Source organism: Acinetobacter sp. Ac_3412, from assembly GCF_013072675.1.
GTDB lineage: Bacteria > Pseudomonadota > Gammaproteobacteria > Pseudomonadales > Moraxellaceae > Acinetobacter > Acinetobacter higginsii.
On the sequence record NZ_LXUJ01000011.1, the window covers coordinates 346,029 to 540,390 of the forward strand.

A 194,362-nucleotide genomic window follows, 5' to 3' on the forward strand; every position below is an offset into this window, starting at 1 on the left:
CAAAATCGTCAGATGTCTAAACAGGTCCGTGAATTATTGCGTGAGCAATGGTCATGAAACTTGAGCTGGAAGCCCATGATTTACTGTGGGGCATGACAGTCAGTTGTTTGGCTGATGATGCTCCGCTTTGGGTGAAAGAGGTTTTGCTACGAGGCGATCCTGTTGTCGTTCGACGGGCAATTACTTCTGTAGATCAGGTCGCGGTGGGTGTAAGAGGGCAATTTCGTCATCAACGATATGCAACGCAAATGCGACGATCTGCCATTATTAGACAGCTTAAACCCGAAGCACTGACCCAAGTAAATACCAGTCACTTTAAACACTTGGCAGAACGTTTACAGAGCATTTCCAACATCATGAAAAGTTTTTCAGGGTATTGGGGATATACAGGAAGTTTTGGTTTTGAACTGGCAACAGGCATTGAAACCGTCACCAAGCAAAGCGACATAGATTTGTTGATTCGAGCCGAACAGCCTTTTGCCAAAAAGCAGGCGATTGAGCTACTCGAAGATTTTCAGCAAGCAGGGCTGAATGTAGATATACAGCTTCAACTACCAAAAGGTGGTCTGGCGTTAAAAGAGTGGGCTGGGAATTGTGGAAAAGTTTTATTAAAGCGTCCTGATGGTGCTGTTTTAGTAGAAAACCCATGGAATTAGGGAGTAGATATCATGGCTTCGATTTGGGTGTATCCAGGACAGGGAGTGCAAAGAAGCAATATGCTGCACGACCTGCCACAAACGGCTCTGGTTAAAGAATACCTTGAGCGTGCATCGGATGCACTTAAAGAAGATGTCTTGTTGTTGGACAGCTCGGCTGCATTGCAATCGACACGTTCAGTACAGCTATGTTTACTGATTTCAGGTGTGGTGAGTTCAGCCCTATTAACTGCTGAAAACCTAAAGCCTGATTATGTCGCGGGTCTATCGATTGGTGCTTGGTCGGCAGCAGTTGCAGCAGGCGTTTTAGCCTATGAAGATGCTGTTCGTTTGGTTGCCTATCGCGGTGAACTTATGCAAAACGCTTATCCAACAGGATATGGCATGACCGCATTAATAGGTACAGATCGCACATCTGTTGAGAAGTGGGTGAAACAAGTTTATGAAATAACGCCACAGGTTTTTGTCGCCAATATTAATGCACATAACCAGATCGTTATTTCAGGTCACTTTGAAGCCATGAACCAAGTTGCAGTTTTGGCGAAGCAACAAGGCGTAGTGGCAAAAAAATTAGATGTATCGGTGCCATCGCACTGTGAATTATTAAGTCAGCAAGCTGAGCAGCTTGCAGCGTCTATGGAGGGAGTGACTTTAAAGCAGCCTAAAATACGTTATTTAAGTGGTACAACGGCGCGTACGCTTGGCAGGCCAGAACAGATTGGTGATGACTTGGCTTTTAATATGAGTCGCATTGTAGATTGGGAAAGCACTATTCAGGTGGCATGGGAAAGAGGTGTTAGATTACAGATTGAAGCTTTACCTGGCACAGTACTCACGACGCTTGCACGTCGTACCTTTAAAGAAGGAACCGTATTGTCATTGCAAGGAACGCGCATCGATAGCATTCAAATGGCAATGCAAAAACAACAGGGAAATCAGATTTCTATGGGAATATGATTTAAAAAACGTAAGTAATCCAAGGATACGAGGGATTTACAATGATTATATATGGAACAGCAATTTTAGCGATTTGTCATTTACTCGGTGATTATCTTGGCAATACCTTAGGTGTCCTTATTGGGGTAAAAGCCAATGTGGGTGGTGTGGCGATCTCGATGATTCTTTTGATTCTCGCTAAAGAATTATTAGCAAAAAAAGGTTATTTACCACAGGTGACACAGTTTGGAATCTTATATTGGTCTGGTATGTATATTCCAATTGTGGTGGCGATGTCAGCAGGACAAAATGTGGTTGCCGCGTTATCTGGCGGCATGTTGGGGCTGATCGTTTCTATTACTTCGTTGATTGGGACGGTACTGGTTATTCGCCATTTAAATCGATTAAGTGGTGATTATGAAACCTATGAATGGACAATAGAAGGCACTGAAAAGGCAGCATAAATAATCCTCACGATAATGAATAACAAAAGGACTTAAATAATGGACGAGTTAATTACGGTATTTACAAAAAATGCTTTGGTGACTGCACTTGCGGTCACAGGTTTGATGATGTTTGTATCGCATCTGCTGTCAAAATATTTAACCAAGGGAAAACTGCAAAGCTCGGCAATTGCAATTACTTTAGGGCTTGTGGTGGCGTATTTTGCAGGCGTCTATACACAAGGCACAAAAGGGATTTCTGATATTGCTATTTTCTCTGGCTTTGCGCTATTGGGTGGTGCAATGATCCGTGATCTGGCAATTGCATCTACTGCATTTGAAGTGGATGTCAAAGAAGTCAAAAAAGCAGGAAAAATTGGCCTGATTGCACTCACTCTTGGCTGTATTGTTCCTTTTGTCATTGGTGCAATGGTTGCATGGGTTATGGGATATCGAGATCCGATTTCCATGACCACGATTGGAGCGGGTGCTATGACTTATATTGTGGGCCCAATTACAGGAACAGCCATTGGTGCAAGTTCCGATGTGATCGCGCTTTCGATTGCAATTGGACTGATCAAATCGGTATTCTTTATGGTCGGCACACCACTGCTTGCAAAATTCATGTATCTAAAAAGTCCACGTTCAGCCATGGTCTTTGGTGGGTTGGCTGGTACAACCAGTGGCACAGCCGCAGGATTGGCAGGTACAGATGTCCGATTAGTTCCTTATGGTGCATTGGTGGCAACCTTTTATACAGGTCTAGGCTGTTTACTTGGCCCGTCTGTCTTTTTTCTCACGGTAAATGCAATTTTCGGATAACTAATCAAGCATGAATATTTGCAACTTATTCATTTGTTATAAGTTGCTTATCATTCATTTCTGCACATGAGAAGCAAACATACGGCACTCTGCAATTAATGCCAGTAAATTGGGGTCACGTTCCTTACTTTTTAGAAATACCAACCCAATGTCCTGTTGCAGATGGTATTGCTGTTTTAAAGGAATGAGCTTAACTGAGCTTTCATATACCGCAGAAATACGACCGGGCAAAAGTGCAAAACCAACACCTGAGCTAACCATACTGATTAAAGTAAAAATATCATTGAGCTGTAAGGCGACTTTAGGTGAAAAACCAGCTTTTTTAAAAATGAAATCACTGTCATTATGGGTGGCAAAGCCCTGAGTTAAAGTCAAAAAGGTCTCTTCTTTGAGTAGACTAAGATCAATCTCCTCAAAATTAACATATTTAGAGTCTTTATTTACCGCTAAAAAAATATCATCACAGAACATGGGCAAAATTTCAAAGTCATCATCTTGTGTTGTTTCATTAAGTGCCACAATAATTGCATCAAGTTCCGTCGTTTTAAGCTTTTTAACCAGATCCTGATTGGAGCTAAGAAGTAATTGAATATCGAGTTCACTACGTCTTAATTTGAGTCCGCTAATCACATTGGGAATCGTTTTTACAGTTAAAGAGTAAAGAGAGCCTAAATGTAGAACTTTTGCTGCAAAGCCCGCAGCTTCTCTGGTTTTATTCACCGTAATAAAAATGTCCTGTACGATTTTTTGCGCACGTTCTTCGAATACATAAGCGCTTTTTAACGGAATTAAATTACGACCTTCATTCTTAAAAAGAGGGCAACGTAAGGCACTTTCCAAGGAGTGTAAGGCTTTATGAACACTGACATTGCTGAGCTGCATTTCAGTTGCTGTTTTGGAAAGATTTCCACAGCGCATAAAAGCCAGAAAGATTTGTATTTTCTTAAGGGTGAGTTCTTCATCAATTTCCATATCAATCTCCCATTACTAACGACTTTCCTTAAAAAATTATGCTTTCCCTCCACGTAAGGTAACACCAATCGAAGCCACCATAATACAGGCCAAAGCCACCCACTGAATTAAGCTAATTCGCTCATGTAGCAGTACCAGACCTGCTAAGGCTGCTAATGCAGGCGCAAGGCTGGAAAGCGTCCCATAACTGAGCTTGGTTAGGCGTTTGAGCGCCATTAAATCCAAAGCATAAGGAATCGCAGTTGCGAGTAGGGCAATGACCAGTGCTTTACCCCAATATTGAGTATCTAGTAGCACCGGTGCGTTATTCCAAAGACCGAAAGGTAGCATGGCGAGTGCAGATAGGCCAATGGCAATGGTCAAGGCATGCATACCGATATTCTGCTGCACCACGCGATGCCCATAATAAATATACAAGGCCCAAAAGAATCCTGCACCCAACGCACAGGCTGCACCGATATAGGAAAAATGCTGCGCATTGGCACTATGCCAAGGCACCATTAAGGCAATGCCTAAAATCGCAAATGCCACCCAAATATAATCACTACGCTGTTTAATCGAGAGTAACGCCAAACCCAAAGGGCCAATAAACTCTAAGCCCACAGCAATCCCTTGAGGTAACTTACCCAAAGAGGTATAGAACAGAATATTCATACAACCCAAGGCTGCGCTATAACAGAGTAAATCTCGCCATTTTAGCTCCTTCAATTTGGAAATGATTTTCCATGAACGGAACATGATCGCGACTAGAATGGTCGCAAAGCACAGTCTTAAAATTGTTACTGTCAGTGGATCAAGCGTAGCGATTAATTGCTTGGCAAAGGATGCGCTGATTTGGTAGGACAGCATGGACAAAACCATGTACAGCACGGCAACTAATTGGAGATTTTTCATTTAAGATCTCCAAGATAAGCGAGAGTGTTTTTCTGATGTTGAGGCAAGATCATTTATTTGGCCTCTTTCTGCTGCCGAGCTTGTTGCGTGGTAAAGGTACAGCCAATCGAGGCAATAATAATGGTACCCAACGCTAGCCATTGATTCCAAAGCAACATTTCACCAAGGAAAATAAAGCCTGAAAGGGCAGCCACTGCGGGTTCCAAGCTCATCAAGGTACCAAAGCTGAGCGGGGTTAAACTACGCAACGCAATCATTTCTAGGGTAAAGGGCAAGGCACTGGCTAAGATCGCAAGACCAATAAAATAGTATAAGTTTGGCAGTTCAAATACCCGATCGATGGCGCCTGAAAAGAGTGCAAAGGGCAATAAGCAGAGCATACCAATCGACATGCCTAAACAGACGGTGTGATTACCCGAGATGCCTGACGGTTTTTGTCCTGCAATAATATACAGCGCCCAACACGCACCCGCACTGACAGCAAAGAATACGCCAAGCATGTCGAGACCTTGTTGTGCCTGTTGCAAAGGAAAGAGCAACATTAAACCTAGAATGGCACAGCCAACCCAGATGAAGTCATATTTCTGCCGAGCATGATACAGCGCGACACTTAAAGGCCCAATAAATTCAAAGGCAACGGCAAGACCTAGCGGTAAGCGTTCTAGTGATAAATAGAACAGCGCATTCATGCCTGCAAGTGCCACTCCATAAGTGAGAATGGCTTTCCAGCGCACTACTTTAAAATTGATGGTCCAGATTTTAAAAATCACCGCCAATATGATCGCACCAAAAAATAGGCGCATAGCGGAAACGGTTAATACAGGAAAGCTTTGAAATAGAATTTTGGCCAAGGAACCACTGCCTTGCACACACAACATGGCAATCATCAACAGCAATAAAGCATGTAGTGGTGTTTTCAGCATTGGGGTCGACATTTTATTATTTAACAGTTGGTATAATATTCACATAATAAGTCAAACGCCCATAAAAAAGCCACAGCATCAACTGTGGCTTTTTTGACATTATTCTAAATATTGCTTAGAACAATACGCGAACGCGGATGGTGCCTTCAACGTGGTTCAATGTGTCCAGTGCTTCTTGAGATGCAGATGCGTCAACATCCATCACCAAATAACCGATATCACCTTTCGTCATTAACGACTGACCAGAGATGTTGATGCCTTGTTCAGCAAACAATGTGTTGATCTTCGATAACACACCCGGAACGTTTTTGTGGATGTGAAGCAAACGGTGCTGACCATCAGAAAGTGGTAATGCGATTTCTGGGAAGTTCACCGCAGAAAGCGTCATACCTTTGTCTGAATAAGCAACGAATTTTTCAGCCACTTCTAAACCGATGTTTGCTTGCGCTTCCATGGTCGAACCACCCACGTGCGGGGTTAAGATCACGTTGTCTAAACCGCGAAGTGGAGAGAGGAACTCTTCACCATTGGCTTTTGGTTCTTTCGGGAATACGTCAACAGCTGCACCCGCGATGTGACCTGATTTAATTGCATCTGCTAAATCTTCGATCACCACACATGTACCACGTGCTGCGTTCAAGAAGATTGAGCCTTTTTTCATTTTCGCGAATTGTTCTTTCTTGAAGAAGTTACGTGTAGACGGAACATCTGGAACGTGTAGCGTTACCACATCCGCAGTTTCCAAAAGTTCATCTAAAGAGCCAACTTGACGTGCATTACCTAATGGTAATTTAGTCACAGCATCAAAATAGATCACTTTCATACCTAAGCTTTCTGCCAAAACAGAAAGTTGTGAACCGATCGAGCCGTAACCGACAATACCTAGAGTCTTACCACGAGTTTCAAATGAACCCACCGCAGCTTTATTCCAACCGCCCGCATGTGTATCTTTCGATTTTTCAGGTACACGACGAAGCAACAGAATTGTTTCAGCAAGAACTAATTCTGCAACCGAACGTGTATTTGAATACGGTGCGTTGAATACAGGGATACCACGAGACATCGCCGCTTTTAAATCGACTTGGTTGGTACCAATACAGAAGCAACCGACTGCGATCAGTTTGTTCGCAGCTTCAAAGATTTCTTCAGTTAATTGCGTACGGGAACGAATACCAATGAAGTGAGCATCTTTAACGGCTTCTTTTAAAGCATCGCCTTCAAGCGCAGTTTTGTGATAATCGATGTTGGTATAACCCGCTGCATTTAAAGTATCGATGGCATTTTGATGCACACCTTCTAACAGAAGGAAACGGATTTTGTCTTTAGGTAGTGATAGATGTTGGCTCATTACGGCTCCGCTACAAAGGCCAAAATTTAGTTGCAGTACTATAGCATAGAGCTTTGAGATATAAATATTTGGTTTAAAATTAGCGCAGCAGAATTATTGATAATTTTTCAGTTGAAGCTGAATTTTATTGGTTATACACATTTTGTTATTACAGTATCTTTATCCTAAGCTTTATCCCATGCCTGCTTCTATGTAAAATGCAAGATCTGATAGTCAAATCTGAAAACATCAGGTTTGCGCTGTTCTGCCGAGTTTCTATATGTTGAATACAGCATTTTAAGATATTGAAAAATATTGTGTTGTTATTCAAATGCTCTATCTTTACTTCTTGCTAGGCCTGTAAACGATGAATGCTTCAGTCGCTTTAACACCTGAGTTATTGACCCAATTAACGGTAATTGTGGGTGAAAACCGAATTAAAACCGATGCCGACAGTTTGGAAAATTGGGGACGAGATCATACCAAACATTTTGATCCGAACCCATCAGTCATCGTTTTCCCTTCAAGCACTGAACAAGTTCAGGCCATTGTTAAACTTGCCAATCAATTTAATGTCGCGATTACACCATCGGGTGGTCGTACTGGCCTTTCTGCGGGTGCGGTGGCAACCAATGGCGAGATCGTAATTAGCTTTGACAAGATGAACCAGATTCTTGAGTTCTTCCCAGCAGATCGTATGGTCCGTGTGCAAGCAGGCGTGGTGACTGAGCAATTACAGAATTATGCCGAAGAACAAGGTATGTATTATCCAGTCGATTTTGCTTCAGCAGGTTCAAGTCAGATTGGCGGTAACATCGGCACCAATGCGGGCGGTATTAAAGTCATCAAGTACGGCATGACTCGTAACTGGGTACTCGGTTTAACCGTGGTGACAGGTAAAGGTGATGTGCTGCGTTTAAACAAAGGCATGATTAAGAATGCGACAGGTTATTCGCTGCAACACTTGTTTATTGGCGGTGAAGGTACGCTTGGTTTAGTGACAGAAGCTGAAATCAAGCTTGAGCGTCAGCCACAAAACTTACAAGTGATGATATTGGGTGCGCCTGACTTTGAAGCAGTGATGCCTGTATTACATGCCTTCCAAAACGCAATTGACCTGACTGCTTTTGAATTCTTTGGTGAATTGGCAATGCAGAAAGTGTTGGATCGCGGTCATGTACAGCGTCCATTTGAAACGCAATGTCCGTTCTATGTGTTATTGGAATTTGAAGCACCATATGAACCAATCATGGACAAGGCAATGCAGATTTTTGAGCATTGTATGGAACAAGGCTGGGTAATTGATGGCGTGATGAGCCAAAGTCTAGAACAAGCTCAAAGCTTATGGCGTTTGCGTGAAGATATCTCAGAGTCGATTGCGCCGTTTATTCCATACAAAAACGACATCTCTGTATTAATTACACATGTACCTGCATTTATTGCGGAAATTGATGCGATTGTTGCAGATAATTATCCTGACTTTGAAATCTGTTGGTTTGGTCATATTGGGGACGGTAACTTGCACCTCAATATTTTAAAACCTGAAAACCTGACCAAAGATGAATTCTTTGCCAAGTGTCAGGTGGTGAATAAATACGTGTTTGATACCGTGAAAAAATATGATGGTTCGATCTCTGCCGAGCATGGTGTCGGTATGACTAAGAAGCCATATTTAGAGTATTCACGTTCGCCTGAAGAAATTGAATATATGAAAGCATTGAAGTTGGCGTTTGACCCGAATGGGATTATGAACCCAGGCAAATTATTTGATCTTTAATGCTTGATTAGATAAAAGAAGTTTTGCTAAAAGCGTATCGAAAGATGCGCTTTTTTATTTTCTGTAAATCAAAAGTTAATGCTGTACTTTTTCTTATAATACAAAATGTAAATATATAAACTTAATTATCATTATTTGTTGACATTACATGCCAATTATAAGTGTTGTATATGGTTTTTATTGAATAAATAAAGAAAAATAATGTATTTAATATTAATTGTTCAATTAAATAAGAATGAGGATATATAAGTGAATCCTAAAAAACATTTATCTCAAGATGAAGTATCCAATTTATCTATAGAGGAAATTCATGAACGTATTGCTGCTGAACAAGAGTTTATGAATAAACAGAAGCATAAAAAGTTCTTTGCAGCGACACATGGTTCTAAAACAAAAAATGGTGGATTAATCAGAGCGATGATTAATCAAAAAATTAAAGTACAAGGTCATCTTATTGCTGTTGTTGGTGATGAAGCTATTTATGAGGATGGAACAACTTCTAAAATTATTTCGGGTGCTGGCGAGGCAGGGTCAATTGAAGGATATGACATTGCACTTGTTGGTAGCCGTTTAGAAAATGGTGATGAAATCATCGAAAGCCTACAATCTGTATTTGAGTATCGTTTGTATGCTGATCAAGAAATTCCTCAAGGTTTTCTCAGTCATGACTAAATTTCTTAGGAGACAATCATGGCTGTAGGCTTTGCAATTCATAACTCGATGACAAATCATGGTGGTATCATTCCTGCAACCCAAATGAGAACCTCTCAAATGGGTAACTTATTTTTGGTAGCAGGTGATGGCCATTTTTGCCCTAAATGTAAATGTTGGTCAAAGATTATTAAAAGTCATGATCATATTATTCTTGATGGCAAAGCTGTTGCTTATGTCGGTGATCAGCTTACTTGTGGTGCTAAAATTTTACCGAAACAATCTCATGTTGTGGGAGAAAGTGGCAGTTCTAGTTTAGGTTCAGCTTCCCCTCTTTTTCAACCTACTAGCTCTCAACAAAGTTTCAATAACAATTTAACTGATAGCAAAAATGAGCTTTTGAATGGTTATTACTACAATATAAATACTGGGTTATATGAAGGAAAAATTTCCAATGGAAAAGGTAATCTTGAAAATGTATATGCCTGTAATGGAAAGAAATCAGATAGCGATTTTATCTCCCCTCAATATGCAAATATTACTCATAAAAAATTCCAAGAATGCTCAAGGGTTGTTTCACATGAATCTGGAACAGCGACCTTAGAATGTATATTTATTGCTTTCACTGCTAACAATTACGCAAAACAAGTAAAAAAGGATTTACATTCATTATTAATGTCAGGTTATTCTACGATGCCGGCTGGAACAAAGACCCCTTTACCAGATAAACCCAACAATGGGAAAGTAGAAGATCCCAAGTATGGACTTGCTCGTAAGGGGGTTTTAAAAGTTTGTCTAGGAGAGGAAGATCCTACAGATGGTGCAACACATTGGGATGGAACAGATTTCTTAGCATGGGGGTTAGAAAGTCCGTATAAATATAAAGATAATACAAATAAGCCACATGCTAAGTTTAGAGAATATAAGAAAATCACAATCTCTAAAGCGATATATGATGAATTCCTAGTCGGCTCATTGAAGGAATATCCTAAAGGACGAGTTAAATATAGTGGTATTTTCTATGAAATTCCTGCAAAAGTTTTTAAAGATAATACAAACTGGACGACTGGTAATTTTGAATACAACACGGGTAGCAACGTTAGCAAATCACTAACTGCCAAAGTAACAGCAGGCCATACTATTTTTTGGAAAGCAGCATGAAGTTTAAAGTATTCAGTTTAATATTTATGTTTTTTTCATGCATAACTATAGGGTATACAAAAACAAATAATGAGTTAATTAGCAACCATATTATGCCAAACCATAATCTTCAATTAAGTGGTTCATATCCATCAATAAAAGGAAAACAATTTAAAGAGATTAATAATTCTATTTCTAAATTTATTGCAATTAATTTTGATAGAGAAGATGAGCAGTACCCTACAGAAATTAGTTTTGAAAAACTATTTCAGAATGAGGATATATTAAGTTTTTCAATTGATTATAACATCAGCAACTCAACAGAAAGATACTTTAATAAATATTACACACTGAGTCTCTCCAATAAAAAGGAGCTAAGTCTTTCAGAATATCTTAAAGATAAAAAAATTTCTAAGTATGATGTATTGAATAGTATAAATAGTTTTATTTCACCTTGCCTTTCCGTAAAAAAAGCTCTACCTGATTACTGTGCTGATATGACACTACAAAGCCTAATTGAGAATAAAAAAAGGGTTGCTTATTCAGATATATCTAGTTTTTTTATTAAAGATAATAGCGATATAGGAATAGGTATAGACTCCAATAAATTTACCACTACTTTTATCTATAATATAAAAAGTAAGAGAGTTGTTTTAAATTAGCCATTTATATCCCCTAGCTCATAACCCACCTATGTTTAGGTTGGGAGTGATCTATTTCCTTTTTCATTCCTTTATTTGGACGATCTTCGCTTTTTTTTATTTCTTATACGCTTTCCAACCCGTCAAAATATGATAAATCAACGGTAAAAGGCAGAGTGCAAAGAAGCCACAAATTGCAACTGCCCAGACCGGTATATTCTGTGGATTGCCTAAAAAGAAATAAGCAAAAACTGAATAAGACAGCATCCCAAACATCGCCATAGTGCCGAGTGGAAGGCTAACTCTAAAAATTAAGACATTAGCAAATGCTTTGTAAGGTGCCATATTCTGATTCAAAGCATAAGCAATAATCATGACCAAGATATAGCCCATAATAAACAGCATAAATAGGGTAGCGGCAAACAGTAAACCCGTGCGCCAGCTCTTTTCTTGTGCGGAATGATCACCTGCCTCATAAACGACTTGAATATGATCTCCGACTACAGGCACATCACCTGAACGGACTGAATTATCCAAGACCAATGTTCTGTTTTGAGCATCTTTGAATTGAACTTGAGCCGTATGCATTAAAGTTTTGGTTTTGTATTTACGCCCGTTGGAATCTGTACGTTCGGTATCGACCCATTCAGAGCTATAGCTCACGATGGTTGCATCATAGCTCGGTTTGGTTGCTAAGCCATATACAGCTTGCGACACCCAATAAGTAAAAGGGAAAAATAGGGAGCTGATGCTAAACACCACCACAAATAAATAAGCAAATTCAAACTTACTGCTGTCACGATTCTTAGCTAAACGTTTTAGCCAAAACTTTGTCAGCACAAAAGACCAGACACACAAGATCGCAACCACCACCAAGAAAACCTGTCCCGCATAAGTCAGTTGCATGCATGATCCTATTTGTTATATTGAATAGAGATTGATTTTATCAAACGATAATTTTTTTAAAATCAAATTAATGAGTACGGTAAAAAATAGTATTGTCTCTCACAAGTATAAATTTTTAAATAATGAAGTCATCGCAATGAATATCCATCATGAAATCGAAAAACTATTTCAACAACGCCAAGATATCCCATTATTTTATATTGAAAGTGGCAGCCGTTTATGGGGCATGGCCAGTCCTGACAGTGACTATGATGTACGCGGTTTTCATCTACCGAGTAAAGACCAATATTTTGATTATAAAAAGCATCGTGACTTGATCGAGATCATGGATGGGGACTTTGACTTTGTCTCTTATGACCTCGATAAAATGTTTGGGTTATTGGCAAAAAGTAATCCCACTGTTTTAGAGTGGGTCAGAGCACATATTGTGTATTTTAATGCCTTTCCAGAATGGCAGATCTTCCGTGATGGATTGCTGGAGCGAATCGACTATAGCGCGCTGTATCACCACTATTTATCATTGGCAAAAGGTGGCATGAAAGTGATGCAAACCGCAGATAACTTTACTTATAAAAAAGTGTTTTATTCGATTCGCGGATTGATGTCAGCAGAGCTAGCAACCCAGGAGCAGATGCCTGAATTACTGATTACCGATCTGTTTGCTCAAGTGGATGCAAATGACCCATTACGGCATTGGGCGGAAGATTATCTGGAGATTAAAAAGCAGCAGCAAGAAAAAGCACAGCTACCCCAAGCGGAACAAGCTGCGATTCTTCAACTGTTGCAAAGCAAGATTGAGCAACTGGCAGCAAAGTCGATGCCGAAGGCGGATCGTCGTGCCAGTTTGGAAGCCTATTTAACAGATTATAGCCGTCATTTAAAACAGCATTATTATCAGTAAAACCATGCATTTACTCATCAACTGAGTTCGACTTAAATATTCAATGATTTCATATTTTGTCGGACTCAGATTTAGGGTGTTATCTGTTAAATCCCACTGTTTAGAATACGGATTTTTACATCAGCAACATGGTCTTTGGTCGCTTCAAAATGTTGCTGCATATGGGCAGTTTGCATATGGGCTGCTAAATGAGCAGTACTCTGCCATTTCTCTAACATGACAATCGTATTCTCATCAGTGGCCTGCATCTCAATTGCAGGAAGATGATCAATCAATGGCTCATAGCCATGACAGCCGTCTTCTGCAAGAACGGTTGGAATAATTTTTTCAAAGGCATCTAAAACGGCTTGGCGATGTTCAGCACCTACATGCGTATAAATTTCAGCAATAATGGTTAGCATCTTATTTTCTCACTTAATGGCTTGCTGCAAAAAGCTGGTCTAAATGCGCTTTATACGCTTCGATATAACTTGGCACATTTGGTGCCTTGATCACATCATTCACGATAAATGTTGGTAGTGAGTCCATACCCAAGAATTGATTGGCTTTATGGAAAGGCAGGTAAACGCCATCCACACCAACACCGTGGAAGAACTGATCTGGATCAGTAAAGGCTTCCATCGGTGCATTCCATGTCAAAGACAACATATATTTTTTACCTTGGATTAAACCACCTGAACCATATTTTTTAGAAGCGTCTGAACGACTACGGCCATCACTGGCATAAAGTGAACCATGTCCGATGGTGAAGATATCATCGATGTATTTTTTCATAGTCCACGGTGCACCCATCCACCAACCTGGCATTTGGTAAATCACCACATCTGCCCATAGGTATTTGGCAATTTCGGCTTGAATGTCATAGTCACTGTCGGTACGGGTAACTTGTACCTGATGACCTAAGGTGCTTAGATGTGCTTGAGAAAACTCGGTCAGGGTATCGTTCAACTCACCATTCGAATGCTCAAATTGTTTGGCGCCATTAATAATTAAAATATTGCTCATGCGATTACTCAAAAATAAATCTCTAAAAACTGGAAAGTATTTTAGAAAATCTATTCATGAGTAAAAATGCATAAATGAGCAAAATACTATTGATTAAAAATCAATAATTGAACTATTCAGCTTTGGATTTTTTCGCTTTATACCAACGACGGATGCCCCATAAAATCGCAATCGCTACATATAACGGCCACAGCATCACCAGCCAAATGATGGTTTCTCTAAAGCCGTACAAGCCCACTTTAATCGCTTCCCAAATCCGACTGAATAACGGATCACTGTCTAAGGTGGCAATACGATTGATATTGAGATCATGCGTTTTACGCACTTGTGATTGTTGGAAGAATTCTAGTCGAATGGTGCTATAAGCCAAGCGGTCTTTGACTTCTAAATTGGTCAGTTGCTGCAGCTGATTGTTAACGGCATTTGATCCACTGTTACTTTGATTGGCGGTATTCAGTTTTTCTTCGAGCAATTTTAATTCATAACGCTTGGCTTCATAACTCTGGGTATTAAAGTTCAGCATGAGTGGCAATAAATTATTTAAGAAGCTGGTCACCTGCGCATTGGGAATACGTACTGTGAGCTGGGCGGTGGGGGTGATCTTTTCATAAATATCGACACTGCCATCAATACGATCACGCTCAGATCGGTCACTGACTTGATAATTAATCTGTTTTTCTTCGATATAACCATTGTATTGCAATAACTGCTGTTCTAGTGCTGATGTGGTTTTTAACACGTCTTTTACTTCAAATTGCAATTGTGCGCTTTTGACCAATTGACGGTTTTGTTCCAAAGCACTTTGTTGATTGCTAACCAGTTGTTCTGGATTTTGAACGGCATTTTCTTGAACAGCAGTGCTGTCCATTGCAGCACTTTCAGTTGCAACTGCAGCATCGCTTGCTGCACCTTCTGGGTGTTTGGAACAGGCAGCCAAAGTGCTACCCAAGATTAAAATAATCGTTAATTTCTTTGCTAAATCTGACATATCGGCATGTCCAAAGTATGGTGATTTTGATGTTATAAACTGTGTTTTTTTAATCATTTGTTATGATCATCATCTTGAATGATGACAACAAATTTAATGCACGCCACATACATTTTGTTGCGTGGTAATTTAGTTTTGCATAGTAGCATAAATGAGCTAAATGGATTGGATGGGTACAAAATGCATAAAATTGCACTGATGTTAGGTTCTGCTTTATTCCTCACGGCGTGTAATCAACCAACAGCACCATCGCAGCAACAAGCAGCCGTGCAAAAGAGTACGGTGATGCATGCAATCTTATCGGATCAGCCCGATCTATTTCATGCAGACAGCAATTTAAAAATAGATCAGCAATTCAATAGTGCCGAGAATCCAACCGATGCACAAGTCACAATTGAACAAGCTCAATTAGATGATTCGGTGATTGCGGTGCGGACAGAATATCAATTAAAACGGAATCAAGATGTTTGGAAAGTCGTGAATAAAAAGCAAAGCTACCAATGTGCCCGAGGAGAGAATACCGAAACTTTCCAATTCGAGTTATGCCCATAATTCGATGCACCATCAAACAGTGAATAAAATATCGGCAAAGATGTGGATAACTTTTTGGTTATGCACATCTCAATATGAGCGTTATCGGCTGTTTAAATTGCGGTCATTTTGAAAAAGTGCTACAGTTGCGCGTGGCAATTTGGCCAAACGGTAAAACATTTACCAATCTCACGTAAATAAATTGTTTTTCTTATATACACCTAGTGAATACGGTGTTTTCACATTTATCACATGCTTTCTCACAGCATGAAATCAAAATTTAATTTAAATCTAAGCCATAAAATCTTGTGGTGATGATCCCTTTTTCGTTTTGAAAAATGGGACGAACACGAGTTGGTTATTTTTGTGAATAAAACATGATGACGAATAATCAGAACATGACGTTAAACCGTATAACGCTCATGTTTCCTTTAGCTTTAGTGCTATTCGAATTTTCAGTTTATATCGGTAATGACTTGATTCAACCTGCGATGTTGTCGATTACAGAACAATTTGCAGTCAGTGCAACGTGGGCACCGTCGTCAATGTCATTTTATTTGTTGGGTGGTGCCAGTGTCGCATGGCTGTTGGGACCGCTTTCGGATCGTCTCGGGCGTAAAAAAGTGCTCTTGGCCGGTGTGGCATTTTTTACGCTGTGTTGTTTGCTGATTTTATTGACGCACAATATTGAACAATTCCTAACGCTACGTTTCTTGCAGGGAATGGGGCTGAGCGTCATTTCTGCGGTCGGTTATGCAGCCATTCAAGAAACTTTTGAAGAGCGTGATGCGATCAAAGTTATGGCACTAATGGCGAATATTTCCCTATTGGCACCTTTACTTGGCCCTGTATTGGGTGCATTCCTGATTGATTATGTGTCATGGCATTGGGGTTTCGTTGCCATTGCTGCGGTGTCCTTTATCAGTTGGTTTGGCTTAAAAAAATTTATGCCAGCTACACAGGAAAGCCGTAAACAGCCGAAGCAGCCTTTTAGCTATATCTTTGATGACTTTAAAAAGGTATTGAGTAACCGTCGTTTCTTGGGTCTAAGCATTGCCTTACCGATGGTGGGGATGCCGTTGATGTTATGGATTGCTTTATCGCCAATCATTTTGGTGGATGAGCTGAAATTAAGCAGTGTGCAATATGGCTTGGCACAGTTTCCTGTATTCTTTGGCTTAATTGCAGGCAATATCATTCTGATCAAGATTATTGATCGTTTCCCGCTAGGTAAAACCATTCTATTTGGTTTGCCGATCATGTTATTGGGTACTGCATTCTTGCTGCTCGGTGTCATTTGGCAAAGCTATTTGGTGCCTTGTTTATTGATTGGTATGACCTTAATCAGTTTGGGTGAGGGGATTAGCTTCTCGGTGATGTACCGTTTTGCACTGATGTCTTCGGAAGTCTCAAAAGGAACAGTCGCAGCGGTAGTCTCGATGTTGATGATGATCAGTTATTTTGTCGTGATTGAATTGGTTCGTGTGCTGTATACGCATTTCCATATTTGGGCCTTTGCTTTAGCAAGTCTGGTCTTGATTTTATTCTGGTTTAGTTCACCACGCCATGCCTTGAAACAACATATGCGGGCACGTCAGCAAGAAGGGTTGAATTAATTTTGCTTCCATCGACTGCTCACTTAATTTCTAAGGCGAGCAGTTTATTTTTTAATAGGACTAACTCAGGTAAGGTCTCGAGTAACAGACTCATTTGTTTTAACAGCAACGGGTGCTTTGCAGAGACCTGATGCTGTTGATTGAGGATCTCAATCTCTTCGAGCAAGCGCTCTACTTGCTGTTGCGGAATAGCGGCTTGTTCGATCAGACTTTGCTTGAGCACATTCTCAATTTTATCTAATAGTTCTAACAACGCCTGATCTTCAATTTTCTCCCGTTGATGTCCCAAGGCTGAGACATAACTGAGTTGGCTATGGCTATAGACCAAATAGCGAAATGCATGCTGAATGAGTTCTTGGTTAGGCTGAGGTTCGGTACTCAGACTTGAGATCATATTCGACAGCTCGATCTGGGCATTGTGTGCGGCACGTCGAGTGGTTCGGTATTCCAGATCGAGTTCACGTCCTTGATGATACTGCTGTACCACCACATGAAAATAATCGAAGGTGGTTTGATTATTTTTCTTAATGTTGCTGGAGATATTGCGAAAATTCCAATCAGGCCAAATAAAATTGACTGCAAGCCATGCAATCGCACAGCCAATAAAAGTGTCAATAATGCGTGGCAGGATAATACTAAAACCTGCACCTTTTAAATTAAAAATCAATAACACCATCAAGGTCGCCATGACCGTGGCAAGTGCATATTTCTTTTGTCTTAAATAGAAAAATGAGACTCCACAGATGACGGTTAATACCAATTGGCCTTCAATACTGGGCACAAAATAAAGAATGGGGATACCTAGTAACACCCCGAGTAAAGTACCGATGGTTCTGAGCTTGAGACGGCTTTTGGTGGCAAAGTAGGTGATCTGGCAAACAAATAAACTGGTGAGTAAAATCCAGTAGCCATTTTGGGCAAAAGGCAATAAGGAAATGGCATAACCCACTGCAAAGATCACAGCCAAACGCACCGCATGACGGAACAGCGCTGATTGTGGACTAAGTTGTTGTTTGATTTTTAAAATAAGATCCTGTACACCCTGAATATCATCATCGAGTAAGTTCAAATGATCTTGATGTTGCTGCGGTGAAAGCTGTTCAATATTTTGATTGAGTTGCAGTTGAGTAAATTGCTCATGCACACTTTTTAAATTATTTAAGATCAGTTCTAGATTTTTAACTTCAAGATTATTGGGGTGTTGTTGCACCCAATCTCGCATCGACGATTCTAGATTTTCTAGTGCTTTACTGGCTGATTCACGGGGCTGATAGCTTTGATGATCTAAGATCGCTCGGCTTAAATCATGACATGCCATGGCTTGTAGCTGCATATTTTTTTGAATACGGAAAATTAAATCACTACGGCTAAAATTCTGATGAATTTTTTCATAATGCAGATAGCTAGAGGTGACCTGTTCATGCATGTCTTGGGCAAAATAATATAAGTTCAGCCAATAAATACTGGTGTTGTTAACGCGAGATGCTTTTAAGCGCGTCAGTAAGGAGTTCTTGGCTTGATTCAGGCTACTGACCACTTGGCTATTTTTATGAGAAAGTTCGAATAGCAGTGTTTCAACATTATCAATATTATCTGGGTCGAATAAACGTGATTTGGCTTGAAGCAATTCAGCAAGATCCTGAAAAATAGTTGAGACCTTTTCTTGTAAAGGCAAGGTTGGGCGAATAACAAAAAATAAAATCGAGGTCAGTCCGTACCACAAAGCACCCAATACAAAATAACTCGGTTGCTGATACCAATCTGAATATTCTCCTAAACCAAACATGGTATAGATCGAAAGTAAAATCGTACCGAAGGAAATGGTGGCATAGCGTTGCCCAAGCGCACCCATCATGACCAGTGCTGCACTCGAGAGGCTGAGATAGACAATGAACCAAAATTTATAGGGGGCGAGAAATTCTAAAATGGTACTGACCGTAAAGAACAGCACGCAGACATAGATCAGATTACGTAAACGGATACTGAGACGATCATCAAAGTCGGTCAGTGCGGTCGCAATTGCGCCTAAGGTGACAGGAACAATCAGTTGCCCAAGACCAAGTTGATGTAAACCTAAAGTGGTCCCGCACAGTACGATCAGGATTTGTAGGCAATAAAGCAGAATCGAGTTGGAACGAAAGCGATTGAACAGGAGGGATAAATTTTTCACGATTCTTATTCTTTAATATGTTCTGGATTCATCATACAAATAAATTTCCCAAAGGAAAGCATTGTCAGCCAACAAGCGGCACTATTTTTTAGCATAAATATTTGCTTGATCTTTCAAATAATAGATAAGATGCAAAATTCATGCTCAGTTGTATTTTTTATGATGAAATTAAAGAATACATAAAAATGGCTAAAAGCAGAGCAATTGTGGATAACTCGAAAGATACCCACAGTATTTAGATTACTTAATCACACCACAGGCAATACGGTCACCACCACCGCCTAATGGCTTAGGTGTATCCGAATAATTGTCTCCACCGACATGGATCATGATCGCACGATTTTGAATATCAGCCAGTTTTAAACGTGGTGCAATCACAGGAGTAGTTGCAAAACCTTTGTCATTCACCACCAATACCGGTAAATCACCTAAGTGGCCCGTTTCAGGCGTACCATGATGCGCGACCTTTTCAGGGTTTAAGTGACTGCCTGCTGCCAAGGCTGCGCCCATTTTCCCATCTTTTAATGCCGCTTCACATGATGGGTTCTCATGGATGTGGAAACCATGTTCGCCAGGAGAAAGTTTCCAAAGCGCAGGGGTGATTAATAAACCTTTAGGCGTTTGTTGAAAAGCAACCGTTCCGATTGAAGCACCCACACCATTGGCATCGACTTGATAGACTTGGATCAACTGCTTTTGATCCGTTGCGCTGGTCTTGGTCTGGATTTTAGATGCATTGTTATCGAGAGAAACCGAAGAGCAGGCTGCGAGACTGAAACTCAGACAGCCGAGCAGAGAAATTTTGTGAAGCATTGAAGTCATTGCGAAGATATCCTTATAAATTATCTTTATTTGACGATTCAAACAAAGTAAGCGATATCTCGCAAGCAACATTAATCAATTCATGACAAAAAATTAAACAAAACAAACCTACTTAGTTTCGGGAGGAGCCTCCAAAGCGGCAACAGGCTCATCGACATTTTCATGCAACCATTCACGCCAAATCGCTAACAGGATGGCTAAAATCACTGGGCCAATGAATAGGCCGACCAGACCAAAGCTGGCAATACCGCCTAATACCCCAAACATGATCAAGATAAATGGAATCTGGGTTGCGCCTGAAATTACCAATGGGCGAATCACATTGTCTGAGCTACTCACAATCACCACACCCCAAACCACAACCCCTATGGCTTCCATGGTTTGCCCTTGAGCAAATAACCACAGGCCTACCCCAAGATATGAAACAGGTGTTCCAAAAGGAATTAGCGCCAAGATAAAGGTGACCATGGTCAACAGCATTGGATTTGGAACGCCTGCAACAAAATAGCTGAGGCCAGCTAATAGGGCTTGTGCAACTGCAGTTAAACCAACGCCGTATACGACAGCACGCGTTGTTTCCGAAATGGTATCTAAATAATGATGCACACGTGGGCCAATCACCATTTCCAAGGCACGACTCACTTGTGCCAGAATCATTTGCCCATCACGGTAGAAGAAGAACAAGGTCATCAGTGCAAAGGTGAGTTTGACTAAGTTACGGCTAATCTCACTGAGTACAAAACGGCCATAACTCAGATGGCTTTGAATCCATTCAGCAATATTCTTGGTAATACTGTTTGGATCACTACTCAGTTCATTGACAGTACGACTGATGTCTTTGCCAATAATCGGTAGATTTTTGATAAATTCAGGAACTTGAACATGACCTGAAAACAGTTGTCGCTGTAAATTAAAATATAAATTACGACCTTCAAGTTGCAGCATAAAGATCGCACAAATAAATGGCACACCAATCACAATAATGACCAAGCTAATCATCAGGGTAGCATTCAGCGTAGGTCGGTTTTCACCAAAGAAACGACGCTGTACCCATAGATATAAGGGCCAAGTCATATAGGCAATAATTGCGGCCCAAAGGACAGGGACAATAAAGTATTTGAGAATACTGAATCCCAAAAAGAGCAGGACAAAGAACAGTCCAAACAGCAAAACGCGTTGTAATATGGGAGCGTATTGTTGCACGATAGTATTTCTCAAGTGCTATAAATTGAATAAAACCATCTTAACTGAAAATGTAAGCGAGGGAAATTTTCATTTCCCTGTTTTAAGATTTGATATCAAAAGATTACGTTTCTTTGCAAAGCCTTAGAACCACTCGCTTGGATCATCGACCAACTGGTTTAAAACAGGCTGCCATTGGCTTTGGATACTGACAAAATTTTTCTGGGTTTTATCAAACACACTCAGCCCTTGCATTGCCAATGTACCGTAGGCACTACGCTCAGAAATCCATGCCACAGGATCTTGCTCAATCTTGCTAAAGAAGTCCTGAATATCTTTGGAACTGGCACTGTTCGGTTTGACGCGATTGGCAATCAACAGGATTTGCACTTTACCTTTACGAATACGTTTAATGTCTTGTAAATGTTTTAAGAAGCGACGAGTACTGTCAATATCAAAGAACGATGGCTGTAATGGCGTTACAATCGCATGCGCTTCGCTGACCAATTGCTCTGCATGTTCACCTGAAAGTGCACCAGGTGCATCAATAATTAAATAATCTAAATTCTTTGGCGCTTCACCAATGGATTTTTCATGTCGCCAATCCAGACTCTGAATGCCTGTGACCGTTTCAGGCCGTTGCTTGAGCCATTGCAAAGACGATTTTTGGTTGTCAGCGTCAGCCAGCGCAACCTTATATCCTTTTTGAGATAGTGCTGCAGCCAATGTAATAGCTGTCATAGTCTTGCCACAGCCACCTTTTTGATTTGCGATTAATATGGTTTTCATGAAATTAGATTTATTAACTAGGCTCTCGTATTCGTTTATACCTTAGCATCTTTTTCGGTCAAGTGTGTTACACATGACAAAAGTTTAATGTTGCAGTTAAATAGCTGCATTCAAGAGAAGGAAAGTTGCTATGTCGGTTTGGTTGGCGATGCTGATTGGTGGTTGTATTGGTGTCGTGATCACCACGATTATTTTATCCAGCACCCGTAATGGTCGGATTCAGGCTGAGTATGAAAAATATATCGCCGAACTAGAGTTAGAACATAAGCAGGCTTTGCTTGATGCGCAGAAGCGCAGTGTCAATACCAGCCGTGCGGTATTGAAAGGCAAAATGGCGGAGCAGTTTGCACCGATCTTACCAGAGTTTCGTTATTTACCCAGTGATGCCAAGTTTTTAGGTGATCCTGTCGATTATGTGGTTTTTGATGGTTATACCGACTTTCGCGATGGCGATGGTACAGCCGACGATATTGAGGTGATTCTATTGGATATTAAAAGTGGTGGTGCACGCTTGAGCAAAGGACAGCAGGCGATTGCTCAGGCGGTCACAGAAGGTCGCATTCGTTTTGAAACCTTGCGAATTGATTTCGAAGATCAATGAGGCGTTTCTAATTTTTGTACACGCGCCAACAGCATTGTTTGTGCCACAGCAGGAATACCTTCTGCATCAAAATATTGTTTTTCGATCAATTTAAATTTGGCTTGTAAGAGCTGGCGTTCAATGTCTCGATTAAGATGACAACCATCGGCAATACGTTTTTGAATTGGAGTCAGCAGCGTTTGCAAAGATTGGATTTTTGTCGAGTTTGGATGTTTGACATGCTCAACCAGATGAAAGGTTCCTGTTGGTTTGAGTACCCGATGTATTTCGGCTAAGGCCTGTTCAAGATCAGCAATGCTACACAGTGTCCATGTCGACACAATATGATCTAAAGATGCATCAGCGAAAGGCAATTTCTCTGCACTGGATTGCACATGCTTAATAAAGAAAGGTGCATGCTGTACCCGTTCAACGGCCAATTGATAAATATCAGGATTGGGCTCTAAGGCATAGAGTGAATCGACATTGCCATAAAAGGGAATATTCAGCCCTGTACCAAAACCAATTTCGAGTACTTCACCTTCGAGTGGAAGCAATAATTCACGACGTCGGTCCATCAAGCTGGCGGTTTGCATGACCTGATTCAGTAAATGAGGAAAGATATGACGTTGGTAAAATTGGTAAATCATAGAGATCCATTCGTCGGTTTTAATAAAGAGGATAGTTTACTAACAGCACAAAAATATGACTAAAGTGAGTTTGACTGTTACCAAAAAAAGCACTTTTTTTCACCATCTCAGCATACTATCAAGAGAAAGGCTTTTCTAATATTTTCGAGGATAATCGAGCCATGAAAAAACGTCTATGGATGAGTTTATGCATGGTGGCTGCAATTGGGCAAACACATGCATCAACCGGTCAGGCAGAATATAACATTGCCAATGGCTTAGCACCTGTTGTGGAATATCAATCGATTTCGGTATTAAAACCTTTTGATGGTAATTTCCGTATTCTCGGTTCAAAAGTCTATCATGACGATGAGCAAGCCAAATTCTCTCCGATCGACTATGCGGTGAGTTTGGGAGCATTTACTGATCCTGCAATCGCCCGAACGATTGATGTGCGTCAATATGATCGTTATTTGAATTGGAAAATGAATACACTGCCTGTGCCACCCGATCAAGCGATCAAACTGGTGTCCAATATGCATATTATTCCTGCCAATCCTGAGATTGCCAAACAAATCAAGCAAGTGAAACGTGGTGACTTGGTTCAACTCAAAGGTGAGTTGGTCGAGATCCGAGATAAGGACTTGGTGTGGAAATCGTCTTTAACTCCAGGTGGAGTGGGTGATGGTGCCTGTGAGTTATTTCGTGTGAGTTCCATTCACTGGATTGAGAAACAGAATATTTAACAATAAATTTGCAATGAAAAAGGGGCATCAGCCCCTTTTTATTTATTTCCGCTACTCAGCTTGCATTTTGCTTTCCGCTGTTTGCGCATTTCTCCAATGATGCAACTGGCTTTGTGCATGTAGATATTCATTCAGCTGATTGACTTGCTGATTTGCATCTGTAGTTTGAGCAGTATTGGCGTGTTCCAAGACTTGGGCTTGATGTTCCCAATAATCATAAAGCAAGCCTTGAATATAGCGACCCTGCTCAGTTTTGAGTTCCAGTTCTTTGAGCATCTTCAAGGCTGAGTTCACATTATCTTTTTGACGTTGCTGCTCGAATTCAGGGGTGAGGCTATTGGCTTCTTTCATCTTGGCCAATTCCATTTCCATGCTATCGCTCATGTCGGTAAAGCGATGATCATAGTCATCTAATACCGCAATATCATGTCCATCATCTGCTGTGGCAGGAAATTGTTTGATCGGGGTTTGATTCAGTTGACCAATCGCATCATTGCTTGCGCTGCTTTGCTGTTGTTGCTTTGCAGTTGGCTCCTTGTCCTTATTACAAGCACTGAGCATCAGTGCTGAACTGAGTACACAGGTGATGGCAAATGTGGTTTTTAGGTTAGGCATAGCAGAGCTCGTTCAAGAATTAGTTGGATATTTTCTGAAAATGGTAGGCAAAAGTGGTATAGGGGAAACTAATCTGATCTTGCGCAGTTAAGCCCGTAAAATCAAATACAATTTGTTCAAACTTTGCTTTTAACTGTTGTTGCTCTGTGGAGGGCATCGCGGCGATAAAACTGGTAGACAGCAAGCGTTTACTCACCACTTGTTCGACAGTGCCCTGATGCGCCTGTTGAAAGGTGGTTAATCCATCCAGTTTAAATAAGGATTGTTCTTCGAAGACCTGTTTCCATAATTCACTATGATAACGCGGGGTATCACCTTCTAAAGGGGCAATTTCATCAGCCAAGGCTTTGACCCAATCGACAGCAGTATCGCGTTGATTCCAGATCAGTCCTAGATGGCCTGATGGGCTGAGTACACGATGCATTTCTGTTAAGGTTTCAATATTGGCAAACCAATGGAACGATTGCGCACAGAGAATGGCATCAATTGACGCATCGGCGAATGGTAGTTCGCTACTGAATGCTTGCTGGCAATCGACTGTCGGATAGGCTTGCTGAAGCTGCTGTAACATTTCAGTGACAGGCTCGACTGCGATCACTTTTGCCTGGGTCTGAATCAAGTAGGGTAAGAATTTGCCAGTCCCAGCACCGAGGTCAACAACAGTGGAACTTTCACCTATTTGGAGCCGATCTTGCAGCCAAACCGCTATTTCTTGCGGGTAACTGGGGCGAACCTGTTGGTACAGTTCAGCCCCTAAACTAAAGCCTTTTTGAGCAGCAGGATGTAAGGATTGTGTCATTTTTTGCGCTTTTTAATCTGTCTTATCTCTATAAAATAAGATACTCCGCAATTATGGTTTGGCAAAGCCATCATTTGGTGACTTTTTGCTACAGACCTAGGATCAACTTTTCAGTGTGAGCATGGATAAGCAAATAATATTTGAAGATGAGCATATTCGCGTTATTTTTTTAAAAGGTTCAAGTGACACTTTAGTGATTTCGTTTGGCGATTTGATTAGTCGCGCTAAAGGCATGTCAATTAATGCTGAAAAATCCTTAATAAAATATCAATACAATGTGATCGGCATTATGCCGAAGCAGAAATCATGGTTTCCGAAAAGTAGCATGCTTCAGATGCAGCAGCAGATTCAACCGATTTTGCAGCAATTTAAAGGCATTGTCGGCTATGGCGGCTCAATGGGTGGCTATGCTGCAATCAAGTATTCAAATTTATTGAATATGCAAAAGATTGTGGCTTTTGTGCCACAGTATTCCATTGACCCTGATGTGGTACAGGATCGCCGTTATGCTGAGTTTTTTGATGCGTCTATCCATCAAGACATGCAAATTCAGGCAGATGAAGTCGATTCATCGCGTGAGTACATCATTGTCTACGATCCATACTATGCAGAAGATAAAGAGCATTTCTTAAAGATCCAACCTTTATTACCTAAAATGCATGTGATTCATTTGCCATTTACAGGCCATGAAGCACTTTCTGTTTTAGCAAGTTCCCAGTTGCTGAATGATTTTGTGGTTAAACCATTTGAGATCACTTATTTCTATCAGCGGGTTCGAGAAGTTAAGAAGCAAAGCAAATTCTATTATCGTCATGTGTTGGATGCTTTGTTGCCGCACCATCATCAAGCTTTATTAAAAATACTGCAACAGAACGACATTGCCTTAGATGAGCGTTATTTTGATGCGGTACTTAAACAAAAACTGGTACAGCAGCTGTTTAAGCTAAAACAAGGCACTGAACAGAATTTACATAAGCTGGGCGTACATCTACATTTTGCACAACATGCAGAGACAGAATCTGGCAATGTGGTCAATGTACAGAATCAGTTTTTGGTCTTTAATTTGGCAAGCTTGAAATTAGAGTGCTATAGCGCTGAGATTATTGCAGCCAATCCAGCTTATCTATTGCCATTAAATTTGACTGCCAATAGCTTGGTGAAGCTCAGATTGAATGATGAATATTATTTATTGAGTATGAATGATCGTGGGATTCATAAATTGGTCAAAGAGGGTGAACCCTTTGCACTGGATCAATCGCCGTTGGTGTTTAAACACTATGCAGATTTTTATAGTTTGAGCTATAAACAACTGACTTTAAGTTGTGATGCATCTGGCTTTACTCAATTCGTTGAGAATAATGCGGACGAGCAAACCAAGCTACAACTTTGCTGAACATTGCGATGACAATAAAAAAGCCCTTTGAATGTTCAAAGGGCTTTTTTTATATCTTACTGACTATTAATTCGCACCAATTTTTGCATTGGTATTGACGTTGGCATTTACGCCTAACACTTTAACACCCACATTTGCACCTGTTTGCAGGTTCTTTTTATCAGCATTCAAACCTGTTTGAGCATTTACACCAGCTGTTTTGCCATTCAATTGTGCTTTGGCATTGGTTTGTGCTTCCAAATTCAATGATTTAGATTTTGAAGTTGCCTGTTTATCCGCAATACGCTGTTTTACATTTGCTGTGGTATCTGCAGCGAATTCTTTACCATCAACTGCCTTGTCTACAGCATAGTCTTTGGTATTTTTTACGACTTCGCCTGTTTTATTCGCGACTTTAGAGCCAACATTTGTTGCCGCATTAACTGTTTGATGCGTAGCTGCAACACCTGTATTTACAGCAGCATGACCGACATTATGTGCAGTATGACCAACACCTTGAGCCACTTGACCCACACCTTGTGCTGTGCCTTTCACTGCACCCGTTACGCCTTTAATCAGGCCGCTCGGTTGTACATTGACTTGAGCTGAGCCGCTGGCATTCGCCCCAACGTTCTGTGCAAAAACTGAAGCAGAAGCGAGGATACTTGTTGTCACGATAGCTGTTTTGATCATTTTTTTCATTGCAATTTCCTTAAGCGATGTACCGTATTGGGGTACTTCATTAACGCAACTGCATCATAGCGAGCAAAAAAACAGAAATGTGTGATTTTCATCAAACGTTACAACCAGATTACAGCTTAAAAACAATCTGGAGAGAAATTGTGGAGATTATTTATACTGATAAGCACGTGAAAAGTATAGTTTTTTAATTAATATAAATTATTGTAGTAAATCAATTTTGAGAAAAGTAATGGTAATAATATAGCTACTCTTCTAGTTATGTTTTAACAAAATGAATATGAAAATTATGAATAAATAAATAGCTTTAAACAGGTTTAAAAAAGATCAAAAAAATGGCATTTTTATTGCTTGGTATAACTATGTGAAATAATGATTGCACTTTTTTGGGTGATTTCATTTTCTCACAAGATGCTTCTTTGTTGCATTCACTGCATTTGTTGCAGTACACGATTAAGCGATAGCGTCATTTTGTTTTTAGATAAATTTACGATTCGAATCGTATTTTAATTAAAGATATAGATGAAATTTAAAGTGAATCTTAAATTGTATTCGCATTATTTATAGAAAAAGAATTGAAAACCAAGTAATGGCCAGTAAATAAAGCGCTGGAGAAGATCAATGAAACAGATTGCAGCATTTTTAATTGTATTGATTGCACTGGGTGTGGTGGTTTTCTACTTTGAACCTGCCGAACCGACCAGTTCAACGGATGATACCGCAATTTATCAGATCAGCCCTGATCATTCAGGGAATATTTCAACCGTTTCAAGTAAACAGGAGGTGAACACAACCGAACATACCACATCACATATGTTGAAAAAATTGGAGACAACCCAAAAAGATACCCAATTTTACGATACGAAAAGCGATCCTTCGATACAACCGATTGATCCTGACACTGATCCAGCCAATGAAATTAAAAAACTTTAAATCGTCTGGGCTTCTTTTATCCAAGAAAAACAGATATTAAGAACCGTTCTTTATCCAAGAACGATGGAGATCAATAGTGAACAATAAAACCTTACTACTTTTAAGCTTGTGTGCTTTTTATACCACTACAGCCTCTGCCGCAGCACTCGATGCTGTCCAACTCAAACAACGACTCAGCACCGCAGCATTAAATAAAGTGTCGAATGGCAAAATTAATATTGATGCCTTAGTCGACAATGACTCAAATGATCTACTGATTGAATACGATAGCAGTGCAACGAGCACTACTTTAGGGCGAGAAAAACGTAGCCTGATCGCGGATGGTAAAAGTCAGTTTAAAAATAAATTTAGCAACGCAGCAGGTTTTCAGACCTTGCGTGAGTTTAATGGTTTGCCTTTGGGCTTATATCGTATTCAAAATCGTGAAACCTTAGCGCAGGTGTTAAATGATCCGACGGTAAAGGGTGTTTATCCAAACCGTAAAAATGTCCCGACCACAATGGAAAGTCTACCTTTAATTAACCAACCTCAAGCGGTCACAAATGGCTTTACAGGGGAGGGTTCGAGTGTGGTGGTGATTGATACTGGGGTGAATTATAAACATGCTGACTTTGGCTGTACCGCAGTCAATACCCCAGCTTCAACATGTCGTGTGGTCTATGCCTTTGATAGCGCACCTGATGACAATAGCTTGGATGATGATGGACATGGCAGTAACGTTTCTGGGATTGTTGCCAAAGTTGCATCTAAAACCAAAATTATTGGGATTGATGTGTTTAGAAAAGTTCGATCACAAGGGCAATGGGCAAGTACCGCTTATGACAGTGATATTCTGGCAGGCATTAACTGGGCGGTAAATAATGCACAAACCTATAACATTAAAGCGATTAATTTAAGCTTGGGTGTACCTGGGGTCAAATATACCTCTGAATGTAGCAATAGCAGCTATAGTACGGCTTTTGCCAATGCGCGTGCAGCAGGTGTTGTACCTGTAGTCGCTTCGGGTAATGATGCCTTCGCTGATGGGATTTCTTCGCCTGCCTGTGTGAAAGGTGCAGTACGCGTAGGCGCGGTGTATGACAGTAATATTGGTGGTGTGTCTTGGGGCAATCCTTTGAAATGCTCTGATCCAACCACAGCAGCAGATAAAATCACATGCTTTAGTAATGGTGGCTCATTGGTGACTTTATTGGCACCAGGCGCAATGATTACTGCGGGTGGGGAAACTCAAGGTGGAACTTCACAGGCAGCGCCTCATGTTGCAGGGGCAATCGCATTATTACGTGCTAATGGCGTGACACCATCAGAGACTATCGATCAAACCGTAAATCGTTTGAAAGTAACAGGTAAGCCAATTACAGATACGCGAACTGGTTTGGTGTTCCCACGTATTGATTTACTGTCTGCAACCAGCGGACTCAGTTCAAATTAAGATGATTTTATAGTTTAAAGATCGATCCAAAAATAGTTTAAAAAGCCATGACTCGTTGCAGCTAGAGATAGATGCAACGAGTCTTTTTATGTGCTTAATGACATTGTGCTAGCTTATCTGCACTAAAGTTACTTTGTAGTTTTTGAAAATTGGCTTGAACAGTGGCATCTTGCACATCAAAGGCGGTCGCGGTTGTTGGTTGAGCAAGCGTTTTATCTTTATAGTGTTGAGTGGTAGAGCTTGCTGAAATTAAACCATTTTGGTTAAAGCTCCAATGCTCAACCGCCTGACCACCATCAAAATATCCCGTGAATTCGATGTTGCAGTGTTGGTCTTGTTTGATCAATTTTGCAATATTACCTTCAGTGGATGGTGTGGCACCAATATTCTTCACTTGCTGTAATGTTTGTACGCCATTGTTCTGTGTCGAAAGTGCTGAGCAAGCAGTAAAACTGATTGCACTGATGCAGGAAAGAAGAATTATTTTGAAAGTGCGTTGCGTCATGTGCAAAATTCCAGTCCGATGAATTTATGCGGTTTAGTGTGTCGGCAAAACCCGTGAAGTTCAATGAATGTTTTGAGCGTACACTGTAAATTTAAAGCCTATTTTTCAAATCACTATAACAGCGCAGTCTTTAGAAAATGATATTTCAGATGATCAGGCTAGATGTATTTGAAGAAATAAAAAACCTCTACGGTGTAGAGGTTTTTGGGTTTAATTTTTTGAAGACTGACTCAGTTCAGCACGCTCGATCGGGACATTGCCTTCATTGGTGCCCACCACCGCATCTTTGGTGTCTTGCCATTTCTTGGCTGTGTATTGTTTGGCTTTTTCAGTTTGTGCTTGAACAACTTCAGATTGTTCTTCCGTATATTTCTTGGTGTCTTGCCATCTTTCACTGATCTTTTGTGAGGTGTTATCAGATGCGCCTTGGATTGAGTCGCCCAAATTCTGCATGCCTTTACCTGTTTTATATAACAAGATACGACCTAGGCTTGGATTGTCACCATAGGGCATGGCTTTTTCAGGCACAGCATTAGAAGCATTGCTTGTGGTGCTAGTTGTGTCCGCTGCCCAGAGCGAAGACGATGCAATCAGTGCAGTCGTAACACATAATAGTTGTACTTTATTCATCATCTTGTCTGTCCTTTCCACGATAGTGTCGCAATCGAGATTTTATATCTTATCGTTGGATTGAAGAAAAGAGTGGGGATGAGATGAAATTGATACAGTTATGTATAAAGGATGAATTTCTAGTGAGAAAGAATAAAGGGATCTATAAAAGATCCCTTTATTGAAGATGAGCTGAGAGCTTAACCCTGCAATACACTTACATCTGCAATTGCCGTGAACAAATCACGCAACTGAGCGAGTAAACGTAAACGGTTGGCTTTTAATTCTGCATCATCTGCCATGACCATTACACCTTCAAAGAAGGCATCGATTGGTGCACGAAGCGCAGCAAGCTTAGACAATGCTTCGGTATAATTACGCGCAGCAAGTAAAGGCTGAACTACTGGAGAGAGGGCAGACAATTCTGCATAAAGCGCTTTTTCAGCAGCTTCAACCAGATTGGCTTCAACCACAGCACCTTCAGGTGTCGCTTCTTTAGCAAGAATATTGGCAACACGTTTATTTGCCGCAGCCAATGCAGCCGCTTCTGGCAATGTACGGAAATGATTGACCGCAGTCACACGCTTGTCAAAATCAAGAGGAGATTTTGGTGCAAGTGCTTGAACCGCTTGAATCACATCAACGGCAACGCCTTGGTCTTCATATTTGGCACGGTAACGACCTTCAAGGAATGCAACTGCATCCGTACGGGTTTTATCGTGATCTTTAATGATGTCGCCATAGCCTTGCAATGCAAAGTTAACCAATTCTTCAATGGTCACATCAAGTTCATTTTCGATGATTAAACGTAAGATACCGATTGCAGAACGACGTAATGCAAATGGATCTTTAGAACCTGTTGGTGCTTGACCAATACCGAAAATACCGACCAATGTGTCTAAACGATCCGCAAGGGCAATGGTTGTACCTGTCTTGGTTTGCGGTAATACATCACCAGCAAATTTAGGTAAATACTGCTCACCTAAAGCTTCGGCAACTTCATTATTTTCACCTTCAAGGCGCGCATAATAAGTGCCTGCAATCCCTTGAAGTTCTGGGAATTCACCCACAAGTTCAGAGGTTAAGTCACATTTCGCAAGTAACGCAGCTTTCTCAGCATCAGCCACATTTGCACCCGTAATTGGAGACAATGCCACCGCTAATTTAGCAATACGTTCTGATTTATCCCAAAGTGTGCCCAATTGTGCTTGGAATACCATATTGGCTAATTTTTCTTTACGCGACGCAAGCGGTTGCTTTTGGTCTTGTAAGAAGAAGAATTCAGCATCAGACAAACGAGGACGTACAACTTTCTCATTCCCTTCAATAATTTGAATCGGATCTTTCGACTCAATATTTGAAATAGTAATGAAGTAAGGCTGTAATTTACCTTCGGCATTGATTAAGCAGAAATACTTCTGGTTATCCTGCATGGTGGTAATCAAAGCTTCTTGAGGAACAGCCAAATAACGCTCTTCAAAAGTTGCACGTAAAGCAACAGGCCATTCAACCAGACTTGTTACTTCATCAAGCAAGTCTGCTGGCACAATTGCAGTCGCATTGACTTCATCTGCCAACGTTTTGACTTGTGCTTGAATGGTCGCTTGACGCTTTTCGAAATTCGCAACCACATAGGCTTGTTCTAAAGTCGCCAAGTAGTCATTTGCATGCGCCAAAGTCACGGCTTCAGGTGCATGGAAACGATGGCCATAAGTCACATTACCTGCTTTATGATCTTGAATGGTTGCTTCAACCACTTGATCATCTTTCAGCAATACCACCCATTTTACTGGGCGTACGAATTCAGTACGGCTTGCCGCTGAACGCATACGTTTTGCGATTGGCAAGTTATCCAATGCGGTCTGTAAAATTTGTGGAAGCAAAGCATCAAGACTTTGACCTTTGACATCTTTCAAGAAGCAAACTTTTTCAACTTTACCTGCTTGGAAAGTTGAAAGTTGGTCAACCGTGATACCTTGACCGCGCATAAAGCCTTCAAGTGCTTTGGTCGGTTTGCCTTCAGCATCATAAGCCGCTTGTACAGCAGGGCCATCAAAACGTTTTTGCGTGTCTGCTTGAGCCGCATCGATATCAACAATTTTCAAGGCTAAACGACGTGGTGCAGCATATGCTTCGATCGCAGCGAAGTTTAAACCTGCATCTTTTAGGCCTTTTTCCGTTTCTGCTTTAAGTGCATCACGCAAAGTTTTTAAGCTTTTTGGTGGAAGTTCTTCACAGCCAAGTTCGAATAAAACTGTATGCTTAGTCATTATTTATTCTCCTTCGCTTTTTCAGCTTGGGCTGCTTCTGCTTCAACTTGTGCTTTAAGTTGAGCCAATACTTCATCACGCAAATGTGGTTCTGCCATTGGGAAACCAAGTTTCGCGCGGGCAGCCACGTAACTTTGTGCAATTGAACGCGCCAAAGTACGAACACGTAAAATATAACGTTGACGTTCAGTTACCGAAATCGCACCACGCGCATCCAGCAAGTTAAAGCAATGCGATGCTTTGATCACTTGCTCGTAAGCAGGAAGTGGCAATTCAGCTTCGATTAAACGAGAGGCTTCTGCTTCATAGAAGTCAAACAATTCAAACATCTTGTCGACTGGTGCGTATTCGAAGTTATAGGTTGATTGCTCAACTTCGTTTTGATGGAATACATCACCATAAGTTACGGTACCGAATTGGCCTTTGGTCCAAACCAGATCGTAAACTGAGTCTACCCCTTGAAGGTACATGGCCAGACGTTCTAAGCCATAAGTGATTTCACCTGTCACTGGGTAACATTCAATACCACCGACTTGCTGGAAGTAAGTGAACTGAGTCACTTCCATACCATTTAACCAAACTTCCCAACCTAAGCCCCATGCACCAAGCGTTGGAGATTCCCAGTTGTCTTCTACGAAACGAATGTCGTGAGTGAGGGTATCAATGCCAATTGCTTTTAATGAATCAAGATAAAGCTGTTGGATATTGTCTGGGTTTGGTTTAAGTACCACTTGGAACTGATAGTAGTGTTGTAAACGGTTAGGGTTCTCGCCATAACGACCGTCTTTCGGACGACGTGATGGTTGAACATAAGCCGCGTTCCAAGTTTCTGGCCCCAATGCACGTAAGAAGGTCGCAGTGTGGAAAGTACCTGCACCCATTTCCATATCATATGGTTGTAATACGACGCAGCCTTGCTCCGCCCAATAGTTTTGTAGGGCAAGAATTAAGCCCTGAAATGTATCAATATGCGATATAGCACGACTCATGGTGCATCCACTGGAATCAAACAAAAATTGTGGTTAAGTATAAGGATTTTGGTGGTGAGTGGCAAAGGCTAGTTGGGGAATTTCAGCTTTGAACAGCTTTTAGATTTATTTGCTGTTCTGACTAATAGAATCCAATTCGTCACGGCAAATGTAAGAGAGAAAAAACAGAGAAGAACAAAGAATCTGAATGGGACAATATTGATTTGAGCGGTATTGAAAATGATGATTAGGCTAGGGACAATAACAGTAAATAAAAGGGCATAAGCCATAATGGAAAAGAAATGCAGCACTTGGTATTTTCGTAGCAACAGCTGCACAAAATAGGTTGGAAGAAAAACAAGAACGAAATAGATCAATGCAATGTACAGGACAGCCAAGAGCATCTCATAGAATACTTTGAATATTTCTATGGAAAAGTAATGATCAGGTGCAAAAAAAGCGACCAATATAAAATAGATGGGAATACCTGCATAGAAGGGTGTTTGGATCAAACAGCGCCAAATTTGTGCTTTGCTGACAATAAGTTTTTGAATGAATGGTTGCGCAAGTTTTTGAAGTATGGGGTTCATGCTGTTTTAAATCTTTATTTATTTCAATTGTTTATATTTTGGTGTGGAGTTAATCAAGCTATTACATTGAATTATCTGAATTTTGATCATCACAAATCCTCGATCCATAACTATACGTCACCTCATGACGTATTGCATCTCATATGCTCTTAATTTCACAACTTTGAAATGCTAATTTTTAAACGATATCTTTTGTTCTCCTCAGGCCGTTTGAAATGTCTGATCGCATTCGTGAAAAGCTGCAAATTTTAGCGGACGCTGCCAAATATGATGTGTCCTGTTCCTCCAGTGGTAGTGACCGTAAAAATAAAGACAAAGGTCTAGGCGACGCGAGTCGGGCAGGGATTTGCCATAGCTATACCGAAGATGGACGCTGTGTTTCTCTGCTGAAAATCCTGTTCAGTAATGTCTGTATTTTTGATTGCGCCTATTGTGTGTCACGCCGTTCCAATGATGTGAAAAGAGCTGCATTTACGGTACAGGAAGTGGTTGACCTGACCATTAATTTCTATCGACGTAATTATATTGAAGGGCTGTTTCTCAGCTCAGGTATTTTCAAGTCAGCCGACCACACCATGGAGCGCATGCTGCAGGTGGTGAAGAAACTACGCTTAGAAGAAAATTTTAATGGTTATATTCATCTTAAAACCATTCCGGGAGCTTCACCTGAATTGATTCATGAAGCGGGTCTGTATGCCGACCGAATGAGCATCAATCTGGAAATGCCAACCGAGGTCGGTTTAAAAGCCTTTGCGCCTGAAAAGTCGCATCAAGAAGTACAAAAAGATTTGGGGCTGGTTCGAGATCGCTTGATTCAGCTTAAAGATGAACGTCAGATTATCAAGCATGTGCCGAAATATGTCCCCGCAGGGCAGACTACGCAGATGGTGGTGGGAGCGCATCAGGAAACGGATCAAGATGTGCTGTTTATGGCAGATCGACATTACAAAGAATTTAAATTAAAACGGGTCTATTTCTCAGGCTATATTCCGATTAATACCGAGAATAATTATTTGCCTGCGGTTGGCTCTGCACCACCGTTGCTACGAGAAAATCGGCTTTATCAAAGTGATTGGTTGATGCGTTTTTATGGTTTTCAGGTCAATGAAATTGTGAATGAGCGATTCCCACATTTGGATTTGGATGTCGACCCGAAACTCAGTTGGGCATTGCGGCATCCAGAGCATTTTCCTGTGGATTTAAATCGTGCTGATTACGCCATGATTTTGCGTGTGCCGGGTATCGGGGTGAAATCAGCCAAGAAAATTGTACAGGCGCGTCGTTTTGGCAAAATCCACATCGACCTGTTAAAACAGTTAGGTGTCGCTTATTCTCGTGCACAATATTTTATTCGTTGTGAAGACAGTCCTCGCTTTCAGAAAGAACTTTCAGCTGGCTTTATTCGTCAGCAGATTTTGACCCAAGGCTCATCTAAATATATCAAGCCGCTTTCACCTCAGTTGAGTTTAGGGTTTTAACAATGTTGAATAAGCAACTGAGCTATTATTTTGATGGTTCAATGGCAGGCTTGCTGAGCTGCGTATTTCGTGCCTTTCAGTTTAAAGAGTTTCAGGTGCAGCTCAGTTTATTGGATGGCGCACAACATGGCTTGTTTTCTGAAGTCATTGAGGTTCCGAGTCATGAGCAATATGCACAACGGGTTTGGTCTGCTTTACAACGAAAACTGTCTAAAGCTGCATTAAAGCAGATTTATTTTGCTTTTCTATCTGAGTCACTTGATGCCTACCAGCATGTATTTAATTACTGTATTTATGTCTTTCAACAGCAGCATTCTATAGAAAAAGACTATTTACATCCGAGTGTGTTGGCCATTTCTCAATGGACCAAAAAAGTAGGACGTGAAAAGCATCGGATGGAGGCTTTTGTACGGTTTAAGAAAACCACAGATGGGATATTTTTAAGTTTAGTTCGTCCCGATTTTAATGTATTGCCTTTGATTCAGCCGCATTTTAGGCGTCGTTATCAGGATCAACGTTGGCTGATTTATGATGAGCAACGTAAATATGGACTCTATTATGATCTGCTCGATGTCCATGAAGTCTATATGGATGCAAATGAGATCGATCGCAATATTCAAAATGGCGGTAGCCAAAACTTCCAGTTGCAGCTTGATGAGCAGGAAGTTTTATACGATCAGCTTTGGAAAGATTATTTTAATAGTATCAATATTAAAGCACGCCAAAATATCAAATTACATGTGCAATATTTGCCGAAACGTTATTGGCGTTATCTGAATGAAAAATTCATTTGAGGGGATGTCTGTTGTTTGAAAAATGGATGTCATGGTGACCAATATTCGTAGAAGATAGGAGAATAAAAAATCAGTATGGGCGTGATTTTTTGATTATGATAAAAAATATGAGAACAACAAAAGAGCAGATCCATGACTAAATTAATGTTCACCGTTGTAGTGTTTGCAATGACGTGTTTGAGCGCTCATGCTTTTGCCAAAGTACAGGATAAAACCACTGATCCCTATAGCCAATGTGTTGACGAAACCATTCAAGAATTAAAGTTGGGTAACATCAATAATGCAGTGGTGGAAATCTGTAGTACAAGGGCTAAAACACTCTATACCAAACAGATCGTACAATTGCTGGATCAAATTAAAATTCAGAGCATGCAATATAAGCAGCCTGAACGATATAACGACATTATGAAATCGCAGCAACTCTGGAAAAATTTTGTGGATCAAGAGTGCCGTAATGCAGGTGCTTATATCGGCTCACCGATGTATGAGTTCTGCCCGATGCAAAAATATGCAGAGCGATTGGAGCAGCTAAAAGAATATTTAAATTGAGCTTGAGCAGCTTTTATCATGATTTAAAACTGTAATTTAAATACACCTTAAGCCTGAGTAGGCGTATACTGCTGCATCGAGTAGAACCACGCAAATCCAGCAAGGTGCATTGTGAGCTTGACCCAATCAGACTGGCTAAATTTTCTAAAACCGAATTATAAAGTCCTGCCTTTAAAAGAGAGGATGCTCTCTGGTCTCGGGGCTTTATGTGGTTTGGCGATTTCCTCCTTGATTAGCTGGTATGTCCTAGGTGGCATGAATGCGTGGTATATCGCCCCGATGGGTGCATCTTCTGTGCTGCTATTTGCAGTCCCCAACAGTCCGTTGGCGCAGCCTTGGAATGTTATTGTGGGGAATACACTGGCAGGATTCATTGGTGTTGCCTGTACGCAATATCTGCCTGATCTGACCAGTGCTTTTAGTGTTGCTGTTGGATTGGCAATTTTTGTGATGATGACCACAGACTCCTTGCATCCACCAAGTGGCGCAGTTGCGATTACTGCTGTCTTAGGAGGCGAAGCTGTACACCGCTTAGGTTTTCATTTTATCTTGTATCCAGTTCTGCTTAATTCGATTTTATTGCTTGTGTTTGCAGTGTTTTTTAATCGTTTGATTGGCCGCCATTATCCAATCACAGCACATGTAAATGAGCGATCTAAAGACCCGACACCCACCCAGAAAGTCTCAATTCAACCAAAAGATATTGAATATGCGCTTGAGCATCACACTGAGCTATTGGATATTAGTCAGTACGATTTAGAAAAAATCATTTTAGAAGCACAATCGCATGCCAACGAGCGCTTGATTAACTCATTCGTTTGCCAAGATATTATGAGCCGAGATGTGATTAAACTGCATGAGCATGATGATATTCATCAGGCCTTAGATAAGTTTAAAGCCGTGAATTTAATGAGTTTACCAGTCGTCAATGCCGATGAGCATTTGGTCGGGACTTTGGCCTTATATGAAGTGGTGGAGTGGTTTAAAGGTGCAACAGATCCACGAAACTCTTGGCAGCACTATGTCAGACAGATTATGAGCCATAAAGTTGTGACAGTAAGTCCGTTACAACCGATTCAGGATTTGGTGCCGTATTTTGTCGAGAAATCATTTAACTATATTCCTGTAGTTGAGGAACATCGTTTAATCGGGATTATCAGTCGTGCCGATATGATTGCGGCCTTGCAACAGCAGTTGAATCGACAGGTCTGAATTTAGATAAAAAAAAGCTACGGTTGGATTAGGGGTAATTTCAACCGTAGCGACCAAAAAGGTAACCGAAAATTAACGTTTTATGCCTTGGTCTTCATACACTGTTTTTACAGGTTGTGAATAGCCTTGTACGTGATCAATACGCGCTTGCTGCTGTTTCGGAATGACCAGCCATAAAATCAGATACACCAAAATACCCGGGAAGGCTGCACTCATGAGTGAGATCACAACAAAGATCAGACGTAATAAATTTGCGTTCCAACCAAATCGTTCCGCAATACCGCCCATTACACCAGCGATCATGCTTTGTTGGTTTGAGCGATATAAACCAGAGTTGGCCATCGAGTTTTTCTCCTTAAATTAATGAAACAACAGTGAAAATAATAAATAGTGTTAGTTTGAGCTGCTGTTAATTAAGAAATAGGGGCGAACTGCTCTTTTTAAAGTTTAAACAGATGGGAGATTAGTTAAGTTGTGTAAATCATTGATGGAAAAACCGACAGCATCGCCTAAAATGCACCGAATTAAAGCATCCTGCTTTGTCAATTTACTATTTCAGTCCTATCGCATTGGCTATTACCCTTTTGGGGAATAGACGAACATTTAAATGATCCCTATATTTTCCGAAGTTTAGGACGAGTTCATGAAAAGCACGCGATAATGATGTTGATGTTAGAGATTTAGGATATGCAGTTCAGGTTATTCTTACAGCATGTTAGTGTAGGACTTCTATTGATTTTGGGTTTGAGTGCTTGTGATAGCCATCATCCAGAACCAGTAAAGCAACAACCCCAGACGCAACCGAGTGGTGAAACGAGTGAAGTGCTTGCAGATGAACAAGAAGAACAGCTTGCATCTGACGCGCAAGGGCTATCGCTGACCCAAGTGGCAGGCCAAGCAACATTGCCGTATTCTGCGGATCGTAAAAATAATTTGAGTAAACCTTCAGAAGCCGATTTGGTGTATGCGGGTCGTTATCATGCACGTATCCCTTGTAGTGATGCCTTTGCAGGCTGTGTCAATAATGAGAAAGAAGCAGAATATATCCTGAATTTAATGGATGACGGTTCTGTGTTCTGGACCAATACCAGTTTTAGCCGCCTTGGCTCAGATCCGTCACGTAATATTGCCAAGATTGAGCAGACCTGTAAGCAAGTACAGTGGCATGTGCATAAAGAACTAAATGAAATTATGATTCGCTGTGATGCTGCGGATGTTAACTTGTATTATCAAGTGAGTCCGAATCAAGACTTGGTGATGGATCTGGATAAGATCTGGAATGGCGATAATGGGCGGAATCGTAAGTTCTTTAAAGAGTATCCATTCCCAGAACAAGCCTATGTATTTAAGAAAGTTGATTAAATAATCTGTATTCAAAATAAAAAAAGAGCGCATTTAGCGCTCTTTTTTATTGCAGTTCCGATTAGTAGTCGAAGCTGAAGTGTTCAGGTGCAAGTGAAGTCAAAGTGCGAGAGGTTGATACCATAGATTCTGCATGGCCTTGTGCACGTGGCAATAGACGGTCGAAGTAGAAATCTGCAACTTTGATTTTTGCTTTATAGAATTCAGGTGTTTCGATTCCGTCACCCGCTTCTAATTTCTCAGAAGCAACCACTGCTTGTTGCGCCCAGAAATAAGCCATCATCACATAGCCAGAGAACATCAAGAAATCAACCGACGCTGAAGAAACGATGTCACGGTCTTTACGTGCAGCAAGCATGATACGGACAGTTAGGGTATTCCATTGTGCGCAAAGCTTAGTTAAGTCCCAAGCAAAACGACGAAGGTACTTGTTACGTGCATGTGCAGCACAGAACTTCAAGATTTCAGCAGTATAGTCACGAACGACTTTACCTTTTGAGCTTAAAAGTACTTTACGGCCAATCAAGTCAAGTGCTTGAATACCTGTGGTACCTTCGTACAAGGTTGAGATACGCGCATCACGTGCGATTTGTTCCATACCCCATTCACGGATATAGCCATGACCGCCGTATACTTGCATACCGTGGTTTGCAGCTTCTAAGCCAAGTTCAGTTAAGAAGCCTTTAAGAATCGGTGTATAGAAACCAAGTTTGTCATCATAAGCTTCATACGCTGCTTGATCGCCACTTACCAATGCATCTGTCATTTTGTCTGCAAGTTTTGCAGCATGATAGATCATTGAACGACCGCCTTCAGCAATTGCTTTTTGCGTTAACAACATACGACGAACGTCAGCGTGGTGAATAATCGCATCACCTACACGCTCAGGTTCTTTTTTACCAGAAAGGGCACGCATAGACATACGATCTTTCGCATAAGGTAAAGCACCTTGGAAAGAAAGTTCAGCATGTGCAATACCTTGAACTGCTGTACCGATACGCGCAGTGTTCATAAAGGTAAACATTGCATGTAAACCCTTGTTGATTTCACCGATCAGATAACCTGTTGCATTGTCAAAGTTAAGCACTGCAGTTGCAGAAGCTTTGATCCCCATCTTGTGTTCGATTGAACCACAAGAAACAGTATTACGTTCACCTACACCACCATCCGCAGTTGGAATGAATTTAGGTACGATGAATAAAGAGATACCACGAGTACCTGCTGGTGCATCTGGAAGACGCGCAAGTACGATGTGAATAATGTTATCTGTTAAATCGTGCTCACCTGCAGAGATGAAGATTTTAGTACCAGAAATTTTGTATGTACCATCAGCAGCAGGTTCTGCTTTAGTTTTAACTTGACCTAAGTCTGTACCACATTGCGGTTCAGTTAAGCACATCGTGCCTGACCAAGTCCCTTCAACCAATTTAGGCATATAGGTATTTTTTTGCTCATCTGTACCAAACTGCATGATCGTGTTCATACAGCCAGTACTTAAACCTGGATACATGGTGAATGACCAGTTCGCCGTTCCCATCATTTCAGATTTGATCAGGTTTAAAGACATTGGTAAGCCTTGACCACCAAACTCTTCTGGATAAGAAAGACCTTGCCAACCACCCATGACGAATTGGTCATAAGCTTCTTTAAAACCTTTTGGTGTTGTCACTTCGCCGTTGTTAAAGGTACAACCTTCTTCATCACCTGATTGATTGAGCGGAGAAAGTACGTTTTCGCAATAATCTGCTGCACCTTCAAGAATCATATCAACCGTTTCAGCATCCGCATTTTGACCACTTGTCAAAGTTTGGTAATGTGCTGGATAATCTAACATTTCGTTCATTAAGAAACGAATGTCACGGAGCGGGGCTTTATAAGCTGGCATAATCTTAATCCTGTATTTGAATCATTTTGGATTATCTGTTTCGATACTTTGATTATTCACAATGGTGATAAAAATACATTGATAACCACTAGGGAAAAGAATGTCAGAAAAGCGAATTTCCTAAAAGGGAGATTTGTAAAAAAATCACTTTTCTATTGGTCTCAAAACTGATTTTAAACGTGAAAAGTACTCAATTTTATACTTGAAAATATAATGATATAAAGGTGTTTGGTAAAGCTATGCGTATAAAATATTTAACTTTATGCTTAATGGGTCTAAGTCTTTCTGCATGTTCACAACATGTCATTAAAACCAATACAGCTTCGACCAATCTGGAACAGAAGGCAATCAATAGTATTAATGCGATGTATGAATATCCAAGCTATGATTACCGTGGCAAATTTAATATTCATGTTGAACCACAGCAAAATAATACAAATACCAAAGCAGACAATGCATCTTTAGATGCAGCGCTCAAGCAAAAGGTTGATCAATATTTACGAGATCAAAAGGTCAATTTAAACAGTAAACAGAAACAGGCGCTGTATGTTGCGCTTGCACAAGAACAAAAAATCTATGGCCAATCTAAAGTCGATAAGTTCACCCAAATCGTGGCCAATGTTCTGAATGACATGCAGTTTGAATATGATGGTTCAGTGCATTATCGTCAGAAAATGGGTTCGTTTAATTTAACCGCCCGTTATGAAAAACCAACTTTATTGGTTCAAGCTAAAGTGCCGATGGTATTAGATTTAAATAACTATAAGTTTTATATCAATTACTTTGCTTTGATGCCGTATTTGGTCAATAAAGATAGTCAAAATAATCTGGCGTATTTAGATTTTTCCAAGTATCAGGACATGTTCAAGCAAGTCGATTACAAGAAATTTGCTGAATATGTGAAAGCTTCTGGCGCCGTCTATTATCGTCTTGCAGATCAAAATAACATTCAAGCCTTACCGGTTTCTTCTGCTGATCAAGCAGCCGGTGTGGTCGAGAAGATTCGTTTAAAAAGCTCGATTGAAGAGCTGATTTTACAAGCCAATTTGTATAGCAAAGTCAATGAAAAATACTTCATGCAAAGTGTTCTCAATATTAAAGAAGAGAATCTTGAGAAACTGATTGCCAATGAAGTTGATGCTGCAAGTTCATCTAAATCAGGAAAAACCGCTTCATTGTTGGATAAAAAAGATTCGGCTGATGATGCCAGTGTGGTTAGCCAAGAACTGTATCGGTTGGTGAATAAACATTTTGGTGTGGAGGATGCCGAAGAAGATTATGCCGATGAGAGCGCAGATGCGGCGGAAGATGTAACACAAGCAGCGCAGAAGGCCTATGCCGAGGCTGCTGCGGATAGTACGGTCGAGGCCACAGTCGCTGAAGACGAGCAGGCAGGTTTAACCGAGGAGCAATGTACAGCCCTGCAAAATACGCCAAAAACCACATATGGCGATGCACAGTATTGCCAAAGTATGTATGACATTGATGTCTTTGGTGAGCAGAAAGCAGAATCTGGTTTCTTGAGTTATATCACTAAATTACAAGCGGTCGAAAAACAGTTTGCTACATATGATCAAAATCAATTTATTGATGATCAGGCATTTAAGGCACTTTGGATCAAGCACCAAGCGGATATTGCAAAAGCTTTACCACCAGTTGAAAAACGAAATCCATTTGTTATGGATGTCGGCTTGGATGCCCAAGGTCGTGCGGTTAAACTCGATTATGATTTGAACTATGGCTTATCTGAATTGAAGTCACGTTTTAGTGTCAAAGCCGATATGTTGATTTCAAATTATGGTAAAGCCACCCCAATTGATCAGGCACAATTGAAACGTGCGAAGAGTTGGTCAGAAGCAAGCAAAGGCTCGATGTTGGAACAAGCAGTGAATAGCTTCTCTGAGAAATTAGGTCAAGCAGGGGTTCAAGAACGTTCAGCAGAACCATATACCATGACTTTGGAAGATCAACTCAAAGTCATTGCGGAACAACGCTATGATGCTACGCATGCCTACGATCAAACCTATAAAGCAGTATTCATTGCGAAATTGACCGAAAGCACACCACAGGTTGTACAGCGTTCTTCAAGCCAGGAGCTGCAAGAAATTGCCACTGTATATGCATACTGGTATGCCAATGAAGAGGTTTATAATCCACAAGGGAAAGCCCTGCAAAGCATTGAAGCTTTACAGAAGAAACATCATCTTGAAAATGAAGATCAGTTTGATGACAAATTGGGGCAAGCAGTGAATCGTATTGTATTGGATGCTATGCGTGGCGATACAGATCGCCAAGCGTGGAAAAAGCTACAAGCGCAGTATAAGCAGCCACAGCAGTTATTTGCCAAACAATATCAAATCCAGTTCGAACAAGAGAATGGCGCTTCAAGTGAGGAAAAAGTTTTACTTGGACAAACCGCAAATATCTTAGGGCAAGTGTATATGGATGCCCGTAAGAATAAATTGTCTGAAAAATCGATTCAGTCTTTAAAAATCGAGCATAACGAATTTATTGATTATGAAATTTTCAAAGAGGTGTATCAGAAGATGCTGACAGTTAAATAATTTCTTTATCCCAATAAAAAACCTGCAAAGTGCAGGTTTTTTATTTTGTGCTTTGGCGATTATAAAAAGTCTTTTAGTTCTGGTTTTACCCCATTCCAGATCGAGAATGCTTCAATCGCTTGACCGACCAGCATACCGAAACCATCAGTAGATGGAATTTGGCGTTGTTTGGCCTGATCTAGAAAGCTAGATGGTTTGCCATAAGCCATTTCATAAGCGTGATGGAACACTAAACTTTCAGGCAGTTGTAGGACATCACCTGTTAAGCTCGCAGATGTCGCATTAATCACAACATCAAACTCACCTACGAGTTGATCTAAGCCTGTTACTTTAAGTTCTGCGTGCGGCACAGCATCTTTTAAATCGTCAACGAGTTGCTCAGCTCGGGTAAGGGTACGATTAGCGATCACAATCTGTTTTGCGCCTGCCTGTACCAAAGGGTAGATGACACCGCGGGTTGCACCGCCAGCCCCTAAAATTAAAATACGACTCTCTTTTAGTTCCCAACCCAATGCCTGAATTGCTGCAACTAAGCCCTGACCATCGGTATTATCGCCATACAGTTTGCCGTCCTGCATCCACAACGTATTGACAGCTTTGGCGATCTTGGCGCGTTCAGTCAATTGGTCGCAAAGGGCAAAGGCTTGTTCTTTAAATGGTACAGTCACATTCATACCAATACCATTCTGAGCAAAAAAAGCTTTTGCAGTGCTTTCAAAGCCATCTAAGGGTGCAAGGATTTTTTTATAGTGTAGATCGACCCCAGTTTTTGCTGCAAACGCATGGTGAAGCTCAGGTGAGCGGGATTGTTCAATCGGATTTCCAATTACAGCAAATTGTTTGGTCATTGTACGACGATCAACTGAAGAAAATAGCTGAAGTGTATAAAGTTATTGATCTAATCGCAATCAGATCATGGATGCTTTGATGGCTTCAGCCAGCTTTTGGATATTGCGCCAAATTTCATCAGGTTGATGTGCGGCATAACCAAATAAGACTGCACTTTGGGAAGCGTCGGTTTGGCAATATCGAGAAAGGGGTTGAACCGCCAAATCAACCTTTAAGCAGTAAGCAATAAACTCTTGTTCCGTCCAATCTGGATTTAACCAACAGAGTAAATGTATTCCTGAGTCAGTTATTTGAATTGTTAAAATATCTGCGAGATAGGTTTGGATCGCGCGAATCAAGACCTGTTGGCGCTCAAAACAGGTTTTACGAACTTTTCTGACATGCCTCGCATAGTGACCCTCTTGGATAAAGAGGCTTAAAGCAACTTGTTCTAAATAGGAACATTGGCTGTCGATCTGTTTTTTAGCAAGACAAAAAAGATCCATCAATGAATCAGGAATGACCATAAACCCTAAACGAAACTCAGGAAACATCATTTTGGAAAAGGTTCCCGAGTAAATCACACGTTGTTGCTGATCTAACCCTTGTAAGGCTTGAATAGCACGAGAGCCGTAACGAAACTCACTATTATAGTCATCTTCAAAAATCCACTTTTGCTGTTGCGCAGCCCACTCCAACAGCATTAAACGGCGCTTTAAACTTAATGTACCGCCTAATGGAAAATGGTGTGAGGGTGTTGTATAAATCAATTTACTTTGTGCATGATTTTGAATGATGTCTGGAATATTCATCCCTTCATCATCACTTAAAATAGGTTGTGTTTTTGCCCCAAAACTCTGAAAAACTGCTAAAGCTGCATCATAACCAGGTTCATCCATGCAGACCTGATCCTGCTTCTGCAATAAGGCGAAAGCGGTTAAATGGATGGCTTGTTGGGTGCCGTTCACAATCAAAATTTGTTGTGTTGTGCAATTCAAGCCGCGTGTTGAACGAACATAGTTGCAAATTGCTTGTCGTAGAGCCAGGTAACCACGAGGGTCATGCGCTTGCCCCAGTCGGTGGTATGACTGCCGCCAAGCTTGACCAAGCAATTTCCCCCAAAGTGGGTGTGGGAAAAGATCAACACATCCGACTCCTACATGAAACACTCTTTTCTCTTGTGATGCTTGTTGTAATTGCCAAGTTTTAAGATGTTGGGCCAGATTTTGATTAATATCTAAGTTTTGAGCTGTTATTGAAGAATGAATGGTGGGTTGAGCTTGTACTTGAATGAATTGGTCAGGGATAACCGCGCTGACGTAGGTTCCAGAACTTGGTTTAGTGATGAGATAACCTTCATCCAATAAGCGCTCTAATGCTGCTAAAACCGAGTTACGAGAGATAGACATCATTTCTGCTAAAGCACGACTTGAAGGAAGCTTTGCTCCAGCATGGAGCCTGCCATCTAGAATGGCCGTATGTAAGGCCGTATATAAGGCGTCTTTAATGTTGCCTTGTGCTAAGACGAGATGGGGAAAATGAGCAACAGATGAACTTTTCATTTCGAGTAAACTGGTACTGTCAAATAGATCAAAACTGTATCTTATAAACCATCCACAATCAAAACTACACTACGAACTCTCATTTCCAAGACTATAAAATTTGAGGAAAACTTCATGCATCATCAAGACATCCAAGTGATTCCTGTGCAACAAGATGACTATCAACAGTGGATACCCTTTTGGCTGGCCTATCAGAATTTTTACAAGGTGGAACTGTCTAGCACTATCACACAAACCACATGGCAACGTTTTTTTGACCAAACTGAGCCTGTCTATTGTGCAGTTGCAAAACAAGGAGATCAGCTTTTAGGTTTTGTACATTACGTTATTCATCGTTCAACTTGGGCGAAAAATAACTATTGTTATTTAGAAGATTTATTTGTTTCACCAGCACAAAGGGGGCAGTTGATCGGAAAGCAATTAATCGAATATGTGCAGCAACAAGCGAGGGAACATCAGTGTGATCGCTTATACTGGCATACACAGGAAACGAATCATACGGCACAGAAACTCTATGACTGGATTGCAGAAAGGCCAGGGATTATTGAGTATCGGATGCATTTAGATTAAGAAAAAAGCCAAAGCAGATGGTTGCTTTGGCTTTTAGATAGTTAGGCATTCAAACCTAACCAATCTCTAGGTTTTAGATAATAATCAGTGAGACGTTTCTCTGCTGAGTCCTCATCCCACTCAGGGCGATACGACCAACCTGCAAGATTTGGCAAACTCACCAAGATTGATTCGATACGACCACCAGTTTGTAAGCCAAACAAGGTACCGCGGTCATAAACCAAGTTATATTCGACATAACGACCACGACGATACAGTTGGAATTCACGCTGAGCTTCGGTATATGGCTGCTCACGGTGCTTTTCAAAAATCGGCAAGATCGCGGCTAAATAGCCATTACCCACGGCTTGGATATATTTAAAGCAGGTTTCAAAATCCCATTGATTTAAGTCATCAAAGAACAAACCACCGACACCACGCTGTTCATCACGATGCTTTAGATAGAAATAATCATCACACCATTGTTTGTGCTCGGCGTAAACCGTGTCGCCAAAAGGCTGACACAGGTCATACGCGGTTTGATGCCAGTTTTGAACATCTTGCTCATCTGGATAAAATGGGGTTAGGTCAAAGCCACCACCAAACCACCACACAGGATCTTGGCCTTCAGGCTCCGCCACAAATAGGCGAACATTGGCATGAGAGGTTGGAATATTGGGGTTTTTCGGGTGAATCACCAGTGATACACCCAAGGCTTGCGCTTTCGCCCCAGCAATTTGTGGATGCCGTTCAGTAGCAGATGCAGGAAGCTTACTAATATTGATGTGGGAGAACATGACCCCACCTTTTTCAATCACTTCACCATTTTGCAAAACACGAGAGCGACCACCGCCACCTTCGGTTCGTTGCCAATCATCAATGATAAATTCCGCGGTACCACCGCCTGCACGTTCCTGTTGCTCTAGTCCTGCACAAATCCGTGCCTGTAGATCGAGTAAAAACTCACGAACACGTTGAATATCAACTGAAGTTGGATGTTGCATGATGATCCTCTGAAAGTGATCTAGGGATTGCTTATATCAAAACATAAAACCCATAAAAAAAGTAAGGGTTTTTTATTTTTTACAATAAAAACCCTTTAACTGATTTATTTTTAAACGTTTTGGAAAATGAATTAAAAGTCATCTTTTTTATACAGATGATCCATACGTTCACGTTTGGTTTTTAAATATTGTTCATTGAAAGGATTGCGACCTACCGTTAATGGAACACGCTCAACCACATTGATGCCGAGATCAGTCAAGGCTTTTAGTTTAAGTGGATTATTGGTCAGTAGTTTCACTTCTTTAATCTGAAGGTGATCCAACATAATGCTGCACATATCATAACGACGCGCATCAGCAGGCAAGTTCAATAACAGGTTCGCATCAACCGTATCATGACCTTGATCTTGCAAGGCATAAGCACGAATCTTATTGGTTAAACCGATACCACGGCCTTCTTGACGAAGATAAAGAATCACGCCTTGACCAGCTTCATTAATCAAGCTTTGTGTGGCTTGTAGTTGCGGTCCACAATCACATTTGAGCGAAGCGAAAGCATCGCCTGTTAAGCATTCTGAATGGATGCGCACGAGTACAGGCTGATCTGGAGCCGTTTCTAAACCTTTAGATAGCGCCACATGTTCTTCGCCAGTTGCAGGGTCTTGAAACACGGAAATATTGAAGTCACCAAAAGCGGTGGGAAGCTTTGATGTTGCAATAAATTCAATCGGCACAGAGAGCTCACTATGATAATAAAAACAGTTCGAGTATAGCCTAATGTTTGAAGATTGCGTGAACTGGAATTTCTGATTTTTCACATAACTTTTTCTTTTTCATACAAAGCACACAATAATGGTTGATAAACAGTGACATAATTCAGGATAATCTAAGGGTCATTCTTTAAAATTTGCATGAGAATGTTCAGCACTACATCATTCGCACGTGTGGCTGATTGAAGGTAGATCGTATTTAATTGTATGATTGCCCCCATTTAAAACCCAGCTTCGGACTTGCCAGGCTTAAAAAGGCTTTGCCACATTATGTTGTATACCGAAATTCCAACTCAACGCCCTGTTACGCCATTGTTAGATGGAATTGATCATCCGCAACAATTACGTCAGCTCGAGCAAAGCCAACTTGTACAAGTTGCAGATGAGTTACGTCAATATATTTTGTATGCAGCAGGGCAAAGTGGCGGTCACTTTGGTGCAAATTTAGGTGTAGTCGAACTGACTGTTGCGCTGCATTATTGTTTTAACACACCTGATGACCGTTTAGTGTGGGATGTGGGCCATCAAGCTTATCCTCATAAAGTGCTGACAGGTCGTCGTGATCGAATTACCACGATTCGTAGTAAAGATGGTTTAGCTGCATTTCCAGCGCGTGATGAATCTGAGTTCGATACCTTTGGTGTTGGACATTCATCTACTGCAATTTCGGCAGGTCTGGGTATGGCCTTGGCGCGTCGTTATCAGAACGATCCGTGCGATGTTGTGGCAATCGTCGGTGATGGTGCAATGACAGCGGGCATGGCTTTTGAAGCCATGAATGATGCGGTTGCGCATGATGCAGACTTGATCGTCGTCTTAAATGACAATGATATGTCGATCTCTTGCAGTACCGGTGGTTTTGCGAAACACTTGGCTGCGATTTGGGAAACAGGTCAACTGGTCAATGTAAATGAACAAGGCGAAGCCTATGTTCAACCGCACCCGAAGTGGACATATAACTCTCGTTTACACCAATCTGCGACAGATGCCGCGGATAACTTATTTAAAGCGATTGGTTTTGATTATTTTGGGCCATTTGATGGTCATGATGTGGATCAGTTGGCGCAAGTTTTCCATGCGCTTAAAAAGCGTAAAGGTCCACGTCTGGTTCATATTTATACGAAAAAAGGGAAAGGTTTCGCACCAGCGGAAGCAGATCCGATTACCTATCATGCGATTACCAAAATTGCACCAGCAGCAACTACACCTGCAAAAAAATCACCTCCAAAATATTCAGATGTATTTGGGCAATGGTTATGTGATGAAGCAGCGCAAGATGAACGCTTACTCGCGATTACCCCAGCGATGTGTGAAGGCTCTGGCATGGTGCAATTTGCGCAGCAATATCCTGAGCGTTTCTTTGATGTTGCTATTGCAGAGCAGCACGCAGTGACTTTGGCTGCAGGTATGGCATGTGAAGGGCTTAAACCCGTTGTTGCGATTTATTCAACCTTCTTACAACGTGGTTATGATCAATTGATTCATGATGTTGCCTTGCAAAATCTGGATGTCACCTTTGGTATTGATCGAGCTGGTTTAGTGGGTGAAGATGGCCCAACCCATGCTGGTGCTTATGATTACGCCTATATGCGTACCGTACCTAACATGGTGATCATGGCACCGAAAGACGAAAACGAATGCCGCCAAATGCTGCATACCGCTTATCTCTACAACGGGCCAACGGCAGTGCGCTATCCACGTGGGGTGGGTACAGGCGTTGAGATTCAACAGCAAATGACAGCGATGGAAATTGGTAAAGCTGAAATCGTTGCTGAATTTAATATGGATGCTGAACAGCAGATCAGTGTCCTTGCTTTTGGTAGTCGTGTTGCAGCATCGGTAGAAGCCGCTCAGCAATTTGCGAACAAACACTCGATGGGTGTGCGTGTGGTGAATATGCGCTTTGTGAAGCCTTTAGATGAGCAAATGCTTCGTGATTTGGCTCCAAAGACCCAGCTCTTTGTAACGGTAGAAGAACATGCCGTGATGGCTGGTGCGGGGAGTGCTGTGAATGAGTTCTTAGCACGTGCGAAGATTCTTAAGCCGATTTTGAATATTGGTTTGCCAGATAGCTTCTTACATCAGGCAACACATCAGCAAATGTTGCAAGATTGTGGTTTAGACAGTCAGGGAATTTTAACTTCAATTGAGCAGGCTTGGTTTTAATCTATAAGCTCATGTAAAAGCGAAAATAATTTTTCGCAACATTTTTCCCCTAAAAGCGCTTATATTTGCTAGAATATACGCGCTTTTATGCATTATTCTTTGTCAAAATCTTCAAATTTGTAGTGGGTGTTCAATGGAACCTATGGTGGTTATGGCTGCGCGTGCGGCTCAAACAGTTGGTCAAGAGCTTTTAAAGGCACATCAAAATCGTCATAAACTCGATTTGCAAGTTGAAGAAAAAGGCATCGATGGTCCAGTAACGCGCGTCGATCGTTACTTGGAACAACTTACAATTGATACCCTCCGTAAAAGTTATAAAAACCACAGCTTCCTTGGCGAAGAGTTTGGTATGCAAGAAGGTAAAGGTCACGATGCAGATTGGTGCTGGGTGATTGATCCTTTAGATGGCACACAAAACTTTATTAATGGTTTCCCGCATTTTTGTATTTCTATTGCTGTACAGCACAAAGGTGTTACTCAACACGGTGTGATCTATGATCCTGTGCGTGATGAATTATTCTCTGCAAGCCGCGGTCGTGGTGCAGTGATGAACCAACGCCGTATCCGTGTCAATGTAAAAGAAAGCTTAGAAAACACTTTCCTTGCGGTTGGTCATCCATACCGTGCAAAACGTAATGGCGAAATTGTTTCTTATGCAGAACAGCATTTTGCTTCATTATTGGCAGTGACTAAATCTGGTGCGCAAATCCGTCGTGGTGGTTCAGCTGCACTTGATTTGGCTTATGTTGCTGCAGGCCGTTTTGATGGTTTCTTTGAACTTGGTTTAAAACCATGGGATATCGCTGCAGGTGAGTTGATTGTGAAAGAAGCGGGCGGCGTTATTGTTGATGCTCGTGGTGGCAATGATTCATTGGATAATGGTCAAGTGATTGCTTGTTCACTCAAGATGTTAAAACCATTGATGCAAACCGTAGTTCCTGCTTGGGGCGATGCTGCAAAATAATTTGCCGAATTCTAAAAAAGCCCTCAATGTTTGAGGGCTTTTTATTTTCAGCTTAGTGGGGCAGTTATGAAGATTATTTATGAGGACGAGCGATTTTATATAGAGACACATCATGAAATACAGATAGATAATATTGAAGAGCAAAATATTGATTTTTGGTTATTAACTGTTAATGGTAAGACATTTTCTGGAAGTGCTTTTACGCTAGCAAATATTCAATATTTAATGATTAAAGATAATAGAGCTGGTGAGTCTGCTTTCGGTCCCTATTTTTGGAGTGCTGATATGCTGGTTCTTAAAGAAATGACTATAGAGTGTTTAGTAAGCACGATTGAAAATATATTAAATGATGAATCTTTAGATATAGGAAGAATTTTTACTCAAGTACCTAATTATTCTTAATCTTTTGTTTTTACTATGGCTTGGATACAAATATAAAGTGTGATGAAATTGAAAAAACCTATTAAAAAGGGTGACTTTTAAAATTATTCTGCTATAATCCGCCCACGCACTTAAATTCCAGTTCATTACCTGAACATTCAGTTCTATTCATTATTAGCGCACGCTGTCCGTAGAGAGGACCACATCTTGCGCCCAAATCGCTTAGCGATTCTTCAGGTTGAAGCAGTAATCAAGCGTGCGTTAAGTCCACATCGTCGTTATTCGGATCGCCGCTGAACTTCATCTATTTTTCAGCTTGAGTCGCTTTGCCGCTTGTTGCCGATGTCTATTTTTTAGCATTTATTAAAATGGAGCACCCATTAGGGTGAAACTCTCTATGAGCAAAACTTTTGCCGAATTTTCTTTACACGAAACCTTACAACAAGCGCTTGAAGGTTTAGGTTTTACTACACCAACTCCTGTGCAAGAACAAGCGATTCCCGCTGCATTAGAAGGGAAAGATTTATTAGTTTCGAGCCAAACTGGTTCAGGTAAAACTGCCGCATTTTTATTACCTACGTTAAATGCGTTAGCGGGCGAAGAAGCATTTGTTTCTTTTAAAGACCGTATGAAAGCAGTCACTCAGCCTACAATTTTAGTTATTTCTCCTACACGTGAATTGGCTCAACAAGTGAGCCAAGACGCAATTGCATTTGTACGTCACATGAAAGGTGTTCGTATTGCTGCAATCATGGGTGGTATGCCTTTTGGTAAGCAAATTCAACAGCTTAAAGGTGCACAAGTTGTTGTTGCGACTCCAGGTCGTTTACTTGATCTTGTAAACCGTCGTCAAATTAAACTTGATAAAGTTGAATCATTAATTGTTGATGAAGCTGACCGTATGCTTGATCTAGGTTTCTCTGAAGATCTAGAGGCAATTGGTGAATTAGCAGCAAACCGTAAACAAACATTAATGTTCTCTGCAACATTTGCGGATCGTATTATCCGTCTTGCTGAACGCATGATGAATGATCCACAACGTATTGCAATTGAAACTGGTCACAGTACCAATACTGATGTAACGCAAACATTGCATTGGACTGATGGTTTCGAACACAAGAAAAAATTACTTACGCATTGGTTATCTGACGAATCAGTAGATCAAGCTGTTGTATTCGCAAGCACGCAAGAAGATACAGATATGCTTGCTGAAGAATTAGCTGAAGCTGGTCACTCAGTTGTTGCGTTGCACGGTGCAATGCCACAAACCGTTCGTAACCGTCGTTTACGTAGCATTCGTGAAGGTCGTGCAAAAATCTTAGTTGCGACTGATGTTGCAGCGCGTGGTTTAGACGTACCAACAATTTCACACGTAATTAACTTCGGTTTACCGATGAAAAACGAAGACTATGTGCACCGTATCGGTCGTACAGGTCGTGCTGGTCGTACAGGTCAAGCCGTTACTTTAGCGACTTACCGCGAGCGTGGTAAAATCCGTGCGTTAGAAGATTACTTAGATGCACGTTTAAATGTATCTGAAATTGAAGGTCTTGAGCCATCTCCACCTCCTGCGCGTTCAGGTCGTGATGGTGGTGGTCGTGGCCGTGATGGCAGTGGTCGTGGTCGTGGCGGCCGTGATGGCGGTCGTGGCGGTTTCGGCGGTGGTCGTCGTTTTGAAGGCGAAAGCAATTTCAAACGCCGTGAAGGTGGTGATGACCGTCCACGTCGTAGCTTCGATGACAAGCCTCGTGGCGAACGTCCATCATTTGGTGGTGAAGATCGTCCACGTCGCGAATTCAATTCAGATCGTCCACGCCGTGAAGGTGGTTTTGAAGACCGTCCACGTCGTGAATTCAATTCAGATCGTCCACGCCGTGAAGGTGGTTTTGAAGACCGTCCACGTCGCGAGTTCAACTCTGATCGTCCACGTCGTGAAGGTGGTTTCGAAGACCGTCCAAAGCGTAGTTTTGGTGGTGAAGATCGTCCACGTCGCGAGTTCAACTCTGATCGCCCACGTCGTGAAGGTGGTTTCAATGATAAACCGCGTTTTGATTCGAATGATGACAACCGTGGCAACCGTGTAGATTACAAACCACGTCGTGAAGGTAGCTTCGGCGACCGTCCAAAACGTGATTTTGGTGATCGTCCTGCTCAACGTGAAGGTGGTTTTGGCGACCGTAAGCGTAGCTTCGGTGGTGATGACCGTCCAAAGCGTAGCTTCGGTGGTGAAGATCGTCCAAAACGCAGCTTCGGCGGTGAAGATCGTCCAAAACGTAAGTTTGGTGAAGATAGCCCAGCACGCGGTACACGTGAAGAAACTTTCGGTGGTGACCGTCGTCGCAAAAACGATTTTTAATCGTTTAAAACCGATGAAAACAAGAAGCCAGTTGAAAAACTGGCTTTTTTATTTTGTGTTAGTCATGTAAAATCTTAAAAATGTGTACTAATTCAAATTTTATATAAGAAATGAATAGGGTTAAGCAAAATAAAAGTCTTTTGAGTCAAATGTGGTCTTTCATGTGTAGTGAAGGACTGCCGTGTCTATTTGTCATTCTGATGCTTTGTAATGGCTTGTTCTTTGCCTATGCACTTTTTGATACCAGTCACTCTGATGCTTTTAATGTCAATTCTCAACATACCACCAGCCAAACTGATTCGAAGAATAACTACATAAATTAAATAATCTTCGTACCATCGGTTATCAAAATAAAAACAAGCGTTTAATGTTTCAGTGTATAGTATGCGTGCATAAAAAGTGCAGGAATGAATGCCATTATGAATAACAAATCTCCTCTCGATACCGAAGCCTTAATTGAAGTTAAAAACTTGAGCTTTAATCGAGGAGAACGCGTCATTTATGACGATATCAGTCTTAAAATTCGACGTGGTCAAATTACTGCAATTATGGGACCGTCTGGTACGGGTAAGACGACTTTATTACGTTTGATTGGTGGCCAATTGCTTCCTGATCATGGTGAAGTGCTGCTCGACGGTAAAGATATTGCGACAATGTCGCGTCAAGAATTATTCGCTGCACGTGCACGTATGGGAATGCTATTCCAGAGTGGTGCATTATTTACCGATATGTCGACCTATGAAAATGTCGCTTTTCCCATCCGCGCACATACCAAATTACCCGAACATATTATTGCAGAGTTAGTTGCGTTAAAACTTGAATCAGTGGGCTTGCGTGGAGCTGAGCAGTTGATGCCATCAGAGCTTTCCGGCGGGATGAACCGTCGTGTTGCTTTGGCACGTGCGATTGCGTTAGACCCTGAATTGATTATGTACGATGAGCCATTTGCAGGCCAAGATCCGATCGTGATGGGTGTTTTAACCCGCTTAATCCGTTCTTTGCGTGATGCTTTAGATTTAACCACGATTATCGTCTCGCATGATGTTGCAGAGACCTTATCGATTGCTGATTATATTTATGTGGTTGCTGAAGGCAAAATTCAGGGTGAAGGTTCACCTGAACAATTAAAAAATCATGCATCGCCATTTGTACGCCAGTTTTTAACAGGTTCGATTGAGGGACCTGTCGAATATCAATTTACTCACCAAGCATATTTAGATAACGAGGTTCGTCCATGAATGCGATTGCCTGGTTAGGTAGACTCGTTATTGAGCGGATAAAGGGGATTGGTGCTGCGGCACTGATGCTTTTGCAAGTTTTATTTTCCATGCCATCGAAAGGTGGGTTTCAGCGCTTTATTTACCAAATGTATCGTGTCGGGGTGATGTCCCTGCTGATTATCGCTGTGTCGGGTTTGTTTATTGGTGCTGTTCTTGGTTTACAGATGTATAGCATTCTGGTCACCTTTGGTAGTGAGGCAATGCTAGGTACTGCGATTTCATTGACACTATTGCGTGAATTGGCTTCCGTGGTTGCTGCATTGCTCTTCGCAGGTCGTGCCGGTTCTGCATTAACTGCTGAAATTGGTTCCATGAAACAAAGTGAACAACTTGCCAGCATGGAAATGATCGGAGTTGATCCGCTCAGACAAATCGTGTCGCCACGTTTATGGGCCGGAATTGTCAGTCTTCCGATGCTGACCGTAATCTTTGCAACCATTGGTATTATTGGTGGCAAGATGGTGGGTGTTGATTTCTTGGGTGCGGATGAAGGCTCATTCTGGGGCGGTATGCAAAGTAGCGTACAATTCTGGCATGACGTTTTTAACGGCACTATCATCAAAAGCATTGTATTTGCTTTAATTTGTACATGGGTAGCGGTATATCAAGGTTATGCTTGTGATCCGACGCCAGAAGGTATCGCGACTGCAATGACCAGAACGGTCGTATATTCTTCACTTTGTGTATTAGGTTTTGATTTCGTGTTGACTGCGGTCATGTTCGGAGGGATTTAATGAAATCACGTACTAGTGAGCTGGCCGTAGGTATTTTTGTCATTATCTTCGGTATCGCTCTATTTTTTCTTGCGATGAAAGTCAGTGGTTTAGTCGGTACTAATTTACGTGATAGCTACAGCATGACAGCGCAGTTTGATAACGTAAACGGTTTAAAAGCACGTGCGAAAGTCACCATGAGTGGTGTGACGATTGGCCGTGTTGAATCGATTACACTTGATCCAGTGACACGTTTGGCAACTGTAAAATTTGATCTAGACGGTAAGTTGACCAGCTTTAGCCCAGAGCAACTGAAAGAAGTGCAAAAGAATGCACTTGAAGAATTGCACTATAGCGCTGATTATCAACAAGCTGATGCTGCGAAACAAAAAGAAATGGAACAGCAACTTATTGCTAACATGACCTCCATCACCAGCCTTGATGAAGATGCTTATATTATGGTTGCAACCAATGGTCTATTGGGTGAGAAATATTTGAAAGTTGTCCCAGGTGGTGGTGTGAACTACTTAAAACGTGGTGATGTAGTTTCAAATACTCAAGGTACAATGGATTTAGAAGATTTAATCAGTAAGTTTATTACTGGTGGTGCTGGTAAAGCCACATCGAGCTCAACAGCGACAGAAAGTCCAGCTTCAAAGCCAGCGGCGACTGAAGCAGAACCCTCTTTTGTTGAGTAATTCAGGTTAGGAGATTGAAGTGAACACATTATTGAAACAAACTCTAACAGCAAGCGTATTATCAACAATGCTTGCAAGTGCAGCATTTGCGGCACCAACAGAGACCCCACCTGATTTTGTTAAGCGCGTAGCTGATGGCTTGATTACTCGTTTAAAAGCAGATAATGCAAAATTACAGAATAATCCAGCTCTGGTCAGAACGATTATTCGTCAGAATCTTGACCCGTATGTGGACTCACAAGCATTTACCCGTATTGTGTTAGGGACGTATGCGAATAACCAATACACCAATGCTGCTCAACGTGCTCAGTTTGAACAAAACTTCCGTGCGGTCATTATTGAGAACTATGGTGGTGCTTTCGCTAAATATACCAACGAAAGCTACACGATGCGTCCGTTTAAATCGACCAACAGTAAAAACCCTGTGGTTACTTTAGACTTCTTGCACAATGGTGAAAAAATTCCAGTATCGTTCCAGTTAACCGACAAAGGTGATCAATGGAAGGTACGTAATATCAATGTGTCTGGTATTGACCTTGGTTTGCAATTCCGTAATCAGTTTGCGGCAACGGTTCAACGTAATGGTGGTGACATCAATAAAGCGATTGCAACATTTAAACCAGATGCAGATGCTGCTGTTAGCAAAAAATAAGTAGGTGACGGGTGATTCAATATATTGATCAGCAATTAATTGTGTCGAAGACAATTAATTTTGAAAATGCAGAACAGATCTATCAGGCTGGTTTAAAGCATATTCAGCAACATCAGAATTTTCCTTTGGTTGTTGATTTGGCCCAGCTTGAACAAGGCAATACTTTATCTTTGGCAGTGTTGGTGCAATGGTTGCGCCAAACACCTGAAAATAAAGGTCTGCACTTTAAAAATGTGTCTGAGAAGATGTTGAAAATCATCCAAGCTTGCCATTTGCAAGACGATTTGAAATTGATTTGATTGATCTGGCAAAGTGGAAAAAGAGAGCTATTTTTAGCTCTCTTTTTTATGCTTCGCTTTTGGGGAAACCAGAAAATAGCGCCTCACAGCTTGGATATTTTTGATGTAACTTTTCTAAATAATAACTTTGATCATATTCTAAAAAACCATCCAATAATTTGATGCTGGATGGGGTTTTATTGCAGCTTTTAACTTGTCTATCCCAGGCCGTAAAGGGCGCAATTGGCTGATTGATCGATATGATATTTTTCTCACAACCTAATAATGCCATAGTGCTGATCCGATAATGATTGGGAGCAGCAGAATCTGCGGGATAGGCAAGACCAATCACTAAATCATTTGTTTTTATCGTTTTGGCTGGAAAATCACTGTGCCATCGGGTGGGTTTGGGTGTAAATAAGCTAGTGAGAAAATGCTGGAATACAAAGCGAACATGCTGAAATTTAAATTGATTTTGGGTGTGAGAAGACTGCTTTTGTATAGATTGAACACGTGCAATAAACACATCTTTGGGGGAGTGTGGTGCACATGCAAAAGCTGTTGAGATTGAAAGGATTATACTCAAAAATAGAAATAATCCTTTCCTGTTTAGATCCATTTCTTCCAACGGAAGTAAAACATTGGCAAGACGAGGAAGGCCATCAGAATACCAATCACAATCCAAAAACTGAGGCTGCCATGAGCAAAAGGTAGCACATCGGTGTTCATCCCATAAATACTCGCGATCAGCATTGGGGGCGCAAGCATACTGGGTAAAATCGAGAATCGACGAATCGTGTCGTTCTGCTCAGTATTAATGAATCCAGAAGTGGTATCCAGTAAGAATCGCACTTTTTGGAATAAGAAGGCATCATGTTCGACTAGAGAGCGAACATCTTCACTTAACTCGCGAATGTCAGCATCATAAATGTGACTGCCTAATGCACGCGGGCGTGCTAAAAAGGTCAATACACGGCGTAAATCAATTAAACACAGCTGTGCCTTTCCCAGCATATCTTCTTGTTGGGCTAAGCGGGTAATCATGTCATCTAAGTCGAGTATTTTCTCGCGATGATGGTTATTCAGGACTTCTGTGGAATATCGTTCCAAGTCCTTGTGGATATCTTCCAAGATATCCGCAAGTTCATCCAGTTTCGCTTCAAGTAGGCCGAGCAAGATCCATGTGGGATCTTTATAATCCATATCATAGTCATTACGACGTGCGCGGGCACGAAAGGCACGGAAGGCAACCAACTTTTCACCACGCATGGTAAATAGGCGATCTTTATGCAAAATAAATGCAACCGTTTGTACCATTGCTAACATGGGTAAGGAGTCGTCTGTATCACCATCGACTTGAAAGTTTTTATTCTTTGTTAAAAAATAGGTACTGATATGCAAAATTCCATCATCATCACGGTAAAATCGTGCAGATGAGGAAATATCTTCAAGCGATTTTAAGGTCGGTAAGTTTCGGTCATACGCATCCAGAACCCATTGTTGTTCTTCTTGGGAAGGGGCGATGAGATCAATCCAGACCAGTTCGGGGTGGAGATCGAAACCTCCGTTGATGGTTGCATCTTCTAGACTACCGCGCTCTGTGGCATAAAAGGCTTCAAGCATGTCTTTTTTCCTCGCGCAGTCGGTGTAATGTTTTCGGTCGTTTACCGAAAGCAGGGTGTATTTTAGACAAGGATGAAACGAAAAACACTTGCCTAAACGTTATTTTCTCAAAAATCTTGTTACATAGCCTACTTTATCAGCATGACAGTTATATAAAACGGTTTTAATTGTATGAATTCTATATGTGTTTTCTGTGGTTCTTCTCTCGGTAATGATCCCATTTATCAGCAAATGGCGCAGGCAACGGGTCAGGCAATTGCGGCACAAGGTCAAACCTTGGTTTACGGTGGTGGCCGTTCTGGTCTAATGGGAGTGGTCGCCAATAGTGCATTACAGGCAGGTGGGCGAGTTATCGGGGTGATTCCTGATGCTTTGGTCGATCGAGAACTAGCACATACGGGCTTAACTGAATTGCATATCGTTAAAAATATGCATGAGCGTAAAACTAAAATGGCTGAGCTATCCGATGCCTTTGTGGCTTTACCGGGTGGTGCTGGAACACTGGAAGAAATCTTTGAACAATGGACATGGAGCCAATTGGGGATTCATCAGAAACCATGCGCATTTTTAAATGTGGATGGCTTCTATGATGGCTTGATCCAGATGATTCAGGGCTCTGTTGAGCGCGGCTTTAGTCAGGAACGTTTTGTCGATAAGTTGATTGTGGCGGAACAAATTGAGGATATTCTTACGGCATTTTCAAATTATCAGCCAGCGACACCGAAATGGATGTCGACTGCTGAAATTCAGGCTTGAGGATCAATGAGTGAAAATTATCACCGTCGCGGCTGCCGTGATTTTGAATGAACAAAATCAATTGTTATTAGTACGCAAGCAAAACACACATGCATTTATGCAAGTGGGCGGCAAATTGGAAATGGATGAAGTACCTGAAATCACGATGCAACGTGAGATTTTGGAGGAAATTGGTTGTGAATGTGAGCTGAAACAATTCATTGGTCGTTTCGAAACAGCTGCAGCCAATGAACCCGATCATGTTTTGGTAAGTTATGTGTATGCCGTTGAATTAAAGCAGCCACCGCAAATTGCAGCCGAAATCGCAGAAATGAAATGGATTGATTTAGATGATCAATTTACTTTACTTGCGCCCTTAACGAAAGAAATTGTGATTCCGTGGTGTCAGCAAAATCAAGTGAATTAGTTTGTTGTACTTGTGCGGCTGCTATGCAGGCACTATAGATTTGTTGGCAGCCGAGTTGGGTCAGTACCTTAGATAAAGCACGAATCGAACTGCCTGTGGTCAGGACATCATCGAGAATAAGGACTTTGCGATAACGAATTGAGTTAGGCGGTGCTGCCACAAATTGTTGCTCAATATCTTCCATACGTTCTAAGCGTGATAAGCCTTTTTGTGAGTGTTGAGCCAAGCGTTGTACTGGCTGCCACACAGGAACATTCAGGTGAGCGCTTAGTGTTTTGGCCAATAGCAGGGCCTGATTAAAACCACGTTCTGTTAGGCGATCAATCGAAATAGGCATTGGTACAATCGCATGTACTTTAGGAAGTCTGAGTTGTAATAGCAGGCCATCTAATATTCTTTGATGATGCAGTTTCTGCTCGTATTTAAACTGTTGAATGATCCGATCAATCGGATAGTGATAATGGCAAGCAACCAAGATCTGTTGCTGATTACGCTCGATATTTTGCTTTAACCAAGGCAGTTGTTGCCAGCAACTTTGACATACACCAAATTGGCGTTTCATGCCGATGTCGCAGAGACTGCACGGTGTAAAATAATCAAAAACCTGCTGTGCTGATATGCCAAGTTGTTTAAACATAGGCATATCTTGGAGCCTCAGGCAGCCAGCGCTTGAGTAGTCCTTCCGCATGTTGTGGGTAGTCCTTTAGAATTTGCTCTGCCACATAATGCGCCTGTGTGAGTAAATGATCATCCCGTTCTAAACGTGCCACGCGAAAGCCCATATCTCCGGTTTGTTTGGTACCGAGTAATTCTCCAGGACCTCGAATTTCCAAATCCTTTTCTGCGATCACAAAGCCATCATTGCTTTCACGTAAAATTGAAAGCCGTTCCTGCCCATTCTGCGATAATGGGGTTTTATACAGTAGTGCACAAAAACTGGCGGTTGCACCACGCCCAACCCGTCCACGTAATTGATGTAATTGGGAAAGGCCCAAGCGCTCGGCATTTTCAATCACCATAATCGAGGCATTCGGTACATCGACCCCGACTTCAATCACTGTAGTGGCAATTAACAGTTGGGATTGATTGTCTTTAAACGCTTGCATCACCGCTTGCTTTTCATCAGGCTTCATCTTGCCATGTACCAGACCAATGTTGATGTCTGGAAAACGCTCTTTAATTTCTTGATAAGTGGCTTCTGCGGCTTGCGCATCCAGCGTTTCAGATTGTTCCACTAAGGTACAGACCCAATAGGCTTGTTTACCTTCACGACAATTGCTGGCAATGCGTTGCAATACCTGCTCACGCCGTTCTAGGGGAATGGTTACGGTTTGAATCGGGGTACGTCCAGGCGGAAGTTCATCAATAATCGAGGTGTCTAAATCCCCATAAGCACTCATGGCTAAAGTACGGGGAATCGGTGTTGCCGTCATCACTAATTGGTGTGGCGTAAATTGATCTGCACCCTTATTTCTTAAGGCAAGACGTTGATCGACACCGAAACGATGTTGTTCGTCAATAATCACCAATCCCAGTTTAGAAAATCCAACAGTGTCTTGAAACAGGGCATGTGTACCCACGATCAATTGTGCATGACCTTCTTTGATTTGTTGTTCTGCTTGAGTTCTGGCTTTGCCTTTTTGTTTGCCTGACAGCCATGCAACCTGAATGCCCAAAGGCTCAAACCAGCGTTTAAAGTTTAAGTAATGCTGTTCAGCTAAAATTTCAGTTGGTGCCATTAAGGCCACTTGCCAATCCGCTTCTAAGGCATGGCACGCCGCGACTGCAGCGACCAAAGTTTTACCTGCGCCTACATCACCTTGCACCAAGCGTAGCATTGGTTGATCTTGTTTAAGATCTTGCAGAATTTCTTTGGATACCCGTTTTTGTGCATTGGTCATTTGGAAGGGCAAACCTTCCAAGAGTTTCTTCGCCAGCACTTTACTGCTACTAAAGCGTGGAGCAGAAATTTGCCGAATATAAGCACGTCGGGTGAGTAAACTGATTTGATGGGCAACCAGCTCTTCAAAAATCAGACGCTGTTGCGCTGGATGTGAACCTTGATTGAGCTGGAGCATATTAGCATTAAGCGGCGGCTCGTGGATGTAATGGAGCGCTTGTTTAAGCTCATAGCCATTGCTGTATTTGCTGGGCAGTAATTCAGGTAAGTCATCACTATGATGCTGCAAGGCTTGGCGGACGTATTCACGCAGCTTGGGTTGAGTTAAGCCTTCAGTGCTGGGGTAAATCGCAGTGAGTTGTGTCTTGGGTAAAGCAGTATGTTGCTGGATTACTTGAATTTCGGGATGATACAACTCCAAACCCCGTGCGCCAACGCGAACTTCACCAAAAATCCGTAATCGTTGCCCCATTTGGATACGATCAGTCAGACCTTTATAAATATGGTAAAAGCGCAAGGTTACCTTGCCAAAATCATCTTGTAGCAGAGCTGCGAGCGATTTCTTTTTCCCCGGAGGGAAATCGACAGAACGGACTTCACCTTCAAGCAAGTAACTTCGTCCAACGATCAGCTGATTCATTGGAATAATAGTGCTACGATCTTCATAGTCACGGGGAAGATGGAATAACAAATCATCCGTGCTAAAAATATGAAGCTTTTCTAAGAGGGTCGCTGCGGCAGCACCAACGCCTTGTAATTGCTGAACTGATGTCATCTCTGCTCAAAGGTGTGTATGCATATTTTATTTATTGGTTATGGTAAAACATCTCAGCGTGTCGCTAAACACTTATTTGAGCAAGGTCACCACATTAGCACAATTAGTCGCAGTGAAAAAACAGATTGTTACGCGACCCATTATATTCAGGATATTCATCAGCTGGATTTAAGTAAACTGCCACCTGTTGATATGGTGTATGTGGTATTGGCCCCTGCACAGAGTGGTATAGCAGCCTATCAGCAAACCTATCTTGACAGTGTATTGCCCATTGTCAACGCACTCAAAGTACATCCCGTGCAACGTATTGTCGTGGTGTCCTCGACTCGGGTGTATGGCGAAAATGCAGGAGAGCGAATTGATGATGAATCGCTGATACAGCCTGCTGATGAGCAAGGGCGTATTCTTCGGGAGATGGAATTACTTTGGCAAGCACATTATCCGCAACAAAGTATTATTGTTCGCCCGACTGGCATTTATGGGACTTCAATCGCCCGACTCAAAAAAATGGCAGAACAGAGTCTAACTTATCCCGCAATCCATTTTAGTAATCGCATTCATATTGATGATTTAGCAAAGTTTTTAGCATTATTAGTTAATTTATCTAAAGTTGAAGCAAGTTATATCATTAGCAATAATACACCACTACCAATGCACGAAATATTATGGTGGTTTCAACAGCAACTCCATGTAAAACCCTTAGAACTAGTATCAGAACAACACACTGGCAAGCGAATTTACGCGACACGATTAGTTGAGATTGATTTTAAATTTGACCATTTGATTTGCTTTAATGACTATGCAGCGGCTTTATTGGCACATAGTAATGAAAAATAATTAGATTAGACTGTAAAGAAAGTTTAAAGAGTTGGTATGTATTTTGAATTATAAATACCAATAGATTCCTGAAAGGAACCGCCTAAATTAAGCACATGGTTTGCGGCGAGGCGTAAAGGTGATACATGAGAAAAATAATTTGCATGATTTTATTCTGGTTGATCACAACCACTAGCTGGGCTGTTGAGCAGTCTTGGTGCGTATTCGATCCTTTAAGTACAAAGGGTGATATCAGTCGCCGTCTACAAGATATTCGTTTGTATGCGCTACAGAATCAAGTTCAATTAAAATTTCAAACTTTTAAGAATGAAAAGGAGGCTATACAAGCTTTTGAGCAGCGTAAATGTTCAGGCTTGGTGGCATCCAACTTTAATACCTATCGCTATAATCGTTTTATGGGCACAACCGGGGGGATTGGGCTAATTCCCAATAATCGTGTTGCCAGAGTCTTTTTACAGCTTTTAAATAATAGCAATGTAGAAAAGCGTATGATCGGGGCAGATTATGAAATGCTGGGTATGATCCCGATCGGCACGGCTTATATGATCATGAACACTCAGCAGATCAATAAGGTGTCTCAATTAAAAAATAAAACTATTGGTATTTTGGAGAATAATCCACCACAGCAAGCCTTGGTGCAAAGTGTAGGTGCTAAACCTGTCTACGTAGATTTTTCCAATGCGGTGGAATCCTTCAAGCAGAAAAAAATTGATATTTTGGCTGCACCTGCCTATGGAATATTGCCGTATAACTTGAAAAAAGAGTTTGGTGCAGACACGCAGGTCGTTAACTTCCCTATGGCATATTTTGCGATGAACATCGTGATTCGACCACAAGTCTACCCAGCGGGCTTTGGTCATCAAATACGATCTTGGTTTGTACGTAATAGCAATGTACTTGCTGCACAAGCCATTCAATGGGAAAACCATTTACCAGCCTATTACTGGGCGGATATCTCTGGTTATGAGAAACAGGGCTATGACGCGATGGTGGTGAAGATTCGGAATCGTTATGTCGACTCTGGTTATTATGATGCGTATTTTGTTTCGCTGATTAAACGCCTTAGATGTTTGGATGATCCGAAGTATTTAGAGTGTCGTTAGCACATTAAAAAAGGCAACCGAAGTTGCCTTTTTTAATGTTTAAGCTTTCTTGCGTTTTAAGCGGCGTTTGGCTTGTTGCGAAGCCATTGCTTCTAATGCTTCAGCTAGCTCTTCATCACTGAATGTAGTGATGTGCTGCAACATTTGTAAGGTGGTTTCATCTAACACCAGTTGTGCGCCCGCAGCCATCTCACTGAAATTATCATCGTATTCAATGAGGCCTTGCTCATTATTGCGAATATAATTTTGTTGAGTGAGGACTTTAATAAAGCTTTGGAATAGGGCTTTGTCAAAGAACTCTGGTGAGTTGAACTCATACAGTACCGATAGACGTTGACCCAATAAATGACTCAACTCTTCAACTTGCTTGGTTGAGATATTGCCTGAACCACGTTGAGTAATCAGTGCAAGGGTCATGTAGTAACGCTCTAAACTCTGTTTCACTGGCATCGCCAAGGTCACAAGTTTTTGATGTTCTTCACTGTTTGGTGTTGGGCTAAATAGGTTGTCTTCGTGATCTTGGAAAACAATACCAATCTGAACCAAGGCATCGATATAATTATCAATCTGCTTTTGTAGATCAGCAGCTTCCCATTTCATGAATAATTCAGCTTTTAAAAACGGATACAAGGTACGGATCACATTGCTTAAATCATTCTTGTGAATTTTACCATTGTGCTCAACCAGCGAAGCCACCAATGACGGTAAAACAAAGGCGTGTAAAATGTTATTACGGAAGTAAGTCAGCAATACCGCTTGATTATCTTCAATCGCAATAATATCGCCTAGCACATGTTGTACACGTTTGATTAACTTGAGTTTGAGACCATAAGCAATAATCTCTTTACCTGACAATGAGGTCACTTGCGTGCGCTCATCATATGGTCGTTGTGTTGCCAAGTCACGGTAGATATCGAGCTGTTTCGCACAGATTTCTTCATCTAAAGTGTGTTTTGGTGTTGCCAATAGAATTAAAGACAGTAATGACACAGGGTTGATGACGACAGCGCGGTTGATGTTTTCAACTATTAGATGTGCTGTTTGTGAAACAGTCGTTGAAATATCACTAGAGCTTGGAGTGTCGTTTTTACTTTGATTGATATTATTTTGTTTTAAAATATCATTTAAGAAGACTGGTTCACCGAAGTTGACATGTACTTTGCCAAAGATTCGTTCGATTTTACGTAAGGCTTTTACGATACCAAAAATTGACTCGCTTTCTTTCGGTTTGCCTTGCATTTCACCAACATAGGTTGAACCTTCCATCAGGCGTTCATAACCAATATAAGTGGGAACAAACACAATCGGTTTGGCTGGACCACGTAAATGTCCTTGAATGGTCATCGCCAACATCCCTGTTTTAGGCGGGAGTAAGCGACCGGTACGAGAACGACCACCTTCAATAAAGCACTCGATTGGTGTATTGCGCGATAAAATACTGTACAAATATTCTTTTATTACGGATGTGTAGAGTGCATTGCCACGGAAAGAGCGGCGAATAAAGAAGGCACCGCCGCCGCGTAATAACTGCCCCACAAATGGCAGATTGAGGTTATCACCTGCGACAATGTATGGAATCATCAAGCCACGTTTATAAATCACGTAGGATAATAATAAGTAGTCGATATGGCTACGGTGACACGGCGTATAAACAATTTCATAGTCTTTGGCCAATTCGCGCACGGTACTGAAGTTATGCACTTCCACACCATCATAGAGCTGCGTCCATAAACGGGTCAGGGCCATATCGGCAAAACGGACAGTTGATGCCGAATAGTCGGAGACGATTTCATTGACATAGCCAATCGCACGGCGTTCAGCTTCGAGCATACTGATTTTATGCTGAATGCTTTCACGGCGAATGGCATCTTGTACCTCAGGAGACTTCACCACGGATTGCATCACATTGCGACGGTCTGATAAGTCAGGGCCAAGCACCACTTCACGTTGCTGATCTAAATAGGTGTCCAATGAACTTGCAATATAGGTAGCAGGTGAAACATTTGGATGATTGGTCTTGGCATAATCTACCAATTCACGCAAAGATTGTGGCTCGTGAAATTCTAAATAAGATTGGCGGCCATGTAAGCCAATATTCATCAGTTGCTTGACTGTCCCTGGTGTTGCCCAAGTATCTGAAAATAATAATTTGAACCAAGAGTCTTCTTTATCTGGCGAACGGCCCCAAAGTACGGTCACAGGTACCAGCTGAATATCGATATCAGCTTGTTGCTCAAGTGCTTCAACCAGTTGTAGTAGGCGAGGTGGGAACGTTTGAGTATTAAAAAAATTGTTTTCGTTATGATGTAAAAACAGGACTGAGTTTTTTTCTTGATAACTGCCAAAACTCAAGGGATCTAAGGCAGGTTTTAAATTGAGACGACGGGTTTCACCATCCACCACCAATGCATTACTACGAGAATAATTCTGTAAAACATAGCACACCAACTTATTTGAATCGGTTGTGTTTGGCTCTGCTGTGGTGGATTCTGTAGGAACTTCACCAAGAACATGTGGGGTTACCACAAGGTCAAGTAACTTACTCGAAAGTTGGCGATACATTTGACCAAATCCAGTCTTGGACATTACAAACTCCTAAATAATAATCCTGACATCGAGTCATGATGAACCCGACATTCTGCGATATTCTTACATGAAACGGTATGTTATTTTCTGACAAAATATAGCGTATTTGGTAGATTTTATCGTTAAAAATCGTATTTTTAGTCGCTATAAATACATATTAAGATAATCAATACATCATTATCGTGACGGATGAATCATTTTATCCTGACCATTGTCATTTGAATTTGTGGCACAATCAAAATTATCAACCCTGAAAGGATTGGTTGATCTCTCCTCATTGATGTTGGAAGACTATTACATGAATGCGTTAACTCAAGAATTGGTAGAACTGTTGACTCTGGAAAAGCTTGAAGAGCATATTTTTCGAGGCAATAGCCGCAATTTGGTAGGCAAGCGAGTGTTCGGTGGGCAGGTGCTTGGACAGGCATTAAGAGCAGCGTCATATACCACGGATCGTCCAGCGCACTCTTTACATGCCTATTTCCTGTATGGTGGCGATGTCAATGCACCGATTATTTATGAAGTTGATCCCCTCAGAGATGGTAAAAGCTTTGCCAGTCGACAGGTTCGTGCGATCCAACATGGCCGTACTATTTTCTCTGCAATGGTCTCTTTTGCCAATCCAGAAGAAGGCTTGAACTATCAACATAAAGAGCCTGAATACCCTGAACCAGAGACATTAAAGTCTGAGAATGAGCTGAAAGAAAGTCTGATTAACTTTGTCCCTGAAAATGTACGTGCCAGTTTTATGCGGGAGCGTCATGTGGAAATCAGACCGACGCAGTTGATTAACCCATTTCAGCCGCAGCCTGAAGCGCCGTTCTATGCGCATTACATTCGTACCCATGATACGATTCCAGCGGATTTAGATGAAATCTCACTGCATCAGGCGATTGTGGCATTCTATTCAGACTTTACCTTGATGACCACGGCTTTACGTCCACATGGTTTGTCATGGATCTCTCCAAACTTACAATGTGCCAGTATCGACCATACCATTTACTTCCATCGTCCGCTGCGTGCAGATGAATGGATGCTTTATGATATGGAGGCGACCATTAGTGCCAGTTCCCGTGGCTTGAATTTTGGGCGGATGTGGCAAAATGGACAGTTGGTCTGTAGTACCGTTCAAGAAGGTTTGATTCGGCTCAGAGAAATTGAAACCCAGTAAAAAGTAAACCAGTACTAAGGCCATCATTCTGATGGCTTTTTTTATCATAAGGATGTGACAAAAAATTGCTCGATTCTTCAACATGAGCATGCCATAGTACCGATAAGTTAAATGTTTACCCATTAAACAATGAATTTAAATACACAAATTTTAATTGCAGCTGTGCTTGGTGTCGCTTTCGGTTTTCTGTTACTTGCCTATCCACAAACCGCATTTGTTGAATCTAGTCTTTATGGACTGGGCATCTTAAGTAGTGTTTTCATTGGTTTATTGAAAATGCTGCTGATTCCATTGATTTTTAGCTCAATCGTAGTTGGGGTTTCCAATTTACAGGCGGGTGGGCAATTCGGGCGTGTTTGGAAAATTACCGCTTTAAGCTGCTTGACGACGACGACCTTGGCTTTAATTCTGGGGATTAGTTGTGCGCATTTGTTTGATGTGGGTAAAGGCGTCGATATTCAGCTGTTTCAAGAGGCAATGGACAGTCACCAAACACCAGATACCCTAACGCCATCGAGTTTTGTCACCACCTTTATTCAAAACACTTTAATCAATCCATTTAAGGCCTTTAGTGAAGGCAATGTGTTGGCTGTGGTGGTGTTTGCCTTATTCCTAGGTGTGGCATTGGTCAAAGGAGGTGAACGTTTTAGTCTCGTCCGTAACATCAGCCAGCAATTCTTTGACATCATGATGATGTTGGTGGGTTGGGTGATGAAGCTAGCACCGATCGGGATTTTTGCGCTTTTAGCCAAGCTGATTGCGACTGAAGATTTGTCTGTATTAAGTCGGTTGGTTGAATTCGCGGCAGTAGTGACGGGGACGACTATATTCCATGGTGTGGTGGTGTTACCTGCTTTGCTGTGGATTTTTGGTCGTATGAATCCGATTACCTTTTTTAGAGGGGCGAGAACGGCTTTAGTCACCGCTTTTGCGACCAGTTCAAGTTCAGCAACTATGCCGCTGAGTATGAAGTGTGCGCAGGAAAACTTAGGTGTACGGCCACAAACGGCAGGTTTTGTGATTCCTTTAGGCACACAATTAAATATGGATGGTACGGCGTTGTACGAAGCTGCAGCTGCCTTATTTATTGCCAATCTGATGGGGTTGGATCTGAGTTTAACGCAGCAGATTATCGTGTGTTTAACGGCAATGATTGCATCCTTAGGTGCACCAGGGATTCCGAGTGCGGGGATGGTGACCATGATTATGGTGCTACAGTCAGTCGGTTTACCTGCGGAGGCGATTGCAATTTTACTGCCGATCGACCGTGTGTTGGATACGGTGCGTACTGTGGTCAATGTACAAGGTGATATGATGATTAGTGTGGTAGTTGATCGCTACGCAAAACAGGCAGAAGCTGAATCAAGCTGATCGTATTGGGCGTAAAAAAGCAGGAGATGGCTCCTGCTTTTTTATTCTATAAAAGAATGCTTATGCTGCGGGTTGTAAGGCGCGTTTTGCAGCAGGGGAATTATTTAAATAATTCACAGCATCTTGGGTATTGCCTTCTTTGACTGGGTCATACCAAGGCATGAGGTAATCAATCTGTTGTGCAACCAACCATGCAGGACCTGGCAAGATTTTAGCGTCTTTTAACGCGATCTTCGACCATTCGATCCAGATCCATGGCTTAAATAAGCTTGGCTTCTTGTCAGCAAAACGAGGGTCTTGGCTCATGATATGTGCAGCGCCATCGACCCATAGGCCGAGTACACCGATAATGACGGCAACACTCATGTAGTAACGTGCGATATAACCACCGCCTAAATGACGATAAAGATCAAATGCAACGGTACGGTGTTCAATTTCTTCAGAGCCATGCCATTTAATCAGATCGATCATTTCTGGATCTGCACCGAGTTCTTCCCAGCGCTTGTTGTACAGTGCATATTTGCCCAGTACACAGGTCATGTGTTCAACAGTCGCAATCACACCTAGACGGAATAAATCCCACTGATGTTCGAGTGCTTTTGGAATTTCTTTATCGAAAGGCTTGTCTGCCAAGACCTTGGTGAATAAGAAATCCATGATGTCGAGGTTACGCTGAATATCAATATTGCGTTGCGTCAAATATTCTTTATTGGCAGAGGTATGGGCAACGGCATGCATTGCTTCCTGACGAATAAAGGCTTGGACATCTTGCTTTAATTTTTCATCGGTAATTTGAGGAAGGACTTTGTTATATAAACGGCAAAACCAAAATTCACCAGCAGGTAAAATATTGTTAATTTCATTAATAAAATAGCTGGCAAAAGGCTGGTTTGGAATCCAATCCACTGGCGTATTTTCCCAGTCAAACTTTACTTTGCGTGGGAGGATTTTATAGTCAATCGAAGAACCAAGAACTTTGTTCTTCACAAATGATAGTAATTTCATCGTTTAGTCCTAATCGATAGTGCAATGAACCAACACTAAGCAGTATATGAAAACTACCTAGTGTTTGTGTTTAGCAATTCGGGACAATTAAAAATTATTTTATGCAACTTGATGCATAAAATGCACTTTTTATTCTTGAATGTCGGTTTCTGAGGCTTCTGGGATTTGGCTGAGGTCAAATTCCGTTGGTTGATCAAGCGTGTAATTCAAACGACCTGCCATGACAGTTGCCAGTTCTTCTAAGCCAATGCGATTGAGCGATGAAAACAGTTGAATTGAGAAATCGAGTTTCATTTTCTTCAATTGCTGTTTTACATCAAATAAAACTTCATTGGCAGGGCCGCGGTTCAACTTATCTGCTTTGGTCAGCAGGATATGTACAAATAAATGACGTGAATGTGCCCATTCCAGCATCATCAAGTCAAAGTGCTGTAAAGGATGGCGAATATCCATCAATAGCACCAAGCCTTGTAAGCTTTTACGGTGGATTAGATAATTTTCGAGTTCTTTCTGCCAAACGATTTTCATTGCTTCAGGAACCGCTGCATAACCATAGCCAGGTAAATCGACCAAGCGCTGATCTGGATTACCCAAGCTGAAAAAGTTGATCATTTGGGTGCGGCCCGGTCTTTTTGAAGCACGTGCCAATTGTTTTTGATTAGTCAAAGTGTTGATTGCACTTGATTTACCAGCATTGGAACGGCCAGCAAATGCGATTTCATAACCCGTATCTTCTACGCATAAAGCCAGTTTCGGCGCACTCATCAAAAATTCAGCTTGGCGTAACCAAGTTAAAGACTGTACTGCATATTCAGTTAATGCAGGGTCAGTCTTTTTTTCATAACTGATTTTTTGTTTAGGTGCGAGTCTGGCTTTGGTATCTTTCGATTTTTCACTGCGACGCATAGAAGCTTACTTTTGAATAGAAATAGCAACGACCATTATAAAGGATGTGAGGCGTTCGTGCGAATCCTTCATCTATATGTGATTTTAAGCTTTCTGAATAAGCTCTAAAAAGTCGATATTTGAGCGTGTGGAAGAGGGGATAATGCCCTGTTGGACGACTTCGCCAAGCGTATATTGGTCCAGGCTTTGATAGAAGCATTCTAAGGCTTGATCTAAAATTCCTTTTAGTCCGCAGTTGGCTCGAAGTACACAAGGAGGGGTATTACATTCAACAATTTGATGATTTCCTTGTAAGGTTCGAACAATCGCACCTAATTTCAGATTCTTGGCTTCCGGATTGAGGCGCAGGCCACCGCCTTTGCCGCGAATAGTCACAATCCAGTGTTGCTTACCCATGAAGTGCACGACTTTAACCAAGTGGTTTTGCGACACATGTAAGTCTTCTGCGATATCTGCAATCGTATAAGGTACATCACTCGGACGAGCGACATACATCAAAATTCTGAGTGCATAATCAGTAAACTTATTGAGTTGCATGTGGTTTCACTCAATCTGGTGCAAGAAATAGAAAGGGCTAGTCTAACATAGACTAGCCCTATGCAAAATGTGGTGTGGCTTAGCTGAGTTTGACCCCACCTGTACCAAAGGCTTCACTGTGAATGTTGGCAGCAGGAATACCACGAGCAACCAGCGCCTGATGTTGCGCTGCCATAAATGGCATTGGGCCACATAGGTAATAATCAGCATTGGCTGGTAATAGTGCAGCATCGATGCTGCTTAAATCTAAACGTCCAGCAACATCGTAGTCTTCACCAAGGTTGTCATTTTCGTGTGGAAATTCATATGCCGTAAATGTACTTAAACGTGGATACTTGGTTTTAAGTTGCTGAATATGTTGCTTCATGGCATGCACTTGGCTGCTACGGCAGGCATGAATGAAGTTCACGGGTTGCGGCATATCCAATGTCACTAACTGGTTCAACATCGCAATCATTGGGGTTAATCCTACACCCCCACTGATAAAGACATTGCGCTTGCTGCTATCGATCAGATAGAAATTACCTGTTGGTGCAGACACTTCAATTTCAGAGCCTTCAGCTAAACTATGTAATGTGCTTGATACCCAGCCACCTGCAAGTTCACCTTTTTCATCTTCACGTTTGACCGAGATACGCAAATAATCTGCCTGTGGGCTGGTCGAAAGCGTGTATTGACGCGGTTGTCTTAAATTCAACTCAGGTACAAATACGCGAACTGAGATGTACTGACCTGCTTCATAGTGTGGTAATTCGCCACCGTCTACAGGGGCAAGGTAGAACGAGGTAATCTCATCACTTTCCACCACTTTTTTGGCGATTTTGAAATTACGCCAACCTAACCAGCTGCCTTGGGTTTGTTGGTGTTGATCATAAATGGCTTTTTCAGTACTGATAAATAGATCAGCCAATTGACCATAAGCGGCAGCCCATGCGCCAATCAATGGATCTTCCATTGAAATATTGAGGACTTCACTAATCGAGTGCAAAAGGTTTTCACCGACAATGCCGTAGTCAGGGGATTGAATATTTAAGCTCACGTGTTTATGCGCAATCATTTCAACCACAGGTAAAAGCACAGAAGGGTCTTCAATATTCTCAGCATACGCCAAAACTGCACCCGCAAGTGCCTGTGCTTGAGCCTCACTGCGTTGGTGTCCCATATTAAAGGTTTCTTTTAATTCGGGATGATTACCTAACATGCGGTTATAGAAGTATCCAGTCAGTGCAACACCATTTTCGCGTAGGACAGGAACAGTGGCTTTTACTAGGTCAATTTGCTGCGGAGTCATGCTTGATCTCTCTTGGCTATCATTTATAAGATGTATTTAAAATACATCTTATAAGGTGTATTTGCAATGCATATTTAAATGAAAGCCATAAAAAAATTAAGGGATAATAAATTATCCCTTAATTTACAATTAGCTATGGTTTTATTATTTACCAAATAAAGAACCGAGTAAGCCACGAACAATTTTTTGTCCAGTCGTCCCGCCCAAACTACGGGCTGCACTCTTGGCAAAAGTACCGACGATATCTTGAGTGAGTTTCTCACGATCACGCTGTGACTTTTCTGCGGCTTTTTGCTGCTCACGAGCAAAACGTTCTTGTTCTTTGGCTTGTTGCTTAGCCAAAGCATCTTGCTCTTTGCTTTGCTGTTTGGCTAACTCGTCTGCCTCTTTTTGCTGGGATTGTTGCAATACTTTCTTTTGCAGCATTTCATAGGCACTGTCGCGATCCACGGCTTGGTCGTAGACACCCGCCACAATACTTTGCCCAATAATCACTTGGCGTTCTTCAGGCGTGATCGGGGTAAAGGAGGAGTAAGGAGGCATCACCCAACCGCGCTCCACAATTTGTGGCGTTCCTTGTTCATCTAGGCAACTAATCAATGCTTCACCGACTGCAAGTTCAGTAATGGCTTGGTCGACTTTAAACTCTGGATTGGCACGGAAAGTATCCGCTGCAGTTTTGACAGCCTTTTGGTCTTTGGGGGTAAATGCACGTAAGGCATGTTGTACACGGTTACCCAATTGCCCTAATACGCTTTCAGGCAGATCAAGTGGATTTTGGGTAATGAAATAAATCCCCACACCTTTAGAACGGATCAAACGTACCACTTGTTCAATCTTTTGTTGCAAAGCAGGACTGGCATTATCAAATAGTAAATGCGCTTCATCGAAGAAGAATACCAACTTTGGCTTGTCCATATCGCCGACTTCAGGCAACTGCTCAAACAATTCAGACATCATCCAGAGCAGGAAGGTCGCGTAAAGCTTTGGCGTGTTCATCAATTTATCAGCAGCTAGGATATTGATATAGCCATGGCCATTGGTGTCAGTTTGAATGAAATCGAGAATATTCAGGCTTGGCTCACCAAAGAACTGTTCACCGCCTTGATCACCTAAAGCCAGTAGATTGCGTTGAATTGCACCCAGACTGGCAGGGGAAAGGTTGCCATATTCGGCTTTGAGGCTGGCTGCATTTTCACTGACGTAAGTCAGCATGGCTTTAAGATCTTTAAAATCAATCAGCAGTAAACCTTGATCATCTGCCACACGGAACACAGCTGAAAGTACACCTTCTTGGGTGTCATTCAGATTCAGCATTTGTGCCAGTAATAAGGGGCCAATCTCTGAAATGGTGGTACGAATCGGATGGCCTTGCTGACCGAATAAATCCCAAAAAATAACGGGAGATGCTGCAAAAGGAATTGCATCTAGTTGCAGGCTTTTCAGACGGTCCTCAAATTTAGGATTGCTGCTGCCCGCTTTGGCAAGACTAGAGACATCACCTTTGGCATCGGCAAGGAATACGGGTACACCAATACGAGAAAAGCTTTCCGCCATCACCTTAAGAGTTACAGTTTTACCAGTTCCTGTCGCACCTGCAATCAAACCATGTCGGTTTGCAAATTTAGAATGTAAAACAATATCTTGTGTTGTATCAGTGGTTTTTTTTGCAATAACGATTGGTGTACTCATTCTTCACCTGTTTTTAATCTCAATCGAGCTGTTTTAATGCGTTTTGAATATCTTGAATTAAATCTTCTGGATGTTCTAGTCCAATACAGAAGCGAACCAATAAACCTTGTTGTAAATGTGTATTTTCCAAAGTACGCATTTGTTTTAAGTCATACAGCATTGCCAGACTAACAGGACCGCCCCAACTAAATCCGAGTTTAAACAGCGTTAGGCTGTCGCAGAACCTTCGGATCATGACTAGATCATATTCTGGTTTGAAAATAACACTGACCAAGCCTGCACTTTTGCCAGTGCTGCAAATTTCTGTCCAGAATTGATGGCCTGCTGCATCAGGATCACTTGGATGCAGGACTTGGCTAAACTGTGGTTGTTGTTTTAACCAATTCAACAGGGTGAGTGCACTTTGCGCTTGCTGTTCATAGCGTAAAGACATATGCGCCAAGCTGCGTTGGATCTGTGCCGTATCATCACCTGAAACGGAAATTCCTTGGATAGCATGCATACGATAGAGTTTGTGATGGAGTGCTTGGTCATTCGTGACCACAGAACCCATTAAGATATCGCCACCACCGCTTGGGTATTTGGTTAGTGCATGAACTGTAATATCGACAGTGAGGTGCTCATCTGAGAAATCAAAAGCATTAAAAGCTAGCCCTGCGCCCCACGTATTATCCAGTGCAGTGAGTACATTGGCTTGTCGTGCTTTTTTAACCAGATTTTTTAAATCAGGAAATTCTAGCGTGACTGACCCTGCCGCTTCTAGCCAGATGAGCTTGGCTTTTTCAGTCGGCTGGAAGCTGTTGGCATCAATCGGATTATAAATTCTAACTGTGATGCCATAACGATCTTGCAGATGATTTAAGTGCTCAAGATTGGGCCCGTATATATTATCGGCGACCCAGACCTCATCCCCTGAACTTAAAATGGCACTATTCACGAGATTAATCGCAGATAAACCGCTTGGTGCAAGCAAGCAATAACGTCCGCCTTCAATTTGCGCAATATTGTCCCCTAATGTAAACGTCGTCGGGGTGCCGTGTGTGCCATAACTATAGTCATAAGCATCGGTCCAATGGCGGTCAAAAAGGTGCGCCGTGCTTTTAAAAATAATGGTGGATGCACGAAATAAGGGAGGCTGAACGGTTTCAATGTATTGAGGGGCTTGGCGTGGTGCATGAATCAGATTGGTTTGTGCTTTATTGTGTGTTGTCATGGGGCATGGGCTAAATAAATATAATGACTTAGGTTAAGAGAAAATCAACCAAGCCGCTAGTGTTGCGCTGCTTTTGTACAGAATCGGTACGGATTAATACGATTGCTCAAAACTGGCTTTATTTTTGCTAAGACTAATTATCATTCTAACGATAAATAGGTTCTAGCGCATGAAGTCGCATTTAAGAGTGCATTATTTTCAGCACATTGCTGGTGAAGGTTTTGGCAGTTGCTATGACTTTTTAAAAGCACATAAAGCAAAAATTACCGCAACTGAGTTTTTTGCATTACCCGTCGATTTACCCTTGGAGTTGGAAGCCTTACCGCGAGTAGATGAAGTTGATCTGCTGATTATTATGGGGGGAACCATGAGTGTGAATGATGAAGCAAATTATCCGTGGTTGAAGCTCGAAAAAAGATGGTTACGACGTTATTTGGCTGCGGGTAAACCTGCGATTGGGTTGTGCTTGGGTGGTCAGTTAATTGCCAATGCCTTGGGGGCAGCCGTGAGTCGTAATCCGTACCAAGAATTAGGCTGGATGGATGTGGGGCGTGCCTCGCATATACCTGAGGATTATTTTCAGATTCCAGAGCAATTGAATATATTGCAATGGCATAGCGAAACTTTTGAAATTCCAAAGGGTGGGGTGCGTTTAGCCGAGAATAAAGTCTGCCGGAATCAAATGTATCAGATCGGACGTAATGTTCTTGGGTTTCAGTTTCATCCAGAAATGACACCACAGACCTTGGCGCTGTTGATTGAGAATGAAGAGGATATGGCAGTTTTTAATGGTGAATATGTACAACCGATATCTGAATTAAAAAGAACCATCAAAAGTAAATTTGAACAGGGAAATCGTTTGTTGAATCAGGCAATCGATTATGTTGTGAGTGCATAGCTGGATTGATTGCTTAAAAAATGAAAAGAAGAATTGCATAAGACTTAAACAATCGTTATAATGAGCGACCCTCAAATGGAGGGCGTTTGCTACGAAGAAAGTAGTTAACGCATTACAGTCGTGGCATCGATCATGACCTTAGTGATTTTCACTGCCCTTGACACTTACCAGAATGGTGAGGTGCGTCATGGGTGATTCTTTATATATTTGGCTTGGAGTTTACTGGTATGTCTAACCAGAGAATTCGTATCCGTTTGAAGTCTTTTGATCATCGTCTGATTGATCAATCTGCTCAAGAGATCGTAGAAACCGCTAAGCGTACTGGCGCACAAGTGTGTGGTCCAATTCCGATGCCTACTCGCATCGAACGCTTCAACGTTCTTACTTCACCACACGTCAATAAAGACGCTCGTGATCAGTACGAAATCCGCACTTATAAGCGTTTGATCGACATCGTTCAACCAACAGATAAAACTGTTGATGCATTGATGAAGTTAGATCTTGCTGCTGGTGTTGATGTTCAGATCGCTTTGGGTTAAGGCTTTCGGTTGATTAACTTTTTAAGTTAATTAGGCCGCTTTTTTAGAGGTTTATGCACATGGCTATTGGTTTAGTCGGTCGCAAATGTGGTATGACTCGCGTCTTTACAGATGCTGGTGTATCTGTACCTGTTACAGTTATCGAAGTCGATCCAAACCGCATTACGCAAATCAAAACACTTGAAACTGATGGTTATCAAGCAATTCAAGTAACTACTGGTGAACGTCGCGAATCGCGCGTAACTAACGCTCAGAAAGGTCACTTCGCGAAAGCGGGTGTTGCTGCTGGTCGTTTAGTTAAAGAGTTCCGTGTTACTGAAGCTGAGCTTGAAGGCCGTGAAGTGGGTGCTTCTATCGGTGTTGATCTGTTCACAGTTGGTCAAATTGTTGACGTAACTGGTCAGTCAAAAGGTAAAGGTTTCCAAGGTGGTGTTAAGCGTTGGAATTTCCGTACGCAAGATGCTACTCATGGTAACTCTGTATCTCACCGTGTATTAGGTTCTACAGGTCAAAACCAGACACCTGGTCGCGTGTTCAAAGGCAAGAAAATGGCTGGTCACTTAGGTGACGAACGCGTAACAGTTCAAGGTCTTGAAATCGTATCTATTGACGCTGAACGTTCTGTTTTAGTTGTTAAGGGTGCTATTCCTGGTTCAACTGGCGGTGACGTTGTTGTACGTCCTACCATCAAGGCCTGAGGGGAAATACTGTGAATTTAAAAACTGTTTCCGGCTCTGCTGTTGAATTGTCTGAAGTTGCTTTCGGACGTGAATTTAACGAAGCTCTTGTACACCAAGTTGTTACAGCTTACTTAGCTGGTGGTCGTCAAGGTACTCGTGCTCACAAATCACGTGCAGATGTTTCTGGCGGTGGTAAAAAGCCATTCCGTCAAAAAGGTACTGGTCGCGCTCGTGCGGGTTCTATTCGTAGCCCTATCTGGGTTGGTGGTGGTAAAACTTTTGCTGCTCGCCCACAAGATTGGTCTCAAAAAGTAAACCGTAAGATGTACCGCGGTGCAATGCAATGTATCTTAGCTGAACTTGTTCGCCAAGATCGTCTTGTATTAGTTGAAGAGTTTGCTGTTGCAGCTCCAAAAACTAAAGACTTGCTTGCAAAACTTACAGACTTGAATGCAACTCGCGCATTGATCATTACAGATGCTGTAGATGAGAACTTGTATCTCGCAGCTCGCAACCTTCCACACGTTGATGTGGTTGATGCTACTGCTATTGATCCTGTTAGCTTGATCGCATTTGATAAAGTTGTAATGTCTGTAGCTGCTGCTAAGAAAATTGAGGTAGAACTCGGATGAACAACGAACGTATCTATCAAGTCCTATTAGGACCAGTATTCTCAGAAAAAGCACAAGTTTTAGGTGATACTGCTGGTGTTCAAGTGTTCAAAGTTGCATTAAATGCAAACAAACTTGAAATCAAGAAAGCAGTTGAGCAGCTCTTTGGTGTTGAAGTTGTAAAAATTAATACAACGATCACTAAAGGTAAAACAAAACGCTTTGGTAAAACATTAGGACGTCGTTCTGATGTGAAAAAAGCATACGTCACCCTGAAAGCTGGCCAAGATGTAGAAATGGCTGACTTGGGCGATACCGCTGAAAACGCAGCGGAATAAGGACGAGAATTATGCCAATTCAAAAATGTAAGCCAACGTCTCCAGGACGTCGCTTTGTAGAGAAAGTGGTTCATGACCATCTTCACAAAGGCGCGCCTTATGCACCGTTGGTAGAAGCTAAAAAACGTACTGGTGGTCGTAATAACAATGGTCACATCACTACACGTCACGTGGGTGGTGGTCATAAACAAAACTACCGTATTGTTGACTTTAAACGTAACAAAGATGGTATTCCAGCGACTGTAGAGCGCATCGAATACGATCCTAACCGTACAGCTCATATTGCTTTATTGAAATATGCTGATGGTGAACGTCGTTACATCATTGCACCTAAAGGCCTACGTGCTGGTGATAAAGTACAATCTGGTAACGATGCTCCAATTCGTCCAGGTAACTGCTTGCCACTTCGCAACATGCCAATCGGTTCTACACTTCACAACCTTGAACTTAAAATCGGTAAAGGTGCTCAATTAGCACGTTCTGCTGGTACTTCAGTTCAGTTGTTGGGTCGTGATGGTTCTTACGCTATCGTTCGTTTACGTTCTGGTGAAATGCGTAAAGTCCACGTTGAATGTCGTGCTGTAATTGGTGAAGTTTCTAACCAAGAAAGCAACCTTCGTTCATTGGGTAAAGCTGGTGCTGCGCGCTGGCGTGGTATTCGTCCTACCGTTCGTGGTATGGCGATGAACCCAGTAGACCATCCACACGGTGGTGGTGAAGGACGTAGTAAAGGTATTCAACCTGTAAGTCCATGGGGTCAAAAAGCTAAAGGGTACAAGACACGTACCAATAAGCGTACGACTAAGATGATTATTCGCGACCGTCGCGTCAAGTAAGGGAATCTGAATAATGCCTCGTTCATTAAAAAAAGGTCCATTCGTCGACGCGCATTTGTTCGCTAAGGTTGAAGCTGCGATTGCTGCTAACAACCGTAAGCCGATCAAAACATGGTCACGTCGTTCAATGATCCTTCCAGACTTTGTTGGTTTAACAATTTCTGTTCACAATGGCCGTAACCACGTTCCAGTAATTGTTACTGAACACATGGTTGGTCATAAATTGGGTGAATTCGCGCCAACTCGTACCTATCGTGGTCACGGTGTTGATAAGAAGTCTAAACGTTAATAGGTGCTATGATGGAAGTAACTGCTAAATTACGCGGTGCCGCTATCTCGGCACAAAAAGCACGTTTAGTTGCTGATTTGATCCGTGGTAAGTCGGTTGCACGTGCGATAGACATTTTGAACTTCAGCAACAAGAAAGCAGCTGTGCTTGTTAAAAAAGCACTTGAATCTGCAATCGCGAATGCTGAACACAACAACAGCTTAGATGTTGATGACCTTAAAGTAACTACGATTTACGTTGATGAGGGCATGAGCCTTAAACGTATCATGCCACGTGCTAAAGGCCGTGCAGATCGTATTACTAAGCGTACTTGTCACATCACCGTTAAGGTAGGGGTTTGATATGGGTCAGAAGGTTCATCCAATCGGTATCCGCCTAGGTGTTGTGAAACGTCATAACGCTAACTGGTATGCGAGTCCGAAACAATACGCTGAATACTTGCTTAAAGATCTTCAAGTTCGTGAGTTTTTAACTAAAAAACTTAAAAACGCGATGATCAGCAATATTCTTATCGAACGTCCTACAGGCGCTGCTAAAGTAACAATTAGCACTGCTCGTCCTGGTATCGTTATCGGTAAAAAAGGCGAAGATATTGAGAAATTACAGCGCGAACTCACCAACATTATGGGTGTTCCAGCTCAAGTTAGCATCAATGAAATTGATCGCCCTGACTTGGACGCACGTTTAGTTGCTGAAGCGATTGCTTCTCAATTAGAAAAGCGTGTTATGTTCCGTCGTGCTATGAAGCGTGCGGTTCAAAACACAATGCGTGCTGGCGCTAAAGGTATCAAAGTTGAAGTTTCTGGCCGTTTAGGTGGTGCAGAGATTGCTCGTACTGAGTGGTATCGTGAAGGTCGTGTACCTTTGCATACGCTTCGTGCTGACATCGACTATGCAACTATGCGCGCAGAAACAACATACGGTACGATCGGTGTTAAAGTTTGGATTTTCCGTGGCGAGATCTTAGGTGGCATGAAACAAGTCATGAACCCTGCTCCTGCTGAAGAGCGTCCAGCTAAACGTGGTCGTGGTCGTGGTGAAGGTCAAGAGCGTCGTGGTCGTCGCGGTGACCGTGCTGCTGACAAGGGAGAATAATCCATGTTGCAACCTAAACGTACCAAATTCCGTAAAGTGCACAAAGGCCGTAACACTGGTCTAGCGCATCGTGGTAGTACAGTATCATTTGGTTCGATTGCAATTAAAGCAACTGAACGTGGTCGTATGACTGCGCGTCAGATTGAAGCTGCACGTCGTACCATTAGCCGTCGTATCAAACGTGGTGGTAAAATCTTCATCCGCGTATTCCCAGACAAACCAATTACCGAAAAACCATTAGAAGTACGTATGGGTAAAGGTAAGGGTAGCGTGGAATACTGGGTTTGTCAGATCCAGCCAGGTAAGATCCTGTACGAAATTGAAGGTGTTAGCGATGAGTTAGCGCGTGAAGCTTTTGCTTTAGCTGCTGCTAAACTCCCGTTTAAAACCACTATCGTGACTCGGACGGTGATGTAATGAAAACTAAAGATCTACGTGAAAAGTCGGTAGAAGAGTTGAAAGCTTTGCTTGATGAGCAACAGCTTAACCAATTCCGTCTTCGTATGGCGAAAGCAACTGGTCAACTAGGCAAATCGCATGAAGTGCAAATTGCTCGTAAGACAATTGCTCGTATTAAGACACTCCTTACCGAAAAACAGGGGAACGGACAATGAGTGAAAAAACAGTCCGCACGTTAACCGGCAAAGTCGTAAGCGACAAAATGGACAAGTCTATTGTTGTGCTTATTGAACGCCGCGTTCAACACCCGTTGTATGGCAAATCAATCCGCCGTTCAACTAAATTACACGCTCATGATGAGAACAATGTTGCTAAATTAGGCGACTTGGTAACCATCAAAGAAAGCCGCCCAATTTCTAAAACTAAAGCTTGGACTTTAGTGGAAGTAGTTGAAGCTGCTGCTGAGTAATTAGACGTTCTTGTTGCATCATCGGACAATTTCGAGTACTCTTTGAGCCTTTCGAAATTGTGACCGGTGATGCTCGGTTTTGGAGTAGGGCAATGATTCAAACCGAAAGTATGCTCGACGTAGCAGACAATAGTGGTGCACGCCGCGTACAATGTATTAAAGTACTTGGTGGTTCACACCGTCGTTATGCTTCAGTTGGCGATATTATTAAAGTTACTGTAAAAGAAGCAATTCCACGCGCACGTGTTAAAAAAGGTGACGTGATGAATGCTGTAGTTGTTCGTACAAAGTTCGGCATCCGTCGTCCAGACGGTTCAGTTATTCGTTTCGACGATAACGCAGCTGTTATTTTGAACAACAACAAAGCTCCGATTGCTACTCGTATCTTCGGACCAGTGACTCGTGAACTTCGTACTGAACAGTTCATGAAAATCATTTCATTGGCTCCTGAAGTTCTATAAGAGGCAATCATGGCTAAGATTAAAAAAGGCGATCAAGTAATTGTGATCGCAGGTAAAGAAAAAGGCAAACAAGGTATCGTTTTGTCAGTTTCTGAAGATCGAGTTAAGGTCGAAGGCCTTAACTTAGTGAAGAAGCATCAAAAGCCAAACCGTGTAACTGGCGCTGAAGGCGGCATCGTTACTCAAGAGGCTACGCTTCATATTTCAAACGTGGCAATTTTTAATGCTACAACCCAAAAGGCTGACCGTATTGGTTACCAAGTGATTGATGGCGCGAAAACTCGTGTTTATAAATCAAATGGTGAATCAGTGGCGGTAGCGAAGTAATAGGTTGAAAAGGCAATGGCCAGACTTAAAGCACGTTACAACGACGAACTTAAAGCAAAGTTACAAGAAGAACTTAGCGTTAAGAATGTGATGGATATTCCTCGCATCACAAAAATCACCCTTAACATGGGTGTAGGCGCAGCTGCGACTGATAAGAAATTATTAGATGGCGCTGTTGCTGATATGCAACTCATTGCTGGTCAAAAACCAGTTGTGACACTTGCTCGTAAATCAATCGCTGGTTTCAAAATCCGTGATGGTTGGCCGATCGGTTGTAAAGTTACTTTACGCGGCGACCAAATGTACGAATTCTTGGATCGTTTGATCTCGATCGCAATCCCTCGTATCCGTGACTTCCGTGGTTTCTCTTCGAAATCATTTGATGGTCGTGGTAACTACTCTATGGGTTTAAAAGAGCAAATCGTTTTCCCTGAAATCGATTTTGACAAGATTGATCGTATCCGTGGTTTAGACATCACTATTACGACAACTGCTCGTAGCGATGACGAAGGCCGTGCGCTTATGCGTGCATTCGGCTTCCCGTTCAAATAAGAGGTCGATATGGCTAAGAAAGGTATGATTAATCGCGAATTGAAACGCGAAAAGACAGTTGCTAAATACGCTGCAAAACGTGCTGAATTAAAAGCAACGATTGCTAATGTAAATGCAAGTGACGAAGAGCGTTTCGAAGCGACATTAAAGTTACAGGCATTGCCACGTAACGCATCTCCAGTACGTCTTCGTAACCGTTGTGGTTTAACTGGTCGTCCTCATGGTTACTTCCGTAAGTTCGGTTTAAGCCGTAACAAATTACGTGACACAGTAATGCAGGGTGATGTACCAGGCGTTGTTAAGGCAAGCTGGTAAGGAGCGACTAAATGAGTATGCAAGATACCGTTGCCGACATGCTAACACGTGTTCGTAACGCACAAATGGCTAAGAAACAAACTGTTTCTATGCCTTCTTCTAAGTTGAAAGTTGCTATTGCAAACGTACTTCAACAAGAAGGTTATATTTCAAATGTAGAAGTTGCTTCTGAAGAAACAAAATCTACTTTGACAATTACTTTAAAATATTTCGAAGGCAAACCAGTTATCGAAACCGTTAAGCGTGTAAGCCGTCCAGGTCTACGTCAATATCGCGGTAAAGATAAAATTCCTAGCGTTAAGCAAGGTTTAGGTATTGCAATTGTTTCTACAAGCAAAGGCATCATGACTGATCGCGCTGCACGTGCTGCGGGCGTTGGTGGTGAAGTTATTGCTTTTGTTTCTTAATAGGTGATTCCTCATGTCTCGTGTGGCTAAAGCCCCAGTAACTGTACCTAATGGTGTAACAGTTACTCAGAACGGCCGGCAGGTCGAAGTGAAAGGCAGCAAAGGTACATTGTCTTTCAACCTGCATGCGCTGGTCGAGCTAAAACAGGAAGAAGGTAAACTTCAACTTGCTCCAGCTAAAGAGTCGAAAGACGCTTGGATGCAGGCTGGTACTGCTCGCGCTGTATTAAACAACCTTGTAAAAGGTGTTAGCGAAGGCTTCGAACGTAAGTTACAGCTTGTTGGTGTTGGTTATAAAGCTGCGGTTAAGGGTACTTCTGTAAACCTTAACCTTGGTTACTCACACCCGATTGACTACGCTTTACCTGAAGGTGTAACAGCGGAAACTCCAACTGCTACTGAAATCATTTTGAAGTCAGCAAACAAGCAGTTGTTAGGTCAAGTGGCAGCGGAAATCCGTGCATACCGTTCTCCTGAACCATATAAAGGTAAAGGTGTTCGTTATTCGGATGAAGTTATTCTTCGTAAAGAAGCTAAGAAGAAATAAGGCGCGAGGTTCTTATGAACGAAAAGAAACAAACCCGTTTGCGTCGTGCGAAAAGCACACGCTTGCACATTCGTGCATTGGGTGCGACTCGTTTGTGTGTAAACCGCACGCCGCGTCACATCTATGCGCAAGTTATTTCAGCAGATGGTGGAAAAGTTTTAGCGCAAGCTTCAACTTTAGATGCATCTTTACGTAGCGGTACTACAGGTAATGTAGATGCAGCTACGAAAGTTGGTGCTTTGATCGCAGAACGTGCTAAAGCAGCTGGTGTTACCAAAGTTGCATTTGACCGTTCTGGTTTTAAATATCATGGTCGTATCAAAGCCTTGGCTGATGCTGCTCGTGAAGGCGGCTTGGAGTTCTAATCATGGCGAAAGTTGAACAAAACGAAGGTCTCGTTGAAAAGCTGGTTGCCGTTGATCGTGTAGCCAAGGTTGTTAAAGGTGGTCGTATCTTCTCTTTCACAGCATTAACTGTTGTGGGCGATGGTAATGGTCGCGTAGGTTTTGGTCGTGGTAAAGCACGTGAAGTTCCAGCTGCTATTTCTAAAGCACTTGAAGCTGCTCGTCGTAACATGATTACTGTAGACCTTGCGGGTACTACTTTACAACACCCTGTGAATGCTCGTCATGGCGCAAGCCGTGTATACATGCAACCTGCTTCAGAAGGTACTGGCGTAATTGCTGGTGGCGCTATGCGTGCTGTTCTTGAAGCTGCAGGTGTACATAACGTACTTGCTAAATGTTATGGTTCTACAAATGCTGCTAACGTAGTAAACGCAACTTTCAAAGGTTTGCGTGATATGACTTCTCCTGAGAAAGTCGCTGCGAAACGTGGTCTTTCAGTAGAACAAATTCAAGGGTAATCAATCATGAAAACGATTAAAGTTACCCAGACTAAATCTTCTTCGCATCGTTTAAAAAATCATAAACTTTGCCTTAAAGGTTTAGGTCTGCGTCGTATTGGTCATACTGTAGAAGTGCAAGATACGCCTTCTAACCGTGGTATGGTCAACAAAGTTTACTATATGGTTAGTGTAGAGGAATAAGCCATGACTCTGCGTTTAAATGAACTTGCACCTGCAGAAGGTGCTAAGCGTGATAACCGTCGTTTAGGCCGTGGTATCGGTTCTGGCGTTGGTAAGACTGGTGGCCGTGGTGTCAAAGGTCAAAACTCACGTAAAAGTGGTGGTACTCGTCCAGGCTTTGAAGGCGGTCAAACTGCGTTATATCGTCGTTTGCCTAAATTCGGTTTCACTAGCCAAATCGCTTTGAAAACTGCTGAAGTACGTTTGTCTGAGTTGAATAAAGTTGAAGGTGATGTTGTTAGCCTTGAAACTTTAAAAGCTGCGAATGTTGTTCGTCGTGACCAAATTCGTGCTCGCATCGTTCTTTCTGGTGAAATCACTCGCGCATTCACTGTTAAAGGTGTTGTGTTGACTAAAGGCGCTAAAGCTGCTGTTGAAGCTGCTGGCGGTAAAGTCGAGGAGTAATCTCGAGTGTCTATGACTCCTAGTTCTTCAGGTCATGTAAACATGATGAAAGGCCAACCATTTCATGTGAAATACCGTGAAATTATTCGTCGATTAATGTTTTTGATTGGCGCGTTATTGGTCTTTCGACTAGGAGCGCATATTCCGTTGCCGGGGATTGATAATGTAGCGCTAGCACAGTTTTTTAAAGCTAATGAAGGTACCTTCTTAGGTTTATTTAACATGTTCTCTGGTGGTGCATTAGAACGCATGTCGATTCTGGCGTTGGGGATTATGCCGTACATTTCTGCATCGATTATCGTGCAGTTAATGTCTACGGTAGTTCCTTCGCTAGAAGCTTTGAAAAAAGAAGGCGAGCAAGGCAAACGTAAGATCAATCAATATACGCGTTACGGCACCTTATTTCTTGCACTCGTGCAAGGTGTAGGGATGTGTGCTGGCTTGATTAGTCAAGGTATTACCTTAACGTCAGGCCTAGCATTCTACGTTCCAGCAGTAACTTCGTTAGTTGCTGGGACGATGTTCTTGATGTGGTTGGGCGAGCAAATTACTGAACGTGGTGTTGGTAATGGTATCTCGATGATCATTTTCGCAGGTATTGTGGCAGGTTTGCCAAATCTTGTGATTCAGTCGTTTACGTCTGTACAGAATGGTCAGGGTAGCTTAATTGGTTTAGCTGTATTCGGTTTACTCTCATTAGCCGTTTTAGCTGCGATCGTGTTTATTGAAAAAGCACAACGTCGTATCCCAGTGAACTACGCACAAAAACAGCAAGGTCGTCGTGTATTTACTGCACAGCAAACACATTTGCCGTTAAAAATTAACATGGCAGGTGTAATTCCAGCGATTTTTGCAAGCTCATTGTTATTATTTCCAGCGAGCTTGGGACAATGGTTAGGAAGTGCTGATCCAAATGCAGGGATTGTGAAGCGCAGCCTACAAGATCTGGCATTGGTGTTATCGCCTGGACAGCCGTTGTATTTAATGCTCTTTGGCGCGTTAATTATCTTCTTCTGTTATTTCTATACTGCGCTAGTTTTTAGCCCGAAAGAAGTTTCAGAGAATTTAAAGCGTAGCGGGGCATATGTGCCTGGTATCCGCCCAGGTGAGCAAACGGCTCGTTATTTAGATCATATTCTTAACCGTTTGACCTTCATTGGTGCAATTTACATTACTGTAGTGTGTTTAATGCCTATGGTATTGCAAAGTTCGTTTGGTATTCCATTCCATTTGGGTGGAACATCTTTATTGATTGTCGTCGTAGTCGTAATGGACTTTATGGCGCAACTCCAAGCGCACCTTACTTCGCATCAATATGATAATCAAACGTTAATGAGAAAAACGACTGCTCATCCTAAGGGATAAGCGCACTTAGAAGGTTTCATCATGAAAGTACAAGCTTCTGTAAAGAAAATTTGTGGTAGCTGTAAAGTTATCCGTCGTAATGGGGTTATTCGCGTAATTTGTAGCGCAGAACCTCGTCATAAGCAGCGTCAAGGTTAATTTAATTAAGACCTGTTGATTTCAGTAGGCTAATTAGGTTATTATCCGCCCCTCAAGATTTTTGTGGGGCGGTTGATTATCTTGACTGCCTTTTTGGAGAAAATTGAATGGCTCGTATTGCCGGTGTAAACATTCCGGATAACAAGCATGCTGTTATCTCTCTCACGTATATTTTTGGTGTAGGTCGCCACACTTCTAAGAATATCTTAGCTGCTGTTGGTATTGCTGAAACTACAAAAATCCGTGAATTAGATGATGCTCAGCTTGATGCGATTCGTGCAGAAGTTGCTAAGGTTCCGACCGAAGGTGATTTACGTCGCGAAATTTCCATGAACATTAAACGTTTAATGGATTTAGGCTGCTACCGCGGTCTTCGTCATCGTCGCAGCTTGCCTGTCCGTGGACAACGCACCAAAACTAACGCACGTACCCGTAAAGGTCCGCGCAAACCGATTAAGAAATAAGATTTCTGGAAGCTAAAAGATGGCTAAAGATACTCGCGCACGCAAGAAGGTCACTCGTACCGTCTCTGAAGGTGTCGCACACATTCACGCTTCTTTTAATAACACCATTGTTACGATTACCGATCGTCAAGGTAATGCATTGGCTTGGGCTACCTCAGGTGGACAAGGCTTCCGTGGATCACGTAAATCAACACCGTTTGCTGCTCAGGTAGCTGCTGAAGTTGCTGGTAAAGCTGCTTTAGATTACGGTTTGAAAAACTTGGACGTCCTTGTAAAAGGTCCTGGTCCTGGTCGTGAATCTGCGGTTCGTGCATTAGGTGCAGTGGGTTATAAAATTAACAGCATTACCGATGTGACTCCAATTCCGCACAACGGTTGCCGTCCACCTAAAAAACGTCGCGTGTAAGGAGAAACATTCATGGCTCGTTATATTGGTCCAAAATGCAAACTCTCTCGCCGCGAAGGGACAGACCTGCAATTAAAATCTGGCGTTAAACCGTTTGACGTTAAGACTAAAAAACATGCTAAAGCTCCTGGCCAACATGGCGGAGCTCGTGGTAGCAAACAATCAGAGTACTCACTACAATTACGTGAAAAACAAAAAGTACGTCGTATGTACGGTGTGTTAGAGCGTCAATTTAGTAACTACTACAAAGAAGCTGCTCGTGTGAAAGGCGCAACAGGTGAAAACTTGTTGAAATTGCTTGAAAGCCGTCTTGATAACGTTGTTTATCGCATGGGTTTTGGTTCTACACGTGCAGAAGCTCGTCAGTTAGTATCTCACCGTAGCATCACTTTGAACGGTCGTCGTGTTAACATTGCATCTATCCAAGTTAAAGCTGGTGATGTAATTGCAGTACACGAAGGCGCTAAACAACAATTACGTATTAAAAACGCAATTGAATTAGCTGCTCAACGTGGTATCCCTGCTTGGATGGAAATTGACCATTCTAAGTTAGAAGGTACGTTTAAAGCTGCACCAGATCGTTCTGATTTACCTGCTGAAATCAACGAAAGCTTGATTGTAGAATTGTATTCTAAATAATCCTTGAGGTAGCAATAAATGACGCGTACTGCAAACGAGTTTCTAACTCCGCAAGCGATCAAGGTCGAAGCGGTGAGCGGGACCTCGGCAAAAGTGATTCTGGAACCTTTAGAGCGTGGCTTTGGTCATACTCTAGGTAATGCTTTACGTCGCATTCTATTGTCTTCTTTACCTGGCGCTGCTGTGGTTGAAGTAGAAATAGAAGGTGTCGAGCACGAGTACAGTACTTTAGAAGGCTTGCAGCAGGACATCGTCGAGCTCTTGCTGAACCTAAAAGGATTGTCTATTAAGCTGTTCGATCAAAACGAAGCATATTTGACATTAGAGAAACAAGGGGCGGGTGACGTAACTGCAGCTGATCTTCGTTTACCTCATAATGTTGAAGTGGTTAACCCTGATCATTTAATCGGTACTTTGAGTTCTACAGGTTCATTGAAAATGCGCCTTAAAGTTTCTCAAGGTCGTGGTTATGAAACATCTGACTCACGTTTCCCTGAAGGTGAAACACGTCCTGTAGGTCGTTTACAGTTAGATGCTTCTTATAGCCCAATCAAGCGTGTTTCATACACAGTAGAAAATGCTCGTGTTGAACAACGTACCGATCTTGATAAGTTAGTGATTGATCTTGAGACTAACGGAACTGTTGATCCAGAAGAAGCAATCCGCAAAGCGGCAACAATCTTGCAACAACAAATTGCAATTTTTGTTGACCTTCAGAAAGATCAAACTCCTGTTGCTCAAGAGCCTCGCGAAGAAGTTGACCCAATCTTGCTTCGTCCAGTAGATGATCTCGAGCTAACTGTTCGTTCTGCTAACTGTTTGAAGGCAGAAAATATTTACTACATTGGTGATCTTGTTCAACGTACTGAAGTTGAGTTGTTAAAAACTCCTAACTTAGGTAAAAAATCGTTAACAGAGATCAAAGATGTTTTGGCTTCGAAAGGTTTACAACTCGGCATGCGTTTAGAGAACTGGCCACCAGCTAGTCTCCGTATGGATGACCGTTTTGCCTATCGTAGCCGTTAATTAAGTAGGACTATCACCATGCGTCATCGTAATAGTGGTGTGAAATTAGGCCGTACCAGCAGCCACCGTAAGGCGTTGTTCCAAAATTTAACAAATGCTTTAGTTGAGCACGAGTTAATTAAAACAACTTTGCCTAAAGCGAAAGAACTTCGCCGCGTTGCTGAGCCTTTAATCACTTTGGCAAAAAACGATACAGTAGCAAACCGTCGTTTAGCGTTTGCTCGTACTCGTTCTGCAGCAACTGTTGGTAAATTATTTACCGTTCTTGGCCCTCGTTACAAAGAACGTAACGGCGGTTATCTTCGTGTTCTTAAAGCGGGCTTCCGTGCAGGTGATGCTGCACCGATGGCTTACGTTGAACTCGTTGACCGTGAAGTAAAATAATACTTCTACGTGTAGAACAGTCAGTTGTTCCAAAAAAGGCCGGTGTAATAACCGGCCTTTTTTATTTATCTTTTTAATTAATCTGTGTTTGGCCAACTGGTTGATATGCTAAATTAAGTCGCGTTCTTATAAAAATTCAAATAGACAAGTATGCTAAATATTGAGATTAAAATTCTAAGTGTGAATGAGCTGAATGACTTTAGAACGATCAGGCTTTCAGCTTTAGCAAAAGCCCCTGAAATGTTTGGTTCTACTTATCGTATAGAAGTAGTGAAGCCCTTAAGTTTCTTTGAAAATTGCTTATCTAGTTCAACAGTTTTTGGCGTTTACTACAACGATAAAATTATTGGTTTAGCGACTTTAACGCGAGAGGTCGCAACAAAGCTTGCTCATAAGGCTTATTTATCAAGTGTATTTATTGAACCTGAATTTCAAAGACAGGGGGTGGCAGATAGATTACTCACGACTGTTATTGAACATAGCAAAGAATATCTAGAACAAATTTTACTTATTGTCGCTGATGATAATCAGCCAGCAATTAAGCTATATCAAAAGTTTGGCTTTCAAACTTATGGAGTGGAATCAAAAGCATTAAAAAATAACGCAGAATATACGGATGAGATTTTGATGAAGCTATTTTTATTCTAGGATATAAATGGCATTTTCTATTTGAAATTAAAGCTACGATCTAAAATTGCTAATACATCTATTTCTACATCATCTCTTATCCTGAGCTTTTTCCTTAAAAGTTGTCTCCCTCTAGGTATTGAATAAAGCATGTTTATAAGTATTCAGTGAGTACAGATAATTTTATTCATCTACGAAAGCAAACCCTCTACTGAACGAAATCCAAGCAGAAATCTCAGGATTTTTTAGCGCTCTTTTTTCTAAAAATGTCCCGAAGTGATATGAAAAAACCGATGAATGACCAAACTTGACATTGCGTATTGTCAAATTTGTGCTTTAATAAAGTCATGGTTTATACAGGGTATAAAAAAAATGGAAAAGCAAGTTGATGTATTAATTATTGGTGCAGGTATCTCTGGGATTGGGCTAGCTGTGCATCTCTCAAAGAACTGTCCACAACGTAAATTCGAAATCTTAGAACGTCGTGATAGCTTCGGTGGGACTTGGGATTTATTCCGTTACCCTGGTATTCGTTCTGACTCGGATATGTCAACATTTGGTTTTAATTTTAAACCATGGGCAAAAGACAAAGTATTGGCAAGCGGTGCTGAGATCAAGGGCTATTTAAGCGATGTGATCAGTGAAAATCAGTTAAAAGATAAAATTCATTTTGGTCATCGTGTCCTTTCTGCAAACTACGATTCTGCAAAGAAAAAATGGGCTGTTGAAATTGAAGACAGCAACAAGAAAAAGCAAACTTGGTCAGCAAATTTTGTGATGGGTTGTACGGGCTACTATAACTATGATCAAGGTTATGCACCGAAATTCCCGAAACAAGAAGATTTCAAAGGCCAATTGATCCACCCTCAGCACTGGCCTGAAAACTTAGATTATACTGGCAAGAAAGTGGTGATTATTGGTAGTGGTGCAACCGCAATTACCCTTGTTCCTTCAATGGTGAAAGGTGGTGCAGGGCATGTGACCATGTTACAGCGTTCTCCTTCTTATATTGCGACGATTCCTTCAATTGACTTTATTTATGAAAAAACCCGTAAATTTATGTCTGAGGAAACCGCTTATAAATTTACCCGTGCACGTAATATTGGTATGCAACGTGGTATTTATGCATTGGCACAAAAATATCCGAAAACTGTTCGTCGCTTATTGTTGAAAGGCATTGAGTTACAGTTGAAGGGTAAAGTAGATATGAAACACTTTACACCGAGCTATAACCCTTGGGATCAACGTTTATGTGTCGTGCCAGATGGTGACTTATTCAAGGCGTTACGTGAAGGTCAGGCAAATGTTGAAACAGATCAAATTGAGAAGTTCACTGCCAATGGTATCCAGTTGAAGTCTGGTAAACACCTTGAAGCTGATATTGTGATTTCAGCGACAGGTTTGGAAATCCAAATCTTGGGTGGCGTAAAAGGTACAATTGATGGCAAGCCAATGGATACCTCACAACACATGCTGTATCAAGGTGTGATGGTCAGTGATGTACCTAATATGGCGATGATCATTGGCTATATCAATGCATCTTGGACATTGAAAGTTGATATTGCTGCGGATTATATCTGTCGTTTGCTGAACCATATGGATAAAAATGGCTATGATGAAGTCATTGCCCATGCAGATCCAGCATTGCGTGAACAAGATACCATTATGGGTAAAATGTCTTCTGGTTATATTGCTCGTGCAGCAGATGTGATGCCAAAACAAGGTAAAAAAGCACCGTGGAAAATCACCAATAACTACCTTGCAGATCGTAAAGAATTAAAAGATGCATCATTCAACGATGTCGTTCTACAATTCCATAAACGTGGTGAGCAAGTCGATCGTAAGCCAAAGCTAGTGTCGTAATTATTTATTGAGTTTCTTGAAAAACCCTATGCATAAGCATGGGGTTTTTTTATTTGCAATCAGGCTTTAAATTCGATCAATATCGCGTATATTGAGCACATTAGAAAATTTTGATTAGGGATAATACGATGAAAAAAATCATCATCTTAGGGACATTATTATTCAGTACATTGGTGTTTGCCGATGACGTAAAACAAAAAGAAGCGATTGCGCAAAAACTGGTATCCGTTGATGGTACCGAGCAAGGACTACAAAACACCGATAAAATGATTTTAGAGCAAATTCGTATGCGTTTGCCAAAAGACTTACCCGAAAGTTTTTATACCGATTTGAGCAAAAATCTGAATAGTGAACAGCGTAAGCAATTTATCGTGCAACGTTATGTGGAAAGTTTTAGCCAGAAAGAGTTACAAGCTGCATTGACCTTTTATCAATCTGTAGAAGGCAAGGCTTGGGCAAAGAAAGCCAGTGATGTTGGCAGTGAAGTCGCACATTTCACCACACAGAATGCACGTACTGCACTGAATACCACCATGCAACAATATATTGAGAATCCAAAAGTTAAGCAGCTGATGGCAAGAATGAATCCGCAGCCCGTTCAAACGACTGAAAAACCTGAATCAAAATAAATAACAAAGGGATCGTGCATCGAGCACGATCCCTTTGTTATATTGCTATTTAGAGGGTGCGGGATATGAGTTCTTTCATAATTTCATTGGTACCTGCATAAATACGATTGGCACGGTTATCGATATAAGCACGGGCAATTGGATATTCCAGCATATAACCATAACCACCATGTAGTTGTAAGCAGTCATCTACAACTTTTGAGAACATGTCAGAAATTTTGTATTTGGCAGCGGCTGCCGCATCCACACCTAAGTTTTCTTCAAGCTGTAGTTCCATACAGCGATCGAGATAGGTGCGACAGAAATCAATTTCAGTACGCAATTCCGCCAGTTTAAAACGAGTATTTTGGAAGGTACTAATTGCTTTGCCGAATGCTTTACGATCTTTGGTGTATTGCACGGTATGTGCAAAGGCTGCTTCAGCACCTGCTTGACAGATAATCGCAACCAGCATACGTTCCCAAGCGAGCTCTTTCATCAACATGATAAAGCCCATGCCTTCCATACCTAGTAAATTTTCTTTCGGCACACGGACATTATCAAAGAACAATTCACAGGTATCTTGGCCTTTCATCCCAATTTTGTTCAGTGGTTTACCTTTGCTGAAACCAGCACGATCCGCTTCTACAATGAGTAAAGATAAGTTTGCTGAGCCTTTTTCATTATTGCCTGTTTTACACACCACAATGGCCATGTCGCAAAGATAGCCATTGGTAATAAAGATTTTAGAACCATTGATGACATATTCATCGCCATCTAATACGGCTGTCGTGCGAACTGCTTGTAGGTCAGAACCTGTACCAGGTTCAGTCATCGCAATAGCTGTGACGGCTTCGCCTGTTGCCATTTTTGGTAACCAGTGTTGCTTTTGCTCTTCATTGCCGAAGTTATTGATATAGTTGGCAACGATATCTGAATGTAAAGAAAACCCCGTACTTGAATCCATGGCATAGGCTTGTTCTTCGATCAGAATCATACTGTAAAGACGATCGACACCTGAACCACCGTATTGTTCAGGCATTGTTGTACAGAGTAGACCAAGTGCACCTGCCTTATTCCATAAGTCACGATCTACATGTTGTTGTTTCTCATATTTTTCAATATTTGGAACAACTTCTTTCTCATAGAATTTACGCACGGTTTCACGGAATGCTTCGTGGTCTGAAGTAAACAGTTTGCGTGGCAGCATGTTTGGAACTGGACGAATAGCACCTGATTGCATTTGTTATTTTTCCCTAGTGTGTTGGATTTAAATCATCTTCATCACCATACAAGAAATTGAAAATAGTGAACAATGTGATCAATGCTCAATTTGATTGATGTATTTGGTCACTTGAGAAAAATCTCTCAGAACTTCATTGGGGAGATCGGGTACACTATGGGAAAATTGTTGCATTGCGGAGCCAATAATGTCTGATGAAATGACACTGGAAGAGCGTAAGGTTGTGTATCGTGCGCGTCGCGGTTTAAAAGAAATCGATGTGTATTTTGATCCTTATGTTAAAAACCACTACCTGACAGCTGATATTGCTGAAAAGGCATTATTTGCCGAGTTGGTTGATCAAGAAGATCCAGATTTATTGGATTGGTTTATGGAGGTAGGGGAACCACCTCGTGCAGAATTAAAAGATTTTATTTTAAAATTAAAACACTATGTCCATGGCTAATGGTGTTTTCGAGCTGCAACGCAGTCGTTTTGCGATGATATTGCAGCTCTTGATTTTCATTGCCATTCTTAGTTTAACCTATTCCTTACTTGTCTTATGGATTTGGCTACTGTGCTTTGGCATGATGGGCTTTGCTTGGTTTTTATTTTTGAAACGACCTCAAATTATATGTTTTGAATACTTGGATCATCAAGAATGTTCATTCGAATTTTATGACCCCAAATTAAAGATCCAGCGTAGACAGATCATTAAAATACTAGATCAGCAACTTTATATCGCGCTCTATTTTTCTCAGAAAAAGCATAAAAATTGCATTATTTGGTGGGATCAATTGTCACATTCGCAATGGAAAAAGCTAAAATTACGCGCAAAACTGGGATGATTGTTCGACAATTCTACAACTGTATAAAATTAATAAAAATATAAATTTCAATAAATTAATTAAAATTAAGGTTTGTCTTGTTTAAATTGTTAGATTAAATACTCTAAAAAATAGTGAAAATTATGATTGTCAGACAATCTGGCGATCAAGTCCGATTTATTTTCGTTAAAGTACAAACACCAACGTAAAGGGTGGTGGAGGTCCTAAATGGAAATTCCAACATGGTCGTTTCTGGTGGTCGCAATCATTTTTGCGATTGTAGTAGGAAGAGCAGGAACTTTACTCAGGGAATTTCTTGAATCACGTCAAGTTGTCGTGACCAAGAGAAAGAGATTGAAAGTGTCATCAATATATCACTCTCCCGTGAATATCGATGGTGAACGCCAATCTAGTATCTATCAAAAGTAGATACGTAAGTGTAGGAGGTCTCTATGGAGATTTCAATGTGGATGTTTCTAGTAATTGCAATCGTTATGGCGATTGTTGTAGGAAGAGCTGGAACGTTACTCAAGGATTATTTTCAACAAAACTAAAATATAAAGAGTTTCACGATTTTACCAGTTAATAAGTAGCATGTGCTGAACCGTCGCAATGCTACTTTTTTTTGCCTGAAATTTCTGTTCAGCCGCTTAAGTGTCAATTCATTCCTCTGTGATTTGTGTCAAAATGTCTAGGTTAAAATTAGAGCAATTACTCTTTAATTCAGGTTATGCATCTGATAATGTACAGCTAAAAGGAAAAAACAAATTATTAGAGGGACAGGAAGTATGTCTAAACTCCAAAAAATTGGACAAGGTGTAGCGGTTGCTGTATTGACAACATCAATGCTATCAGGATGTTCATATGTGATTAAAACGGGTGCGAATGTCGCACTTGGTTTTGGTGAAAACCATATTGTTCCACCAATTTTAGCAATGGATGACGCTGAAATGGTGTGTAACTCAGGGAATGCTTTAACCCCTGCCGTGATGTCAACCAAAGATATGGGTGCTGACCCAACCCGCATGGCGGTATTGTTATATACCGCAGCGGGCGTTTGTGCTGAGAATCAAGCTTTAGAAGCAGAGTTGCGTTACTTACGTGCGTCTAAAGCAGGTCAGGTTTCAGAAGCACAAGATGCGCGTATTGAACAGAAACGTTGGGCAGGAATTGCTGCTGAACGTCAATATGCAGGCTATCAGCTGTTTGCGAATCGTTGGGAAACTAAATACAAATATAAGTTGGGCGACTCATGCCCAACCATGCGTAATGATCTAGATCAAACCGTTTATTTACTTGGTATGGTGAGTGGTTTACAAGCCATGACCAACGATATTAACTCTGGTGGTGCGATCAATGTACCTAAAGATATTGCAGGTATTGTTGAACGCGGTATGGCGTGTTTAGACAATGAGAAATTCTGGGGTGCGCCAATGGCAACCCGTGCAGTCATCTGGACCTTATTACCAGGTGCGGGTGACGGTAAGCCTGAACCGTATGCCACCATGAAGCAGTCTATGGCCATTGGTGAGAAGAAGGGTGTTCGTTTAGCACATGCTTTATATGCCGTTGCCGCACAGGCCAGTGGTGATGATGCCAAGCTACGCGATGCTTTCCGTTCATATGCTGCGGCAACAGGTGAAGATAAACCAGCAAATCCACAGTTCCGATTGATTGATAAAATGGCCGGTTTGATGGTTCGTGGTATCGCAGATCGTTATTGGACTGAAAATACAGGTGTAAGAGCCAGTGACGAAGGCTTAACTTCATTCTGGGATGACAAACAAGAAAGCTCAGCTGAGTTGGATTCATTGTTTGACGGCGGTGAAGCAGCACCTGCGCAGGATCAAGCTGCACCAGCATCAGACCAGGCGGCACCAGCACAAGAAACTCCAGCGGAGTAACCTGAATTAAACGACCTTTTACAGATGAACTATCTAAACTTGTAAAAGGTCTGTTTTTTTAGGAGGCGGTCAGCCTATGAAAGATCAAATATGGGTAAGTAAAATTATTTTGATTGCGATATGTATTTCCATATCGGCTTGTCTACAAGTTTTTGCTGATCATTTTATTTATTGGCGTCCAAGTTTACTCACCGAGTTTTGGCGCTTATGGACTGCGCATTGGGTTCATGTAGGATGGGTTCACTTTCTACTGAATATGATGGCTTTTGCCTGTTTACCTTTTATTTTTCCTCATGTTCGCAATTGGCATTTAGGTGCATTATTGCTCGTGTTACCTCCCTTTATTAGTTTAATTTTTTATTTCTACCTACCTTATATTGATGCTTATGCTGGGCTTTCAGGGGTCTTGCATGGTCTTTATGCTGCAGTCGGTGTGGTGTATCTGCAATATAAGAATGAGCGAAAATTTGCAATTTTGGTCTTAGCCTTGATTGCGGCAAAACTGATTTGGGAGAATACCTTTGGGCAAACAGGGACTGCTCAATTAATTGGCAGTCCAGTCCTGACCGAAGCACATTTGATTGGTGCGATTGGTGGACTGCTCTGTGGTTTAGGTTATTTACTGATAAAAAAGATAAAAACGACAACAACATGATCATTTGATTAAGACGCTTAATAATAATTCAGTGGGTACAGAGGGATTGGTTATACAGGGAATAAATGTATTCTCTATCAACCATGTACATTGCAAGATTCAGCATCTTCGGAGGGGTGTTGATCACAATAAACTGGAATAGATATGCAGCATAATCAACAGAAAAAAACTGGATTAGGTCTATTGAGTTATATTTGGACCGAGTGGATATCAACCTTTGTTATCCTTTTCTTATTACTCATGACACTGATTATTGGTACTGGAGAGATGATCCATGGTCAGTTATTACGTATGGGCGAACGTTTATATGGTGATCCTGCGATTGGAATGCAGTATTCATTCCTTCGTGCCGAACCAGAAAAACCCACCTGTGACCGAAATCCCAATATCGATGCACAAGTTCAAGAGCAGATGCGGATTAATGCAGCCGATGAATTTGCCAGTATGTTTGGCGTGGCTTCGGAATCAGATGTACGCGCTTCCTTGATGGCAGCACAGCAGCAATGTGATGAAAAATATCAATTTTATGATAAGGCAATGACGCATATCGAGGCACACCCGAGTGTGCGGACCTATCGTCAGATTGAAACCAGCTTCTTTGGCATCTTTAAATTTGGTACAGAAAACCGTGCTTTATTTTTGGTGATTATGGTGGTATTTGCGGCCATCAGTGCCACATTAAAGACCCATCATATCGGTTTACGCAGCCCAGCGACGAAAATTGATTTCCGTATCTATAGCATTGCGATGCTGATTGGAAATGCTTTATTGACCTCATCGGTGATGAGTCAATATCGATCTGTGATGAACTCTGGTGTTCCGATCAGCCCAGAAATGACGCTGATTTATTGGTTATGGATGATTTTATTTGCGGTACTGACCTTGATTAGTCTGTATCAGTTGATTAAGTCGCCTACGCCAACCCGAGAAGGGGGGAGTGTTGGTTTAGCCTTCCTAAGCGTGCCACTTTATGCCTATATGGCGATTATCACGGGAGTTGCTTTTACCTTCTTTATGGCCTATCCAATGGGGCAAGGGATTTACTTAGGGCAGTTGGTCGAGTTCTCGAATATTTTCTTAAATCTGGCCTTGTTTATTTGGGCGGGGATGTTGTTAAAACAGACGCGCATTGTGGATTTATTCTTAAATATTCTGCGACCTTGGAATCTCGCCCCTGAAACATTAACCTGGTTAATCTTAATTGCTGCGGCCTTGCCGACCGCCTACACTGGCGCGTCAGGTATTTTCGTCATTGCAGCAGGTGCAATTATTTATAAAGAAGTCTGGAATGCAGGTGGACGTCGCCAATTTGCTTTGGCTGCAACTGCACTGTCAGGTTCACTTGGGGTGGTGCTTCGTCCATGTCTATTGATCGTGGTTGTAGCGTCATTAAATAAAGAAGTGACCACTGACCTGCTATATAAATATGGCATGTACACCTTCTTGTTAACCTCAACTTTATTCTTGGTGATTGCGCTGTTTTTTGCCGAACAGAAATTTAGAGTTGCACCACTCAAAATCGCCTTACCTAAGTCGTTACGTGCATTTGTGCCAGTATCACCTTATATCGTGATTTTTATTTTGATCTGGCTGTTCTATAAACATGCTTTGGCCACAGATCTGAATGAATTTACTGCACCTGTAATGATGCCAGTGATTTTATTATTGATGGTGCTTTTTGATAAGTTGCGCAAAGAACCTGCACCCTTAGCACCCGTTGGGCATTGGGATAGTACTTTGAACAGTTACATCATTCCTGCGGATGGTTCTCAACCTGCTGCGCCGATCAACCCTGCAGATGATCCGCGGAATCCTGTGCGCCGTGTTTCTTTCGGTAAAGCATTACATGCATCGACCAGTGAGACGGTTGGACATATTGGGGCTTTGGTGATCCTCATGGCACTTTCAGTGAGTGTCGGTGGTTTCCTTGAGCAGATTCATATCATGGAAACTTTCCCGCAAGATATTAACAGCACCTATGTGGTGATCACGCTGATCGTGCTGCTGATGATTTTTGTGGGTATGATTATGGACCCATTTGGGGCAGTGATTTTAATTACTGCAACCGTTGCGCCCGTGGCTTATCAGTATGGGATTGATCCTGTGCACTTCTGGATGATTGCATTAATTGGTTTTGAACTGGGGTATGTCACGCCGCCAGTTGCATTGAATCATTTATTGGCGAGACAATCGATAGGGGATGCAGAAGTGGCCGAAGCAGATGCAGAAGTTCGTCATCTGTCCTTTTTCTATCGCTATGAACGCTGGATTTTACCGTTACTGGTGATGGTGCCTGCAATTCTGATCATTGCCTATGTCCCTTATAGCTTTAAATTATTTGGCTGGTATAGCTAGCGAAGCTTAAAGAAAAAATAAGCACCTTAGGGTGCTTATTTTGTGCAGAAGTAAATACTATTGAACTCTGGTTATAGTAGTGAATATCGAGTGAACCAATAACTATAGGTGAATTTAGACTAGCGCTGATTATTATGTGATTAAAATAACATTTTGAGATCGAACCAGTTATGCTATAAATAGACGGAAAAGATGGAGTAGCCTGCTTTAAGATCGGATTCATCTTTCTAAAGGGCAGCTGTAAAAAGGCAATTTGGGGCGCGAAATTTGTAATCAGCAGAGTGATAAAAATGGAGAGCGCTCGAGAGAACAGATAAATTGATAAAAACAACCAACAAAAAAGTGATTGCAGTCATTCTTTTTTATAAAAGTTTGCTGCAAATTTAAGCGGTTTAAAAGGGATTGGTGATTCAAAGGGTAAATTCATTTATCTATCAACCAAGGACAGCGCATGATTCAACATCTTTGGATGGATGTTGATAACAATAAATTGGAATAGACATGCAAAATGATCAAGAGAATAAGACTGGATTAGCCCGATTAGGCTATATCTGGAATGATTGGATATCAACCTTCATTATTCTTGCTTTGTTGCTAATGACGTTGCTTATTGGTACAGGCGAAATGATTCACGGTCAGATGCTTCGTATGGGGGAGCGTCTTTACGGTGATCAAACAACAGGGATGCAATATTCGTTTTTACGTGCGGAACCTGAAAAACCATCTTGTGATCGACATCCAAACATTGATGCACAAGTTCAAGAGCAGATGAAAGTCAATGCTGCCGATGAATTTGCAAGTATGTTTGGTGCGGCTTCTGAAGCTGATGTTCGTGCGTCTTTATTGGCCGCACAGCAGCAGTGTGAAGAAAAATACCAATTCTATGATAAAGCAATGAAGCACTTGGAAGCGCATCCAAGTATTCGTACTTATCGTAAAGTTGAAACCACTTTCTTCGGGATCTTTAAATTAGGTTCTGAAAACCAAACTGTTATTTTATTAATCATGGTGTTGTTTGCTTCAATTACAGCATCTTTGCGTTATCACCACATTGGTTTACGTGCACCAAAAACTAGAATCGACTTCCGTGTCTATTCGGCATTGATGGTTGCGGGTAATGCTTTACTCAGTTATTCGGTAATTAGCCAATACCATTCAGTATTGAATTCTGGGGTTGAGGTTGCGGGTAAAACGGCAGTTTTGTATTGGTTGTGGATTGCACTATTTGTGTCACTGACCATTATCAGTATTTTCCAATTCATCTTTATTCCGAAAACAGCACAACCGAAGGGTAACTTTGGTTTAGCGCTACTGAGTGTTCCTCTGTATGCGTTTATGTCTTTGGTAACAGGGATTGTATTTACCTTCTTCATGGATTATCCAATGGGGCAAGGGATCTACTTAGGTATCTTGGTTGAGTTCTCAGGTATTTTCTTAAATCTGGCCTTGTTCATTTGGGCAGGTATGTTACTGACCCAAACACGCGTGATGGATTTATTCTTAAATATCTTACGTCCGTGGAACTTGGCGCCAGAAACCTTAACTTGGTTAATCTTGATTGCAGCAGCGATTCCAACAGCATACACAGGTGCTTCGGGTATTTTCGTTATTGCAGCGGGTGCAATCATCTATAAAGAAGTCTGGAACTCGGGTGCTCGTCGTCAATATGCCTTAGCTGTATCGGCAATGTCGGGTTCTTTAGGTGTGGTGATTCGTCCATGTCTATTGGTTATCTTGATCTCGATGCTCGACAGCCGTCATGTGACATCGACTGAATTATTTGATCATGGTATCTATGTCTTCTGGTTAACGGCCTTCATCTTCCTGGGTGTTTCTCTGATCCTTGCAGAGGAAAAGTTCCGTGTGAACTCACCTAAAATCGCTGTACCAGGGATGTTACGTGCATGTGTGCCTGTGATCCCGTATATCATCATTGGTTTTGCTGTGGTGATGTTCTATAAGCTTGCTTTAGATACGTCAATCAACGAATTTACTGCACCAATGATTTTACCGTTGGTGTTGATTGCAATGATCTTGTTTGACAAGTTATTTGCCTCAAAACTTGCACCTGCACCAGTGGTGGATGCGAAGCATGAAGCATTGGTTCGTGAACATGAGAAAAAATCAGAATTCTTGAAATCGCATGATCCACACAGTAGTAAGAGCTTTGGTTTTGGTGGAGCATTACGTTTTGCAACATCAGAAACAGTTGGGCATATCGGTGCATTAATTCTATTAATGGCATTGTCTGCAAGTGTCGGTGGCTTAATCGAACGTGCGGAAGTGGTTGAGTTATTGCCAGCGCACTTGGGCAATATCTATATTTCTCTTGCCTTTATTGCGTTGTTACTTGCGATTATTGGGATGACAACAGATCCATTTGGTGCGGTGATCTTAGTTGCTGCAACCGTTGCACCGGTTGCTTACGAGAATGGTATTCATCCGATTCACTTCTGGATGATCGTATTGGTGGCATTCGAATTGGGTTATGTAACACCGCCTGTTGCCCTGAACCACTTGCTGACGCGACTCTCCGTCGGGGATGAAGAGGTCTCGGCCGCCGATAAGGAAGCGAAAGAGAAATACACCAGTTTCTACTTCCGATATGAGCGTTGGTTATTGCCGATTATCGTCTTGTTCTCATCGTTGGTGTTGGTGACCTATGCGCCGTATATCTTCCAAATGTTTGGTTGGTATAAGCATTAACAATTGAAACTAAAAAAGCACCTACGGGTGCTTTTTTATTATTATTTTATTGAAGGAGTGAATCCATGAAAGCATTGAGTCAGGCAGAGTATCAGGCAACTTTTTTCCCTCCTATGTTAGATGTCACGGAGAGTGCGGAGGAAATTGTAGATTTATGGGGCTATGCTGATCCTGTGATTGAACAGCTGTATCACTCCTGTACTGCATGGGAATGGTCTGTGAAACATATTTATGAAAGCGGGGACGGGCAATTCCAGCATCTTAATATTCCAGTGCCCTTAGATAACACCTATCTTGTTATCGTTGTCGATAAGCCAAAACGGGAAATTCTAGGTCATTATGTACTGGACTTGCACCCTTATCCAAAGCATTGAGCTTACAGTACTGACTTTTTTGACTTTGATCGTTTTATCAATGGACTACATAAAAAAATCGCTGAGAGAATAATGCAAAAACCAATCAAGCTATATAAATCAGGCACTTCATTCCATAGTAAAAAGCCCCAAAGTCCTGCAAAAATAATCGCAATATAGTTGACGGGTGCAATCTGTCCAGCAGGGGCAAGACGGTAGGCATGAGACATAAAAATCTGGCTGACATTGGCCAGTACACCTGCACCAATCAAAAATAATAATTCCTGTAAATGATAAGGTCGCCATACCCAAAACATTGGAATCACAGATAGCAAAGAACCAATCAAGCAGAAATAAAATACGATCCGTTCAGGGGGTTCAGTTTGGGTGAGGGCGCGTACGGTGACAAAGGCCATCGATGCTAATAAACTCGAACTGATGCCAACGATTGAAATCCAGTTCAATAAACCTTGATCAGGCTTAGCCACACAGAACACTCCAATAAAGCCGAGTCCTGCGGCACAGAGCATCGCCGTGGTGATTTTTTCTTTAAGAAACAGCCAAGCAATCAATGGAATAAAAATGGGGGAAGAATAGGTAAACACCATGGCATTGGAGAGTTTTAAATGTGCAATGGCATAGAAAAAACCATACATGGCAGCAAGCCCAACAATACTACGCCAGGTATGCATCCACAGTTTTTCTGTTTTTACAAACTGGGTTCCTTGCTTGAAGATAAAAGGTAAAAACAGGATCAGGCCCACCACATTGCGGAAAAACACAATGGTATAGTTATCTACAGTATGTGAAGCGTAACGAATACAAATGCCCATCACAGAAAAAAGCAGCGCAGAAAGAGTAAGGCAACCAATCGCCATCATCAGGTTGCGATTGGTGGGTTGAGCATCCATAGCGATTCGGGTATTGGGAGATTGCGCTTATTTTATGCTGCTGTGAGGATGAAAGGAATGAGATTCTTCACTCAATCTATGCTCAGGGCACTCAACTCAATGTGTCAGAGAATTGTTTAAGATAGTCACTCGGTGTCATGCTGGTTTCACGTTTAAACATGGCACTAAAGGCACTGGGGCTGTCATAGCCCAAGTCCAAGGCCACATTTAAAACCGGTTTGTTCAGGGCCAAATCAATCATGGCTTGCATCAGTTTGGCTTGACGAACCCAATGGGAGAAATGCAATCCCGTCTCTTTTTGAAAATGTCGTCCCAACGTTTTACTGCTGATATGCAGTTGTTCAGCTGTATCTTCCAGATTCCAGTTGAAACTAAGGTTGTTCTTGATTTGCTGACAGAGTGATTGTAGGCGTGGGTTTTGAGGGTCTGGCAAATTAAAGGCAAGAGCTGGTAATACCCGAACTTCGTCTAAAATCAATTGCAACAGTCTTTCATCGCGACTCATGGGCTGGATCGCTGCTTTAATGTCCATTGCACTACTCATCAGCTCCCGTAGTAAAGCAGGAATGGCAACAACCCGACATCCGGAACTCAGATGGGTTTGTGCTGAGGTTTCTATAAAAATCCCTCGGGCTTTGACATCACCGCTACTGAGTAAGGCATGTGGTTTATGTGCAGGAATCCATACGCCACGTCCAGGTGGGGTAATCCAGATGCCTTCGTGGGTTTGTACTCGAATCACACCTGATAGGGTATGAATCAGCTGGATTCGATCATGGCTATGCCAGTCCTCAATATGGCCATGGGGGTAGTTTTCTGAAAATGCATAGACTGGATAATTTACAAATCCATGTTCAAAGTTTTTCCCCATGTGTGCAATGTCCAAAAATAAGTTGTCTATTTCTCGATAGTAATCGTCTTATTGTCGAGAAACAATGAGTTGATTATTTTTTAGCATGATCGATACCGCAATGTAGAGGTCTAGCCTATGTTTCAGAAAGCTTATTTTTATCCCTTATTCGCGATTTTATTTTGGGCGGGCAATGTCGTGGTATCTAAAATGGCCAGTCATGCCATTTCGCCTGTCGCGATTACGTTTTATCGTCTGGTGTTGGCGCTCGCCGTGATGAGTACCTTTGTGCTGATTCCCGTCTGGAACAATCGACACACCATCAAGCAGTATTGGAAACAGTTGGCATTGGGTGGTTTTCTGTCCGTGTCTCTATTCCAGTTCTTGTCTTATCAGGCTGCATCCACCACCACAGCCACCAATATGGCGATTGTCACCGCCTTGATTCCTTTACTCACCATGATCTTAAGTAGTGCGATGCTGAAAGACCGGCTGAGCTATGGCATGTTGTTCGGAGGTGCTTTATCTTTTTATGGCATCTTGTATTTGCTGAGCCATGGTTCAATTACCGATATCTGGAAGCAAGGCGTACATTTGGGTGATGGTTTGATGCTCATTGCGGCGGTAGGCTATGCCTTATATGGTGTGTTACTGAAACGTTGGAAAATGCCGATCCCTGCCTGGCAATCTAATTTTGTGCAATCCAGTTTTGCGATTGTTTATGTATTGCCATTTTTTATATTTTTGCCCGCTTCGCAGATGCAACTGAACCAACAGACCATTCCACTGATTGTCTACGCCAGTATTTTCTCCTCAGTATTGTTGTCGTATTTATGGATAGAGGGGGTGAGACATTTAGGACCGAATCGAAATAGTATTTTTATGAATCTATTGCCCTTATTTACGGCATTGATTGCGGTGGCTTTGCTGGGAGAACATTTACAGATGTTCCATTATATTGGCGGTGGTTTAACCTTGCTGGGGATTTTGATTGCTCAAACCCTTCAGAAACCAATTCAACTAAGATCAGCGTCCAAACAGGTTCTGGATTAAAGATGCTGGCAATAAAAAAGCTTTAACCGAGGTTAAAGCTTTTTAAAGTTTAAGAATGATTTTGAGCTGCAATCTGGGCTTCTAAAAGTTTGATTTGATCTTCTTTGAGCTTGAGCAAAGTATCCACATCGCTATTCTGCTGTTTCAAATCATGTTGCTGGTCTTGCAGTTGTTGATGAATATCATCCAGTTTGGCAATTTCTTCTTTTGCCAAACTGTCATTTACAGGGAGTGGCGCTTTTACAATCGATTCTTCAACCAATTGGATCGGTGCAGCGACATCACTGCTCGCCGTTGTTACTTCATCAACGGTTGCGGTTGCTTCAGTTGCTACTGGGGCAACGGTTTTTTCAGCCACAGGCTGAGTCGGTGCGGATGTTGTGGCTTGCTGATCTTTTTGAGCTAAGAACCATTGGACCGCAAGGAACAGCACCACGACAATACTAATTCCACCAATTATCATCCATAATAATTTGGAATTTTCTGTTTGGTATGTGGACATCACTTTTAACCTTCTAGTCAAAATGACGAGGTTTGAATTGTATCACCCCAATTTCATCTGGCTCAGCGGGTTGCGCTTGTTCCACATGGGTTGGGCGTTTTTCACTATAAGCACATTCGATACATTCAATCCACTCGTCATCCACAGTGATGATCTTAACGACACGATCTAAGGCCCCGCATTTCGGGCATTTTGCGCCCGCGATGAACTGTCTTTTCATGTCAGTTAATTACACCCTGTGAACAATAATGACGTAGTTTAAGCGGTTTTATCAGTGTTCGTCCAACCTTGATGACGTAATAATGCATCTATTTTTGGTTCTCTTTTTCGGAAATTGCGAAACGCATCAAGCGCCGTATCTTTTCCGCCAACTGCTAGAATAAACTTTCTAAACTCTTTTCCAGTCTCGGTATTAAAAATACCTTCGCTTTCGAAACGGTCAAATGCATCACTGGCTAAAACTTCTGCCCATTTATACGAGTAATAACCTGCGGCATAACCACCTGCAAAAATGTGACTGAAGCTGTGTTGGAAGCGGTTATAGGGTACAGCGGGAACCACGGCAAATTTATCGCGGATATCGTCTAGCGTGGCCTGAATTTGCTGACTGTTTAAGGCTGGTGCTTGGCGGTGAATAGTCAGGTCAAATAACGCAAACTCAATCTGACGCAAGGTTTGCATGCCTGATTGGAAGAAACGTGCATTCAACAGCGCGGATAGTAATTCTTGCGGTAAAGTCTGTTTGGTTTCAGTGTGCTCGCTGAGTACATCTAAACTTTCATTGTCCCATGCCCAGAATTCCATAAACTGACTTGGTAATTCCACTGCATCCCACGCCACGCCGTGAGTCCCTGCAACCGAGATGTTATCCACTTCGGTGAGCATATGATGTAAGCCATGACCAAATTCATGGAACAAAGTAATCACTTCATCATGAGTCAGTAACGCAGGTTGATCGCCAATCGGTGGGGTAAAGTTACAGACCATGTAGCAAATTGGTTTTTGTAGACCCTCGGCGGTTTGCACACGAGAACGGAAACCGCTCATCCATGCGCCACCGCGTTTGCCATTACGGGCATATAAATCGAAGTAGAAACCACCGACCACTTGGCCTTGGTCTTCAATTTCGAAATAGCGTACATCATTTTGCCACACAGGCGCTTGGCGTTCGATGATCTGAATACCATAAAGACGTTGTACGATCTGGAATAAACCTTGAACCACTTTCGGTGCAGGGAAATACGGTTTTAATGCTTCTTGAGAAAGATTGAACTGTTGTTGTTTCAATTTTTCAGAATAGTAGGTTGCATCCCAAGGTTTGAGTTCTTCAATACCCTCTTGTTGTGCAATTGCTTTCAATTCTGCAATTTCAGACAGTGCTGGGGTACGCGCATGCTCTGCCAGATCAACCAAGAATTGATTTACGGTTTCAACATCAGGTGCCATTTTGCTGGCAAGGGAATATTCTGCAAAATTGTTGAAACCAAGCAATTGAGCCATTTCCTGACGTAAGCTCAGGATTTCTTCCATCACTGGGGTATTGTCAAATTCAGTTTGGTCAGATTGTTCTGAGGCACGGGTGACATAGGCCTTATATAGTTCTTCTCTTAATTCACGATCATCGGCATAGGTCATAATCGCAAAATAAGCAGGGAAGTCGAGTGTGGCAACGGCTTGCTCAAGCTCTCGTTGTTGTCCGTATTGTTTTAACAGTTCAACACTGCTTTGCGGCAGGCCTTTAAGTTGCGCTTCTGTTAGCGGCTGGAAGTAGGCTTGGGTGGCATCAAGTACATGGTTAGAGAAGTCAGAAGACAGCTGTGATAAACGTGCTGAGATTTCGGCATAACGTTTTTTGGCTTCACCTTCCAGTGCAACACCTGACAGTTTAAAGTCACGTAAAGCCAGTTTAATCGCACTTTGTTGTGCTTCGTTCAGCGTTTGAAATACAGCACTATCATGGATCTGTTGATAGGTTTGGTACAGCGGCGTATGTTGACCAAGCTGCGTATAGTATTCACTTAAACTTGGTAACAAGGCTTGATACACTTCACGGGTTTCCGCATTGTTCATCACCGCATTGAGATGCGACAAAATGCCCCATGACTCGCTCATGTTGTTTTCAAGTTGATCGACTTCCGCCAAGGTTGCCAGTTGGGCTTCAGAGCCCTGCGGGACTTCATTGAGTTGATTTAAGAAATTTTGACCGTTTTGAATGGTTTGTTCGATCTGTTGTTTTAAATCGGCAAGTTGAATTTGATCAAATTGAGGAACAGGAAGTGTTGCTTGCTGGAGTGTCATTGTATTTTTGCCATATTCATCTTTAAACATAGTTATAGATGTAGGGCTTCGGAGGGGAGAAATCAAGGTTGATTATGCAAATCTCATTGGATTAATTCATTTCTTCAATTGATGCAAACTGTGCATCAATATGGGCTGGTTCATACATGACCTTGGCAAAATTTTTAGTCACACATTCTGTTGCAATGATTTCGCCACTTTTGTATTTTTCTTTTTTATGTCGCCAGATTTCATTTTGGCGGTAAAAGTTGGCTCCGATCTGAATAAAACGGTGTTTTTGTTCAAAGACATGATAAATATAGCCGAGATCATGTGAACAACGTAATTCACCCTCAAGGCATTTTGAGGAAAACCAAAGGTTGATCTGAAAAGTATATTCTGTTGGATTATAAAACTGATAATCAATGTAGTTATAAAAAATAGCAGCGCCACTTCCAAAAGGTAGAATCCGCCCCTGATCTGGAAATGGATCAAAAGAATGCTGTGAGCGCTGTATGACTTGTAATGGGCTATGTAGCACCAACCAATGAATTAAATTCGCAATTTGACAGATTCCTCCCCCAATCCCGCCACGAGCTTGCCCAAAACTAAGCTCCATACCCTCTACATAACCTTGTTTGATTGTTGGTAAACCAACGAGTTGACAGAAGGAAAAGGTTTCTTGCGGTTTGATCAAAATGGTAGAAATTTTTTCGCTTGCGATTTTTAAATTAATCACTTTATTTTTCTGCCAATGCTGTTCAGTGTCACCTAGTTTACGAATTAAGACAGATTGGTGTTTCTTTACTCTAAACGTTAAGGGAGTTGGGTCAAAACTTTGAGCGTATTGGCGACGGTCTGTTTTCCATTGTACATAACGAAGGCCTCGCCTTATCCAAATCATGATGAAATAGAGGGCAGGGTGATATTGGCTGACTGGTTTTTTAAATAACAGGCGAATGAATTGCATTTTTAAAGGAGGGCAAGTTCATGACTGAACTTGCCCTCACCTGAATTAGTCTTGTTTTGCTTTCGCATTCGACTTTTTCTTTTTCACTTTTTTCTTAGCCTTGTCTTTGCTTTCAGGCTTGGCCGAAGCTTTTTTTGCAGGCTTTTTGGTATAAGAACTTGGTTTGTTCTTGTCCTTTTTCTTGCGTACAGGCTTTTCACCATCTTCACTGACTTTGGATTGAGTAGAGGGCTGTTTGCCAAATACTTCTTCAGTTGTTGAAGCACGATTCGAGCTAGACGGATTCGCAGTACGTGGTGCTTTCTGACGAATTACACGGCCCAAATGGGTAAGTTGTTGAACCAACTGGAAGTCAATTTTACGTTCTTCCAAGTTCACAGCCGCAACTTGAATCTTCACTTCATCACCGAGACTAAAGGATTGTCCACGATTTTGACCGACTAAGCTTTGACTGGCCTGATCATAAATGAAGAAGTCATCACCTAACTGACTGACATGAATCATGCCGTCGACATAGAGGTCTTTCAGAGTCACGAATAGTCCAAACTCAGTGACTGCACTGATAACCCCGACAAACTCATCACCGATATGCTGTTGCATATAGTGGCATTTCAACCACATGGTGACGCTACGTGATGCTTCATCAGCACGACGTTCTGTCTTGGAGAAATGCTCACCCGCATCATCTAATGCTGCACCTGACAGTGGATACACTTTTTTGTCTAAATACGCTTTGATTGCACGGTGTAATAATAAGTCTGGATAACGACGAATCGGTGACGTGAAGTGGGTATAGGCTTCATATGCCAAACCATAGTGTCCTGCATTCTTCGCACCATAGTAGGCTTGCATCATCGAACGTAATAGCACCGCGTGGATACTTGGCGCATCTAAACGATCTTTGGTTGCTTCAATGACGGCTTGATAATCTGCTTGAGTTGGCTGTTCAGGAAATGGCAAACCAAGCAATTTCACAAAGTCACGCACTTTCTGAATACGTGAAAACTCTGGTGCTTCATGCACACGATACAACATCGGAATATCATGCTCTAAAGCATATTCTGCTGCAGCAACATTGGCCAGCAGCATACATTCTTCAATCAGTTTATGCGCATCATTACGTGTACGTGGCAAAATTTCCTTGATTCCGCCTAACTCATCAAAGGTCATGTAGGTTTCAACGGTTTCAAATTCCATTGCATGACGTTCAGCACGTAAGCCTTTTAGTGTTTGATAAAGTTGGAAGAGCGTATTAAGTGACTTATGAATGCTCTTATCTTCAGGGATCGCATCGGTTGCTCCCTCAAAATATTGTCCCACTTGGGTATAAGTCAGACGAGCTTTGGAATGCATCACCGCAGGGTAGAACTCATATCCTGTGACTTTACCTGCACGAGAAAGTTTTAAATCACAGACCATACACAGACGATCAACATGTGGATTTAAAGAACACAAGCCATTTGATAGCGCTTCTGGCAGCATAGGCAATACAAAGTGCGGGAAATAAACCGATGTACCACGTTCTTCTGCTTCTTCATTTAATGGAGAGTCTAAACGCACATAGTGGCTGACATCGGCAATCGCAACCACAACACGATAACCACCACCTGCACGTTTTTCTGCAAATACGGCATCGTCAAAGTCACGTGCATCTTCACCATCAATAGTAACCAATGGTAGATCACGTAGATCAACACGCCCTTTAAGATCTTTTGCGGATGGTTCTTTAAAGCTTTCTGCTTCTTTCACCACAGCTTCAGGAAATTCGTAAGGCAGACCAAATTCTAGAATCGTTTGTGGAATGATGATTTCAGTATCTGCTTTATCCGCCATTGATTGAACGATATGGCCTGTCGCCAGCTCTTCGCGTGTTGGATAGTCATCTATTGCAACACGGAGCATATCACCAACTTTAGCATTGGCATGCTCAATCAATTCTTTTTCTAAAGTAATAGGTTGATGCTGGTTTGGATTGGCTGGTTGAATGAAGTATTCACCTTCATGTTCAGACAATTTACCAATAATTTGTTTAACGCGGTGTTGTACTACTTCGCTAATAAAGCCCCAAGGCTTACCTTTACGATCAACTGAGGTTTGACGCACTTTAACGCGGTCGCCATTAAAAACTAGGCGAAGTTCACGTTCAGGTAAAAGGATATCATCCTGACCTGCAATATTGGCAGTACCTAGACCTTTACTATTGATATAGACCGTTGCTTCATGAGTTGGTAGATCAGTTGCAGGTTGGTATTTAAAACCATCCTTCATAAGTTGCCCATCACGTACCATGGCACTTAAACGGTGATTCAATGCATCAATACTTTTTTGATCTGGGATATTAAAGTGGTCAACCAGCTCTGCATGGGACTGTGCAGTTTGTAATTGTTCTAGTGTAGTTAGAATAAGAGTTCGGCTAGGAATAGGATTATCGTAACGTTGCGCTTCTGCTTTTGCTTCGGGATCGGCCCAATTTTTAGTCATATCGTTTCAATTCACATCTGGCAGATCGGTTTAGCATAAGTCATTCAAACTCTAACTGCACGTCAAAGATTGCAAGATTCTGTTTATTGCTCCGATCTGAATAAAGGAGAGAACGCTATATTAACAAGCGTTGAACCAAAAAATGCTGAAAAAATGTGGAAATTGATTAAAAAACATTTGATTGAACTTAAAAAGCAGAAAAAAACAGGAACATCCCTTGTGTAATGTGGTTTTAGTTTGTATTATTGCGCTCGTGTTACGGTGAGATGGGTGAGTGGCTGAAACCACATCCCTGCTAAGGATGCGTACGGGTAACTGTACCGAGGGTTCGAATCCCTCTCTCACCGCCACTTTACTTAAAGCGCTCATAGCTCAGCTGGATAGAGCACTTGGCTACGAACTAAGGGGTCGGGAGTTCGAATCTCTCTGAGCGCACCAAGTAAAGATTTAAAGTAACACACGCCTAAATAGGCACATAAGTAATGCGCTCATAGCTCAGCTGGATAGAGCACTTGGCTACGAACTAAGGGGTCGGGAGTTCGAATCTCTCTGAGCGCACCAACTTAATAAAAGAAACCGCTTAATTGCGGTTTTTTTGTGCCTGAGTTTTAGGAGGTATAAATCATCAAGCTTTCATAAAGGGTTGAAATATAATACAGACCAAGTAAAGCAATCAGCGTAACTTTTATTTTTTTGGAAAATATCTTTAATAAAGTAGAAATCATAAAAGCAATCAATAGACATAGCCAAGCGCCAATGAATGTGATGATCCACAGCTTCCAGTTGTGCTTTTGCATTGCAATTGGATCATTGGGTGCTATTTTATTGTAATTTAGATGAATTAAACCTCCTTTTAGATCCAGATAGTCAATGGCTTTGAGTTGATATTCGGGCGGGTTGTTTTGTATCGGTAGGGTTTGATAATAATAGATGGTTTGAATTGCCTGTGTGGGCTGTTTAAGCTCTTGTTGGCATAGCTTCATTAATCTGACATCACACTGCATGATCAAAGTGTTATTGTTGCTCGTCGGAAGGATGAGTGACGCGCCCACTCGTTCACGACGGATGTAAGCTTCGTTGCTCGAGTCGATGTGTTGGCTTGAGACTTGCCATGTGTGGTTTCGGGCAAGATCGGCTTGGTGTAAGGCGGTTTGATGTGCCGAGCTAAAAATCAATAAAATGATGAAAGAAAAAAGAAAACAGAGGTAGGCATATTTAAAGTGGTCTGTAATGCTGTCTTCTTCGGTATTGCTTTCGAAAATAGTTCTTTGCATTTGTTTCCTTGTGTTTTAGCTATTTGAGCTAGATTTTACCTTTCTGTTTTGTGCTCAAATAAGCGATAAAGATAACCCACCGTCCCGAGTACGCCCACCATACGGACTACATGAAATGCTGTTACTATTGGCACACCAAGCTGTAATACATTGGCGGTTAATGCCATTTCGGCTACACCTCCTGGGGAAAGGCCTAAACCGAGTGTGGGCAAAGGAATGTCGGTCCAGAAGCTGATGCCATAGGCGAGCAAGGCGGTCAGTAACAGCGTACTTAGATTACTTAAAGCCACAACAGTTAAATAATGAGGTGCAGTCTTGAAAAAGTCAGGCTTAAATTTATTTCCTAGTGACCAACCCAGTAACACTTGGCCTAAATGCAAGATTGGTGTCGGTATTGCCGAGAGGTGAATATCTTGCATTGTAAGTAAAATTGCAACCAATAATGCACCAAAGGTCCAGAGATTGGGGAGTTTGTAGTATTGAAAAATACGACTGGCTACGTAAGCTAAAAAGGCTAACAGTACAAGGCCGTAACCATCAACATCACTATGGCGACTCATGATGCTATGATCAATACCGTGCCATCCCATAAATTGATAAAAAAAGGGAATGCTGACCACCACCATTAATACGCGTAAGGTATGAGCAGATGCGACTTTATCGACACGCGCCTGATAGTGTTCGGCTAAATTCGACATCTCATTTGCGCCACCAATAGCCGAAGCAAACCAGGCTGTTTTAAAGTCTACCTTGCCCCAGCGATATAAGATGACAGAACCTACACCACCTAAACCGAGGGCAAACAGAAGACCCAACAATAAGATATGCCATTGGCTTGCAATGAGCTGGATCATTTGTGGGGTAAAGTAGAGGCCGAGGGTTAGCCCTAAAATGGACAAGCCAATATTGCGTGCGCTGTGATGACATTCAATAGGCGCATGATTAATCTTGAGTAAGGCCGTAATAAATAAAGGTCCGAGTAGCCAAGGCAGGGGGAGATGTAACCATTCGGCAAGATGTGCACCGATGAAGGCAATGGCTAGACTCGAAATATATTTGAGGTAGATCATGAACACAGTCACCGATAAAGGATGAATAGAACGTGGGTAGAAGCCAATAGCTATGTATGATCGCTATTGGCTGAATGCATGACTATGAGTTCACTTGCTGGCGACTGCGTAACCAGCGGATGAGTGGTAAAACAATCATGATCCCTGCGAGAATCCAGAGTGTTTTAGTGATGTAACCGTCAAAGAGAATAGAGAGTTCGCCTTGGGAAATAGACAGCGCTCGACGCAAACTCGATTCCATGAGTTCGCCAAGCACAAACCCGAGAATAAGTGCTGAAAGCGGGAAGTTGAGCTTACGTAAAATATAGCCAAACACACCGAGTGCAACCATCAGGATCAGATCGAACATGGTGCTATGAATGGCATAGACACCCACAAAACTCACTGCTGCGATGGCAGGAAGTAAAATGAAATTGGGAACACTGAGCAACTTGGCAAAGTATCGAACCAGTGAAATATTCATAAACAGCAATAACACACTGGCAATGAAGAGCGAGGCAATCAAGCCCCACACAATCGTTGGCTGTTCGGTAAATAGTTGTGGCCCAGGCGTGATGTTGTATAAGGTTAAAGCCCCTAGCATTACTGCGGTTGTGCCAGAACCAGGTACTCCCAAGGTTAGCATTGGAATAAATGAACCACAGGCAGATGCATTGTTTGCAGCTTCAGGGGCGGCAATACCACGTAAGTCACCATCACCAAATTTACTGTCTTTGCCTGCAAGTTTACGTTCGCTGGTATATGCCATGGCACTGGCAATGGTTGCGCCAGCTCCAGGTAAAATGCCAACAATGAAGCCCAGGAATGAACTGCGAATGGTTGAGCCGAGGGTGAAACTAAACTCTTTGAGATTAAATAGACTACGCTTGCCTTGACCTAAGGCTTTCTGCCCAATACTGGTTTTTTCGAGCATGATCAGGATTTCACTGATACTAAAAAAGCCGATCACGATCGTGGTAAATTGAATACCATCACTGAGACTAACTGAATCAAAAGTAAAGCGGTACACGCCAGTAACAGCATCTACACCAACCGTGGCCAAGAGTAAGCCGATTAAGGCGGAAACAGCTGTTTTAATCGGCTGATCACTGACAAGTCCGCTTAAGCAAGTCAAGGCAAAAACCATTAGTACGAAATATTCTGCTGGACCAAACACGATGGCCCATTTGGCTAAAAGAGGAGCAAATAAAATAATACCGAAAATGGCAATCATGCTACCAATGAATGAACTCATGGCTGAAAGCGAAAGTGCAATCCCTGCTTTGCCTTGTTTAGCGAGTGGATAGCCATCAATGGTCGACATGATGGCCGCGGCATCTCCAGGCACATTAATCAGAATTGCAGAAATTCGTCCACCAAACTCACAACCTAAATAGACAGCCGCAAGAAGAATCAGTGCACTTTCAGGTGGTAAGCCAAGGGCATAAGCAAAAGGGAGAAGCAAGGCTACGCCGTTAATTGGCCCCAGTCCTGGCAATAAACCCACAATGGTTCCAATAAATGCGCCGATCAGCGCGATCAATAGGTTTTGTGGTGTCAGTGCGACTTGGAAACCATAGATTAAATATTCAAAAACATCCATTTATTCTTCCTTGATTAACTCAAAAATCCGAGTGGTAATGGCACATCCAAGATGTAATCAAATAAACCGTAAAATAGGCAGCCAAAAACAAGGCCTGAGATGGCGGAGGCCTTTGGACTTCCTCCAAACAGCATGCCGACAGTGAAGAACATCAATGCAGTTGCAATTGGAAAGCCTAACCATTCAAACGTCAGGGCATACATCAGCATCAATAACATCATGACACCGATTTTCTTTAGCACAGCGGCGGTATAGCCGAGATCAATCTGCTCAGTTAGTTTTTGAGGCCTAAAGGTCAGATAAAGACAAGATAAAATTAAAAGTATTAAGAGTAGGACAGGATAGGGTCTCGGACCTAGTGGGTCATAAGCGATTGGGGCGACATAGCTCCAAGCTAAATATAGAAGACCAAGGCTGACGAAGCCTAAAGTCCCTGCAAAAATCCTTTCCACGGACATAAAATATTCCTTTTTGCATTCAGATTTAGGCGTATTTCGATCCGATCTTGTTGCCACGGAAGATGCGTGATCAAAATACTTTTATTGTTTTCGGATTATTGGGGGATGAGATCGAATTCTTTAGATAAGACACGTAATTGATTGGTTTGCTGCATAACAAACTGATCGAGTTCTTCACCTGTCATGGAGAGCGGGAGTAAATCGAATTGCTCTCTGGATTTGGCAAATTTAGGGTCGGCCATCATTTTTTCAAAAGCGGTTTTCCACCATTGATAGGCTTCATCACTGACTTTAGGGCCGACATAGTAACCCCGTACCACTGGCCATTGGATGTCATAGCCTTGTTCTTTTGCGGTCAGGATATCAGCCAGTGCATTGGGTAAGCGTTCCGGTGCGAATACAGCCAATGCGCGTAATTTTCCAGATTTGACGTGTGGAATTACTTCTGCAATTCCAGCACTGACCACTTGGATATGATTACCTAGAACAGAGGTTACCGCTTCACCACCGCCTTCTAATGCAATATAGGTCATCTCTTTAGGGTTAACGCCTGCTGCTTTGGCAAGCATCGCTGTCTGCATCCAGTCTTGACCACCGACACTACCGCCAGCACCAAAACTGACAGATTTTGGATTTTTCTTTAGGGCTGCGACCAAGTCATTCAAATTCTGATAAGGCGATTCTGCATTGACGGCAACGACCCCATAATCAGTTCCGACTACAGCTAACCAGCGAACATCTTTTTCGTTGTATTGTCCGAATTTTCCTTGGGCTAGATTCAGGAGTGAGCCCGTTGAAAAAGCGACGATGGCATTGTTATTGGCAGGATCATTGGCAACAATTTTATTGTATGCAACAGCCCCAACACCACCCGGCATATAAGTGACACGCATAGGGGAGCTTAAGAGCTCAGTTTCCTTAAATGCATTTTGAGTGAGTTTGCAGGTGAGATCAAAGCCACCACCAGGTTTTGCAGGTGCAATACATTCAGGGCGTTTGGGTTCTCCAGTGACCGTTTTATTCTTTGTACATGCTGTAAGACTTAAGCCTAAAATAATTAAGGTGCTGGTAAAGGTAACGCTTCTTAACATGTTTAATATGTCTCCATTCATCATTGTTTTAATATGCATAATGCATATATTTTATCTAAGCGTCATTGCTTGATTATTGGGGTTAATACAAGAAGATTTAAAACTCCACTCTTCTCTATTTTTAGTGCTTTAAAAGGTACGTAAAAAGGTTAGCATTATCGCTTGGGTTGTAGAGATTCTTTTTTTTAATATAATTTTTCGAATAATTTATTTTTGAAATAAATATTGTTTTTATTGATTAAATTAAAAAGTGTTAATTTTTTATTTATCAGTATAGGACGCTGTATTTGATATTTTAGGTTTTTAGTGCTCATTATTTGATAAATAATTTTTTATGGATGTAAAAAAGCCTAAAGTTAATGGGCTTTAGGCTTTTGGGAGGGATTATCTTTTTGTTCTAAAATTTAAATTCTAAACCAGTCCCAATGACAGGTTGCTTATCTTCTAAATCTGCCTGTTTGAAACTTGCATAAGCTGTGTAGCCATATGCCTTGACTTGTTTGTTAAATAGATAATCAACTCCTGTCATAATTTGTTTAGCATCATAGTTTGCATCGTCATTTTTAAAACGGGTTGAATTCTGGCTATATTGGGCTTTTACATTCCATTTCGAATCGTTTGACAAGCGATACTCAGCACCTACGAGCCAACCTATTGATTGATCAATATTAGCTGCACCTGCTTGATTACCGCTGGCTTCTTCAACCTCTGATGTTTGTATCAATGCTTTTAATGCCATTCCTTCGATGGGTTTAATTAGGCTTGTTAGACGAATCGTATTTGCAGCAGCAAATACACGATTAATATCAATATGAGGATCAGCAGCATTCAAGAAACCACGACCTAGGAAGTTGCTTGGAATCGCTTTGTCGTAGGCAATTCCAGCTAAAAACATTGGACTGGTATAGGTGAGGGAGGTTGACCATGCATCACCTAAACCATTGCCGTCTACAGTAACGCCTCCTTGACTACTGGCAATGCCTTGGGCCTCTCCTGTCGCAAGTAAAACACTGAACGCAAGATTGGCTTCATCACTGACTGTGATTTTGGGTGAATCATAAACCACGGAATTATTGATCCGATTTTCACCCGGCATAATACCTCTCACATCGGCAGTGTTACGCATATAATTATTAAAACTATCTACAGCACTCGACATTTTTTTTAAAGGAGAATTATTTTTACCCACTTTTAACGTACCAAACTTTTCATCTTTTAAGCCAATATATCGATCTCGATGAGACCAGTCCGTTCCATCTCCATCGGCATTAAATGCCCATTCGATTAAATAAAGTGCACTTAAACGACTGGTTAATTTTTCCTCACCTTTAATCCCGAGAAATGAACTATTGCTATTCATTTTCCAGGTATCACGGTCAGCAGAATTCGCATTTTTTTCGGGGATATAATCGATACTGGTATCAATCTCACCATAGAATTTAGGTGATGAAAATGCTGAACTGGTTGCCATGCAAAGCATACTGGCGATAAAAAAATTAATTTTCATTGATGTCATCCTAACAAATTAAAAATTATGTGTAATTAATCCCGGTCTCTTTTTACTTGAGGTTTAAGGGGGAATTAATCGAGCCTAATTTAAAAGGCTCTTGGGGATTTTATTTAGTTTTTATGGTTTTTGGTATTTAATTGTCTTATGTTGTTTTGATTGGTATTTTTATAATTTTATAAATGTTTAAATTTATGGCTTTGAGTAATTTTGATTTTTAAATTAATAAACATTTTGTGCAGTAATTATAAACATAATGTGTTGGGTTGAAAAATAGAAGTACTAAATTTAACTGAAAAAATAGCATTCATAAATGTTTTAAAAATAAAAAGCCGCTGATATCAGCGGCTTTTTGAGTTGATTTATTTAGAAATGATTTACGGAACTAAATAGATGATCTGTCAGGTTGTTGAGAGGCGTTTGTAGAGATACAAGATCGGTTAACGAACCACCATTTGGATTTGGTTCGCCAACAGCGATGCCAGAAGTGACGGTTCCAGTCAATGCATCTAAAATTCCGTCTACACTGCCATGAAGACTGTAATCTCCATTTCCAACACTGACACTAATTAGATTATTGATACTCTCTAATGAACCATCGCTGAATAGGGTACTGACATGATCTTGTAATGTGTCTACTGCAATGTTGCCATTGCTAATGACAGTTTGAATCGGTTGAGCAATTCCTGCGATAACGTCTCCGCTATTTGCACCATTATTAATGGTTCCAAGAATATCTGTAATCACACTTAGACCACCTTCACCACCGATACTGCCAGTAATGCCACCGATAATGCCAGTAACTGCGCCTAAAGGACCACCTTCACCACCGATACCGCCAGTGATTCCACCGATAATCCCAGTGATTGAGCCTAAAGGACCACCTTCGCCACCACCGATACCACCAAGGATGTCAGAGATTGAGCCCAAAGGACCGCCTTCACCGCCACCGATTCCGCCAGTAATGCCGCCGATGATGCCAGTGATCGCGCCAAGAGGACCTCCTTCGCCACCACCAATACCGCCAGTAATACCGCCAAGGATGTCAGAGATTGAACCTAAAGGACCGCCTTCACCACCGCCGATACCGCCAGTAATGCCGCCGATGATACCTGTGATCGCACCAAGAGGGCCACCTTCACCACCGCCAATTCCACCAGTCACACCGCCGATGAGACCACCCACATCAGTGAGGTCACCTGCAATATGCTGAACCAGACCAGAAGCAGTTGAACCGTTATTAATCAGTGTGCCGACTACACCTGTGAGAGAACCCGCAGCACCACCAATATCCGCACCTGCTAAATCAGAAATAGCTTCTAAAGTACCGTTTACGGTATCGCGCGAAGTTTCAAAGGTGAGGGTGCCTAAATTGGTGAGATCTGTGACTGGATGAACGCCCGGAAGAACACCGCTAATTGCACCACCTACCGTAGAGATGCCTGTGTTGATAATATCTGTTTTCAGGCTTTCAACGCCTTGAAGTACATCGATACCTGTTTGGATTACGCCTGTGACAGGGTTATTGCCAAGATCACCGCCAGTAATGCCACCAACGATGCCAGTGATCGCGCCAAGAGGGCCACCTTCACCACCGCCAGTAATGCCGCCGATGATGCCAGTGATCGCGCCCAAAGGACCGCCTTCACCGCCACCGATACCACCAGTAATGCCGCCGATGATGCCAGTGATCGCGCCAAGAGGACCTCCTTCGCCACCACCAATACCGCCAGTAATACCGCCAAGGATGTCAGAGATTGAACCTAAAGGACCGCCTTCATCACCGCCGATACCGCCAGTAATGCCGCCGATGATACCTGTGATTGCACCAAGAGGACCGCCTTCACCGCCACCAATTCCACCAGTCACACCGCCGATGAGACCACCAACATCAGTGAGGTCACCAGCAATATGCTGAACCAGACCAGAAGCAGTTGAACCGTTGCTAATTAATGTACCGACTACACCTGTGAGAGAACCCGCAGCACCACCAATATCAGCACCTGCTAAATCAGAAATTGCTTCTAAAGTACCGTTTACCGTATCGCGAGAAGTTTCAAAGGTGAGGGTACCTAAATTGGTGAGATCTGTGACTGGATGAACGCCCGGAAGAACACCGCTAATTGCGCCACCTACTGTAGTAATCCCTGTGTTGATAATATCTGTTTTTAGGCTTTCAACACCTTGAAGCACATCGATACCTGTTTGGATCACACCTGTGACAGGGTTGTTGCCCAAGTCACCACCAGTAATCCCACCGATGATGCCAGTGATCGCGCCAAGAGGGCCACCTTCACCACCACCAATACCGCCCGTGATGCCACCGATAATGCCAGTGATCGCGCCCAAAGGACCACCTTCACCACCACCAATACCGCCCGTGATGCCACCGATAATGCCAGTGATCGCGCCAAGAGGACCACCTTCACCACCACCGATACCGCCAGTAATGCCGCCAATGATTCCTGTGATTGCACCAAGAGGACCGCCTTCGCCACCACCGATACCACCAGTCACACCGCCGATGAGACCACCAACATCAGTGAGGTCACCAGCAATATGCTGAACCAGACCAGAAGCAGTTGAACCATTATTAATCAATGTGCCGACAACACCTGTGAGAGAACCCGCAGCACCACCGATATCCGCACCTGCTAAATCAGAAATTGCTTCTAATGTACCGTTTACGGTATCGCGCGAAGTTTCAAAGGTGAGGGTGCCTAAATTGGTGAGATCTGTGACTGGATGAACGCCCGGAAGAACACCGCTAATTGCACCACCTACCGTAGAGATACCAGTGTTGATAATATCTGTTTTTAGGCTTTCAACACCTTGAAGCACATCGATACCTGTTTGGATGACACCTGTGATAGGGTTATTGCCAAGATCACCGCCAGTAATGCCGCCAATGATGCCAGTGATTGCGCCAAGAGGGCCACCTTCACCGCCAGTTATGCCGCCGATGATACCTGTAATTGCGCCAAGAGGACCGCCTTCACCACCGCCGATACCACCAGTAATCCCACCGATGATACCTGTGATAGAACCTAATGGACCTGTGCTACCAATGTTGGTTACATCCCCTATAATATGTTGAACCAGACCTGATGCAGTAGACCCATTATTCACCAGTGTACCAATGACACCTGTTGCAGAACCAATTGCCCCGCCAATATCTGCACCAGCAAGGTGGGAGACGGTTTCTAGTGTACCGTTTACCGTATCGCGCGAAGTTTCAAAAGTGAGGGTACCCAGATTTGCTAGGTCTCCAATTGGGTGTTCAGATTGATGCACTGCATTAATGACCGTGCCAGCAACAGTATTAATTCCTGTATTGATGATATCGGTTTTTAAACTCTCAAGCCCTTGAAGGACATCAATACCACTTTGAACAATACCTGTGACTGGGTTGTTCGCTAGGTCACCACCCGTGATGCCACCAATAATTCCAGTCACTGCACCAAGTGGACCGCCTTCAGCTCCACCGGTGATACCGCCAATGATTCCCGTTACCGCACCAAGTGGACCACCATTTGCTCCACCCGTAATACCTCCGATAATTCCTGTGACTGTACCAAGTGGGCCGCCCTCAGTTCCACCGGTAATACCGCCAATGATTCCAGTCACTGCACCAAGTGGATTACCACTTGCCCCGCCAGTAACACCGCCTAAAATATTTGTGACTGTAGAAATTGGGCTACTACTACCTGTTACATTTCCCAGAACGCTAGTAATTGAACTTATAGGATTGTTGGTTGCTCCACCTGTAAGATTGCTTACCGTGTGAGTTACGGTATTTGTTGAAACGATATTTGTAATTGTAGACAAGGACAAAGGAGCAAGGATTGAACCGCCAACGTGTGATGTAGATGTACTACTATCAACTAAGCTTGAAGTAATACTTTTAATGGGTGACAAAAGACTTTTGAAAAACATAACGATACCTATATTTTTAAAGTTGTGTTGTTTTGAGTAATTATTAAATTGCTATGATTTTTTTGTGATTAAAGTCACATTAATCATATTTAGTGTTATATGTGGCAGTTATTTTGTCAATCTGTAACGGGCTAGAATATGATTGTTAAATGTGGATTTAAAATGTTGAATTTTAATATATTTATGGGTTGTTAATTTTAACTAAATTTACACTTGTATTTTATTTGAAAGGGTAAGGGGATTTTAATCATAGTGAGATAAGTTTTATTTATCATATAATTAAAGTGTTATTTGAGTACAATCTATGTCTTGTGAAGAAGGTGCTGGAAAGAAAGTTTTAAAATTTGTTACTCGTTTGCAAAAAAATATTTCCAGTGTTTTTCGGTTTTATTTAATCAATAAAGATCAATATTTTAAATTTTTTCTTCATTCATTTTTTTAAAATCATAACTAATCTAAAGTCGTACTATTTATGGTGTGATTGACTTGTTGTTTAAAAAAACTTACCAATTAAATATATGTTTCCTAGAGTATGTTCATCTTTGATTGATGAAATGCTTAAGCTGCAAAGAACAGCCACAGATGAAAGTGGCTGTTCTTATGCTTGTATTTTAAAAATGATGAAGTGAGCCGAACAAATGATCGGTTAGGCTTGTTAAAGGAGATGAAACTGAAATGAGGTCGGTAATACTTCCACCATTCGGATTTGGTTCACCCACAGCAATGCCCGAAGAAGTTGAAAGTGTGCCAGTAATTGCAGTGAGAAGACTATCTAGACTGTTACTGCTACCACTATTGTCATAGTTAATATGGATAAGGTTGCTGAGACCTTCCATAATATTGCCACTCGCGAGATCGCCGAGACTATCTTGTAGATTACTGATTGCTGAACTACCACTACCAATCACCATGTCGATCGGTTGGGCAATACCAGAAAGAATACCATCGCCACTGATACCACCCGTGATGCTACTAATGATGTCTGTGATTGAACCTAAAGGACCACCTTCACCGCCACCAATACCTCCCGTAATGCCACTGATAATGCCAGTGACAGCACCAAGAGGACCGCCATCACCGCCGCCAATACCGCCAGTAAGACCACCGATAATGCCAGTGACTGCGCCCAGAGGGCCGCCATCACCACCGCCGATACCACCCGTAATGCCACCGATAATGCCAGTGACTGCACCCAGAGGGCCACCACCACCATCACCACCGCCAATACCGCCAGTAAGACCACCGATAATGCCAGTGACTGCGCCTAGAGGACCACCGTCACCACCACCGATGCCACCCGTAATGCCACTGATAATGCCAGTGACAGCACCGAGAGGGCCACCATCACCGCCACCAATACCGCCCGTAATGCCACCGATAATGCCAGTGACTGCACCTAGAGGACCGCCATCACCGCCGCCGATACCACCAGTAAGACCACCGATAATGCCAGTGACTGCGCCTAGAGGGCCGCCATCACCACCACCGATGCCATCAGTGATACCACCGATAATGCCTGTTACTGCGCCAAGAGGGCCACCATCACCACCGTCGATGCCACCAGTGATACCACCGATAATGCCAGTGACTGCGCCTAGAGGGCCGCCATCACCGCCAATCACTCCACCAATTGTTCCCGTAATGATGTCGAGAGGATTGCCGCCTTCACCACCAACCAGACCAGTCACCAGATCAAGAGGACTGCCACCCTCACCACTGAGGACACCACCAACAATACCCGTGACAACATCAATAGGGTTGTAATCGCCACTAATAATGCCTTCTACGCTAGCGGTTACACCGCCGACTGCGCCTGTAACAGTACCTAAGACACCTGTGCTATCAGCATCACCAGTCACAACCGTGACGAGATTGGTTACAGGAGTAACGAGATCACCGTGAGAGATGCTATTTAAATCGAGTACAGAGATCGCATTGCCTGAGAAATTGATTGGAATGGTAATAGGAGTGACGACGTTGGTACCATCTCCAACGCCATTGCCGATACCATAGTTATGGTCGCCATTGCCTGCACCAATACCATTGCCGATACCACCAGATCCATTGCCAATTGAACCATTATTTTCGGTGTCATTGTCTTGGAAGTTATTATGTGTAGTCGTTGTTGCATTATTGGTTGAAGTTGATGTTGCAGTACCAAATAAGGAAATGGCATTGCCAGAGAAGTTAACAGGGATTGCAATGGGTGCGACAAAGTTTGCGTCATCCGCAATACCATTGCCGATACCATAGTTATGTTCACCATTGCCTGATGCGATACCATTACCGATACCACCGCCAGAACCGATACCAGTACCGCTGCCGTTACTATTGTTGGTTGTATCATTGTCTTGGACATTGTTATTGGTTGTCGTAGATGAATTATTGGTTGAATTTGCTGTCGCATTTCCAAAGATGGAGAAGGCATTCCCTGATGCATTCACAGGCGTTGTGATCGGGATAATAATACTTGCGTCATCTGCAATACCATTGCCAATGCCGTAATTGTGTTCACCATTGCCTGAAGCGATGCCATTACCAATACCGCCACCTAAGCCATCTGCACCGTTACCGCCGCTATTGCTGTTATTAGTTGTATCGTTGTCTTGGACATTGTTATTGGTCGTGGTTGAGGAATTATTTTGTGAATTTGACGTTGCATCACCAAAAATTGAGAAGGCATTCCCTGATGCATTTAATGGTGTGGTAATTGGGATCACGATACTCGAATCGTCTGCAATACCATTACCGATACCGTAGTTGTGTTCACCATTGCCTGCGGCAATACCATTCAGAATTCCTCCAAGATCACTGCCAGAGCCAGTTCCTACGCCACCGTTATTACTATTGTTGATCGTATCGTTGTCTTGGAAGTTGTTATTGGCTGTTGTAGAGGAGTTGTTAATTGAGTTTGATGTTGCATTACCAAAAATAGAGCCTGCATTACCAGAGAAATTAACAGGGCTTGTGATTGGCGCGACGACACTGGCATCACTACCGATGCCATTACCAATACCAAAATTATGGTCTCCATTGCCAGAGCCAATACCATTGCCTATACCACCGCCAACGCCATTACCAGCGGCACCACCTACAACTGTACCGTTATTGCTATTGTTGGTTGTGTCATTATCTTGCAGGTTATTGGTTGTTGTGGTTGAACCGTTATTGACAGATGTATTAGTGGTATCACCAAAGAAAGTCCAAGAGTTACCTAAGCCGTTGACTGGCGCGGTAACAGGCATGGTTACACTTGCGTCATCGCCATTGCCATTGCCAATACCGTAGTTATGTTCACCATTACCTGCACCAATGCCATTGCCTATACCACCGCCAACACCATTACCTGTGGCGGTTCCAGTACCACCATTATTACTGTTGTTGGTGGTGTCATTGTCTAATACAGTATTGGTTGTTGTGGTTGCTGCATTATTGTGGGATGCATTATTTGCATCACCAACAAAGGAAAACTCATTACCTAAACCATTGATTGGAGTGGTGACAGGTGTAACAACATCAACGTCATCACCATTGCCATTACCAATACCGTAGTTCTGTTCACCATTACCTGCACCAACGCCACTGAGTAGTCCGCCTACACCGTTGCCAGTGCCATCACCTACGCCAGTACCGTTGTTGCTATGATTGATGTTGTCATTGTCTGAGACGATGTTGGTTGTATTGGTTGTTGCTGTATTGGTTGAGGTATTACCTAGGCCATTAGGATCATTGTCATTATCCAGTCCAGAGACATTGTTGCCCATAAAGTTGATCGGTGTTGTCACTGGTGATGTCCAATCGGCATCATCGCCATTGCCGTTACCAATGCCATAATTGTGCTCGCCATTACCAGCACTTACACCATTGAGTAAGCCATCTGCACCATTGCCTGTTGTTCCAGTGACACCAGTGCCATTGTTATTATTGTTGGTTGTATCGTTGTCTTGTACATAGTTAAGTGTGTTGGTAGAACCATTATTGACAGAACTAACATCGCCACCGCCGATAACACCAGCTGAATTACCTAAGACATGAACAGGTGTGGTCCATGGGGCAGTAATATCTACATCATCACCGTTGCCATTGCCAATACCATAGTTTTGTTCGCCATTGCCTGCTGCTGGACTATTACCTAAACCACCAAGGCCATTGCCTGCATTTGTGCCAATGCCATTATTACTATTGTTGGTTGTATCGTTGTCATAAACAATATTTGATGTGTTGGTTGGCGCTGTATTGACGGAGTCTACATCACCACCAACGCCTGCAACGGAGTTACCAAGAACTTGGACTGGTGTCGTAATGGGTGTCGTGACGCTGGCATCATCACCATTGCCGTTACCGATACCATAGTTGTGCTCATCATTGCCTGCAGAAACACCATTTAATAGACCGCCTGAACTGCCATTGCCTGTTGCACCAACACCACTGTTGCTGTTATTGATGGTGTCGTTATCTTCGATCACAGTAGAGGCATTGGTCGGAGCAGTATTCACCGAATTAACATCACCACCACCAATTGCTGAAACTGAGTTGCCTAGACCTTGGAAAGGCGAGGTCACTGGTATGGTGACACTTGCATCATCGCCATTGCCATTGCCGATACCATAATTCTGTTCACCATTGCCTTCGGCTGGACCGTTGGCTATACCGCCAAAACCATTGCCAGTCACACCAGTCGCATGATTGCTATTGTTGGTGGTGTCATTGTCTTGAATATGTGTGGTCGATGTCGTTGCTGCAGTGTTGACAGAATTAACATCACCGCCACCAATACCCGTCACTGAGTTACCTACAGCTTGTACCGGTGTGGTCCATGGTGTGGTGATATCTGCATCGTCACCATTGCCATTGCCAATACCGAAGTTATTTTCATCATTCCCTCCAGATACACCGTTAAGTAAGCCACCCTCATTACCATTAGTCGCTGATCCAACCCCATTGTTGCTGTTGTTGGTTGTATCATTGTCTTGAATCGCTGTAGTTGAGCTGGTTGAAACATTGTTTACGGAGTCGACATCGTTTGTGCCTATGCCTGAAACTGAATTGCCAATTGCTTGGAATGGGGCAGTGACGGGTGCAGTGAAGCTGGCATCATCACCGTTGCCATTGCCGATCCCATAGTTCTGTTCACCATTACCTGCTGCTGGGCCGTTGGCTAAACTGCCAGAACCATTGCCAAGGACACCAGTTGCATTATTACTATTGTTGGTTGTGTCATTGTCTTGAATATTAGTAGTTGATGTCGTGGTTGATGTATTGACCGAACCTACATCGCCACCGCCAATTCCTGCAATTGAGTTGCCAACCGCTTGTACAGGTGTGGTCCACGGTGTGGTGATATCAACATCTTCACCATTGCCATTACCAATACCGTAGTTATGTTCACCATTGCCAGCAGATACGCCATTTAATAAGCCACCATTGCTGCCATTGCCTGCTGCACCTACACCGTTGTTACTGTTGTTGGTGGTGTCATTATCTTGAATCGTTGTCGTTGAACTTGTTGATGTATTGTTGGCAGAAGCTACATCACCACCGCCAATTCCTGCGACTGAATTCCCAATGGTTTGGACTGGCACAGTGATTGGTGTTGTGACACTTGCATCATCACCGTTGCCATTGCCGATCCCATAGTTTTGTTGTCCGTTGCCTGCTGCTGGGCCGTTACCCAAGCCACCAAGACCATTGCCAGTACCCGTTAGGCCCGTACCATTATTGCTATTATTTATGGTGTCATTGTCGTGGATTGTGCTGGAGGTACTGGTTGTTGATGTATTCACCGAATTGATATCGCCACCACCAATGCCTGCAACGGAATCACCCACTGCCTGAACAGGTGTGGTCCAAGGTACTGTCACACTTGCATCATCACCGTTACCATTGCCAATACCATAGTTATGTTCACCATTCCCTGCACCGATGCCGTTAAGTAAACCAGCACCCACACCATTGCCAGTACCAGCTACACCAACGCCATTATTGCTGTTGTTGGTCGTATCATTGTCATCAATTACACTGCTATTGGTTGTTGACGTGCTATTAATTCCATTGACATTACCACCACCAATCGCTGCGGCTGAGTTGCCGATTGCTTGGAATGGTGTCGTAACAGGTGTGGTGATACCAGCATCGTCGCCATTACCATTGCCAATTCCATAATTTTGTTCGCCGTTTCCAGCACCAATCCCATTTAATAGACCACCAGCACTGCCATTTCCAGCAGAACCTAGGCCAGTATTACTGTTGTTAGTCGTATCATTATCTTGAATTTGGGTTGAAGAGGTTGTGGGTGATGTATTCACCGCGTTGATATCAGCACCACCAACGGCAGCGATTGAATTACTGATTGCTTGAACTGGCGTGGTCCATGGCACTGTTACGCTGGCATCGTCAGCATTGCCATTTCCAACGCCATAATTATGTTCACCATTGCCTGCCGCAATACCATTTAATAAGCCACCAGCATTAGCATTGCCAGCTTGGGTACCGGTATTACTATTATTCACAATATCGTTATCGTGGATTTGAGTTGTTGATGTTGTTGGTGTTGTATTGGCCGTTGTAAGAGGTGTTGTCGTGCCTAGCCATGAAAATGAATTGCTGAAAGGCTGGAACGCTGCTGTGAAAGAGGGGGTAAAGCTAAAATCGTTTGCGTTACCTAATCCTGGACCGTAGTTCTGACTACCATTACCTGCCGCTATGTCGTTGAGCAAACCGCCATGACTCGTATTCGTACCACTATTTGTATGAGTAAGAGTGCTGCTGTCTTCGATAACTGTATTTTTTACAGTGGGTACAGTATTAACCGAAGAGGAGGATCCTTGACTATTGCTAGAAAGAGACAGAATACCTTTAATGGGTGATAAAATATTTTTAAATAACATGTCGATATACCTATAATTATTGGAGTTTTATTTTATTAAGTCTTAATAATTATGTGACTCCTGTCGCATAATATCGTTATTAGTATTTATTAGTTATCTGTTTGATGTCAATAATGCAGTGTGTATCATATTTTTAAAGAAGTATAAAAGTGAAATAAAACAGTGGGCTATATAATGATTTAGAGATAAATGGTTAAAATCAAAAAGATATTATGAAAATGTAGATTATTAATAAAAAGTACAAAGTGAATGCCTGAATTAAAAATTCTAAAAATAATATTTATTTGAATTTTAATAATAATTGTTGCTGTTTTGGGCGTGAAATTGTCTTGCGACTTATGCTGAGTGAGCAAATATTGATGTATATTCAGGGTTATGGGAATCCGATGAAATGTTAGTCGATAGGCATTAAAAAAACCAATAATGCTGAATCTATAGCCAGTTGATCGTGATCTTGTGAAAAAGGTCTTATCATTTGTGGAAAAGTGCGTATAATGCCCTCCATCAAATATGCGCTCATAGCTCAGCTGGATAGAGCACTTGGCTACGAACTAAGGGGTCGGGAGTTCGAATCTCTCTGAGCGCACCAATTTGAATAAAGAAACCGCTTAATTGCGGTTTTTTTGCGTCTTAAGTTTTTGCTTTGATTTTTTGTACAAATACGGCATTGCCACCCACCGCAGGAAGTACATCATGATAAGGCAGGCTACGCATTGCCCTTAATAGAAAAGGGGCTTTTTCATCGATTTTCATTGCGCTGGTCATGGTCAACAGTGTTCCTTGGTTGAGGGAACTCAGCTGCATTTTTCCTTTGATAAAACGTAAGTCACCGCCATTGGCATAAAAATTATTTTCATCTGCCTGCGGATAATTAAAACGTAGTTTAAATGCAAAGGGAATATTGATCACGCCAAGACCAACATTGACTTGAATATCTGCATCCTGTCCTTGATTTTGAATAGGAGAGGCAATCACTTTTTTAATCTGTCGAGGAAATAGCTCTTGGTAGGCCAATGGGCTCAGCCACTTTTGTAAAGGTTGAGGGGATTGTTTATAAAATTGATAAGTGGTGGTAAAGCGCATTGCTTCTCGACCGTGGGTATACAGCATACTGGTCGGTGCATGAATAATACTGACAGGCTGCTGAGTTGTTTGAACCAATTGCGTGATTTTATTGAGTTGAGCTGCATTTAGTTGTGGGTTTGGAATTTGCCCTGCATTGAGTGGGGTAAGGTTAGGTTTAATAAAACGAGTTCGTAAAGCCTCTAAAATAAAAGCATTACTACCACTGGGAATGCCCAGTTTTGCCTCGGGAATTGCATTTAGAATTTTCTTAAAAATAAAACCTTTAGGCTGGTTTAAATCGCCCCATTGAGTCAAAGTGATTAAGGTTCGATGTTCATCTAATGCAAACCATTCAAATTTACCGACACCGTAGGGAATCGGTGCATCAATCACCAAACTGGCAATGCTATTCGGCTTGATCTGGTGTTGTAGGGTGACATCTTCATTAAAATTGAGCACAGGAATCGGTGTTGGAATCGAGATACGATATTTCATTTTTACGATGTTGCCTGATTGTTCGAGTGGCTTCGCCGATTTGAGCGTTGGGAATAAACCGACATATTGGCTGAAATCAGTCAGTGTTTTCGCGACTTGCTGTGCATTGACAGGAACAATAATGGCTGCTGAATTAAAGCTGGCAGTGGGTTGAGGGTTACTTTTTAGCGTCGGGATTGAGGTTTTAGCCGCAGGATGCCCATAGATGAAAATATTGTTTTGAGTATAACTGGCCAAGAGTTGCGGATTGTTTTGAAAGGGTTGTAAGGCACTTGGAATAGTGTCTGTCCAAGGCAAGATTTGTGCAAAGCAATTTTGTGTTAGCCCTAATAAAATGCAGGGCAAGATGAGCGTATTCAAATAAGACATCACATTCCTTTGATTTTTATCCGTGATTTCATCCATGACTTGATCGCTTTGTCAGAAGCCGATCAATATTGCTTATTAATAGATTTTTTTATGCATGAAAAATAGTCGCATTGTGTAAAACCCACTGAAATATTCTTTCGAGCAAGGCTTTTTAGGCATTTACTTCTTACTAGTTCTATACATCAGAATGATTTAAATTAAATAAAAGTATATTTATATATTTTGGCATGACATTGATTTATAAAAATAAAATAACTCAATGAAAGCAACATAAACAAGCATGAGATGGCGTGACAATATCATTTAAATTTTGTATTAAATCGCGATAAATGTGATTTCCCATTAAATCATTTATGTTCTAATAGGTCAGTTTTTTTTCAAATGTTAGAAATTAAAAATGTCTGAACAACGTCCAAGTGTATCGGTGCGCTATTATTTGAATTTAGAAGAATCACAAGATGGTTTTGCTTTGGTCACTTTTGGCAAAAAAACCTTTAGCCGCTTTTTAACCCCGGTGATTAGTATTGCGATTATTTTGTGGGGAATTTATTTAGGTTTTTCTGGTGTTGGGCGTTATTACGTTGCACTGGGCGCTTTTTTTCTAGTGATGCAAGCCGTTATGCGCTACTGGTTGTTGCCAATGTTGTTTAAGCGCCAATTTGTACGCTATCAGTTTGGCAAAAGCGAACAGGGAATTGATCTTTATCAAGATCATTTTGAACTGTATGCCGCAGGCAAAAAACAAAGTGCACAGTATGCTGAAGTTCAATCATTTGCGGTTGGCAAGTTGACTTATATGTTAGAGCTGAAAAGCCACACTGTGGTGATCGTACCTAAACGCGCGTTTAGCGATTCAGCAGATCAAACAAAATTTGAAAATAGTTTCAAGAAGTAAGTTTATCGACGGTTGAAAGAACAAGGAGTTTTCATGAGTACACGTCCTTCAAAAATTGTGTGTGTGGGTCGAAATTATGCCGAACATGCCAAGGAATTAGGTAATGCCATTCCTGAGCGTGCCTTGCTTTTTATCAAACCACCCAGCAGTCTTGGTTCTTTGACGCAAGGTGTAAGCTGGAATCAAGAACTGGGTGAGTGTCACTATGAATGCGAAATTTGCTTGCAAATCGCACATCCTTTATCGCAAGAAACCGATCCAGCCAAAGCCTTGGAAGCCATTGGTGCAATCACTTTAGGTCTGGATTTGACCCTACGCGATTTGCAGGGTGATTTAAAATCCAAAGGCGAGCCGTGGGAACGTGCTAAAGCCTTTGATGGTGCCTGTATTTTGGCGGACTGGATTGAAGCAGACGAAATTGGTGACTTGCAAGAGCTAGAGCTGATTTTGAATATCAATGGCGTAGACCGTCAGCACGGTTTTATCAAAGATATGATCTTTGATATTGGGACTCTACTTGTTGAGATTAACAAATCGTTTAGTCTGGAAGTTGGTGATGTCATTATGACGGGTACACCTGCTGGTGTTGGAGCATTACGTGCCAATGATCAATTGACCATGAAATTGATTACGCAGTCTGGCGAGTATGACTGGGATACCTTTGTCAAAGCCTAAGTTGCAATGAAATAAAAGGGTGGCGCTGTGATTGATATCAGCGCCATTTTTTATGCCTGAAAAAAGTGATTTTCTTTTTAGCTGTTCGTCTAGTTGGGTGAGCAAACGAAAGGTTTAGCGCCCTTGATACAGTTTACGAAATTGATCTGGGGTGAAATGCATCCAACGTTTAAACATATAAATAAAAGCCGATGAGCTGGCATAGCCTAAATCCAGCGCAATCGTTTCAATGGTTTTTCCCTGATTCAACATCGACATTGCTTTCATGACCTTTAGGCGTTGTCGCCATTCGTGCAACGACATCCCCAATTCTTTTTGGCTATAACGAGCAAGGGTGCGCTCAGTCATATTGATCATTTGTGCAAGCTGTTGCAAGGTACTGTTATCCGCAGGAAATTCATGCAAATGCATTAATATTTTAGCCAGTGCAGGGTGTTCAGTAGTGGGTAGATAACTACCGACCAACTCCGCATGCGTCAGTGAGTCGAGTAAAACTTGCAACAAGCGTAAGTATTCAGCTTCCTGTTCAGAAAACGAATTTTTGCGAATGTGTTCCAATAACGCAGGGACTAGCGGTGCAGTTAATAGAATGCCTGCCTGTTGTGGCAGGTTTTGGCAGAGTGACTCATGTACATACAAGGTACAATGCGTGACCTCATTACGATTGATACCACTATGTTGTAAATGCGGTGGTAACCAGATTCCATAAGGAGGTGGAGTTAAATAATGAATTTGCTCAATATTGACCTCTAAAACACCGTCAAAAGCATAGATAAACTCTCCCCATGCATGCGCGTGTTTCGGATAAAACGTCTCTGCAGGTGCATCCCGAATCTGAAGCCATAGGGGCGCAGGAATATCGTTGTAGGCCGGGATGGCCTGAAAATCTTGAATCCGTTGTGCTGATTTTTTCATAACATGAGAATTGCCTGAAAATACGCATCTATTGTCGTATTTTCACTATATCATGAAAATACGACAGTCTTATATTGGTGCTCAAATCATAAAATCAGGAGCGCGCAATGGATGAGCGTAAAGCATTAGATGCAACGGCATCGGGTCTGATGATCGTACTGTGTATGATCTGGGGACTACAACAAGTCATTTTAAAAATGGCAGCGCCTGATATTTCGCCCTTAATGCAAATCGCGCTACGTTCGGGCCTTGCCGCTATACTGCTTTTACCCTTACTTTACCTCGATAAAACCAGTCAACTTTTTAATCGCCAGAATTTAAAAGCAGGTGCACTGGTCGCTTTTCTATTTTCTTTAGAATTTTTTTTATTGGCACAAGCTTTACAGCTAACCTCGGCTTCACATGCCGTGGTGCTGCTGTATACAGCACCGATTTTTGTGGCCTTGGGCTTACATTGGAAGCTTCCTTCGGAACGTCTCAGTCTGTTGCAATGGAGCGGTATCGGGATTGCCTTTTTAGGGATCGTGGTGACGTTCTTACGTACGGCCTCAGGAGCATCGATTGCGGATCGACAGATGTTATGGGGGGATTTGCTCGCTTTGGCAGGGAGTCTTGCTTGGGCTGCAACCACCATTACCGTACGTTTATCCTCACTGGCGCAAGCTGCCGTAACACAAACCTTGTTTTATCAATTGGCGGGTAGTTTTGTGCTGTTGTTTGGCGCGGCTCTGGTTCTTGGGCAAGGCACGATTCATTTCACCCCATTGGTGATGGGCAGTTTGGCTTTTCATACCTTGGTGGTTTCTTTCGCCAGTTTCTTGGCATGGTTTTGGTTGCTACGTAATTATTTAGCTTCCCGCCTTGGCGTCTTTTCCTTCCTGACACCTTTATTCGGGATGGCATTTGGTGTGTGGTTATTGGGCGAAAAAATTGAGCTGAACTTTGTGATTGGTTCTGCGTTGGTCTTGCTTGGCATTGTAGTGGTGAGTTTACAGGGCTGGTTAAGGAAATAAAAAAGACCTCGAAAGAGGTCTTTTAGTTACTTCTGTTCAAACAGAGTGGACAGTGGAATGGAAAGCTTGGCTGCTAAATAATCATTACTTTCAACCAAAGAAGGGCCGAGTCGATCCATCCATTCATCATCCTGATGGATATGCTCAACATCGGGACGTAATGGCAGTGGATAAGGCAGGGCAGTGAAGAAGCTCCAGAAATCCACCTGAGCCAGATTTCGAACTAACACATATTCATCTTTATCCGTTCGCATAATCAGGTTTTGGGCTTCCAGTTGCAAGATATAAGATGGTAAGCGACCGAGTTCACCCCGACCAATAATATTTAACAGCTCTTTTTCGCTGACACTTTGTCCGATTTGCTGTTTTTTATAAAATAATTCCAGAATATCCAGCATCATTAAAATCGGATGACGCTTTTGTTCTTTACCTGAATGGAAGGCGGTGAGCGCATAACTGATCTCGACACCTAATAGAATTATGTTCCAAGACAAATAAATCCACAGCAGAAAAATCGGTACCGCTGCAAAGGCACCATACACGATTTCATAGCTGGTAAAGTTACTCATCACCCAACCAAAAAAACGCTTCAAAATTTCGAAGATGGTGGCACTAAAGCAGGCGGCAACGAAGGCAGAAAAAACAGGAACAATACGGTTGGGAATGGTCCAATATAAAATAAAGAAACCGACAATGGTTAATAAAAATGAAATTAACCACAGAATAAAAGAGCCATCGAGTTGATAACCCGCAAAATTATTACTGAGTACATTGATTGAGGCTACCGTTGAAGACAGGACAAAAGCACTGCCCAAAACAATCGGCCCCAATGAAATAATGGTCCAGTAACGCATAAAACCGACCAAGCCCGTTCGAGTCTCCTTAACACGCCAAATCCGGTTAAATACATTTTCAATCGAAGTCAGCATCAGCACGGTGGTGACAAACAGGAACAGCACACCAATGATGGTCAAGTTACTGGATTTTTCGGTAAAGGCATTGAGGGCCTTGTCAAAAGCGATGGTGCTTTTTGGTAGAAAGTTACTATAGATCAGCTGTTGTAGCTGCTGTCTGGCAGGTTCGAGTGCTTTAATCGAGGAGATAATCACTAAAAAAACCGTCAGCATCGGCACCACTGCAAACAGGGTGGTGTAGGTTAAACCACCTGCCTGTTCCCGACAGCGATCTGCTTCAAAACGTCGTAACACAAATACAATAAATTGAAACCATGTTTCCTCTAAAAAAGGCAGTTTTTTTAGATAACGATTTAAGATCATGGGTTCTATCCTAGTTATTTTTAATAAAAATCCTGTCTAATCACAGGATTTACTACAGCTCAAAAAGTAAAAAATGTCGTATAGTGTCCTTTTTAACAAAATTCTTGAAAGTGATGCAACCTTACGTTCTTGTTCTTTATTACAGTAAATATGGTTCAACCAAGCAAATGGCGCATCTGATTGCCGATGGAATAGAAGCTGCAGGGGTGACGGCACGCATTCGTACCGTGCCGAATTTAGCCACCGTTGTGACTGAAGCGGCACCGAGTATTCCAGCAGATGGCGACATTTATTGCACTTTAGAAGATCTTAGCCATTGTTCGGGTTTGGCCTTGGGTTCGCCAACGCGTTTCGGCAATATGGCCAGTGAGATGAAATACTTTTGGGATCAAACCACTAGCCTATGGCTGAATGGTGCTTTGCATCATAAGCCTGCTTGTGTGTTTACATCTTCTGGTTCGATGCATGGTGGGCAGGAAAGCACATTGCTAACGATGTTACCGCCGTTGTTTCATCACGGCATGCTGATTATGGGACTACCTAATTCGATTCCAGCCTTGTCCAATACCAAAACCGGTGGAACACCGTATGGTGCCAGTCATGTTAGTGGGCCACGTCATGATCAGAGCTTAAGTCAAGATGAGAAAATCTTGTGTGAAGCACAAGGCAAGCGTTTAGGTGAAGTGGTGAAAGCGTTGGCTGGAAAATTTTAACTCAGCGAAAGTCGATATTTCCGCCCAGTTGCGACCAATCTCCAGAAAGTAAGATTATCAGTTGGATAGGGAATTGGAGCTAAGGCAGGATTCTGTAGTTGTATTTTTTCTGCACATTGCTGGTCTGAGATTAAACTTGCATAGAGATAATCGAGTAGATCAACTGCGCTAAACACCTGTTTATAGGCATCTTGTAATTCGGTGTTTTGGTTGGCGAAACATACCCGATGCGGCTCATTGTCGTTGATGAAACTGAGTTCAAGTGATTTTTCGATTTGGCAGACCAGTTGCGGATTGAACTGTAGGGGAGAGAGGCTAAGAACCAGCTCATGCACTTTAAAGTGGGCGAGATGCTGACGTTGTTGCTGCATCGACTCTCTCCTGAAAGGAATAGAATCAATATACGCTGTTTCTGAGTGATTGATAAATAGCTTAAATCGTCGGCCTAAAAAAGGGAGCATTCGCTCCCATTTTTATTATTTCTTTAACTGCCAGTCATAGATGTTTTTACGGTAAGCGTACCAGATCATCCACAGACCAATAATAATCATTGGGAAGCTGAGAATCTGGCCTTTGGTCATCCAGCCAAATAAAATGTAGCCTTGGTCTGCATCGGGTTCGCGGAAGAATTCCATAAAGAAGCGAGCAATACCATAGCCGACAAGGAATAGAGCTGAAACGGCCATACGCGGACGAGGTTTAGAGCTAAACCACCACAATACGATAAAGAGGATCAAACCTTCACACAGTGCTTGATAGATTTGTGAGGGATGGCGCACCAAACCGAGTGGATCTGTTGGGAAAATCATTCCAAATGGATAGCTCGGGTCTTGTACAGGACGGCCATATAGCTCACCACCAATAAAGTTACCAAAGCGACCAAACATCAAGCCTGTTGGTACACAGGGTGCAATAAAGTCCAAGGTCTGGAACCATGTTTTTTGGTATTTTTTACACCAAAACAGCATCGCAATCATCACACCGAGGAAGCCGCCGTGGAAGCTCATGCCACCAGTCCAGACTTGGAATAACCACAATGGATTTTCTAAAAATTTACCAAATTCGTAGAACAACACATAGCCGACACGACCACCGAGCACAACACCCAACGCGCCGTAGAAGACCAGATCTGACACCATGTCGCCTGTCCAGCCATCACGTTGTTTAGCGCGATACGATGCTAAACCCCATGCGCATAGAAAAGCCAGAAGATACATCAGCCCGTACCAGTGCACTTTGACTGGTCCTAAGCTCAGCGCAACTGGATCAATATTTGGATAGGTCAGCATCGCTGCTCCTCAATTTTATATTTTGAGCAGATTGTAGCGGAATGATGTGAAAAATGTTGTACATTCAATGTGAAAGATCAATGTCCCAAAACGTGGGAGAAAAAGGACTTATGTGTATTGTCGCTTTTGCATGGCAGGTGTTGGATGAAATGCCGCTGTGTTTAATTTCAAATCGGGATGAGTTTTATCATCGACCAAGTGCTGCCTTGCATGCATGGCAAAACAGCAGCATTGTGGCAGGACAGGACTTGCAGTCTGGCGGGACGTGGATGGGCGTGACAGCATCAGGACGTTGGGCGATTGTCACCAATTTCCGTAATGGCCGCGATCAAAAAAGTTATACGACTTCTCGTGGGCATTTGATTCAATCTTTTTTGGAAAGTGATTTAGCCCCGATTCGTTTTGCTCAGCAATTGGAACAACAGCAACAGGAGTATGCGGGCTTTAATTTGTTTGTCGGAGATACTGAACAAGCCGTTTATATGAGTAACCGAGGTGAAGCCCCACAAGTGCTCGCCAATGGCGTTTATGTGGTTTCAAATGGATTAATGTCAGAAGATTGGGAAAAAACCAGACATTTGCGTAAACGCTTTACTCAAGAATTTTTACCGATGTTGCAGCAACCACAAATTGCAGAATCCGCAATCGATGCCGCCGCTTGGGATATTTTGGAAGATGAGCGTAAAGTCATCGCCAATCTGTTACCCGATACGGGAATCAATCCAGAGATGGAAGCCTTATTGTCGTCCACCTTTATTCAAAGTCCAATTTATGGGACACGATGCTCTAATTTTTTAAGATTGACGGACACTGAATGGCAATGGCTAGAGAAGTCTCAACAGGGAGAGCAGCAGGGACAGGTGATCGATCTACACGTCAATTTGAATCTTTAGGTTGATATGTTATAACATAATTATCTATATAAAACAACAAGATGAAATAATACTGTCATCAAGGTGACATAAAAGGGTCACCCAGCATTGTTATGGTGTAGCCAATCAAGTTACGTCCAAACAATACATCTGGGGATATTCTATGTTCTTATCGAAGACGAGCTTTTCCAAAAAGCTATTGGCGGTCAGTTTAATGGCAGTCTTATCAGCTGGAATGACTGCTTGTAACAATAGTGATAATAATGACGAAACAGAAGTACCAAAAACACCAACTGCAAAAAATGTAATTTTCTTTTTAGGCGATGGTATGGGGATTACAACCTTAACTGCATCGCGTATTTACTCTGTTGGCGAGGATGGTGATTTGACCATTGATACGCTGCCAGAAACCGCATTTGTTCGTACCTTTTCAGAAGATGGTCAGGTGACAGACAGTGCGCCATCTATGGCAGCCTATATGACTGGCGTGAAAATGAATAATGAAGTCATTTCCATGCAAACAGGCACCATCGCATCCCCACCGAAAGCAGATGGTACCAGTACCTGTGACGATGTTGCAGCCAATAAAGGCAAGAAACCAGCAGAAACATTGCTTGAACTTGCTAAAGCGCAAGGCATGGGCACTGGGCTTGTCACCACAACCCGTATTACCCATGCAACACCTGCTACGACCTATGCGCATGTGTGCCATCGTGATGCTGAGAACGATATTGCAGCACAATTGGTTCCAGCAGGTAAGGGAACTGGATGGGGTGCGTATAACACTAAATTAAATGATGGTGTGGATGTGGTTTTGGGCGGTGGCTTACGCCAGTTTAAACCAACGACAGTATCGGGTGGTAAACGGGCTGATGGTCGTGATTTGGTCAAAGAAATGCAAGATCAGGGCTATAGCTTTGTTTCAAGCGGAAGTGATTTAACCAAAATTGATCCAAGCAAAACCAAGAAATTATTGGGCTTATTCAATGCCAGCCATATGAACTATGACTTGGATCGTACCAATAAGAAAATTGATGAGCCAAGTCTTGCTGATATGACCACCAAGGCGATTGATGTCTTACAAGCGAAAAACAAAAGCTTCTTCTTGATGGTTGAAGGCGGACGTATTGACCATGCTTTGCATGACACCAATGCAAAACGTGCCTTACAAGATACCGTTGCTTTTGATAATGCGATCAAAGCAGCGATTGATAAAGTCAAAAAAACAGATCCAGAGCTTAAGAATACTTTGATCGTGGTGACTGCTGACCATGACCACACCATGGTCTTGAATGGCTATGCGAAACGTACAGGTAAATATGTGAAAGGGGCAGAGACCAGTGTGCTTGGTTTAGTCAAAAACTATAACAAGGCAGGTTTCTCAACTGATGTGAATGGCAACCCATATCCAATTATCGGCTTTGGTACAGGTAAAAAGCGTTTAGACAATGACCGTATCGAAGCGCGTGGGGTATTGACCGATAATGACAGCTGTAATCCAGCCGTTGGTCCAGCGGGTAAATTTACCGATAGTCGTGGTACGGATATTGATAAAGAAGGTTGGTGTACAGGTACAGCTTCCGATGACTTCCAGCAAGAAGCTGTGGTGCAAACAGGTTTTGCGGATAGTGAAACACATGGCGGTACCGATGTATTCCTTGGTGCAATTGGTGTGGGGTCAGATAACTTCCACGGCAGCCTCGAAAATATCGAAGTCTTTAACCTAGTTCGCAAAGCCATTGGCCTAGATAAATAACAACAGACTGGAGAACGATGATGTTAAAACAATTTAAATTAGGTCAGTTTGGTATGAAAGCATCTGCTTTAACTGTTGCATTAGTTGCTGCAAGTACGGGTGTACAGGCTGCTGGTGAAGCCAAGAATATCATTTTCTTTTTAGGTGATGGGATGGGGCCAACCACTGTCACGGCCAGCCGTATTTATGGCTATGGTGAATCTGGCAAATTAACCATGGACACCTTGCGTCGTACTGTACGCATCAAGACCTATTCAGAAGATGGTCAAACCACCGATAGCGCACCATCAATGGCGGCTTATATGACGGGTAAGAAAACCCGTAATGAAGTGATTGGGATGACACCTGGGACGATCGCGGTTGAACCAAGTGCGGGTACAGCACCAGATGGTACTAAAGTATCTAATGCCATCAATAATTGCCCAACACCAGGTTCGAGTGTGGCTGCGGGCAGCCCTGCAGAAACGATTCTAGAACTCGCCAAAGCCAATGGCAAAAAAGTGGGTGCGATTACCACCACAGAATTGACTCACGCAACACCTGCTGCGACCTTCTCTCATGTATGTAATCGTAATGCACAATTTGAGATTGCACGTCAGATCATTCCTGGCGGAGCAGGTTATAACACTAAACTGTTAGATGGCGTTGATGTATTGATGGGTGGCGGGCGCAATCATTTCACCCCTTATAATGCGGCGGATAACAAGAGGGGGCGTATTGATGGGCGCAACCTACTGAATGAATTAAAAGCCAAAAACTACACTGTTGGTGCGACCAAAGCAGAGATGGATGCAGCACCATTGAATAAAAAATACATCGGTCTTTATTCTGAAACTTCACATCTGGAATATGATTTGGATCGCGCGAGAACAGCGCCAAACCAACCAAGTTTGGCTGAAATGACCGCGAAATCAATTGACCTGCTACAAGCACAAGATACTGCGGGCAAAGGCTTTTTCTTGATGGTGGAAGGTGGACGTATCGACCATGCTTTACATGGCACCAATGCCAAACGCGCATTGCAAGACACCATTGCTTTTGATAATGCGATTAAGACGGCATTGGATAAAATCAAGAAAACCGATCCTGAGTTGAAGAATACCCTGATCGTTGTTACGGCTGACCATGACCATACTATGACCTTTAATGGCTATACCGCGCGTACTGGAAAAACGACAACTACTAACCCTGGTATTTTGGGTTTGAGCTATAGCTACCAAGAAGCCAAAGCGACAGATGCTCGTACGCGTGTATTGGCTGATGGTAAAAAGCATGCACCGAATCTGGATGTCAATGGTAAAACCTCAACCACCTTGGTGTTTGGTAATGGTGGCGGACCACGTCCGACCTCACGTATTGATATTACTGACAATGAAGCGTCAGCAGATGATTACTTGCAAGAGGTTGGGATAAAGTTGGGCAATCCTGGTTCTGAAACGCATGGTGGTGGTGATGTACTGTTATTTGCAGAAGGCGCGGGTTCACAAGTATTTAAAGGTACACGTGAAAATGCATGGGTATTCAGCAAATTAAAAGAAGCATTCGGATTTAAATAAATGCTTTATTGAAGATTTTCATCATATTGCAAACAACCTCAGTCACTATGACTGAGGTTTTTTTTATGTAGGAAATAACATGCGTCTAGTGATGAGTGCAGTATTACTGAGCGTGGGAATGACGTCTTTGCATGCGGCTCCAGTATTAAGTGCCAATATTACCCGTGAGACCCAAACCATTGGCAATGATGGAGTGACACGTACCAGTGTGTTTCAGGAACGCATGTATCGTAATACTCAGAATATCTGGATTGAACGTGTACTGCCTAAACATCACCAACATGGACATGAAAAGGGCGGGCATAAACATTTAGATTTAGCTGAAGCAGCCCAGCATTATTTTATTGATCAGAAAAAACAGCCCAAACTCAATTTGGTGCTGATAGAAGATAAAACTGTTGTGCATTTGCAAGATGCCGATGTCGATATGTTAGGACTCAGCAACTGTTGGAACTGTGTGTATTCCTTGATTGACCCTAAAAGTTTAAAGGGAATGACCGTCAAGAAAAAAGACAGCAACAGTACTTGGTATGAAAGCCAGAATAAGAAAAATAAAATGAGCATTGAATGGGATAATCGCAATAACATTGCCAAACGGGTTGAAGTACGCAGTCTAGATGGTTTGCGCTATGACATTTTGAAAGCCAATATCCAACAGGTCAATATTGCAGAACCTTGGAAAAGCTACAGTAAATTTACCAGCAAAGATTATTCAGACTTTGGTGATTAATTGCATAAAGCTGGATTGACTGAATTGAGCTCCTTTTTAAAGGGGCTTTTTTATAGCAACAAAAGGAACAAAGATAGATAAGTTATATTGCCCACCTGTTCTCACACAGATGAAGCAATCGAAATAAAAACGATGGTTTACTGTGCTTTTTCTATGGCTTAAAACGAATGTGGATTAATGCAATCAGCTGACTCGGTTCAATAAAAAATGCCGACCTTTGTCGACATTTTCTTTGTGAAGTTAAAGCTTGGATTTAAGCTTTTTTCTCAATCGATGGTCCGACTGGATCAGCGGTGATATAGCCGACACTTGCACTATAGCCACCATTATAGTTCGCTAAAACGGTTGCTTTTAATTCAGCTGGAAGACTTGAGCTATCACCCGCGTGTTGGAAGTTGCTCATGATATACGTCCAACCATTGACTGAATCAACGGCATGTAGACCAGTAGATTCTGCACCTGCTGGTGTAGACAGAATTCGGTCTAAAGACTTGGTCTCAACGTTATACGCCCAGAGGAAGTTATTGGTATGGTTACCACTATCTTCGCCGATGAACAACGTACGTAAAGTTTCAGAGAATTTTAGGTTGTCTGGGCTTGCAATGTTATTTGGATCAGCAGTATTGCCCAAGCTATCTACAGGAATGTCCTTGCCCATGAGAACCATATGGCTTTGGTAAGGCGTCCACTCACTATTGATCACATTGTTTAGATGGTCAACTTGGCTGCCTTTCAGGTCATGCGCAAGCACACCACCAGCTTTCAATGTGCTCTTGAATTTAACATTGTGTGCAGCAACCCAACCTGATTTACCTTCAATCATCGAGTCTTGGATATTGGCAAGTGCAGAATAAGCAACCTTATCCTTAATATTAACGGTGGTTCCTTCCATCTTGGTGAAGGCCATACTACCGCCTTTGAGGGCTGCATAACGGTGCGTTTCGAGGAAGGCAGCAGCTAATTCGATTTCTGCTTTGCTGAAACCGTTATTGGCTTCTTTTAACTTGATCCAAAGCGTCTTCTTATCTAGGACAATCTGCGTATAACCCGTTAAGTCCGCTGGTGCTACAGTTAAGCTCTCCATAATGTTTTCAGCTTTAATGCCGCGAACATTGACCAAGTCTTCAATGGTTTTACTGTCAGTATGACCCAGTTTGATCCATTTAATTGGTGCTGTAGAAGTTTCATTCAACTCAGCAGTGTACTTTGCAACATATAGCGTTCCCGCAGATAAATCTTTTTCTTTATCTGCAACAAACATAAAGAAACCACCGTTGGTATAGTCATCACCCATAATCACGCTACGGTTGTCTGGCATGACTTGAATCAGCTCATGTGAAATACGGCCTAAGCAGTAGTGCTTAACTGCAGTACCACGACCTTTACCATCCAGAATGATTTCTGGTAAATGACCATAGTTATAGACATTGGCCGTATTTTCATTGCCATATAGATTTTTACTGTAGGCTCTTAATGTTGCTAAGGTGCTACCGATTTGATCAAAGGCATCTGGTTCATATTCTTCACTTGAAAGGTGCGTATTCCAAGGTGAAAGGCTAGCACCACAAGTAATCCATAGGCCATGAACTTTAGACATGTCGACATTGAAGTATTTTTTCAATGCAAGATGTCCGGTTTTTTGATCTTGGTCTAAGGTCAATACTGCAATAGGAGACGGCAACTGACCATACATACTTTGTTTGGCCAAGTTTTGTGTGGTGTATTCGAACTGAACCACATGGAACACAGGGTTGTTGACGCCGTCAACTTTTGCATCTTTGAGATGAATCATTGAAGAGCCATCTGGACAGTCAGAGAAGAATTGACGTTCTTGACCTGCCACCGATGTATCTCTGATCGCTTTGTTATTAATGTCGTAATAGCTACCTGCGATAATTTTGCCGCCGTTGATATTGTCAACTTCCATACCTGTGCGGAAAAATTCTTGATAACCTAATTTATATTCAGTGCTGGTATTGTCTTCCCAAGTCACTGTTAAACTTGATTTAACAGAAGTGGTGGCCATTTCTGCTGTGGTTGATGGCGCAGCCATAGGTGTAAATTTGGCATTTTTAAATTTAACCAGTTTTGCTGGTGGTGTAACAACGTTATTATCGTTGTCATCATTGCAACCCGTTAAAGCTGCTGCTGTGCCCATTGCCCCTAGTGGTAAAAACGGAACACCCGCGAACCATTTTAAAATATCACGACGACTTGGCTGATTGGTATTGGCTGTCATAGTAAATCCGTATCTGTAATATATGATAAATAAATCCTGATAGATTCTATGTAGCGGAGATGACAGTTTTCTGACAGTTTGAAGGCAGTTTAAAGACAATTTTTATTTTATAACTAATTAATAAATATAAGGTTGTAATAAAAAATCCCCGATGGATTTCGGAGATTTGTCAAGTATTCAAGTTAAGCAGATGCTTTTCTTTTTTCTAGTATTTTTCCAAATAGCAGGCCGAGCTCAAATAACATCCACATCGGAACTGCCAGCATGATCATCGATAAGGCATCGGGTGGCGTCACAAACATCGCGACAAAGAAACACCCGACTACGATGAAGCGACGCTTTTCGATCAGCGTTTGGGTGCTGACCACGCCAATTAAAATCAAAACTAAAGTAATAATTGGGATTTCAAAGGTAAAACCAAACACCAAGAATAATTTTAGACAGAAGCTTAGATAGCTGTTGATGTCTGTCATTGGTGCAACTGTTTCCGGAGAAACACTAATAAAGAAGTGTAAAATCGCAGGTAAGGTAATGAAATAAGCAAATGCCACCCCTAAATAGAACAGCACAATACTGCCTAATAAGAGGGGAATGGCTAAATGACGTTCTTTTTCATAAAGTGCTGGTTTGATGAATGACCAGATCTGATAAATGATATAGGGCATTGTCAGCATAAACGCGACAAATAAATTCAGCTTAAACGGTGCCATAAATGTTGCAGTGACATCGGTTGCAATCATGGTCGAGGTTGCAGGCAGCTGTTGTCTTAATGGCTCAGACAGCCATTGATAGGTGGTATTTCTAAAAGGCAATAAGCAGAAGAAAAGAAAAATCGTTACCCCAACAATCTTAAATAGATATTGGCGCAGCACAATCAAATGCTGCATCACAGGCATTTGCTGTAAGGGTTCATCAGTAGTGACTGAAGTCGATGGTAATTGGCTCATACGGCAATCTTTAATTCTGTATCAAACTGTTGAGTCGGTAGCTTCGGCTCAGGTTTGAAAGGTAACTGCTTTTGATATTCAAGACTGAAAGGAATGGTCGTTTGCTGAGAAAAAAGCGTATAGGTGATTGGGGCTTTAGTCTCAGTTTTTGCTTCTTCAACTTCAGAAGACGTTTGTGTATTTTTAAGCGCGTCTAACTGTTGTTGCATCCTGCGTTCAAGTTCAGTGATTTTATCAATTTCTTTTTGCATTTCTTCGCGGAACTCAGAAAGGCGTAATTCTCGATCAATTTCGTTCTGAATGTTGTTGATAAACTTTTTAATTTTTCCATACCATTTCGCTACGAATCGTGCAGCTTCTGGCAATTTATCAGGACCGAGCACCAGCAATGCAATCACGGCAAAGCAAAAGATCTCGGTCATTCCCAAATTCAGCATAATCGTGCTCGCTTAGCTTTTTACTGAGCTTTCAGTATTTTTAACTTGAGCATCAATGGTACGAGGTTCATTTAAAGGTGTCGCAGCTTCTTCTTCTTTCATTGATTTTTTGAAGTCTTTGACTGCACCACCAACATCTTTACCGAGGTTTTTAAGCTTCGATGTACCGAAAAGTAGAATTACCACAATTGCAAAAATTAGTACGTGCCAAATTGATAAACCAGCCATCATTCTATTCCTATAAAACTTTGGATATATCTCAACAGCTTGCCATGACAAAGATGTGACACTTATATTGCAGTTTTAAGACAACACATTTACCCAACGGTAAATAGTGCTAGCATAAGCAACATATCAAGACATGATAAAAACAGATCGACATGACCTTTACTCTCCCCATCAGTGCCTTTATTTTCGGGCTGTTGCTGGCTCAATTCAAAGTTGCGGAACAGGCGAAGAAAATCTTATCTTCCTTATTGGCACGCTTATTTATTCCTGTGGTGATCATCTACAACATGGTGTTTTATCAGGCAGGTAGCTTTGCACTGATGGGATTTAGTTTTATTACATCGATTATTTTATTTTATTGTTTTTTCCACTTCTCAAAGGATCGCCTACAAGCGCTCTGTGTGAGTTATAGCAATATTGGCTGGCTGGGTTTTCCATTTGCCATCGCCTTATTTGGAGAGCAGATCAGTGGTGCCATGATCGCACTGTATATTGGGGGTTCAGTGTTTGGCAATATTTGGGCAGTTGCTGCAGTTTCAGAAGGGCCGACTGATTACATTGCAACACTGCATAAAGTTCTCAAGTCACCACCGGCCTTGGCCTTGTTTGCAGCCTTAATGCTATGGTTATTGGGGGCTCATCATTTGCAGGGTAATGGGGTTGTAGAAGGACTGTATGATATTGCCAAATTTGGGATGAGCTTTGCGGGCATGTGTATTTTGGGAATGTGGCTGAGACATACCCGTGTACATATGGCTGATTTGTGGCTGAGTACTCGCACCTTAATGTTCAAGCTCTTGTGTGGCGTCGTGATCTGTACGTTGACCTATTATTTTATTGCGATTCCGCAGATTGAATTCTTGCTCCCTGTTCTGTTTTTCTTATTTTGTTTACCTCCTGCCGCCAATATTGTCGCGTTGGAAACGCATTACCAAGGTACAGGTGTTTCAGCCCGCTATATTGCGGCGGGAACCATCGTGAGCTGCGTGGTGATTGTGATTTATGGTCTATTGCTGCATATAAAAAGTGCCCTCATCTAGGAGGGCACTTTGATCGGTTAAACTAAACTGGCTTTAAACAGCTGCATGGCTTGACCACGATGGCTGATTTTATTTTTCTCAGCTTTGCTTAGTTCAGCACTGGAAATATTTAATTCTGGCAACCAGAATAAAGGGTCATAACCAAAACCGTTTTCACCACGTGCTGCTGCTAAAATCTCACCTTTCCAGATGCCTTGGAAAATTTGTGGCAGTGGGTCTTCTGCATGCGTGACTAGCGCCAATACGCAGACAAACATCCCTTCAATGGCTTCACCGTCTTTACGCAAAGGTGCAAGATCGGCCAACAGTTTTTGGTTATTGGCTGCATCATTACCGTGTTCACCCGCATAACGTGCCGAGTAAATCCCAGGTGCACCGCCTAAAATGGGTACACACAGTCCAGAGTCATCTGCAAGTGCTGGTTTACCTGAAAGTTTAGACGCATGGCGTGCTTTGATAATGGCATTTTCAACAAAGCTGAGACCGTCTTCAATCGCATCTTCAATATCGAGTTTGCCTTGAGGAATGATCTCGACAGGAAGATTAAGTTGTTGAAAGAGATGTTCAAATTCGACCACTTTGCCTTTGTTATTACTTGCAAGGACAAGACTGCCTTGGTTGAGCCATGATTGAGTAGACATGCTGAAAATCTCAATATTTTAAATAAAATGAATTGTACTAGATTTAGTGGTCTAAGTCGGTTGTATGTCTTTATGATTAAACGCCAATAATAGTGAAACCATCAACATCTTGTTCTAATCGATTGGTTAAGAAGCGTATAAGATCATCCATCATTTTGATCACATCTGTTTTGTATCTCGGATATTTTTTCTTAAAAAGTTTAGTTTCTTGTTTAAATAAAAGATGAACATTATCGTTATAGCGTAAATATTTTTTAGCTTCTAAGTAAATTTTATAGGTATTAAGTTTTGCAATAATTTGTGCTATTTCTTCTGCATCAAGATACGTATTTCCCCAATGTGACCAAGGGTTTTCACTCCCTAGAAATAAGTGCTCGACTAAAGAAAATGCGATTTCATCAATGACAATTGAATGATCACAATTTGGATTTCGTTGCAAATCATAAGGAATGATTTGCATGTTAAGACCTGCATAAATTCCATCTGAATAGGGCGTAACTGTAAAAGAAAATTTCATGCTAAATTTTTTTCAAGATCAGTGTATGGAAATTCCAGAATTTCATTTTTCCGTAAGCATTTGGATGTTCTGTTCTAGTTTCTTGATTCAATAAAATTTCATAATCTTCAATGAACAGTTGTTCAATTTGCTGGCGATTAAATCCTTTCATGGTCTGAAACTGTTTTAATAACCAAGGGTCATCTTGACCTAAAAGTTGTATTAGTAAAATCCCGTCTTGAGGCAAGGCATGTTTCATCTTTGTGAATACATGATCAATTTGGCTAGGGGCACAAAAGAACAGACTGAATAGGGCAACGATAATACTGGCTGACGGATATGAATAGTCTTCAAAGATATGATTTGAGAAAAAGAATTTAGGATGATTTTTAAATCGATGCTGACACGCCTGTTGTGCTGCTTCAGAAGGATCAAAAGCGTAAACCAGATAATCATGCTTGAGTAAGAAAGCAGCTTCATTACCTGCACCACATCCACAATCAATAACAACACGAGGAAGGCTAGAATCAACATACTGGAGTGCATATTCCAAGATCGGACGATGTGGCTGATCTTGAGTGAGTTCAGCAAATATCTGAGACATGAGCGCTAAAAAATGAAGAATGTAATATAAATAACAGTTTAAGTTCTTCTTGTAAAAGTGAAAATTGGACTACATTTAAATCAATTTAGAATAAAAGCAATAAAAAACCGACTCTCACAAGTCGGTTTTTTAAAATCACTCAATAGATCTAAACAAGATTATTGCGCTTGAATCCATTTATCAGCACGGTCACGTGCAGTACGAATCTGATCTTGAGTTAAGTTTGCAGCCAACGCTGTTTTCTTACCTTCAGAAAGACTGATCACTTTGGTATCCAGCATACCGTCACGGGTTGAAAGCTCATACCATTGGTAAGCGCCAACAAAGTTTTTCTTCTGCTCTTCCATCATCGCAAGATTGAAGCTGGCACGGTTGTCACCATTGCTTGCTGCTTTCTCGAAATATTTACGCGCTAAAGCATCGTCTTTCTTTACACCAATACCATCGGCATACATACGACCAACATTCAATTGTGCTGCAGATAAACCTTGATCTGCTGCTGCTTTGAATAAAGAAAATGCTTGTTTTTCATCTTTAGCAACATCTTTACCAAACTGGTAACGGGTTGCTAAGTAAAACTGTGCCCCAGCTTGACCAGATTTTGCTGCGCTTTGTAGTTCATTGATACCCATCACTGAATATCGCGCTGCCTGTGTTGCAACCGATTGAGGTTGAGCAACATAGTCAGCGTGCGCTTGTATACTGATCAGACCAAATAAAAATGTGCTGATTAATGTCTTTTTCATAGAGCGCTCACTCGATAAATTGCGACTTCACCAAATAGGTTCGGCATATGCTTACTGAGCACACTACCTTGTTGGTCACCATTAACGGCAAGTCGATTAATAATTTTAATCCGATTCTCAGCACATAAGGCTTCAAAGTCACGGAAAGTACATAAATGAATATTCGGGGTGTTATACCACATATACGGTAAAGCTTCCGAAACAGGCATTTTCCCTTTCAATGCAAGAAAAGAACGTGTCTTCCAATATGCAAAATTTGGAAAAGTAATAATGGCCTGTTTGCCGACACGCACCATATCACGAAGTAATACATCTGGTGCATCTACAGCTTGCAAAGCTTGTGCCATAACCACAGAGTCAAAAGACTGGTCGGCAAAACGGCTTAAACCGAGGTTTAAGTCCTGTTGGATAATATTTAACCCCCGACTGATGGCAATTGCAATCTTTTCTTGATCAATTTCTAGACCATAGGCACGAATATTGTGCTGTTTGCTCATATGAGCCAGCAATTCACCATCACCACAGCCTAAGTCTAGCACGCTAGAGTTCGGGTTAATCCATTTTTCGGCGAGTCGTTGATCTATACGCATTAGTGCTGCTCCTGCGATGTCGATTGCAACTGTTGTTCTCCACCTAAAAATGCGCGTAGCGTTTTTACATACAGTGGAATAGGAAATAAGAATGAGTCATGACCTTGTTCAGCATCAATATCTAAGTAGCTGACAGGCTTATGATTATCAATCAAAGCATCCACCAGTTCTTGAGAACGGCTTGGACTAAAGCGCCAGTCTGTAGTAAATGAAATCACCAAAAATTGGCACTTCGGTTGACTCATTGCCTTCGTCAAAGAATGTTCGTATTCACGCGAAGGGTCAAAATAATCCAAGGCCTTGGTCATAATCAAGTAAGTATTTGCATCGAAATTGCGGCTAAATTGTTCGCCTTGGTAACGCAAATAGCTTTCCACTTGGAATTCGACATCAAAACCATACATAAATTTGCCCGATTTTAAATCGCGACCAAATTTTTGTTTCATGGCCTCTTCAGACAAGTAGGTGATATGACCCACCATACGCGCCAAAATCAAACCACGTTTTGGATAACTGTCATTTTCCAGATAGCGACCATGATGGAAATCAGGATCAGATAGAATCGATTGGCGTGCAACTTCGTTGAAGGCAATATTTTGGGCTGATAATTTTGGTGCGCTGGCGATGATGGCGCATTTTTGTAATCGGTCTGGATAATCCAAAGACCATTGTAAGGCTTGCATGCCGCCTAGAGAACCGCCAATCACAGAATACCAAACTTTAACGCCAAGACGATCAGACAGCATCGCTTGAGTTTTGACCCAGTCACGCACCGTGACTAATGGGAAGTCAGGACCATAGGGACGATTTTCATTTTCAGGATTGGGTGAGGTGGGGCCAGTTGAACCACTGCATCCACCGATATTATTTAAGGAAACAACAAAGAAGTGATTGGTATCAATCGCTTTTCCAGGGCCAATACAGCTGTCCCACCAGCCTGCCTTCTTATCATCTTCATGATGATAGCCTGCAGCATGGTGATGTCCTGACAGCGCATGGCAAATCAGAATGGCATTGGATTGATCTGCATTGAGGGTTCCATAGGTTTCAACCATTAAATCGAAACGTGGCAATACACGGCCACATTCAAGTTCTAAGGGTTGTTCAAATTGAAACTTTTGTGGTGTGACTAAACCCACTGAATCCGATGGAAAAGACACTGGAATGATTCGCCCTATAATAAATCATTAATAATAAAAGGATACCAATTCAGGTATCCTTTCAAAAGTCATTTTTTCTGATATTACAACTCAGCTTTACTGACGATTATGTGATATTTCACCTATCTAAACGGCTGCCGCAGCCACTTGATCGGTGGTTAATACACCTTGTTCAATTAAACGATTGGTACATGCAATAATGGCTTCGATTGATGAAGTCACGATGTTGTCATGTACACCCGCACCAAATGCGCTCTTACCTGTGCCTTTCACTTGAAGCTCAATCAAGGCAAGTGCTTTGGCATTGGCACCTGAACTGATACTGCGCTCTTCATAGTTCACCACATCAATTGGTAACTGTAAGGCATTCAACATAGCTGAGATCGGGCCATTTCCTTCTCCGCGGAGACGTTGAATTTCACCGTCAATTTCAACGTCTAATTCAATGATTTGTGTACCATTGATATCTGACAATTGATAATGTTTGGTTTGATAATGGCTGTTCTTCACATCGACATAGGTATTTTCGAATAAGGTCCAGATTTCATGTGCACTGATTTCTGTGCCATTTTCATCGGTATGCTGCTGTACGATCTGACTGAATTCGATTTGGACACGACGTGGTAAGGCAACGTTATAATTCGATTCCAACAAGTAGGCGATACCGCCTTTACCTGATTGGCTGTTGACACGAATCACAGCATCGTAGTCTCGGCCCAAGTCTTTCGGATCGATTGGTAAATATGGCATATCCCAGATTTCTTCGTTTTTCTGGAATTCAAAGCCTTTTTTAATCGCATCTTGGTGTGAACCAGAGAATGCAGTAAAGACCAAATCACCTGCATATGGATGGCGAGGATGCACTGGTAAACCTGTACATTCTTCGACTGTTGCAATGATTTCATTAATATTTGAGAAGTCTAAGTTTGGTGCAACACCTTGGGTATACATGTTCAAGGCAATCGCAGCAACGTCCACATTACCCGTACGTTCACCATTACCAAACACACAACCTTCAACACGGTCAGCACCTGCCATAATTGCCAACTCAGAGGCTGCGATACCACAACCACGGTCATTGTGACAGTGAACAGAGATAATCACGCCATCACGACGCGCCAAGTTACGGTGCATCCATTCGATTTGATCGGCATAGACATTTGGTGTCGATACTTCAACTGTCGCAGGCAAGTTCAAGATGACTTTATTGGTTGGTGAAGCTTCCCAAATTTCAGTGACCGCATCGCAGACATCTTTGGCTACTTCTAATTCAGTTGCAGAGAAACATTCTGGGCTGTACTGGAAAATCCAGTCTGTAGCAGGGTATTGCGCTGCATATTCTTTGACTTTGGTTGCTGCGTTAATGGCAAGTTGTTTTGAGCCATTGGCATCGACATTTAAGACTTTCTGGCGGAAGGTTGGAGAGTTTGAATTATAGATATGCACAATGGCACGCTTTGCATCAACCAACGCTTCGAAGGTACGTTCAATCAAATGATCACGTGCTTGCACCAACACTTCGATATAGACATCGTCGGGAATCAAATTTTCTTCAATCAATTTACGAGTAAAATCAAAGTCAATTTGAGAAGCTGATGGAAAGCCAATTTCGATGTGCTTAAAGCCGATTTTAACCAACATGTGGAACATTTTTAATTTTTGATCCATATCCATCGGTTCAAAAATCGCTTGGTTCCCATCACGAAGGTCGGTACTCATCCAAATCGGTGCTTGATTGATTTCATTATTCGGCCATTGACGATCTGGTAAATCCACTCGTTGATACATACGGCGGTATTTTTTGCTTGGGTCAGCCAACATCATGAGAAAACTCCTTGTCGTAGCATGGTTGCTGAGTCAAATAAAAGGCAACGTGCTACAGATATATATGGTGTCTATAAGAATTAATTTAAAGCGAATTCGGGGATCGAGCGCCTAAAAATGTAGGCGAAAAATTTATACGCGCGCGAGGCGCAGCATCAGGAGAAGTGCAGCGAGATGTGTTGTATGAGACGGGTGGGTAAAGCCGCGATTTGTTTTCATCATCTACCATTCATATTGGGTATTTAATTTTGCAGTTATATTAGCCATCTAACGATATTCAGTCTAGGCGAAAATACAGACGACTGCAAAGGTCTATAAAACATTTTAATTGGAATGGATGGAAAATATTTCCCTGTTTTTTGCACTATTTAAATTTTAATGGGAAAAATTTTCCGTAATTTTATCAATTAGAGATAAAAAAGTTGTTTTTATCTCTAAACTTTGAAAAGTGTGCGAATTATAGCTCAGACCACATCCGAATCAGGTTATGGTAAATGTTGGTGAGTTTCATCACTTCTGGATAAGCATCGCCATGGGTTTTCCGTAATTCACGAATACTTTCATCTAAAGTAAATAATAGGTGGCGTTTACTATCATCCCGAATCAGGCTTTGTACCCAAAAAAATGAGGCGAAACGGGTTCCTGCGCTAATACTGCTGACTTCATGCAAACTGGTTGATGGGTAAAGCACCACATCACCAGCAGGGAGTTTAATCTCATGGTAGCCATAAGTGTCCTCAATGACCAGTTCACCACCTTCATATTCTTCTGGTTCGCTTAAGAATAAGGTGCATGATAAATCAGTGCGGATTTGCTCAGATGTGCCACGAATCAGGCGAATCGAGTTGTCGACATGGAAGCCAAAGCTTTCAGATTCATCATAACGATTAAATAGGGGAGGAATGATTTTATGAGGAAGCGCTGCGGCTTGAAAAAGTGGGTTTTGCCAAATTGCTTTGATCACGATATCACTGAGCGCGTGAGTGAGTGGATCTTGCTCAGATAACTGCTGATTTTTTTTCACGGAAGCAGAGAGTGTACCTGCGGTGACTTTTCCACCCACCCAATCTGCATCTGCCATCAAGCGACGGAACTCTGCAACTTGTTCTTTCGTTAATACATTGGGAATATGATGAATCACTGTGAACACCTTTTGAGTATTTGCTTCATATGTAAAAATAGCCTCATGTCGAGGCTATTTTATACGAACTGAGTTTAATTCCATAAATATTTTATGGATTTTGGCTTAGTATTTAAAGTTAATCGCTAAGACTGCATTACGTCCATTACCTTCAAAGGCATAATGTGCTGCATGTGCGCTGGTGAAGTAACGTTTATCACCAATGTTATTTACATTCAGCTGAACATTCACGTTCTTATTTACATCATATTTTGCCATCGCATTATAGATGGTATAAGTTGGTAAATATTTTGGTGCAGTGGTGTTTACAAAAACTTGATCACGATATTCTGCGCCAGCACCTAGAGTCAAGTTCGGTAATACGCGATAAGTTGACCATAATGTTGCGCTGTTTTTGGCGACAAATGGTAATGGTTTACCTTCTTGAGCAACTGCATTATAAGCCGCTTTAGTAATTTCACTGTCTAAGTAGCTATAGCCTGCAGAGATATCCCATTTGTTAGTAACTTTGCCGTTTAAGCTGACTTCAAAGCCATCCACTTTACTTTCACCAGCATTGGTTGTAGTCGTAGGATCAATTTGAATACGTGTATTTTGCTTTTCAGTACGGAAAATTGCAGCCGTTAAATTTGCACGGTCATTAAACAAATCCCATTTGGTTCCGATTTCAAAAGTACGTGCTTCTTCAGGCTTAAGGTTATTTACAATATCTGTAGTACCTAGAGCGTTATCGCTGCTATCGCCTTCAGCTAAAACACCCACTGGGTTTGCTGAGGTTGCATAACTTGCATAGATGCTACCTGATTCAGTTGGCTTAAATACTAAACCAGCTTGGTAAGTGAAGAAGTCTGAATCACTTTCGTATTTCGTTCCTTTAGGAATTGTAATGGTTGAGTTATAAGCTCCACCAGTTGCACCATATACGTCTTTATTGTATTTCTTCTCGGTTTCAAATTTATCCCAACGGACACCTAAGTTAAGTAACCACTGTGGATTAAATTCGATGCTATCTAAGGCATAAACAGAAGCTGTACGGCTACGTGTAGTTGATTGCCCTTTGATACTGCCCATTGTGTCGGTAAACACACCATTACCAGGGTTATTTAAACTGGTACACCAACCATTTGCGATTGCTGCAGTTGAATTACAACCACTAACATTAGATGCCAAAATGGTTGATGTGGTTTGACCTGCAGCATTGGTAAACGTATGCATACCTTGATCAGTATTTTGATAGCTCCACTCAGTACCCAGATTAAATGAATGTTTGAATGCACCTGTGTTGAACTTACCTCTTAAAGAAAGTTGGTCACTATAAGCGTCAGTATCTAAAATACGGCTTAAAGCACGACGAGCAACCGTACCACGGTAAATATTTCCATTCGAATCATCCGCATTGGTATACACATAGTCAGACTTCGACTTGTTGTAAGTTGCCACGTTTGACAAGGTTAGATTTTCATTGAAATCATGCTCTAACTTAAATGTACCAATATGATTTTCACGTTTGTCAAAATCACGATCTTTCCAACCATAGTAAGTTCCAGCTTTGACACTCACTGGACGGCCATCACCTGGGTTAAGCGTCACACCAGCAGGAGCGCGGGTTGGGTTGTTGAAAGGAATTCCTGCATCTGGTTCGTCATTGCTACGTAGGTAGTAATAACTCAATGTGCCACGTGTTGCTGTATCTAAGCCAAAAGCAAGGCTTGATGTGAGACCCGCACGAGCAAATTCTGCACCGTTGTGTTGACCAGGCTTTTCATTTTCATGTCCCATCACTACGACACGGCCTGCAACGCCATTGCCAAAATCTTTATTTGCATCAAGTTGGATATGGCGATAGTTATCGGTCCCACCTTGAATACTGCCTTGATAGACATCACCTTGATGTGCCACTTTAGGTACGAGGTTGATACTACCACCCACACTACCGCCACCACCAAGGGTAGAAGAAGAGCCTTTAATGACTTCAACTTGTTCAATTGCAAACATATCGCGGCTTTGAGAGGTGGTGTTACGTACGCCGTCTACATAAATAGAAGATTGGCCGCTATAACCGCGAATATAAGGCATATCTGTAAATGGTGTACCACCTTCACCAGCACCTAAAGTAATACCTGGTTCATAACGAAGTGCTTCAAGTAAGGTATTTGAGTTTGTATCTTTAATTAATTTTTGCGACAGAATTGAAACTGACTTCGGCGTGTCTTTCAGTGGTGCTACAAATTTTGCATTTGCAGACTGATCTACTTTTAAAGATTCTTCTTGAGCAGCATGCGCATGAATGGTTGGGAGTTGAACTGTCTGATCCTGAGCAATCGCTGGTACTGCAATTACTGAAAGTGATGACGCAATTGCAGAAGAAACGAGCTTCTTCCTTGATTTAATAAAAGACATTTGGCACGCCTAACAGTGTAAAAATTTATGCAAAGGATAATCATTGTTATTTCTATATTCATTTGTTTTGGATTGTTTTTTTCAATTGTTTCTAATTATTACAATGGAAACTTAAATAATTTTTCATCCTTAATTGTTCAATAATGTTGTTAATTTGTTGATTTTTTTATTTAATCTAAAAAAACGATTGTTTTTTAAGGTTTGACTTTTAATTTAGATAAGTGTTTCACTAGTCATTAGATAATTTCTAATGACTAGTGAAAAGATTGTGTTTAGAAAGAGAAAGTTGTGCTTAATTGAACGCGACGACCTTCTTGAGTATTGCTGTAGCGGTTATAATAGCTAGTACCAACACGCTCATAGTCATTGAAATTCTTATCAAAAACATTATACAAAGCAACGCCCAAGTTCCAGTTTGGTGTGATATTAAAATTAGAGCCTACATGTAATAAGGCATATTCTTTATAATCACCTAAAGCATCGTAAGCATTTTTTTCTGCAGTGCTCATATTTTGATAAGTTTTGAGGTAGCGAGCCCTTTCACTACGGTATTCACCACGAGCCCAAAGTTGGATATTGTCATCTGCCTGCCATTTAAGTGAAGCATTTGCAATATGTTCAGGCGTATCGTTAAGTGGTGGATTTCCAATGCTCTTATCTTTAATCTCTGTGTTTGTCCACGTGTAGTTGATACCAAATTTCCAATCAGGTACAAACTCCCAGTTAAATCCTGTTTCTATTCCATAAATTTCAGCTTTTTCAGCATTGGTTGGTCGTGTAACGTTCCATGAGCGAGTCCCTGTATCTCCATTTTCCATTAGCCAAGGTGTGCCAACGCTTGCCATAAAGTTTTCACAGGCAACTTTTCCTCCGAAAGCATCACTACTGGCAGCATCACAAGTTCTTTCAATTGCCCCAGTTACGATTTTGTCTTTAACTTGGCTATAAAAAGCCGTCATATTGGCATCAAAATTAGAGCCATTACTAAAATATGTTCCGATTTCGAAGTTATTACTTTTTTCAGGTATTAAATTTGGATTTCCAAAGAGAGGAGTTCGGCCTTGTCCACCAACGTTATAGATACCATCGGTTAAACGCTCAAGTCTAGGTGCTTTGTAGCCCTCGTTATATCCACCTTTAAATGTCCAGTTGTCATTCGCATTCCAGACTAGATAAGCACGTGGAGTCCAGAAGTCTCCAAAGGTATCATGGTCGTCGTATCGTAAACCAAGCGTAAGTGCCAGACTATCTGTGATTGACCATGTATCTTCAGCGAAAAGACCTAGCTGTTTAAAGGAGATTTCTTTATTGGCACGTAAACCATCTTTGATATTAGCTTCCCACCATTGGCCACCTAGAGTGATTTTATGACCCGAGAAATGTTCAGTCGTAAATTTGGTATCAAAAGTTGTATCTTCACTTTCTAGAAGTCTTGGAGTAATGGCTTTAGATCCGTTTTGCGCGCGAGAAGGAATTAGACGACCAATAGTTTCGGTCTGAATATTACTAATACTGGATTCTAAATTACCAAAATCGCTTCTCCATGTATGCGCTAAAATATATTTTTCACGATTATATTTTTGAGACTCTGCATAGCCTCCATTGGCACCTAAAGTACCCAGTTGTCCCTTGCTGTTATCGTACCATTGCTGTGTTTGCTCGTATTCCACAGATAAGTCATGGTTATCTGTCGGTGTAAGAGTTAAGCGTGCACCAATGGTTTCAATATCGGATTTGGTTGGGTTATTTCCCATATTCAATGATTCATCAGTTGACTCATCATCCTTCCTAACAACATTGGATTGGTCTCTCTCAGCCTTTCTGCCTCTTAATTGTAAACCTAGTAGATTTTTTATAAGTGGACCCGTAATAAATGCATCGACAGAGCGTTGATTACCAAAATCAGATGAGTTAGGTAGAATTGTGCCTTCTAAAGTTACTGAGCCTGTCCATTCATCAGTTACTTTTTTAGTAATAATATTGACTACGCCACCCATAGCATCAGAACCATAAAGTGTAGAAGCAGGCCCTCGAATTACCTCGATTCGCTCAATTGCAGATATTGGGGGAATAAAACTGTTATTGGATTCACCAAAACCATTTGGCGTAATGTCGCCTGTACTGTTTTGTCTTCTACCATCTACTAATACAAGTGTGTATTCAGAATCCATTCCTCGAATACGGATATTCAAACCACCTGTTTTACCTGCTGTTGGGCTGATATCAACCCCTTCTACATCAATTAATGCATCTGCAATGGAGTTAATTCTTTTATCTTTCAAATCTTGAGCAGTAATGACTGTGATACTTGCTGGTGCATTTTTAATATCTTGTTCAAAACCAGCTGCCGATACCACAATGGTTGCAAGTTGGTGTGTGTTGGTATTTTCAGATGCTGTCGTTGTATCTGCGAAAGCGGATGTGGTCATTACCCCAAGTAATGCAAATGAAAGGGGATTCAAATTAAATTTACTCATAACTAGAGTTCCAAAGCTGGACGAGAAAAATAGAACAATTGTTCAAAAAGAATGCAAAGTATAGTGATAATACTTATCACTAACAACAAAAAATAACGTTTGTTTTAAGATTCATTTAAGAAAACTATGATTTTGACTAAAATAAGAAATATATTTGCTTTTTTAGCATCCGATTTTGTATATCCAGAAAGTTGTCATATAATGTGGCACTTTAAAAATTGTTATTACTAACTAATATCGAGGAAGCCATGCAAGTAACGACTGAAGCGGTTTCGGGCGTTGCCCGTCGTTTAAATGTTTCTGTACCGACGAGCCGTGTTAACGAGCAGTTTGAAGCTCGCTTACAACGCACTGCCAAAACTGTGAAGATCAACGGCTTCCGTCCAGGTAAAGTGCCTTTGAACGTTGTTCGCCGTGAATATGGTGCGGGCATTTATCAAGAAGTTGTGAATGACATCATTCGCGACACAGTATTTGAAGCAATTCAACAAGAAAAAATCAATGCGGTCGGTATGCCGAACATTGAAAAAGTTGAAAACAAAGATGATGCTTTAGTTTTTGAAGCGACTGTTGAAGTTTACCCAGAAGTAGAAGTGAAAGCTTTTGCTGACTTGGAAGTTGAACGTAAAGCATCAGAAATCAACGACAAAGACGTTGATGTCATGATCGAAAACTTGCAAAAACAACGTCAAACTTGGGCTGTAACTAAAGGTATGGCGAAGAAAGACATGCAAGTAACTTTCGACTTCGAAGGTACTGTTGATGGTGAGAAGTTTGAAGGCGGTGCTGCTGAAGACTTTAAACTCGTACTTGGTTCAGGTCGTATGATTCCTGGCTTCGAAGACGGTATCGTTGGTATGAAAGCTGGCGAAGAGAAAGTGATTGATGTTACTTTCCCAGAAGATTACCAAGCTGAAAACTTAGCGGGTAAAGCAGCTCAATTCAAAATCACTGTGAAGCAAGTTGAAAAAGCAAAACTTCCAGAAATCGATGCTGAATTCTTGAAAATCTTTGGTTTAACTGAAGAAGAAGGCTTAGACAAGTTAAAAGCTGACGTTCGTAAGAATATGGAACGTGAAGTTCGCAACGGTCTTCGTAACCAAGTTAAACAAGCTGCATTTGATGCGCTTGTTGCTGCAAACGAAATTGAAGTTCCTGCTTCAATGGTTGCTCAAGAAATCGACCGTCAACGTCAACAAATGATCCAACAGTTCACTCAACAGTTTGGTGCTCAAGGTGCAGGCGCATTTGACAGCAGCATGCTTCCAGATGAATTGTTTAAAGAACAAGCTGAAAAATCAGTTAAGCTTGGCGTATTGGTAAGCAAAGTATTGGCTGACGCTAAACTTGAAGTTGACCAAGCACGTGTTAATGCTTACATCGATGACATGGCTTCTTCTTATGAAGATCCAACAGAAGTTGTTGAATACTTCAAAAATGACCAACAACAACGTGCTCAAATCGAAGCTGTTGTGTTAGAAGACCAAGTTGTTGATCACATCTTAGCTGCAGCTAAAGTGAAAGATGTTGCGATTAGCTATGAAGACTTATTGAAAGAACAACAAGCTCGCCGTGGCTAATCTTTTAAAAAGTTGATTCAAGAAAAAGGCGCTTAATGCGCCTTTTTCTTTAGGGTTTAGAATTTTGTATTTCATTCTGATTTAAAACAGTAAGACTTTGGCTTGCAGAGCTTTAAGCATAGGTGTGAAATTCCATAAACCATGCTGTGCATCATTAGAAAATCTCCCTTGCTTAAAGTATCGATGTAAAGTCTGCAAACCCTCTGTTAGCAAAGTGTTAATTTGTCGAAAAATTGCCAGATTTTAGTCTAAATAATCGAATATTTCAGATTGAACCTTTTGCAATTTCATTGATTATCCCTCATATTGTTGGCATAGATCGAGTCACAATAATTTAGGAATAAGTAAACGTATGTATGTTCCAACAATTGAAAATGCTTTAGTTCCTGTTGTCGTTGAACAATCATCTCGCGGTGAGCGTTCATTCGATATTTTTTCACGTCTATTACGTGAGCGTGTTATTTTCTTAACGGGTGAAGTTGAAGATAACATGGCGAACTTAATCGTTGCGCAGATGTTATTTCTTGAAGCAGAAAATCCAGAAAAAGATATTCACCTTTATATCAATTCACCAGGCGGTTCAGTAACTGCGGGTATGGCGATTTACGATACCATGCAGTTTATCAAACCAGATGTTGTGACCTACTGTATGGGACAAGCGGCATCAATGGGTGCATTCTTATTGAATGCGGGTGCAAAAGGTAAACGTTACTGTCTTGAAAATGCACGTGTGATGATTCACCAACCTTTAGGTGGTTTCCGTGGTCAGGCTTCTGATATTGAAATTCACGCACGTGAAATTCTGTTCATTAAAGAGCGTTTAAATCGCTTAATGGCTGAACATAGTGGTCAAGATTATGAGACCGTTGCACGTGATACAGATCGTGATAATTTCATGACGGCACAAGCAGCCAAAGAATATGGTTTAGTCGATGAAGTACTAAGCAAACGTCCCTGATTTTTTAGGACCTAAGTTTAAGATTTAAGTTGTGGAGTAAATATGTCCGAACATCCTCAAGGACAAAAACATTGTTCATTTTGTGGTAAGACGCAATCTGAAGTTGGAAAATTGATTGCTGGTGAGGACGCATATATTTGTAATGAGTGTGTAGATGTCTGCTTAGATCTCGTTCAAACCAGTCAACAAGTTGAAGCAGGTGATTGGGCAACTAAAGCCCTGCCAAAACCACACGAAATACGTGCTGCCTTGGACCAATATGTGATTGGACAAGATGTTGCGAAGAAAACCTTATCTGTTGCTGTCTATAACCACTATAAGCGTTTAAAAGTAGGCCAGTCGACTCACGGGCATCAAGAGATTGAAATCGCAAAAAGTAATATTTTGCTGATCGGACCGACAGGTTCAGGTAAAACATTACTTGCACAAACACTTGCGCGTTTGCTTGATGTTCCATTTGCGATGGCAGATGCAACCACTTTAACCGAAGCAGGTTATGTGGGTGAAGATGTTGAAAACATCGTGCAGAAGTTATTGCAGAAAGCGGATTACGATGTAGAAAAAGCGCAAAAAGGCATTATCTATATTGATGAGATTGATAAGATTACCCGTAAATCTGAAAATCCTTCAATTACGCGTGATGTGTCTGGTGAGGGCGTACAACAAGCATTGTTAAAAATGATTGAAGGTACAGTTGCGTCTATTCCACCACAAGGTGGCCGTAAGCATCCACAGCAAGAATTCATCCAGATTGATACAGCCAACATCCTGTTCATCTGTGGTGGTGCATTCTCTGGCTTGGAAAAAATCGTACAACAGCGCCAAGAGAAAGGTGGGATTGGTTTCACTGCAGATGTGAAGAATAAAGATGACAGTAAAAAAGTCTCTGAGTTGTTCCGTCAAGTAGAAGCAACAGATCTAGTTAAATTCGGTTTGATTCCTGAATTTATCGGTCGTTTGCCGGTGATTGCAACTTTGGAAGAGCTGGATGAAGAAGCATTAATGCAGATTCTGACAGAACCTAAAAATGCATTAACACGTCAATACCAATATCTTTTCACCATGGAAAATGTAGACCTTGTCTTTGAGGAGTCTGCGTTACGTGCTGTGGCGAAGAAAGCACTTGAACGTAATACCGGTGCGCGTGGTTTACGTTCTATTCTGGAAAACGTATTACTTGAAACGATGTATGACTTACCAAGTCGTACGGATGTTGGTACCGTTATTTTGAATGAAGCTGTCATTAATGGCACGGCTAAGCCAACATTCAAAGCAGAGCGTTTACCACAAGTGGGTACGCCAGAAGCAACTGAAAAGAAGGATTTGAAGGTGATTGATTCTAAATCAGCCTAATTCTCATTCATCTAAAAAAGCATGAAAGGCTTGGCTTTTCATGCTTTTTTTATTTGCAATTAGGCGTTGAGGTGTTAATCTTAAAAAATTGAAAAAATGTGCATAGTTTTGCGCTGTTAAAAATAAATCCAAGAAAACGCCTTGAGGGATGTCATGCGTTATTTAATATTGTCATTATGTTGTGCAGGGGTGTTGGCTGGCTGTCAAAGTCATAAGACAGTTGAAGAAAAACCAACCGCACTGACTGCAACCTTACCAGCTGTCGATACTGAAAAAGAACCAGGTCTATTGGATCAATATCATGTGGGTGGCTTCTCTGTTGGTGGTTGGGTTAATCAAAAGTTAGGCCAATATTACGCCCCAATCAAACCGCAAAATGAACAAGCTGCGGTGGTTTATTTATATCGTCCAGATACACGTTGGAACCGTCAGGAAATTGCTGCGGCCAATTTATTTATCAATGGGCATCGTATTCCGAGCTTATTACATAATCATTATTACTGGGTGGAACTACCTGCTGGGACTTATCGCTTGAGTGTAAGCCGTCCTTTGGCAGGATTACATTTCCAAAAGCCGAAATATCTCGATTTTACTGTAGATGCTGCACAAACTTATTTTATTAAATACGATGAAGAAAATAAGATTTCACGTAGTGAGCATACAGGCCCATTTATGATTACGCCTGACAAGGTGGCACATCAGGAAATCGCATTCACACGGTTAAAATCTTCTAGCTATAACTTTGTCGCTCAAGATGCATCGGGTAAGGTTCGTTCAAAACCTCAAGAATTAAAACCAGCAAAGTATGATGAAAAGTCAGAAGTGCATTTGGTTAAGCCATTTAAACTTTGGAATCCATTAACTTGGTAGGTTTACTTGAGCAGTTACTCATCCTGAATTAAAGGTTTGATGATGGTGAGGAACTGCTCTTTTAATTGCGAGCTCTGCTCTGGATCATTTAAGTTTTTTTGGCTTAAGTTATTCATATATTGAAAAATATGCGTACTGATTTGCAATGTTTTTTGATTAATGGATTTACCTTCCGGTGTTTTTAAGAATTTCAAATAGGCTTGTATTTCTTCTTCACTCAAGGTGTCTGCATAAATCTTCTCGATTGCCCGAATAGTTTCGGGGCGAGCAAAGACTTTTGAACTGGTATCTTTCAGCAACTGGCTCAATTCCAACACAGCAAGATGTTCTTGTGTTGTGGTCAGTTCTTCTTTTCCTAAGACTCTTAATAAAATATTTTCCGCTTCAAGATCGAGTGTCGGTTGCATTTCATCGAGTGAGGTGTTTAAAACATTTTCGAGCTCGCTCAGTTTGATCAGTTCTTTGACTGACTTAGTTTGGGCTGGGGATGCAAAGGTATTTTGCATGCCAACGAGAAGGCAAAGTCCAATCACCATGTTGAACATGTATTTATTCATCTATAGGCCGCCTTATTGTTCTCGTCTTTTTTATAATTTAGCAGAAGCCGCAGGCAAAAAAATAGCCGAATACGATGATTCGGCTATGATTATTGTATGAGTATTATTTATGACGCAGCAGCATCAACCACTGGGATTTTACCAATCTTAGCTTGCCAGATTTTTGGTGCTGTTGCATGAATCGAAGTACCATTCACATCAACTGCAACAGAAACAGGCATATCTTCAACTACGAATTTGTAGATGGCTTCCATACCTAAGTCTGCAAAAGCAACGACTTCAGCTTCACGAACTGCTTTAGACACGAGGTAAGCAGCACCACCCACAGCCATCAAATAAGTTGCTTGATTGTCTTTGATCGCTTCAATTGCAGCAGGACCACGATCCGCTTTACCAATCATGCCGAATAAGCCAGTTGCTTCTAACACTTGACGAGTGAACTTATCCATACGAGTTGCTGTTGTTGGGCCAGCAGGACCAACCACTTCATCGCCAACTGGATCCACTGGACCCACGTAGTAAATAAATTTACCTTTTAGATCGACTGGAAGTTCTTCGCCATTATTTAACATGTCGACCATGCGCTTATGTGCAGCATCACGACCTGTATAAATTGTACCGTTCAATAATAATGTATCGCCTGGCTTCCAAGCATTCATTTCTTCTTGAGTAATGGTATCAAGGTTGACACGCTTCGATTGAGATGAATCCCACGTTACAGCAGGGTAGTCTTCAAGTTTTGGTGCTTGAATATGTGCAACACCAGTACCATCTAACTGGAAGTGTGCGTGACGAGTCGCAGCACAGTTCGGAATCATACCGACTGGCTTACCTGCTGCGTGGCATGGGTAATCCTTGATTTTAATATCAAGGACTGTAGTTAAACCACCAAGACCTTGTGCACCAATACCTAATGCATTCACTTTCTCGAAGATCTCGATACGGAGTTCTTCCATTTTGCTTTGTGGACCACGACGAAGTAATTCGTCCATGTTGATTTCTTCCATAAGTGCTTCTTTTGCAAGCATCATGGCTTTTTCAGCAGTACCACCGATACCAATACCGAGCATACCCGGTGGACACCAGCCTGCACCCATAGTTGGAACAGTTTTAAGTACCCAATCCACGATTGAATCAGATGGGTTTAACATCGCAAGTTTAGATTTATTTTCTGAACCGCCACCCTTCGCTGCAACGGTAATATCAACTTTATTACCAGGAACGAGTTTGTAGTGAATCACGGCAGGGGTATTGTCTTTGGTATTTTTACGACCAAAAGCTGGATCTGCTAAAACAGAAGCACGGAGTACGTTTGAGTTCTCTAGGTAACCTTGGCGTACACCTTCGTTTACAGCATCATCCAAGCTCATGGTTAAATCAAATTTAACGTCTAAGCCAACTTCAAGGAAAACGTTAACAATCCCTGTATCCTGACAGATTGGTCGGTGACCTTCAGCACACATACGTGAGTTGATCAGGATTTGGGCAATAGCATCTTTTGCAGCTTTGTTTTCTTCACGATCATAAGCACGGCTCATCGCTTGGATGAAGTCTTGTGGGTGATAGTAAGAAATAAACTGCAGGGCATCCTTGATTGATGTAATCAAGTCATCTTGTTTGATGATCGTTGTCATATCAAATTTCTCTTGAGCGGGCGATTAGCTGGCGGCTAAATTATATGACAAAAAGGAATGAATGTGGGAGTTTTAGCTTAGATTTGGCTAAAGGTCTAAAGTGAGCCATCGATTAAATTGCAGCAACAAAAGATGCGCTGTGGATTTTAGTTTTTTCTCAGTTGAGATGGACTATAGCCAAACTGTTTTTTAAAGCGATGGCTAAAATGGCTGCTGGAGCTAAATCCATATTGCACAGCGATCTCAGTCAAATTTGCTGTGGTCTGCTCAAGTGCTTGATGGGCACGCTCAAGACGGCGTTGCATCACATATTGATGCGGTGGCATCTGCATCGATTGTTTAAACATATGCGCAAAATGATACTCGCTGAGTTGCACTTGCTGAGCCAGATCAGACAAGGTCAGACTCAAATAGAGATGTTGATCAATCCATTCCAGTAACTGCTTAAGCACATAAGGGGAAAGGCCACCTTTGACTTCAGGTGCTTGCCATTGTGCATGACTGTAATTTTTGATCAGATGATTGAGTAATAGCGTTGTTGCGGTACTCATCTGCAAATGGTTTTCCCGATCTTGCCATGCACCATTGAGTAAAAAGTGTCGATAAATCATCGAAATTTGTGGGTCCGCCACAAAAATTTGTGGGTTTAAAATGATCTGACTCGGTTCTCGATCCCAGACTTGTTCCGCCACACGTTGTAAGTGCTGCTCAGTATAGTAAAGATGTACGAAGGTGAGTGGATCACGTAGGTCCCAAGTCGACTCGAAATCTTGTGGCATCAGGCACATACGGTCAGGGCCACCGCCATTGTGCCAGCCCTGTTGGGTTTTTTGATAGCTTTCATAACCGCCCTGAATATACATACTCAAAGTGTGGTGATTGCTACACACGCTGACACGGTCTTGGTTATTTTGCCACATGGCCAACTGCATACCCGAACCCAGTTCTACTGAGTTGAGCAATTGCGCTTTATATTGCTGTAATTGATCTAGAATCTGATATTTCATCTTCTATACACAGTGCCAAATATGATCCAGTTTAGTGTAGAACTTTCAGCCAGTTTTGTCATCTGGTCAAAAATTTCCTAGAAAAACGCAAATCCATGATAATCACCACAAGATGGTGCAAGTAATCATGACCGCAAAAGCAGCAAAATAGTCATCGAGGTAATTGAATTTGGTTCTAATGATATGAATGCGCTGTTATATGCTTTGGTGGTGGTGATCTGGGGAACCACATGGATTGCGATTAGCCTGCAGCAACAAAGTGGAATATCAGCCAGTGTTGCGGTGTTCTGGCGTTTTTTTATTTCTGCAATGGTGTTATTTGTTTTTGTCGCTTTGAGCCGCAAGTTGCAGAAATTAGCTGGTAAAGATCATCTGTTTTGTATGTTGCAGGCCTGCTGTATTTTTGGCTTTAACTTTGTCTGTTTTTATTATGCAGTGCAATATATCAGTAGCGGTTTAGAGGCCGTGATTTTCTCCATGGCGGTGATTTTTAATACCATAAATGCCCGATTATTTTTCTCTCAGCAGGTTTCTTCACGGTTTTATCCTGCGGCATTATTAGGTGTACTCGGGATTATTGCTCTGTTCTGGCATGACGTGGTGGGCACCACTTTAAATCGCAATACATTGATTGGTATTGGGCTCTGTATCCTAGGCACTTATGGTTTCTCTTTGGGCAATATGATCAGTACGCGCCATCAAAAACATGGGTTGGATATTTTTACCACCAATGCTTATGGGATGTTGTATGGCTCACTGCTGATGGCCTTGATCTCATGGTTTAGACAGGATCAGTTTTTTCCAAGTATGCAATTCAGTGCAGTCAGTGCTTTACTGTATCTCGCGATCTTTGGTTCAGTGATTGGTTTCACTGCCTATTTCTATCTGGTCGGACGGATTGGTGCAGGTAAAGCCGCCTATAGTACTTTGTTGTTTCCTTTGGTCGCATTGGTGATTTCGACTGTATGGGAAGGCTATCACTGGCAAATGAATGCGGTGATCGGGGTGGTTTTAATCTTATGTGGTAATGCGATTTTCTTTGTAAAAGGGCCGCAAACCAAGAAAATTCAGACATTAGATAAGCCAGAATCTTGTTAAGATTTTGCTCAATGGCTTTAAAAAAGCAATGACGCATCATAGGCGATGACATGGTACAGGAATATCTAGCACAGCATATTATTGAACTCTATCAGAAGCATGCTCGTGAATGGATTGAACTACGAGGTAAGGTGCTATCTGAGAAAGTTTGGCTAGATCGGTTTCTAGCATTACTCCCAAGCTCGGTAAGTATTTTGGATTTAGGTTGTGGTTCAGCTCAACCTATTGCTGCCTATTTTATTGCTCAAGGACATCAGGTAACAGGGGTAGATGCTTCGGAATACATGATTGAAATGGCACGGCAGTCTTTCCCTGAACAAGTCTGGGTGCAGCAAGATTTTCGGGAGTACTTTACTGAACAAAAGTTTCAGGGCATTGTTGCGTGGGATAGTTTCTTCCACTTAACCCAAGATGATCAACGAAACATGTTTAAACGGTTTGCCGAATATGCACAATCAGGTACAGCTTTAATGTTTAGCAGTGGGCCTGAACAGGGTGAGGCGATCGGATCACTATTTGGAGAGCCACTGTACCATGCCAGCCTCTCAGCGCAGGAATATCAGACTTTGCTGCAAGACAATGGGTTTAAGCTGATTAAAATGATTGCTGAAGATGTTGAATGTACGGGACATACCATCTGGCTGGCCCAATACCGCTAATAAAAAAGCCCTTTCAATGTAAAGGGCTTTTTTAATTTCAATCTAATAGTGAATTTAATCCTGTTGCTTCGCCTGAATCGCAGTTAAAGCAATGGTAAATACAATATCATCGACCAAAGCACCACGAGACAAGTCATTCACAGGTTTATTTAAACCTTGTAGCATTGGACCGACACTCACCACATTGGCAGCACGTTGTACCGCTTTATAGGTGGTATTACCTGTATTTAAATCAGGGAAAATAAATACATTGGCACGTCCCGCCACTTGCGAGTCTGGCGCTTTTTGGCGACCGACGCTTTCAACCGAAGCAGCATCGTATTGTAATGGACCATCAATCAGTAAATCAGGACGGCGTTGCTGTGCGATTTTGGTCGCTTCAGCCACTTTCTCAACATCTGCACCCGTGCCCGAAGTTCCTGTGGAATAACTGATCATGGCAATGCGTGGATCAAGACCAAAGGCTTTGGCTGAATCGGCAGACTGAATCGCAATCTCGGCAAGCTGTTCAGCATTTGGATCTGGATTGATAGCACAGTCACCATAGACATAAACTTCATCAGGTAAAAGCATAAAGAAGATTGATGAGACCAGTGAGTAATTTGGTGCAGTTTTAATCAGTTGGAATGCAGGGCGCACGGTGTTGGCAGTGGTATGAATGGCGCCAGACACCAAACCATCCACTTGATCGAGCGCCAACATCATTGTGCCGAGTACCACGGTATCTTGCAGCTGTGCTTTGGCTTGTAGTGCATCAAGCTTACCTTTACGCAGCTCCACCATCGGTTCGATATATTGGTCACGGATGGTATCCGGATCAATGATCTGTAAATCATCGGGTAACTGAATACCACGTGCTTTAGCCACTTCGGCAACCGATTCAGGCTTCGCCAATAGAATACACTGTGCAATGCCACGGGTTTGACAGATCACAGCCGCTTGTACCGTGCGTGGCTCATCACCCTCAGGCAGGACAATACGTTTTTTCGCAGCAATGGATTTTTGTACCAGCTCATAACGGAAAGCAGATGGTGACAGGCGAGGATGTAGGTTGTTTTGGGTATGTTGATCCAGCCAATTGCTATCTAAATGACTGGATACGAAACGGGTGACTTGCTCGGCACGCTCAGTATCATCAATAGGAATTTCATTGCCAAAGCGATGCAGTAGTTGTGCTGTTTCTAAGGTATCTAAAGGCGTGTGTAAGATTGGGAGTCCTTGCTTAATCGCGCTTTGGCAAAACTCGAGTACATTGCTTGCAGGCGCTGCTTGTTCGGTTAAAACCAGACCCGCAAGTGGCGTACCGTTACTGCTGGCAAGACTTGCAGCCAAGATTGCATCGGTGCGTTGTGATGCGCTAATAATCAATTCGCCTGCAACAAATTTATGCAGTTCTGATTCGATATTAGATGCAATTAAACTGGTATGCAGAATACGACGCTGTTTGGCTTCACCTTGATGTAACCAAGAGCCTTTGATGATGGATGCAATATCCAAGCTACGAGGTACGCTGAGGGTATTGCTGAATGGCACCAGACCAATAATCGGGAGTTCATCGGTTCCCATAAAGCGGTTATAGCGTTGTAATTCTAAGGCAAAAGCATCGATCTGCTGATCTAGACGTAAACTCGGATCAAGTGTTAATGGAATTGCAGCAGTACCTTCTGGTAGCCCTTTGGTTCGCATAAACAACACGCCTGTAGTACGTGCTGAGGCTGCGCCACCGAATTGACGTAAATGCGCATCGACTCTTTCCGCTGTTTTACGTGGGTCAGCTAAATCTGCGGTGCTGACCAAAACCACTTGCGCATCGAGTGCTTGTGCCAGTGCGGCATTGATTTCACTGACAAAATGATCTTGTCCATTCGGGACCAAACCTTCAACGATAATCACATCATGATCAGCTGAAATTTGACGGTGTAGCGCAACTGCCTCTTCAAGCAATTCATCGGTTTCGCCCAAAGCAATCAGTTGTGTCAGTCTTTCGTAAGTGATTGGCTCTGCAGATGAGTGTTGAAATAAATGACGATACAAGGTGGTGGTACGGTCAAAAGTCGTGTCTGCAATTTGAGAGTAGGGTTTTAAAAACCCCGCATTAATCCCTTTACAATCTAGTGCATAGATCATACCTAAACAGGCTGAAGTTAAGCCAACACCTTCACCTGTGGGGATGAGTAAAATCGTATTCATAATGACCTTAAAATTGTCTAATATTTTGATTAAATCGTGTGTTCAAGTACTTGGCGTGTTTCTTTGGCGATACGGCCTTCTTCATCAGTTGGAATCACCCAAATTTGTGGACCTGTACCATTGTCGATACGACCTTCTGTGCCACGAGCCAAGGCATTATTCTTCTCTTTACTAAACTGCAAGCCAAAGTGGGCTAAATAGCCTAAAGTCTTTTCACGGACATAAGCCGAGTTTTCACCAATACCACCTGTAAATACTAAACCATCCAGACGGGGTAGACCGCAACTTAAAGCCGATAAAGATTTGGCGAGGCGATAACAGAAAACTTCAATGGCAAGGGTTGCGCCTTCGTGACCATTTTCAGAGGCTTCTACCAAGGTACGCATATCATTGGATAAACCAGATAAGCCGAGTAAGCCACTCTCTTTATTTAACATGCTGTCAATTTTCTGGATGTCCCAACCGAGGTTGCTGGCAAGGAATAAATGTAAGCTTGGATCGACATCGCCGCTACGCGTACCCATCACCACACCTTCAAGTGGGGTCATGCCCATTGAGGTATCGACGCTATGACCATTCCATACGGCACAGGTTGAACTGCCATTGCCTAAATGTGCACTGAGCCATCCGCCTTCATTTTTATGACCTGCCAATTCACTGGCACGTTCGGTCACATAGGCATGGCTGGTGCCATGAAAACCATAGCGACGCACTTGGTGTGCTGTATATAAAAATTGTGGCAAGGCATAACGGTAGGCGCGTTCGGGCATGGTTTGGTGGAAGGCAGTATCGAATACAGCAACTTGTGGTAATTGTGGGAACAAGCGCATAGTTGCTTCGATCCCAATCAAATGTGCTGGATTGTGTAGAGGGGCGAGAGGGGTCGCGGCTTCAATACGCTCAACCAACTCTGGTGTGAGTAATTCTGCTTTGGTGATGTCGCCGCCGTGAACGACACGGTGTCCAATCGCCTGCGGGTTATAGTTCGCTAAACGGGCCAATAAGGTTTCAAGTGCTTTGGCGTGATCTGCATATGGAATTGAAAGTTCCAGTGGTTCGCCACCCAGTGTGACCCCTTTAATACGGGCGTCGGCTGCCCCTAAATTCTCTGCCAAACCATAAATACGGTCTTCACGACGTTCCGAGATGAGCGCGTACTTGATTGATGATGAACCACAGTTAATTACTAATACAGATATAGCCACGTTTGAACACCTAACAGATTTTAAATTTTATGATGAACACTTTGATCTTGCTGCAACGCATGAGGCAGTGGAATCAAGCGCAATGTTTTAACATGGGATGTCATATTGGCGAAGATAGACTTTAGCCTATACAACCCGTTTATAAATCAACCTATTCAGTATAGTTAGGAAATGAGCAGTTGTTTTGATTGATCTGTTGATTTTGTCATTATTTTTTGTATGTAAATATATAAAAACACGATAAAGATCAAATGAATGGCCTTTATCGTGTTTCTGTGTCCGAATGCTCGATTTTGTTATTGGCGGATTTGACCGTCACCAAAAACGATCCATTTTTGCGAGGTTAGGCCTTCAAGGCCAACTGGACCACGGGCATGGATTTTATCGGTTGAAATACCGATTTCTGCACCTAAACCATATTCAAAGCCATCAGCGAAGCGGGTTGAAGCATTGATCATCACCGAACTTGAATCCACACGCGCCAAAAACTCACGGGCTAGACTAAAGTTTTCAGTGATAATCGCATCAGTGTGGTGTGAACCATACTTATTGATATGTTCAATCGCTTCATCCATACCAGTGACTACTTTAATCGCAAGAATTGGACCGAGATATTCGGTATACCAATCTTCCTCTGTCGCCGTTTTCACTGATACACCTAAAATACGTTGAGTTTCCGCGCAACCGCGCAATTCAACCTGTTTTTCAGCATAAAGTTCGGCAATGCGTGGCAAGAATTCCTCAGCAATCGCTTCATCGACCAATAACGTTTCCATGGCATTACACACACCATAGCGATGCGTCTTGGAATTAAGTGCAATCGGTAAAGCTTTTTGCAAATCCGCTTGTGCTTCAACAAATACATGGCAGTTGCCATCTAGATGTTTAATGACTGGAATACGTGCTTCATTGCTGATTCGTTCGATCAAGCTTTTACCACCACGCGGCACAATCACATCCACGAATTCAGTCATGGTAATCAGGTGACCCACTGCGGCGCGATCAGGGGTATCAATCACTTGAACTGCATGTTCTGGCAAGCCTGAAATTTGTAGACCATGCTGGATCGCAGTTGCGATGGCTTTATTAGATTCAAGTGCTTCTGATCCGCCACGTAAAATAATCGCGTTGCCAGATTTTAAAGCCAATGATGCGGCTTCAAGAGTAACGTTCGGTCTTGATTCATAGATCATGCCAATCACGCCTAAAGGCACGCGCATTTTTCCAAGTTGAATCCCTGACGGACGATAGGCAAGATCGGTAATCTCTCCAATCGGATCAACCAAGGCAATCACATCTTTCAGACCTTGCAGCATACCTTTAAAACGAGCAGGGGTAAGTTCTAAACGATCGAGTAAAGCACTGTCGAGTTGACGTTGGCGACCACTGTCCATATCGATTTGATTGGCTGCTAAAATTTGTGCTTGATTATTTTCTAAAGCCGTATAAATTGCAGACAAGGCGTGGTTTTTCAAATGGGTCGATGCACTCGTTAAAACACGAGACGCCTGACGCGCTTGAGTACCAACGTGTTGCATGTAGTCTTGAATAGAGTCTTGCATAGCATTTTGATATTTGCATGTATTTATAAAGATAGTAACAGTCAAATGCTGAACAATGAATAGGCTGAACTGACAATTCAAAAAATTATGAAGCGTTAATTGGCACAAAAGTTTTTATTTTAGTGTGATGAAGATATTGAATATAAAGCCAAGATTACATATTTTGCAAAAGATTAGTGCTTTAAACAAGATAAGTGGTTAAGGAAATGATTGCGTATAAAACGTGCATATGTATAGAATGAAAAAGTATAGGATAAATGTAATACAAATTTTATAAATTTGTTAACTTGCAAGTTGAATTCGCTGAAAATGAGATGCTTGCAACAAAAAAATAAACAAGGATGGAGGAAGGACATGAATTCCATTATCCAAATGGACTCGGATATAAATCATACCTACACAGGCTTTGGTTTTTTCGACATTTACAATAAAAACAGTTTTAAACAGCCAGCGCGTACCACGTGGATCGATGGTTGGAAAATTGAATATATGGCAATTGCAGATCCGAAAACGATCTACAACACGCCGATTGTAATTGTCGGGGGCGCATTTCAAAATTTTAACTCTTACAAGTATTGTGTCGAGCAACTCTTTGAGAGTGGTCCCGTTATTCTCATTGATTTACCGTCAATGGGAGCGAATCAACAGATTCGTAATGTTGATACAGGTGAATCTGCTGGAATCCTAGAACTGCCTGAACTGTCTAAAATGCTTGGTCAATGGCTCGATATTGTTGGACTTGAAAAAGTTTCAATGATGGGGATGTCACTTGGATCGGTGGTTGCATCGTCATTTGCACACCAACGCCCCGAATTGATTGACCGTATGGTATTGATGGGAGTGATGCAGAAGACGCGTAAAAGCTGGCGGATGCTGCTAGAAGAATCATTGCATTTAATGCGCGAAGATCGCATGGATGAGTTTGGTCAAGCGGTGATCTTATATTTAGTGAATCATGCCAAGCTTGATAAAACACGTATGTCGCCAACAGCAAAGCGTTTATTCTTCAGACAAATGGCAGAATTTAGTGCAACTGAACGTGAACGTTATGAAATTAACTGCAACCGCTTATTGCGTTTAAGCGACGTGCCAGTACCCCAATGTAAAACTTTGGTGGCTGCTGGGCAGTACGATAGCTTTACTTTGCCACACGAAAATGCTGATTTTGCTTTGCAATGCCAAGATATGCAGTTTGCTTTAATTGCAAACGCAGATCATGTGCCACAATTGCAGCGCCGTAAAGAAACCATGAATTTGTTTACCTCATTCTTGAAAGGGGAATCTATCGAGAATCTGGATGGTATTATCCCGATGACGCGTGAACAAATGCAAAAAATTGAACGTCGGGGCGAGGAACGTATTGCTGTGTTGCAACCACAGACTAAATTGACTCATCGTCATTTAGCGACTGAAGTAGCAGTGAACGTTGTCGATATCACCTTCTTTGGCGTTTATTTAAAACTTAATGATCTTGAGCAGCTTGATTTTGTTAGCCAACATCCTCGTGATTTAGCACTACATTTAGCTGATGAAGAAGGTGAGTTTAAAATTGAATGTTTAAACTTTGATGCAACTGAGCAAGGACTGCGCATCTTGTTTAAACATGGCAGTTTTGAGATTGCTGATCGTTTAACGCGTTTTATTGAGCGTCAAAAACAGGCTTAATGAGACCCGAAGATTTGAAAAGGGAAGTGGTCAATGACCATTTCCCTTTTTTTATGCTACCTATTTATTGCTCGCCTGAATCACCCAGACCAAGTCACCTAAGTGTTGCTGTTTGTTTTCTAGATGTGTGTGTTCAAAAAACTGCTTTGGCTGCAGGACTTCAACTTGATTAAAGCCTGCTTCTTGGAAGAAATTTTCGACCTCGGCTGGGTTTTTAAAATGAAAACTAAATGCACTGCGTGACATCCATTTTAGTAAACGGCTGCTGTTCCAGATAATGGTTGCCAGTTTGTTTTGGGTAGGTTCTGGATAGATGTCTGTTAAATAATGCAGCTCTTTAAAGTTTTGACCGTAGTTGGCAATGGCTTGAATGAGTTGCTGTAACATTGGTTTTTCAAAGTAATTGATGAGTCCTTCACTAATAATCACCAAGGGACGTTGCGGATCAAATACCTCAAATGCAGCAGCAAAGGCATCGGTAAATAAGTCGACAGACAGAACTTCATCTACATTGCTTTCAATTTGTTGTAGTGCAGCTTGTTTGGTGGCTGCCATATCGGGTAAGTCCAATTCACGGTAAGTGATATTTGGATAATGTTGTCTAAACCACCAGCCTCGTGGTGATAGACCACATGCAATTTCTAGTACTTGAAGATTAGGGTGTTGTTCAATCAATTCTTTTAAGTGGTTATCCAAGATGCTGTGGCGTTGTTTAAGCGTGGTGCGCATACTGCCACCGACATATTTTTCTGCCCAGCTTTCAATTGGATGAACTAAGGCTGCCAGTGTTTTGCCTTTTGCTGTTGCTAGTGCTGGATGTGAGATCCCCATTTGATACCAGATGTAGCCGGTGTAGTGTGCGGTAAATGAAATGTGGCGATGTTTCGAAAGTTGTTGTGTCATCTGTCCTAGACTCTTTTCCCTAATTCTTATTTTTAACGATATTTATAACGGTGTCTTGCTGAGTCCTCATCTGATATCAGGATAAGCTTTCAGCTGGAGTTACTTTGGTTTCGCCCAAAGTAACCAAAGGCATTGTCATCCGCAAAACCTGTTCATTCCTTGCATGTGATTAATTTCAGCATATTGACAGACTATATCTATCTTTTTGAAATCACGCAGGTTGCGGATGACATTACCGAGTATCGTATATCGGCAAAAACATCTTTTGATGTGAAGTAAGTTAGAACGAATTCTTAAACTCTTCAATGACTTTTCTGACGCTGTACCAGTTTTCATCGTCTAAAGTTAATGTGGTACCAACCTGAATATTTGGAATTTTACCGCGCATACGTTCTAAACGTTGTTGGTTTGGTAACGCTAATGTTTGGATTCCATCCAATGCAGTACATGCAGCTGCACGGTCATTGCAGACTAAGCCCATATCACAACCTGCATTTAAAGCAGCTTGAATACGTGCGTCGGCACCGCCTGCAACACAAGCTGCTTGCATACTCAAATCATCTGAGAAGAGTACGCCGTCAAATTTAAGTTGTTGACGTAAGATTTCTTGTAACCAGAAGGGTGAGAAGCCTGCTGGATTTGGATCGACTTGATCATAGATCACGTGGGCTGGCATCAGTGCATCAAGCTGTGGCATTAATTTGATAAAGCTCTGCATGTCTTTGTCATAGATTTCTTGATACGAGCGGCTGTCAATTGCAGCTGCAACATGCGAGTCAGCTTTGACTGAACCGTGGCCAGGAAAATGTTTGCCGGTCGTTGCCATGCCTGCTTTTTTCATACCGCGCATAAAGGCATCTGCTAGTGGCACGATGTCTTGCATATTTTTGGCAAAGCCGCGGTCACCGATCACATCACTGACATCATTCAGGTCTAAAACAGGCGCAAAGCTAAAATCAATACCAACCGCGAGGACTTCAATTGCCATTAACCAGCCGCATTGTTCAGCCAGTTCGAGCGCTTGTTGTGGATGGCTCAGGTAATGTTCACCTAGACGTCCCATGGCTGGGAGTAAGGTAAAACCTTGTCTTAAACGTTGTACGCGGCCACCTTCCTGATCCACCGCAATAAGGATCTCTGGGCGGATTTGACGCATATGGTCGGTTAAAGCACGAACTTGTTGAGGAGATTCAATATTTCGCGCAAATAAAATCATGCCACCGACTTGCGGAGCTTGTAATAGTTCAATATCTTCTTGAGTAAGTTCTGTGCCAGCAATATCCAGCATCAATGCGCCGATCATAAGGATTCCGTTTGAATTTTGATGAAAAAATTGATGAAAAAAACGATAGCTAAATTGTGCAATGATTTGCTACATTTTGTCAGTACAGAATATGATAAAACTACATGATATTGATGATAAGTGCTTATTGGTCATTTATTTATGACGACCAATGAGTTCTACAAGTTGGTAAAGTATCGAATGAAATGTGTTCATATTGACAGTATCAGCGTGTAATAATTGCCATATCCAAGGAAGTACCAAAATTTTATGAAACTTCAAATGATAGCGTGTGCAGTTGCGATTGCGACTGGTGGTTTATTTTTCTCTCATACCATGAATGAGGCATTTGCGGCGACGGAAGCACCTGTCGTTTCAACGGTAATCAAACCATCACAAGAGCAGGCATTGGTCGCACGTCAGTTAGCCACATTGGTTGATCGCCAACATTATTTAAATATGCGCTTAGACGCAGCAACTTCAAACCGTATTTTGAATATGTATTTGGATAGCCTTGATCCAGATCATTCATTATTTTTAAGTGGTGAAGTTGAAGAATATCAAAAAAAATATGGTTCGAATTTTGGTAGCTCATTGAAAGCGGGTAATTTAACTGGACCTTTTTTGATCCATGGGCAATATCGTGATCGTTTGAAACAATTTTATGAGTTTATGTTAGCTGAGTTGAAAAAGCCGCAGAACTTAAATCAAAAAGATGTCTATCTCGATACAGATCGTGAAAAAGCACCATATTTCAAAACGACGGCTGAGCAGCAACAACATTGGCAGCAAATGCTAGTGTCACAGTTGATCAATTTAACCATTAGCAAAGAAGAAGAGCAGGCAAAGCAAAAAGCTTTAAAAGCAGATCCATCGCTTGCCAATGGTCAAGATTTAACAGGACCTGAAGATTTAACTCCAGTTCAGACCTTAACCAAGCGTTATACCCGTCAGCTAGAACGTATTGGTCGTGTGAAAAGTGATGATGTACTTGATAAAACCCTGAATGCAATGTTGGCGACTTACGATCCGCATAGTAACTACTATCCACCGATTGATGCGATGGAGTTGAATCGTCAAACAACTTTGCAGCTGGAAGGGATTGGGGTTTCGATTCGTCCTGAACGCGGTAATGAAGATTACACCAAGATTGAAACCATCGTCGAAGGTGGGCCAGCAAGTAAATCTGGTCAGGTAAAATCAGGTGATCGCATCATTGGTGTCGCGCAAGATGGCGAGAAAATGGTGGATGTAATTGGTTGGCCGAGCTCGGAAATTGTTGGATTGATTCGTGGTAAACGCGGTACCAAAGTTGTGGTGCGTTTATTGGGTGCAGGTGCATCGATGAGTCAAGCACGTAATGTGACTTTAACCCGTGACATTATTCAAGAAGAAGATGCAGGTGTGCGTTCACGTACAGTTGAAATTACCCGTGATGGTAAAAAGCATCTGTTTGGGGTGATTGAAATTCCATCTTTCTATTTTGACTACCGCTCGCGTCGTGCAGGTACTGAATATCGTTCAGTTTCTGAAGATACAGCCAAAGCATTAGATTCACTTAAGGCACAAAAAGTAGAAGGTATCTTGGTTGATTTGCGTAATGACCCAGGTGGTTCTCTCGAAGAAGTTGCGCGTATGCTCGGTCAGGTGATTAAGTCTGGTCCTGTGGTGCAAATCCGTGATGGTAACGGTAATGTCAATGTGTTTGAAGATACCGATGGTGGTGAGCAAATCTATGCAGGCCCAATGGCAGTATTAGTTAACCTAGCATCTGCTTCTGCAAGTGAGATTTACTCTGCGGCGATTCAGGATTATGAGCGCGGGATTATCATTGGTAGTACTACGACAGGTAAAGGGACGGCACAGGTTCAATTAGACTCTTTGGCTTATGGTCAGGCAACATTGACGCAACGTAAGTTCTATCGCATTACGGGTGGTAGTACCCAAAATAAAGGTGTGATCCCAGATATTAAGTTGGTTGATATTTACAATGAGGAGTTTGGTGAGCGTAAAGCGAAAAATGCCTTGAAGTGGGATACCATTCCAACAGCACCATTCAAACGTGAAGGTTCAGTGCAACCGTACGTTGCTAAATTGACTCAATCATCTGAACAACGTGTTGCGGCAGATTCTCAATTTAAATATTTAGAAGCACGTAAAGCAATTGCCAAGAAAACTTCGGATCAAAAGAAAGTGGTGCTCGATATTAATCAGCGCCGTGCCGAGTTGATTGATCTTGAGAAACAAACCTTGAATGCAGAAAATCAACGCCGCACTGCAACAGGTTTAGCACCGTATGCAAACTGGGAAAGTTATCAGGCATCTATTGATGCATTGGTTGAATCTCGTGCCAAAATGAAAGCACATTTGCGTCCACCATTGCCTGAAGAAGAAACCTTCATCAATGAAGCGGCAAATGTCCTGTTAGATTATTCGAAGTTGCAAGGTCGTTAAGCCCTTCATCATTCAATCAATAAAAAGCCCTGTATAACAGGGCTTTTTATTTTTGTATCAACTTAATTGACCCGAATCCAGATTTGGCTACGACCTAGTACAGAGACGCCGATATAGCCACGTAAATGTAAGCGTTGCCCATTGCTACTGAGTTTTGCAGTCAAGCTATAGACACGGCCACTGTTCGGATCCAAGATTTTCCCACCTGTGTAGGTGAGGTCCTTTTTATGTTTTAGCTTGGTAATCGCATTTAAACCTAAAATTGGCTTATTGGTATAAGGTGCAGGGCAGCCCGTACATAATTCTTTGGGGGTATAGCCTGTACGTGGGGTAATTTTGATAATTTTACCCGTATAGGAGCCATCGGCTTCTTGTATGATTTCAACCTGTCCTTTGGGGGCACCTGTTACATCATCAACGCTTTGCCAAATCCCAGCAATGTCTTGAGCAAAAGCAAAATGACTGAGTGTAAATAAGAAGAGAGAAGAGATCAGTTTTGTCGACATGTTCATGTTAAAGCCTCCTTGCTGCCATGGCTGTCCTGCTATTATTTCGGATTTCTAATTCGAGATTCAATCATTATTTTACGGTTGTATATTTTTAATATTTGAAATTTCAATTATTTTTTATATTGAAATTAAAAAAGCTTCTTCACGATATGAAGAAGCTTTTAGCTAGAACCGAGATCAATTTGATCAGAGAGAAGTGCGTATAATGGCTCTAAATTTTATTGATTTTACTCAGCACGAATCCAGATCTGATTACGACCCAATGCCGATACACCGAGATAACCACGTAAGTGCAAACGCTTACCATTGGCGCTGAGTTTGGCCTTCATACTATAAATTTTGCCTGAATTTGGATCGAGAATACGACCATTGGTATAGTTCAAGCCTTCGCTATATTTCAAACCCGTTACCACGTCTAAACCAATGATTGGCTTATTGGTATAGGGTGCAGGACAATCCACACAGGTTTCTTTAGGTGTATAACCTGTACGTGGCGTAATTTTAACTACTTTGCCTGCATATGTTCCATTCGCTTCTTTACGAATTTCAACCAATGCTTTAGGCGCCCCCGTCTTGTCATCAATACTTTGCCAGAGCCCCGTAATATCCTCTGCAAAAGTAAAACTGCTCACCGCAGATAAAAGTAACGCACTTAATAATTGTTTGCCCATCATTAAAAATCCTTTTAACGTTTAAGCTTACATTATGGCGGATATATGACAACTAGTTCAATCTTTATGTGATATCTGCGGCAAATTTTAAGATAAAGATAGAATAAAGGTCGGGAGCCAAATGGCTGTAAATACACCATTTACTGCCATGCCAAAGGCTGCGTAACGGCCTGTGACAGGACCGCGTTGCCATGCTTGAGCTGTACCAATTGCATGCGCAGCTAAACCTAGTGCCAGACCAGAAGCACGTTCGTCATGGATATGTTTTAAAATCCAAGGGGAGAATGCTGCACCAATCACACCTGATAAAATCACAATCAGTGTCACCATCATCAAAGGAGCATGCAGTAGGGTTGCGATGTTCAAGGCAATTGGAGTAGTCACAGCACGCGTTGCAAAAGCCATGATGGTTGGCTCAGACATGTGCAGTAAATAGGCCAGTCCCATTGGTAGGGCAACCGCACTAATACTGGCAAAGCATAAAATCCCAATCATCGATTTTAGCGGTAGATCATCATAGCGCATCGCGGCTAAGGGAATTGCCAAGGCAACTGTGACATAGCCGAGTAGATGGTTGAAAACGCCATTCACGTTATTCATATACTGTTGGTAAGGAATGCCAAAGATTGCCAAGAAAGCAATCACAATAAACATGCCAAACACAATCAGTGGAATTTGTGGGAATTTTTGATTCAGTGGTTTGGCAAGAAGATAACTAATGAAGGTAATGATGAAGCCATAGATAACCATTGACATAGATCAGCTCCTTATAACCAACGTTTCGCCATTTTGGCATAAATCCATAATGGCAATAATGTACTGAAAGTTAAGATAAATAAGAAGGCAGGAATTTCTTTGCCCATATGTACCAGCATAATTAATGAACCTGCACAGATCGGTAGAAAAGCAAATGCACTTTCTTTTAAGATTTTGTTGTTGGTATCAATCAGGCGATTGGAGATTTTTCTAAAACGTCTCCAGATTAACAATGTTGCTAATAAACTAATCAGCCCAGCCAGATTGCCCAATTCAGGATGACCAAAAGCATGCGTGATTGCGACAGCTCCTTCACGATAGACAATGATTAATAAAATCGTGCCAAACCAAGCTGTCCAATCAATATTTTTCATTTTCTTTCTAACTCTCGTTTATCGGAACGATGGCTGATCGTAATTATAGGGACGGATGATCTATTTCAAATTCTTCCAAAGGGCGTTGAAATAAGGAAGCTTTTTTTCCAAGAATTTCGTCTAATGGTAAATGGGCTTGTTTAATGATTTGTTCCAGTTTATGCGGTGCAATACATACGGATATATGGAGGTCGCCTTGCTCATCATACTGTTCCGATTGAATCACATTCAGGGTATAGAGCTGTGTTCGCAGTTTACCGTAAGCGGGTTTGAGCACTAAGTCAAACTGTTGCAATTGTCCCATCAGACATTGTTGTACGGCTTGACTGAGTAATTCAAGGCCTTGCCCAGCATGGGCTGAAACATAGACACGATCAGGGACGTCAGTTGTTTTATAAATGATTTTGGCGGCATCACCGCTGAGATCAATTTTATTGTAGACATGCAAAATTGGGGCATCGGCACCGATTTCTTTGAGGACTGATTCTACCGCTTCAATCTGTTCTGGCATATTCGGACTACTGCTATCAATAACGTGTAGCAGCAAGGTCGCTTCTAATGTTTCTTCTAAGGTGGCTTTGAACGATTCCACCAAATCATGTTGTAGATTACGAACGAATCCAACGGTGTCGGCCAGTACAACGGTGCCAATACCGTCCCAGTCTAGGCGACGTAAAGTGGGATCGAGCGTTGCAAATAGTTGATCGGCAGCATATACATCGCTTTTGGCTAAAATATTAAATAAAGTCGATTTGCCCGCGTTGGTATATCCCACTAGCGAAATTGTTGGAATGGCAGCTTTTTGACGTGCAGCACGACCCTGTAAGCGGGTTTGCTGTACTTTAATCAGTTTATCTTTGAGCTGAGTAATACGCACTCGAATCAAGCGGCGGTCTGTTTCCAGTTGTGATTCACCAGGGCCACGTAGGCCGATACCACCTTTTTGTTGTTCTAAATTGCCCGTAAAACCACGAATTAAACGGGTGGATAAATGTTTAAGCTGAGCTAACTCAACCTGTAATTTCCCTTCATGAGTACGTGCACGGAGTGCAAAGATATCCAGAATTAAACCAGTACGGTCAATCACGCGACACTTGAGAATTCGTTCTAGATTACGTTCTTGTGCGGGCGAGAGTGAATGGTCGAAAATCACCAATTCCGCTTCGAGAGTCTGGACCAGTTCTGCAATCTCATCCACTTTTCCTGAACCGATGAAAAACTTCGGATCAGGTTTATTACGTTGTACAATGAGATGTTCAAGGATTTCAGCACCTGCGGATTGGGCGAGTAATTGAAACTCTTCAGCATCGAGGTCATCGAGAAGTTGAACGGATACACTAACTAAAATTGCTCGTTCACCACTTTGACGCTGCTCAAAATTTTCCACGCTGCTCTGAAATCCTTATTTTTAAAATCTTATTCTAGAATAAACTTCAAGCAAAGGGCAAAGACTTAGTGGATTTATATGACATTACGACGTAAAAGTTCAATGAATCCGACTAATGTGCCCATATACAAAATTGACCACCCTAGAAACATTCTTAAGGCATAGCCATAAGGAATAGTGGTTTGTGGCTCAGATGTCGTGCTTTGCTGGTTCATCACATCACCTTTTGATCTGTAAATTCGATTTATTTATAATATTTGATCTGATAAATCTTTTAAAATTGAAAAAATTTATGCTCACATTCGTTTTTTGTTATGAAGGAAACTTCTATAAGGCAATATCGACATGATATAACAGAGTTAATTCAATGCACACGTGCATACATGCGTACGGTTTTAAGAATTTATGACTCAACAAGCAACAACAGTAAATAACACACCTTTAAGTTTGTTTTCGAAGTTTAGTTTATACAGTAAAAAATTAGCCTCAGGTCTGGAGACGATTGGTGAAGGCTTCTATCTCATTTACCGGCATGGTTTATATAAAGATCCAAATAATCCAGTAAATACCCGTTATGTACAGTATTTCTGTCGTCGTTTGTGTGAAGTCTTTAATATTGAAGTCCAAGTTCATGGCACCATTCCGCGTGAGCCTGCCTTATGGGTGAGTAACCATATTTCTTGGTTAGATGTAGCAGTGTTGGGCTCGGGTGCACGCATCTTTTTCTTGGCCAAAGCCGAAGTTGAAAAATGGCCTATTTTAGGAAACTTGGCAAAAGGCGGTGGCACTTTATTTATTAAGCGTGGTTCAGGTGATTCGATTCGCATTCGTGAGCAAATTACTGAATTCTTAAAACAAGATATTCCTGTACTGTTCTTTCCTGAAGCAACCACCACCGATGGCAGTAAAGTCAAAAAAGTACATGGCCGCTTATTAGGTGCTGCAATTGAAGCACAACGACCTGTGCAGATTTGTGTGATTTGCTATGTGAACCAACAAGGTGAACTGGATTTGGTTGCACCGTTTATCGGTGAAATGACATTTGCAGAGCATGTGCAACGAGTTTTGGAGATGCCTCAAGTCACTGCACATTTAATGACATTACCTGCCATTCCAGTCGAAGGGCATACGGTAGAAACGCTGACCAAGGAAGTCGACCGCCAAATGCGTGCTGGTCTAGAGCGCTTGCAGCGAAAAGTATTGTCCGTACTACCAGAAAGCGTGGAAACTACATAAATCCTTCAATTGGGAGCCATGAAATCACTTTCATGCCTGCTCTTTGCCACCATTTCATTTTGGGTTCTTTGGTGTAAATCAAAGGACCTTGTGGTGTTTCACGTTGCCACGTGATTTTCTTGTTGGCATCTAAAACCAAGCGATAGGCGTAAGTCTTTAGGTTCTGATCCATGGTCGCATGTACTGCTTGTGCCAATGGCGGGCTATTCAGTAATACGCCAATCTCGGTGTTCAAATAAGCGGAACGCGGGTCAAAATTAAAAGAACCAATAAAGACCTGTTTTTCATCTAGTGCCATCAGTTTGGCATGTAGACTCGAACGACTTAAACCTTTGATATTCACCTTGGCTTTTTTGGCCAGATCTTCGGTATGTTTATCCAGATCACTTTTATCTAAAGCAGGTAAGAACTCATACAGCTGTACGCCATTTTCCAGCAGTTCTTGGCGGTATTTACCATAAAAAGCATGTACCACTGCTACATCATTGGCTTTAAATGAGTTGGTCAATACTCTGACTTCGATACCATCTTTTGCCAAATCACTTAAAATTTTTGTTCCTTTCTTTTCAGGAACAAAATAAGCAGAAATTAAATCGATATTTTTTTCGGGTTGTTCGAGGTGGTTAATTAACTGGAAGTTGAGATGTTCTTCTTTTTTAGCTTTAGATTTGATTTTATCTGGTGAGTCTTTGACCACTTCTGCTTTGACCCAATCGAGTGAAATATCCCGATCCATGAGTGCGTCGACGGCTTGAGAGTGGCTGGTCAAATCAACATAGTTTTGTACCGTGATTCGTTTATAGTGCTCATCAAGTTGCTCTTTCAAACTTTCATAGCTTAAACGGTGAGCACTTTGTTTAACCACTTCTCGGACATCGTAGGCATATTCATGGTTCCAGTAGTCATCAAATGATTTGGAAATATCATTTACAGCGGTACCGAATAGCATCACATCCACGTCAGAAAACTGATAGGTATCACTGACATTGTAGTATTGGTTGGTCATATTGCGCCCACCAATCAAAGCCACCTGATGGTCGGCAATAAAGCTCTTATTATGCATACGACGGTTAATGCGCTTTAGATCCAGTACCATATCAATTGCACGATATTTTCGGAAACGGTAAGGATTGAATAGTTTTACCTCGATATTGGGATGTTGTGCCAAAGCTAAAAAAATACCTTCGGTATGCTTGGCATTATTATCATCAATCAATAGTCGAACGCGAACACCGCGATCTGCAGCACGGATCAGTGCATGCAAGGCCAAAGCCCCAACTTTGTCATTGTCCCAAATATAGTATTGTAAATCTAAGGTTTTTTCGGCTTTATCAATTAAACGAAGTCGAGCTGCAAGTGCTTCTAAAGGTTCATACAAAACGTGATAACCCGTGAGCTCGGGGTGCTGTTCTTGTAAGGGGCGAATCACTTGCGCTAAAGATGTTTGTGAGGTGTCGATTTGTGTGGTTGTTTGAATAACAGGTTCAATTTTATGTTTAGGTAAGGTACTACAACCTGTAACGGTCAGTGCAATTGAGCAATAAATCGCAAGCATACTTTTATTGTAAGTACTTGTACTTATCTTTGTATGTTTGCTATTTAAATGAGAAAATTGCGTCATAATCGTTACTGATTAAAAGTTGGGCTCGAGTATACCACTTCATCGAAAAAGATAAATATAAGATGAGATGTATGTCCCTAGGGTAAAGTTAATGAGGGCTGTAATGTCGAATTCGGATACTATTATTTTTGGTTTTTATCTTATTTTTGCCGTTCTGGCATTTTGGGCATTGATTCAAGCTTGGGTTCATCAAGCACGTACAGAAACCATCCATCCATTTAAAGCCTTTGTACATTTATTGGCGTTTTATCTGTCTTATTTATTAGTCCCACTCTGGTTTTTTAGTATTTATGCTGGCTGGGTTGGATATTACAGCCTTCATCAAGCAGGATTTGTATTTTTACTTAGCAGTGTGTTGATCTATGCGCGTTTTATTGAACCACACAAAATTCATGTTCAACATCATCAGTATCGTTTGAACTCAGAGCGTGAGTTTCATCAACCGATTAAAGTGGCTTTGGTTGCAGACATGCATGTCGGATTATTTTCAGGGCATGAGCGGCAATTGAAGAATATGGTCAAGAAGTTGAATCAGGCGAAACCTGATTTGGTGGTGGTGGCGGGTGATTGGACCTATGAACCTGAGAATCGCTTGGTACAGGAGCTTGAAGTACTCAAGCAAATTGAAGCACCTGTGTATTCGGTTCCTGGTAATCATGATGAACAATATCCTGGTCCTCCAATTCAAACTTTGTTAAGTCGGGCACTTGAACAGAATAACGTGATGGATATTGAGGGAAAGATTGTCGATTTTGATGAGTTCCGTTTGATCGGGATTGGAGATCTGTGGGCGGGTAAGGCCAATATGCGCTTTATGCCTGACTTACCTCAAGATAAACCTTGGCTGATTTTGTCACACAACCCCGATACGGTCGATATGGTGCCGGAACTGCCAACACGGCCATTAATGCTTTCAGGACACACGCATGGCGGGCAGATCGAATTGCCTTGGATCACCAGTTATATTATGAAACGGGTTTCTATTTTGGGGCACAAGAAGGGTTTCTATACCCATGAACATGCCGATGTGTTTGTCACGGTCGGGACGGGGATGGTAGGGGTCCCATTTCGTTTTCGGGTGCCGCCAACGATTGATATCATCGAACTAATTTAAATAAAAAACCGACTGCATTGCGTCGGTTTTTTTATTGAATCGGTTTGTTTATGGAATGATGATGACATTGACGCGACGATTGCTGGCACGGTTTTCATCTGATGTATTGGCTACAAAAGGTTGGCTTGAGCCGCGACCCACTACAGTTAGGTTATTTTGCTTAAAGCCTTGAGCGACAAAAATTGTCGAAACACTTTGAGCACGTTCTTCAGAGAGTTTCTGATTGTATTCTGGATTACCAATATCATCGGTATGACCCACAATTTTTAATTTTTGTAGGTCATATTTATTTAATTGAGTGGCCAAACGAACAATCTCTTTTTGATGTTCAGGTTTGATCTCTGCCTTATTAAAATCAAATAATAAACGTTCAGGTAGGCCTAGTGTCCAGCCTTCATCTGTCAGCACGAAACCTTCTTTCTTCAGCATCTTGACCTGACGATATTTCAACGGGCCAAAACTCAAGCAGCCAGCCAATGTTAGGCAGAGCAACGCAATAAATGAAATTTTAATGGTGTGAGTGCGCATAACATGTCCTAAATTTCTGGTTTATAAAGAAACCAATGTGGGTTTAAATTTTTAGCTTTATACATGGCTTGATCGGCTTGCATAATTAAATCCTCTGGATTCTCTGCAAACTGAGAAAAAGCAACCCCTAAGCTAAAACCGAAATGAATCATTTGTCCGTTAAACGCTAAAGGCTGCTCACAACTTGCGAGAACGCCTTCAGCGATTGTTGTTAAATGATCAGTGTGATGGATTGCATGTAGAATGATGGCAAACTCGTCACCACCTAAGCGCGCAATAAAATCCTCATGGCGAACCGATAGTCTTAAACGAGACGCCATTTCTTTTAAAACCGCATCACCAGCTAAATGCCCATACTCATCATTAATCATTTTAAACTTGTTATTGTCGATAAATAATAAGGCCGAGTTGTGACGATATTGCGGGTTTTCGAAGATATTAAATAATTCTTGATAAAAATAATGACGATTTGGCAAGCTCGTTAGTTGATCATGATGAGCTTGGAATGACAGTTGACGATTTTCTTTTTGCAGATGAGTATGCCAAATTTGGATTTCTTCTAACAGTTCATTAAATACGGTATTTAAATTTTGAAATTCGTGAATATGGTTGTTGGGGAAGCGTAAGTTATAGGCCTTTTGATCACTGACCAATTGTGCAATATGGGTGAGTGGCTTGATTGCTTGCATAATTTGGCGATAGGTAATATTCACCGACCACAATAAAGCAATCACAATGAAGAACATTGAAATTGCAAGACCAATAATAATGGTCTTTAAAAAGTGCAAAATATTCTCGGAGCTACCATAGAGCACCAGTTCGCCTACTTTTTTCTTATGATGGACTACCATGAGTTTAACGGGATCATGTAAAAACCAACGATCCATTAAATCTTGCATCACTGAGGTATGTGCAACTTTTTTGGTACTTTCAGCCAATAGTTGTTGCTGTGGATCATAAACATGAATACTGCGGATAGCATGTTCACTGGTGTAATCATCAAGGATCTGATCAATTGCACCTTTATCTCTAAACACCACTGCAGGTTGAACACGTTCTAGAACTGTTTGGCTTAATAACTGTAAATTTTGTTTCGCATAGGTTTCCATAGTGAACATGGAAATTGTGGCGAATGTAAAAGAACAAATTACGAAAGTAATTGCAAAGATCGCAAACTGCGACTTACGGAATAAGGCGTGCAAGGAAGTTGATTGATATAAATTAGAAATCATCCTGTTCACCCTGCATTCTTTGCTAAAAGTAAAACACGAGGATCAATATGCACTTTGGAATAACTTAACGCATCCAAATTTACCTTAAAAGTAGAAAAGGTCTTCTTATTATATAAGCAGAAAATACTGCCAATTTCACAGGCTGGGTTATTGGTACTTAATGAAAGCAATGATCGGGACGGATAGGCTTGAATCAAGTTTTGCTGTTGTTGCGGTGATGTTGTTGTGAAATAGGCAACATGACATTCTGTTTTTGGGAAGTCTTTAGCGCTGACTGCCTGAACTTGATACTCATAAGCAAGCTGGCGAATATTGCTTTGGAACTGATTCGCAGCATCTTGATTGTCTATGACGCAAATGGTTGGCCGATTTGTATTCGACCATTTGCTATAGCTTAATATTGATAAAGCCAATTCATAGAAGTTATGCGTTGATATGGCATAGCAAAGCGGGCTCGCAGCAAAAGATGCAGCAAGCAATAAATATCGAGCCTTTTTACCAGCAAACCGTATTTTCAATCAAAAGTGCCAAAAAATGTGAAGCAAGAGACATATTCTACTGGACTTAATTGTTTAAAAAAAGTTCTTAAACACAAAGAAAAAGCATTAAAAGTAACTGTTCAGTTCAAAAAATAAGCGTTCGAGGCAATAATTTAAGATAATTTA

General features: G+C 41.8%; 187 protein-coding genes, 4 tRNA genes and 2 pseudogenes (1 of these 193 running past the window's edge). 103 read left to right on the forward strand and 90 right to left on the reverse strand.

Annotated features, from left to right (window positions below; translation table 11 throughout):
* The 5 genes in view from mdcE to madM are tightly spaced (at most 41 nt apart) and all read left to right on the forward strand, a layout consistent with a single transcriptional unit that may run on beyond the window.
* Window positions 1-57: the 3' end of a biotin-independent malonate decarboxylase subunit gamma gene (gene mdcE / locus A7P54_RS14370; protein WP_171549992.1), read on the forward strand. 771 nt of this gene lie to the left of the window's left edge; 57 of the gene's 828 nt are visible here — the last part of the coding sequence; its start codon lies beyond the left edge, outside the window; it ends in the stop codon at window positions 55-57.
* The gene (locus A7P54_RS14375; RefSeq protein WP_171549993.1) at window positions 48-656 is read left to right on the forward strand and encodes a malonate decarboxylase holo-ACP synthase; all 609 of its coding nucleotides are present in this window, start codon (window positions 48-50) and stop codon (window positions 654-656) included. Before mdcE ends, A7P54_RS14375 begins: the two co-directional genes overlap by 10 nt.
* 12 nt (window positions 657-668) lie before the next feature.
* Window positions 669-1,613 carry a malonate decarboxylase subunit epsilon gene (gene mdcH, locus A7P54_RS14380; protein ID WP_171549994.1) on the forward strand — a complete coding sequence of 315 codons (945 nt, stop codon included), beginning with the start codon at window positions 669-671 and terminating at the stop codon, window positions 1,611-1,613.
* Window positions 1,614-1,654: 41 nt separating this feature from the next.
* A complete protein-coding gene (gene madL, locus A7P54_RS14385) occupies window positions 1,655-2,056 on the forward strand; it encodes a malonate transporter subunit MadL (protein ID WP_004657521.1) in 402 nt (133 codons plus the stop codon).
* A gap of 39 nt (window positions 2,057-2,095) precedes the next feature.
* Entirely contained in the window at window positions 2,096-2,857 is a 762-nt protein-coding gene (madM, locus tag A7P54_RS14390) for a malonate transporter subunit MadM (RefSeq protein WP_101235384.1), read from the forward strand.
* Between the two features lie 54 nt (window positions 2,858-2,911).
* Here the strand turns inward: madM and A7P54_RS14395 are convergent, their stop codons facing one another.
* The 4 genes from A7P54_RS14395 to serA form a co-directional block, all read right to left on the reverse strand.
* Window positions 2,912-3,829, reverse strand: coding sequence for a LysR family transcriptional regulator (locus A7P54_RS14395; protein ID WP_171549995.1), 918 nt, complete (start codon window positions 3,827-3,829; stop codon window positions 2,912-2,914).
* 36 nt (window positions 3,830-3,865) lie between these two features.
* On the reverse strand, window positions 3,866-4,723 hold the full coding sequence (locus A7P54_RS14400) for an EamA family transporter (protein ID WP_171549996.1): 858 nt from the start codon (window positions 4,721-4,723) through the stop codon (window positions 3,866-3,868).
* A gap of 53 nt (window positions 4,724-4,776) precedes the next feature.
* The gene (locus tag A7P54_RS14405; protein ID WP_017402255.1) at window positions 4,777-5,658 is read right to left on the reverse strand and encodes an EamA family transporter; all 882 of its coding nucleotides are present in this window, start codon (window positions 5,656-5,658) and stop codon (window positions 4,777-4,779) included.
* Between the two features lie 103 nt (window positions 5,659-5,761).
* The gene (serA, locus tag A7P54_RS14410; protein ID WP_004657532.1) at window positions 5,762-6,994 is read right to left on the reverse strand and encodes a phosphoglycerate dehydrogenase; all 1,233 of its coding nucleotides are present in this window, start codon (window positions 6,992-6,994) and stop codon (window positions 5,762-5,764) included.
* A gap of 346 nt (window positions 6,995-7,340) precedes the next feature.
* Here serA and A7P54_RS14415 point away from each other — a divergent pair, with 346 nt between their 5' ends.
* The 4 genes and pseudogenes from A7P54_RS14415 to A7P54_RS14430 all read left to right on the forward strand — a co-directional run bounded on the left by A7P54_RS14415 (window position 7,341) and on the right by A7P54_RS14430 (window position 11,203).
* On the forward strand, window positions 7,341-8,750 hold the full coding sequence (locus A7P54_RS14415) for an FAD-binding oxidoreductase (protein WP_171549997.1): 1,410 nt from the start codon (window positions 7,341-7,343) through the stop codon (window positions 8,748-8,750).
* Between the two features lie 249 nt (window positions 8,751-8,999).
* Window positions 9,000-9,422, forward strand: a complete 423-nt coding sequence (locus A7P54_RS19065) for a PAAR domain-containing protein (RefSeq protein WP_005317844.1) — start codon at window positions 9,000-9,002, stop codon at window positions 9,420-9,422.
* A gap of 18 nt (window positions 9,423-9,440) precedes the next feature.
* Window positions 9,441-9,710: pseudogene (locus tag A7P54_RS14425) on the forward strand (PAAR domain-containing protein); the annotation flags it as partial.
* Window positions 9,711-10,558: 848 nt separating this feature from the next.
* Window positions 10,559-11,203: a hypothetical protein gene (locus A7P54_RS14430; protein ID WP_171549998.1), complete on the forward strand. Its 645-nt coding sequence runs from the start codon at window positions 10,559-10,561 to the stop codon at window positions 11,201-11,203.
* A gap of 96 nt (window positions 11,204-11,299) precedes the next feature.
* On the opposite strand, the gene A7P54_RS14435 is transcribed toward A7P54_RS14430, so the two are convergent.
* A complete protein-coding gene (locus tag A7P54_RS14435) occupies window positions 11,300-12,088 on the reverse strand; it encodes a xanthine permease (RefSeq protein ID WP_171549999.1) in 789 nt (262 codons plus the stop codon).
* A 136-nt stretch (window positions 12,089-12,224) separates the two neighbouring features.
* Here A7P54_RS14435 and A7P54_RS14440 point away from each other — a divergent pair, with 136 nt between their 5' ends.
* On the forward strand, window positions 12,225-12,989 hold the full coding sequence (locus A7P54_RS14440; RefSeq protein ID WP_171550000.1) for a nucleotidyltransferase domain-containing protein: 765 nt from the start codon (window positions 12,225-12,227) through the stop codon (window positions 12,987-12,989).
* 86 nt (window positions 12,990-13,075) lie between these two features.
* Here A7P54_RS14440 and A7P54_RS14445 read toward each other — a convergent pair whose 3' ends face one another.
* The 3 genes from A7P54_RS14445 to A7P54_RS14455 form a co-directional block, all read right to left on the reverse strand.
* The gene (locus tag A7P54_RS14445) at window positions 13,076-13,390 is read right to left on the reverse strand and encodes a putative quinol monooxygenase (RefSeq protein WP_171550001.1); all 315 of its coding nucleotides are present in this window, start codon (window positions 13,388-13,390) and stop codon (window positions 13,076-13,078) included.
* Window positions 13,391-13,403: 13 nt separating this feature from the next.
* On the reverse strand, window positions 13,404-13,994 hold the full coding sequence (locus A7P54_RS14450; protein WP_004804006.1) for an NAD(P)H-dependent oxidoreductase: 591 nt from the start codon (window positions 13,992-13,994) through the stop codon (window positions 13,404-13,406).
* Window positions 13,995-14,106: 112 nt separating this feature from the next.
* Window positions 14,107-14,982 (reverse strand): DUF4349 domain-containing protein, encoded by an 876-nt coding sequence (locus A7P54_RS14455; protein ID WP_171550002.1) that lies wholly within the window; start codon window positions 14,980-14,982, stop codon window positions 14,107-14,109.
* Window positions 14,983-15,162: 180 nt separating this feature from the next.
* On the opposite strand from A7P54_RS14455, the gene A7P54_RS14460 reads away from it, so the two are divergent.
* Both A7P54_RS14460 and A7P54_RS14465 read left to right on the forward strand, forming a co-directional pair.
* The gene (locus A7P54_RS14460; RefSeq protein ID WP_171550003.1) at window positions 15,163-15,534 is read left to right on the forward strand and encodes a hypothetical protein; all 372 of its coding nucleotides are present in this window, start codon (window positions 15,163-15,165) and stop codon (window positions 15,532-15,534) included.
* Window positions 15,535-15,911: 377 nt separating this feature from the next.
* Complete coding sequence (locus tag A7P54_RS14465; protein ID WP_171550084.1) at window positions 15,912-17,129, forward strand: MFS transporter; 1,218 nt, start codon at window positions 15,912-15,914, stop codon at window positions 17,127-17,129.
* 19 nt (window positions 17,130-17,148) lie between these two features.
* Here the strand turns inward: A7P54_RS14465 and yccS are convergent, their stop codons facing one another.
* The 4 genes from yccS to A7P54_RS14485 all read right to left on the reverse strand — a co-directional run bounded on the left by yccS (window position 17,149) and on the right by A7P54_RS14485 (window position 22,092).
* Entirely contained in the window at window positions 17,149-19,299 is a 2,151-nt protein-coding gene (gene yccS / locus A7P54_RS14470) for a YccS family putative transporter (protein ID WP_171550004.1), read from the reverse strand.
* Window positions 19,300-19,539: 240 nt separating this feature from the next.
* Window positions 19,540-20,121, reverse strand: a complete 582-nt coding sequence (gene sodC / locus A7P54_RS14475; RefSeq protein ID WP_171550005.1) for a superoxide dismutase family protein — start codon at window positions 20,119-20,121, stop codon at window positions 19,540-19,542.
* Between the two features lie 108 nt (window positions 20,122-20,229).
* Window positions 20,230-21,324: an AI-2E family transporter gene (locus A7P54_RS14480; protein ID WP_005201278.1), complete on the reverse strand. Its 1,095-nt coding sequence runs from the start codon at window positions 21,322-21,324 to the stop codon at window positions 20,230-20,232.
* A 123-nt stretch (window positions 21,325-21,447) separates the two neighbouring features.
* Window positions 21,448-22,092, reverse strand: a complete 645-nt coding sequence (locus A7P54_RS14485) for a ParA family protein (RefSeq protein WP_004657565.1) — start codon at window positions 22,090-22,092, stop codon at window positions 21,448-21,450.
* 130 nt (window positions 22,093-22,222) lie between these two features.
* On the opposite strand from A7P54_RS14485, the gene A7P54_RS14490 reads away from it, so the two are divergent.
* Entirely contained in the window at window positions 22,223-22,693 is a 471-nt protein-coding gene (locus A7P54_RS14490) for a Holliday junction resolvase-like protein (RefSeq protein ID WP_004804021.1), read from the forward strand.
* Here the strand turns inward: A7P54_RS14490 and A7P54_RS14495 are convergent.
* Window positions 22,687-23,322: a class I SAM-dependent methyltransferase gene (locus A7P54_RS14495; RefSeq protein ID WP_171550006.1), complete on the reverse strand. Its 636-nt coding sequence runs from the start codon at window positions 23,320-23,322 to the stop codon at window positions 22,687-22,689. The two genes, A7P54_RS14490 and A7P54_RS14495, sit on opposite strands and share 7 nt — an antisense overlap.
* A 161-nt stretch (window positions 23,323-23,483) precedes the next feature.
* Here A7P54_RS14495 and A7P54_RS14500 point away from each other — a divergent pair, with 161 nt between their 5' ends.
* A complete protein-coding gene (locus A7P54_RS14500; RefSeq protein WP_016542781.1) occupies window positions 23,484-24,047 on the forward strand; it encodes a hypothetical protein in 564 nt (187 codons plus the stop codon).
* Window positions 24,048-24,098: 51 nt separating this feature from the next.
* On the opposite strand, the gene A7P54_RS14505 is transcribed toward A7P54_RS14500, so the two are convergent.
* Window positions 24,099-24,662, reverse strand: a complete 564-nt coding sequence (locus A7P54_RS14505; protein ID WP_171550007.1) for a hypothetical protein — start codon at window positions 24,660-24,662, stop codon at window positions 24,099-24,101.
* Window positions 24,663-24,681: 19 nt separating this feature from the next.
* Window positions 24,682-25,461, reverse strand: coding sequence for a class I SAM-dependent methyltransferase (locus A7P54_RS14510; protein ID WP_171550008.1), 780 nt, complete (start codon window positions 25,459-25,461; stop codon window positions 24,682-24,684).
* A gap of 121 nt (window positions 25,462-25,582) precedes the next feature.
* On the opposite strand from A7P54_RS14510, the gene A7P54_RS14515 reads away from it, so the two are divergent.
* The gene (locus A7P54_RS14515; RefSeq protein ID WP_171550009.1) at window positions 25,583-26,854 is read left to right on the forward strand and encodes a hypothetical protein; all 1,272 of its coding nucleotides are present in this window, start codon (window positions 25,583-25,585) and stop codon (window positions 26,852-26,854) included.
* 66 nt (window positions 26,855-26,920) lie between these two features.
* Here A7P54_RS14515 and A7P54_RS14520 read toward each other — a convergent pair whose 3' ends face one another.
* Complete coding sequence (locus A7P54_RS14520; protein WP_005185396.1) at window positions 26,921-27,535, reverse strand: hypothetical protein; 615 nt, start codon at window positions 27,533-27,535, stop codon at window positions 26,921-26,923.
* A gap of 618 nt (window positions 27,536-28,153) precedes the next feature.
* Between A7P54_RS14520 and A7P54_RS14525 the strand changes: the two genes are divergently transcribed.
* A complete protein-coding gene (locus A7P54_RS14525) occupies window positions 28,154-28,465 on the forward strand; it encodes a hypothetical protein (protein ID WP_004804031.1) in 312 nt (103 codons plus the stop codon).
* A 76-nt stretch (window positions 28,466-28,541) separates the two neighbouring features.
* The gene (locus tag A7P54_RS14530; protein WP_005201260.1) at window positions 28,542-29,897 is read left to right on the forward strand and encodes a S8 family serine peptidase; all 1,356 of its coding nucleotides are present in this window, start codon (window positions 28,542-28,544) and stop codon (window positions 29,895-29,897) included.
* Window positions 29,898-29,991: 94 nt separating this feature from the next.
* On the opposite strand, the gene A7P54_RS14535 is transcribed toward A7P54_RS14530, so the two are convergent.
* The 4 genes from A7P54_RS14535 to glyQ form a co-directional block, all read right to left on the reverse strand.
* The gene (locus A7P54_RS14535; protein WP_171550010.1) at window positions 29,992-30,402 is read right to left on the reverse strand and encodes a hypothetical protein; all 411 of its coding nucleotides are present in this window, start codon (window positions 30,400-30,402) and stop codon (window positions 29,992-29,994) included.
* Between the two features lie 210 nt (window positions 30,403-30,612).
* Window positions 30,613-31,035 carry a hypothetical protein gene (locus A7P54_RS14540; protein ID WP_005201257.1) on the reverse strand — a complete coding sequence of 141 codons (423 nt, stop codon included), beginning with the start codon at window positions 31,033-31,035 and terminating at the stop codon, window positions 30,613-30,615.
* A 176-nt stretch (window positions 31,036-31,211) separates the two neighbouring features.
* Complete coding sequence (glyS, locus tag A7P54_RS14545; protein ID WP_171550011.1) at window positions 31,212-33,281, reverse strand: glycine--tRNA ligase subunit beta; 2,070 nt, start codon at window positions 33,279-33,281, stop codon at window positions 31,212-31,214.
* Window positions 33,281-34,270 (reverse strand): glycine--tRNA ligase subunit alpha, encoded by a 990-nt coding sequence (glyQ, locus tag A7P54_RS14550; protein ID WP_004775941.1) that lies wholly within the window; start codon window positions 34,268-34,270, stop codon window positions 33,281-33,283. The genes glyS and glyQ overlap by 1 nt, the downstream gene beginning before the upstream one ends.
* A 784-nt stretch (window positions 34,271-35,054) precedes the next feature.
* On the opposite strand from glyQ, the gene A7P54_RS14555 reads away from it, so the two are divergent.
* The 4 genes from A7P54_RS14555 to A7P54_RS14570 all read left to right on the forward strand — a co-directional run bounded on the left by A7P54_RS14555 (window position 35,055) and on the right by A7P54_RS14570 (window position 38,872).
* Complete coding sequence (locus A7P54_RS14555) at window positions 35,055-36,317, forward strand: putative DNA modification/repair radical SAM protein (protein ID WP_005317916.1); 1,263 nt, start codon at window positions 35,055-35,057, stop codon at window positions 36,315-36,317.
* 2 nt (window positions 36,318-36,319) lie between these two features.
* On the forward strand, window positions 36,320-37,111 hold the full coding sequence (locus A7P54_RS14560) for a TIGR03915 family putative DNA repair protein (RefSeq protein WP_171550012.1): 792 nt from the start codon (window positions 36,320-36,322) through the stop codon (window positions 37,109-37,111).
* 132 nt (window positions 37,112-37,243) lie between these two features.
* Window positions 37,244-37,660 carry a lysozyme inhibitor LprI family protein gene (locus A7P54_RS14565; protein ID WP_005317922.1) on the forward strand — a complete coding sequence of 139 codons (417 nt, stop codon included), beginning with the start codon at window positions 37,244-37,246 and terminating at the stop codon, window positions 37,658-37,660.
* Window positions 37,661-37,771: 111 nt separating this feature from the next.
* Window positions 37,772-38,872, forward strand: coding sequence for an HPP family protein (locus tag A7P54_RS14570; protein ID WP_005317924.1), 1,101 nt, complete (start codon window positions 37,772-37,774; stop codon window positions 38,870-38,872).
* 72 nt (window positions 38,873-38,944) lie between these two features.
* On the opposite strand, the gene A7P54_RS14575 is transcribed toward A7P54_RS14570, so the two are convergent.
* Window positions 38,945-39,214, reverse strand: coding sequence for a PspC domain-containing protein (locus A7P54_RS14575; protein ID WP_004804053.1), 270 nt, complete (start codon window positions 39,212-39,214; stop codon window positions 38,945-38,947).
* A gap of 345 nt (window positions 39,215-39,559) precedes the next feature.
* Between A7P54_RS14575 and A7P54_RS14580 the strand changes: the two genes are divergently transcribed.
* A complete protein-coding gene (locus tag A7P54_RS14580; protein WP_004804055.1) occupies window positions 39,560-40,234 on the forward strand; it encodes a hypothetical protein in 675 nt (224 codons plus the stop codon).
* A gap of 61 nt (window positions 40,235-40,295) precedes the next feature.
* On the opposite strand, the gene A7P54_RS14585 is transcribed toward A7P54_RS14580, so the two are convergent.
* Window positions 40,296-42,119, reverse strand: a complete 1,824-nt coding sequence (locus A7P54_RS14585) for an acyl-CoA dehydrogenase C-terminal domain-containing protein (protein ID WP_004804056.1) — start codon at window positions 42,117-42,119, stop codon at window positions 40,296-40,298.
* Window positions 42,120-42,358: 239 nt separating this feature from the next.
* On the opposite strand from A7P54_RS14585, the gene A7P54_RS14590 reads away from it, so the two are divergent.
* Entirely contained in the window at window positions 42,359-44,683 is a 2,325-nt protein-coding gene (locus tag A7P54_RS14590) for a hypothetical protein (RefSeq protein ID WP_171550013.1), read from the forward strand.
* A 59-nt stretch (window positions 44,684-44,742) separates the two neighbouring features.
* On the opposite strand, the gene aroE is transcribed toward A7P54_RS14590, so the two are convergent.
* A complete protein-coding gene (aroE, locus tag A7P54_RS14595) occupies window positions 44,743-45,531 on the reverse strand; it encodes a shikimate dehydrogenase (RefSeq protein WP_171550014.1) in 789 nt (262 codons plus the stop codon).
* A 60-nt stretch (window positions 45,532-45,591) separates the two neighbouring features.
* Window positions 45,592-47,073 (reverse strand): PLP-dependent aminotransferase family protein, encoded by a 1,482-nt coding sequence (locus A7P54_RS14600; protein ID WP_171550015.1) that lies wholly within the window; start codon window positions 47,071-47,073, stop codon window positions 45,592-45,594.
* Window positions 47,074-47,187: 114 nt separating this feature from the next.
* Here A7P54_RS14600 and A7P54_RS14605 point away from each other — a divergent pair, with 114 nt between their 5' ends.
* Entirely contained in the window at window positions 47,188-47,643 is a 456-nt protein-coding gene (locus tag A7P54_RS14605; RefSeq protein WP_171550016.1) for a GNAT family N-acetyltransferase, read from the forward strand.
* A gap of 41 nt (window positions 47,644-47,684) precedes the next feature.
* Here the strand turns inward: A7P54_RS14605 and hemF are convergent, their stop codons facing one another.
* Together hemF and ribA are read right to left on the reverse strand one after the other, a co-directional pair.
* Entirely contained in the window at window positions 47,685-48,626 is a 942-nt protein-coding gene (gene hemF, locus A7P54_RS14610) for an oxygen-dependent coproporphyrinogen oxidase (RefSeq protein ID WP_171550017.1), read from the reverse strand.
* A 131-nt stretch (window positions 48,627-48,757) separates the two neighbouring features.
* Complete coding sequence (gene ribA / locus A7P54_RS14615; protein WP_004804065.1) at window positions 48,758-49,360, reverse strand: GTP cyclohydrolase II; 603 nt, start codon at window positions 49,358-49,360, stop codon at window positions 48,758-48,760.
* 306 nt (window positions 49,361-49,666) lie between these two features.
* Between ribA and dxs the strand changes: the two genes are divergently transcribed.
* From dxs to A7P54_RS14660, 9 genes are all read left to right on the forward strand, one after another.
* Window positions 49,667-51,562, forward strand: a complete 1,896-nt coding sequence (gene dxs, locus A7P54_RS14620) for a 1-deoxy-D-xylulose-5-phosphate synthase (RefSeq protein ID WP_171550018.1) — start codon at window positions 49,667-49,669, stop codon at window positions 51,560-51,562.
* Window positions 51,563-51,695: 133 nt separating this feature from the next.
* Window positions 51,696-52,526, forward strand: a complete 831-nt coding sequence (locus A7P54_RS14625; protein ID WP_005201241.1) for an inositol monophosphatase family protein — start codon at window positions 51,696-51,698, stop codon at window positions 52,524-52,526.
* Window positions 52,527-52,592: 66 nt separating this feature from the next.
* A complete protein-coding gene (locus A7P54_RS14630) occupies window positions 52,593-52,928 on the forward strand; it encodes a hypothetical protein (protein ID WP_005201240.1) in 336 nt (111 codons plus the stop codon).
* A 376-nt stretch (window positions 52,929-53,304) separates the two neighbouring features.
* Window positions 53,305-55,263, forward strand: coding sequence for a DEAD/DEAH box helicase (locus tag A7P54_RS14635; RefSeq protein WP_171550019.1), 1,959 nt, complete (start codon window positions 53,305-53,307; stop codon window positions 55,261-55,263).
* Between the two features lie 419 nt (window positions 55,264-55,682).
* Entirely contained in the window at window positions 55,683-56,501 is an 819-nt protein-coding gene (locus A7P54_RS14640) for an ABC transporter ATP-binding protein (protein ID WP_004804074.1), read from the forward strand.
* Window positions 56,498-57,277 (forward strand): lipid asymmetry maintenance ABC transporter permease subunit MlaE, encoded by a 780-nt coding sequence (mlaE, locus tag A7P54_RS14645; protein WP_005201238.1) that lies wholly within the window; start codon window positions 56,498-56,500, stop codon window positions 57,275-57,277. Before A7P54_RS14640 ends, mlaE begins: the two co-directional genes overlap by 4 nt.
* Entirely contained in the window at window positions 57,277-57,954 is a 678-nt protein-coding gene (locus A7P54_RS14650) for an outer membrane lipid asymmetry maintenance protein MlaD (RefSeq protein WP_016162220.1), read from the forward strand. The genes mlaE and A7P54_RS14650 overlap by 1 nt, the downstream gene beginning before the upstream one ends.
* 19 nt (window positions 57,955-57,973) lie before the next feature.
* Window positions 57,974-58,606, forward strand: coding sequence for an ABC transporter substrate-binding protein (locus tag A7P54_RS14655; protein ID WP_004804079.1), 633 nt, complete (start codon window positions 57,974-57,976; stop codon window positions 58,604-58,606).
* A gap of 11 nt (window positions 58,607-58,617) precedes the next feature.
* Window positions 58,618-58,905, forward strand: a complete 288-nt coding sequence (locus A7P54_RS14660; RefSeq protein WP_004657643.1) for an STAS domain-containing protein — start codon at window positions 58,618-58,620, stop codon at window positions 58,903-58,905.
* Window positions 58,906-58,951: 46 nt separating this feature from the next.
* Here A7P54_RS14660 and A7P54_RS14665 read toward each other — a convergent pair whose 3' ends face one another.
* Window positions 58,952-59,503 (reverse strand): hypothetical protein, encoded by a 552-nt coding sequence (locus tag A7P54_RS14665; protein ID WP_171550085.1) that lies wholly within the window; start codon window positions 59,501-59,503, stop codon window positions 58,952-58,954.
* Window positions 59,494-60,507 (reverse strand): magnesium and cobalt transport protein CorA, encoded by a 1,014-nt coding sequence (locus A7P54_RS14670; protein WP_004657647.1) that lies wholly within the window; start codon window positions 60,505-60,507, stop codon window positions 59,494-59,496. Before A7P54_RS14670 ends, A7P54_RS14665 begins: the two co-directional genes overlap by 10 nt.
* A 171-nt stretch (window positions 60,508-60,678) precedes the next feature.
* On the opposite strand from A7P54_RS14670, the gene A7P54_RS14675 reads away from it, so the two are divergent.
* Both A7P54_RS14675 and A7P54_RS14680 read left to right on the forward strand, forming a co-directional pair.
* A complete protein-coding gene (locus tag A7P54_RS14675) occupies window positions 60,679-61,263 on the forward strand; it encodes a TIGR00730 family Rossman fold protein (RefSeq protein WP_005317951.1) in 585 nt (194 codons plus the stop codon).
* 10 nt (window positions 61,264-61,273) lie between these two features.
* Window positions 61,274-61,669 (forward strand): NUDIX domain-containing protein, encoded by a 396-nt coding sequence (locus tag A7P54_RS14680; RefSeq protein ID WP_171550020.1) that lies wholly within the window; start codon window positions 61,274-61,276, stop codon window positions 61,667-61,669.
* Here A7P54_RS14680 and A7P54_RS14685 read toward each other — a convergent pair.
* Both A7P54_RS14685 and recG read right to left on the reverse strand, forming a co-directional pair.
* The gene (locus A7P54_RS14685; RefSeq protein ID WP_171550021.1) at window positions 61,602-62,306 is read right to left on the reverse strand and encodes a phosphoribosyltransferase family protein; all 705 of its coding nucleotides are present in this window, start codon (window positions 62,304-62,306) and stop codon (window positions 61,602-61,604) included. The genes A7P54_RS14680 and A7P54_RS14685 overlap by 68 nt on opposite strands.
* Window positions 62,299-64,344: an ATP-dependent DNA helicase RecG gene (gene recG / locus A7P54_RS14690; protein WP_171550022.1), complete on the reverse strand. Its 2,046-nt coding sequence runs from the start codon at window positions 64,342-64,344 to the stop codon at window positions 62,299-62,301. Before recG ends, A7P54_RS14685 begins: the two co-directional genes overlap by 8 nt.
* Before the next feature lie 18 nt (window positions 64,345-64,362).
* Between recG and A7P54_RS14695 the strand changes: the two genes are divergently transcribed.
* Both A7P54_RS14695 and A7P54_RS14700 read left to right on the forward strand, forming a co-directional pair.
* A complete protein-coding gene (locus tag A7P54_RS14695; RefSeq protein WP_171550023.1) occupies window positions 64,363-65,181 on the forward strand; it encodes an NAD-dependent epimerase/dehydratase family protein in 819 nt (272 codons plus the stop codon).
* Between the two features lie 125 nt (window positions 65,182-65,306).
* Complete coding sequence (locus A7P54_RS14700; RefSeq protein WP_171550024.1) at window positions 65,307-66,284, forward strand: putative solute-binding protein; 978 nt, start codon at window positions 65,307-65,309, stop codon at window positions 66,282-66,284.
* Between the two features lie 39 nt (window positions 66,285-66,323).
* Here the strand turns inward: A7P54_RS14700 and plsB are convergent, their stop codons facing one another.
* Complete coding sequence (gene plsB, locus A7P54_RS14705) at window positions 66,324-68,870, reverse strand: glycerol-3-phosphate 1-O-acyltransferase PlsB (protein ID WP_171550025.1); 2,547 nt, start codon at window positions 68,868-68,870, stop codon at window positions 66,324-66,326.
* A 298-nt stretch (window positions 68,871-69,168) separates the two neighbouring features.
* Between plsB and A7P54_RS14710 the strand changes: the two genes are divergently transcribed.
* Both A7P54_RS14710 and A7P54_RS14715 read left to right on the forward strand, forming a co-directional pair.
* On the forward strand, window positions 69,169-70,041 hold the full coding sequence (locus A7P54_RS14710; RefSeq protein WP_004804100.1) for an acyl-CoA thioesterase II: 873 nt from the start codon (window positions 69,169-69,171) through the stop codon (window positions 70,039-70,041).
* 129 nt (window positions 70,042-70,170) lie between these two features.
* Window positions 70,171-71,412 carry a dicarboxylate/amino acid:cation symporter gene (locus A7P54_RS14715; protein WP_171550026.1) on the forward strand — a complete coding sequence of 414 codons (1,242 nt, stop codon included), beginning with the start codon at window positions 70,171-70,173 and terminating at the stop codon, window positions 71,410-71,412.
* Window positions 71,413-71,472: 60 nt separating this feature from the next.
* Here the strand turns inward: A7P54_RS14715 and A7P54_RS14720 are convergent, their stop codons facing one another.
* The 6 genes from A7P54_RS14720 to A7P54_RS14745 form a co-directional block, all read right to left on the reverse strand.
* Window positions 71,473-72,417, reverse strand: a complete 945-nt coding sequence (locus A7P54_RS14720; RefSeq protein WP_016162204.1) for a metal-dependent hydrolase — start codon at window positions 72,415-72,417, stop codon at window positions 71,473-71,475.
* A 129-nt stretch (window positions 72,418-72,546) separates the two neighbouring features.
* Window positions 72,547-73,323: a ribosome biogenesis GTP-binding protein YihA/YsxC gene (gene yihA / locus A7P54_RS14725; RefSeq protein ID WP_004804107.1), complete on the reverse strand. Its 777-nt coding sequence runs from the start codon at window positions 73,321-73,323 to the stop codon at window positions 72,547-72,549.
* Window positions 73,324-73,407: 84 nt separating this feature from the next.
* Entirely contained in the window at window positions 73,408-73,860 is a 453-nt protein-coding gene (locus tag A7P54_RS14730; protein ID WP_005147145.1) for an Rrf2 family transcriptional regulator, read from the reverse strand.
* A 79-nt stretch (window positions 73,861-73,939) separates the two neighbouring features.
* Window positions 73,940-75,151, reverse strand: a complete 1,212-nt coding sequence (gene hmpA / locus A7P54_RS14735; protein WP_171550027.1) for an NO-inducible flavohemoprotein — start codon at window positions 75,149-75,151, stop codon at window positions 73,940-73,942.
* A gap of 144 nt (window positions 75,152-75,295) precedes the next feature.
* Window positions 75,296-76,843 (reverse strand): helicase HerA-like domain-containing protein, encoded by a 1,548-nt coding sequence (locus tag A7P54_RS14740; protein ID WP_171550028.1) that lies wholly within the window; start codon window positions 76,841-76,843, stop codon window positions 75,296-75,298.
* A gap of 19 nt (window positions 76,844-76,862) precedes the next feature.
* On the reverse strand, window positions 76,863-78,056 hold the full coding sequence (locus A7P54_RS14745; RefSeq protein ID WP_171550029.1) for a PLP-dependent transferase: 1,194 nt from the start codon (window positions 78,054-78,056) through the stop codon (window positions 76,863-76,865).
* 169 nt (window positions 78,057-78,225) lie between these two features.
* Here A7P54_RS14745 and A7P54_RS14750 point away from each other — a divergent pair, with 169 nt between their 5' ends.
* The 32 genes and pseudogenes from A7P54_RS14750 (at window position 78,226) to A7P54_RS14905 (ending at window position 95,852) form a co-directional block, all read left to right on the forward strand.
* On the forward strand, window positions 78,226-78,954 hold the full coding sequence (locus A7P54_RS14750) for a type 1 glutamine amidotransferase (protein WP_005201207.1): 729 nt from the start codon (window positions 78,226-78,228) through the stop codon (window positions 78,952-78,954).
* A gap of 227 nt (window positions 78,955-79,181) precedes the next feature.
* On the forward strand, window positions 79,182-79,493 hold the full coding sequence (rpsJ, locus tag A7P54_RS14755; RefSeq protein WP_000070912.1) for a 30S ribosomal protein S10: 312 nt from the start codon (window positions 79,182-79,184) through the stop codon (window positions 79,491-79,493).
* Window positions 79,494-79,552: 59 nt separating this feature from the next.
* The gene (gene rplC, locus A7P54_RS14760; RefSeq protein WP_004775888.1) at window positions 79,553-80,191 is read left to right on the forward strand and encodes a 50S ribosomal protein L3; all 639 of its coding nucleotides are present in this window, start codon (window positions 79,553-79,555) and stop codon (window positions 80,189-80,191) included.
* Between the two features lie 11 nt (window positions 80,192-80,202).
* Entirely contained in the window at window positions 80,203-80,805 is a 603-nt protein-coding gene (rplD, locus tag A7P54_RS14765; RefSeq protein ID WP_004804113.1) for a 50S ribosomal protein L4, read from the forward strand.
* A complete protein-coding gene (gene rplW, locus A7P54_RS14770; protein WP_004641070.1) occupies window positions 80,802-81,122 on the forward strand; it encodes a 50S ribosomal protein L23 in 321 nt (106 codons plus the stop codon). Before rplD ends, rplW begins: the two co-directional genes overlap by 4 nt.
* Window positions 81,123-81,133: 11 nt before the next feature.
* A complete protein-coding gene (gene rplB / locus A7P54_RS14775) occupies window positions 81,134-81,958 on the forward strand; it encodes a 50S ribosomal protein L2 (protein WP_004660349.1) in 825 nt (274 codons plus the stop codon).
* A 13-nt stretch (window positions 81,959-81,971) separates the two neighbouring features.
* The gene (gene rpsS, locus A7P54_RS14780; protein ID WP_004641066.1) at window positions 81,972-82,247 is read left to right on the forward strand and encodes a 30S ribosomal protein S19; all 276 of its coding nucleotides are present in this window, start codon (window positions 81,972-81,974) and stop codon (window positions 82,245-82,247) included.
* 11 nt (window positions 82,248-82,258) lie between these two features.
* Window positions 82,259-82,588 (forward strand): 50S ribosomal protein L22, encoded by a 330-nt coding sequence (gene rplV / locus A7P54_RS14785; protein WP_004657676.1) that lies wholly within the window; start codon window positions 82,259-82,261, stop codon window positions 82,586-82,588.
* A 1-nt stretch (window position 82,589) separates the two neighbouring features.
* Window positions 82,590-83,406: pseudogene (gene rpsC / locus A7P54_RS14790) on the forward strand (30S ribosomal protein S3).
* A complete protein-coding gene (rplP, locus tag A7P54_RS14795) occupies window positions 83,346-83,759 on the forward strand; it encodes a 50S ribosomal protein L16 (RefSeq protein WP_004657678.1) in 414 nt (137 codons plus the stop codon). The pseudogene rpsC and the gene rplP overlap by 61 nt, the downstream one beginning before the upstream one ends.
* Window positions 83,759-83,956 (forward strand): 50S ribosomal protein L29, encoded by a 198-nt coding sequence (gene rpmC / locus A7P54_RS14800; RefSeq protein WP_000849927.1) that lies wholly within the window; start codon window positions 83,759-83,761, stop codon window positions 83,954-83,956. Before rplP ends, rpmC begins: the two co-directional genes overlap by 1 nt.
* Window positions 83,953-84,210: a 30S ribosomal protein S17 gene (gene rpsQ, locus A7P54_RS14805; protein ID WP_004657679.1), complete on the forward strand. Its 258-nt coding sequence runs from the start codon at window positions 83,953-83,955 to the stop codon at window positions 84,208-84,210. Before rpmC ends, rpsQ begins: the two co-directional genes overlap by 4 nt.
* Window positions 84,211-84,302: 92 nt before the next feature.
* Window positions 84,303-84,671: a 50S ribosomal protein L14 gene (rplN, locus tag A7P54_RS14810; RefSeq protein WP_004657680.1), complete on the forward strand. Its 369-nt coding sequence runs from the start codon at window positions 84,303-84,305 to the stop codon at window positions 84,669-84,671.
* Between the two features lie 9 nt (window positions 84,672-84,680).
* Window positions 84,681-84,998, forward strand: coding sequence for a 50S ribosomal protein L24 (gene rplX / locus A7P54_RS14815; protein ID WP_004804115.1), 318 nt, complete (start codon window positions 84,681-84,683; stop codon window positions 84,996-84,998).
* Between the two features lie 15 nt (window positions 84,999-85,013).
* Window positions 85,014-85,550 carry a 50S ribosomal protein L5 gene (gene rplE, locus A7P54_RS14820; protein ID WP_004804116.1) on the forward strand — a complete coding sequence of 179 codons (537 nt, stop codon included), beginning with the start codon at window positions 85,014-85,016 and terminating at the stop codon, window positions 85,548-85,550.
* 9 nt (window positions 85,551-85,559) lie between these two features.
* Entirely contained in the window at window positions 85,560-85,865 is a 306-nt protein-coding gene (rpsN, locus tag A7P54_RS14825) for a 30S ribosomal protein S14 (protein ID WP_004641050.1), read from the forward strand.
* A gap of 11 nt (window positions 85,866-85,876) precedes the next feature.
* Complete coding sequence (rpsH, locus tag A7P54_RS14830; protein WP_004804117.1) at window positions 85,877-86,272, forward strand: 30S ribosomal protein S8; 396 nt, start codon at window positions 85,877-85,879, stop codon at window positions 86,270-86,272.
* A 13-nt stretch (window positions 86,273-86,285) separates the two neighbouring features.
* Window positions 86,286-86,819 carry a 50S ribosomal protein L6 gene (gene rplF, locus A7P54_RS14835; RefSeq protein WP_004804118.1) on the forward strand — a complete coding sequence of 178 codons (534 nt, stop codon included), beginning with the start codon at window positions 86,286-86,288 and terminating at the stop codon, window positions 86,817-86,819.
* Between the two features lie 14 nt (window positions 86,820-86,833).
* Window positions 86,834-87,184 carry a 50S ribosomal protein L18 gene (gene rplR, locus A7P54_RS14840; protein ID WP_004775881.1) on the forward strand — a complete coding sequence of 117 codons (351 nt, stop codon included), beginning with the start codon at window positions 86,834-86,836 and terminating at the stop codon, window positions 87,182-87,184.
* 2 nt (window positions 87,185-87,186) lie between these two features.
* On the forward strand, window positions 87,187-87,684 hold the full coding sequence (rpsE, locus tag A7P54_RS14845) for a 30S ribosomal protein S5 (protein WP_004657688.1): 498 nt from the start codon (window positions 87,187-87,189) through the stop codon (window positions 87,682-87,684).
* A 6-nt stretch (window positions 87,685-87,690) separates the two neighbouring features.
* Complete coding sequence (gene rpmD, locus A7P54_RS14850) at window positions 87,691-87,867, forward strand: 50S ribosomal protein L30 (protein WP_004804119.1); 177 nt, start codon at window positions 87,691-87,693, stop codon at window positions 87,865-87,867.
* Window positions 87,868-87,870: 3 nt separating this feature from the next.
* Window positions 87,871-88,311, forward strand: coding sequence for a 50S ribosomal protein L15 (gene rplO, locus A7P54_RS14855; protein WP_004804120.1), 441 nt, complete (start codon window positions 87,871-87,873; stop codon window positions 88,309-88,311).
* Window positions 88,312-88,356: 45 nt separating this feature from the next.
* Entirely contained in the window at window positions 88,357-89,676 is a 1,320-nt protein-coding gene (secY, locus tag A7P54_RS14860; protein ID WP_171061115.1) for a preprotein translocase subunit SecY, read from the forward strand.
* A 21-nt stretch (window positions 89,677-89,697) separates the two neighbouring features.
* Window positions 89,698-89,814, forward strand: coding sequence for a 50S ribosomal protein L36 (gene rpmJ / locus A7P54_RS14865; protein WP_000867907.1), 117 nt, complete (start codon window positions 89,698-89,700; stop codon window positions 89,812-89,814).
* A gap of 107 nt (window positions 89,815-89,921) precedes the next feature.
* A complete protein-coding gene (gene rpsM / locus A7P54_RS14870; RefSeq protein WP_004804122.1) occupies window positions 89,922-90,278 on the forward strand; it encodes a 30S ribosomal protein S13 in 357 nt (118 codons plus the stop codon).
* A gap of 19 nt (window positions 90,279-90,297) precedes the next feature.
* Window positions 90,298-90,684 carry a 30S ribosomal protein S11 gene (gene rpsK, locus A7P54_RS14875; protein ID WP_004281491.1) on the forward strand — a complete coding sequence of 129 codons (387 nt, stop codon included), beginning with the start codon at window positions 90,298-90,300 and terminating at the stop codon, window positions 90,682-90,684.
* Between the two features lie 12 nt (window positions 90,685-90,696).
* On the forward strand, window positions 90,697-91,323 hold the full coding sequence (gene rpsD, locus A7P54_RS14880) for a 30S ribosomal protein S4 (protein ID WP_004657698.1): 627 nt from the start codon (window positions 90,697-90,699) through the stop codon (window positions 91,321-91,323).
* Window positions 91,324-91,341: 18 nt separating this feature from the next.
* Window positions 91,342-92,349 carry a DNA-directed RNA polymerase subunit alpha gene (rpoA, locus tag A7P54_RS14885; protein WP_004804125.1) on the forward strand — a complete coding sequence of 336 codons (1,008 nt, stop codon included), beginning with the start codon at window positions 91,342-91,344 and terminating at the stop codon, window positions 92,347-92,349.
* Between the two features lie 18 nt (window positions 92,350-92,367).
* Window positions 92,368-92,733: a 50S ribosomal protein L17 gene (gene rplQ, locus A7P54_RS14890; RefSeq protein WP_004641032.1), complete on the forward strand. Its 366-nt coding sequence runs from the start codon at window positions 92,368-92,370 to the stop codon at window positions 92,731-92,733.
* Window positions 92,734-92,883: 150 nt separating this feature from the next.
* Entirely contained in the window at window positions 92,884-93,381 is a 498-nt protein-coding gene (locus A7P54_RS14895; protein ID WP_171550030.1) for a GNAT family N-acetyltransferase, read from the forward strand.
* A 351-nt stretch (window positions 93,382-93,732) separates the two neighbouring features.
* The gene (locus A7P54_RS14900) at window positions 93,733-95,223 is read left to right on the forward strand and encodes an NAD(P)/FAD-dependent oxidoreductase (protein WP_004804131.1); all 1,491 of its coding nucleotides are present in this window, start codon (window positions 93,733-93,735) and stop codon (window positions 95,221-95,223) included.
* Window positions 95,224-95,351: 128 nt separating this feature from the next.
* Window positions 95,352-95,852: a DUF2059 domain-containing protein gene (locus A7P54_RS14905; RefSeq protein WP_004804133.1), complete on the forward strand. Its 501-nt coding sequence runs from the start codon at window positions 95,352-95,354 to the stop codon at window positions 95,850-95,852.
* Window positions 95,853-95,901: 49 nt separating this feature from the next.
* Here A7P54_RS14905 and A7P54_RS14910 read toward each other — a convergent pair whose 3' ends face one another.
* Window positions 95,902-97,074: an acyl-CoA dehydrogenase family protein gene (locus A7P54_RS14910; protein WP_171550031.1), complete on the reverse strand. Its 1,173-nt coding sequence runs from the start codon at window positions 97,072-97,074 to the stop codon at window positions 95,902-95,904.
* Between the two features lie 187 nt (window positions 97,075-97,261).
* Between A7P54_RS14910 and A7P54_RS14915 the strand changes: the two genes are divergently transcribed.
* The 8 genes from A7P54_RS14915 (at window position 97,262) to A7P54_RS14950 (ending at window position 105,874) form a co-directional block, all read left to right on the forward strand.
* Window positions 97,262-97,519, forward strand: a complete 258-nt coding sequence (locus A7P54_RS14915; RefSeq protein ID WP_004804137.1) for a succinate dehydrogenase assembly factor 2 — start codon at window positions 97,262-97,264, stop codon at window positions 97,517-97,519.
* Complete coding sequence (locus tag A7P54_RS14920) at window positions 97,512-97,901, forward strand: hypothetical protein (protein ID WP_171550032.1); 390 nt, start codon at window positions 97,512-97,514, stop codon at window positions 97,899-97,901. Before A7P54_RS14915 ends, A7P54_RS14920 begins: the two co-directional genes overlap by 8 nt.
* 207 nt (window positions 97,902-98,108) lie before the next feature.
* Window positions 98,109-98,309: a hypothetical protein gene (locus A7P54_RS14925; RefSeq protein WP_004804140.1), complete on the forward strand. Its 201-nt coding sequence runs from the start codon at window positions 98,109-98,111 to the stop codon at window positions 98,307-98,309.
* A 359-nt stretch (window positions 98,310-98,668) separates the two neighbouring features.
* A complete protein-coding gene (locus A7P54_RS14930) occupies window positions 98,669-99,784 on the forward strand; it encodes a hypothetical protein (protein WP_004804142.1) in 1,116 nt (371 codons plus the stop codon).
* A 76-nt stretch (window positions 99,785-99,860) separates the two neighbouring features.
* Window positions 99,861-100,439, forward strand: a complete 579-nt coding sequence (rrtA, locus tag A7P54_RS14935) for a rhombosortase (protein ID WP_004804143.1) — start codon at window positions 99,861-99,863, stop codon at window positions 100,437-100,439.
* Window positions 100,440-100,583: 144 nt separating this feature from the next.
* A complete protein-coding gene (locus A7P54_RS14940) occupies window positions 100,584-102,794 on the forward strand; it encodes a TRAP transporter large permease subunit (RefSeq protein ID WP_171550033.1) in 2,211 nt (736 codons plus the stop codon).
* A 501-nt stretch (window positions 102,795-103,295) separates the two neighbouring features.
* Window positions 103,296-105,500 (forward strand): TRAP transporter large permease subunit, encoded by a 2,205-nt coding sequence (locus A7P54_RS14945; RefSeq protein ID WP_004804146.1) that lies wholly within the window; start codon window positions 103,296-103,298, stop codon window positions 105,498-105,500.
* Window positions 105,501-105,565: 65 nt separating this feature from the next.
* On the forward strand, window positions 105,566-105,874 hold the full coding sequence (locus A7P54_RS14950; RefSeq protein WP_171550034.1) for a hypothetical protein: 309 nt from the start codon (window positions 105,566-105,568) through the stop codon (window positions 105,872-105,874).
* A gap of 2 nt (window positions 105,875-105,876) precedes the next feature.
* On the opposite strand, the gene A7P54_RS14955 is transcribed toward A7P54_RS14950, so the two are convergent.
* Both A7P54_RS14955 and A7P54_RS14960 read right to left on the reverse strand, forming a co-directional pair.
* The gene (locus tag A7P54_RS14955) at window positions 105,877-106,764 is read right to left on the reverse strand and encodes a DMT family transporter (RefSeq protein WP_171550035.1); all 888 of its coding nucleotides are present in this window, start codon (window positions 106,762-106,764) and stop codon (window positions 105,877-105,879) included.
* A gap of 91 nt (window positions 106,765-106,855) precedes the next feature.
* Complete coding sequence (locus A7P54_RS14960) at window positions 106,856-107,635, reverse strand: helix-turn-helix transcriptional regulator (RefSeq protein ID WP_171550036.1); 780 nt, start codon at window positions 107,633-107,635, stop codon at window positions 106,856-106,858.
* 117 nt (window positions 107,636-107,752) lie between these two features.
* On the opposite strand from A7P54_RS14960, the gene A7P54_RS14965 reads away from it, so the two are divergent.
* Window positions 107,753-108,667 carry an EamA family transporter gene (locus A7P54_RS14965; RefSeq protein WP_004804150.1) on the forward strand — a complete coding sequence of 305 codons (915 nt, stop codon included), beginning with the start codon at window positions 107,753-107,755 and terminating at the stop codon, window positions 108,665-108,667.
* 49 nt (window positions 108,668-108,716) lie between these two features.
* Here A7P54_RS14965 and A7P54_RS14970 read toward each other — a convergent pair whose 3' ends face one another.
* From A7P54_RS14970 to rnr, 5 genes are all read right to left on the reverse strand, one after another.
* Window positions 108,717-109,172 carry a hypothetical protein gene (locus A7P54_RS14970; RefSeq protein ID WP_081400777.1) on the reverse strand — a complete coding sequence of 152 codons (456 nt, stop codon included), beginning with the start codon at window positions 109,170-109,172 and terminating at the stop codon, window positions 108,717-108,719.
* A gap of 10 nt (window positions 109,173-109,182) precedes the next feature.
* Entirely contained in the window at window positions 109,183-109,389 is a 207-nt protein-coding gene (locus A7P54_RS14975) for a YheV family putative metal-binding protein (RefSeq protein WP_004657752.1), read from the reverse strand.
* 38 nt (window positions 109,390-109,427) lie between these two features.
* Window positions 109,428-111,467, reverse strand: a complete 2,040-nt coding sequence (locus A7P54_RS14980) for a M3 family metallopeptidase (protein WP_171550037.1) — start codon at window positions 111,465-111,467, stop codon at window positions 109,428-109,430.
* A gap of 91 nt (window positions 111,468-111,558) precedes the next feature.
* Window positions 111,559-112,416: a VanW family protein gene (locus tag A7P54_RS14985; RefSeq protein ID WP_171550038.1), complete on the reverse strand. Its 858-nt coding sequence runs from the start codon at window positions 112,414-112,416 to the stop codon at window positions 111,559-111,561.
* 45 nt (window positions 112,417-112,461) lie between these two features.
* On the reverse strand, window positions 112,462-114,897 hold the full coding sequence (rnr, locus tag A7P54_RS14990) for a ribonuclease R (RefSeq protein ID WP_171550039.1): 2,436 nt from the start codon (window positions 114,895-114,897) through the stop codon (window positions 112,462-112,464).
* A gap of 260 nt (window positions 114,898-115,157) precedes the next feature.
* On the opposite strand from rnr, the gene A7P54_RS14995 reads away from it, so the two are divergent.
* From A7P54_RS14995 to A7P54_RS15005, 3 genes are all read left to right on the forward strand, one after another.
* Window positions 115,158-115,247, forward strand: a tRNA-Ser gene (locus tag A7P54_RS14995).
* 11 nt (window positions 115,248-115,258) lie between these two features.
* A tRNA-Arg gene (locus A7P54_RS15000) sits at window positions 115,259-115,335 on the forward strand.
* 46 nt (window positions 115,336-115,381) lie between these two features.
* Window positions 115,382-115,458, forward strand: a tRNA-Arg gene (locus A7P54_RS15005).
* 47 nt (window positions 115,459-115,505) lie between these two features.
* Here the strand turns inward: A7P54_RS15005 and A7P54_RS15010 are convergent.
* From A7P54_RS15010 to A7P54_RS15045, 8 genes are all read right to left on the reverse strand, one after another.
* Window positions 115,506-116,171, reverse strand: a complete 666-nt coding sequence (locus tag A7P54_RS15010) for a hypothetical protein (protein WP_171550040.1) — start codon at window positions 116,169-116,171, stop codon at window positions 115,506-115,508.
* A 35-nt stretch (window positions 116,172-116,206) separates the two neighbouring features.
* On the reverse strand, window positions 116,207-117,241 hold the full coding sequence (locus A7P54_RS15015) for an AbrB family transcriptional regulator (RefSeq protein WP_171550041.1): 1,035 nt from the start codon (window positions 117,239-117,241) through the stop codon (window positions 116,207-116,209).
* Between the two features lie 82 nt (window positions 117,242-117,323).
* Window positions 117,324-118,823 carry a tripartite tricarboxylate transporter permease gene (locus A7P54_RS15020; RefSeq protein WP_171550042.1) on the reverse strand — a complete coding sequence of 500 codons (1,500 nt, stop codon included), beginning with the start codon at window positions 118,821-118,823 and terminating at the stop codon, window positions 117,324-117,326.
* Between the two features lie 14 nt (window positions 118,824-118,837).
* A complete protein-coding gene (locus tag A7P54_RS15025) occupies window positions 118,838-119,281 on the reverse strand; it encodes a tripartite tricarboxylate transporter TctB family protein (RefSeq protein ID WP_171550043.1) in 444 nt (147 codons plus the stop codon).
* A 95-nt stretch (window positions 119,282-119,376) separates the two neighbouring features.
* Window positions 119,377-120,372: a tripartite tricarboxylate transporter substrate binding protein gene (locus tag A7P54_RS15030; RefSeq protein WP_171550044.1), complete on the reverse strand. Its 996-nt coding sequence runs from the start codon at window positions 120,370-120,372 to the stop codon at window positions 119,377-119,379.
* A 397-nt stretch (window positions 120,373-120,769) separates the two neighbouring features.
* On the reverse strand, window positions 120,770-121,879 hold the full coding sequence (locus tag A7P54_RS15035) for a porin (RefSeq protein WP_171550045.1): 1,110 nt from the start codon (window positions 121,877-121,879) through the stop codon (window positions 120,770-120,772).
* Between the two features lie 366 nt (window positions 121,880-122,245).
* On the reverse strand, window positions 122,246-125,815 hold the full coding sequence (locus tag A7P54_RS18855) for a hypothetical protein (protein WP_216077125.1): 3,570 nt from the start codon (window positions 125,813-125,815) through the stop codon (window positions 122,246-122,248).
* 611 nt (window positions 125,816-126,426) lie between these two features.
* Window positions 126,427-131,304, reverse strand: coding sequence for a hypothetical protein (locus tag A7P54_RS15045; protein WP_354667341.1), 4,878 nt, complete (start codon window positions 131,302-131,304; stop codon window positions 126,427-126,429).
* Between the two features lie 1,910 nt (window positions 131,305-133,214).
* Between A7P54_RS15045 and A7P54_RS15050 the strand changes: the two genes are divergently transcribed.
* Window positions 133,215-133,291: transfer RNA gene (locus A7P54_RS15050), tRNA-Arg, on the forward strand.
* 41 nt (window positions 133,292-133,332) lie between these two features.
* On the opposite strand, the gene A7P54_RS15055 is transcribed toward A7P54_RS15050, so the two are convergent.
* Window positions 133,333-134,631, reverse strand: coding sequence for an SRPBCC family protein (locus A7P54_RS15055; protein ID WP_171550046.1), 1,299 nt, complete (start codon window positions 134,629-134,631; stop codon window positions 133,333-133,335).
* A 397-nt stretch (window positions 134,632-135,028) separates the two neighbouring features.
* Here A7P54_RS15055 and A7P54_RS15060 point away from each other — a divergent pair, with 397 nt between their 5' ends.
* Both A7P54_RS15060 and A7P54_RS15065 read left to right on the forward strand, forming a co-directional pair.
* Complete coding sequence (locus tag A7P54_RS15060) at window positions 135,029-135,526, forward strand: YcxB family protein (RefSeq protein WP_171550047.1); 498 nt, start codon at window positions 135,029-135,031, stop codon at window positions 135,524-135,526.
* A gap of 33 nt (window positions 135,527-135,559) precedes the next feature.
* Entirely contained in the window at window positions 135,560-136,201 is a 642-nt protein-coding gene (locus A7P54_RS15065; protein ID WP_171550048.1) for a fumarylacetoacetate hydrolase family protein, read from the forward strand.
* A 114-nt stretch (window positions 136,202-136,315) separates the two neighbouring features.
* Here the strand turns inward: A7P54_RS15065 and A7P54_RS15070 are convergent, their stop codons facing one another.
* A complete protein-coding gene (locus tag A7P54_RS15070) occupies window positions 136,316-137,116 on the reverse strand; it encodes a helix-turn-helix transcriptional regulator (protein ID WP_171550049.1) in 801 nt (266 codons plus the stop codon).
* Window positions 137,117-137,223: 107 nt separating this feature from the next.
* Between A7P54_RS15070 and A7P54_RS15075 the strand changes: the two genes are divergently transcribed.
* On the forward strand, window positions 137,224-138,129 hold the full coding sequence (locus A7P54_RS15075; RefSeq protein WP_171550050.1) for a DMT family transporter: 906 nt from the start codon (window positions 137,224-137,226) through the stop codon (window positions 138,127-138,129).
* Window positions 138,130-138,155: 26 nt separating this feature from the next.
* Here A7P54_RS15075 and A7P54_RS15080 read toward each other — a convergent pair whose 3' ends face one another.
* Window positions 138,156-139,406, reverse strand: a complete 1,251-nt coding sequence (locus A7P54_RS15080) for a YihY family inner membrane protein (protein WP_171550051.1) — start codon at window positions 139,404-139,406, stop codon at window positions 138,156-138,158.
* Window positions 139,407-139,519: 113 nt separating this feature from the next.
* On the opposite strand from A7P54_RS15080, the gene wrbA reads away from it, so the two are divergent.
* Window positions 139,520-140,119, forward strand: coding sequence for an NAD(P)H:quinone oxidoreductase (wrbA, locus tag A7P54_RS15085; RefSeq protein ID WP_005201140.1), 600 nt, complete (start codon window positions 139,520-139,522; stop codon window positions 140,117-140,119).
* Here the strand turns inward: wrbA and A7P54_RS15090 are convergent.
* Complete coding sequence (locus tag A7P54_RS15090) at window positions 140,116-140,490, reverse strand: hypothetical protein (RefSeq protein ID WP_171550052.1); 375 nt, start codon at window positions 140,488-140,490, stop codon at window positions 140,116-140,118. The two genes, wrbA and A7P54_RS15090, sit on opposite strands and share 4 nt — an antisense overlap.
* A gap of 105 nt (window positions 140,491-140,595) precedes the next feature.
* Complete coding sequence (gene lgt / locus A7P54_RS15095; RefSeq protein ID WP_004657788.1) at window positions 140,596-141,408, reverse strand: prolipoprotein diacylglyceryl transferase; 813 nt, start codon at window positions 141,406-141,408, stop codon at window positions 140,596-140,598.
* A gap of 110 nt (window positions 141,409-141,518) precedes the next feature.
* Between lgt and A7P54_RS15100 the strand changes: the two genes are divergently transcribed.
* The 4 genes from A7P54_RS15100 (at window position 141,519) to A7P54_RS15115 (ending at window position 146,322) form a co-directional block, all read left to right on the forward strand.
* Window positions 141,519-142,301 carry an NRDE family protein gene (locus A7P54_RS15100; RefSeq protein ID WP_171550087.1) on the forward strand — a complete coding sequence of 261 codons (783 nt, stop codon included), beginning with the start codon at window positions 141,519-141,521 and terminating at the stop codon, window positions 142,299-142,301.
* Window positions 142,302-142,443: 142 nt separating this feature from the next.
* Window positions 142,444-144,036, forward strand: coding sequence for an alkaline phosphatase (locus tag A7P54_RS15105; RefSeq protein ID WP_004804187.1), 1,593 nt, complete (start codon window positions 142,444-142,446; stop codon window positions 144,034-144,036).
* A 20-nt stretch (window positions 144,037-144,056) separates the two neighbouring features.
* On the forward strand, window positions 144,057-145,592 hold the full coding sequence (locus A7P54_RS15110) for an alkaline phosphatase (protein ID WP_171550053.1): 1,536 nt from the start codon (window positions 144,057-144,059) through the stop codon (window positions 145,590-145,592).
* Between the two features lie 79 nt (window positions 145,593-145,671).
* Window positions 145,672-146,322 (forward strand): hypothetical protein, encoded by a 651-nt coding sequence (locus tag A7P54_RS15115; protein ID WP_171550054.1) that lies wholly within the window; start codon window positions 145,672-145,674, stop codon window positions 146,320-146,322.
* Window positions 146,323-146,575: 253 nt separating this feature from the next.
* Here A7P54_RS15115 and A7P54_RS15120 read toward each other — a convergent pair whose 3' ends face one another.
* The 4 genes from A7P54_RS15120 to tatA form a co-directional block, all read right to left on the reverse strand.
* The gene (locus A7P54_RS15120; RefSeq protein ID WP_171550055.1) at window positions 146,576-148,561 is read right to left on the reverse strand and encodes an alkaline phosphatase PhoX; all 1,986 of its coding nucleotides are present in this window, start codon (window positions 148,559-148,561) and stop codon (window positions 146,576-146,578) included.
* Between the two features lie 182 nt (window positions 148,562-148,743).
* Complete coding sequence (tatC, locus tag A7P54_RS15125; RefSeq protein WP_171550056.1) at window positions 148,744-149,508, reverse strand: twin-arginine translocase subunit TatC; 765 nt, start codon at window positions 149,506-149,508, stop codon at window positions 148,744-148,746.
* On the reverse strand, window positions 149,505-149,945 hold the full coding sequence (tatB, locus tag A7P54_RS15130) for a Sec-independent protein translocase protein TatB (protein WP_171550057.1): 441 nt from the start codon (window positions 149,943-149,945) through the stop codon (window positions 149,505-149,507). The genes tatC and tatB overlap by 4 nt, the downstream gene beginning before the upstream one ends.
* A 12-nt stretch (window positions 149,946-149,957) precedes the next feature.
* Complete coding sequence (gene tatA, locus A7P54_RS15135; RefSeq protein WP_004678519.1) at window positions 149,958-150,173, reverse strand: Sec-independent protein translocase subunit TatA; 216 nt, start codon at window positions 150,171-150,173, stop codon at window positions 149,958-149,960.
* Between the two features lie 152 nt (window positions 150,174-150,325).
* Here tatA and A7P54_RS15140 point away from each other — a divergent pair, with 152 nt between their 5' ends.
* On the forward strand, window positions 150,326-151,213 hold the full coding sequence (locus tag A7P54_RS15140) for a permease (protein ID WP_171550058.1): 888 nt from the start codon (window positions 150,326-150,328) through the stop codon (window positions 151,211-151,213).
* Between the two features lie 17 nt (window positions 151,214-151,230).
* On the opposite strand, the gene rdgB is transcribed toward A7P54_RS15140, so the two are convergent.
* From rdgB to A7P54_RS15190, 10 genes are all read right to left on the reverse strand, one after another.
* The gene (gene rdgB, locus A7P54_RS15145; protein ID WP_171550059.1) at window positions 151,231-151,854 is read right to left on the reverse strand and encodes an RdgB/HAM1 family non-canonical purine NTP pyrophosphatase; all 624 of its coding nucleotides are present in this window, start codon (window positions 151,852-151,854) and stop codon (window positions 151,231-151,233) included.
* A gap of 76 nt (window positions 151,855-151,930) precedes the next feature.
* The gene (locus tag A7P54_RS15150) at window positions 151,931-152,371 is read right to left on the reverse strand and encodes a hypothetical protein (protein WP_017402427.1); all 441 of its coding nucleotides are present in this window, start codon (window positions 152,369-152,371) and stop codon (window positions 151,931-151,933) included.
* A 1-nt stretch (window position 152,372) separates the two neighbouring features.
* The gene (locus tag A7P54_RS15155) at window positions 152,373-152,954 is read right to left on the reverse strand and encodes a class I SAM-dependent methyltransferase (protein ID WP_171550060.1); all 582 of its coding nucleotides are present in this window, start codon (window positions 152,952-152,954) and stop codon (window positions 152,373-152,375) included.
* A gap of 158 nt (window positions 152,955-153,112) precedes the next feature.
* Complete coding sequence (locus tag A7P54_RS15160) at window positions 153,113-153,700, reverse strand: tetratricopeptide repeat protein (RefSeq protein ID WP_004804208.1); 588 nt, start codon at window positions 153,698-153,700, stop codon at window positions 153,113-153,115.
* On the reverse strand, window positions 153,697-154,290 hold the full coding sequence (metW, locus tag A7P54_RS15165; RefSeq protein WP_004804210.1) for a methionine biosynthesis protein MetW: 594 nt from the start codon (window positions 154,288-154,290) through the stop codon (window positions 153,697-153,699). Before metW ends, A7P54_RS15160 begins: the two co-directional genes overlap by 4 nt.
* Entirely contained in the window at window positions 154,290-155,450 is a 1,161-nt protein-coding gene (locus A7P54_RS15170) for a homoserine O-acetyltransferase (RefSeq protein WP_004804212.1), read from the reverse strand. Before A7P54_RS15170 ends, metW begins: the two co-directional genes overlap by 1 nt.
* A gap of 126 nt (window positions 155,451-155,576) precedes the next feature.
* Window positions 155,577-157,274: a 2-isopropylmalate synthase gene (gene leuA / locus A7P54_RS15175; RefSeq protein WP_004804214.1), complete on the reverse strand. Its 1,698-nt coding sequence runs from the start codon at window positions 157,272-157,274 to the stop codon at window positions 155,577-155,579.
* A gap of 457 nt (window positions 157,275-157,731) precedes the next feature.
* Window positions 157,732-158,415, reverse strand: a complete 684-nt coding sequence (locus A7P54_RS15180) for a Fe2+-dependent dioxygenase (RefSeq protein WP_262465973.1) — start codon at window positions 158,413-158,415, stop codon at window positions 157,732-157,734.
* Window positions 158,416-158,520: 105 nt separating this feature from the next.
* The gene (locus A7P54_RS15185; RefSeq protein ID WP_171550062.1) at window positions 158,521-160,815 is read right to left on the reverse strand and encodes a TonB-dependent siderophore receptor; all 2,295 of its coding nucleotides are present in this window, start codon (window positions 160,813-160,815) and stop codon (window positions 158,521-158,523) included.
* 272 nt (window positions 160,816-161,087) lie between these two features.
* On the reverse strand, window positions 161,088-163,292 hold the full coding sequence (locus tag A7P54_RS15190) for a TonB-dependent receptor (RefSeq protein WP_171550063.1): 2,205 nt from the start codon (window positions 163,290-163,292) through the stop codon (window positions 161,088-161,090).
* A gap of 248 nt (window positions 163,293-163,540) precedes the next feature.
* Between A7P54_RS15190 and tig the strand changes: the two genes are divergently transcribed.
* The 4 genes from tig to A7P54_RS15210 all read left to right on the forward strand — a co-directional run bounded on the left by tig (window position 163,541) and on the right by A7P54_RS15210 (window position 168,053).
* Window positions 163,541-164,872: a trigger factor gene (tig, locus tag A7P54_RS15195; protein ID WP_005318089.1), complete on the forward strand. Its 1,332-nt coding sequence runs from the start codon at window positions 163,541-163,543 to the stop codon at window positions 164,870-164,872.
* Window positions 164,873-165,224: 352 nt separating this feature from the next.
* A complete protein-coding gene (gene clpP, locus A7P54_RS15200; protein WP_004775790.1) occupies window positions 165,225-165,830 on the forward strand; it encodes an ATP-dependent Clp endopeptidase proteolytic subunit ClpP in 606 nt (201 codons plus the stop codon).
* Between the two features lie 42 nt (window positions 165,831-165,872).
* Complete coding sequence (gene clpX, locus A7P54_RS15205; protein WP_004804224.1) at window positions 165,873-167,183, forward strand: ATP-dependent Clp protease ATP-binding subunit ClpX; 1,311 nt, start codon at window positions 165,873-165,875, stop codon at window positions 167,181-167,183.
* A 153-nt stretch (window positions 167,184-167,336) separates the two neighbouring features.
* The gene (locus A7P54_RS15210) at window positions 167,337-168,053 is read left to right on the forward strand and encodes a DUF2846 domain-containing protein (RefSeq protein ID WP_004804226.1); all 717 of its coding nucleotides are present in this window, start codon (window positions 167,337-167,339) and stop codon (window positions 168,051-168,053) included.
* A 14-nt stretch (window positions 168,054-168,067) separates the two neighbouring features.
* Here A7P54_RS15210 and A7P54_RS15215 read toward each other — a convergent pair whose 3' ends face one another.
* The 3 genes from A7P54_RS15215 to A7P54_RS15225 form a co-directional block, all read right to left on the reverse strand.
* Window positions 168,068-168,610: a DUF2059 domain-containing protein gene (locus tag A7P54_RS15215; RefSeq protein WP_171550064.1), complete on the reverse strand. Its 543-nt coding sequence runs from the start codon at window positions 168,608-168,610 to the stop codon at window positions 168,068-168,070.
* 107 nt (window positions 168,611-168,717) lie between these two features.
* Window positions 168,718-170,244: a fumarate hydratase gene (locus A7P54_RS15220; RefSeq protein WP_004657827.1), complete on the reverse strand. Its 1,527-nt coding sequence runs from the start codon at window positions 170,242-170,244 to the stop codon at window positions 168,718-168,720.
* A 146-nt stretch (window positions 170,245-170,390) separates the two neighbouring features.
* A complete protein-coding gene (locus A7P54_RS15225; protein ID WP_171550065.1) occupies window positions 170,391-171,251 on the reverse strand; it encodes an AraC family transcriptional regulator in 861 nt (286 codons plus the stop codon).
* A 183-nt stretch (window positions 171,252-171,434) separates the two neighbouring features.
* Between A7P54_RS15225 and A7P54_RS15230 the strand changes: the two genes are divergently transcribed.
* Both A7P54_RS15230 and A7P54_RS15235 read left to right on the forward strand, forming a co-directional pair.
* Window positions 171,435-172,349: a DMT family transporter gene (locus tag A7P54_RS15230; protein WP_171550066.1), complete on the forward strand. Its 915-nt coding sequence runs from the start codon at window positions 171,435-171,437 to the stop codon at window positions 172,347-172,349.
* Between the two features lie 50 nt (window positions 172,350-172,399).
* Window positions 172,400-173,008 carry a class I SAM-dependent methyltransferase gene (locus A7P54_RS15235; RefSeq protein ID WP_171550067.1) on the forward strand — a complete coding sequence of 203 codons (609 nt, stop codon included), beginning with the start codon at window positions 172,400-172,402 and terminating at the stop codon, window positions 173,006-173,008.
* A gap of 54 nt (window positions 173,009-173,062) precedes the next feature.
* On the opposite strand, the gene pta is transcribed toward A7P54_RS15235, so the two are convergent.
* From pta to A7P54_RS15250, 3 genes are all read right to left on the reverse strand, one after another.
* On the reverse strand, window positions 173,063-175,198 hold the full coding sequence (gene pta / locus A7P54_RS15240; protein WP_171550068.1) for a phosphate acetyltransferase: 2,136 nt from the start codon (window positions 175,196-175,198) through the stop codon (window positions 173,063-173,065).
* 29 nt (window positions 175,199-175,227) lie between these two features.
* Window positions 175,228-176,403 (reverse strand): acetate/propionate family kinase, encoded by a 1,176-nt coding sequence (locus A7P54_RS15245; RefSeq protein ID WP_171550069.1) that lies wholly within the window; start codon window positions 176,401-176,403, stop codon window positions 175,228-175,230.
* Window positions 176,404-176,699: 296 nt separating this feature from the next.
* On the reverse strand, window positions 176,700-177,965 hold the full coding sequence (locus A7P54_RS15250; protein WP_151716827.1) for a glutamate-5-semialdehyde dehydrogenase: 1,266 nt from the start codon (window positions 177,963-177,965) through the stop codon (window positions 176,700-176,702).
* Between the two features lie 354 nt (window positions 177,966-178,319).
* Here A7P54_RS15250 and A7P54_RS15255 point away from each other — a divergent pair, with 354 nt between their 5' ends.
* Window positions 178,320-179,630, forward strand: coding sequence for an alpha/beta hydrolase (locus A7P54_RS15255; protein WP_005201098.1), 1,311 nt, complete (start codon window positions 178,320-178,322; stop codon window positions 179,628-179,630).
* Between the two features lie 60 nt (window positions 179,631-179,690).
* Here the strand turns inward: A7P54_RS15255 and A7P54_RS15260 are convergent, their stop codons facing one another.
* Both A7P54_RS15260 and nagZ read right to left on the reverse strand, forming a co-directional pair.
* Window positions 179,691-180,533, reverse strand: a complete 843-nt coding sequence (locus A7P54_RS15260; protein ID WP_171550070.1) for a class I SAM-dependent methyltransferase — start codon at window positions 180,531-180,533, stop codon at window positions 179,691-179,693.
* A 280-nt stretch (window positions 180,534-180,813) separates the two neighbouring features.
* Window positions 180,814-181,836: a beta-N-acetylhexosaminidase gene (gene nagZ / locus A7P54_RS15265; protein WP_171550071.1), complete on the reverse strand. Its 1,023-nt coding sequence runs from the start codon at window positions 181,834-181,836 to the stop codon at window positions 180,814-180,816.
* A 249-nt stretch (window positions 181,837-182,085) separates the two neighbouring features.
* Here nagZ and A7P54_RS15270 point away from each other — a divergent pair, with 249 nt between their 5' ends.
* On the forward strand, window positions 182,086-184,269 hold the full coding sequence (locus A7P54_RS15270) for a carboxy terminal-processing peptidase (protein ID WP_171550072.1): 2,184 nt from the start codon (window positions 182,086-182,088) through the stop codon (window positions 184,267-184,269).
* 62 nt (window positions 184,270-184,331) lie between these two features.
* Here the strand turns inward: A7P54_RS15270 and A7P54_RS15275 are convergent, their stop codons facing one another.
* The 6 genes from A7P54_RS15275 to A7P54_RS15300 all read right to left on the reverse strand — a co-directional run bounded on the left by A7P54_RS15275 (window position 184,332) and on the right by A7P54_RS15300 (window position 188,181).
* Window positions 184,332-184,781, reverse strand: coding sequence for a DUF2147 domain-containing protein (locus A7P54_RS15275; protein WP_005318122.1), 450 nt, complete (start codon window positions 184,779-184,781; stop codon window positions 184,332-184,334).
* Window positions 184,782-185,005: 224 nt separating this feature from the next.
* Window positions 185,006-185,449: a DUF2147 domain-containing protein gene (locus A7P54_RS15280; RefSeq protein ID WP_017401947.1), complete on the reverse strand. Its 444-nt coding sequence runs from the start codon at window positions 185,447-185,449 to the stop codon at window positions 185,006-185,008.
* Window positions 185,450-185,536: 87 nt separating this feature from the next.
* Window positions 185,537-186,205, reverse strand: a complete 669-nt coding sequence (locus A7P54_RS15285; RefSeq protein WP_171550073.1) for an LrgB family protein — start codon at window positions 186,203-186,205, stop codon at window positions 185,537-185,539.
* 11 nt (window positions 186,206-186,216) lie between these two features.
* Window positions 186,217-186,579, reverse strand: a complete 363-nt coding sequence (locus A7P54_RS15290; RefSeq protein ID WP_171550074.1) for a hypothetical protein — start codon at window positions 186,577-186,579, stop codon at window positions 186,217-186,219.
* 43 nt (window positions 186,580-186,622) lie between these two features.
* Window positions 186,623-187,966, reverse strand: coding sequence for a ribosome rescue GTPase HflX (gene hflX / locus A7P54_RS15295; protein WP_171550075.1), 1,344 nt, complete (start codon window positions 187,964-187,966; stop codon window positions 186,623-186,625).
* 74 nt (window positions 187,967-188,040) lie between these two features.
* On the reverse strand, window positions 188,041-188,181 hold the full coding sequence (locus A7P54_RS15300) for a hypothetical protein (protein ID WP_004804260.1): 141 nt from the start codon (window positions 188,179-188,181) through the stop codon (window positions 188,041-188,043).
* Window positions 188,182-188,371: 190 nt separating this feature from the next.
* Here A7P54_RS15300 and A7P54_RS15305 point away from each other — a divergent pair, with 190 nt between their 5' ends.
* Window positions 188,372-189,202: a lysophospholipid acyltransferase family protein gene (locus A7P54_RS15305; RefSeq protein WP_004804261.1), complete on the forward strand. Its 831-nt coding sequence runs from the start codon at window positions 188,372-188,374 to the stop codon at window positions 189,200-189,202.
* Here A7P54_RS15305 and A7P54_RS15310 read toward each other — a convergent pair.
* Window positions 189,195-190,823, reverse strand: coding sequence for a phospholipase D family protein (locus A7P54_RS15310; protein ID WP_171550076.1), 1,629 nt, complete (start codon window positions 190,821-190,823; stop codon window positions 189,195-189,197). The two genes, A7P54_RS15305 and A7P54_RS15310, sit on opposite strands and share 8 nt — an antisense overlap.
* Window positions 190,824-190,926: 103 nt before the next feature.
* On the opposite strand from A7P54_RS15310, the gene A7P54_RS15315 reads away from it, so the two are divergent.
* A complete protein-coding gene (locus A7P54_RS15315) occupies window positions 190,927-191,937 on the forward strand; it encodes a metallophosphoesterase (RefSeq protein ID WP_171550077.1) in 1,011 nt (336 codons plus the stop codon).
* 48 nt (window positions 191,938-191,985) lie between these two features.
* Here the strand turns inward: A7P54_RS15315 and A7P54_RS15320 are convergent, their stop codons facing one another.
* From A7P54_RS15320 to A7P54_RS15330, 3 genes are read right to left on the reverse strand one after another with little or no spacing between them, the layout of a single operon-like run.
* Window positions 191,986-192,465: an OmpA family protein gene (locus A7P54_RS15320; RefSeq protein ID WP_004804266.1), complete on the reverse strand. Its 480-nt coding sequence runs from the start codon at window positions 192,463-192,465 to the stop codon at window positions 191,986-191,988.
* An 8-nt stretch (window positions 192,466-192,473) separates the two neighbouring features.
* Complete coding sequence (locus tag A7P54_RS15325; RefSeq protein WP_004804267.1) at window positions 192,474-193,697, reverse strand: diguanylate cyclase; 1,224 nt, start codon at window positions 193,695-193,697, stop codon at window positions 192,474-192,476.
* A 5-nt stretch (window positions 193,698-193,702) separates the two neighbouring features.
* Window positions 193,703-194,176 (reverse strand): YfiR family protein, encoded by a 474-nt coding sequence (locus tag A7P54_RS15330; protein ID WP_004804270.1) that lies wholly within the window; start codon window positions 194,174-194,176, stop codon window positions 193,703-193,705.
* Window positions 194,177-194,362 lie beyond the last annotated feature (186 nt).

Coding starts and splice junctions, on each gene's coding strand:
- rplC (WP_004775888.1), top strand. CDS start 79,553: ATGGCTATTGGTTTAGTCGGTCGCAAATGTGGTATGACTCGCGTCTTT.
- A7P54_RS14495 (WP_171550006.1), bottom strand. CDS start 23,322: ATGATTTACCAATTTTACCAACGTCATATCTTTCCTCATTTACTGAAT.
- lgt (WP_004657788.1), bottom strand. CDS start 141,408: ATGCTGACCTATCCAAATATTGATCCAGTTGCGCTGAGCTTAGGACCA.
- rpsH (WP_004804117.1), top strand. CDS start 85,877: ATGAGTATGCAAGATACCGTTGCCGACATGCTAACACGTGTTCGTAAC.
- A7P54_RS14375 (WP_171549993.1), top strand. CDS start 48: ATGGTCATGAAACTTGAGCTGGAAGCCCATGATTTACTGTGGGGCATG.
- rplO (WP_004804120.1), top strand. CDS start 87,871: ATGACTCTGCGTTTAAATGAACTTGCACCTGCAGAAGGTGCTAAGCGT.
- A7P54_RS14455 (WP_171550002.1), bottom strand. CDS start 14,982: ATGTCAGATTTAGCAAAGAAATTAACGATTATTTTAATCTTGGGTAGC.
- A7P54_RS14415 (WP_171549997.1), top strand. CDS start 7,341: ATGAATGCTTCAGTCGCTTTAACACCTGAGTTATTGACCCAATTAACG.
- A7P54_RS14605 (WP_171550016.1), top strand. CDS start 47,188: ATGCATCATCAAGACATCCAAGTGATTCCTGTGCAACAAGATGACTAT.
- rplB (WP_004660349.1), top strand. CDS start 81,134: ATGCCAATTCAAAAATGTAAGCCAACGTCTCCAGGACGTCGCTTTGTA.
- tatB (WP_171550057.1), bottom strand. CDS start 149,945: ATGCTGAATTTGGGAATGACCGAGATCTTTTGCTTTGCCGTGATTGCA.
- rpsE (WP_004657688.1), top strand. CDS start 87,187: ATGGCGAAAGTTGAACAAAACGAAGGTCTCGTTGAAAAGCTGGTTGCC.
- A7P54_RS14710 (WP_004804100.1), top strand. CDS start 69,169: ATGAATGCGTTAACTCAAGAATTGGTAGAACTGTTGACTCTGGAAAAG.
- rplF (WP_004804118.1), top strand. CDS start 86,286: ATGTCTCGTGTGGCTAAAGCCCCAGTAACTGTACCTAATGGTGTAACA.
- A7P54_RS15015 (WP_171550041.1), bottom strand. CDS start 117,241: ATGATCTACCTCAAATATATTTCGAGTCTAGCCATTGCCTTCATCGGT.
- A7P54_RS15150 (WP_017402427.1), bottom strand. CDS start 152,371: ATGAAATTTTCTTTTACAGTTACGCCCTATTCAGATGGAATTTATGCA.
- A7P54_RS14720 (WP_016162204.1), bottom strand. CDS start 72,417: ATGAAATTACTATCATTTGTGAAGAACAAAGTTCTTGGTTCTTCGATT.
- A7P54_RS14980 (WP_171550037.1), bottom strand. CDS start 111,467: ATGACACTCCAGCAAGCAACACTTCCTGTTCCTCAATTTGATCAAATT.
- A7P54_RS14965 (WP_004804150.1), top strand. CDS start 107,753: ATGTTTCAGAAAGCTTATTTTTATCCCTTATTCGCGATTTTATTTTGG.
- A7P54_RS14920 (WP_171550032.1), top strand. CDS start 97,512: ATGGCTAATGGTGTTTTCGAGCTGCAACGCAGTCGTTTTGCGATGATA.
- dxs (WP_171550018.1), top strand. CDS start 49,667: ATGTTGTATACCGAAATTCCAACTCAACGCCCTGTTACGCCATTGTTA.
- rplP (WP_004657678.1), top strand. CDS start 83,346: ATGTTGCAACCTAAACGTACCAAATTCCGTAAAGTGCACAAAGGCCGT.
- wrbA (WP_005201140.1), top strand. CDS start 139,520: ATGCAACCTTACGTTCTTGTTCTTTATTACAGTAAATATGGTTCAACC.
- A7P54_RS14395 (WP_171549995.1), bottom strand. CDS start 3,829: ATGGAAATTGATGAAGAACTCACCCTTAAGAAAATACAAATCTTTCTG.
- A7P54_RS14600 (WP_171550015.1), bottom strand. CDS start 47,073: ATGAAAAGTTCATCTGTTGCTCATTTTCCCCATCTCGTCTTAGCACAA.
- A7P54_RS14915 (WP_004804137.1), top strand. CDS start 97,262: ATGTCTGATGAAATGACACTGGAAGAGCGTAAGGTTGTGTATCGTGCG.
- A7P54_RS14555 (WP_005317916.1), top strand. CDS start 35,055: ATGTCTGATCGCATTCGTGAAAAGCTGCAAATTTTAGCGGACGCTGCC.
- A7P54_RS18855 (WP_216077125.1), bottom strand. CDS start 125,815: ATGTTTTTCAAAAGTCTTTTGTCACCCATTAAAAGTATTACTTCAAGC.
- A7P54_RS14440 (WP_171550000.1), top strand. CDS start 12,225: ATGAATATCCATCATGAAATCGAAAAACTATTTCAACAACGCCAAGAT.
- A7P54_RS15035 (WP_171550045.1), bottom strand. CDS start 121,879: ATGAAAATTAATTTTTTTATCGCCAGTATGCTTTGCATGGCAACCAGT.
- rplW (WP_004641070.1), top strand. CDS start 80,802: ATGAACAACGAACGTATCTATCAAGTCCTATTAGGACCAGTATTCTCA.
- A7P54_RS14490 (WP_004804021.1), top strand. CDS start 22,223: ATGTCGGTTTGGTTGGCGATGCTGATTGGTGGTTGTATTGGTGTCGTG.
- A7P54_RS14740 (WP_171550028.1), bottom strand. CDS start 76,843: ATGAGTACACCAATCGTTATTGCAAAAAAAACCACTGATACAACACAA.
- A7P54_RS14900 (WP_004804131.1), top strand. CDS start 93,733: ATGGAAAAGCAAGTTGATGTATTAATTATTGGTGCAGGTATCTCTGGG.
- A7P54_RS15280 (WP_017401947.1), bottom strand. CDS start 185,449: ATGGGCAAACAATTATTAAGTGCGTTACTTTTATCTGCGGTGAGCAGT.
- A7P54_RS15220 (WP_004657827.1), bottom strand. CDS start 170,244: ATGACAACGATCATCAAACAAGATGACTTGATTACATCAATCAAGGAT.
- A7P54_RS14670 (WP_004657647.1), bottom strand. CDS start 60,507: ATGCTTGAAGCCTTTTATGCCACAGAGCGCGGTAGTCTAGAAGATGCA.
- A7P54_RS14730 (WP_005147145.1), bottom strand. CDS start 73,860: ATGCAACTCAATAAGTTTACTGATTATGCACTCAGAATTTTGATGTAT.
- metW (WP_004804210.1), bottom strand. CDS start 154,290: ATGCGTATAGATCAACGACTCGCCGAAAAATGGATTAACCCGAACTCT.
- A7P54_RS14535 (WP_171550010.1), bottom strand. CDS start 30,402: ATGACGCAACGCACTTTCAAAATAATTCTTCTTTCCTGCATCAGTGCA.
- A7P54_RS15105 (WP_004804187.1), top strand. CDS start 142,444: ATGTTCTTATCGAAGACGAGCTTTTCCAAAAAGCTATTGGCGGTCAGT.
- A7P54_RS15255 (WP_005201098.1), top strand. CDS start 178,320: ATGAATTCCATTATCCAAATGGACTCGGATATAAATCATACCTACACA.
- A7P54_RS15235 (WP_171550067.1), top strand. CDS start 172,400: ATGGTACAGGAATATCTAGCACAGCATATTATTGAACTCTATCAGAAG.
- rplV (WP_004657676.1), top strand. CDS start 82,259: ATGGAAGTAACTGCTAAATTACGCGGTGCCGCTATCTCGGCACAAAAA.
- A7P54_RS14525 (WP_004804031.1), top strand. CDS start 28,154: ATGAAACAGATTGCAGCATTTTTAATTGTATTGATTGCACTGGGTGTG.
- A7P54_RS15230 (WP_171550066.1), top strand. CDS start 171,435: ATGAATGCGCTGTTATATGCTTTGGTGGTGGTGATCTGGGGAACCACA.
- rplN (WP_004657680.1), top strand. CDS start 84,303: ATGATTCAAACCGAAAGTATGCTCGACGTAGCAGACAATAGTGGTGCA.
- rpsQ (WP_004657679.1), top strand. CDS start 83,953: ATGAGTGAAAAAACAGTCCGCACGTTAACCGGCAAAGTCGTAAGCGAC.
- rrtA (WP_004804143.1), top strand. CDS start 99,861: ATGAAAGATCAAATATGGGTAAGTAAAATTATTTTGATTGCGATATGT.
- A7P54_RS14715 (WP_171550026.1), top strand. CDS start 70,171: ATGAATTTAAATACACAAATTTTAATTGCAGCTGTGCTTGGTGTCGCT.
- A7P54_RS14590 (WP_171550013.1), top strand. CDS start 42,359: ATGCGTATAAAATATTTAACTTTATGCTTAATGGGTCTAAGTCTTTCT.
- A7P54_RS15325 (WP_004804267.1), bottom strand. CDS start 193,697: ATGATTTCTAATTTATATCAATCAACTTCCTTGCACGCCTTATTCCGT.
- A7P54_RS15155 (WP_171550060.1), bottom strand. CDS start 152,954: ATGTCTCAGATATTTGCTGAACTCACTCAAGATCAGCCACATCGTCCG.
- clpP (WP_004775790.1), top strand. CDS start 165,225: ATGTATGTTCCAACAATTGAAAATGCTTTAGTTCCTGTTGTCGTTGAA.
- rpsJ (WP_000070912.1), top strand. CDS start 79,182: ATGTCTAACCAGAGAATTCGTATCCGTTTGAAGTCTTTTGATCATCGT.
- rpsN (WP_004641050.1), top strand. CDS start 85,560: ATGGCTAAGAAAGGTATGATTAATCGCGAATTGAAACGCGAAAAGACA.
- A7P54_RS15215 (WP_171550064.1), bottom strand. CDS start 168,610: ATGAATAAATACATGTTCAACATGGTGATTGGACTTTGCCTTCTCGTT.
- rdgB (WP_171550059.1), bottom strand. CDS start 151,854: ATGTCTACTCAATCATGGCTCAACCAAGGCAGTCTTGTCCTTGCAAGT.
- A7P54_RS15070 (WP_171550049.1), bottom strand. CDS start 137,116: ATGAAAAAATCAGCACAACGGATTCAAGATTTTCAGGCCATCCCGGCC.
- A7P54_RS14515 (WP_171550009.1), top strand. CDS start 25,583: ATGGATAAGCAAATAATATTTGAAGATGAGCATATTCGCGTTATTTTT.
- A7P54_RS15090 (WP_171550052.1), bottom strand. CDS start 140,490: ATGCAGCAACAACGTCAGCATCTCGCCCACTTTAAAGTGCATGAGCTG.
- A7P54_RS14585 (WP_004804056.1), bottom strand. CDS start 42,119: ATGCCAGCTTATAAAGCCCCGCTCCGTGACATTCGTTTCTTAATGAAC.
- A7P54_RS14520 (WP_005185396.1), bottom strand. CDS start 27,535: ATGAAAAAAATGATCAAAACAGCTATCGTGACAACAAGTATCCTCGCT.
- rpsS (WP_004641066.1), top strand. CDS start 81,972: ATGCCTCGTTCATTAAAAAAAGGTCCATTCGTCGACGCGCATTTGTTC.
- A7P54_RS14745 (WP_171550029.1), bottom strand. CDS start 78,056: ATGACAACACACAATAAAGCACAAACCAATCTGATTCATGCACCACGC.
- A7P54_RS14445 (WP_171550001.1), bottom strand. CDS start 13,390: ATGCTAACCATTATTGCTGAAATTTATACGCATGTAGGTGCTGAACAT.
- rpsD (WP_004657698.1), top strand. CDS start 90,697: ATGGCTCGTTATATTGGTCCAAAATGCAAACTCTCTCGCCGCGAAGGG.
- A7P54_RS14895 (WP_171550030.1), top strand. CDS start 92,884: ATGCTAAATATTGAGATTAAAATTCTAAGTGTGAATGAGCTGAATGAC.
- glyQ (WP_004775941.1), bottom strand. CDS start 34,270: ATGAGTCGTGCTATATCGCATATTGATACATTTCAGGGCTTAATTCTT.
- recG (WP_171550022.1), bottom strand. CDS start 64,344: ATGACATCAGTTCAGCAATTACAAGGCGTTGGTGCTGCCGCAGCGACC.
- aroE (WP_171550014.1), bottom strand. CDS start 45,531: ATGACCAAACAATTTGCTGTAATTGGAAATCCGATTGAACAATCCCGC.
- A7P54_RS14905 (WP_004804133.1), top strand. CDS start 95,352: ATGAAAAAAATCATCATCTTAGGGACATTATTATTCAGTACATTGGTG.
- pta (WP_171550068.1), bottom strand. CDS start 175,198: ATGAATACGATTTTACTCATCCCCACAGGTGAAGGTGTTGGCTTAACT.
- A7P54_RS15065 (WP_171550048.1), top strand. CDS start 135,560: ATGAGTACACGTCCTTCAAAAATTGTGTGTGTGGGTCGAAATTATGCC.
- A7P54_RS14940 (WP_171550033.1), top strand. CDS start 100,584: ATGCAGCATAATCAACAGAAAAAAACTGGATTAGGTCTATTGAGTTAT.
- A7P54_RS14465 (WP_171550084.1), top strand. CDS start 15,912: ATGACGTTAAACCGTATAACGCTCATGTTTCCTTTAGCTTTAGTGCTA.
- A7P54_RS14430 (WP_171549998.1), top strand. CDS start 10,559: ATGAAGTTTAAAGTATTCAGTTTAATATTTATGTTTTTTTCATGCATA.
- A7P54_RS14640 (WP_004804074.1), top strand. CDS start 55,683: ATGAATAACAAATCTCCTCTCGATACCGAAGCCTTAATTGAAGTTAAA.
- mdcH (WP_171549994.1), top strand. CDS start 669: ATGGCTTCGATTTGGGTGTATCCAGGACAGGGAGTGCAAAGAAGCAAT.
- A7P54_RS14580 (WP_004804055.1), top strand. CDS start 39,560: ATGCAGTTCAGGTTATTCTTACAGCATGTTAGTGTAGGACTTCTATTG.
- A7P54_RS14400 (WP_171549996.1), bottom strand. CDS start 4,723: ATGAAAAATCTCCAATTAGTTGCCGTGCTGTACATGGTTTTGTCCATG.
- A7P54_RS14700 (WP_171550024.1), top strand. CDS start 65,307: ATGAGAAAAATAATTTGCATGATTTTATTCTGGTTGATCACAACCACT.
- A7P54_RS15300 (WP_004804260.1), bottom strand. CDS start 188,181: ATGAACCAGCAAAGCACGACATCTGAGCCACAAACCACTATTCCTTAT.
- A7P54_RS15225 (WP_171550065.1), bottom strand. CDS start 171,251: ATGAAATATCAGATTCTAGATCAATTACAGCAATATAAAGCGCAATTG.
- rnr (WP_171550039.1), bottom strand. CDS start 114,897: ATGACTAAAAATTGGGCCGATCCCGAAGCAAAAGCAGAAGCGCAACGT.
- rpoA (WP_004804125.1), top strand. CDS start 91,342: ATGACGCGTACTGCAAACGAGTTTCTAACTCCGCAAGCGATCAAGGTC.
- rpsM (WP_004804122.1), top strand. CDS start 89,922: ATGGCTCGTATTGCCGGTGTAAACATTCCGGATAACAAGCATGCTGTT.
- A7P54_RS15190 (WP_171550063.1), bottom strand. CDS start 163,292: ATGAGTAAATTTAATTTGAATCCCCTTTCATTTGCATTACTTGGGGTA.
- A7P54_RS14960 (WP_171550036.1), bottom strand. CDS start 107,635: ATGGGGAAAAACTTTGAACATGGATTTGTAAATTATCCAGTCTATGCA.
- A7P54_RS14460 (WP_171550003.1), top strand. CDS start 15,163: ATGCATAAAATTGCACTGATGTTAGGTTCTGCTTTATTCCTCACGGCG.
- A7P54_RS14695 (WP_171550023.1), top strand. CDS start 64,363: ATGCATATTTTATTTATTGGTTATGGTAAAACATCTCAGCGTGTCGCT.
- A7P54_RS14485 (WP_004657565.1), bottom strand. CDS start 22,092: ATGAAAACCATATTAATCGCAAATCAAAAAGGTGGCTGTGGCAAGACT.
- A7P54_RS14650 (WP_016162220.1), top strand. CDS start 57,277: ATGAAATCACGTACTAGTGAGCTGGCCGTAGGTATTTTTGTCATTATC.
- A7P54_RS14930 (WP_004804142.1), top strand. CDS start 98,669: ATGTCTAAACTCCAAAAAATTGGACAAGGTGTAGCGGTTGCTGTATTG.
- madM (WP_101235384.1), top strand. CDS start 2,096: ATGGACGAGTTAATTACGGTATTTACAAAAAATGCTTTGGTGACTGCA.
- A7P54_RS15120 (WP_171550055.1), bottom strand. CDS start 148,561: ATGACAGCCAATACCAATCAGCCAAGTCGTCGTGATATTTTAAAATGG.
- A7P54_RS14975 (WP_004657752.1), bottom strand. CDS start 109,389: ATGAAAAGACAGTTCATCGCGGGCGCAAAATGCCCGAAATGCGGGGCC.
- mlaE (WP_005201238.1), top strand. CDS start 56,498: ATGAATGCGATTGCCTGGTTAGGTAGACTCGTTATTGAGCGGATAAAG.
- rplQ (WP_004641032.1), top strand. CDS start 92,368: ATGCGTCATCGTAATAGTGGTGTGAAATTAGGCCGTACCAGCAGCCAC.
- A7P54_RS14685 (WP_171550021.1), bottom strand. CDS start 62,306: ATGTTTAAACAACTTGGCATATCAGCACAGCAGGTTTTTGATTATTTT.
- A7P54_RS15270 (WP_171550072.1), top strand. CDS start 182,086: ATGAAACTTCAAATGATAGCGTGTGCAGTTGCGATTGCGACTGGTGGT.
- leuA (WP_004804214.1), bottom strand. CDS start 157,274: ATGATGTTGGCTGACCCAAGCAAAAAATACCGCCGTATGTATCAACGA.
- A7P54_RS15315 (WP_171550077.1), top strand. CDS start 190,927: ATGTCGAATTCGGATACTATTATTTTTGGTTTTTATCTTATTTTTGCC.
- A7P54_RS15185 (WP_171550062.1), bottom strand. CDS start 160,815: ATGTCTTTTATTAAATCAAGGAAGAAGCTCGTTTCTTCTGCAATTGCG.
- A7P54_RS15320 (WP_004804266.1), bottom strand. CDS start 192,465: ATGCGCACTCACACCATTAAAATTTCATTTATTGCGTTGCTCTGCCTA.
- A7P54_RS14925 (WP_004804140.1), top strand. CDS start 98,109: ATGGAAATTCCAACATGGTCGTTTCTGGTGGTCGCAATCATTTTTGCG.
- A7P54_RS14540 (WP_005201257.1), bottom strand. CDS start 31,035: ATGATGAATAAAGTACAACTATTATGTGTTACGACTGCACTGATTGCA.
- A7P54_RS14500 (WP_016542781.1), top strand. CDS start 23,484: ATGAAAAAACGTCTATGGATGAGTTTATGCATGGTGGCTGCAATTGGG.
- tig (WP_005318089.1), top strand. CDS start 163,541: ATGCAAGTAACGACTGAAGCGGTTTCGGGCGTTGCCCGTCGTTTAAAT.
- A7P54_RS15115 (WP_171550054.1), top strand. CDS start 145,672: ATGCGTCTAGTGATGAGTGCAGTATTACTGAGCGTGGGAATGACGTCT.
- A7P54_RS14560 (WP_171550012.1), top strand. CDS start 36,320: ATGTTGAATAAGCAACTGAGCTATTATTTTGATGGTTCAATGGCAGGC.
- serA (WP_004657532.1), bottom strand. CDS start 6,994: ATGAGCCAACATCTATCACTACCTAAAGACAAAATCCGTTTCCTTCTG.
- tatC (WP_171550056.1), bottom strand. CDS start 149,508: ATGAGCCAATTACCATCGACTTCAGTCACTACTGATGAACCCTTACAG.
- rplE (WP_004804116.1), top strand. CDS start 85,014: ATGGCCAGACTTAAAGCACGTTACAACGACGAACTTAAAGCAAAGTTA.
- yihA (WP_004804107.1), bottom strand. CDS start 73,323: ATGCGTCGCAGTGAAAAATCGAAAGATACCAAAGCCAGACTCGCACCT.
- A7P54_RS15140 (WP_171550058.1), top strand. CDS start 150,326: ATGACCTTTACTCTCCCCATCAGTGCCTTTATTTTCGGGCTGTTGCTG.
- rpmC (WP_000849927.1), top strand. CDS start 83,759: ATGAAAACTAAAGATCTACGTGAAAAGTCGGTAGAAGAGTTGAAAGCT.
- A7P54_RS15160 (WP_004804208.1), bottom strand. CDS start 153,700: ATGAAAAAGACATTAATCAGCACATTTTTATTTGGTCTGATCAGTATA.
- A7P54_RS14575 (WP_004804053.1), bottom strand. CDS start 39,214: ATGGCCAACTCTGGTTTATATCGCTCAAACCAACAAAGCATGATCGCT.
- A7P54_RS14635 (WP_171550019.1), top strand. CDS start 53,305: ATGAGCAAAACTTTTGCCGAATTTTCTTTACACGAAACCTTACAACAA.
- A7P54_RS15055 (WP_171550046.1), bottom strand. CDS start 134,631: ATGTCTTATTTGAATACGCTCATCTTGCCCTGCATTTTATTAGGGCTA.
- sodC (WP_171550005.1), bottom strand. CDS start 20,121: ATGACTTCAATGCTTCACAAAATTTCTCTGCTCGGCTGTCTGAGTTTC.
- A7P54_RS15060 (WP_171550047.1), top strand. CDS start 135,029: ATGTCTGAACAACGTCCAAGTGTATCGGTGCGCTATTATTTGAATTTA.
- madL (WP_004657521.1), top strand. CDS start 1,655: ATGATTATATATGGAACAGCAATTTTAGCGATTTGTCATTTACTCGGT.
- A7P54_RS14950 (WP_171550034.1), top strand. CDS start 105,566: ATGAAAGCATTGAGTCAGGCAGAGTATCAGGCAACTTTTTTCCCTCCT.
- A7P54_RS14435 (WP_171549999.1), bottom strand. CDS start 12,088: ATGCAACTGACTTATGCGGGACAGGTTTTCTTGGTGGTGGTTGCGATC.
- A7P54_RS15080 (WP_171550051.1), bottom strand. CDS start 139,406: ATGATCTTAAATCGTTATCTAAAAAAACTGCCTTTTTTAGAGGAAACA.
- clpX (WP_004804224.1), top strand. CDS start 165,873: ATGTCCGAACATCCTCAAGGACAAAAACATTGTTCATTTTGTGGTAAG.
- A7P54_RS15290 (WP_171550074.1), bottom strand. CDS start 186,579: ATGAAAAATATTGATTGGACAGCTTGGTTTGGCACGATTTTATTAATC.
- glyS (WP_171550011.1), bottom strand. CDS start 33,281: ATGACTAAGCATACAGTTTTATTCGAACTTGGCTGTGAAGAACTTCCA.
- rpmD (WP_004804119.1), top strand. CDS start 87,691: ATGAAAACGATTAAAGTTACCCAGACTAAATCTTCTTCGCATCGTTTA.
- A7P54_RS15310 (WP_171550076.1), bottom strand. CDS start 190,823: ATGACGCAATTTTCTCATTTAAATAGCAAACATACAAAGATAAGTACA.
- A7P54_RS14510 (WP_171550008.1), bottom strand. CDS start 25,461: ATGACACAATCCTTACATCCTGCTGCTCAAAAAGGCTTTAGTTTAGGG.
- A7P54_RS15285 (WP_171550073.1), bottom strand. CDS start 186,205: ATGTCAATGGTTATCTATGGCTTCATCATTACCTTCATTAGTTATCTT.
- A7P54_RS14675 (WP_005317951.1), top strand. CDS start 60,679: ATGAATTCTATATGTGTTTTCTGTGGTTCTTCTCTCGGTAATGATCCC.
- rplX (WP_004804115.1), top strand. CDS start 84,681: ATGGCTAAGATTAAAAAAGGCGATCAAGTAATTGTGATCGCAGGTAAA.
- A7P54_RS14910 (WP_171550031.1), bottom strand. CDS start 97,074: ATGCAATCAGGTGCTATTCGTCCAGTTCCAAACATGCTGCCACGCAAA.
- plsB (WP_171550025.1), bottom strand. CDS start 68,870: ATGTCCAAGACTGGATTTGGTCAAATGTATCGCCAACTTTCGAGTAAG.
- A7P54_RS15275 (WP_005318122.1), bottom strand. CDS start 184,781: ATGAACATGTCGACAAAACTGATCTCTTCTCTCTTCTTATTTACACTC.
- secY (WP_171061115.1), top strand. CDS start 88,357: ATGAAAGGCCAACCATTTCATGTGAAATACCGTGAAATTATTCGTCGA.
- A7P54_RS15025 (WP_171550043.1), bottom strand. CDS start 119,281: ATGTCCGTGGAAAGGATTTTTGCAGGGACTTTAGGCTTCGTCAGCCTT.
- A7P54_RS14450 (WP_004804006.1), bottom strand. CDS start 13,994: ATGAGCAATATTTTAATTATTAATGGCGCCAAACAATTTGAGCATTCG.
- A7P54_RS14625 (WP_005201241.1), top strand. CDS start 51,696: ATGGAACCTATGGTGGTTATGGCTGCGCGTGCGGCTCAAACAGTTGGT.
- A7P54_RS14505 (WP_171550007.1), bottom strand. CDS start 24,662: ATGCCTAACCTAAAAACCACATTTGCCATCACCTGTGTACTCAGTTCA.
- A7P54_RS14985 (WP_171550038.1), bottom strand. CDS start 112,416: ATGCAATTCATTCGCCTGTTATTTAAAAAACCAGTCAGCCAATATCAC.
- tatA (WP_004678519.1), bottom strand. CDS start 150,173: ATGGCTGGTTTATCAATTTGGCACGTACTAATTTTTGCAATTGTGGTA.
- A7P54_RS15010 (WP_171550040.1), bottom strand. CDS start 116,171: ATGCAAAGAACTATTTTCGAAAGCAATACCGAAGAAGACAGCATTACA.
- hemF (WP_171550017.1), bottom strand. CDS start 48,626: ATGCAACATCCAACTTCAGTTGATATTCAACGTGTTCGTGAGTTTTTA.
- A7P54_RS15100 (WP_171550087.1), top strand. CDS start 141,519: ATGTGTATTGTCGCTTTTGCATGGCAGGTGTTGGATGAAATGCCGCTG.
- rpsK (WP_004281491.1), top strand. CDS start 90,298: ATGGCTAAAGATACTCGCGCACGCAAGAAGGTCACTCGTACCGTCTCT.
- hmpA (WP_171550027.1), bottom strand. CDS start 75,151: ATGACTCCGCAGCAAATTGACCTAGTAAAAGCCACTGTTCCTGTCCTA.
- A7P54_RS15260 (WP_171550070.1), bottom strand. CDS start 180,533: ATGACACAACAACTTTCGAAACATCGCCACATTTCATTTACCGCACAC.
- A7P54_RS14630 (WP_005201240.1), top strand. CDS start 52,593: ATGAAGATTATTTATGAGGACGAGCGATTTTATATAGAGACACATCAT.
- A7P54_RS15075 (WP_171550050.1), top strand. CDS start 137,224: ATGGATGAGCGTAAAGCATTAGATGCAACGGCATCGGGTCTGATGATC.
- A7P54_RS14405 (WP_017402255.1), bottom strand. CDS start 5,658: ATGTCGACCCCAATGCTGAAAACACCACTACATGCTTTATTGCTGTTG.
- A7P54_RS15030 (WP_171550044.1), bottom strand. CDS start 120,372: ATGTTAAGAAGCGTTACCTTTACCAGCACCTTAATTATTTTAGGCTTA.
- A7P54_RS14750 (WP_005201207.1), top strand. CDS start 78,226: ATGAAGTCGCATTTAAGAGTGCATTATTTTCAGCACATTGCTGGTGAA.
- rplR (WP_004775881.1), top strand. CDS start 86,834: ATGAACGAAAAGAAACAAACCCGTTTGCGTCGTGCGAAAAGCACACGC.
- A7P54_RS15020 (WP_171550042.1), bottom strand. CDS start 118,823: ATGGATGTTTTTGAATATTTAATCTATGGTTTCCAAGTCGCACTGACA.
- A7P54_RS14665 (WP_171550085.1), bottom strand. CDS start 59,503: ATGGATCTAAACAGGAAAGGATTATTTCTATTTTTGAGTATAATCCTT.
- rpmJ (WP_000867907.1), top strand. CDS start 89,698: ATGAAAGTACAAGCTTCTGTAAAGAAAATTTGTGGTAGCTGTAAAGTT.
- A7P54_RS15250 (WP_151716827.1), bottom strand. CDS start 177,965: ATGCAAGACTCTATTCAAGACTACATGCAACACGTTGGTACTCAAGCG.
- A7P54_RS15210 (WP_004804226.1), top strand. CDS start 167,337: ATGCGTTATTTAATATTGTCATTATGTTGTGCAGGGGTGTTGGCTGGC.
- A7P54_RS14955 (WP_171550035.1), bottom strand. CDS start 106,764: ATGGATGCTCAACCCACCAATCGCAACCTGATGATGGCGATTGGTTGC.
- A7P54_RS15305 (WP_004804261.1), top strand. CDS start 188,372: ATGACTCAACAAGCAACAACAGTAAATAACACACCTTTAAGTTTGTTT.
- A7P54_RS14945 (WP_004804146.1), top strand. CDS start 103,296: ATGCAAAATGATCAAGAGAATAAGACTGGATTAGCCCGATTAGGCTAT.
- nagZ (WP_171550071.1), bottom strand. CDS start 181,836: ATGATCGGCGCATTGATGCTGGATATTGCTGGCACAGAACTTACTCAA.
- A7P54_RS14565 (WP_005317922.1), top strand. CDS start 37,244: ATGACTAAATTAATGTTCACCGTTGTAGTGTTTGCAATGACGTGTTTG.
- A7P54_RS15110 (WP_171550053.1), top strand. CDS start 144,057: ATGTTAAAACAATTTAAATTAGGTCAGTTTGGTATGAAAGCATCTGCT.